Source organism: Enterobacter cloacae complex sp. IR5458 (assembly GCF_049238025.1).
Classification (GTDB): Bacteria; Pseudomonadota; Gammaproteobacteria; order Enterobacterales; family Enterobacteriaceae; genus Enterobacter; species Enterobacter kobei.
The window spans coordinates 1-200,966 of sequence record NZ_JBMKIF010000008.1 but is presented as its reverse complement, the minus strand read 5'-3'; the positions used below and the strand labels follow the sequence as shown (position 1 = coordinate 200,966).

The window sequence follows — 200,966 nt, the reverse complement described above, 5'->3', positions numbered from 1 at the left end:
AAGCCTATCTCTTATCTGGAGATACAGCTACTGTCTGGTGTTTCAGGGGGCTACATCACGGTGTCATAATGGCGTCAGTTCGCAAACCACGTTTTACAGCGGCGGGTCGGGCTTTATTTATCTGTATGTCAAAAAACAATTTACCGGCACGATCACCATACCGTCGATGGTCATGGCAAATATCTATGCCACTATCGATCCCCGTACCATCTCGAACGAAATCATCTCGGATGTGATTGTGCAGGGATCGGTCACGGTCCCGCAAACCTGCGAGATAGATGAAGGCCAGGCGATAATGATTGATTTCAAGTCTATTCTGGCATCGGAATTCTCAGCTAACCGGGGCCAGGCGGTGTCTTCACGCAAGATTACCCGGCAGGTCAATATCAAATGTTCAAATATGATGTTTACCGACACGCTGGGTGCAACCTTCCACGCCTCTGCCGCGACAGCCGACAGTACGATGGTGGCTACCGATAATCCTGACGTGGGGATTAAGATTTACGATAAACATAACAGGGAAATTAATGTGAACGGCGGTGAACTTGAGGCGGAAACGACGAAAATGCCCGTGACTCTGGAAGGCGAGACGCTGGGGACACTCACGTTTTCAAGCGCTCCGGCTAGCGCAACCGGGTCCAGACCCGCGCCAGGTCCGTTCAACGGTACGGCTACCCTGACGATTGAAATCGGACACTAATCCTTTAACGGCTGTTTATGACAGCCGTTGTCATATTTCACGGACAAAACGGCGATCTTTAAAATAAAAATGACAAAAAAATGAATGCCTGATGAATTAAGTGCTATATTTTTCATGTGGTTACACCTTCCTTTGTGTTTGTCATAAAACTGTCATATTTCGTACATTTATCTGTCACCTGTTTGTCCTATTTTGCTCATCGTAGCCACTTAAACAATGATTTACGAAATCCTTGCAGGAGACATTATGAAAGTTATGCGTACCACTGTCGCAACTGTTGTCGCCGCGACCTTATCTCTGAGCGCGTTCTCTGTATTTGCAGAAGCAAGCCTGACTGGCGCTGGTGCAACCTTCCCTGCGCCGGTGTATGCCAAATGGGCGGATACCTACCAGAAAGAAACCGGTAATAAGGTTAACTATCAGGGTATCGGCTCCTCCGGTGGCGTAAAACAAATTACCGCTAACACCGTTGATTTCGGTGCATCAGACGCGCCGTTGTCTGACGATAAACTGAATCAGGAAGGTCTGTTCCAGTTCCCGACCGTGATCGGTGGTGTGGTTCTGGCTATCAACCTGCCGGGCGTGAAGTCTGGTGAGCTGGTGCTGGATGGCAAAACCCTGGGTGACATCTACCTGGGTAAAATCAAAAAATGGGATGACGAAGCGATCGCTAAGCTCAACCCAGGCCTGAAGCTGCCTGCTCAGAACATCGCCGTGGTTCGCCGCGCGGATGGTTCTGGTACCTCCTTCGTCTTCACCAGCTACCTGGCAAAAGTGAACGAAGAGTGGAAATCGAAAGTCGGTTCCGGCTCTACCGTTAACTGGCCAACTGGTCTGGGCGGTAAAGGTAACGACGGTATCGCTGCGTTCGTACAGCGTCTGCCTGGCTCAATTGGCTACGTAGAATACGCGTACGCGAAGCAGAACAACCTGTCCTACACCAAACTGGTGTCTGCTGATGGCAAACCTGTAAGCCCGACCGAAGAGAACTTTGCTAACGCTGCAAAAGGCGCTGACTGGAGCAAATCCTTCGCGCAGGATCTGACGAACCAGAAAGGCGAAGGTGCGTGGCCAATCACCTCCACCACCTTCATTCTGGTTCACAAAGAGCAGAAGAAACCTGAGCAGGGCGCTGAAGTGCTGAAGTTCTTCGACTGGGCATACAAAAACGGCGCTAAACAGGCTAACGACCTGGACTACGCCAGCCTGCCAGACAGCGTGGTTGAGCAGATTCGTGCTGCATGGAAAACCAACGTGAAAGACAGCAGCGGTAAAGCATTGTATTAATTTAGCATTCTGACGAAAATGGCGGGTGGCGCTTGCGCTTACCCGCCGATTTCGTAAACGCGTTTAACAGAAGAGTGATTTATGGCTGCAACCAAGCCTGCATTTAACCCTCCGGGTAAAAAAGGTGACATGATTTTCAGCGCGCTGGTCAAACTGGCTGCGCTGATTGTGCTATTGCTGCTGGGCGGCATTATCGTGTCTCTGATTTTCTCCTCCTGGCCGAGCATTCAGAAATTCGGTTTCTCCTTCCTGTGGACCAAAGAGTGGGATGCGCCGAACGACGTTTACGGTGCGCTGGTGCCCATTTACGGCACGCTGGTGACCTCGTTCATCGCTCTGCTGATTGCGGTTCCAGTAAGCTTCGGTATTGCCCTGTTCCTGACGGAGCTGGCGCCAGGCTGGCTGCGTCGCCCGCTGGGCATCGCCATTGAACTGCTGGCGGCCATTCCAAGTATTGTGTACGGCATGTGGGGCCTGTTTATCTTTGCGCCGCTGTTTGCCACATACTTCCAGGAGCCGGTGGGAAATGTTCTTTCTGCCATTCCGTTTGTGGGCGCCCTCTTCTCTGGCCCGGCATTCGGTATTGGTATTCTTGCGGCAGGGGTGATCCTCGCCATCATGATTATTCCGTACATTGCGGCGGTTATGCGCGATGTCTTTGAACAAACACCGGTGATGATGAAAGAGTCGGCCTACGGCATCGGCTGCACCACCTGGGAAGTCATCTGGCGCATTGTCCTTCCGTTCACCAAAAATGGGGTGATCGGCGGCGTCATGCTGGGATTAGGTCGTGCGTTGGGTGAAACCATGGCGGTCACCTTTATCATCGGTAACACCTACCAGCTCGACAGCGTCTCTCTGTATATGCCGGGTAACAGTATTACCTCAGCACTGGCGAACGAGTTTGCCGAAGCGGAATCCGGGCTGCACGTCGCGGCGCTGATGGAACTGGGTCTGATTCTGTTCGTTATCACCTTCATTGTTCTGGCGATTTCCAAGCTGATGATCCTGCGTCTCGCGAAAAATGAGGGGGCACGCTGATGGCGACTCTCGAAATGCAAAGCACCGCTCAGCTGGCGGAATCCCGCCGCAAAATGCAGGCAAAGCGTCGTTTTAAAAACCGCATTGCGCTGACGCTTTCCATGGCGACGATGGCGTTCGGCCTGTTCTGGCTGATCTGGATCCTGATGTCCACCATCACCCGTGGTATTGATGGCATGTCGCTGGCGCTATTCACCGAAATGACGCCGCCGCCAAACACGGCGGGTGGTGGTCTGGCGAACGCCCTGGCGGGGAGTGGATTACTGATCCTGTGGGCGACCGTGTTCGGTACGCCGCTGGGCATTATGGCGGGTATCTACCTGGCAGAGTACGGGCGTAAATCCTGGCTGGCTGAGGTGATTCGCTTCATTAACGACATCCTGCTTTCTGCTCCGTCGATTGTCGTGGGTCTGTTTGTTTACACCATCGTGGTTGCGCAAATGGAACACTTCTCCGGCTGGGCGGGTGTGATTGCGCTGGCGCTGCTGCAGGTGCCTATTGTGATTCGTACCACCGAGAACATGCTGAAACTGGTGCCGGACAGCCTGCGTGAAGCGGCTTATGCGCTGGGTACGCCGAAGTGGAAAATGATCTCTGCGATTACGCTGAAAGCGTCGGTCTCCGGGATCATGACCGGGATTCTGCTGGCTATCGCCCGTATTGCCGGTGAAACGGCTCCGCTGCTGTTTACTGCCCTCTCCAACCAGTTCTGGAGCACGGACATGATGCAGCCGATCGCCAACCTGCCGGTGACGATCTTTAAATTTGCGATGAGCCCATTCGCGGAATGGCAGCAGCTGGCCTGGGCCGGGGTGCTGATCATCACCCTTTGCGTACTGTTGCTGAACATTCTGGCGCGCGTCATTTTCGCGAAGAAGAAACACGGTTAATTTTTTACGGCGCGGCAGCTCGCGGCGCCGAATGAGGAAAAGAGTCAATGAGTATGGTTGATACTGCCCCGGGTAAGATTCAGGTTCGTGATTTGAACTTCTACTACGGCAAATTCCATGCCCTGAAGAACATCAACCTGGATATCGCGAAGAACCAGGTCACGGCATTTATCGGTCCGTCTGGCTGTGGTAAATCCACGCTGCTGCGTACCTTTAACAAAATGTATTCGCTCTATCCGGAGCAGCGTGCTGAAGGTGAAATCATCCTGGACGGTGAAAACATTCTGACCCAGGCGCAGGATATCGCCCTGCTGCGCGCCAAAGTGGGGATGGTGTTCCAGAAACCGACGCCGTTCCCGATGTCCATTTATGACAACATCGCCTTTGGCGTTCGTCTGTTTGAAAAGCTTTCCCGTGCCGATATGGACGAGCGCGTGCAGTGGGCATTGACCAAGGCCGCATTATGGAACGAAACCAAAGATAAACTTCACCAGAGCGGGTACTCTCTGTCCGGTGGTCAGCAGCAGCGTCTGTGCATTGCGCGCGGCATTGCTATTCGCCCGGAAGTGTTGCTGCTTGATGAGCCGTGTTCAGCGCTGGATCCGATCTCAACTGGCCGTATTGAAGAGCTGATCACCGAGCTGAAGCAGGATTACACCGTGGTTATCGTGACCCACAACATGCAGCAGGCGGCACGTTGCTCCGATCACACCGCGTTTATGTACCTGGGCGAGCTGATCGAGTTCAGCGATACGGACGCGCTGTTCACCAGACCTGCGAAGAAACAAACCGAAGATTACATTACTGGCCGCTACGGTTGATTTGGAGTGAATCATGGACAACCTCAATCTTAACAAACACATTTCCGGCCAGTTCAACGCAGAGCTGGAGAGTATTCGCACGCAGGTGATGACCATGGGTGGCATGGTTGAACAGCAGCTTTCCGATGCGATTACGGCTATGCACAACCAGGACAGCGAGCTGGCGAAGCGCGTCATTGAAGGCGACAAGAACGTCAACATGATGGAAGTCGCCATCGACGAAGCGTGCGTGCGCATTATCGCGAAACGTCAGCCGACGGCGAGCGATCTGCGTCTGGTGATGGCCATCATCAAAACCATCGCCGAGCTGGAGCGTATTGGTGACGTGGCCGACAAAATCTGCCGCACCGCGCTGGAGAAATTCTCGCAGCAGCACCAGCCGCTGCTGGTGAGCCTGGAGTCACTGGGTCGGCACACCGTGCAGATGCTGCACGACGTGCTGGATGCTTTTGCGCGTATGGATCTGGACGAAGCGGTGCGTATCTACCGGGAAGACAAGAAGGTCGACCAGGAGTATGAAGGCATCGTGCGTCAGCTGATGACCTACATGATGGAAGACTCCCGTACCATCCCAAGCGTGCTGACCGCCCTGTTCTGCGCGCGCTCCATCGAGCGTATCGGCGACCGCTGCCAGAACATTTGCGAATACATTTTCTACTTCGTGAAGGGTCAGGACTTCCGTCACGTCGGCGGCGACGAGCTGGACAAGCTGCTGGCGGGTAAAGACCCGAAAGAGTGATTTTTGTGGCGGGTGGCGCTAGCGCTTACCCGCCCTACGCACTAACTGGTTTTCTCCCTCTCGCTTTGGGAGAGGGCCGGGGTGAGGGGAAACACTACCGAGTAATATCCCACCCGCGCGCTTTCCACAGCTCCGGCAACTGCGCCAGATCGGTAAAGGTCGTCACGTTTGGATGAACGATCGGCTTGTTGTGCGGATCGGCACAGAAGTAAAACACCTCCATCCCTGCATCAATGCCGGACTGCGCACCCGCAGACGAGTCATCCACCAGAATGCAGTTCTCGACGTTGACGTTCATCGCTTTGGCCGCATGGAACATCAGCGCCGGGTCGGGCTTCCAGCGCTGGATATCGTAGCCGCTGAACAGTTTTTCCGGGAAATGGTGCAACATTTCAAGCTTGCCGAGCGAGTGCTGCATTTTGCTGACCGGACCGTTAGAGACCACGCAGATCGGCACCGTCATCGCATCCAGCAGCGCGTTTGCGCCTGATATGACTTCCAGCTCTGAGTCGAACAGGCGTGCAACCTCGGCGCGATACACCGGCTCCAGATCCGCTTTTGCCAGAAAGACACCGTGTTCTTTGTTAATGATGTCGATAATCTCGTAGAGCTTCACGCCCTTAAAGCGCTTAAACACCTCTTCGAGCTCCAGCGTAATGCCAAATTCCTGGAACATGGTGACATACGCGCGGGAACAAATGACCTCACTGTCGACCAGCGTACCGTCGCAGTCAAAAAATACCGCTTCAATTCCGGACATGCCTTTCCCTTTTAACAAGTTTAACGTTTTCGTACGGCAGTTCGCCGGGACGCAATCGTTGCCGTATAAGCAAAATCAATGAAAAAAGTATCACGTAACTGCCACTATTGTCGCATTTTGGTATAGGATAGCGACGAATTTTCCCTCCTTGTTCGGAAATTGATGATGAGTCAACAACACACTACCCAGACATCTGGTCAGGGTCTGCTTGAGCGCGTGTTTAAACTGCGCGAGCACGGCACAACGGCACGCACCGAAGTGATCGCCGGTTTCACCACCTTCCTGACGATGGTCTACATCGTTTTTGTGAACCCTCAAATTCTGGGCGTTGCTGGCATGGATACCAGCGCCGTCTTTGTGACGACCTGTCTGATTGCGGCGCTTGGCAGCATCCTGATGGGCGTGTTCGCTAACCTGCCGGTTGCGCTGGCTCCCGCTATGGGTCTGAACGCCTTCTTCGCGTTCGTGGTGGTTCAGGCGATGGGGCTGCCGTGGCAGGTAGGCATGGGCGCGATTTTCTGGGGCGCTATTGGTCTGCTGCTGCTGACCATTTTCCGCGTACGTTACTGGATGATCGCGAACATTCCGGTGAGCCTGCGCGTGGGTATTACCAGCGGTATTGGTCTGTTCATCGGTATGATGGGGCTGAAAAACGCCGGTGTGATCGTCGCGAACCCGGAAACGCTGGTGAGCATTGGTCATCTGACCTCGCATAACGTGCTGCTGGGCGTGCTGGGCTTCTTCATCATTGCGATCCTGGCCTCCCGCAATATTCATGCGGCGGTGCTGGTGTCCATCGTGGTCACGACCTTACTGGGCTGGATGCTGGGTGACGTTCACTATAACGGTATCGTCTCTGCGCCACCGAGCGTTTCAACCGTGATTGGTCACGTTGACCTGGCGGGTTCCCTGAACCTGGGCCTGGCGGGTGTGATTTTCTCCTTCATGCTGGTCAACCTGTTTGACTCATCCGGTACGCTGATTGGCGTGACGGATAAAGCAGGTCTGGCGGATGAGAAAGGGAAATTCCCACGCATGAAGCAGGCGCTGTTTGTGGATAGCATCTCTTCCGTCGCGGGCTCTTTCATCGGCACCTCGTCTGTTACCGCTTACATTGAATCCTCTTCCGGCGTGTCCGTGGGCGGTCGTACCGGCCTGACGGCAGTGGTGGTGGGTATTTTGTTCCTGCTGGTGATCTTCCTCTCTCCGCTGGCGGGTATGGTTCCTCCGTATGCGGCAGCTGGCGCGCTGATTTACGTGGGGGTGCTGATGACCTCCAGCCTGTCACGCGTGAAGTGGGATGATTTAACCGAAGCGGTGCCGGCGTTTATTACCGCCGTGATGATGCCATTCAGCTTCTCGATCACCGAAGGTATCGCGCTGGGCTTTATCTCGTACTGCGTGATGAAGATCGGTACCGGCCGCTTCCGCGATCTCAGCCCGTGCGTGATTGTTGTTGCGCTGCTGTTTGTGCTGAAGATTGTGTTTATCGATGCGCACTAAGGTGCGGTTTGTGGTGTCAGGTGGCGCTTCGCTTACCTGACCTACTGAAGAGTGTAGGCCCGGTAAGCGCTAGCGCTACCGGGCTTTTTTATCAGGCTTTAACCCGCTTAATATAATCCCCAAACGCCGTCAGCTGACCAGACAGATGGTCACGCGTGCTCTGGTCCACCACGTCACCCGTCTGTGGGTCGACCTTGTTCTGAATCACGCCACCCATAAACTCCGGCTTGTTCATCACCATCGCATCCAGGAATACCAGGATCTGGCGCAGGTGGTACTGGCAGCGTGCGCCACCAATGGCACCCATAGAACTGGTCTGGATGAGTACCGGTTTACCCGCCAGCGGCTGCTCAGGTAAACGGGACAGCCAGTCGATGGCATTCTTCAGGCCACCCGGAACCGAGTAGTTATACTCCGGGGTGACAATGACCACGCCGTCGGCCTGGCGGATCTGATCTGCCAGCGCCTCAACGCTCTGCGGGAACCCTTCTTCCTGCTGGACATCTGCATCATACAGCGGGATGTCACCAATAGACGGCAGGGCGCTAATCTCCATACCTGCCGGTGCCAGCTGTGGCAGCGTGCGGGCAACCATCCCGTTAAATGAACCTTTGCGCAGGCTTCCCAGTAACGTAACAACTTTCAACGTATCAGACATGATTACTCCTGTTTCATCATGATGACCCTGAATGGATCAGTTAAGGATGTATGCTTTTTCTGCCGGTAAGCTGGTTAATCGCATCAGACGTGCGGCGGGTTCGTTGGCTCGCTCGGGCACATCCGGAAGAGTACGCCATCCCTCTTTACTGTCAAATGCCCAAACCTTTAGCCGTTCGATGGCGGGGCTGACGGCAACGGACCATATCAACACATCTTCTGCATCGCTGAGCGCTTCTACAAGCGTTGCCTGAGCGGCACGCAGGCGTCCGGAGCCTGGTAACAGCTGCAACTGACGGGCATCATCTGAGGCACAACCGCAGAGCTTGCGGATGCTCTGGCGCAGGGTGATGAGCTGAGCTCTGGCCTCGACGGGATCGGTTTGGTTGCGCACCCAGAGTTTTTCATTACTTGAGAGCGGGTAGTCATCGTGCGGGCTTGCACCGTGGAATCCTCGCGTTGCACGCTGAAGCTCCATATCCAGCCCGCAATCCCCCTCGGTGGTTAGCGCTACACCAATGATATTCCCCGTGTAGGCAATAGAAAAACGGGGGAGATCCGGGTCGGCAAAGACCGGGCGGCCTTCGGGTTGGGTGATGATCTCAGGCAGTTCGCTGGTGCCATACAGCATGAACATCAGTTCTGCGAGCAGCGCTCTGGACGCTAAAAAACGCGTTCTGCGGTGTTCGGGGAGTTTGAGCGCCTCACTGTGACAGGCGGAAGAGATTCTGGCCGATACGAGACGTCCTTCTGTGAGTATCCCTCTTGCAAAGTGCGTTGCCATTTTTCGCTCCTTGATAATGGTCGTATTCGGTTAAACGGTTACATGATTATCGCTCAACTTGCCTCCTGTTTTAATCAGTAAATGGGCGTAAGAGAAGCCTTAGGACCGAACTTTACATTTTCTTAGGCAAAAATCGGACTGTTGGCACCGTATAAGGCCTTGATGGTCTCCCGTAGCCAGAGGATTTTCGGATTATGGCTGTTCCGTTTATGCCAGATCAGCGTGAAGGGAACGGTCAGCTTTTCAGCCTGCGCTTCGTCAATGGGAATGGGAAGCGCGATCAGCTTCCGCTGGTGGAGGTGATTATAGTGATGGCAGTAGTGCGGAGCGGTGGCTATATAGTTATGACCGGGCTGAGCCGCCATAAACATCGCCTGTTCGAAGCCCGGCAGGCTCATGGCGATGGTGCGCTCACGTCCCATCTCCTTGAGAACTTCATCAAGCGCCCAGGTGTCGCTGCGTTCCCAGAAGATGCTGATATGGGGGTAGCGCAGGAAGGTCTCCAGATCCCACTCTTCCTGAAGTGCCGGATGGTCCTCGCGCAGATAGACGCACGGACGGTCGCTAAACAGGATTTCGTAGTCGATAAACCACGGCATCAGTTTCAGCAGTTCCCGCGAGCGCGGGTGCGTTTCGCGGCCGGTGAAGCCCACATCCACTTCCCCGCGCGTAATGGCGTCCAGCGAATCGTAATCCCAGTGACGCATCTTCACCGTTGCCTGCGGATAGCGCTGGTTCACCTGTTCCAGCAGGTCATTAAAGCGGATCAGCATCAACGGCGTTTCTGCAGCCAGCATGAACGTTAGCCCGCCCGGCGAATCATGATGGAATTTGTCGAGGATCTGGTTGCCGATTTGCATCCAGTCCGCCAGGTCCTGCTCCAGGCTGACCGTTAGCGGCGTGGGCAGTAGCCCTAACGGCGTTTTGACAAACAGCGGGTCGTCGAACCAGTCGCGCAGCTTGCCCAGTGATTTACTTACCGCTGACGGCGTGACGTTCATCCGCTTTGCGGCTTTGGTGACGCTGCGCTCCTGCAGCAAAAGCTGCAGACAAAGCAAAAGGTTAAGATCGAGATTGCTGATGGGCTTCTTCATAGTTTGCCGCAGGCTGGATAACCAAAAGTAAAGTGATGCAGACCATGCTACAGCCAATCAGAATCCCGATCAGCATATTGAGCGCGTTAAGTCCGATGACCGCCGCCAGCCAAATCCACAGCGATGAACCGCAGACCTGCGCGATCCCCAGCACCGAGCTTGCCACGCCTGCCCGCAGCGAGAATGGGCCGAGCGCCTGACTCATCGCGACGCCAAAACCAACCGAGAATCCGGCGCAAATGAGGGTAATGCCCACCAGCATCACCGCGTGTGAGCTTGCCGTCGCCAGGATCAGACCTGCAGCGAGGAACAGCACCTGCGAGGTCAGCATCAGCATGCGCTGGCTGAAAATATTGAGTGCAAAAGGAGTGGAGAAGGAGACGGCCATACTGACCATGGCGGTTAAGGCCATCACCGTTGAATATTCTCCGCGATCGAAGCCCATGGTCTCCATCAGCAATACAGGTGAAACGTTTACATAGGTCAGGATCACCGCCACGCTGAGCGTAGTGACGGCCAGGCGACTGAGGAAAAAGCGGTTGATGAGTTTCTCGGCCGGGTGAATGCTTGCGGTATGACCGCTATTCTGCGAACCCGGGTGGGTCTCTTTCAGCACGGCAATCGACAGGACAAACACCAGCGCACCCATGGCTGCCATGGTCCAGAACAGGCTTTGCCACGGGAGTTTCAGCATGATCAGATAGCCTACGACGGGAGCCAGCACCGGGATGATGCAGGTTATGCCGTTCAGCATGGAGAGCACCTTCGCGCGACGCTGGGCGCTTAAGGTATCGCGCAGGATCGCAAAGGCCACCACATAGCAGCCACCCGCCCCAATGCCCTGAATAAAACGTCCTGTCAGGAACAGGGTGCTTTCCTGGGCGACGGAACACAGTATCGATGCCAGGGCGAACACAATCGCACCGGTAATCGCGACAGGCTGACGACCGGCCTTATCCGCAATTTTTCCCGCAAACACCATCGACGACGCCATCCCCGCGAGGTAGGCCGAAAACGCAATATGCAGTTGCGCTTCGCTGGCACCCAGATCGCGGGCGATGTGCGGTAATCCCACCAGATACATATCAATGCCAGACGGATAAAGCAGAACGAGCGCAAAACTACAAAACAGAAAACGAGCCATAAACCCCCCATGGATGCAGGCAAGCAGAATAGGGGGAGAAGAGGGATTAGGCGAGTTGCCATTTGGACAATGGTGATTTCCTGGGAGGAAATCACCATGGATTAGCGAGTGTTATTTTCCAATACAGAAGCTCGAGAAAATCCTTCCCAGCAGATCGTCCGAGGTAAACTCCCCGGTGATCTCACTCAGATTCTGCTGCGCCAGACGCAGCTCTTCCGCCAGCAGTTCACCCGCCCAGGCGCCGATCAGCTGTGCTTTGCCCTGGTCGAGATGACGGGCCGCCTCTTCCAGCGCCTGCAGATGACGACGGCGCGCAAGGAAGCCGCCCTCCATGCTGGTGTCAAAGCCCATGCTCTGCTTGAGATGGTTACGCAGGTCGTCCACGCCCTCACCGGTGCGCGCCGACAGGCGAATGAGAGAGTGACCATTCACATCGCTGATACCCAGCGTTTCACCGGTCACGTCTGCTTTGTTGCGCACCACGGTGATCGGCAGCTTAGCCGGCAGGCGGGCGATAAAATCTGGCCAGATCTCAGCCGGGTCAACGGCGTCGGTGGTGGTGCCGTCCACCATAAACAGCACGCGGTCAGCCTGCTCGATCTCCTGCCAGGCGCGTTCAATACCGATACGCTCAACTTCATCGCTGGCATCGCGCAGACCGGCGGTATCGATAATGTGCAGCGGCATCCCGTCGATGTGGATATGCTCGCGCAGCACGTCGCGGGTGGTACCGGCAATGTCGGTCACAATGGCCGCTTCACGGCCCGCTAGGGCGTTCAACAGGCTCGATTTCCCGGCGTTCGGGCGCCCGGCAATGACCACCTTCATCCCTTCGCGCAGCAGGCTGCCCTGACGCGCCTCGGCGCGCACCGCGTCGAGGTCGCTCATCACCTGGTTGAGCTGGGCTTCGATTTTTCCGTCAGAGAGGAAGTCGATCTCCTCGTCAGGGAAGTCGATAGCTGCTTCCACGTAGATCCGAAGGTGAGTAAGTGCTTCCACCAGGTGATTCACGCGGGCAGAAAATGCCCCCTGAAGCGAGTTCAGGGCGGAGCGAGCCGCCTGTTCAGAACTGGCGTCGATCAGGTCGGCAATCGCCTCGGCCTGGGCCAGGTCAAGCTTATCGTTCAGAAAAGCACGCTCGGAGAACTCGCCCGGCTTCGCAATTCGCAGGCCCGGCAGGGTCAGAATACGTTTTAACAGCAGGTCGAGGATCACCGGGCCGCCGTGGCCCTGCAGCTCCAGCACGTCTTCGCCGGTAAAGGAGTTCGGGCCGGGGAACCACAGCGCAATGCCCTGGTCCAGTGGCGTACCGTCGCTGTCTTTAAACGGCAGGTAATCCGCGTAGCGCGGTTTTGGCAGTTTACCCAGCACCGCTTCGGCCACCTCGCGCGCCTTCAGGCCGGAGATGCGCAGAATACCTACACCACCGCGTCCCGGTGGGGTTGCCTGGGCGACGATAGTGTCGTTATGGCTCATGGTTGCTCTCGTTCAATACAAATAAAAAAGGCGGTCAATCGACCGCCCTTATTTTAGCGTTAACTTATCGGATCAGGACTTTTTCTTTTCGCGGCTATGCAGGCCACGTTTTTCCAGACCACGGTAAATCAGCTGCTGCTGGATGATGGTCACCAGGTTGCTGACGATATAGTACAGCACCAGACCTGACGGGAACCACAGGAAGAACACGGTGAAGATGACCGGCATAAAGGTCATGATCTTCTGCTGCATCGGGTCGGTCACGGTGGTCGGCGACATCTTCTGGATGAAGAACATCGTCACGCCCATCAGGATCGGCAGGATGTAGTACGGGTCCTGTGCAGACAGGTCATGGATCCACAGGGCGAACGGCGCATGGCGCAGCTCAACGGAACCCATCAGCATGTAGTACAGCGCAAGGAAGATTGGCATCTGAATCAGCAGCGGGAAGCAACCACCCAGCGGGTTCACTTTCTCTGCTTTATACAGGGCCATCATTTCCTGACTCTGACGCTGTTTGTCATCGCCCAGACGCTCACGCATTGCCTGAATCTTCGGCTGCAGCATACGCATCTTCGCCATGGAGGTGTACTGCGCTTTAGTCAGCGGGTACATGATGCCACGAACGATAAAGGTGATAACGATGATGGAGAAGCCCCAGTTACCCAGGAAGCTGTGGATAAACTTCAGCAGCTTAAACAGCGGCTGCGAGATGAACCACAACCAACCATAATCGACGGTCAGATCCAGGTGCGGCGCAACAGCAGCCATTTTGTCCTGGATTTCCGGGCCGACCCACAGGGTGCTTGCCAGCTTACCGGTTTGACCCGGCTGAACCAGAACTGGCTGAGATTTGTAGCCGATGGCTGCAATACCGTTGCCCAGGTTCGCGGTGTAGAAGTTATTGGTACCGTCGTTATTTGGCACCCATGCAGTCGCGAAATACTGCTGCAGCATTGCCACCCAACCGCCTTTAGCACTGACGTTCAGGTTTTCGTTATCGGCAATGGTGTCGAACTTGTATTTCTCATACTTCGCGTCAGGCGTGGAGTATGCCGCGCCACGGAAGGTGTGCAGCGCGAAGTTGCTGCTTCCGGTGTCACGGTGAGACGGCAGATTGATGGACTGCTTCAGCTGACCGAAGGTAGACAGTTCCAGCGGTTTCGCACCGGTGTTCTGTACGCTGTAGCCCACGTTTACCGCATATTCACCGCGTTTCAGGGTGAAGGTTTTGGTGAACGTGTTGCCTGCCGCGTCGGTATAGGTCATCGGGATAACGAGTTCGTTCTGGCCATCAGCCAGCGCAAAGGTGTCGCTCTCGACGTTATACAGTGGACGCGCACCGTTAGCCGGGTTATCCGGGCCATCACGACCGGTCAGGCCGCTCTGCGCCTGGTAGATAAACTCTGGCGTGGTTTCCAGTAACTGGAACGGTTCGGTAGACTTCAGCTCTTTCGGGTAGGTCAACAGCAGCGCCTGCTCAACATCACCACCACGGGTGTTGATAGTCAGCTCAAGCACATCGGTCTTAACCGTAATCTGTTTCCCCTGGCCACTGGCCGGTACGCCCTGGTCGGCGGCGCTACCCGCTGCGGTGGTCGTAGTCTGCGTGGTCTGCTGCTGGGGTTGAGGATTTTTATCCTGCTCCCATGCCTGCCAGATCATGAAAGACACGAACAACAAAGCGATGATAAGAAGATTGCGTTGCGAATCCATCGTTAGTGTTCTCTGGTATCAAAAGGTCCTGGGGGGACGGGGTCGTCTCCACCGGGGTGTAAAGGGTGGCATTTTAATACGCGTTTCACCGTCAACCAACTGCCTTTTATCACTCCAAACCTGCGCAATGCCTCAATTCCGTAGCTTGAGCATGTTGGTGTGAAACGGCAGTGCGGCCCGAGTAGCGGACTAATCAGGCGTTGATAGACCCGAATGAGGGCTATCAGGACCCGTGAGCCAGGCGACAGTGGCGGCGCCATAATTTTTCCAACGCTTCCGAGAGAGCACGGTTATCGAGGTCGGCAACCCCCTTTTTAGCCACCACCACGAAATCCATAGAAGGCAGTTCGTGCTGACGTAAACGGAAGCTTTCACGCGTCAGACGTTTAATCCGATTGCGTTCATGCGCGCGCTTAACGTTTTTCTTGGCGACTGTGAGACCGATGCGGGGATGCCCCAGCGAATTTTGGCGGCCGAGGATGGTGATTTGCGGCGTGCCAGCCCGTTGTGGCTGCTGGAAGACGAAAGTGAAATGAGTGGGAGTTAACAAACGTAACTCCCTGGGAAATGCGAGCTTAACCACTCAGGGGTTAGCTTTATTACTTGGAAACGGTCAGACGAGCGCGGCCTTTAGCACGACGACGTGCCAGAACCTGACGACCATTTTTAGTAGCCATACGAGCACGGAAGCCGTGAGAACGGTTGCGCTTCAGTACAGACGGTTGAAAAGTGCGTTTCATGGCGATTTCTACCTAAACTTGAATAAATTCACTGACTTTTGCGTATACCCGAACGAGTTTCGAACGACTAACGCCTCAGCGTGGGTGATTAAAGAGGCCGGATTGTAATAATTGTACACTCCGGAGTCAATTCTCTTTCCTTATTTCCCGCGTATTTCCGCACGATTTCGCGTGGAAAATGAGCAACGGACGACGCAGGAAGATGAGCATCACGCGCCGGGTCGAGGATTATACGGGCTCGGCAACAAAGCGCAAGGATCGTCCCGGATCTTCGTTAGATCATTTAAGCAATAAATTGTCGTTGCTCATTAAATTTTCCAATATGCGGGCTAAATCGCGAGGCACTCGCGCCAGGATCGTTTACACTTACCCGGTTTCGGATCTTCCTGTGGATAAATCGGGAAGAATCTGTGAGAAACAGAAGATCTCTGGCTCAGTTTAGGCTATGATCCGCGGTCCCGATCGGGATCCCAGGATCCTGGTCAGGATTAAATTGCAGATAGCAATTCGCACGTCACCCTTTGCACAGGGTCATGTCGATGTGCGCCAACAATCATGAATATTCAATAGTTTTCTTTTATTGTTCGAGTGGAGTCCGCCGTGTCACTTTCGCTTTGGCAGCAGTGTCTTGCCCGATTGCAGGATGAGTTACCAGCCACAGAATTCAGTATGTGGATCCGCCCGTTGCAGGCGGAGCTGAGCGATAACACGCTGGCTTTGTATGCGCCAAACCGTTTTGTGCTCGATTGGGTAAGAGACAAGTACCTTAATAACATCAATGGCCTGCTGAACGATTTCTGCGGGTCAGATGTCCCGCAGCTGCGTTTTGAAGTGGGCACCAGGCCCGTCACCCAAACCGTTCGTGAAACCGTGAATGTCGCAGCGCCAGCTCAGGCCGCTCCTGCGCCAGCCCCTCGCGTTGCACCTGCTCGTCAGGGCTGGGATAACGTGCCTGCACCGGCAGAGCCAACCTACCGCTCCAACGTTAACGTGAAGCACACGTTCGATAACTTCGTTGAAGGTAAGTCGAACCAGCTGGCGCGCGCGGCGGCTCGTCAGGTTGCTGATAACCCCGGTGGCGCCTACAACCCACTGTTCCTGTATGGCGGCACGGGTCTGGGTAAAACGCACCTGCTGCACGCGGTGGGTAACGGCATTATGGCCCGCAAGCCGAATGCGAAAGTGGTGTATATGCACTCCGAGCGCTTCGTTCAGGACATGGTAAAAGCCCTGCAAAACAATGCGATCGAAGAGTTTAAACGCTACTACCGTTCCGTTGATGCGCTGCTGATCGATGACATCCAGTTCTTTGCCAATAAAGAACGATCGCAGGAAGAATTTTTCCATACCTTCAACGCCCTGCTGGAAGGTAATCAGCAGATCATTCTGACCTCGGATCGTTATCCTAAAGAGATCAACGGCGTTGAAGATCGTCTGAAATCCCGCTTCGGCTGGGGCCTGACCGTGGCGATCGAGCCGCCGGAGCTGGAAACCCGCGTCGCGATCCTGATGAAAAAAGCCGATGAGAACGACATTCGCCTGCCGGGTGAAGTGGCGTTCTTTATTGCCAAGCGTCTTCGTTCCAATGTGCGTGAGCTGGAAGGAGCACTGAACCGCGTGATCGCCAATGCCAACTTTACCGGTCGTGCGATCACCATCGATTTTGTGCGAGAAGCGCTGCGTGATCTGCTGGCATTGCAGGAAAAACTGGTCACTATCGACAATATTCAAAAGACGGTGGCCGAGTACTACAAGATCAAAGTGGCAGATTTACTGTCTAAACGTCGTTCCCGCTCGGTGGCGCGTCCGCGTCAGATGGCGATGGCGCTGGCAAAGGAGTTAACCAACCACAGTCTGCCGGAAATCGGCGATGCGTTTGGTGGCCGTGACCATACGACCGTGCTGCATGCGTGCCGCAAGATTGAGCAGTTACGCGAAGAAAGCCACGACATAAAAGAAGATTTCTCCAATTTAATCAGAACACTATCATCGTGACGCTATGAAATTTACCGTTGAACGTGAACATTTATTAAAACCGCTGCAACAGGTGAGTGGCCCATTAGGTGGCCGCCCAACGCTGCCTATTCTCGGAAACCTGCTGCTTCAGGTCGCGGACGGTACGCTGTCGCTGACCGGTACAGATCTGGAAATGGAAATGATCGCGCGCGTTACGCTGACGCAGCCGCACGACGCGGGCGCGACCACGGTTCCGGCACGTAAATTCTTTGATATCTGCCGTGGGCTGCCGGAAGGTGCTGAAATTGCCGTGCAGCTGGAAGGCGATCGTATGCTGGTGCGCTCTGGCCGCAGCCGTTTTTCACTCTCCACGCTGCCTGCTGCAGACTTCCCGAACCTGGACGACTGGCAGAGTGAAGTTGAATTCACCCTGCCGCAGGCGACGATGAAGCGTTTGATTGAAGCCACGCAGTTCTCCATGGCGCATCAGGACGTTCGTTACTACTTAAACGGCATGCTGTTCGAAACCGAAGGCGAAGAGCTGCGTACCGTAGCGACCGACGGCCACCGTCTGGCGGTCTGTTCTATGCCGATTGGCGACTCGCTGCCAAACCATTCGGTGATCGTGCCGCGTAAAGGGGTGATTGAGCTGATGCGTATGCTCGACGGTGGCGACACGCCGCTGCGCGTGCAGATCGGCAGCAACAACATCCGCGCGCATGTGGGCGATTTTGTCTTCACTTCGAAGCTGGTTGACGGCCGTTTCCCGGATTATCGCCGCGTATTGCCGAAGAACCCGGACAAGACACTGGAAGCGGGCTGCGATAGCCTCAAGCAGGCGTTTGCCCGTGCCGCAATTCTCTCTAACGAGAAATTCCGCGGCGTGCGTCTTTACGTGAGTGAAAACCAGATCAAAATCACCGCCAATAACCCGGAGCAGGAAGAGGCAGAAGAGATTCTGGACGTCACCTACGCCGGAACCGAGATGGAAATCGGCTTCAACGTCAGCTATGTGCTGGACGTGTTGAACGCGCTGAAATGCGAGAACGTGCGCATTCTGCTGACCGACTCCGTATCGAGCGTACAGATTGAAGATGCTGCCAGCCAAAGCGCGGCTTATGTTGTCATGCCAATGAGACTGTAATGTCGCTCACCCGTCTGTTGATCCGCGACTTTCGCAACATCGAAAGCGCGGATCTCGCTCTCTCCCCTGGCTTTAACTTCCTGGTTGGCGCAAACGGCAGTGGCAAAACCAGCGTGCTGGAAGCCATCTATACGCTCGGCCATGGTCGGGCGTTTCGCAGTTTGCAGATTGGCCGCGTCATTCGCCACGAGCAGGAATCTTTTGTTCTGCATGGGCGTTTGCAGGGGGCGGAGCGAGAAACCGCCATTGGCCTGACCAAAGACAAGCAGGGCGACAGCAAGGTACGCATCGACGGCACCGACGGCCACAAGGTGGCGGAGCTGGCGCTGCTCATGCCGATGCAGCTGATTACGCCCGAGGGGTTTACTTTACTCAACGGCGGCCCCAAATACAGAAGAGCATTCCTCGACTGGGGATGCTTTCACAACGAAGCCGGTTTCTTTAACGCCTGGAGCAACCTGAAGCGCCTGCTCAAGCAGCGTAACGCCGCGTTGCGCCAGGTCACCCGTTACGCCCAGCTGCGCCCGTGGGATTTGGAGCTTATCCCTCTCGCGGAACAGATCAGCCGCTGGCGTGCCGAATACAGCGCAGGTATTGCCGAAGACATGGCCGACACCTGCAAACAGTTTTTACCCGAGTTCTCTCTCACCTTCTCCTTCCAGCGCGGCTGGGAAAAAGAGACGGATTATGCCGAGGTGTTAGAGAGAAACTTCGAGCGCGACCGCATGCTGACCTACACCGCGCACGGCCCGCACAAGGCGGATTTCCGCATTCGTGCCGACGGTGCGCCGGTGGAAGACACATTGTCGCGCGGGCAACTCAAGCTCCTGATGTGCGCACTGCGCCTGGCGCAGGGAGAGTTCCTCACTCGCGAGAGCGGGCGACGCTGCCTGTACCTGATAGATGATTTTGCCTCGGAACTTGACGACGCGCGGCGCGGGCTGCTTGCCAGCCGCTTAAAAGCCACGCAGTCGCAGGTTTTCGTCAGCGCGATTAGCGCTGAACACGTTATGGACATGTCGGACGAAAATTCGAAGATGTTTACCGTGGAAAAGGGTAAAATAACGGATTAACCCAAGTTGAAATGAGCGAGAAACGTTGATGTCGAATTCTTATGACTCCTCCAGTATCAAAGTCCTGAAAGGGCTGGATGCGGTGCGTAAGCGCCCGGGTATGTATATCGGCGACACGGATGACGGCACCGGTCTGCACCACATGGTATTCGAGGTGGTAGATAACGCTATCGACGAAGCGCTCGCGGGTCACTGTAAAGACATCGTGGTCACCATCCATGCGGACAACTCCGTCTCCGTCACTGATGATGGCCGTGGCATCCCAACCGGTATTCACCCGGAAGAGGGCGTCTCTGCTGCGGAAGTGATCATGACCGTTCTGCACGCAGGCGGTAAGTTTGACGATAACTCCTATAAAGTTTCCGGCGGCCTGCACGGCGTAGGCGTCTCCGTGGTTAACGCCCTGTCGCAGAAGCTGGAGCTGGTTATCCAGCGTGAAGGCAAAATTCACCGTCAGCTTTATACGCACGGCGTGCCGCAGGCACCGCTGGCCGTCACTGGCGACACCGACAAAACCGGTACCATGGTGCGTTTCTGGCCGAGCCTCGAAACCTTCACCAACGTCACCGAATTCGAGTATGACATCCTGGCGAAACGCCTGCGTGAACTGTCGTTCCTGAACTCCGGTGTGTCGATTCGTCTGCGCGACAAGCGTGACAACAAAGAAGACCACTTCCACTACGAAGGCGGGATCAAGGCGTTCGTTGAGTATCTGAATAAGAATAAAACGCCAATTCACCCGAATATCTTCTACTTCTCCACAGAAAAAGACGATATCGGCGTTGAAGTGGCGTTGCAGTGGAACGATGGTTTCCAGGAAAACATCTACTGCTTCACCAACAACATTCCACAGCGTGACGGCGGTACGCACCTGGCGGGCTTCCGCGCGGCGATGACCCGTACCCTGAACGCCTACATGGACAAAGAAGGCTACAGCAAAAAAGCGAAAGTCAGCGCCACCGGCGACGATGCCCGTGAAGGTTTGATTGCCGTTGTCTCCGTGAAGGTGCCGGATCCGAAGTTCTCATCACAGACCAAAGATAAGCTGGTCTCTTCTGAGGTGAAATCGGCGGTTGAACAGCAGATGAACGAACTGCTGAGCGAATACCTGCTGGAAAACCCGTCTGACGCGAAAATCGTTGTCGGCAAAATTATTGACGCGGCACGTGCTCGTGAAGCGGCGCGTAAAGCCCGTGAAATGACCCGTCGTAAAGGCGCTCTGGACTTAGCGGGTCTGCCAGGCAAGCTGGCTGACTGCCAGGAACGTGACCCGGCGCTCTCTGAACTGTACCTTGTGGAAGGGGACTCCGCGGGCGGTTCTGCGAAGCAGGGCCGTAACCGTAAGAACCAGGCAATCCTGCCGTTGAAGGGTAAAATCCTCAACGTTGAGAAGGCGCGCTTCGACAAAATGCTCTCTTCTCAGGAAGTAGCGACGCTTATCACCGCGCTGGGCTGCGGCATTGGGCGTGACGAGTACAACCCGGACAAACTGCGTTATCACAGCATCATCATCATGACCGATGCGGACGTCGACGGCTCGCACATCCGTACGCTGCTGTTGACCTTCTTCTATCGTCAGATGCCGGAAATCGTTGAACGTGGCCACGTCTACATTGCACAGCCACCGCTGTACAAAGTGAAGAAAGGCAAGCAGGAACAGTACATTAAAGATGACGATGCGATGGATCAGTACCAAATCGCGATCGCGCTTGACGGTGCAACCCTGCACGCGAACTCTCATGCCCCTGCACTGGCCGGCGAGCCGCTGGAGCGTCTGGTTTCTGAGTTCAACGCCACTCAGAAAATGATTGGTCGTATGGAGCGTCGTTATCCAAAAGCGCTGCTGAAGGAGCTGATCTATCAGCCAACCCTGACCGAAGCCGAACTGAGCGACGAACAGGCAGTTACCCGCTGGGTGAACACCCTGGTGAGCGAGCTGAACGAGAAAGAGCAGCACGGTAGCCAGTGGAAATTTGACGTTCAGCAGAACGCGGCCCAGCAGTTCGAGCCGATTGTTCGCGTGCGCACCCACGGCGTCGACACCGACTACCCGCTCGAGCATGAATTCGTGACCGGTCCGGAATACCGTCGTATCTGCACCCTCGGCGAGAAGCTGCGCGGTCTGATCGAAGACGATGCGTTTATCGAACGTGGCGAACGTCGTCAGCCGGTAGCCAGCTTCGAGCAGGCGCTGGACTGGCTGGTGAAAGAGTCCCGTCGCGGTCTTTCTATTCAGCGTTATAAAGGTCTGGGTGAAATGAACCCGGATCAGCTGTGGGAAACCACCATGGATCCAGAAAGCCGTCGTATGCTGCGCGTCACCGTGAAAGATGCGATTGCAGCCGACCAGCTGTTCACGACGTTGATGGGCGATGCGGTTGAACCACGCCGTGCCTTCATCGAAGAGAACGCGCTGAAAGCGGCGAATATCGATATTTAATCGTAGTGAGATTGCTTTACTGAGGCCGCGCATTTAGCGCGGCTTTTTTATGGGCGCAGACAAATCCAGCGACAGCACTGACGGTAAACGGCTGGCGAGCATATCGACGGCAATTCTGACTCTCAGTGGCAGATGTGGCGTCTTTTGCCAGACTGCATGAACGTCGAAGCGCACTTCCGGTGCCTGCTTTAACAGCGGGATGAGTTTTCCCTGATGAATTTCTCTGCTGGCCATCCAGCAGGGCAGCCACGCAATGCCGTGTCCGGCCAGCGCCGCATCGCAGATAGCCTGCAAGTCGTCCATGTTGAGTGAGGAGCGGGGAGTAAAGGTGTGCGACGTCCCTTCGTTATCCATCAGCTCCCAGGGCAAGACTCTGCCTGCGCGCAGATAGTTAATGGCTGTATGGTGTGCTAAATCCGCAACGCTTTGTGGCTGGCCCCTCTCCAGCAGGTAATCCGGCGCGGCGCACAGCACCATCCGGTGCTCCCCCAGCCTTCTGGCGACCAGCATGCTACTGTCCTGAAGCGTGCCGTTACGTACCGCCATATCGAATCCTTCCTCCACGAGATCCACCACGCGGTCGCTGAACGACATTTCCAGTTCAAGACCGGGGTGCTCCTGCGCCAGTTCTATCAGCAAAGGGGCAACGCACTGACGGCCAAACAGAACCGGCATGGCGACGCGCAGGCGGCCACGGATCTGCTGTTTTCCGGACTCAAGCAACGATTCTGCGCCCCGAATCTCCTCCAGCGCGCGCAGGCAGCGTTCATAAAAAAGTGCGCCGTTATCGGTCAGCTTCAGGCTACGGGTGGTTCGCTGAAACAGACGAACGCCAAGACGCTGTTCAAGGCGAGCGATGCTTTTTCCTACCGCCGAGCGTGACAAATGCAGACGGATGGCGGCCTGAGCAAAACTTCCCGCCTCCACGGCGGCGACAAAAACAGGGATATCCTTCAGCGTATCGCTCATGAATTGTATCTTTTGTGGCGTCAATAAAGAGAAAATTTATCGCCACTGGAGAGATTAAGTCAACGGTAGACTGTCAGAACTGAAGCTTAATACATGGCAGGAGTAAATTATGACAGAGACAATGCAACGCTGGTCCATGAATGCCCTCGGGCGCGAGAACCTCAGACTCATTCCGGAACCTGTTCAAACGCCTGGCCCGGGTGAAGTGCGCGTACGGGTAAATGCCGTTGCACTTAACTATCGCGATAAAATGGTTATTGAAGGCACGATGCCGATTCCGCTTGCCTTCCCGTTTACCCCTGCGTCTGACATGGCGGGCGTGGTGGACAGCACGGGTGAAGGCGTAACACGTTTCAAACCCGGCGCTCGCGTCATTTCCACTTTCTTCCCGGAGTGGATCGACGGCAGGCCGCAGGCGGACGCGCGCAATTTGCCCTATAAAACCTCCGGCGGCTATTTCCAGGGAATGCTGGCCGAGTATGTGATTGTGAAGGAAGACGCGCTGGTGGCCGCCCCGGACACTCTGGATGATGCAGAAGCCAGCACGCTGCCCTGCGCAGGGCTTACCGCCTGGTTCGCGCTGGTGGAGCGCGGTCAGTTACGTGCCGGGCAATCGGTACTGGTGCAGGGGACGGGCGGCGTGGCGATATTCGCCCTGCAGATCGCAAAAGCGCACGGCGCAGAGGTGTTTGTCACCTCGGGGAGCGATGAAAAACTGGCGCTGGCCAAAAAACTGGGCGCCAGCCAGGGCATCAACCGGCTGAAAGGCGACTGGGCTGAAAATACCCTGGCGCTCACGGAGGATCGCGGCATCGACCATATTATCGAAACCGTGGGGGGAGAGAACCTGAAGCATTCCCTGCGTGCCGTTGCCGTTCACGGGCGTATTTCTGTTATTGGCGTGCTGGCCGGAAGTGAGATTTCGCTGTCCGCTGGCGAACTGTTGCTGAAATCTCCGGTCATTCAGGGGATTGGCGTCGGACATCGCCGGGCGCTGGAAGATTTCGTCCGCGCTGTGGATGTGACGGGACTGAAACCTGTGATCGAGCATCGCTACCGCTTTGATGAACTCGAACAGGCGCTTAAACACCTGGATCGCGGTGCGTTTGGCAAAATTGTCCTGACCCGCGAGTAAGGCATTATTCCCCGGGATGCGGGTAAAAGGGGCACTTCTGTTGCGCAATGTAGCTCTATTTTTGTGTGCTTAATCGCGTTAGCATGAGACAGCACTCATTTATCCCGGGGAACTCATGGCTATCAAACTCATTGCAATCGACATGGATGGCACGCTGCTGCTGCCAGACCACACTATCTCTCCTGCCGTTAAAAACGCGATCGCTGCCGCACGCGCGAAGGGCGTGAATGTGGTACTGACCACCGGGCGTCCGTATGCGGGTGTGCATAGTTACCTGAAAGAGCTGCACATGAACCAGCCGGGCGATTACTGCATCACCTATAACGGCGCGCTGGTGCAGAAAGCCGCAGATGGCAGCACGGTTGCGCAAACGGCACTGAGCTACGACGACTATCTGTTCCTGGAAAAACTTTCCCGTGAAGTGGGCTCTCACTTTCACGCGCTCGATCGCAATACGCTCTACACCGCCAACCGCGATATCAGCTACTACACGGTGCATGAATCTTACGTTGCGACCATTCCGCTGGTCTTCTGTGAAGCCGAGAAAATGGACCCGGCGACGCAGTTCCTGAAAGTGATGATGATCGATGAGCCGGAGATCCTGGATAAAGCCATCGCGCGTATTCCGGCAGAGGTCAAAGAGAAGTACACCGTGTTGAAAAGCGCGCCGTACTTCCTCGAAATTCTCGATAAACGCGTCAATAAAGGCACGGGCGTAAAATCACTGGCTGACGCGCTGGGTATTAAACCTGAGGAAATCATGGCGCTGGGCGACCAGGAAAACGACATCGCGATGATTGAATTTGCGGGGATGGGCGTCGCGATGGATAACGCGATCCCGTCGGTGAAAGACGTGGCTAACTTCGTCACCAAATCCAATCTGGAAGACGGTGTGGCGTACGCCATCGAGAAGTTTGTGCTGCAGTAACGCCTGTTTGCATTCATCGGCCTCGGTTATCAACCGGGGCTTTTTTTTGCGCTGAATTTATTGAATTGTTCTTTTTGTGATCTTGATTGTAGTACAACATTGAGTGATTGTACTACATTACAGCCATGGCAAAGACGAACTCCCTCACGTTTGTACTGCAAAAGTGAGGTGAAATTCGGCGGTCGCGGTAAAGTAGTCATGTACACAAAGAGCACAAGGACTCTCCATGACTCTCAATAAAACCGATCGCATCGTCATTACGCTGGGCACCCAGATTGTCGGCGGGAAATACGTTCCTGGTTCGCCACTGCCAGCAGAGGCTGAACTGTGTGAGGAATTTGAAACTTCGCGCAACATCATCCGGGAAGTGTTCCGCTCGCTGATGGCGAAGCGTCTGATTGAAATGAAACGGTATCGCGGCGCGTTTGTTGCCCCGCGCAACCAGTGGAACTACCTCGATACCGACGTATTGCAGTGGGTACTGGAAAACGATTACGACCCGCGGCTTATCGGCGCGATGAGTGAAGTCCGAAATCTGGTGGAACCGGCAATCGCACGTTGGGCAGCGGAACGGGCAACGTCCGGCGACCTGGCACAAATCGAGTCGGCTTTAAACGACATGATTGCCAATAACCAGAACCGGGAAGCGTTCAATGAGGCTGATATTCGCTATCACGAAGCGGTGTTGCAGTCGGTACATAACCCGGTATTACAGCAGCTTAGCGTGGCGATCAGCTCGCTACAGCGAGCAGTATTTGAACGTACCTGGATGGGCGATGAGGCCAACATGCCAAAAACGCTCCAGGAACATAAAGCGCTGTTTGATGCGATACGGCATCAGGATGGCGATGCGGCAGAGCAGGCGGCACTTACCATGATTGCCAGCTCGACACGAAGGTTGAAGGAAATCACATGACATCTCGCTACATCGCAATTGACTGGGGTTCGACCAATCTGCGCGCCTGGCTGTACCAGGACGAGCAGTGCCTGGAGAGCAGGCAATCAGAAGCAGGCGTAACGCGCCTGAACGGTAAATCCCCTGAGGCGGTGTTAGCAGAAGTGACGCAAAACTGGCGCGATAGCGCCACGCCGGTAGTCATGGCGGGTATGGTAGGCAGTAACGTAGGCTGGAAAACCGCGCCTTATTTGCCTGTTCCCGCCCATTTCTCTGCTATTGGCGATCGTTTAACGTCCGTAGGCGACAATATCTGGATTATCCCCGGTTTGTGCGTTTCTCGCGACGATAACCACAACGTGATGCGCGGCGAAGAGACGCAGCTCCTTGGCGCGCGCACGCTATCTCCTTCTTCTGTCTACGTTATGCCCGGAACGCACTGCAAGTGGGTCCAGGCGGATGCTGAGCAAATCCACGACTTTCGCACCGTGATGACCGGCGAGCTGCATCATTTGCTGCTCAACCATTCGCTGGTGGGGGCGGGTTTGCCGGAGCAAAAATCCTCGCAAGAGGCGTTTGCTGCTGGTCTGGCGCGTGGGATCGCCTGTCCTGTCGTTTTGCCGCAACTTTTTGAGGTTCGCGCCTCGCACGTGCTGGGCGATCTCCCGCGCGAGCAGGTCAGTGAATTTCTCTCGGGCCTGCTGATTGGCGCTGAGGTCGCCAGCATGCGTGATTTCATCGCGCACGAGCAGGCCATCACGATTGTCGCAGGCGCATCGCTAACGTCACGCTACGAACAGGCGTTCCGCGCTGTTGGGCTTACCGTTTCAACGGTACCCGGCGACACGGCATTTCAGGCAGGAATAAGGAGCATCGCTCATGCAGTGGCAAACTGACCTTCCCCTTATCGCGATTTTGCGCGGTATCACGCCCGATGAGGCGTTAGCGCACGTCGGCGCAGTTATAGACGCCGGGTTCGACGCGGTGGAGATTCCGCTCAACTCCCCACAATGGGAAAAGAGCATTCCGGCCGTGGTGGATGCGTTTGGTGATAAAGCGCTGATTGGCGCGGGGACCGTCTTACAACCGGAGCAGGTGGACCAGCTGGCAAAGATGGGCTGCAAGCTCATCGTCACCCCGAACATCCATCCTGAGGTGATCCGCCGTGCGGTGGGTTACGGCATGACCGTTTGTCCGGGATGCGCGACGGCCACAGAAGCGTTTACTGCCCTCGACGCGGGCGCGCAATCGCTGAAAATTTTCCCGTCCTCGGCTTTTGGTCCGGATTACATCAAAGCGCTGAAGGCGGTATTGCCCGCCAGCGTGCCGGTCTTTGCCGTGGGTGGCGTTACGCCAGAAAACCTGGGCCAGTGGATAAGCGCTGGCTGTGTGGGCGCGGGGCTGGGCAGCGATCTTTATCGCGCCGGACAGCCCGTTGAACGTACCGCACAGCAGGCGGCAGCATTTGTGAAAGCGTATCGAGAGGCAGTGAAATGAAAATAACCAAACTCACCACGTACCGTTTACCCCCGCGCTGGATGTTCCTGAAAATCGAAACCGACGAAGGTGTTGTGGGCTGGGGCGAGCCGGTGATTGAAGGGCGAGCCCGCACCGTTGAAGCTGCAGTGCATGAGCTGGGGGAATATCTGATTGGGCAGGATCCGGCACGCATTAACGACCTCTGGCAGGTGATGTATCGCGCGGGTTTCTACCGCGGTGGTCCGATTCTCATGAGCGCTATCGCCGGTATCGACCAGGCGCTATGGGATATCAAAGGTAAAGTGCTGAACGCCCCGGTCTGGCAACTGATGGGTGGCCTGGTGCGCGACAAAATCAAAGCCTATAGCTGGGTCGGAGGCGACCGCCCTGCGGAAGTGATCGACGGCATTACACAGCTGCGCAACATCGGTTTTGACACCTTCAAGCTCAACGGCTGCGAAGAGATGGGCGTCATCGACAACTCGCGCGCGGTAGACCGGGCGGTAAATACCGTGGCGCAAATCCGTGAAGCCTTCGGCAACGAGATTGAGTTCGGTCTGGATTTTCATGGGCGTGTCAGCGCGCCGATGGCGAAGGTGCTCATTAAAGAACTGGAACCATATCGCCCGCTGTTTATCGAAGAGCCGGTGCTGGCCGAGCAGGCCGAATACTATCCGAAGCTGGCTGAACAGACGCACATTCCTATCGCGGCGGGCGAACGGATGTTCTCACGCTTTGAATTTAAACGGGTGCTCGAAGCGGGCGGCATTGCGATCCTGCAGCCGGATCTCTCCCACGCGGGCGGTATCACCGAATGCTACAAAATTGCCGGCATGGCAGAAGCCTACGACGTGGCGCTGGCTCCGCACTGTCCGCTCGGACCAATCGCGCTGGCGGCCTGCCTGCATGTCGATTTTGTCTCCCGCAATGCCGTGTTCCAGGAACAAAGCATGGGGATTCACTATAACAAAGGCGCGGAGCTGCTCGATTTTGTGAAAAACAAAGAAGACTTCAGCATGGAAGGCGGATTCTTTAAACCGTTAACGAAACCGGGTCTGGGCGTTGAAATTGACGAAGCCAAAGTTATTGAGCTGAGTAAACATGCGCCGGACTGGCGTAACCCGTTATGGCGGCATGAAGACGGTTCAGTCGCCGAGTGGTAAATGCGCGTCATACTTCGCGCTGGTGAGGCGTTGGCTGCGCTTTCTTACCCCGGTCACATACTTTTGTATGCTCCCGGGGATGCGAAAACTTGCCGCCTTCCCCCAGCACGAATTATTTAGCGCATTCTGGCTACGTTTTTAAATAAAAAAATAATAACACCCTCTGAAACTACAGGGCATGGTGAGCGGCTTCGCTATGCCCAAAATCTGGAGACAGATTGCGATGGATATTCCAGTTACTGCTGCAAAAACCGGGCGTCGCCGTTACCTGACGCTGTTGATGATCTTTATTACCGTGGTCATTTGTTATGTTGACCGCGCCAACCTTGCCGTGGCATCGGCCCATATTCAGGAAGAGTTTGGTATCACTAAAGCGGAAATGGGTTATGTCTTCTCGGCGTTTGCCTGGCTCTATACGCTTTGCCAGATCCCGGGCGGCTGGTTCCTTGACCGCGTGGGTTCACGTCTGACTTATTTTATCGCTATTTTTGGCTGGTCCGTGGCGACCTTGTTCCAGGGCTTCGCGACCGGACTAATGTCGCTGATCGGTTTGCGTGCCATCACCGGGATATTTGAAGCACCCGCGTTCCCGACCAATAACCGCATGGTGACCAGCTGGTTCCCGGAACACGAACGTGCCTCCGCGGTGGGCTTTTACACCTCCGGGCAGTTTGTTGGTCTGGCATTCCTGACGCCATTGTTAATCTGGATCCAGGAACTGCTGAGTTGGCACTGGGTGTTTATTGTTACCGGTGGGATCGGCATCATCTGGTCGTTTATCTGGATTAAGGTCTATCAGCCGCCGCGCCTGACCAAAAGCATCAGCAAAGCAGAGCTGGACTATATCCGCGACGGCGGCGGCCTGGTGGATGGTGATGCGCCCGTGAAAAAAGAGGCGCGCCAGCCGCTGACCAAAGCCGACTGGAAGCTGGTCTTCCACCGTAAGCTGGTGGGGGTTTACCTGGGGCAATTTGCGGTGACGTCCACGCTGTGGTTCTTCCTGACGTGGTTCCCAAACTACCTGACGCAGGAGAAGGGGATCACCGCGCTGAAGGCGGGCTTTATGACCACCGTACCGTTCCTAGCCGCGTTCTTCGGTGTCCTGCTCTCGGGCTGGCTGGCGGATAAGTTGGTAAAAAAAGGGTTCTCATTGGGGGTAGCGCGTAAAACACCGATTATCTGCGGATTGCTGATCTCCACCTGCATCATGGGTGCCAACTATACCAACGATCCGGTGTGGATAATGACCCTGATGGCAGTGGCGTTCTTTGGTAATGGTTTCGCATCGATTACCTGGTCGCTGGTGTCGTCCCTGGCACCGATGCGGCTGATCGGTCTGACCGGCGGTGTGTTCAACTTCGTTGGCGGGCTGGGTGGAATTACCGTGCCGCTGGTCATCGGTTATCTGGCCCAGGATTACGGTTTTGGCCCGGCGCTGGTTTACATCTCCGCCGTGGCGTTGATTGGCGCGCTTTCTTACATACTGCTGGTAGGTGATGTGAAACGAGTAGGCTAATCCACACGGATGTTTTACCCTGATGCGATAACTGCGCATCAGGGTATCCTCATGAAACAAATCACCTTCGCTTCCCGCAACCACCAGCTTACTAATATCAATACCTGGACGCCGGACAGCCAGTGGCTGGTCTATGACGTGCGTCCGTCAGGCGCGTCGTTCACCGGTGAAACCATCGAACGAGTTAATGTAGGCACGGGCGAGGTCGAGGTGATTTATCGCGCGACGGACGGCGCGCACGTTGGCGTGGTGACCGTTCATCCTGCACAGGATGAATACGTCTTTATCCACGGCCCGAAACACCCGGATGCGGACTGGCGCTACGATTTTCATCATCGCCAGGGGGTGATTGCGCATCACGGTCAGGTAAGCAATCTGGATGCGATGGATATCACCGCGCCCTATACTCCAGGCGCGCTGCGCGGTGGCAGCCACGTACATGTCTTCAGCCCGAACGGGCAGTTGGTCAGCTTTACCTATAACGACCATGTCATGCATATGCGCGATCCGAAGCTCGATTTACGCAACGTTGGCGTGGCGGCGCCTTTCGGCCCGGTGAATCCACAGGGGAACCATCCGCGTGAATATCCGGGAACCTTCTGGAGCGTGCTGGTCAGCCGCACGACGCCTAACCCACAACCGGGCAGCGACGAAATCAATCGCGCCTACGAAGAGGGCTGGGTGGGCAACGACAGGCTGGCGTTTATCGGCGATACCCTCTCAGCACAGGGCGAAAAAGTGCCTGAACTGTTCATTGTTAACCTGCCAGAAGATGAACAGGGCTGGAAACGTGCGGGCGATGCGCCGCTGCAGGGAACGCCAGAAACGCTGCCTGCGCCGCCAGCGGGCGTGATGCAGCGTCGGTTAACCTTCACGCACCACAACCGCTATCCGGGTCTGGTGAACGTGCCGCGCCACTGGGTGCGCAGTAACCCGCAGGCGACACAAATCGCGTTTCTGATGCGTGATGATAACGGCGTTGTGCAGCTGTGGCTGATCTCGCCTGAGGGCGGCGAGCCGCGCCAGCTCACCCACGCTGAGCGCGATATCCAGTCTGCGTTCAACTGGCACCCGTCCGGGAAGATGCTGGGATTTGTGCTCGAAAATCGGATTGCGTGCTGCGACGCACAGACCGGAGAGGTGACGTTTTTGACGTCCGATCACGGCAATCCACCTTCTGCGGATGCCGTCGTGTTTTCTCCGAACGGGCGCGTTATTGCATGGATGGAAGAGACGGGCGGTTTCCGTCAGCTTTGGATAACGGAAACCGCACAGAACTAGCGCGGAGGCATCTCGGCGGGCGGAATGACGGCGTTGGTCGCCAGGTTTTCCTGCTCGCTTTTCTCTACCCGTGAACGCACGGAGTCATCCTTACGGAATACATCCCACGGCAGCAGAAGCGTATCCGCTACTGCCGTAAACGGCATATCCAGGATAACCAGGGATTTGGTGCCCCAGTTGGTATCGTCATCGGAGATCATCGCCGCGCTGGCGCGCGTCCCCGGATATGTTCCTTCTTTACCGCCGGTGTGAGACATCACGCTCGAACACCCGCAAAGTAAAACTACCCCGCTGAACGTCGTCAGCTTTATCAGAACATTTTTCATCATCACTCAGTCATCGTTAATGTTACTGCATAGACCTGCAACTCAGGGTTATAGCGAGCCTTATCCGAAATGGATAGCTCGATAATCCCGCACTGTGGCAGTCATCGCAATTTAACCCTTTGTGCTGTTGTCCCAGAGTCTATGCGACAACCAGCAAAGTGCAAAAAAATCTCACATAAATAGTCTTGAAAAGCCCGGTTCCAGACCCATTTTAAGAATGTGACCCGATAACGAACGCGCCTGATGGGCGTTCGGGGGCACAAAGGCCTGTCCATGGTGGAAGGCTATAATTTCTCGCTGATTTCAGGAGTTTTATTTATGCGTAACTTCGATCTTTCTCCGCTATACCGTTCTGCAATTGGTTTTGACCGCCTGTTTAACCATTTAGAAAATAACCAAAGCCAGAGCAATGGCTACCCTCCATACAATGTCGAGCTGGTTGACGAAAACCACTACCGCATCGCGATTGCCGTTGCCGGTTTTGCAGAAAACGAACTGGAGATCACCGCGCAGGACAACCTGCTGGTGGTGAAAGGTTCCCATACGGCCGAGCAGAAAGAACGTACCTACCTCTACCAGGGCATCGCCGAGCGTAACTTTGAACGCAAGTTCCAGTTAGCCGAGAACATTCACGTCAAGGGCGCGAACCTGGTTAACGGCCTGCTGTTTATCGAACTGGAACGCGTGATTCCGGAAGAGAAAAAACCGCGCCGTATCGAAATTAACTAATCACGGGGGTCGCAAGCGCGGCCCACACAGACTTGCTTGCCGTAACGGGAGCATATGCGAATCCATCAGGATTTGCAGGAACAACTGCGCACAAAATTAAACTGTGCCGAACTCGCTTCTTAGAAGGAGATTTAGTATGCGTAACTATGATTTATCCCCTCTGCTGCGTCAGTGGATTGGTTTTGACAAACTGGCTAACGCCCTGCAAAGCACGACTGAGCACCAGACGTTTCCGCCGTATAACATTGAAAAAAGTGACGATAACCACTATCGCATCACCCTTGCGCTGGCCGGTTTCCGCCAGGAGGATCTGGACATCCAGCTTGAAGGTACCCGTCTGACCGTGAAAGGGACGCCGGAAAAACAGGAGACCGAGACTCAATGGCTGCATCAGGGGCTGGTTAATCAGCCGTTTAGCCTGAGCTTTACCCTGGCAGACCATATGGACGTGTCCGGTGCGACCTTTACCAACGGGCTACTGCATATCGATCTGACCCGTAACGTGCCGGAAGCCATCGCGCCGCAGCGTATCGCCATTAGCGAGCGGCCGGCGTTGAACAGTTAACAAGCCCGCCGAACCTGTAGGTCGGGTAAGGCGTAGCCGCCACCCGACACCGCTCACAGACCGCATAAGGCCCTGCCCCGGCAGGGCTTTTTTGTGCGCCATCGCCCATACAACGCCCCACGGCTCTGAGAGAATCCCTGATATAACTAAGGTTATGGGCAGGGAGTGGATCATGAGTGATATCGCGTTAACCGTTAGCGTGTTGGCCCTGGTCGCTGTTGTGGGACTATGGATAGGCAATATCAAAATCCGCGGCGTCGGGTTTGGCATTGGTGGCGTGCTGTTTGGCGGCATTTTTGTCGGGCATTTTGCCGATCGGCTCGGGCTGGCTCTGAGCGCTGAAATGCTCCACTTTGTTCAGGAGTTCGGCCTGATCCTGTTCGTTTATACCATCGGGATTCAGGTAGGCCCTGGTTTTTTCGCCTCCCTGCGTGTCTCCGGACTACGGCTCAATCTTTTTGCGTTCGGCATTGTGGTCATGGGCGGGCTGGTCACCGCGATTCTGCACAAAATCTTTGATATTCCCCTTCCTGTGGTACTGGGCATTTTCTCCGGCGCGGTCACCAACACCCCGGCGCTCGGTGCGGGCCAGCAAATCCTGCGCGATCTGGGGATTCAACCCGGCATTGTCGACCAGATGGGGATGAGCTACGCCATGGCCTATCCGTTTGGCATCTGTGGCATTCTGCTCTCCATGTGGCTGGTACGCGTACTGTTTCGCGTTAACGTCGAATCAGAGGCCAAAGATCACGAAACCACGCTGACCAACGGCCATATGCCCATCAAAACCATCAACATTCGCGTCGATAATCCCAACCTGAATAATATGGCGATTCAGGACGTGCCGATCCTGAACAGCGCCAATATCATCTGCTCCCGCCTTAAGCGTGACGATATGCTGATGGTGCCCGCGCCCGGCACCGTTATTCAGCAAGGCGATCTGCTACATCTGGTCGGCCAGCCCGGGGATTTAAACAATGCGCGGCTGGTCATCGGTCAGGAGGTGGACACCTCGCTCTCCACGCGCGGCACCGATATGCGGGTGGAACGCGTTGTGGTGACCAATGAGCATGTTCTCGGCAAAAAAATACGCGATCTGCAGGTAAAAGAACGCTATGACGTGGTTATCTCCCGTCTGAATCGCGCGGGTGTTGAACTGGTCGCCAGCCCGGAAGCCAGCCTGCAGTTCGGGGATATCCTCAACCTGGTTGGTCGCCCGTCGTCAATTGACGCGGTGGCGGATATGGTGGGTAACGCCCAGCAAAAACTGCAGCAGGTACAGATGCTGCCGGTGTTTATCGGCATCGGCCTGGGCGTGCTGCTGGGCTCCATTCCACTGTACGTGCCGGGCTTCCCGGTGGCGCTTAAGCTGGGCCTGGCAGGCGGGCCGCTGATTATGGCGCTGATCCTCGGGCGCATCGGCTGTATTGGTAAGCTCTACTGGTTTATGCCGCCGAGTGCCAACCTGGCGCTGCGCGAGCTGGGCATCGTGCTGTTTCTGGCAGTGGTCGGGCTGAAATCCGGCGGGGATTTTGTCGATACCCTGATCAAGGGCGAAGGGATGAGCTGGGTCGGTTACGGCATATTTATCACGGCAATCCCGCTGCTGACGGTAGGCATTCTGGCGCGGATGTTCGCCAAAATGAACTACCTGACGCTGTGCGGCATGCTGGCGGGCTCCATGACCGATCCCCCTGCGCTCGCGTTTGCCAATAACCTGCATGCCACCAGCGGTGCAGCGGCACTCTCCTATGCCACCGTCTACCCGCTGGTAATGTTCCTGCGCATCATCACGCCGCAGCTACTCGCGGTGCTGTTCTGGGGGATGAGCTAGCAGCACTTCCGGGTGGATGCGCCGCAGATGGTAGTCCACCTGGTAATCACTGGTATTACGGAACATCACGGAATAATTGAGGAACTCGCCGCTGTCGCTGTAGGAAAGTGACGTGATTCGCAGCAGCGGCGTCTGTTCCGGCAGGTTCAGGTAACCGGCCAGCTGTTTATCTGCCAGCACCGGCGTCAGGCTCTCATAGTTGCCGCTGATGGTGATCCCGCACTCTTTCTCGATGTAATCAAACTTTGACCCTTCCAGATGCGCCAGCGAGAGGTTGCGAAACAGCTTCACCGGCATAAAGCTGTCCTCCAGCATCAGCGGCTTCCCGTCCACGTAGCGTACCCGCCGGGAAAAGTAGATCCGCTCATCGACCTGAATCCGCAGCTGGCTGGCGATGGCGGGTGGCGCAGGCATCACTTCAAACTGCAACACTTTACTCTGCACCTCTTTTCCCTGCTGACGCAGCACCTCCACCAGCCCGGTCAGATTCGTGGTTTCGTGGTGAACGTCCTTACGCGAGACAAACGTGCCGCTGCCGTGCCGTCGCTCAACCAGCCCCCAGCTCACCAGCAGATCCAGCGCCTTGCGGATGGTCATGCGCGCCACGCCGAACTCCTGCGCCAGCGCTTTCTCACCCGGTAGCGGGCTGCCGATGTTGTAGTCCGACGAATTCAGCCGCAGCCGCAATCTGTCGGCAATAGATTTGTAGATCACCAGTAGACCTCTCTGCCCGCATTATGGCGTCGGTTACGTCTTCACATGTCCATATTTACAACGAAAAGTAGACCTCACTGGTCAAAATAAAACCATGAATGCGATCACGAATCGCAACGGCACGCCATGTTCGCGTATCAGTAAGTTCTTATGCTCACCTCAGGCCAGCAAAAAACCATAACGGCCTCTACCCCCTACAGGTTGTTACGTGAGGATTTAAAAATGCTCAGTCAAATACAACGTTTTGGCGGTGCCATGTTTACCCCGGTATTGCTGTTTCCGTTTGCCGGGATCGTGGTGGGAATCGCCATTATGCTTCGCAACCCGCTGTTTGTCGGCGAAGCCTTAACGGCCCCTGATAATCTTTTCGCGCAGATCGTTCACATTATTGAAGAGGGCGGCTGGGCGGTATTTCGCAATATGCCGCTGATTTTCGCCGTCGGTTTACCGATTGGCCTGGCAAAGCAGGCGCAGGGCCGCGCCTGTCTGGCGGTGCTGATTAGCTTCCTGACCTGGAACTACTTCATCAACGCGATGGGGATGACCTGGGGTCACTTCTTCGGCGTCGATTTCTCCGCCGAACCCACGGCGGGAAGCGGGCTGGCGATGATTGCCGGGATCAAAACGCTCGATACCAGCATCATCGGTGCCATTGTGATTTCTGGCATCGTGACCGCTATCCACAACCGCTATTTCGACAAGCCGCTGCCGGTTTTCCTGGGGATTTTCCAGGGCAGTTCGTTTGTCGTTATCCTCGCGTTTTTCGTCATGATACCCTGCGCCTGGCTGACATTGCTGGGCTGGCCGAAAGTGCAGATGGGCATTGAGTCCCTACAGGCGTTCCTGCGCTCAGCCGGTGCGCTGGGCGTGTGGGTGTACACCTTCCTGGAACGCATTCTGATTCCAACCGGACTGCACCACTTCGTCTATGGCCCGTTCATCTTCGGCCCGGCGGCGGTGGAAGGCGGTATTCAGGTCTACTGGGCGCAGCATCTGCAGGAATTCAGCCAGAGTACCCTGCCGCTGAAAACCCTCTTCCCCGAAGGCGGGTTCGCGCTCCACGGCAATTCAAAAGTGTTTGGCTCGGTCGGGATTGCGCTGGCGATCTGGTACACCGCCTCAGCGGAAAACCGCGTCAAGGTGGCGGGGCTGCTGGTCCCGGCCACGCTCACTGCCGTGCTGGTGGGCATTACTGAACCACTCGAATTCACCTTCCTGTTTATCTCGCCGCTGCTGTTTGCCGTTCACGCTGTGCTGGCGGCCACCATGGCAACGGTGATGTACACCTTTGGGGTGGTCGGCAACATGGGCGGCGGCCTGCTGGACCAGTTCCTGCCGCAAAACTGGATCCCGATGTTCCATAACCACGCCTCAACGGTCTTCACGCAAATCGGCATCGGCGTCTGCTTTACCGGCCTCTACTTCATGGTCTTCAAAACGCTGATTGTGCGTCTGAACCTCAAAACGCCGGGCCGGGAAGAGAGCGAAATCAAACTGTACAGCAAGGCCGACTATAAGGCGGCACGCGGGCAAACCACTGCCCCGGCGGCGGCCAGCCAGCAGGTCGGACAGGCCGCCGGATTCCTGCAGGCGCTCGGCGGTGCGGCCAATATCGAAAGCATCAACAACTGTGCCACCCGCTTGCGTATCGCGCTGGTGGATATGGCGAAAACCCAAAGCGACGACGTCTTCAAAGCCCTGGGCGCACACGGTGTGGTGCGACGCGGCAACGGCATTCAGGTGATTGTCGGTCTGCACGTTCCTCAGGTGCGTGACCAACTGGAATCGCTGATGAAAACCCCTTTAACGAATGAACAAACCACCCTGACAGAGGCTATATCATGAAAAAATTCTCAGTTGTCATTGCAGGCGGCGGCAGCACCTTTACGCCTGGTATCGTCCTGATGCTGTTAGCCAACCGTGACCGTTTCCCGCTGCGCGCCCTGAAGTTTTATGATAACGACGGCGCACGTCAGGAGACCATCGCCGAAGCGTGCAAAATCATCCTTAGAGAGCAGGCGCCGGAGATTGAGTTTAGCTACACCACCGATCCTAAAGCGGCGTTTACCGATGTGGATTTCGTGATGGCGCATATCCGCGTCGGCAAATACCCGATGCGTGAAAAAGATGAGAAAATCCCGCTGCGCCATGGCGTGCTGGGCCAGGAAACCTGCGGGCCAGGTGGGATTTCCTACGGCATGCGCTCGATCGGCGGCGTGCTGGAGCTGGTAGATTACATGGAGCAGTACTCCCCAAATGCGTGGATGCTGAACTACTCCAACCCGGCGGCGATTGTCGCGGAAGCCACGCGCCGCCTGCGTCCGAATGCCAAAATCCTCAACATCTGCGATATGCCGATTGGCATCGAAGGACGCATGGCGCAGATCGTTGGCCTGAAAGACCGCAAAGAGATGCGCGTGCGCTACTACGGTCTGAACCACTTCGGCTGGTGGACCTCGATTGAAGATCTCAACGGTAACGATTTAATGCCGAAACTGCGCGAATACGTGGCGAAAAACGGCTATGTTCCGCCTTCTGAAGATGCGCATACCGAAGCAAGCTGGAACGATACCTTTGCCAAAGCAAAAGATGTGCAGGCGCTGGATCCGGACACCATGCCGAACACCTATCTGAAATACTATCTGTTCCCGGACTACGTTGTTGCGCACTCTAACCCGGAACGGACCCGCGCCAATGAAGTCATGGATCACCGCGAGAAACATGTGTTCAGCTCCTGTCGGGCGATCATCGAAGCGGGTAATTCCGCCGCCGGGGAGCTGGAAATCGACGAACATGCGTCGTACATCGTCGATCTGGCGACCGCGATTGCCTTTAACACCCAGGAACGCATGTTGCTGATTGTGCCAAACAACGGTGCTATTCATAACTTTGATGCCGATGCGATGGTGGAAATTCCGTGTCTGGTGGGCCATAACGGACCGGAGCCGCTCACGGTTGGCGATATTCCACACTTCCAGAAAGGGTTGATGAGCCAGCAGGTGGCGGTGGAAAAACTGGTGGTGGATGCCTGGGAGCAGCGTTCGTATCAGAAACTCTGGCAGGCGATTACCCTGTCGAAAACCGTGCCGAGCGCGTCAGTCGCGAAAGCGATTCTGGATGACCTGATCGAAGCCAACAAAGAGTACTGGCCGGAACTGCACTAACCTTCCTGACCGGCATCCCCCGATGCCGGTCTCCTTGTCCTGGTCGATTTACGCTATGCTGAAGCCTGCCCGTAGCTCGACAAGGAACCTCCATGAAAATTTCCCGCCTCGGTGAAGCGCCGGATTATCGCTTCTCTCTGGCTAATGAACGCACGTTCTTAGCGTGGATCCGCACGGCGCTGGGCTTTCTGGCTGCAGGTGTCGGCCTCGATCAGCTCGCACCTGATTTCGCCACGCCGCTGATCCGCGAAGTACTGGCGCTGCTTCTGTGCCTGTTCGCAGGCGTGCTGGCGATTTACGGCTATCTGCGCTGGTTGCGCAATGAGAAGGCGATGCGTCTGAAGCAGGATTTACCCTATACGCGCGGGCTACTCATCATCAGCGCGATCCTGCTGACGGTGGCGGGCGTGGTGATGGTGCTGGTGTTCTATGGCGGATAGCCGCAAAGCGCGACGCGAAGCGGACCCTGGCCTGCAGCCGGAGCGGACGTCGCTCGCATGGCTGCGCACGTTGCTGGGGTATGGCGCGCTGATTGCTCTGGCGATCAAGCACAACTGGCACCGGACCGGGGTGCCATTCTGGATCTCGATTGTTGTGCTGGCGCTGGTAGCCTTCATTTTGTGGCGCTATACCCGCAGCCGTAACCTGATGGACGTGGCGCAGGATGATTTTGTGCAGCCGAAAGCGGTGCGGGATAAGTTCCTGATCGCGCTCGCTGTGCTGTCTCTGTCTTTACTCTTTGCCGTTACACATATTCAGCAAATGGTGAGCTTATAAGCCCGGTGGCGGCTACGCCTTACCGGGCCTACGATTAACGGCTTTTTGCTAAATACTTCGCCATCTCGTCTTCCGGCACCATGCCGCCCCCGGTTGCCCATACCAGGTGGGTGACGTTGGCATCTGAATGCACACGCAGCGGCCCGGCCATGCCCGCCAGCGCGGACGGTTCCAGACGAATGTCTTCCTCCTGCGCCAGCCAGCCGAGCATGTCATACATGCTTTGATCGGAAAGCGTGTAGAACCCGTCCAGCAGGCGCTCCATCGCGCGGCCCACGAAGCCGGACGCGCGCCCGACCGCCAGGCCGTCTGCCGCCGTCACGTTGTCGATACCCAGGTCCTGCACCGCAATCTCGTCGTGCAGGCCGGTGTAAACGCCGAGCAGCATGCACGGCGAGTGCGTGGGTTCCGCAAAGAAGCAGTGGACGTTATCACCGAAGGCCAGCTTCAGGCCAAACGCCACGCCGCCAGGGCCGCCGCCGACACCGCAGGGCAGGTAGACGTACAGGGGATGCGCCGCATCCACCACGCGGCCCTGTTCGGCAAACTGCGCCTTCAGCCGCTCGCCTGCCACCGCGTAGCCCAGGAACAAGGTGCGGGAGTTTTCATCATCAATGAAGAAGCAGTTCGGATCGCTTTCTGCCGCTTTGCGCCCCTGTTCCACCGCCACGCCGTAATCCTGCTCATACTCCACGACGATGACGCCATGACTGCGGAGCTTGGCTTTCTTCCACTCGCGGGCATCGGCGGACATGTGCACCGTCACCTTAAAGCCGATGCGTGCGCTCATAATGCCGATGGACATCCCCAGGTTGCCGGTTGAGCCCACCGCAATGCTGTACTGGCTGAAGAAGTCCTTAAAGCGCGGCTCCAGCAGGACGCTGTAGTCGTCTTCGATGCTCAGCAAGCCGGCGTCCAGCGCCAGTTTCTCCGCGTGGGTCAACACCTCGTAGATGCCGCCGCGTGCTTTAATCGAGCCGGAAATCGGAAGATGACTGTCTTTTTTCAGCAGCAGGGTGCCGGGAATGGTCTTGTCATATTCTTTCCCCAGTCGCGCCTGCATGGCCGGAATGGCGACCAGTTCGGATTCAATAATCCCCTTCGTGACGGCCGTTTCCGGAAAGGCTTTCGCCAGATACGGCGCGAAGCGGTTAAGGCGCGCGTGCGCGTCGTCCACGTCGGCTTTGGACAGCCCGACGTAAGGCAATCCTTCCGCCAGCGTGGCGGTACGTGGGTTAAGCCAGGTGGTTTCTTTCAGGGCAATCAGATCCTCAACCAGAGGAAACTGTGCGGTTAAAGTAGTGATAGTTGCGTTTTCCATAGTACGTCTCTTCGCGCTCAGATAATGAAAGAAAGCAGGAATGTGCCGCCAAGTGCAAGCACCGAGGCGATAAACGTCGCCGTCGTATAGTATTTGAAGGTCTCATTCAGGGTTGCGCCGCAGTATTGCTTCACCAGCCAGAAGAGAGAATCGGTGACGATCGTGCAGCCAATGGCGCCGGAACCGATGGCAATGGTGATGATCTCCGGACCCACGTTCGGATAGAGCGGCAGCATCGGCGCGACTATCGCCGTGGCGCCCATCATCGCGACCGTGGCGGAGCCTACGGCGGCATGCAGCACCAGCGCCACCAGCCAGGCGAGCAGGATAGGATGCATGTGCAGATTCGAGAGAATATGCGCCAGTGAGTCCGCCAGTCCGCTGGTTTTGAGGATGGCGTTGAACGCGCCGCCCGCGCCGATAATCAGCAAAATATTGGCGATAGAGCCAAAACCGTGCTCGGTGTGCGTCAGCATCGCCCCCATGCTCATATGCTGGCGGATCCCCAGCAGGTAGTAGGCGACAAACACGGCGATAAACATCGCGGTGATCGGGTTGCCGATAAATTCGAGGAGCGTATACAGCGAACCTTCTTTTGCCATATTCAGCTCGGCAATGGTCTTCACCAGCATGAGGCCAATTGGCAGCAGAACCGTAAACAGCGTGGCGCCCAGCGACGGGAGGGTGTGTTCTTCCCGCACCTTGAGGTCTGAAAATTCTGCCGGAACCGGTTTAAACGGCAGACGATTGCCGAGCAGTTTCAGGAACAGCGGGCCACCGACCAGAGACGCCACCAGTCCTACCATCAAACCATAAACAATTACCGTTCCGACATCCGCGCCTAACTTATTGGTCACAAACAGCGCGGCTGGATGCGGAGGCACCACGCAGTGGACCGCCATCAGCGCAGTACAGAGCGGAATGGCCAGCTTGAGCAGCGACGTGTTGGTCTTTTTGGCGATGGAAAACGCCAGCGGGATCAGCAGTACCACGCCCACTTCCACGAACAACGTAATGCCGCAGATCAGGCCCACCAGCACCATAATCACGTCTGCTGACAGCCAGCGGCAGCGCTGCAGCGTGATCCCGATGCGCTCTGCCGCGCCGGAGACTTCCATCATTTTGCCGAGAATGGTGCCCAGACCAATCACCGCCGCCAGGAAGCCCAGCGTACCGCCAATCCCGCTCTCAATGGCGTTCACCATATCCAGTGGGCTCATTCCCATCATCGCACCGACGAAAAAGCTCGCCAGCAGCAGCGCGAGGAACGGGTGAAACTTCAGCTTAACGATGGTTAAAACAATTAACACAATGCTGACCAGCAGCGTTGCCACAACCCAGACCTGAGATCCCATATCTCACCTCACCCTTATGTCATCTGTGGGTATTGGACGAAAAAACGGCGGGGGCTGACAAACGATATAAATTGGCATTCAGGTGAGCCAGATTGGATCAACTGAGTGACTACGCTCTAAAAAACGCACTTAACTTGCATTAGGTTCACATAAATTCACCCTTAAACGGTATGCTGAGCGCAGAAACCACGCGTGAGAATTGTGATGACCGATGCGAATGAAGCCAGAAACCGGCTGTTAAACGGCTGGCAGCTGTCGAAAATGTACACCTTTGAAGTGGCCGCCCGGCATGAGTCCTTCGCGCTGGCCGCGGAGGAGCTCTCGCTCAGTCCCAGCGCGGTGAGCCATCGCATCAATCTGCTGGAAGAGGAGCTGGGTATTCAGCTGTTCGTGCGCTCGCACCGTAAGGTTGAGCTGACGCAGGAGGGGAAGCGCGTTTACTGGACCCTTAAATCCTCCCTCGATACCCTGAATCAGGAGATCCTGGACATCAAAAACCAGGCGCTCTCCGGTACGCTAACGGTGTACTCCCGGCCATCGATTGCGCAGTGCTGGCTGGTTCCCATGCTGGGAGATTTTACCCGCCGCTATCCGTCGATTTCACTCACCGTCCTGACCGGAAATGATTACGTCAATATGCAGCGAACGGGCATCGATCTGGCGCTCTATTTCGACGATACGCCGGCAATCCACCTTTCCCATCACTTCCTGATGGATGAGGAGATTTTGCCCGTTTGTTCGCCCGCGTACGCCCGCGAACATCAACTGGTTAAAAACCCCCATAACCTCAGCCACTGTACGTTGCTGCATGACCGTCAGGCCTGGAGCAATGATTCCGGTACGGATGAATGGCAAAGCTGGGCGCAGCATTTTGCGGTAAATATGCCGTCATCGTCGGGGATTGGTTTTGATCGTTCTGATTTAGCGATTATTGCGGCCATCAATGATGTAGGGGTGGCGATGGGCAGAAAGCGGCTGGTGCAGAAACGGCTCGAGAAGGGAGAGTTGATTGCACCGTTTGGTGAAAAGACCCTCAAATGCCATCAGCATTACTATATCTCAACGCTTCCGGGCCGCCAGTGGCCGAAAATTGACGCCTTTATTAGCTGGCTGAGAGAACGGGCAGGGTGAAGAATTATTACGCTTTGACGCTACACCAAATGTGAAAAAGCGTGCTAAATACAGGTAATGCTTTCGATTTATCCAGGGTAAACCGTGTTAAAGCCTTTTATTGCCTCTGCGTTACTGATCTCTTCCGGCTGGGCGATTGCCGCTGAGCCGGCGATGACGGCTGCCCGCTATGCTCAGCAGCTGGGTGTGGGGATGGATGTAGACTGGGCGCGTACCGAGCGCGGTATACGTGAATTTGACCCGCTGGTGGTACGCGATTTTCGTGCAAAAGGCATTAGCCATGTGCGCATCCGCGTCGCCGATGAGCCGACGGAAGCGCGGCTCATCCATCTGCGCAAGCTGGTGGAAGCCTGCGAGCAGTATGGTGTCATCCCGATTATTGCTTATCAGGCAGATGAATATAAAAACGACCCGAAAGCCGATAATGAGAAAGAGACAATCAACTGGTGGATTGCCGTCGCCCACTATTTCGGCCAGAGCTACCCGCAGTTGGGTTTTGACCTGATTTACGAGCCCGCCGACAAGCTCAACCACAACCTCGCGTCGTTAAATCGCGTGTATGAAAAAACCATAAAAGCGATCCATGACATTGACCCGCAGCGCATGATTTTCATCGCACCGCGCCTGCGCGCCGCGCCGGAGGATTTAACCAGCCTGAAGCTGCCTGCGCACAGCCAGAACTTCCTGCTGGCGGAGTGGCATATTTTCCCGTGGGGGCCGCTGAAAAATAACGGTAAATACCCGTGGACGTCCGGCACGGCGGCAGAGAAAGCGGCTATCCATAATCGCATCAATACCGCGCTGCGCTGGCAGCAAAAAACCGGGCACGTCAGCTGGGTCGGAGGCTGGGGCGTGGGGGAGTCAAACCACCTCACGCCAACCGCTTCGCAAATGGCCTTCGCCACCTTTATGGCCTGCGAGCTGCAAAAGGCGAAAATTCCGTATGCGCTTAACGCGGATTTCCAGTTTTACGACGGGGAAGAGGGCGCCTGGCGACCTGCGCCAGAGCCGTTATTACAGGCGATGATTGCTCCCGTCTGTGAAAAGCCCGGCGACAAGCCGGGCCATCATGCGGTTAAACCGGCTGCTCGTGATGCGGGACACGCGACGCCAGCGGCAGCCAGCACAGTAAAATCAGCAGCCCCATCAGCGTCATCAGCAAACCCAAACTAGCCTGCCCGGTCTGCGGCATCATGGCCGAGAGCCAGGCCAGCGCGCCGGAGCCGATGTTTTGCAAACCGCCCACCAGCGCGCCCGCCGTGCCCGCGAGGAACGGGAACGGCTCCATCGCGCCGCTGGTGGCGAGAGGGAACAGCATCCCCGCGCCGAAGAAGAACAGCGCCGCCGGGATCAGCAGCGTCCAGACGGTCATCACGCCAAACAGCCCCGGGATCCACATCATCAGTCCCGCCAGCAGACAGCTAATCACTGCCTGCCACATCAGGGTGGAGAAACGCTTGTTCTGACGTCCGGCAAACCAGGCGCCGAAGAACGCCGCCGGGATAGGCAGAATAAACAGAATACTCACCACCATGCTGCTCAGGCCAAGCCCAGCGCCCAGCAGCACGCCGGAGCAGGCTTCGAACACCGCTATGCCTGCCAGGCCGCCGATCAGCATTAGCAGGTAACAGGTAAACGCACCGTTGCCGAACAGCGTTTTGTAGCTGGCGATAAGCTTCGTGCGCGGCGCGTCCTGCGGGCGCGTTTCCGGCATCCACCGTGCCATGCTGAAGGTCACTATCACGCAGAGCGCCAGCAGGAAGGCGTAACAGGCGCGCCAGGACCACATTGTGTCCAGCAGGCCGCCAATCAGCGGTGCCAGCAGCGGGCTGACCAGAATCCCCATATTCAACAGGCTGTTGGCATGGCGGAGCTGGGTGCCCTGGTACATATCGCGCGGTAAGGTTCGCGCCATCACCCCGCCGACGCCGGTTCCGACGCCTTGCAGGGCGCTGGCGGCAATCAATACGGTCAGGCTATGGGTGCTGATGGCAATCACCGTCGCCACCATGAATATGCTCATGCCGACCAGGATCACCGGGCGACGCCCGACGCGGTCGGACAGCGGGCCATAGAAGAGTTGTGAAACGCCGTAGGTTAGCAGGTAGGCGGCCATTACGCTTTGTACCGCGCCCTCGCGGACGTTTAATTCCTTTGCCATGTCGGCGATCGCCGGAATGTAGATGGTTTGCGCCATCTGACCGACGGCCACCAGTAACACCAGCATCAACAATAAGTTAACGTTCCTTTGTTTTTTCATGTCGCTGAATACTTTTGCCAAAAGAGAAAAATTAAGAATAAGTGACTGCGCATTCCCACAAATGCGCGAGGAATCTACCACAGTGAGATGACAATTTAATCATTGTGATGGTGAATGGAAGAACGTAAAAAGGCAGGATTTGTAAACAAAAACGGCAACTAATGTTGCCAGTGATTTATGCGAGGCGCAGGAGAATAGCGCCGCCAGCAATACCCAGCGCCGCAGCGATGCGCAGGCCCGCAACCTTCTCTTTTAAAAGCACAAAGGCAATCAGCGCCCCGAAAAGAATCGAGGTTTCACGCAGCGCCGCGACTACGGCCAGCGGTGCCTGCGTCATCGCCCACAGTGCCAGGCCATACGAGCCCATGGTACCGACGCCGCCGAGCAGCCCCTTTTTCCAGTGCAGACGCAGGTAGCCAAAGGCTTCATGCCGACGCGCCACCATCGCCCAGCTCAGCAGGCAAAAACCGTTCATAAAGAAGGTCCACAGCGTGTAGCCCAGCGCAGTGTCCGAGAGCCGCACCCCGGTGCCGTCCACCAGCGTATATCCGGCGATAAAACAGGCGTTCAGTAGCGCCAGCCAGATCCCTTTTCGGGACTGCATGCGCCCGTTCATCGCCATCGCCAGAATCGACAGGCAGATCACTCCGATGCCGGACCAGGCCAGCCAGGAGAGACGATCGCCAAGTGCCAGGACGCTGATCAGCGCCACCAGCAGTGGGGCGGTGCCGCGCATCAGCGGGTAGGTCTGGCTCATATCCGAGACCTGATAGGTCTTCGCCACCAGCACGGTGTACACCACCTGTAAGGCGCAGGAGACGATTAAAAACGGCCAGCTTGCAGCAGAAGGCTGTGGAGAGAAGGGGAGCAACACCAGCGCAATAAGCGTAGCGGAGCCGCTGACGCTTATCGCAGAATAGAGCTTGTCCGTTCCGGCCTTAACGATAGCGTTCCAGCTGGCATGCAGCAGCGCGGCAAACAGCAAAATGCAGAATACGGTGATGGTCATGGCGTATCGGGTGGTGAATTGTCACTCAACTGTAACATTCACGTCCTGATGCTGCCAGCCGGTTACACCGCACAAAACAGGCGGTGCGTCACCCGCGGCTCATCCGAGACCAGCGTGAAACCCGCCCGGCGGTAGAACCCATACGCGGTATCCGGCGCGTGGGTATTCAGGAAATCAAACCAGATGCTGGCATCGGCCATCACCACGGTTAAAAGCTGTTTGCCGATGCCCAACCCGCGACACTTCTCGCTAACATAGAGATGGCGAATGCGCCCGGCGCGCGGTTGCTGGCTGAAGGGATCGCGGTTGAGACCGCATACGCCTACCAGCTTGCCGTTAAGAAACGCCCCCAGCAGCTTTTCGCCCGGCGCGTTAAAGCGGTTTTCACCCCGCAGCCAGTTTTCTTCCAGCCTGCGCAGCATGTTGAAATTCAATGCGATACTTTCCGCCTTCAGGGCGATATAGCCCGGTTCATCAGGCGTAACAGGCTCAATTAACAGACGCGACATAGCATTCCCTCGTTATTAAAGAGGGGCGGTTGCCCGCCCCTCTCAGGTGCGACTTGAACCTGACTTACCGAACGTATTTCAGGACAGCATCAAGCAGTTGCAATACTGCAACAATGAGTTTGAGGATAAGTATCACCATATCCACGATGCCCATACGCGTCTCCTTTTGGTAAAAAGGAGCACGATGCTGGCGTACCTTTCCGCCGCCTGTTGCCAGCACCTGGATTGACGTAACACAGTGTGCTCACTTCAGGGGTTAAGGCACTGACGGCACCACCCGTTTCAGCCAGGACTTCATTGCGCCGGTAGAACTGCGGCCCCCTCGCTCACTGCGAACACCCTCAGTATAGATAAATACTGTATGTATGAACAGTATTTTTTGGACAAAAATCGAAAGGCGATCCATACTCAAAAACGTCAAAATCCGTGCCGGAATTGCGCGTTCGTCCTCGATCGCGTATACTTTTTGCGTTGACGTAACACAGTGTGTTCTGCGGCGACCAACCGCAAAACCCTGATAAAAACCTCGCTCCGGCGGGGTTTTTTGTTTTCTGGGTCCGTCCTAAGCAGGCCTTCCGTTGACTAATTGGCAATCCGTGATATTGTTGCCATAATGGCAACGGACGCGGCAGGTATGCAGTATGCATTTAATCTCAATGAAGGCAATTTTGGATGCGGTGATCCAGTTTCCGCAACACAGAGAGGAGCTTCTTTTTCTGGGGCGAACCATCGAAAAGAGCCATTGCACGACGCCTGTTGCGCTAAGAAAAATCTTTCCAACGCTAGATAATTTGAAGTATCTCGATAAGCATTATGTTATTGATATTGCTAACAACAACCTCAGAGTAGTGGCTCTCATATTCTTTGAAAGCCAAAAGTTTTATGTGCGCCATGTTTTTACTCATAAGGAATATGACCGTTTTACGGAGAAACATCGCACTAAGGGGAAGAAATGATGATCGTAGCTGATGCAATGAAAGCAACGCATGCCCTTGTCGCGGCGGTTCCTTTATTGGGTGAACATCCAAACGAGAAAGATTACCAGGACGCACTTGAGCTGGTTGAGTATTTACTGATGAACGAACCTGGCAGCCCTTTGCTGGATATCGTATGTGCAAGAATTCGTCGTTACGAAGCCAATCGGCCCGAAATTGTCGCCTTACGCCAGGAGATGGAATCTGTCCCAGTGGGCATTGCCGTTTTAAGAACCCTTATGGATCAATACAAACTGACTATTTCGGATTTTCAGGATGAAATTGGCAGTAAATCAATGGTTTCAAGGGTGTTGAACGGTCAACGTCAGCTGACGTTGAACCATATAAAAAAACTGGCTGCTCGCTTTGGGGTATCGCCTGCGCTGTTCATTGAATGAAATACTCACGTCCGACTACTGTTTTCATCACCCAACAAACGAAACGTGATCCCTGACGCATTTTTGCGCAGATGAAAATATTTCCATTGTCACGCCAGAAAACCTGTGTTTGTATAAATTCAATCAATGATTCCAAACACAGGTTCCTAATGACTCCATCTCTGTTCACCTCGACCCTACTAAAAACTGCGCAACCAGCCGCAGTGGTCGTCGTGCGTGTGGTGGTGGTCGTCGGCAATGCGCCGTAGGGACTGGATCAACACACGAATCCAAAACCCCGCCGGCGCAAACCGGGCGGGGTTTTTCGTTTAGGACCCTCCCCGGAAGGCTGGCTCAGAAGAAAAGGACTGGAGCATGGCAAGTTCGGGCACAACATCTACTAAGACGCGTTTTACGGGCGCGCAGCTGATCGTTCATTTGCTGGAACGACAGGGCATCACCACGGTTGCGGGCATCCCGGGCGGCACGGTGCTGCCGCTGTACGATGCGTTAAGCCAAAGCACAAAAATCCGCCACGTGCTGGCTCGCCACGAGCAGGGCGCGGGCTTTATCGCGCAGGGCATGGCGCGTACCCAGGGGAAACCGGCGGTTTGTATGGCGTGTAGCGGGCCGGGGGCAACCAACCTGGTAACGGCCATCGCCGACGCGCGCCTCGACTCCATTCCGCTGATCTGCATTACCGGCCAGGTGCCGTCTTCGATGATTGGTACCGATGCGTTCCAGGAAGTGGATACCTACGGCATCTCTATCCCCATCACCAAACATAACTATTTAGTTCGCGATATCAGCGAGCTTCCTCAGGTTATCAGCGATGCGTTTCGCATTGCGCAGTCTGGCCGCCCGGGCCCGGTGTGGATAGACATTCCTAAGGATGTCCAGACCGCAGAGATCGAGATTGACGTGCTGCCAGAGCCGGGCGACCGTGCCCCCGCGCCGGAATTCAGTGCTGAGAGCGTGCGTGACGCCGCGGCGATGATTAATGCCGCCAAACGCCCGGTGCTCTATCTGGGCGGTGGGGCGGTTAACGCCGCGAATGAAATCCGCCAGTTCGCTGAAAAAGCCAGCCTGCCCACCACCATGACCCTGATGGCGCTCGGCATGCTGCCTAAAGCGCACCCGCTCTCTCTTGGCATGCTGGGCATGCACGGCGCGCGCAGCACCAACTACATCCTGCAAGAAGCGGATTTGCTGATTGTAATGGGCGCGCGTTTTGATGACCGGGCGATTGGCAAAACCGAGCAGTTCTGCCCGAACGCCAAAATCATCCATGTGGACATCGACCGCGCCGAGCTGGGTAAAATTAAGCAGCCGCACGTGGCCATTCAGGGCGACGTGGCTGAAGTGCTGGCGCAGCTGATCCCGCAGACGGACGCAGCCGACCGCGCCGACTGGCGTCAGCTGGTCGCCGATTTGCAAAAAGAGTTCCCGGGCGCTATCCCGACCGAGGGCGATCCGCTGAGCCACTATGGTCTTATCAACGCTGTGGCCGCCTGCGTGGACGACAGCGCGATTATTACCACCGACGTGGGCCAGCATCAGATGTGGACCGCCCAGGCCTACCCGCTGAACCGTCCGCGCCAGTGGCTGACCTCCGGTGGCCTCGGCACCATGGGCTTTGGCCTGCCTGCTGCCGTGGGCGCGGCGCTGGCGAATCCGGACCGTAAAGTCATCTGCTTCTCCGGTGACGGCAGCCTGATGATGAACATTCAGGAAATGGCGACCGCGGCCGAAAACCAGTTAGACGTCAAAATCATTCTGATGAACAACGAGGCGCTGGGGCTGGTACACCAGCAGCAGAGCCTGTTCTACAAGCAGGGCGTATTTGCCGCGACCTATCCGGGAATGATTAACTTTATGCAGATTGCTGCCGGTTTTGGCCTTCACACCTGCGATCTGAACGCCGAAGAGGATGCCCACGCGGCGCTGCAAGCGGCGATTTCGCGCCCCGGCCCGGCGCTGATCCACGTGCGTATCGATCCTGAACAAAAAGTGTATCCGATGGTGCCGCCGGGTGCGGCAAATACTGAGATGGTGGGGGAATAAGCCATGCAGAAACAACATGATAACGTCATTCTGGAACTCACCGTCCGCAACCACCCTGGCGTCATGACCCACGTCTGCGGGCTGTTTGCCCGCCGGGCGTTTAACGTGGAAGGCATTCTCTGTCTGCCGATTCAGGGCAGCGAGCACAGCCGCATCTGGCTACTGGTCAACGATGACCAGCGTCTGGAGCAGATGATGGCGCAGATCGACAAGCTGGAAGATGTCACCAAAGTGGCGCGCAACCAGTCCGATCCCACCATGTTTAACAAAATTGCGGTGTTTTTCGAGTAGATCGCTTAAGGTAAGCGTCTTTCGCTCTTGTAGGCCGGATAAGCGCAGCGCCATCCGGCGTTTTCAGACCGCAGGATCAAACATGACCACCATCGCGCTTATCGACGACCACCTTATCGTCCGCTCCGGCTTTGCCCAGCTTCTCAACCTCGAACCCGATTTTCAGGTCGTGGCCGAGTTTGGCTCCGGTCGTGAGGCGCTGGCGGGCCTGCCGGGGCGCGGAGTGCAGGTCTGTATCTGCGATATCTCAATGCCGGATCTCTCCGGTCTAGAGCTGTTAAGCCAGCTGCCGAAAGGGATGGCGACGATCATGCTCTCGGTCCACGACAGCCCGGCGCTGGTCGAGCAGGCGCTCAACGCGGGCGCACGCGGGTTCCTCTCAAAACGCTGTAGCCCGGACGAGCTGATCGCCGCCGTGCGTACCGTCTCCACCGGCGGCTGCTATTTAACACCGGATATCGCCATTAAGCTGGCGGCCGGACGTCAGGATCCGCTCACTAAACGCGAACGTCAGGTTGCAGAGAAACTCGCACAGGGAATGTCGGTGAAAGAGATTGCGGCCGAGCTGGACCTGTCGCCAAAAACCGTCCACGTTCACCGCGCCAATCTGATGGAAAAACTCAACGTCAGCAACGATGTCGAGCTGGCGCGCCGCATGTTTGATAGCTGGCAATGAACCCGCTGTTTTCGCGGCTGATCGCCGTCGTCGCCAGCTTTTTTATCTTTTCTGCCGCATGGTTCTGCCTGTGGAGCATCAGCCTGCATCTGGTGGAGCGACCCGAGCTGGCGGTATTGCTGTTCCCCTTCGGCCTGCGTCTGGGGTTGATGCTGCAATGTCCGCGCGGCTACTGGCCCGTTTTGCTGGGCGCAGAGTGGCTGATGCTGGTCTGGCTGGCGCAGGAAGTTGCGCTCACGCAGCTGCCATTATTGATGACCGGAAGCCTGCTCACGCTTATCCCGGTTGCGCTCATTTCCCGTTATCGTCACCAGCGTGACTGGCGCACGCTGCTGCGTCAGGGGGCGGCGCTGATTGCCGCCGCGCTGCTGCAATCGCTGCCGTGGGCTGGCGACAAGGAGATGCTCAACGCCCTGCTGCTGACCCTCACCGGCGGGCTGACCCTTGCGCCGACCTGTCTGGTTTTCTGGCACTACCTCACCAGCACCGTCTGGCAGCCGCTGGGGCCTGCGCTGGTCTCCCAGCCCGTCAACTGGCGCGCCCGGCATCTCATCTGGTATCTGCTGCTGTTTGTGGTGAGCCTGTGGCTACAGCTCGGCCTGCCCGCAGAGCTTTCACGCTTCACACCGTTTTGTCTGGCGCTGCCGATCATCGCCCTCGCCTGGCACTACGGCTGGCAGGGCGCCTTAATTGCCACGCTGATGAACGCCATCGCGCTCATTGCCAGCCAGACCTGGCACGACCATCCGGTGGACCTGCTGCTTTCCCTGCTGGCTCAAAGCCTGACCGGGCTGCTGCTGGGGGCGGGGATCCAGCGTTTGCGCGAGCTGAACCAGTCTCTGCAAAACGAGCTGGCGCGTAATCGCCGTCTGGCGGAGCGTCTGCTGGAGACGGAAGAGAGCGTGCGGCAGGAGGTCGCCCGTGAGCTGCATGATGACATCGGCCAGACCATCACCGCCATCCGCACCCAGGCGGGCATTGTCCAGCGTCTGGCGGCGGAAAATGCCGGTGTGAAGCAGGGCGGGGCGCATATCGAACAGCTTTCGCTGGGGGTTTATGACGCCGTTCGCCGCTTGCTGGGACGGCTGCGTCCACGCCAGCTTGACGACCTGTCACTTGAGCAGGCGATACGCTCCCTGATGCGCGAGATGGAGCTGGAAAGCCGCGGCATTGTCAGCCATCTCGACTGGCGAATTAATGAATCTGCGCTGAGTGAAGGCCAGCGCGTGACGCTGTTCCGCGTCTGTCAGGAAGGGCTGAATAATATCGTCAAACACGCCAATGCCAGCGCGGTCACCATTCAGGGCGGCCAGCAGAACGATCGCCTGACGCTGGTGATTGAAGACGACGGCTGCGGCCTGCCGCCGGGCTCCGGCCAGCAGGGTTTTGGCCTGGCGGGCATGCGCGAGCGCGTGAAGGCGCTGGGTGGCACGCTGGCTATCTCCTGTACCCACGGGACGCGCGTTAGCGTCAGCCTGCCGCTAAGGAACCACCATGTTTAAAATGCCTGCCAACGCCTCACCGCTAGGCGACAAAGCGGAAATTGACGCGCGCTACCGCTACTGGCGTCGCCATATCCTGATGACCATCTGGCTTGGCTATGCGCTGTTTTACTTTACCCGCAAAAGCTTTAACGCCGCCGCGCCGGAAATCCTCGCCAGCGGCGTGATGACGCGTACCGATATCGGCCTGCTGGCGACGCTGTTTTACATCACCTACGGCCTGTCGAAGTTCTTCTCCGGCATCGTCAGCGACCGCTCCAACGCGCGCTACTTTATGGGCGTCGGGCTGATTGCCACCGGCGTGGTAAATATCCTGTTCGGCTTCTCCACCTCGCTGTGGGCCTTTGCCCTGCTGTGGGCACTGAACGCTTTTTTCCAGGGCTGGGGAGCGCCGGTTTGTGCCCGCCTGCTCACCGCCTGGTACTCGCGCAACGAGCGCGGCGGCTGGTGGGCAATCTGGAACACCGCGCATAACGTCGGCGGGGCGCTGATCCCGATGGTGGTCGGTGCGGCGGCGCTGCACTACGGCTGGCGCGCAGGGATGATGATTGCCGGGGGCCTGGCGATTGTTGCCGGGCTGTTCCTCTGCTGGCGCCTGCGCGACAGGCCGCAAACCGTTGGACTGCCTGCGGTGGGCGACTGGCGGCACGACGAGATGGAGATTGCCCAACAGCAGGAAGGGGCGGGGCTGACCCGCAAAGAGATTCTGACCAAATACGTGCTGAAAAATCCCTACATCTGGCTACTCTCGCTCTGTTACGTGCTGGTTTACGTGGTACGTGCGGCGATCAACGACTGGGGCAATCTGTACATGTCGGAGACGCTCGGGGTGGATCTGGTCACCGCCAACTCGGCGGTCACGATGTTCGAGCTGGGCGGATTTATCGGCGCGCTGGTGGCAGGCTGGGGCTCGGACAAGCTGTTTAACGGCAACCGAGGCCCGATGAACCTGATCTTCGCCGCCGGGATATTGCTCTCCGTCGGCTCGCTGTGGCTGATGCCGTTCGCCAGTTACGTGATGCAGGCGGCATGCTTCTTCACCATCGGCTTCTTCGTGTTTGGCCCGCAGATGCTGATCGGCATGGCCGCGGCGGAGTGCTCGCACAAAGAGGCGGCGGGTGCGGCGACGGGGTTTGTCGGGCTGTTTGCCTATCTTGGCGCATCGCTCTCCGGCTGGCCCCTGGCGCGGGTGATCGACACCTGGCACTGGAGCGGTTTCTTCGCGGTCATCGCCATCGCGGCGGGGATCTCTGCCCTGCTGCTGCTGCCCTTCCTGCACGCGCAGGCCCCGCGCGAAGCGTGACACACTTCACCTTTTACTGCCGAGTGGCGCAAAACTAAGAAATTTTCCCGGTTTTACCTGGACGCTGTCTCAGGCATCTCTCCCGGCTGATTTTTACAATGCCTGCCATTCGCAGGTAAAAATCAGCTCAGGAGCAAACCATGCTGGCCTTCCTCAATCAGGTGCGCAAGCCGACCCTGGATCTGCCGCTCGACGTGCGGCGCAAAATGTGGTTCAAACCGTTCATGCAGTCGTATCTGGTGGTCTTCATCGGCTACCTGACCATGTACCTGATCCGCAAAAACTTTAACATCGCGCAGAACGACATGATCTCGACCTACGGGCTGAGCATGACGCAGCTGGGGATGATTGGCCTGGGATTCTCCATCACCTACGGGGTGGGGAAAACGGTGGTTTCCTACTATGCGGACGGTAAAAATACCAAGCAGTTCCTGCCGTTTATGCTGATTCTCTCCGCCATCTGTATGCTCGGCTTCAGCGCCAGCATGGGCGCAGGCTCCGTGAGCCTGTTCCTGATGATCGCTTTCTATGCCCTGAGTGGTTTCTTCCAGAGTACCGGCGGATCGTGCAGCTACTCCACCATCACCAAATGGACCCCGCGCCGCAAGCGTGGTTCGTACCTCGGCATGTGGAACATCTCGCATAACCTCGGCGGTGCGGGCGCGGCAGGCGTGGCGCTGTTCGGCGCGAACTATCTGTTCGACGGCCACGTGATCGGCATGTTTATCTTCCCGTCGATTATCGCCCTGATTGTCGGCTTTATCGGCCTGCGCTTCGGCAGCGATTCCCCGGAATCTTACGGCCTCGGCAAAGCCGAAGAGTTGTTCGGCGAGGAGATCAGCGAAGAGGACAAAGAGACCGAAGAAAACGAGATGACCAAATGGCAGATCTTTGTTGAGTACGTGCTGAAAAACAAAGTGATCTGGCTGCTGTGCTTCTCAAACATCTTCCTGTACGTGGTGCGTATCGGCATCGACCAGTGGTCGACGGTGTATGCCTTCCAGGAGCTGAAGCTTTCTAAAGAAGTCGCGATTCAGGGCTTCACCCTGTTTGAAGTGGGCGCGCTGGTCGGTACGCTGCTGTGGGGCTGGCTCTCGGATCTCGCCAATGGCCGCCGCGCGCTGGTGGCCTGCGTCGCGCTGGCGCTGATTATCGCCACGCTCGGCGTCTATCAGCATGCCAGCAACCAGTACGTTTACCTGGCGTCCCTGTTTGCGCTCGGCTTCCTGGTATTTGGTCCACAGCTGCTGATTGGCGTGGCGGCGGTCGGGTTTGTACCGAAAAAAGCGATCGGCGCAGCCGATGGGATTAAAGGCACCTTCGCTTATCTGATCGGCGACAGCTTCGCCAAGCTGGGGCTGGGGATGATTGCCGACGGTACGCCAATTTTCGGCCTCACCGGCTGGGCAGGCACCTTTGCGGCGCTGGATGCGGCAGCCATTGGCTGTATCGTTCTGATGGCGATGGTTGCGGTGCTGGAAGAACGTAAAATTCGTCGCGAAAGGCGAGTGCAGAAATTGAAAACAGCCTGAGTGTGCAGGTAACTTCTTTGCCCGGTGCGTTTTGCCGGGCTTTTTTGTTTTGTACGTCCTGCCTTTACCCCGCTTTACACTCTCCCTCCCCTGTATACTCTACAGTATTTTTGCTGCCGCCTTTTGTGCAGCCTTAGAACGGAGAGCCTGCATGTTAACCCGACGATTATCCTGTCTGACGCTGCTGATGGCGCTGGCGTCACCCGCAATGGCCGCGGATACCCCTTCCTACGGCGAAAAGCTGGAAGGTTTCGATTACGGCTGGCCGGTAAAACACTTTACCTTTACCTCGCAAAACCAGTCTCTGGATATGGCTTATCTGGACGTTAAGCCGGAAAAACCCAACGGTCGCACCGTGGTATTGATGCACGGCAAAAACTTCTGCGCTGGAACCTGGGACGGCACGATCCACGCGCTCTCGGCCAGGGGTTATCGCGTGGTGGCACCCGACCAGATCGGTTTCTGTAAATCCACCAAGCCGGAGCGGTATCAGTACACCTTCCAGCAACTGGCGGACAATACCCATGCGCTGCTCGCATCCCTGGGTGTCGATCGCGTGACGGTTATCGGGCATTCGACCGGCGGCATGCTGGCGACGCGCTACGCGCTAATGTGGCCGCAGCAGGTGGAACAGTTGGTGATGATCAATCCGATTGGGCTGGAAGACTGGAAAGCGCGCGGTGTGCCGCATATTACCGTCGACCAGTGGTACCAGCGCGAACTGAAGGTCAGCGCCGACGGCATTCGTCAGTACGAGAAAAACACCTACTACGCTGGGGAGTGGAAGCCGGAATACGAGCGTTGGGTGACCATGCTCGCCGGGCTGAACAACGGGCCGGGCAAAGCGCGCGTGGCCTGGAACTCGGCGCTGCTCTACGACATGATCTACACCCAGCCGGTGATCTACGAATTTAGTGAACTGAAGATGCCGGTATTATTGATGATCGGCACGAAGGACAACACCGCCATCGGGAAAGACCTCGCCCCGCCGGAGGTCCGCAAGACGCTCGGCAACTATGCGGTGCTGGGCAAAGAGACGGCAAAACGCATTCCGCAAGCGACGCTGGTGGAATTTAACGATATGGGTCATGCGCCGCAGATGCAGGATCCTGCGCGCTTCCACGAGGCACTGCAAAAGGGGCTTCAGCGCGGCGATCCGCTTTCAGAATGATTTTCCACCCCTTTTCACTACACTAATAGCATTTTGCCCGCTGTCGAGGCCTTGCGTTTCCCGCTATGATAAGCGGCTAGTCTGAGGAGAACGCATGGTCTGGATAATGCTGGCAACGCTTGCCGTGGTGTTTGTGGTGGGATTTCGTGTCCTGACCTCAGATTCCCGCCGCGCCATCAAACGTTTAAGCGAACGGCTGGGGATTACCCCAATGCCGGTTGAGTCGATGATCGATCAGTTCGGTAAAACAGCCGGGAATGAGTTTATCCGTTATCTTGAACGCCCGGACGAGGCGCATCTGCAAAACGCGGCGCAGGTATTGCTGATCTGGCAGGTCTGCATTGTCGACGGCAGTGAAGAGAACCTGCATACGTGGCACCGTCTGCTGCGTAAAGCCCGCCTGGGGGCGCCGATCACCGATGCGCAAATTCGTCTGGCGCTCGGCTTTATGCGCGAGATGGAGCCCGACCCGCAGGAGCTTAATGCCTTTCAGCTACGCTATAACCAGCTTTTCCTGCCGGAAGAGGGCGTGTTTTACCTGCATTAATTCCCTCTAAAAACCACAAAAGTTGTCTAAACGTTAAATCCGTCACACTTTTGATGATAAACTGCGCGACTTTTCCGCACGTTTTTATCTTCAGGTGACGCCATGACAGAACATATCCAGCCCTCGACCAGACCGCAGACCAAAGAGGTTTCACGCCCCAACTGGTCGGCGGTTTTCTCCGTGGCGTTCTGCGTTGCCTGCCTGATCACCGTCGAGTTTCTGCCGGTCAGCCTGTTGACGCCGATGGCGCAGGATCTCGGCATTTCCGAGGGCGTGGCGGGGCAGTCCGTTACCGTGACCGCCTTTGTGGCGATGTTCGCCAGTCTGTTTATTACGCAGGTGATTGGCGCCATTGACCGCCGCAAAGTGGTCATTCTCTTCAGCGTGCTCCTGACACTCTCTTGTCTGCTGGTCTCTTTCGCGGAGAGCTTCACCCTGTTGCTGCTGGGGCGCGCCTGTCTGGGACTGGGGCTTGGCGGTTTCTGGGCGATGTCCGCCTCGCTCACCATGCGCCTGGTACCCGCGCGTACGGTGCCGAAAGCGCTGTCCGTCATCTTCGGCGCGGTCTCCATCGCGCTGGTGATTGCCGCGCCGCTGGGCAGCTTCCTCGGCGGGATCATCGGCTGGCGTAACGTCTTCAACGCGGCGGCGGTGATGGGCGTGCTCTGTATTATCTGGGTATGGAAGGCATTGCCGTCCCTGCCGGGCGAAGCGGCGCATCACAAACAGAATATGTTCAGCCTCCTCAAGCGCCCGGGTGTGCTGGCGGGGATGACCGCCATCTTTATGGCCTTTGCCGGGCAGTTTGCCTTCTTCACCTATATCCGTCCGGTGTATATGACCATGGCGGGCTTTGACGTGGATGGTCTGACCCTGGTGTTGCTGAGCTTTGGTATCGCCAGCTTTGTCGGTACGTCGCTGTCGTCACAGTTCCTGAAACGTTCCCTGAAAGTGGCGCTGGCTGGCGCGCCGCTGGTACTGGCAGTGAGTGCCACGGTGCTGGTGCTGTGGGGCAGCGATAAGTGGGTCGCCTCGGCGATTGCGGTTATCTGGGGCTTTGCTTTTGCGCTGGTGCCGGTGGGCTGGTCGACGTGGATTACTCGCTCGTTGGCCGATCAGGCGGAGAAAGCCGGGTCGATTCAGGTGGCCGTGATCCAACTGGCAAACACCTGCGGCGCGGCGGTGGGCGGCGTTGCACTGGACCATCTGGGACTGACGTCACCGCTGGTGATTTCCGGTACGCTGATGTTGCTGACAGCGCTGCTGGTGGCCGGGAAGGTTAAGGCGAAGTAAACCAAATGTCCCCTCTCCCCTATGGGGAGAGGGGACATCAGGCTACACCGATGCCTTAACCCTTCTACGCGAATCCATCGAAATCAACACCACCGACGACACAATCAACAGCGTCCCCAGCCAGTCCGGCAGGGTGAACGCCACACCCAGCAAAACCACCGACAGTAATGCGCTGCTCAGCGGCTCGGCGCAGCTCAGAATGCTTGCCTTCGGCCCGCCAATCATCTGTGCGCCTTTCAGATACAGGCTAAATGTTAGCGCCGTACCGATTACCACCAGGTAGAAGAAGGCCAGCAGCAGGCCGCCGTCAATCACAAAGGTGGTCCCGCGTCCGGCGTAGAACGGCGTCAGCATGAGCCCGGCAATCAACATACTCCAGCCGACAATCGGCAGCGTGCCGTAGCGGGCAATAAGTGTTGAGGGATACGTGGTGTAAAACGCGGCGGCAAAGGCCGAGGCGATACCGAAGAACAGCGCGGCAGGGGAGATGGAGAGCGAGGTCGGGTCGCCGTGAGTCACCAGCAGGAAAGTACCTATCAACGACGTAAAAATCGCTGACAGGACAAACACGCCGGGACGCTTTTTTCGCGCCAGCGCAAACCAGGCCACGATAATGGTCGGTGACAGAAACTGCAGCACGGTGGCGGTCGCCGCGTTGGATTTTTCAATCGTCAGCAGGAAGGTGAGCTGCACAGTAAGCGCGCCAACCAGAGAGAAGAACAGCAGGCTGAGGGCATCTTTGCGATGCTTGATGACCGAGAAAATCTTGTCGCCGTGAACGAAAGAAAGCGTCAGCAGGATCACGCCGGTAAACAGCAGGCGAACCATAGTCAGGTAAGGCGAAGAAATGTGGCTTTTCTCCATGATGTACTGCGCGCAAACCCCTGAACTTCCCCATAAAACGGCGGCGATCAGGACGTTTAACATCCCTTTGCGTGTGGAACCCATGTTCTCCCCTGCTATGTTGATTTTTTTGTAGCATAACATGGGATCTTGCCGGGTTGTGTGCGGCCTGATGCCCTCACCCCAGCCCTCTCCCACGGGGAGAGGGAGAAAACACTAAAAACGGCAACGTTGCGTTGCCGTTTTGCGTTTACCTTGCTAGAACCACGCCTCCCACATCGCGCCGACGTTGAAGTCGTCCAGCGTTTCGTCTTTGGTATTATTCACGCGGGCGGTGCGTTCGTTATCCACTTTGCCGCCGGTCACGTAGAAGCGCAGCATTGGACGGAACTCCGGACCCATGGCGATAGACATGTTCTGCGACAGGGTCAGCTTCCAGCCCTTGTTATCGCCGCCGTTGTCATAATCAACGTGCTGCCAGCCCGCTTCGAGCCAGGTGGAGTGAACGTCGTTCCACCAGTGCATTGGGCGCACGATGGCGTTGTAGTTCTTACGGTTGTCGGTCTTATCACGACTGTTGTCGTAGTCGTGGAAGGCGAGGATGTACTCTACCTGCGTGGCCTGGGTGAATTTGTATAACCCTTCGAAGCTGGCGTAAACCGTGGTCAGATCCTCGGTTTTGTTGAACACGCTGTTGTCCGCATTATCGGAGTAACGCGCGATCACCTTGTTCACGCCGCTGTCGTTGGTGTGGCTCAGCACCACGCCGCCCTGCCAGGCGTTCAGGCGCTCGTCGCTTTCAACCGCTTTGGAGTCAAAGCCGTAGTTAGCGTACAGCTCCATGTCGATCGGGCCGAGCTTCATGCCATGAATTTTTGACGTCGCGGCGTAGTTGCCTTTGTCGCCCGTGCCGGAACCGCCGGTACAGGTGATGCGCGATGGGTTGGCTTCATCCTCCATCACTTCCGGGCTACAGGATTCCACCGCCGCCACGGCAGCGACGTCAAACTGCACGCCGCCGATATCGAAGTTTTTCACACCGGCACCCTGGCCGTCGTGGTTCATCCAGAAGTAATCGTTAATGCCCTGCTGTGGACGCTGATGGAAGTCACGACCCGCCCAGAAATAGGCGTTCGGGTTGGAGGCCATAATGTTGGTCACGCCCGCGTAGGCTTTTTTCAGGTTAACTTCGTCGCCCCAGTGGTCGATCATCACGTTGATGTCCCAAATGGCGCCGTTATCACCCTTGAAGGCTTTAGAGAGCTGGAATTCCCCACCGTTGCCCTCGTTACCCAGACGACCAATCGCGGAGGCGCCGTTGTAGGAACCGTCCACCGCCACGTATTTCTGATCGGCGGCCTGGAAGTGCGCGCCGTAGCGGGCGTAACCGGTAAATTTCACCCCGAACGGGATCGCCATATCCGGGGATTGCGCCGCGCTTTGCGGCTCGGTCACCACGTCTGCCTTTTTCGCGACCGCCGCATCCATTTTGGCCTGCCGCTCGGCCAGCGCTTTGTCCACCGCTTTAGCCACAATGGCGTCGATTTGCTCCTGCGTAAATTCTTGTGCGAGTACAGAAATTGGGCAAAGCGCGGCGATAACCGCCATGGTTAATGGAAGTTTTTTAATCGTATTCATGGTTATCTCAATATAGTTTAATTTTATTCAGACAATAACCATCCCGCTCCGATCTGACAGAGTATGTCGCTATCATCAGAACAAGTGGATCTCTATTTAGGGTACAGAGGTATTACATTAATTATTTCGCCATAGACTATCTCTGATATAAATGAATAATTTCTTCGGATAATTCACGCGCTAATAAGGAGTTCATTAAATGATCCTGGGCATGAACCATAATTAAGGTCATCGGCTGGCGGCCTTCGCCAGCATCCTGCTCAATCAGTTTGGTTTGCATCTTGTGCGCCTGGCGCGCGTAGCCATCGGCTTCGCGCAGCAGACTTTTGGCCTCGTCAATGTTGCCCTGACGTGCAGCGTGCAGGGCTTCAAAGCACAGGCTGCGGGACTGTCCGGCATTGACGATAATTTCCATTACGGCTTCTTCTAGTGCGATCATCATCATTACTCTTGTTCAAAACTATTATTTAAGGCGGTGGCGGCAAACCACTCTCCGCTTTTCTTAATGGTGCGCTGCTGCGTCTCTACATCGAGCTGAATAAACCCGTAGCGATTTTTATACGCATTACACCATGACCAGTTATCAATAAACGTCCACATATGGTAGCCAAGACAATTGCAGCCCTCGCTAATCCCTTTATGCAGCCACGTTAAATGCTCAGAAATAAACTCGATGCGGTATTTATCGTTAATCTGGCCATTTTCAATAAAACGCTGTTCATTTTCGACACCCATGCCGTTTTCCGAAATAAAGCAGCGCGGGTTGCCGTAATTATCACGCAGGTTAACCAGAATATCGTAAATACCCGGCGCGTAGATTTCCCAGCCGCGGTACGGGTTCATCTTGCGGCCCGGCATTTCGTAGTTATCAAAGAACCACTCCGGCATAAACGGCGCCTGTGGGTTCACCGCGCTGTCACGACACTTAACGCGGCGCGGCTGATAGTAGTTCACGCCGAGCAGGTCGATTTTCCCTTCCGCGATCAGGGCGCTATCTTCCGGCTTACAGGCAGGCAGCTGATCGTATGCCTTCAGCAGCGCAACCAGGTCCGCCGGGTATTCGCCGCGCAGGACCGGGTCGAGGAAGCTGCGGTTAAACATCAGATCCGCAATGTGTGCCGCCTTCACGTCCGCCGGGTTTTGCGAGCGCGGATAGGACGGCGTCAGGTTTAATACGATGCCGATTTCCCCCGCGTAGTGACCGGCGCGGTAGGCCTGAACCGCCTTTGCGTGGGCCAGCACGGTGTGATACGCCACGGTGGCTGCCCGACGAAAATCCACCACGTTCGGGTAGTGGAAGTCGTACAGATAGCCGCCTTCCACCGGGACGATCGGCTCGTTGAAGGTAAACCAGTGCAGCACGCGATCGCCAAACAGCTCGAAGCAAATCTGCGCATAGCGGGCGTATGCGTCCACGACTTCTCGGTTTTCCCAGCCACCGATCGCTTGCATCGCCATCGGCATGTCGAAATGGAACAGGGTAATAAACGGCGTGATACCCTGTTCATTCAACTCATCAATGACCTGATGATAAAAATCGACCGCTTCCGGGTTCACTTCACCGATACCGTCAGGGATCAGGCGCGCCCAGCTAATCGAGGTACGAAAGCTGTTGTGGTTCAGCTTCTTTAACAGCTGAATGTCCGTTTTCCAGTGCTGATAAAACGTGGAGGTCTGCTGCGGCCCCACGCCGTTGTGAAAACGGTTTGGCTCGCGGGCAAACCAGTAATCCCACGTGGTTTCGCCCTCTCTTGCCCCTTCCGTCTGGAGAGCGGAGCTTGCGCTGCCCCACCAGAAGTTATCGGGAAATGCGTATTTCATGACCTTTCCTCTTTGACTTAATTGCTTGCGGTTTCGGCAGCACCGACGGTCGCCTGCGCTTTCTGCTCTTCGTTTTTCATCAGCGTACGCTCATAGGCACGCAGGAAAGGCAGATACATCAGCGCGGACATCACCATACACACAAGGCACATCACCACCGGGCTCAGCGCCCAGTTCGCCGCCCACGAGGCGCCAATCGGTGCCGGGGTGGTCCACGGGGTTAACGAGACGACCTGCGCCAGCCAGCCGAGTTTGGTTGCCGCATACGCCAGACAGGCGTTGATCAGCGGAACGCACACGAACGGAATGAACAGCATCGGGTTCATGATGATCGGCGCGCCGAACAGAATCGGTTCGTTGATGTTAAAGAAGCTGGGCACCACGCCCATTTTGCCGATGGTGCGCAGATGGGTCACGCGGCTGCGCAGCAGCAGGAACGCCAGGGGTAACGTGGAGCCTACGCCGCCAATCAGCAGGTAGTGATCCCAGAAGCCCTGCAGGTATACGTGCGGCAGCGCCGCGCCGGCCGCCAGTGCCGCCTGGTTTGCCGAGAGGTTCGCCATCCAGAACGGGTTCATGATGCCGGTGACAATCAGCGAGCCGTGGATACCGGCGAACCAGAAGATCTGGCACAGCAGCACGGAGAGCAGAATAGCGGGCAGGGAGTCGGAGGCAGAGACCAGCGGCTCCAGCAGGTGCATGATCGCCTGCGGGATAATCATGCCGGTTTGCGCTTCGATGAACAGATTCAACGGATGCAGGGTACCGATCACCACCATCACCGGGATCAGGATCTCAAACGAACGCGCCACGCCGGTCGGTACTTCTTTCGGCAGGCGGATGGTGACGTTGTTCTGCTTCAGCCACGCATAAACGCGGGTGGCGTAGATGGCGGTGATCAGCGCGGTAAAAATGCCCTGGCCGGAGAGATACTGGGTCGAGATTTTACCGTCGGCATACGGCGCGGCGACCAGCAGGAAGGCCATAAATGCCAGCAGGCCGGACATCACCGGGTCGAGGTTAAACTGGCGCCCCAGGCTCGCCCCAATCCCCACCGAGATGAAGAAGGTCATCACGCCCATGCTGAGGTTAAACGGCAGCATCAGCTGTTCGCGGTAAGTCTGGGAGAAATCCAGCCAGCCGCGCGCAAAGCTATTGGTAGTATCCGCCGAAAACGGCGGGAAGATGAACACCAGCATAAACGAGCCGATGATCATGAACGGCAGCGCGGCGGTAAAGCCGTCGCGGATAGCAATCACATACTTTTGCTGACCAAGTTTGGCGGCCAGCGGGGTAATTGACTGCTCAATCACCGCGACCATGGATTGATATAACGAACTCATGTGAACACCTTTTAGTGTGCCGCTTCGATGAGCGACAGAGCATAGTCCAGTACTTTATCGCCACGCTGCATGCCGTAGTCCATCATGTCGATGGGCTGGACCGGAATGCCTTTCGTAGCCGCCTTGTCTGAGAGTGTCTGTAACATGTATTTCACTTGTGGTCCGAGAAGCACCACCTGGTATTGCGGAAACTGCGTATCAAATTCGGAAACACCGTACGCATCTATTTTCACCGGCAAACCACGTTCTTTCGCGACATCGACCATTTTGCTGACCAACAGGCTGGTGGACATCCCGGCAGAGCAGCACAGCATAATCTTGAACATCGACAACCATCCTCTAAATGTAAAAAGTTATTGCGGGAATGATTGGACATTATAGGGAAACCGGTTTCCATTCATAAAAGACAGAAGTGTGACAACCATCAAGATCCCTTACTTATGAGGCTAATTAACCGGATGCATGTCACATAATTTGGCTGTTTTGACATCATTTTGAGTGGAAACGGAAAATCGGTTTCCATGGAAAACGGAAACGGATATACTCCGTTCTGGCTATAATATGAGCCGAAGCGGTCATGGAATTTGCAGGCGCGAGGTAAGCCTGTCAGGGGAAAGAGATGTCGACAATCAATGATGTATCACGTCTTGCCGGGGTATCTAAAGCCACGGTATCGCGAGTGTTGAGTGGGTCGCGTGGCGTAAAGGAAGCCAGCCGTCAGGCCGTTCTGAAGGCAGTGGATGAGCTTAACTACCGGCCTAATGTGATTGCCCAGTCGCTGCTGAGCCAGTCGACGGGATGTATCGGCGTCATTTGCGCACAGGAAAATATTAACCAGACCACCGGTTATTTGTACGCGCTGGAAAAACATCTCAGCCAGCATCAAAAACACCTGCTGCTGCGCTTCGCGCATAGCAAAGCCGAAGTAATGAATGCGCTCGAAGAGCTCTCCTGCGGTTTGTGTGATGACATCCTCGTCATCGGCGCGCGTTTCCCGCTGGACGTGGATATGGACAACGTCATCCTCGTGGACTGTATGGAGTCCGATAATTCCAATAGCATCCAGTTCGATCACGCCTTTGCCGCTGAAACCGCCTGTAACTACCTGACCAGCCAGGGTCGTCGCCAGATTGCCCTGATCCACCCGCACGGCAGCGGTTTTGCCGATCAGGTGCTGCTCGGCTACAAACATGCGCTGGAGAAAAATTTCCTGCCCTTTAATCGCAACCTCGTCTTTATGGACGCGACCTCCTCGTCCGTTGCGCTACAGGAGCTGCTTAACAACGCCAGCACGCTGAATTTCAACGCATTACTGGTGGCGGACGAGCAAGAAGCCCAGCGAGTGATCCCACAGCTGCAGGCGTTTAATAAATCCGTGCCGGAAGACATTATGGTCTTCAGCCTTGCTGGATCCCTGCACCTGCCGGGTATTCCGGTGATCCCGGCCATTGAATATTCCATGGATGCCATGGCGGCGCGTATCGTGAGCTGGCTGACGGAGAAAACGCAGATGCTGGGTTCGTATGTGCTGCGCGGGGATTTAATTATTCCGGATGTGCGTAAGCGTTAAAAATGTTGTGTAGGCCGGGTAAGGCGCAGCCGCCACCCGGCGAGAAGCACGTTTCCAGCCCTCAATAATCTTCCATACAGTCCACCTGACCAATCGCCGCCCAGTAAGCATCCAGATTGTCGCGCTTGACGGCGGTAACGGCATTTTTGATCAGCAACTGATTGGCCTCGGACGACAAAATCATCTCCTGCCAGGCTTTATCGCTCTGCTTTCTCTGTGGCGTACAGGTTTTCTTAATATCTTTAAGAACCTGCTGCTTTATTTGCGCCTCTTTCGCGGGGTCATCCTTTTCCTGAGCATGGACAAACGCGGCGAAGAGCAGACAAACCAGCAGGCAGACCAGGTGCGCAGCTTTCATCAAAACCCCCTTTAGAAGTCACATGCTTCCCATGAAATATATCGTTACATTCAGTGTAGCGACGCCAGTCGAAAGTATGAATTTTCTCCACGCCACCGGTGTGCGATAGTGAGACGGCACTAAAAACAAGGAGAGAAAATATGCACTTGAGCATTACTGACGCCGTCACGCCGCAGGAAAAAGAAGAGCTACTTGTGGGTCTGAGAGCCTATAACGGACGGTTCCTCGATTTGACGAACTTTAGCGGTGACATAGGCGTTTACGTTCGAGACGAAAAGGGCGTCATGCTGGGCGGCTTAATTGGCGTACGTAAAGGCGACTGGCTGAATATCGACTATCTCTGGGTGAGCGATACCGTGCGGGGCAGCGGTGTGGGCAGCCAGCTTATCAACACGGCGGAAAATGAAGCCAGGCGTAAAGGCTGCAAGCACGCGCTGGTGGATACCGTTAGCTTCCAGGCGCGCCCGTTCTATGAAAAACAGGGCTACCAGCTGCAGATGTCTTTGCAGGATTACCCATACCCGGGTATGCAGCGTCATTACCTGACGAAAGCGCTTTAAATTCTGATTCTGCGGGCCGGGGAAGCGCAGAGCCACCCGGCGATACCCGCATATAACTTATCCTTCTTATTGATTCTTTTTCGTTTTTTATTTCCCCGCCTCGTTGTCGATATAGTCATTGAAACATTCAGCAAAAGGAACTGTCTCGTGAAACGTCGATTGGGTGCGCTGGTCCTCGCTGGCCTGCTGCTGGCAGGGTGCGATCAAAACGGCAGCGATGCCAGACACATTAAAGTAGGCGTCATCAACGGCGCCGAGCAGGACGTGGCGGAAGTCGCCAAAAAGGTGGCGAAAGAGAAATATGGCCTGGACGTGGAGCTGGTCGGCTTCAGCGGCTCGCTATTGCCTAACGATGCTACCAACCAGGGGGAGCTGGATGCCAATGTCTTTCAGCACCGTCCGTTCCTTGCAGAAGATAACAAGGCGCATGGCTACAAGCTGGTTGCCGTGGCGAATACCTTCGTGTTCCCGATGGCCGGTTATTCACGCAAAATCAAATCCGTTTCGGACCTGAAGAACGGTGCGACCATTGCCATTCCAAACGACCCAACCAACCTTGGTCGTGCGCTGTTGCTGCTGCAAAAAGAGAAGCTCATTACCCTGAAGCCAGACACCGGCCTGCTGCCGACGGCGCTGGATATTACCGCTAACCCTAAACATCTGAACATCATGGAGCTGGAAGGGGCGCAGCTGCCGCGCGTGCTGGACGATCCCAAAGTGGATGTCGCCATCATCAGCACCACCTATCTTCAGCAAACCGGGCTGTCGCCAGTGCATGACAGCGTCTTTATAGAAGATAAAAATTCGCCGTACGTGAACATCGTGGTGGCACGCGAAGACAACAAAGACGCGGAGAACGTGAAGGAATTTATCCAGTCGTATCAGTCACCGGAAGTGGCGAAAGCGGCTGAGACGATCTTTAACGGCGGAGCGGTACCGGGCTGGTAAATTCTGCCTGAAAACGCGGAGTTTAAATTGGCCCGATTCCATCGGTAATCGCCCTTTAACCCACAGCGTGGCCTGCGACGTCGGGCTATCCTCCTTATCACACCAACCGGAGGATAGCCCATGAACATTACCCAAATTCGCAACGCCACCCTGCTGATTACCTACGCCGGGAAACGTCTTTTAATCGACCCGATGCTGGCCCCGAAAGATGCTTATCCGGGCTTTCCCGGCACGGCGCATGCCGAACGCCGTAACCCGACGGTCGAACTCCCTGTTGACGTCAACACGCTGCTGAACGCCGACGCGGTGATCGTCACCCATACCCATGACGATCACTGGGATCGCACCGCGGCGGAGCTGATCGCCAAAGACAAACCGATCTACGTGCAAAACGATCGTGACGCCGCGCTGCTGCGCAGCCAGGGGTTTAACAACCTGACGGTCATGACTGACGCGACCACCTTCGACGGGATTCAGATTGCTAAAACCCACGGCGGCCAACACGGTACCGACCGGGCTTACGCCGTGCCGGAGCTGGCGGAGCGTCTGGGCGAGGCCTGTGGCGTGGTGCTGCGTCATCCTGATGAGAAGACGCTTTATCTTGCCGGGGATACCGTCTGGCGTGACGCGGTGGCGGCCGATCTGCAAAAGCACCAGCCGGACGTGGTGGTACTGAACGCAGGCTATGCACACGTCATTGGTTTTGGCCCCATTATTATGGGGCAGGAGGATGTGCTCAACGTTCATTTCCTGCTCCCACAGGCCAAAATAGTGGCGAGCCATATGGAAGCCATCAACCACTGCCTGCTGACCCGCAGCGCGCTGCGTGAGTACGTTGAAGCCAATCAGGTGAGTGACGCAGTGACCATTCCCCAGGATGGCGAAACCGTTATATTCTGAGTGCGTTAAAGGGAAAGGAGAGACAGATGTCGCTAATCAACGTCGCGATTGTCGCGGTAGACGGGTTCAGCCCGTTCCACTACTCCGTTCCCTGCATTCTGTTTGGCGATTCCGTCTCCGGCGAAAAGCGCTTTAACGTGACGATTTGCGCCGAAACGCCGGGGTTCCTCACCTCAAAAGACGGGTTCGCCCTCAACGCCACGCAGGACTACACCGCCATTGGTCGGGCCGATATAGTCGTTGTTCCCTACTGGCAGCACGTCCTCGAACGCCCGCCTCAGACGCTGCTCGACAGCCTGGTGCAGGCGAGAGACAACGGCGCGGAAATCGTCGGGCTGTGTCTGGGGTCGTTTGTGCTGGGCTATGCGGGCATTCTCGACGGCAAGCGCGCAGCCACCCACTGGGAGTTCGAAAATCAGTTCCAGTCGCTCTTTCCGCACGTCCAGCTGGATATCAACGCCCTCTACGTGGATGACGGCAATATCATCACCTCTGCCGGAACCGCGGCTGCGCTGGACTGCTGCCTGTATATCATTCGTCAGCGCTTTGGCAGCGTGGTCGCCAACCAGATTGCCCGGCGGATGATTGTGCCGCCGCACCGCGAGGGCGGTCAGGCGCAGTTTATTGCTCAGCCTGTTCCGAATGACACCCGCGATGCACGTATCAATTGCCTGATCGACTATCTACAGCAGCACATCACCGAACCGCATAGCCTGGACTCGCTGGCGGAGGTGGTTTCGATGAGCCGCCGCACGCTGACCCGTCACTTTATTAAAGCCACGGGAATGAGCGTCGCCGACTGGCTTACCGCCGAACGCCTGCGGCGTAGCCAGATCCTGCTTGAAGCCGGAAATATGCCGATTGAACGCGTAGCCGAGCTGGTGGGATTTAATTCTGCCGTCACCTGGCGACAGCAGTTTAAGGCGCGTTTTGGGGTAAGTCCTGCGGAGTGGCGAAAGACGTTTCGCATTCACCCGTCTTCATAATTCCTTTGCGCGAAATAAAAAGGAGTGGGTGACATCTTCTGGCTGATGTTTACAAACGATTCTAACGAGCGTGACTTAAACCCCGTAGGTTTAGTTTTCTACTATGGCCGCCAGTGTCTTTTTAGCGTGATCCTGATTTTTTTTGCTGTTTGATGCAGATACGTCAGACTGGTTACAAGACGCCTCTCTTCCGGTTAAGATATTCCTCGTTACTTTCCAGAAGAAAAGGTAGTGGCATGAACAATATTGAAACGCAGTTACTTGAATCAGGCTTTACCGCAAAAGAATTAGCGTATTTGAACCGGAACATTAACCGTTATGGTTCATCCTTGCTAGAGGTCGTGCTTGAGTTAGGTAAGCGATTTCTCATGGTCTTGTGTATTACTGCGGCCGTGGCTCTGATTTTCCTGGCGCTTCTTTTTTTCGCTGAGCATTACAATGTTGTTTCCGGGGGCATTTCTCTTTTCATCGTATTGATTATCGTCTGGTTTTTTCAACCCCCGGTCATTACCTACAAAGCCTGGCGCTACAGAAAGAAATACATTAGTTCTGGCCAGATGCATTAGAAATTAAATCAAACGAGACTTTTGCAGAGACACCCCAGCCAACAATTTTCATCGTGAGCGCTGCGCGATTCATTCCGTCGACTTTGCGGTAGAAATCCAGGGGGAGATAGCGAAACAGACGCCATGATTCGGGTTTTCGTATAGCGCCAAATACCGTATAGACGCTTGCTGCCAGGTTTACGCTGTTGAATACTCCCAGAGCTGATTCACGTTTAAATCCCATAAACTGAGCGATATCCATGACACCATCTGCCAGCATCCCTTCGGAGTTTGGTTGATGTTGAAGCGTTCTGTTAATTTCTTTTGAAATGCCATTTGCCCCATCCATCACCAGAATCGCTCCTGCAAGCGCACCTACTGGATTCATTGTCATCATTGCACCTACACCTGCAACAATCTGTAACCCTGAAAGAACAACCTTAATCGACGAGATAACGTAACCGACGACTTTATTATTTTCTTTAACCAGTTCGATCTGAGCAAAAAGCTGAGCTGTACGGGAGCGAATCATTCCACTTTGCTCAAGAAGGCTTTCGTTCTCAGCCCGGATGTTTTTCAGGCATTCCATGCACTCCTCATCACTTCTGGCTGCCCGGGTTGCACTAAATTGTTGCATCACAAACTGCCGGATATCATCCATAAATTTAATCCGTGCAAGTCCGTCGCTGAGATGTTGTCCGCCGACTATATTCGCAGTATTGATAAGCTTCCGGGCTTCAAGATTTATCATGGTTTCAGCCCACGCACGGGCGTTCTGGCCAGGGAAAAGTGCAATATCCATTTAAATTTCTCATCTGATAACCAACACTTACAGATTATCCTGCCAGCAGAAACTGGCAACAATAAATTGGAAAATGTATTGCGAGATAGAAGGCCTACCCCAGCCTCTCCACCTTCGTCTCCCCCTCCGCCATCGACAGCTGGTACAGCGAAAACGATCGCTGTTTCTCAATCAACTTCGCCAGCTCCGGCGAGTGGCTGGTGAGCCAGATCTGCGAGTAGCGGCTGGCCTCGGCGATTAAGCTCGCCAGCGCGGGGAGCATCTGCGGATGCAGGCTGTTTTCCGGTTCGTTCAACGCGATAAACGCCGGTGGGCGCGGGCTTAACAGCGCCACCGCCAGGCACAGAAAGCGCAGGGTGCCGTCGGAGAACTCCGCCGGTTCCAGCGGGCGGCTCAGCCCCTCGCGCTGCATCATCATGCGAAAACGTCCGCCGGTGTTGTCGCTGTAAAACACGCAGCCGGGGAAGGCCTGGTCGAGGATGCGCATCAGGAGCAGTTCGTCGCCAATCTCCACGATGGTCTGAAACGCCGCCGCCAGGTTGGCACCGTCGCTGGCCAGCACCGGGGAACGGAACCCGACCTGCGGGGCACGCATCGCCGAGCCTGATGAGACGGAAAACTCATGATAAAAGCGCCAGTTACGCAGGGACTCGCGCATCTGCGACACTTCCGGGTAAAGATGCGGTTCGCCGAGCTGCCCGAACACCGATTCGTTCTCGTACAGCGTGCCGCTGTGGGTCACTTTCTCGTGATGCACGTTATTCAGAAACACCGCCTGATTCTTACGCTTCATCAGCTGTGACGACGGGCGTCGATGCTGGCCGCTCAGCCAGATGGACTCCTCTTTGATCACCGGATCGAGCTGAAACTGCGAAGGGTAAGGCAGCCTCTCCACAAACCCGACCTGCAGCTCGTATTCGTAGGTCTCGGTTTCCACCGCCAGGTTCATCCGCCGCAGCTGGTCGCTGCGGGTTTTGCCTGCCCAGAACACCTTCAGAATGCCGCCCTCGTTCGCCAGCGCCTGGGAGAACTGCCCCTGGGCGGCGCTGTGCATCAGGTGTATCGCCTTGTAAATATTGGATTTCCCGGTACCGTTCGGGCCGAAGACGATGTTTAGCTGCTCCAGCTCAAGCGACATCTCGCGTATGGAGCGGTAGTTTTGAATGTGCAGGGTGTTGATCACGGGCAGGCCCTTTTTTGCAGAATAAGCCTGTATATAATCACAGTCTTTGAGGTTAAATGCAAAAAAGAGACGACAGTGAGGATGTCGTCTAAACGGGGTACTGCTTTGGGCCTCTACGGGTCAATGGGGCCTTCGCATTTTTGTGATCACTTGACTGCCAGACGCAGACCCAAATCATCAGGATAGGGATCAAAGTAGTTTTGCGTCATCAGATACCGGTCAGGATATTCGGCCAGGTAGTGCTTCAGCAGCGTGATCGGGGCGAGAATAGGTAACTGCCCGTTGCGATAGTGCAGGATCACGTCGCGCAGCTCACCGCGCTGGCGGGTGTTTAGCTGGTTGCGGAAATACCCCTGAATATGCATCAGCACGTTGGTGTGGTTCTTCCGCGAAGCCGGTTTTTTCAGGATGGTCATCAGCTTTTCCCGGTACGCCACAAAGAAGGCGTCCAGGTCTTCCCATTCGTGCAGCGAGGCAACGAACGGGCCGATTTCACGGTAGCCCGCCTGATGGTGCGCCAGCAGCTGCAACTTATAGCGGCTGTGGAAATCCAGCAGCCCACGTCGCGTCAGACCTTTAGCGCGCAGCGTGTTTAGCTCGTGCAGGGCAAATACCCGCTCAATAAAGTTTTCCCGTAGCACAGGGTCGTGCAGCCGACCATCTTCCTCGACGGGCAGCCACGGGTAGGTTTCAAGAAGGGCGGCGGTGAACAGCCCGACGCCCTCCTTGCGGCCCCGGTTGCCGTTTTCATCGTACAGCCGCACGCGTTCCAGGCCACAGCTTGGGGATTTTGCACAGACGATAAATCCCGAAAGATCGCCGATTTTTGGCAGATAGTCCGCCGTAAATTCGACCATTTTCTGCGTGAGGTCATCATGAGGCGGCTTGCTGAAACGGAGCTGCGTCTCGCCGCTGTCCGTCAGCGTCAGGCGTATGGCCGGGCGAGGCGTCGGCAGCCCGATCGCCATTTCCGGGCAGACGGGGCGGAAATTTACCCACTGGGCCAGCTCATCCATAACGAAGCCCATACGCTTGTGTCCGCCGTCAAAGCGTACGGCGGAGCCGGTCAAACATCCGCTAATACCGAGCACAGGTTTCGTTGTCATGGTGTGGTCCTCCCGTTCATATAATTAAAACTTACACAACATGACTAATTTGTCCAAGTATTCGCGGAACTATTTTTTTTATTCCTTTAGAATCAATGCGTCTTAACTGCCCTTGTAGGTCGAGTAACCGTACTGACTCAGCAGAAGCGGGATGTGCAGCTTTTCGTTGGTGCGGGTCACGGTAAACAGCACCGGGATCTCCGGGAAGAAGGTGTCCAGCTTTTTGCCGTGGAAGTACTCTGCGGTTTTAAAGGTCACTTTATACACGCCAGGCTGCATGTCCTGGTCCTGCGGATAGAGCGATTTAATACGTCCGTCGTGGTCGGTTTTGCCGCTGGCAACCGGGGTCCATTTGTCCTGCTGCTGCTTCTCCAGCGTAACGGTCACGTCTGATGGCGGCATCCCGGTTTGCTGGTCGAGAATGTGGACGCTCAGCGTGCCGGCAGGGGCGCTAAAGGCGGCAGGGGCAAAGGCCATGGCGGCCAGGAACAGCAGAGGGGTTGTTTTTTTCATGGTGTTTTCCTGTGGAGTTATTCGTCACAGGAAAACGTTAGCATCTGCGGCGCGGTAAAATATTCAACTTTTCGTGAAGATTCCCACAGCAGAAAATGATCAGAGGATAATCACTTCAAGCGATACCTGCTGCTGCCACTGCTCCAGCTGCTTTTTTCGTCCGGCGGTAAGTTTGCCGCTGGTGACCAGAAGCCATTTTCGCTCCGGGAAAATCTCCGGAGCCAGCGTGGCAGGGGGAACCGGCAGGATGTCGATCCGGTGACCCTGACCGGTGCGCGTTAAGGCCTCGAGCCAGATCTCGCACGGGTCGTTGAGATGCCAGCCGCTGAGCAGAATATTGTCGCCCGGCGCTTTCTTATCACCTTCGAGACAAAACGAGGTGTAGGCGATGATGATGCCGTCGAGGAGCGCGCGCAGGGTCATGGCGGCGGCAACGTTAGCCGAGACCTGGCTGCGCAGCGGACGCAGCACGTTCGCGACCAGCTCTGGTCTTGGGTACTCGCGTCCGGCGTCGTAAATCATCTGGCGCAGGGATTCGACTTTGCCGTCCTGCAGGCGCTGCAGCATGTTCTGCTGCAGGGTTTGCCAGTTGTTGGTCCGCCCCAGCGTCGGGCGCTCCAGCAGCGGTTTGACCTGGCCGATTGGGACGCCTTTTTTGACCCAGTCGAGGATTTTCAGCGCCTGCTGGACGTCCTCATCGCTGTACTGGCGGTGACCGCCTTCCGTGCGCTGTGGCTTGAGTAAACCGTAGCGACGCTGCCACGCCCGGAGGGTGGTGGCGGTAATGCCGCTGAGTCTGGCGAATTCGCCGATGGAGTAAGCCATGTCCGTGTCCAGAGTGGAGGAATACTCTCAATATACTACGAATTTTCCCGAACGGGATGAAGCGCCGAAACGGTGCACTACACTTAACATCCAACCGTGCAAATGAAAGGAATTCTCATGAAGCTATGGCCTGTTGTGACCGGTGTTGCCATTGCGCTGACCCTGGTTGCCTGTAAATCCCCTACGCCGCCGAAAGGCGTGCAGCCTATTACTCATTTTGAAGCTAGCCGTTATCTCGGCAAATGGTACGAAGTCGCGCGCCTGGAAAACCGCTTTGAACGCGGTCTGGAGCAGGTGACCGCCACCTACGGCAAGCGCAGCGACGGCGGTATCAGCGTGCTGAACCGGGGTTACGATCCGGTGAAAAACAAGTGGAATGAAAGTGAGGGGAAAGCGTACTTCACCGGCGAGCCGACCACCGCCGCGCTGAAGGTGTCGTTCTTCGGTCCGTTCTACGGCGGGTATAACGTAATCAAACTGGACGACAAGTACCAGTACGCGCTGGTCAGCGGCCCGAACCGCGATTATCTGTGGATTTTGTCACGCACGCCGACCATCCCGGATGCGGTGAAGCAGGATTACCTGAACACCGCGCGCAGTCTGGGCTTCCGGGTTGACCAACTGGTGTGGGTGAAGCAGTAAAGATCGTGCTTTCTTCGTAGGGTATTACGGACTCGCCTGGATAGACTTCCGTTAAAAGCCCAACGGAGGGAAGACGTTATGATCTGGCAGCCTTTTCGTGGTGACGCACCGAAAAACATGACGATTTTCAGTGCGTCCTTTCCCGACGTCAGCGACCAGTGGCCGATGAAAGACGATGCTGCCCGTGAAATCGCTGCGCTCGATCGGGCGCTGAAAGCCGAGCCAGCGCTCCGTCCTCCACTGGTTGAGTACGAAGAAGGAGGGCAGGCCGTGCTTGTCCCGCAGAACCGCTATTCCGAACAGGCCTTTCGCAACCGTCCGGCGCTTACCGCATGGCGCACCCGGCTGGTGCCCTCCGCGCTGGCGCTGTTTGTGGTGCAAAACCCGCTTGAGGATCGCCTGCCGGACGGCACAAAGATGGACAGCGACAGTCGCCAGTGGTTTATCCACGCGAACGACGCCATCGGCGTGCGCTCCCGCGCCCGGGTGCTTGCCGCGCTGGTGGAGAAGTACATTCACAATGAGAGTGAGAACAACTGGGTCAGCCTGGCAAGCGGCGCCGCCATTCCGGTGCTGGAGGCGCTGCGCGAAGCAAAGCTCGATGGCCAGCAGGTCTATCTCACGCTGGTGGATAAAGACCCCGTGGCGCTTAGCTGGGCCGAAACCATGGCGGCGCAGGAAGGCATTGTGGTGGGCGAACAGCTGACCCTGCTCAGGCGCAACCTGGTGCACACGCTGGTGCGTAACGAGGACCTGCTGCTGGAGCTGGGCGAGCATCAGGCCGAACTGGTCGACGCGCTGGGGATTTTCGAATACTTCAACGACGCCGACGCGGTGATTTTTCTCCAGCGCGCGCTGCGGCTGGTCAAGCCCGGCGGGGCGGTGATTGTCTCAAACATGCTGACCAGCAGCCCGCAGATTGACTTTGTGCTGCGCGGTATCGGCTGGGAGGATATCCACCCGAGGACGCTACAGCAGCTGCAGGATATTCACCTGGCGGAGGGCGTACCGGTGGAAAACGTCACCGTGGTCGTGCCGAAGGACGGGGTTTATGCGGTGATGGAAGTGAGGGTGTAGCACTGTTTATTCCCTCTCCCTGAGGGAGAGGGTTAGGGTGAGGGGGAACTGACCGCAAGGAGTGGCTTGATATTGTTCGGTTTTCCAATCATGATCCCCCCATGAAAATCGAAACCGCACACCCCTCCCACTTCGAACGCCTGGTCGCGATCTGGGAATCCTCCGTCCGCGCCACCCATCACTTTTTACAGGAAAGCGATATTGCGGCGCTGCGTCCGCTATTGCTCAACGCGTACCTGCCCAACCTCAAGGTCGTGATAGCCCGCGATGACGCAGGCGTTATTCACGGCTTTTTAGGCGTGGATGAAAACCGCATTGAAATGTTGTTTGTGGATGATGCGAGTCGCGGGAAGGGGGTCGGTAAACTGCTGCTTAAACACGCCATCGCAGAGTTCGGCGCGAACGAGGTGGACGTGAATGAGCAGAATCCGCAGGGAGTCGCCTTTTATCGGCATATGGGATTTGAGCAGGTCGGGCGCTCGGAACTTGACGGGCAGGGGAATGCGTTTCCGTTGCTGCATATGCGGTTGGCTAAGTAAATATTTATTTAACGCAGGAATCACACTTGTTAGATATGAAATGCAATGCGTTTTCCTGTGGGAAGTTCAACGTCGATACAAAGTTTCCCACCCATTGCCTCAATGTAGCGCTTAAGCGTGGCAATTTTTAGTTCATTTCCACGTTGCTCTATTTGTGTTACTGCGGGCTGGCTCACCCCCATTAGCTCGGCAACATTTTTTTGCGAAAGTCTGAGCTCTTCACGTAAAAGTTGCAGACCCGTTTCAAGGATCATTTCCTCTGCCATTTCTTTAATTCGTTGTTGGCTTTCCGGTGAGCGTGATGCAATTAATTCATTTAGGGTTTTCACTTGGCTGTCTCCAGACTTGTCAGATGCCGGGTAAATTCATCATCTGCAATGCGAACAAAGCACGAATCGGACGGCCAGCATATTGAATACCTAACTCTTTCATATTCTTATATTGCGAGCCTTTTACAGTATCGGCATAGGGAAGATGAGGTCCATAGTTTTGTAGATTTAGCATGGCTGCCAGTACCTTTTCCTGTAACCCTTCTTCCTGTTCAGGCAACCATAGCTCAAACACCTTTCCGAACAGTACCATCCACATGCTCTCTTCCATGATAAGCTATAGCTTATATACAGGATATAAGCTGTAGTTAATAAATGCAATGGCTGTCATTGGCAACCAGGTAGCGAGTGGCAGAAGTATGACAAATACGGGGCATCTAAATGATTGTATTAGTGAGAAATTGCGAGGCGTCTTCCTGTGTTTTTTAGAGTCATGCTGGCAAGGAAGGTAGGGGGGCAGCATGATTATGGCTACTCTTTAAATTCTTTTTCCATTTACCAGCCACTTTCTTGCTGAACTTGTAAGTAAGCCTTACATGTTGTTTTTATTCAGGCTACCTTCTTCGTAAACGGCTTTAATATGCTCAGTAATGGCTTGAGGAGAGACTTGCTAAAGAGCCGCAATGGCTGCTTGCGACAGCCAGAGCGTTTCATGTTCAAAGCGACATGTGATGCAAACCGTACCGTCCTCACTGGCAACATAACAAATTCACCAGCCGGAAATTAGATTTTGTTTTTATCAACCATGTCGGCTCCGTCTTCTTAACGAATAACCTTGCCTGCCTTCAGGAAGCCAGAAACCGCCGCTAAGCCAGGTGGTTTGTATTTGATTTTACGAGGCGCTTTCCAGGATGCTGAATTTGAATCGCTGCGAGTGCGTTCTCTATCTCAACGAGCTTTGCTTTCGTCCGTTTATAATCGTCCTGCAACCGCTGCTCCTGCTCGTTATACGCCACCAGAACGATGCACCCTTTCATCACCTTGACCGTGACCTGCTGTCCAGTATCAAAGCCTGCGGCGCGAAGCCACTTGCCGGACAGAATGATATTGGGCGTGGATTTGTCGAAAACATTCGGGCGATATCCCACAATTAACGAACGCTCGGTTCCGGATTGGTCGGTGTCTGGGGTAGAATGCGAATCAGCCATAATCAACTCCTTGATAGTTGGTGAGGTTAGACGCTCCGGCTGTGTTCCCGCACATCGGGGCGTTGTTAGTAGAGGAGGTTTAGGTGGCCTCCTATATATGGCAGAGTAGATGGATAGGTGGCCTCATGTCAATCATATCGCGCGAAAAAAAACCAAAAGGCGGTGGGCAGTCTCCGCAGTTTAAGATGCGTATTGATCCGGCATTGAAGGAACAGCTGGATGCTGTGGCGGCTGAGGAAGGGGTGAGTCTCGCCAGTTGGTTGAAAGAACTGGCGAGGGAGGCTTTGCGCGCGAAAGGGATAAAACCTTTAGGCTAGTAAAAATCTAATTCACTCTGTTGGAGCTAGAAACATGAAATCTTTTTTAGCATACTGAGCATGATTTTTTAGATGCAGTTGGTAAATCTCAGAATTTAATATTGCATCAAAAGAACAGTCAACGTTCCATGCTCTTAGATAGAATCCTGCCGTCGCTTCGCGTACTTTCACAATTAAAGAGCCCCTAATCATTTTATATTCATATTCGATGGTGTCTTTGAACTTTATTCTTGGGTGTGGAACTATTTCTAGTTCAACAATATTATTCCACTCAATATCATCACCTATAGCCTCTCCTTTTTCAACATTAACATTCAATAGGTTAGCTTTAGTTATTCGAGATGGAGAAAAACTGATGAATTTCTTGTACTTACTATCATAAGCGCGCACATATATCTTTAAGCCATCATCGAATAGACTATGGGGAGTAATAATCCTTTTTGATTTTCCACTCGTAACAGAAAGATAGTCAATTTCTACCTTCTTTTTTTGTGTAATAGCTCTAGTTATTGGAGCAAATGCTTCTTTGCTAGGTATATTAAGGCGCTGACATCTATAAATATAATTAATATTTGTTTTTTCTATTTTTTCAGATTTTATCCAGCAAAGGACATCAATATCGTTTAAATTATAATATGGCGAAAAAAACTCATCATTTATAATATGTTTCTTTGTTTTTGAATCGAAGTAACTGTTTTTACCTTCAGTAATTTCATTATATTTATTAATATCTCTTGTGGCTGATGCTTCTTTTATATTGAAGGCCTCCATTAATGAAGAGCGGGATACCTCACCTTTATATATTAAGGAAAATTCAATGTATCTCAGCCGATCGCTATCGTGCGGTATAAAAGTTGATATCGGATTCATGTTACCCTCCGTAGAACGTGTTACGCTAGTAATCTACTACATATGGTGTTTATGATAGACTAAAGATCAGATTGAGGCCATAGATGCGATCAAAATGATCTTGCTTTTGCTTGATCCTTCGTAGATCCAGGGTATAATCCTAAATGCTGGCAAAAAGTCAGTATTTTGAGGAAATGAAAATGGCAGTTAACAAACCATACGGTGATGGCAAGCGAATCGGTGCTGTGCGTGAGCGTAGCCAGTGCCAAACTGCAAGCGGTCATTGGGTCAAGCGTGATACAGAAACTGGACGTTTTATGGATGTGAAGGCAGACAAAACTCCGTTTAAAGGAGTCCGAAAAGAAAAATAGCCATTACCGGTGGAACGGTAACAGCTACTTGTGGTGCTAGTCACTATAGGTGGTGGAACACCTTAGTGAGGATGCCATACGGGAGGTCTCCATCCCGGAGCATAATTCTAAAGCTAAAAAATTATACTCTTTTAGCACCATTTTATCTAGAGATCCCTCCCTAACATACTTGGGAGATTGTGATGAATCGTTCAAAGATTGTTCGTGTTTGCGCTTACGTCCGTTTTCGTTTAGGTCGTTTTGAACATGTGTGCGCACATTGGCGTTCATTGCCACATTAAAGTAATGAGAAAGGGAGGAGAGAAATCTCTTCCTTTTTTTATCAGCAAAATAAAAAAAGATTTCTAAAAAGAGAGAGTCATTGGCGGAAGATCACAGGAGTCGAACCTGCCCGGGAACGCTGGCGTCCCCAACTGGATTTGAAGTCCAGCCACCTCACCGGAGATGACGATCTTCCGCGCCTGCATTGCTACATGGAGGCGGGGCGCATTATAGCTACTTTCAGGCATTTACCACATACCCCGACACACTTTTTTCACCTCTCTTTTGACCTGTACCCCCCTGTTTCAGTTAATTCTTAAGAAAATCCTCAGGTTAGCGTTTTGTGCTCTCCGACATTTACCGCGATCACAAAAAACAAGAAACGTAATCTGCTAACCAGAAAACGCAATACCCGCTCATGAAACAATGGTTTAAAACCAATGCAACCGGTCTCAGCGCCCCCTACAGCGTGAAGGATGAATAAAAGATGAGCGAAGTATTGTCAGTAAAAGAGAAGATTGGCTACGGCATGGGAGACGCCGCCAGCCATATCATTTTTGATAACGTCATGTTGTATATGATGTTTTTCTACACCGATATTTTCGGCATTCCCGCCGGGTTTGTCGGCACCATGTTCCTGCTCGCCCGTGCGCTGGATGCAATCTCCGACCCGTGCATGGGGCTGATTGCCGACCGCACCCGCAGCCGCTGGGGCAAGTTCCGCCCGTGGATTTTGTTCGGCGCCATCCCGTTCGGCATCGTCTGCGTGCTGGCCTATACCACGCCGGATCTCAGCCTCAACGGCAAAATGGTGTATGCCGCCATTACCTATACGCTGCTGACCCTGCTCTATACCGTGGTTAACATCCCGTACTGCGCATTGGGCGGGGTGATCACCAACGACCCGACGCAGCGTATATCCCTGCAATCCTGGCGCTTCGTGCTGGCGACGGCGGGCGGCATGCTCTCCACGGTGCTGATGATGCCGCTGGTGAACCTGATCGGCGGCGACGATAAAGCGTTCGGCTTTCAGGGCGGGATCGCCGTCCTGTCGGTGGTCGCGTTCCTGATGCTGGCGTTCTGCTTCTTCACCACCAAAGAGCGCATCCAGGTGCCGCCGAGCACCACCGCTATGCGGGAAGACCTGCGCGACATCTGGCGCAACGATCAGTGGCGCATCGTTGGCGTGCTGACCATCCTCAACATCCTCGCCGTCTGCGTGCGCGGCGGGGCGATGATGTACTACTGCACCTGGATCATGGGCTCGCCGGAAGTGTTCGTCGCGTTCCTCACCACCTACTGCGTCGGCAACCTGATCGGCTCCGCGCTGGCGAAACCGCTCACCGACTGGAAGTGTAAGGTCAGCATTTTCTGGTGGACCAACGCCGCGCTGGCGGTGGTGAGCGTAGCGATGTTCTTCGTGCCGATGCATGCCACCGTGGTGATGTTCGCCTTTATCTTCGTCATCGGCGTGCTGCACCAGCTGGTGACGCCGATCCAGTGGGTAATGATGTCCGATACCGTCGACTATGGCGAATGGACCAACGGCAAACGTCTGACCGGGATCAGCTTTGCGGGCACGCTGTTCGTGCTGAAGCTTGGCCTGGCGCTGGGCGGGGCGATGATCGGCTGGATGCTGGCAGGCGGCGGCTACGACGCGGCAGCCAAAACCCAGAACAGCGCGACCATCAGCATCATTATCGGCCTGTTTACCCTGGCCCCGGCGGTCTGCTACGTGCTGAGCGCCATTATCGCCAAACGCTACTACACGCTGAAAACCCCCTTCCTGACCAAAATCCTGGGCGAGCTGGCGCAGGGTGCGCGCCGCAATCAGCAGGAGTTTGAAAACCTGCCGGTCAGCAAAGAATTGCAGAACTAAGAGGACGAAAGCATGAAAATCAGTGATGGAAACTGGCTTATTCAACCGGGTCTGAACGTGACGTATCCGGTACAGGTGTTCGACGTGGAGCAGCAGGGCAATGACCTGGTGGTGTACGTTGCGCCGCGCGACGTGCGTGAGCGCACCTGGCAGCTCGACACGCTCATGTTCACGGTGCGCCTGTTTGCCCCGCAGGAGGGGATTGTCGGGGTGCGCATCGAGCACTTCCAGGGCGCGCTGGACAACGGCCCGCACTACCCGCTGAACGTGCTGAAAGACGTGAAGGTCGAGATTGAAAACAACGCGGAATTTGCCGAGCTGAAAAGCGGAAGCGTCAGCGTGCGCGTCACCAAAGGGGAATTCTGGGCGCTGGACTTCCTGCGCAACGGCCAGCGCATTACCGGCAGCCAGCTGAAAAACAACGGTTACGTGCAGGACACCAACACCGATCGCAACTACCTGTTTGAACGTCTCGACCTCGGCGTGGGCGAAACGGTCTACGGTCTGGGCGAGCGCTTTACCGCCCTGGTGCGCAACGGCCAGACGATCGAAACGTGGAACCGGGACGGCGGCACCAGCACCGAGCAGTCCTACAAAAACATCCCGTTTTATCTGACCAACCGTGGCTACGGCGTGCTGGTGAATCACCCGGAAAACGTCTCGTTCGAAGTGGGCTCGGAGAAAGTCTCCAAAGTGCAGTTCAGCGTCGAAGGGGAATATCTGGAGTACTTCGTGATCGACGGCCCGACGCCGAAAGAGGTGCTCAACCGCTATACGCGGTTCACCGGGCGTCCGGCGCTGCCGCCCGCGTGGTCGTTCGGCCTGTGGCTGACCACGTCGTTCACCACTAACTACGACGAAGCGACGGTTAACAGCTTTATCGACGGCATGGCCGAGCGCGATCTGCCGCTGCACGTCTTCCACTTCGACTGCTTCTGGATGAAGGCCTTCCAGTGGTGTGATTTTGAGTGGGACCCGGTGACCTTCCCGGATCCGGAAGGGATGATCCGCCGCCTGAAGGAGAAAGGGCTGAAGGTCTGCGTGTGGATTAACCCGTACATCGGCCAGAAGTCGCCGGTATTTCGCGAACTGAAAGAGAAGGGCTACCTGCTCAAGCGCCCGGACGGTTCCCTGTGGCAGTGGGACAAGTGGCAACCGGGGCTGGCAATTTATGACCTCACTAACCCGGAAGCGTGCCGGTGGTATGCCGACAAGCTGAAAGGCCTGGTGGACATCGGCGTCGACTGCTTTAAGACCGACTTTGGCGAGCGCATCCCGACGGACGTGCAGTGGTTTGACGGATCCGATCCACAGAAGATGCATAACCATTACGCCTACATCTACAACGAACTGGTGTGGAACGTGCTGAAAGAGACCGTGGGTGAGCAAGAGGCGGTGCTGTTTGCCCGCTCGGCGTCCGTGGGCGCGCAGCAGTTCCCCGTTCACTGGGGTGGTGACTGCTACGCCAACTATGAGTCGATGGCGGAAAGTCTGCGCGGCGGGCTGTCGATTGGCCTGTCCGGCTTTGGGTTCTGGAGCCACGATATTGGCGGATTCGAAAACACCGCCCCGGCACACGTCTACAAGCGCTGGTGCGCGTTCGGGCTTTTATCCAGCCACAGCCGCCTGCACGGCAGTAAATCTTACCGCGTGCCGTGGGCGTATGATGACGAGTCCTGCGACGTGGTGCGCCACTTTACGCAGCTGAAGTGCCGGATGATGCCGTATCTGTACCGTCAGGCGGCGCTGGCGCGCGAGTGCGGTACGCCGATGCTGCGGGCGATGATGCTGGAGTTCCCGGACGATCCGGCGTGCGATTATCTTGACCGCCAGTACATGCTGGGGGATGCGGTGATGGTCGCGCCGGTGTTCTCAGAGAAGGGCGATGTACAGTTCTGGCTACCTGAAGGACGCTGGACGCACCTGTGGCATAACGACGAAATTCAGGGTAGCCGCTGGCATAAGCAACAGCACGACTTCCGCAGCCTGCCGGTCTATGTGCGCGATAACACCCTGCTGGCGCTGGGCAATAACAGCCAGAAACCAGACTATGCGTGGAACGAGGGCACGGCCTTCCAGTTGTTTAACCTGGAGGATGGCGCAACGGCGGTGAGTGAAGTGCCTGCGGCGGACGGCGCGGTGGCGTTTACGCTGAAAGCGTCACGAGAGGGCGATACCGTGACCCTGAGCGGCGTGGGTGAGGCGCGAAACTGGTCGGTGTGCTTGCGCAACGTGCAGAAGGTGGGCGGCGTGAAAGGCGGTTCACATGCGGGAAGCGAGTGGGGCGTGGTGGTGAAAGCGGAGGGGAATGAGGTGGTGGTTCACCTCTGAGCGATAAAAATGCCCGGTGGCGCTTCGCTTACCGGGCCTACGGTAATTATGCGGTCTGATGCCCTCACCCTGACCCTCTCCCACAGGGAGAGGGAATAAAACCGCCACCCGGCTTGTTTATTGCACGGGTGTTGAAACAATGCCACTCGTCATCGTCTGCTCTACCTGCTGTTTATCCATATTCACCGCGCTCAGCTTGCCGTTCACCGTCGGCTTCAGCGGCGCATTGGCCTGCACGCTGCCGCTGGCGGTGAGTTGAATATTGCCATCGCCCGTCACCGGTAGCGCTGGCCAGCCCCACTGCTGCAGCACGTTGAGCGGCACGCCGCGCCCGTTCAGGCTCACGGTGGTTTGCCGTTGCGGCAACTGCGAAACCGTCGCCGTCGCTTCCAGAATGCCTTTCTCGGTAAATGCGCTCAGGTCGGTAATGTTCACCGTGGCGGCGTTGGCATTCAACGCCAGCGACGGACGGCGCACGTCCACGCGGTTAAAGGTCGCCGCCGCGCCGTTCAGGGTTGCGCTGCCGCTCCACACGCCCCACTGGCGGTCTTTCACCAGCTGCAGGTTGGCACCGTAGCCATCCAGGGAGGTGATCTGCCACGGGAAGGCGGGATCGATGTCGATCACCAGGTTGCGGCTCAGGCCGAATTTTTGCAGCGTGACGCTGTTCAGCCATTCCGGTAGCGGCTCCATCCATAGCGTTTTCCAGTTCTGCGGCAGGGTGTACTCCAGACCGGCGATGGCGACATCGTCCAGCACCAGCGCTTTGCCGTCGCGCAGCCAGTTGCCGGAGGTGCGCACCATGCCGCCTTCCCAGCGGGAGGTAAACTGGCGCAGCGCCATACCCTGCGGGGAAAACTCTGCGTTCAGGATCGGGTCAAACAGATGCAGCGAGCCGTAGATAAACTCGCTGGCGTTCATGGACAAACGCCCGTCCTGACTTTGCCAGTCGCCTTTGCTTATCGTCAGGTTGCGCAGGCTTAAATCGAGGTCGGTCACCGCCCAGTCCGGGCCCTGCAGCCGGGCGTCGGTGACCTCCAGACGGCCTATTTGCAGAGAAGGGAGGGTGGCCAGCGGGGCAAAGAAGGCTGTCAGCGTGTTGTCGCTCTGCAGGCGGATCTCATTCAGACGCAGGGTGTCGATAACCCAGCTTCCGTCGGCGTTACGCAGGGCGGAGCCGGTGAGCGAACCGCGCGCCATATCGGCCCCGATAGTGTTCAGCACCACCTCCTTACCGTTAAGCTGGCCCTCAATTAACACGTTGGTGGCCGGGACGCCGTTGAGGGTCAGCGAGCCTGCGCTCATCTGAATCTGCGCGTTTTTCCCCAGCACGTTGCCTGCTTCCGGCTGCCATGGGCTGACGCCGCCCGTCACCTTCTGCGCGCTCAGATCCCATTCGGTATTCGGGCTGTTAAAGGCCATATTGCTCAGTTGAAGACGATCGGCCTGCAAGGGCAGCGGTGCCGTCTGCGGCGAGAGGTTCAGCGTGCCATCGAAAAGGGTAATGGCGTCCATATGCAGCGGATCGGTCACCTGACGGCTGCTCAGGCCGATATCAACTTTTTTGGCTACCAGCGTGGCAGGTTTACCGTCCCGCCCGAAGGTGACGTTTTCCAGAATAAGATGGGAAGGCGACGAAAAGCGGTGATTCATCTTGTCGAAACTGAGTTCGTAATCGGTATTCACCGTCACCCAGCTGCTGACCTGAGCCGCGCCCCAGCGGGTCTGGAGCAGAATATAGAGCGCCAGTATCACAATGAGCAGGGCTACCAGAAGATAGACGAGCAGCTTTCCAATAAATTTCATGGTCTTCCATCCCGCAAACGTACATAAGGGAGTTATGCACGATTTATGCGCAATCCTCAAGGCGGGAATGGTGTAAATAGATGTCACGGCAGGCATTGACTGCCTGCCGTGAAGGGGATCAGTTCTTTTCAGGCGGGAAAACGAGGTTCAGCACAATAGCGGTGATACCGCCCGCGGCGATGCCGGAAGAGAGCAGGTTTTTCACCCAGTCAGGGGCAAACTGCAGGATCAGCGGCTGCTGAGAAACGCCCAGTCCCACGGCCAGCGACAGCGCGATAATCATGATCGCCCGGCGGTTCAGCGGTTCGCGGGAGACGATACGCACCCCGGACGCTGCGATAGTCCCGAACATCACCAGCGTTGCGCCACCCAGCACCGGCTCAGGAATGTGCTGCACAAAGCCGCTCACCGCCGGGAACAGGCCGAGGACGATCAGCATCAGCGCCACCACAAAACCCACGTAGCGGCTGGCGACGCCGGTCAGCTGGATCACGCCATTGTTCTGACCGAAGCAGGAGTTCGGGAAGGTATTGAATACCGCAGAAACAAACGAGTTCAGGCCGTTCGCCAGCACGCCGCCTTTCAGGCGCTTCATGTACAGCGGGCCGGACACCGGCTGCTCGGAGACGTCGGAGGTAGCGGTGATATCGCCGATGGTCTCCAGAGAGGTGATCATAAAGACCAGCATCAGCGGCAGGAGCAGACCCCAGTCAATGCCCAGACCGTAGTACAGCGGCGTGGGGACGGTGATCAGCGCGCTGTTGGTCGGAGCGGTGTTCTCCGGCAACATGCCCAGCGCCCACGCCAGCAGATAACCGGCTGCCATGGCGATCACCAGAGAAGCCACGCGCAGGTAAGGGTTACGCTGGCGGTTAAGCAGAATAATGATCGCCAGCACGACGCCCGCCAGCAGCAGGTTTTTCGGCGCGCCGAAGGTATGGTCGCTCATTGCGGCATAGCCGCCGCCGATGGAGGTGAGGCCGACCTGAATCAGCGACAGGCCGATAATCATCACCACCACGCCGGAGACCAGCGGGGTAATGACGCGACGCGCCAGATGCAGCACGCGGGAGATGACCATCTCCGTGCAGCTTGCCAGCATCAGGGTGCCGAACAGCGCCGCCATCATGGTCGGGACATCCGCACCGCCGGTTTTCAGGGCTGTGCCGCCCATGATCAGCGGCGCCACGAAGTTAAAGCTGGTACCCTGGATCGACAATAATCCCGACCCCACCGGACCCCACGCTTTAATTTGAATAATTGAGGCCACGCCAGAGGCGAAGAGGGACATACTGATGATGTGCTGCGTATCCTGCGCCGGTAAACCGAGCGCCTGGCAGATCAGCAGCGCCGGGGTGATCACCGCGACAAACATCGCCAGAAGATGCTGGCAGGCCGCGAAAAGCGTCTGAGGCAGTGGCGGGCGATCTTCAAGGCGGTAAATCAGTTCGCTATTTTGCTTCTGCGCAATCGGTTGCGCATCAGGCGACTCTATGGTGTTAACGGACATCGGCGGCAATCCCACGGTGGAAAAGCGGGCATTTTATCTGACCACCTGGTAAAAGCAAACGATTGCCAGCAAAAAAAGGGAAGAAAATCTGCCGTTGTGAGCAGGTTTTCTACAACCCGTCGGGAAAAAAAATTACACTTTTTGCGCCGGTGGCTCATGAAGAGCGCAAACCGGCCAGGATAACGCCGCGTGTGTATGGAACACGCGCATAACAGGAGCCTTTTATGATTCATCTCGATACGTTGTCGACCCTTGTTGCCGCAACGCTGGTTCTGCTGCTTGGTCGCAAGCTGGTACATAGTGTTTCCTTTCTGAAAAAGTACACCATTCCTGAACCTGTCGCCGGTGGCTTGCTGGTGGCGCTGGCCCTGCTGGTACTGAAAAAAAGCATGGGCTGGGAAATTGATTTTGATATGTCCCTGAAAGATCCGCTGATGCTGGCCTTCTTTGCCACCATCGGCCTGAACGCCAACCTGGCGAGCCTGCGCTCTGGCGGTAAGGTGCTCGGCGTATTTCTGATTGTGGTGGTGGGACTGCTGCTGATGCAAAACGCCATTGGCATCGGCATGGCGACGCTGCTGGGGCTGGATCCGCTGATGGGTCTGCTGGCGGGTTCGATTACCCTGTCAGGCGGCCATGGTACTGGAGCCGCGTGGAGTAAGCTGTTTATCGAGCGTTACGGCTTTGAAAACGCAACGGAAGTGGCGATGGCCTGCGCAACCTTTGGTCTGGTGCTGGGTGGCCTGATTGGCGGCCCGGTGGCCCGTTATCTCGTTAAACATTCCACCACGCCGAATGGCAGACCGGACGATGAAATGGTGCCCACCGCGTTCGAAAAGCCGGATGTCGGGCGCAGCATCACCTCGCTGGTACTGATTGAAACCATCGCGATGATTGCCATCTGCCTGACCATGGGCAAAGTGGTTGCGCAATGGCTGGCGGGTACAGCGTTTGAACTTCCGACCTTTGTCTGCGTGTTGTTTATCGGGGTCATTCTGAGCAACGGTCTTGCGCTGATGGGCTTCTACCGCGTGTTTGAACGTGCGGTATCGGTGCTCGGTAACGTCTGTCTGTCGCTGTTCCTGGCGATGGCGCTGATGAGCCTCAAACTGTGGGAGCTGGCCTCGCTGGCGCTGCCGATGGTGGCGATTCTGGCGGTGCAGGCACTGTTTATGGCACTGTACGCCATGTTCGTGACCTGGCGCCTGATGGGGAAAAACTACGATGCAGCGGTGCTGGCAGCGGGTCACTGCGGGTTTGGTCTGGGGGCAACCCCAACGGCTATTGCCAACATGCAGGCGATCACCGAACGGTTTGGGCCATCGCACATGGCGTTTCTGGTGGTGCCAATGGTCGGGGCGTTCTTTATTGATATCGTCAACGCGCTGGTGATTAAGCTGTACCTGATGCTGCCGATGTTTGCCTGAGATCAGGCGTTGGAATAGCGCTCGGTTTCCGGCATCCAGCGCTCAATTAACGCTGCCGCCTGTTCGGGGTAGCGTTCATGAATATGGCGTGCGAGGCGCTGAACTTCCGGGATCATGGCCTGATCGCGCAGCAAATCCGCCACCTTAAATTCGGCATTTCCCGTCTGACGCGTGCCCAGCAATTCGCCCGGGCCGCGTATCTCAAGGTCTTTTTGTGCAATCACAAAACCGTCGTTGCTGTCGCGCAGCACCTGCAAACGCATCTGGGCAGTTTTTGAGAGCGGCGCTTTATAGAGCAGCACGCAGTGGGAGGCCACTGCGCCACGCCCAACGCGCCCACGCAGCTGGTGGAGCTGAGCAAGGCCAAGACGCTCCGGGTTTTCGATGATCATCAGGCTGGAGTTGGGGACGTCGACGCCCACTTCAATAACCGTCGTCGCGACCAGTAAATGCAGCTCACCCTGTTTGAACGCCTGCATCACCGCCTGTTTTTCGGCAGGCTTCATGCGCCCGTGAACCAGACCCACGTTTAGCTCCGGCAGCGCCAGCTTTAGCTCTTCCCACGTTGCTTCAGCAGCCTGCGCTTCAAGCAGTTCTGACTCTTCAATCAGGGTGCAGACCCAATAGGCCTGACGCCCTTCGTGGGTACAGGCGTTGCGCACGCGGTCGATGATATCGCTGCGGCGCGTATCCGGTATGGCGACCGTCGTGACCGGCGTACGCCCCGGCGGCAGTTCATCGATGGTGGAGGTATCCAGATCGGCGTAGGCGGTCATCGCCAGGGTGCGCGGGATTGGCGTGGCGGTCATGATCAGCTGATGCGGATGGAAGCCCTGCTGCAGCCCTTTTTCCCACAGCGCCAGACGTTGATGCACGCCGAAGCGGTGCTGTTCGTCGATAATCACCAGCGCAAGGCCGTTAAACTGTACCTGCTCCTGGAAGATAGCGTGTGTGCCGACAATCATCTGCACCTGGCCGCTGGCGATGGCTTCCTGCTGCGCAAGACGCGCTTTGCCTTTTTGCTTCCCGGCAAGCCAGCCTACCTCAATCCCGAGCGGCGCGAACCAGGCGCGGAAATTATTGGCGTGCTGTTCAGCCAGCAGCTCAGTCGGCGCCATCAGCGCCACCTGTTTACCGTGGGCAATCGCGCGCAGTGCTGCCAGGGCGGCAACCAGCGTTTTACCTGACCCGACGTCGCCCTGCACCAGGCGCATCATCGGCACGTCGAGGGCCATATCGCGTTCAATCTCGGCCGTTACGCGCGCTTGAGCGCCGGTCGGCTTAAACGGCAGAGAGGCCAGCAGCTTATCTTTGAGCGCATCATTCTGGCTTAACGGCTGAGCGTGGAAACGCTGCGCGCCTGCGCGAAGCGCCAGCATGCTCAGGTTATGTGCCAGTAATTCCTCAAGGATAAGACGCCGTTGTGCGGGATGTTTGCCGCTTTCTAAATCGCTGAGCTGTAATGTGGGTGGTGGACGATGCAGTGTGCGCAATGCCTCGGGCAGGCTCATCATGCCCTGTGCCAGCTCGGGGGGCAGAAGTTCGGTAATCGCGCAGGTATCCAGCAGCTCCAGCGCCTGATCGGTGAGTTTACGCAGCGTTGCCTGCTTAATGCCTTCAGTCGTCGGGTAAACCGGCGTAAGCGTCTCCTGCAGTTCCGGTGTGCTGAGGTCGCCCTGCACGCGGTACTCCGGGTGGATCATCTCTGCGCCGTATTTACCGCGTTTGGCTTCGCCATAGGCCAGCACTCGGCGGCCTGTCGCCAGGCTGTTTTTCATCGCTGCGCTGAAGTTGAAAAAACGCATGGTGAGAATGCCGGTACCGTCGCTGATCTGACAGGTCATCATCCGGCGTCCACCAAACGTGATGTTGCAGTTCAGGACTTCGCCTTCAACGGTGGCGTAAATGGCAGGCAGCAGATCGCCAATTTTGTAGAGCTGAGTGCGGTCTTCGTAACGCAGAGGGAGGTGCAGGAGGAGATCCTGCACGGTATGCAGGCCAATTTTTGCCAGCTTACTGCTTTGCGCCGCGCCCACGCCCGTCAGGCTATTGAGCGGAATGGCATCCAGCAGGCGGCCTTTCATCAGTTACCCGGCGTACTGCATGGTGGACCACCACTCGGCATCGGCTTCAATTTCGCCCTGCGCGTTGACGTGGGGGTAAGGCAATTTTTTCTGCTTCGCGACGCGAGCCAGCACCGGATAACCGCCTTCAAACAGCAGGCGCTGCTGTTCCTCTTCCGGCAGCATACTGTTGCTGCGCTCGTACATTCCGGCGTTCTGGCGCTGGCGCTGCGCTTCATACAGAATCAGCGCAGAGGCAACCGACACGTTCAGAGACTGAACCATACCGATCATCGGGATGATGATGTCCTGATCTGCCAGATCCAGCGCTTCCTGGGTGATCCCGGTTTTCTCCTGCCCCATCAAAATGCAGGTTGGGCGGGTGTAGTCGATCTCGCGGAAATCTACAGCTTTAGCAGAAAGGTGAGTCGCAAGAACCTGCATACCGCGGCCTTTCAGGTGCGATACGGCTTCACCAATCGTCTGATGCGTTTTGACGGATACCCAGCTGTTGCTGCCTGCGGCAGCAGACACCATGTTTCGCATGCGGGTGCCCGGCCAGACGGCGTGCACTTCATGTACGCCGACGGCGTCTGCGGTACGAACGATAGCAGAGACGTTATGAGGCTTATGAACCTGCTCCATGCAGACCGTCAGGTCAGGCTGACGCCTGGCGAGCATTTCGCAGATACGTGTATAACGTTGTGAATTCATAAACCTAGTTTCGGTTTCGGGTAACTTTAATCACGTCCGGCATGACGCGGATCTTGCGCATAATATTCGCCAGATGCACGCGGTCGCGGGCGGTCAGACGAATAAAGGCGCTATAAACGCGGCCGTCTTTTTCTTCCGTATTCAGGCTCTGAATGTTGGACGAGGCCGTGTTGATCGCTGCCGTCAGGTTTGCCAGGGCGCCCTGGTGATTGAACATATCCACCTTAATTTCGGTGATAAATTCCTGCGCCGTCTCTTTGTCCCACTCGACCGCCATAAACTTCTCGGCTTCTTTCTGGTAGCCGCGAATGTTACGACAGGATTCATGGTGGATAACCAGCCCTTTGCCGGGGCTGACGTGCGCAATAATCGGGTCACCTGGGATTGGACGGCAACATTTCGCGAAGGTGATCAGCACCCCGTCCGCGCCTTTGATTGGCAGATGAGCGTGGCCGGATGCGCCTGGAGCAGAAGGTATCGCTTCGCCCTGCTGCAGGTTTTTCGCCACCACGACGCTCATGGCGTTACCGAGACCAATTTCCGCCAGCAGATCGTCCAGAGACGTGAGCTTCATGCGGTCGAGTTCGCGCTGGATATGCTCTGGTGGAATTTCAGCCAGCTTACGGCTACCACCCAGCGCGTGGTTGAGCAGACGGCGTCCCAGGCTGACGGAGTCGTCGCGCTTGAGGTTTTTCAGCAACTGGCGGATTTTGGCGCGCGCTTTGGAGCTCACCACAAAGTTCAGCCAGGCCGCGTTCGGACGTGCGCCCGGTGCGGTAATAATTTCTACCGTCTGGCCGCTGGAGAGCGGCTGAGACAGCGGGTAAGGCTGTCTGTCGACGCGTGCGCCCACGCAGGCATGCCCGATATCGGTATGTACTGCGTAAGCAAAGTCTACCGGCGTTGCGCCCGCAGGCAGTTCGACAATGCGACCTTCTGGGGTGAAAACGTAAATCTCATCCGGGAAGAGATCGGATTTCACGCTCTCGATAAATTCAAAGGAGCTACCCGCACTCTGCTGCAGTTCCAGCAGGCTCTGCATCCAGCGCTGGGCACGGATCTGTGCAGTCGTGCTGCTTTCGCCACCGTGCTCTTTATACGCCCAGTGCGCGGCGACACCCATCTCTGCCATCTGGTCCATGTCTTCGGTGCGGATCTGCACTTCGACAGGCACGCCGTGTGGGCCGATCATCGAGGTATGCAAAGATTGATAGCCGTTCGCTTTTGGAATGGCGATGTAATCTTTCATGCGCCCCGGACGCGGTTTGTAGAGGCTGTGCATCTGCCCCAGCACGCGATAGCAGGTGTCGGCATCGTGGACGATCACGCGGAACGCGTAAATATCCATGATCGAGTGAAAACGCTGCTCTTTGAGCACCATTTTGCAGTAAATCGAGTACAGATGTTTCTCGCGACCGCTGACGCGGCACGGAATACCCGCTTCCTGTAAACGTCCTTCAATTTCCGAGAGGATCTTTTGAATCATCTCTTTACGGTTACCGCGTGCGGCTTTCACCACCTCTTTAATGACGCGATAGCGGTTCGGGTATAACGCTTCAAAACCCAGCTCTTCCAGCTCGGTTTTAATGTGGTGAATACCTAAACGGTGCGCCAGCGGACTGTAAATTTCCAGGGTTTCACGAGCAATGCGGCGACGTTTGTCCGGGCGAAGTGAGCCCAGCGTGCGCATGTTGTGGGTACGGTCAGCGAGTTTGATGAGAATGACGCGGATATCCTGCACCATCGCCATAATCATCTTGCGGAAGTTTTCGGCTTGCGCCTCTTTCTTGTCGCGGAATTTCAGCTTATCAAGCTTAGAGACCCCTTCCACCAGTTCGGCAACGCTTTTGCCAAACAGCTGTTCCATATCCTGGTAGGTGGCAGGGGTATCTTCGATCACGTCATGCAGCAGAGCAGCCATCAGCGTTTCGTAGTCGAGTTTCATCTCGGCCAGAATGCAGGCTACCGCAACAGGGTGCGTGATGTAGGGTTCACCGCTTGAACGTGTCTGGCCCTCGTGAGCGTCACGTGCAACGAGATACGCCTGCTGAAGACGCTTAATCTGGTCTTCAGGCAGGTAGGTTTGAATCAGTTGATTCAGGCTTTCAAACAGATACAAGGGCGACCCGCAGGTTTAATTAACGACGACCTTCAGCAATGGCGGTTACGGCCTGCAGTTCTGCGGCTTCCTGCTCTTGCTGCTCCTGGCGCTCACGCACGTCGAGGATCTGGTTGTTGATCAGACCTTCTTCGATTTCGCGAAGTGCAATAACGGTGGTTTTATCGTTTTCTTCCGGTACCAGCGGATCTTTACCGCCTACCTGCATCTGACGAGCGCGACGCGCGGCGACCAGTACCAGGTCAAAACGGTTACCAATTTTCTCTACAGCGTCCTGAACAGTTACGCGTGCCATACTTAAAATGCTCCACAGGTGAAGAAATGACTGGGCATGATACTGAAAGTGGGTTCAGTCTGCCAACAGTTTGGTGATTAATGCGTCATGTCGCTGCTTCTGGCGGCTCATACGCAGACGTTCTGCGCGAAGGATGGTTTTGAGATCGCTCAGCGCGGCATCAAAATCATCATTCACAATAAGGTAATCATATTCCGCGTAATGGCTCATTTCTGCAACTGCCTGGGCCATACGCTTTGCAATCACGTCTTCGCTGTCCTGACCGCGGCCACGCAGACGGCGATCCAGCTCATCTTTCGATGGCGGTAAAATAAAGATACTGCGTGACTCCGGCATTTTCTTACGAATTTGCTGTGCGCCCTGCCAGTCGATATCCAGGAAGACATTCACGCCCGTGGCCAGAACCTGCTCAATGGTTTCACGCGAGGTACCGTAGTAGTTACCAAACACTTCAGCGTGTTCAAGGAACGCATCCCTGGCGATCATCGCTCTGAACTCGTCGTGATCCACAAAGAAATAGTGTTCACCGTGCACTTCACCCGGACGCGGCTGACGCGTGGTGTGAGAAACAGATACCTGTGTGTCGTACAACGGTTGGGTTTTTAACAGTGCCTGAATAAGGCTGGATTTACCCGCGCCACTAGGGGCAGAAACAATATAAAGCGTGCCTTGAGCCATGAGAGTCTTTGTATGTGTTAGCGAAGAAGTCCTACATACGGGCTTATTATACACGTCGGCGCAGTGTGACGTAGCCTTTGTCACACTTTTTCCCCTGGATTATTGAATTTTGCGTACCGTTTTCAGGTTTTACCCGCGGTTTGCTGCAATAAAAATGAATACTGGATAGCGTCTCGCATGATGAGAAGTTGCTATTAGCCATGTTTCTCACGTCAGGTTATACCTCCGGCATTGCAAAGGAGGGGTAGCGATGTGGAGATGGATAAGCGGGTTAATGCTGTTGTGGTGTGGTTATGGGGCGGCGGTGTGTCCGGTGTGGTCACAGGCTAAAGCCGGAAAAGAGATTGAATCCTTAAGCGCACAGATCAAACGCTGGGATGAAGCCTACTGGAAGCAGGGCGTCAGCGAGGTCAACGACGAGGTATACGACCAGCTCAACGGACGCTTAGCCCAGTGGCAGCGCTGTTTTGGCCATGATCTCTCAGAGAACACCTTACCTGCGCTGACGGGAAGCGTAAAACATCCTGTTGCCCATACGGGGGTGCATAAGGCCGCCAGCAAAGAAGCGCTAGGTCAGTGGATGCGAGGCCAGAAAAATCTCTGGATGCAGCCAAAAGTCGACGGCGTGGCGGTGACGCTGGTGTATCGCAACGGAAAGCTCACCCAGGCTATCAGTCGTGGTAATGGGTTAAAAGGTGAGGACTGGACCGCTCGCGTGCGTTTGATTCCGTCAGTGCCTAAAGAGGTATCCGGCGCGCTGGCAAACAGCGTCCTGCAGGGGGAGCTTTTCTGGATGCGCGAGAATCACATTCAGCGGCAGATGGGCGGAATGAATGCACGCGCAAAAGTGGCGGGAGCGATGATGCGGCAGAACGACGGTGCGCTTCTGAACCAGACAGGAATATTTATCTGGGCCTGGCCGGATGGTCCGAAAGAGATGAAAAGTATGCTTTCTGCGCTGTCCGGAGCAGGGTTTTCCATGACGGCGTCCTATACCTTGCCCACCCGAACGGTTGATGAAGTTGAAAAGCAGCGTTTGGCCTGGCAAAACACAGCATTACCCTTTGCCACGGATGGCATTGTGGTTCGGTCCGCGGAGTCGCCTTCAGGGGAGCGCTGGCTGCCTGGCGAAGGCAACTGGGTCATGGCGTGGAAATATCCGCCAGTTGCGCAGGTTGCTGAGGTCAGGGATATTCATTTTTCAGTTGGGCGTACAGGTAAAATTTCCGTCGTGGCGGCGCTGGAGCCGGTGCAACTGGATGATAAACAGGTACAGCGGGTGAGCCTGGGGTCGGTTGGACGCTGGCAGAGGCTGGATATTGCCCCTGGCGATCAGATCCAGGTGAGCCTTGCCGGGCAGGGTATCCCACGGTTTGATAAGGTTATCTGGCGAGGGACGGACAGACAAAAACCTGAACCACCGGCCTCGCGTTTTCACTCCCTGAGCTGTTTTTATGCTTCGCCAGAGTGTATGGAACAGTTCTTCGCCCGGTTGACATGGCTCAGTTCTAAGCAGGTATTCAACATTGAAGGATTAGGCGAGTCAGGCTGGCGAACACTCTGGCAGGCGCATCATTTTGAACATCTCTTCTCATGGCTGCTCTTAACGCAGGCGCAGCTCCAGTCTACGCCGGGGTTTTCTCCAGCGCGTGGGCTGGCGCTCTGGCATCGCTTCAACCTGGTACGTGAACAACCTTTTATCCACTGGATGATGGCGTTGGGTGCGCCATTGCCACAAGCCTCGCTGAAGGCGTTGGGGGATATGTCATGGCAACAGATGCGTGAACGCAGCGCAAAGGCTTGGCAGGCCTTGCCGGGTACGGGGGAAGAGAGGGCGCGGCAGATCGTGAGCTGGATAAATGCACCAGAGATTGATGTGCTGGTCCGGTGGCTTGCCCGGCAGCACATCAACGGTTTCTGAGATCAGTGTACGCCGTGCTTATAGTGAAACACGGGCAGTCCCAGCTTCAGACGCAGCGCCAGCATGCGGGCCGTAAAGCCAAACAGCAGCGTAGAGATAACCACCACATCATGGTTAGAAACATAGTGCTGCAGGGCGATGTAGAGCACCGCTGCGGCGAAGGAAATGCCGGCATACAGCTCTTTTTGAAAGACCAGGGGAATGCGTTTGCAGAACATATCGCGCAGTACGCCGCCAAACACCCCTGTGACCACAGCAGCAATCGTGGCGATAACCGGCCCTTCACCCATATCGAGCGCGATCTGTGCACCGATGATAGAAAAGACAATCAGCCCCAGCGCATCCAGCACCAGAAACAGGCGGCGCAGATGGGGCATAACGGGTGCCACAATGGTGGTTAATACGGCGGCTGTTGCCACGATAATCACATACTCAGGGTGTTTAACCCAGCCGAGAGGGTAATGGCCAAGCAGGATATCGCGCACGGATCCGCCGCCCAGCGCGGTCGCGGTGGCAATAATGATCACGCCGAAGGTGTCCATGCGGCGTCGTCCGGCTGCAAGTGCGCCGGTCATGGCTTCTGCGGTGATACCAATAAGATAAAGAGTGTGAAGCAGCATATACCCTCCGGTCAGAACGCGGGCAGGTTAGCGATTTGTGCGCAAGATCACGATTGAGATTTTCTAAGGTGAATCCCTTTGCGCTATAAAAATTTATTCATTTCCCTTAAAGGGGCCTGATAAATGGAGGTAAGGAAGGAGAGTGGGTGGAAATTCGGATTAAAAATACTAATGGGTGGTGTCCAGCGGACACCACCTGAAAGCGATTACTCGATATTCTGGATTTGCTCGCGCATCTGCTCAATCAGCACCTTCAGCTCGATCGCTGAGTTGGTTACTTCAGCATTGATCGACTTAGATGCCAGGGTGTTCGACTCGCGGTTGAACTCCTGCATCATAAAGTCGAGGCGGCGGCCTACCGCTTCCTTCTTCTTCAGGATGTTGTAGGTCTCTTTCACGTGTGCTTCCAGACGATCCAGCTCTTCGGCAACGTCAATACGCTGCGCCATCAGCACCAGCTCTTGTTCCAGACGGGTGTTTTCCAGCTGAACTTCCGCTTCTTCCAGTTTGGCTACCAGACGCTCGCGCTGCCATTGCAGTACTTCCGGCATATGGGTGCGGACTTTTGCCACTTCGGCGCTTACGCCTTCGAGGCGCTGCTCAATCATCGCTTTCAGCGCCTGGCCTTCGGTTTCGCGGGCCACGATAAAGTCATCCAGGGTACCGTCGAGGGCGGCAAGGATTTCGGCGGCGATGGCATCCAGATCCTGCTCACCGGCAGCCATGACGCCAGGCCAGCGCAGAATATCAACCGGGTTGATTTCACCTTCATCACTTTGCATTTTGACCCAGTTCGCCGCATTCACGAGCTGTTTAGCCAGTTTTTCATTCAGGATCAGTTCGCCCTGCGCACTGGCATCAGGCTCAAAACGCAGGTTACATTCCACTTTACCGCGCGTCAGACGAGTACGGATGCGCTCGCGTACAACGGGCTCGAGGCTGCGGAACTGCTCCGGCATACGGAAATATGTTTCCAGATAGCGCTGGTTTACCGAGCGCATTTCCCAGGTAGCGCTACCCCAGCTACCCTTGATTTCACGCCGGGCGTAGGCGGTCATACTGCGGATCATAGACATTCCCGTTTTTAAAGGAGAGATGGGGGGATTATAGCTTTCGGGGGCTTCTCAGGATAGGAATAAGCGTCCTTTATCCGTATAATGCGCAGCCACATTCGTTTCAAGCCGGAGAATCCATCATGCGTCCATCAGGTCGTAGCGCCAATCAGGTGCGTCCCGTCACCCTGACCCGTAACTATACAAAACACGCTGAAGGTTCCGTGCTGGTTGAGTTTGGTGACACCAAAGTACTGTGCACCGCGTCCATCGAAGAAGGTGTTCCGCGTTTCCTGAAAGGCCAGGGCCAGGGCTGGATCACCGCAGAATACGGCATGCTGCCGCGCGCGACCCACACCCGTAACGCCCGTGAAGCGGCGAAGGGAAAGCAGGGTGGCCGTACCATGGAAATTCAGCGTCTGATCGCGCGTGCGCTACGCGCTGCTGTGGACCTGAAAACTCTCGGTGAATTCACGATTACGCTCGACTGCGACGTGATTCAGGCTGATGGCGGCACGCGTACCGCGTCCATTACCGGTGCCTGCGTGGCGCTGGCCGATGCCCTGAACAAACTGGTTGCAGCCGGTAAGCTGAAAACCAACCCAATGAAAGGTATGGTTGCGGCGGTTTCCGTGGGTATCGTTAATGGTGAAGCGCTGTGCGATCTGGAATACGTCGAAGATTCCGCCGCCGAGACCGACATGAACGTAGTGATGACCGAAGACGGTCGCATCATTGAGGTGCAGGGCACGGCGGAAGGCGAGCCGTTCACCCATGAAGAACTTCTTACCCTGCTGGCTCTGGCCCGAGGGGGAATCGAATCTATTGTCACGTCGCAGAAAGCGGCGTTAGAAAATTGATTTTAAAGGCGACCAATGAGTCGCCTTTTTTTTGCCTGCAAGACAGAATCCAAAGGAGCGAATCCATGAAATCGTATCAGCGCCAGTTTATTGAGTTTGCGATTAATAAACAGGTCCTTAAGTTTGGCGAGTTTACGCTGAAATCCGGTCGTAAGAGCCCTTATTTCTTTAACGCCGGGCTGTTTAATACCGGGCGCGATCTGGCGCTGTTGGGTCGTTTCTATGCCGAAGCGCTGGTGGATTCCGGAATTGATTTTGACCTGCTTTTCGGCCCGGCCTACAAAGGCATTCCGATTGCCACCACCACCGCAGTAGCGCTGGCGGAACATCACGATCGCGACGTGCCGTACTGCTTTAACCGTAAAGAGGCTAAAACCCACGGTGAAGGCGGTAACCTGGTCGGCAGTGCACTGCAGGGCCGCGTGATGCTGGTGGACGATGTGATCACCGCAGGCACTGCGATTCGTGAATCGATGGAGATTATCCAGGCTCACGGCGCGACGCTGGCTGGCGTACTGATTTCTCTGGATCGTCAGGAGCGTGGTCGCGGCGATATCTCTGCTATCCAGGAAGTTGAGCGTGATTACGGCTGCAAAGTGACCTCTATCATTACCCTGAAAGAGCTGATTGCGTATCTGGAAGAGAAGCCTGAGATGGCGGACCATCTGGCTGCGGTGCGTGCATATCGCGAAGAGTTTGGCGTGTAGCTGAATTGCCCGGTGGCGCTACCGCTTACCGGGCCTACATCACCCGCAGGCCGGATAAGGCGAAGCCGTCATCCGGCACCGGAGTTATTGCAACTGAGCGGCGACGAGCGGCCAGCGGGCGTCAAAATCGTCCGTTGGGCGGTATTTAAATTCGCTACGGACAAAGCGTGAGAGCATACCTTCACAAAACGCTAAGATCTGGCTTGCCAGCAATGTCTCATCCATCGTGTATCCTTCGCCTTCACGCATTTTCTTCTCGCGAAGTACCTGGCGCAGCTGCGCTTCAATACGTTCGAAAAGCTGATTAATGCGGCCCTGTAGCCTGTCCTGCTCAAACATCAGCGCGTGACCAGTGAGGATACGGGTCAAGCCCGGATTACGTTCACCAAAGCCCAGAATTAACAGCACAATCAGACGCAGACGCGCGGTGGTGTCTTTTTCGTCTTTCAGAATCAGGTTGATGCGTGTGATCAGGCTGTCTTCAATAAACTCAATCAGGCTGTCGAACATCCTGGTTTTGCTGGGGAAATGACGGTACAGCGCCGCCTCAGACACGCCTACAGAGGCGGCCAGTTTAGCGGTGGTGATGCGTTGACTGCCATCGCTGGATTCAAGCATCAGAGCCAGAGATTGAAGTATTTCTTCGCGACGATTCCTTTTCGCGGTTTGTTTTTCTGCCATGTTACAAAATACCCCTGAAAATAAGCACTTGCCAGGCTGGCATCCACACAGCGACCGCAAACGGACGTTTGCGGTTTGTTATTGCATTATGGCGCTGTGAGATACGTGTTTGTTGGGCGTTTATTTGCGCCCGGAATGGCCGAAGCCGCCTTCGCCACGGTCGGTGGCGTCAAAATCTGCCACCAGGTTAAATTCTGCCTGAACCACCGGCACAAAGACCATCTGCGCGATACGCTCGCCCGGTTCAATGGTGAAGCTGTCCTGACCACGGTTCCAGACGGAAACCATCAGTTGACCCTGATAGTCGGAGTCGATCAGGCCAACCAGGTTGCCCAGCACAACGCCATGCTTATGGCCAAGGCCAGAGCGTGGCAGGATGACTGCCGCCAGAGACGGGTCAGCAATGTGAATGGCCAGGCCCGTCGGGATCAGGGTGGTGGCACCCGGAGCCAGTTCTACGGCGTCATCGAGACAGGCGCGCAGGTCAAGTCCGGCAGAGCCGGAGGTGGCATAGGTTGGCAGCGGGAATTGCTCGCCAACACGCGGGTCCAGAATCTTAACGTCGATTTTTTTCATCATAACGGGTAACGATCTCGTCCAGTAATTGTTGGCCCAGGAGTTCCTTGCGCTCAAGCGGTAAGATTTTATCTCCATCCTGCCAGAAAAGGTGCAGTGCGTTGCTGTCGCTGTTAAATCCTTGCGTGGCCAGCGATACATCGTTCGCGCAGATTAAATCGAGGTTTTTGCGCGTACGTTTTTGCCGGGCATATTCTTCCACATTATTCGTTTCTGCGGCAAACCCAACAACGTAAGGACGATGGTTTTTTAGTGCGGCGACGCCGGCAACAATGTCCGGGTTTTTCACCATTTTTAGTGTTAATTCATCGCCTTGCTTTTTGATTTTCGCATCAGAGATGGTCTCAGCGCGGTAGTCTGCCACGGCCGCACAACCGATGAAAATCTGCTGGCGTTGCGCATGAGCCTGCACGGCGGCTTCCATCTCCAGGGCGGTGGTGACGTTAATGCGCTGCACAAAAGGCGGCGTAGGCAACGAGACCGGACCGCTTACCAGCGTGACGTTGGCGCCGCGTTTTGCGGCGGCGGCAGCAATGGCAAAACCCATTTTGCCGGAACTGTGGTTAGTGATGTAACGCACCGGGTCCAGCGGCTCGCGCGTAGGGCCCGCGGTAATCATGATGTTGAGATGTTGCAGATCGTTGACAGGCGAGAAATGGGCGGCGGCCATGTCGACAATCGTCAGTGGGTCAAGCATGCGGCCCGGGCCCACATCGCCGCAGGCCTGGCTGCCGCTGTCCGGACCCCAGATAAACAGGCCACGTGACGCCAGCATCTCCAGATTATGCTGGGTGGCCGCGTTACGGTACATCTGCTGGTTCATCGCAGGCACAACGGCGACCGGGGCAGGTGTAGCGAGGCATATGGTTGAAACCAAATCGTTCGCCATACCGGCCGCCACTCGGGCGATCAAATCAGCCGTGGCAGGGGCAAGAATCACAAGATCTGCCCACTTCCCAAGCTCAATGTGGCCCATTGCGGCTTCGGCGGCCGGGTCGAGCAGGCTGTCAGATACCGGATACCCTGACACGGCCTGCAGGCTCAGGGGAGTGATAAAGGCTTTGCCGCCTTCGGTTATCGCGACCCGCACATCCGCCCCGCGCTCGCGCAGACGACGCACCAGCTCCGGCGCTTTATAGGCAGCAATACCGCCGCTTACGCCAAGAACGATTTTTTTACCGGCCAGGCTCATCATGATTCTTTCCTGTTGGGTTTCACCAGAGAGCGGGCATTTTATCACAATCCCCTGAGCGCGGTGATTTTGTCCTTAGCTCACTTTGCGAGGCGCTACGCAAGAACGATACGAGGCCGTCGAGTGCCTGACTGGCCTGTGGCAGCATGTGGGTAAAAAGGGAGAAAGAGCATGGAAGAAGAGGATGAACTGCTGCTGCCGCGCGAAAAGTTGCTGCGCAACGGCGTCACCCCATTAACAGACGATGAGCTGCTGGCGCTCTTTTTGCGTACCGGGACCCCGGGGAAAACGGTCTTTACGCTGGCAAAAGAGCTGATCGCTCATTTCGGTTCACTGTATGGCTTGCTGACCGCCGACCTGGCGCAGTTTAAGCATATTGGCGGGATCGGCGTGGCGAAATATGCTCAGCTGAGGGCGATTGCCGAGCTGGCCCGCCGTTTTAACAATGTCCGCCTGGAGAAGGAGGCACCGATCCTGACGCCAGCGATGACGCGTGAATTCCTGCAAAGTCAGTTAACCGATGTTGAACGCGAGATCTTTATGGTGATCTTTCTCGACAACAGGAACCGGGTGCTGAAACACAGCCATCTTTTTTCGGGTACCCTGAACCATGTTGAGGTACATCCGCGTGAAATTGTGCGCGAAGCGATAAAAGTGAATGCAGCGGGCGTGATCCTCGCGCATAATCACCCCTCTGGCTGTGCAGAACCGAGCAGAGCTGACAAAGAAATGACCGAGCGCATTATCAAATGCTGTCAATTCATGGACATTCGTGTGCTGGATCATCTGATAATTGGCCGCGGAGAGTACCTTTCTTTTGCCGAACATGGCTGGATTTAGGCTATTTCTGGCGATCCATCGGGATCTTTGTCTGTTCGGGACTTGAGCACACCGCCGAGTCAGCGTATACTACGCCACCTTTGAGAATCTCGGGTTTGGCATTTGGGCCTGGCAATCGAGAGTTCACTTAGAACTATGCGATGACCGGGCTGTAAAGCCTGACGAGGCGCCGATACCCCATACGAAGCTCGAGCTAATTTGATTTTTGGAGAATAGACATGTCCCGAGTCTGCCAAGTTACTGGCAAGCGTCCGGTGACCGGTAACAACCGTTCCCACGCACTGAACGCGACTAAACGCCGTTTCCTGCCGAACCTGCACTCTCACCGTTTCTGGGTTGAGAGCGAGAAGCGTTTTGTCACCCTGCGTGTATCTGCTAAAGGTATGCGTGTAATTGATAAGAAAGGCATCGATACAGTTCTGTCTGAACTGCGTGCCCGTGGCGAAAAGTACTAAGTACTTAAAGAGGAAATAAATCATGGCTAAAGGTATTCGCGAGAAAATCAAGCTGGTTTCTTCTGCTGGTACAGGTCACTTCTACACCACCACGAAGAACAAACGTACTAAGCCGGAAAAACTGGAACTGAGAAAATTCGATCCAGTTGTACGCCAGCACGTACTGTACAAAGAAGCTAAAATCAAATAATTTTAGCCTCCTTGTATTGAAAAACCCCGCAACTGCGGGGTTTTTTGCATTCTACATCTCAACGGAGGAACCATGCCTGAATTACCTGAGGTAGAGACCAGCCGCCGCGGCATTGAGCCCCATCTGGTCGGCGCGACGATTCTTCATGCTGTCGTTCGCAATGGACGTCTGCGCTGGCCGGTGTCCGATGAGATCCACGCGTTAAGCGATAAACCCGTGCTTAGCGTGCAGCGCCGCGCGAAATACCTGCTGCTGGAGCTGCCTGACGGCTGGATTATCATCCATCTGGGAATGTCCGGGAGCCTGCGCATCCTTACTGAAGAACTGCCCGCGGAAAAGCACGACCACGTCGATCTGGTGATGAGCAACGGCAAAGTGCTGCGTTACACCGACCCACGGCGCTTTGGCGCGTGGCTGTGGACTAAAGAGCTGGACGGGCACAACGTGCTGGCGCATCTGGGCCCGGAGCCGCTCTCAGACGCGTTTAATGCGGAATACCTGAAAGCGAAGTGCGCGAAGAAGAAGAGCCCGATTAAGCCCTGGCTGATGGATAACAAGCTGGTGGTCGGCGTGGGGAATATCTATGCCAGCGAATCGCTGTTTGCCGCCGGGATCCATCCCGATCGGCTGGCCTCTTCACTGTCGGCTCAGGAGTGCGAACTGCTGGTCAGAGTGATTAAAGCGGTATTGCTGCGCTCGATTGAGCAGGGCGGAACCACGCTGAAGGATTTCCTGCAAAGCGACGGCAAGCCGGGCTATTTTGCTCAGGAGCTGCAGGTGTATGGCCGTAAAGGTGAGCCATGCAGAGTCTGCGGAACGCCAGTTATTGCCACGAAGCACGCACAGCGCGCCACGTTCTACTGCCGTCAGTGTCAGAAATAGCGCTACTTTAGCTTTTCTAGCAACGCCTGGTGGACGTTTACTGGCAGGAAGTGGGTAACGTCCCCATGATGGCGAGCCACCTCTTTTACCAGCGTGGACGAGATAAACGACCACTCTTTGGACGGCATCAGGAATACGCTTTCCAGTTCCGGCATCAGGTGGCGGTTCATGTGCGCCAGCTGCATCTCATACTCGAAGTCTGCCACCGCGCGTAACCCGCGAATCAGGATGTTTGCCTGCTGGGCACGGGCGAAGTTTGCCATCAGGTCGCTGAAGCCCACTACCTCTACATTCGGCAGGTGTGCAATCGCATCGCGGGCAAGCGCAACACGCTCGTCGAGGTCAAACATGGGTTTCTTGCTGGGACTGGCGGCAATCGCCAGAATCACCGTGTCGAACATGCACGCCGCACGGGTGATGATATCAAGATGACCGTTGGTGATCGGATCGAAGGTACCCGGATAAATCGCTTTTGTGCTCATGGCTCACGTTTTCTCTGAGTAGCCGCGGCAGAGCGCCCACAGCTCGGTGTATTTGTTGAAAGTATACTGGGCATTCACCACCGCCAGTAACCAGCCCTGCTTACCGTCCAGCACCCCGCCACGCAGCAGCAACGTTTTCAGAAACGCGCCCAGCGTGTGGGTGAAGATGCCGGTCAGCGTGGCCTTCTTGCCGCGCTGGTGGCGTTCCTGCGCCCACGCGGTGGCATAGCTGAGCTGTTTACGCTGGAAGCTGGCGAAATCGCGGCAGGTCAGGTGTAGCAAATCGCCCGTCAGGGGGATCTGCCGGGCGCTGTCGCAGACCAGTGACTCGTGGACCAGGTTGTCGTTGTACTGATAGCGCTCGCGCTCATAGAGGCGCATTACGCGGTCTGGATACCAGCCGCTGTGGCGCATAAAACGGCCCAGGAAATAGTTACGACGGGCAATGCTGTAGACCGCTTCGGGCTGCGGCGCGGCAAGCACGGTCTGAATGGCTTGCTGGAGTTCCGGGGTGACACGCTCGTCGGTGTCGATCATCAACACGTAATCACCGGTAGCATACTTTTGCGCGCGCTGGCGCTGGATGCCATAGCCTTGCCAGTCCGTATTGATAAAGACCTTTGCACCCGCTGCGCGGGCAACGTCCACCGTGTTGTCCGTGCTGCCGGAGTCAAGGACGACGATTTCGTGAGCCCAGGCGATCGAAGCCAGGCAGTCCGGAAGCAGGTCGGCGGCGTTTTTGGCGATCATCACGACCGACAGACGCGTTGACATTAGTGGCTCCGCTGAGGCAGATAAGGTTGCAGAAGCTGCAGAAGACGGGTGAGTGCGCCCTGGTTCTGATGCAGCACTTCGACGGCATGGCGACCGTACCACAGACGATAATCTTCGTCCGTCAGAAGGGTCGACACCTCTTTGACGACGGAGTCCGCGTCGGTCACGGTAATTAAACCATCGGCCTGCTGCAATTTGGCGCAGATATCTTTGAAGTTAAACGTGTGCGGACCCATCAGCACCGGAATGGCGTGCGCAGCTGGCTCGAGCGGGTTATGGCCGCCGCGTTCCACCAGGCTGCCGCCGACAAAGGCGAGGTCGGCAATGCCGTACAGCAACATCAGCTCGCCCATGGTATCGCCAATCACCACCTGGGTGCTGCCGGAAGGGATCTCACCGCTGCTGCGCAAGGTGAAGCTGAAGCCGCCTTTCTGCACCATTTCACGGGCATCTTTAAAACGCTCCGGATGGCGGGGAACGAGGATCAGCAGTAAATCAGGGAATTTTTCCAGCAGCTTGCGGTGCGCCTGCAGGATGATCTCTTCTTCGCCATCATGGGTACTGGTTGCAATCCAGACCTGACGACGCGGGGCCCACTGGCGACGCAGCGTGATCGCGCGGGCGGCGAGTTCAGGGGTAACAGAAATATCAAATTTCAGGCTGCCCGTTACCGCAAGCTGGTTGCGTTTCAGGCCCAGCGCGATAAAGCGTGCGGCATCTTCTTCATTCTGCGCGGCAATCAGGGTGATTTTGCTCAGGAGACGGCGCATAAATTTACCCAGCTTGCCGTAGCCTTTCGCTGAGCGCTCTGACAGGCGCGCGTTGGCAATCACCAGTGGAATTTTACGGGCATGCAGGGCGGAAATCATGTTCGGCCACAGTTCAGTTTCCATCACGATCACCAGTTTCGGGCGAACGGTATTCAGGAAACGATTCATGGCGCAGGGCAGATCGTAAGGGAGGTAGACGTGATGAACGTCTTTGCCAAAGGCGGATAACGCGCGCTCTGAGCCGGTTGGCGTCATCGTCGTGACGGTGATGGGCAGCGACGGGTAGCGGTGACGCAGGGCGCGAACCAGCGGGATCGCTGCCAGCGTTTCACCAACAGAAACGGAATGCAGCAGAATACCGTCCGGGGCGACTTTATTGCGGCAAAAGCCATAGCGCTCAGCCCAGCGTTTACGATACGCAGGCGCTTTACGGCTACGAAGCAACAGTCTCAGCCACACCAGTGGCTGAATGATGTAGAGCAGGGCGGTATACAACAATTCCAAGCGATTATCCGTTTTTTAGTTTCGGCCGGGAAATTCTAAGCATTTAAGCGTGCTAAAGCTATCTCTTATGCCAGATACCGTTTTAAACGGAAGTAGCGTCGACCCAGACGCCAGCGCAAACGCGGACTTTTAGCACTTTTCCAGATAAGCTTCCAGATCCCGGTATCAAAGAACTCTTTGATAATCATGGTCTTCTTCGCCTCATCCTTCATGTTGTCGAAGGTGTGAATGATCCCCAGCCCCTCTTTGGCGATTTGCCAGTGGCAAGCCGGGATATTTTTCACTTTATCCGGGTAACGCTGGTTAATGGCGTCAAGCATCTGCAGGATTTTCATGTAATGACGGGCGGAGCGAATCAGCGTGTCGTCATTATCCGGAGTATGCGATACCGAAGCAGAGTGAATGTAGTAGTCATAAAAGCGTTCGCTGGTGTACTGAACGCGTTCCGCGGCAAGCAGCACTTCGGTCGTCCACGGAATATCCTGATGGCGAAGGCCGGGTTCAAAATGGAAACTGTGTTTACGAATAAAGTCGTGGCGATAGATGTTTAACCAGGTGACGTGCAGGAACTTTCGTGAATCCAGCGCCTTCTTTAACCACGCCGGGCCAGTCATGACATCCGTCGAGGCGAGTTTATCTTCAGGGAAAATAGGGCGAGAGGGTTTCTTGTTGTTTTCCCAGACGTAGTTCCCATTGCAGGTCGCGACATCCAAATCCTGCGTGACGGCCATATCCAGAAGACGATGGTACATGCCCGGCTTGAAGACATCATCAATATCCGGGAAAGAGAGATACTGACCCGTTGCTACGGCCAGGCCGGTATTACGCGCGATGGATACGCCCTGATTTTGCTGTTCAATCACCTGCAACTGCGGCAGTTTTTCACGCCAGCTTTCGACGATCTGCATCGAACGGTCAGTAGAGCCGTCATTGACAATAATGACTTCCATGCTGTCGATGCGTTGATTCACAAGGCAGGTAAAGAACTGATCCAGAAAAGCTTCACCGTTATATACGGCAACCACCACGCTTAATAATGGCGCTGAATTTTGCATAAGAAACCTGATTATTTTTGATTGTCTACCAAAGCAATATATTGCCGGCAAATGGCATTGATGCCGAACGACGCAATGGTTGCACCGCCAACGACCGGCGGGGAGGTATAAATATCGACCAGCGTTTTTGCCAGTGATTCGTCGTTTAACTCTGACAGCCCGCGCGCCAGGTCTCCCGTGAGGATTTCAGCGGGGCCTCCTGGACAATTTGTACTGACCGGCGGGGTCTGGCAGATAATGGATTCGACCAGCACATTACCAAAACCTTCGCAGTCAGAACTTAACACTAAGAGCCGCGCCCCTTTTATCCAGGGGTAGGGGTTGGCGTCGAATGGGCGGAAAACCGTTTTGTTTTCAATGCCCAAATCTCTGGCAAGCTGCTGTAATTTATGGATTTTGGCGTCGGATCCATTGCCCATCATGACCAGTGTAGTGTCAAGTTGACTCAGTGCGAACGCACGTAAAAGCCGATCGTGACGTTTGTGCTCATGGAAGCGGCCAACATGAATGATGTAATCCTTCCCTTGCATTTCAAAGGGGGCATCAGCCAGACGCTGAATTTCAGGGATATCAAACGGGTTATGGATTACCGCTTTGCGTCGAAGAGTGAGCGCCAGCGTTTCTGAAAGATCTTTCAACACGGCGCCTGAAACAGCGACAACATTACGATTTTCGTAGGTATGACGAATTTTAAGATGCTTAAACCAGCGAGAAAGCCCGCGGCGATGGCGCAAATAGGAGAACGAGAACATGCCATGCACGCAAAACCAGACTTTATCGCGTTCCAGCGCACGGCAGTGTGCAACAATGCGGTCGGTTTTGTGCAAATGAGAGAACACAACGTCAAATTTTCCGCTGCGTTCAGCCCGCTCAATAGCCCGATCCAGCAGATGGGCGCGGCGTGGGATCTCCGTCAGCTTTCGCCACGGTTTTTTGCAGGTATCCTGAACAACCTGATAATCAATGCCTTCCGGGATGGCGTAATCGCACACTTTCCGCAGGGAGAAGAGAGAGACCTGATGTCCCATTTCTATCAATCCACTGGAAAGTGTAAGAACCGTTTTTTCAGCTCCCCCACCGGGTAAACCATCAATAATCATTAGGATGCGCATTTTTAATCCAGTAATTTTTGATAAAGCGAAATAAGCTGACTTGACAGTTTTTCGGGGGTGGCGTCTTTCACACGTTCCCGTGCCGCGCGTCCCATATTGTTATTTTTTTCCAGAGAAGGAATGGCGGATATCGCTTCCTTCAATGTCTTGATATCAAGGGCGTCGCAATAAAATCCGTTCTGGCCTTGCTGAATAAATTCAGCGCCTCCGCAACTCTCTGAAGTAATGACGGGTAGACCGCAGGCCATTGCTTCAAGAATGACGTTAGGAAAGGGATCATACAGCGTTGGCAACAGTAAACCATCGGATAGCTGATAAAAAGGAAGCGTTTCTTTTTGCATCCCCAGGAAACGGATTTGCCCTTCGCAGCCGAGTGAACGGGCAAGATCGCGATAACGACGTTCTGCTTTATCCTGTCCAACCACAATCAGCCATGCCGCTGTTCCAGCGATAGCCCGTATGGCGCTGGCCAGGCCTTTTCGTTCGAACCCGGAGCCGACAAAACAGAACACTACGGCATCGGCTGGCAAACCAAATTGCTGACGCAACGCGGCACGTTGTACCTCCTGAGCCGGAACGAAGCGGCTGGAATCAATAGAATTATAAATTACATGTATTTTTTTTGCGTCAATATCAAAATCTTCGACAATTTCGCGTTTGATCATCTCCGCATTACAGATAACCGCTTTGAGTTCCGGTGCCTGGTACATCTCTCGTTCGGCATGCATCACATAGCGGTGATAGCGATCGACCATCAGCATCTTTGCACGCCAGGCGGGTAGAATGCGTGCACGCTGCAGTAGCCAGCGGCGGTGGACGCCATCGCCTGCGCGGTAGATGTCACAGCCCGGAATTCGCTCGTGGCTTTGCACAATATCAAACTGTTGTTGTTGCCACAGTTCACGTGCGGCATGAGCAAAACCACGCTCGCGGCTGATGCGGCCCCACTTTCGCGGATCGCAAATGTGGATATGCCAGTCGTCCTGCTTTTCTCCCTGCCATTCACGGGTGATGACATTCAGCTCAAGATTTTGGTTGCTTAACGCGGTGAGCGCGCGGGAGACGAACCGTTCCGCTCCGCCATCAGGACGATATTTTTGGCGCACAATCGCCAGACGATGGTGTTTCATGACAGATATCTCTTTGCAGCAGAGACGACAGCATCCACGGGAATGGCGTCGAGATAGCGCTCTTTAGTGTTGGTATCAATGGCGTCCGGATCGGGGAGCGGGCCGTAGTCGCCGGCCCAGATAACGTCGCCGTTGACCTGCCATGGAGACCAAAACGTCAGTTTGGAAGGGCCAAAGAGTGCCACGCAGGGCGTCTGCAGCGCGGCGGCCATATGCATCGGAACCGAATCAACCCCAATGAACAGGCAGGCATGATCGATCAGCGCTGCAAGCTGGCGCAGCGTTAATTGACCGGCCAGCGAGACGACGCCGATCTTCGGGGACGCGGCGAGAATGCGATCGATCATCGCCATCTCTTTTTTATCCGGCCCAGCCGTGAGTACGACGGTATGCCCGTCTTGCTGCAGCGCTGTAATCGTTTGCGCCATTTTGTCTTCATCCCAGCATTTGAAGAACCAGCGGGATGTTGGCTGAATCACGATATAGTTATCACCCACACCCTTTTTCTCCAGCTGTTGACGGGCGAAGTGCCAGTCATCTGCGCTGTAGGCCATGGTGACGGCGGGCTGCGCCGCGACCTGTAATGGAGACAGAATGGAGAGGTTTTGCTCGACGGTGTGCAGAGACTGGTGATTTGCAACGGAGACTAAATCGCTGTGACAAAAACGCCAGAATGCATTGTTGCGTTTGTTAAAGGCAAATCCGAGACGAACCGGCGCGCCGGTGAAGCGGGTGACAATAGCGCTACGCCACTGATCGGCAAGGTTAATCACCAGATGATAATGTTGTTTCCTTAACGCACACAGCAACTGCCACTCTTTCTGTAGATGCTTGAGTGTGCCCAGGTGCTTCCATTTACGATCGATTCCATAAATGGTGCCAATTGCCGGATGCGCGGCGAGCATGTCGCGCGTTTCTTCATACAACAGCACATCAATTTGCGCGTGTGGCCAGTGTTGACGTAATGAATCAATGACGGGGGTGGTCAATAACATATCGCCATGATGGCGGAGTTTGATCAGTAAAATGCGCAAATCAGGCGTGTCAGGTAAGTTATTCATCATCATCTTATCGGCGTTAGACTGTTGGCAATTCTAATAGACCTGATAGCGACTTGCACTCTTTCTCCATAATCTCAGGAATTTCCCAGCAAGGGTTTACTGATGGTTTGGAGAGTGCGTAACATAGCGCTAACTTCCCTGTCTTGCGGACTCATTATGAAAAAACCCGCGTTTATCATCACGATTGATACTGAGGGCGATAATCTCTGGCAGAACCACCGCGTCATTAAAACGGAAAACGCGCGCTATCTGGCCCGGTTCCAGACGCTGTGTGAACGTTTCGGCTTTAAGCCCGTGTGGCTGACAAACTATGAGATGGCGATCGAGCCCGTTTTCATCGACTTCGCCAGGGACGTGATCGCTCGCGGCCAGGGGGAGGTGGGCATGCACCTCCACGCATGGAATAGCCCGCCTGAGCACGATCTCACGGGTGATGACTGGCGCTGGCAGCCTTATTTGATTGAATTTTCAGACGAGGTGATGCGCGAGAAAGTGCTGTTCATGACCCGCCTGCTGGAAGAGACGTTCCAGACCAAAATGTTAAGCCACCGCGCCGGGCGCTGGGCGTTTGATAGCCGTTATGCCAGGTTACTGATTGAGCTGGGGTATCAGGTTGATTGCTCGGTGACGCCGCGGGTGAACTGGCGCAATGCGAAGGGGGCTCCGCAAGGCCATGGTGGGACGGATTACCAACATTTTCCGGACCGTGCCTACTTTATTGACGTTAACGATATTTCCCGGGCGGGCACGAGCCCTTTACTCGAAGTGCCAATGAGCATTCAGTATAAACATCCTGCTTGGCTGAACACGATCAAACAGGGTTACGATCGTCTTCGTGGTAAATACCGCTCACCTTCTGTGAACTGGTTACGTCCGACAGGTGGTAATGCGTCACAGATGATTGAGGTTGCGCAGCAATGCCTTTCTCAGGGAAATGATTACGTCGAGTTTATGCTCCATTCGTCGGAATTTATGCCCGGGGGCAGTCCTACGTTTAAGGACGAGGCGGCGATCGAGGGGTTATACGAGGATCTGGAAGCGCTGTTTAGCTGGTTATCCGACAAGACGGTGGGGATGACGCTGGCGGAGTTTTATCAACACAAGAAAAAATAATGCCCGCATGGCGGGCATTATCACTTACTGGCGCTGTCTGGTTTGTGAAAAGAGTGTACTCAGCGCAAACACGGTGACAAAGAAGATGAGCGCCTCTGAGCTCAACAAAATGACGTCCGTCAGACCATAGAGCAATAAAAGAAGCATGGTCGTCAGCAGCAGACCATTTTTATTTTTAAGTGCGTACACGATCATCGAGATATAGAAAAAGAATAATATTACCAGCCCAGGGATCCCCTGAAGAGAGTATTTTTCAATGAACTCGTTGTGCAAATGTACCCTGATGAATTCGAGTGCTGCGGCGAGGTGTGGATGCCCATTTTTCACATATTGCTGTGTCCAGACTTCACGGTCCTCGACTGACTGTCCCAAAGGATGGGCAAGTCCATTTTGAATACCCACATTCCACATAGAAAAACGTGCGCCGAGTGAGGTGGCATCATATCCTTTTTGATAACGTTCTATTTCAGATTGTGTTTGTTGTATCTTAGGCAGAATTAACGGCTTGTAACTTACAACCACTATACCTGCCACAATACATAAGAAAATTAGCGTTGATTTCAAATGGATTCTTCTGAAGTGGTAGAGTGTGAGTACAATCGCCAGGAGCAAATATAATCCCATTGCGGCGCGCGTAGCCGTCAAAAGAATGACGAAATAAGATATCAAGATGGTGAGTCCTGCGGCCACATACAGCTTTCTATTTTTCTGAAGATAAAGACTGTATACAAACGCCAGTGACAGTACGGAGTAAACATAGGCCGTCACGGTCGCTCTATTTATTGCCATTTCGATACGTCCCATACCCTGAGACGCTTGCCATAAACCATAGCCAGTGGCAAGGACAAACCCTGCACCAGAGGCATACAAGAAATATTTCTGAAAAGCTTTTTTATCAATATAAGATTTGAACCGATCAAGATAGAAAACGAGAATACTCGCCAAAATCAATTTCTTGCTGGCGCCAAGGTAATCGCTATAAGCGTTCAAGCCTTCGTTATGGTATTCATAGGTCATATACCAGATAAGATTGAGCAACCCAATCAGCATAATGGGCAGTGCAATGGAAAAGGGGCGCAGGGTGATTCTTTTATATTCGAACGCCAGGCCGATAATGCTGGCATAAACCGCAATATAGAAGAATTCACGCTGTTTCCCTGAGCTCAGTAACGCCAGCGCAAGCGAAATGAGGCTCAAAATAAGCGTCAGTTGATAGAGCCGCAGTTTTACTTTTTCCATAATGCCTCAATAACCCTTTTTTTGTAGCTGAAACGAACATCGCTGGAGAAGAAAAAAGAGAACGAATAAAGTGCTTTTACTCGTTGCATAACCAATTTGAGTTGCACGTCGGTCAGATGTTGCCGGTGGTTGCTGTAAATATCAAACCAGTGGCAATTGATGAGATGCCTGAATGATTGCGGGAATATCTTTTCCATCTGTAATGTGCATTCTACAAGCGTAGCGATTTTACTGGTGTCAAGACGGCTCGATAAACTATCGTTACGTTTGATGTAATAATAGTGTCCCTTCCGCTGGAAGACTATTTTACTCGATTGCATCAGCATGCCGGGAAACACGGCGAAATCTTCATAACAGACCATTGAAGGGATCGGGTTGTTTTCGTACAGCTTCCGATGAACGAATTGCCCGATGAGGTGCGCCTGAAAGTCTTTATGCTGAAGGAAACGCGTTATTGCCTGGTGTTGTGATAAAGCAACGGGAGAGAACCCCTGCCAGTCAGCGGTGATTTTTTGCGTATCGCGTATTTCCAGCAGGCGCGTCAGGAGCATATCAGGCCGCTGTGCTTGCAGAAATGCCACGGCGTCCCGGATGCTGCCCGGTTTCAATCGGTCATCGCTATCCAGCATGGTAATGTACTCACCTGACGCCAGAGAGAGTGCGCTGTTTCGAACATGACCGACGTTACGGTACTCAACGTATCGGGATTGCGCATTCGGAAGCTTTGGCAACCACGTCTCAATAATATCCTGTGTGGAATCATTGGAACTGTCATTAAAGATAATGATTTCTACATCATCGCCCGCATTATCAATCGCGTTTTGCAGGCTTTGTAGCGTTGCGTCAAGCGTGTCCTGGGCGTTATGTGCGGCAATAATGATGCTTAGAAAAGCCATAACAATTAGTTTCCCTGGGCATCAACGGTATATGCGGCCGCGTTAGCCGTTGGTAACGCGCAAATGAAATGTCTAATGTTGTCCAGCGATTCATCTGTTACAGAGAAGAGTTCTTCCCGACTTTGTGAGAAGTAATAGCGAGTCTCAAAAACATACGAGCAAATATTGTCATCATTCCCAACCAACAGTACGTTGCCAAGCGGACGCTGTTCATAGTGGCAACAGGGTCCAAACAGTAAGATTACCGGCACGTCCACCGCGTCGGCAACGTAGACATTTCCTGAGTCGGACGCGATATAACAATCCATTTTTGAAATGGCCCACGGGAGTTCTTCAAGCGAAATTTTGCCAATCAAATTGATGAAATTGGGCAATTCGCCATACGCGCGGGTGATATCATCCATCCACGATTGTTCGTTCGGGGCGCCAAACACATAAAACTCGCAGGGCAGGTCGGCGAGATGATCGGCAATCCGCTTCCAGATGCCCGGCGGGACGGTTTTCGCTTTATTTCCTGCGGCAATACTGATGCCAATGCGGATCACGCCGGGTTTATCAAGGATTGCCGGATATGTCGCGGGTTTAAAAAGTGGTCTGGTGGCGTGCTTTGGTGAGTCTTTCCAGGTCAGCGTGCGGTCGGCAAGCTTGAGATAGTTCGTCACCGACAATGTCTTTTTGCCGTGTTCAACGGTACCGTCTGCCGTTGCATAGAAAATTCCGTGATACCACCTGCGTGTGTATGTGCTTAAGAACTGTTTGTTTTTGGCGTTACAAACGGAGGCAAAAAAAAGATTTACGCTGTTAGGCTGCAGAAGATACACATTGTCATAGCGGTTCATGATCCGGCAGGCAAAGCAGAGCTTTCGCCACAGGTTACGCTTATGCTGTTCGATGAAAAAAATCTCGTCGATCGTCTCATCATGCTTCGCCAGTGCACCTACGCTGCGACTAATAAGTACGTCGCTTTTTTGCAGGTATGCCAGAAGGGGCGTTGCATTAACAAAATCGCCGATTTTTGCTGTCTGAATAACCAGGTTTTTACCTGTGTCTTTGCGAAACAGCTTTCGGATGAGTTTCACCGGAAAGAGTAAAATCAGCAGAAATACATAACTCATGGGTTAAATATCCCTGTCAGAAAGCCGATGGCTGCCCTGTAAAAATGAAAAAATAGCATCTGCGCTAATATCCTTCGTGTGTTGCGTTGGGCTGACCATCTGGTGCTGGTTTTTACCGTAGCCCCCAATCAGACCCGGATCGGTCGGGCCGAATATCGTAATATTCGGGCGATCCAGCGCTGCGGTTAAATGGCTTAATCCTGTATCCACGGAAACGACGGCATTCGCCCCCGCCAGTTCTGCGGCCACCTGCGCCAGCGTGAGTCTTGGCAATACCTCAACGTGCGAAAAACCGGAGGCCAGACGTTCTGCACGCTGTCGCTCATGTTCAGCGCCCCAGGGCAGTTTAATATGGATCCCGGTAGGTTGCATTAGTTCAATCAGTCTTCGCCAGTGCGTTTCCGGCCAGTGTTTATCGTCGCGCGTTGTGGCATGGAGGAAGACAAGATAAGGCTGAGTACAGGGGTCTGTATTGCGCAAAAAGTGCTGCGCAATGGCGTAGTCGCCCTGGGATTCCGGTTTTACATAGCCAAGACTCTTTGCAAACAGTTCACGGGTACGCTCCACCGCGTGCTGTTGTTTTGCAATACGGTGGCGACGGTTATAGAACAGGCTCGCCAGCGGCTCGCGGGCGGAGTGCCAGTCCATGCCGTGCTTTACGCCGTGTGCCAGACGCGTCACCAGCGCGGCGCTTTTCACCAGCCCCTGCGCGTCGATGATCGCGTCGTAACGCTGCGCCTGAACCGCTTCGCGGAAGGCGGTGCGCTCGGCTTTAATCGGTGTGGAGAACCATGCTTTGCGCCAGCGGCGAATGGCCACCGGGATCACGCGGTCTACAGCTTCATGCCAGGTAGGGATCTGTGCGAAGCCTTCTTCCACCACCCAGTCAAAACGGATGCCAGGAATGGCCTGCATCGCGTCCGTCAGCGCAGGCAGCGTATGCAGAACATCACCCATAGAGGAGGTTTTAACGATCAATACCCGCATCGGTTACCCTTCTTCGCTCAACAGCAGTTCGTTGAGTTCTTCGAGAACACGCTGCGGCGTGATGTCGATCAGGCTCTGGTGATAGCCTTCTGCGGCATCACCTTTGCGCACCTTGTGGTAGCCGGTAATCAGGCGAATGACGCGCGCTTTATGCGACAGCGGCGGCGTGAAGTCCGGGCTGCTTGGACCATACAGCGCGACCAGCGGGCGGTCCAGCGCGGCAGCGACGTGCATCAGGCCGGAATCATTGGTCACCACGGCTTTACAGGCGGCGATCAGAATAACAGCTTGTTCGAGCTGCGTTTCCCCGGCCAGGTTTCGGCACCAGGCCTGCTGCTCTGTGCTGAGCGTGGCGAGAATTTCATTGCCTGCTTCGTGGTCTTTTGCCGAGCCAAACAGCACAATCTGATAGCCTTCGTCGATCAGCTGTTTTGCCAGCTCCGCATAGTGATAGTGCGGCCAGCGTTTTGCCGGACCGAACTCCGCACCAGGGCAGAAGCCAATCATCGGGCGTTCAGACGAAAGGCCAAACGCGTTGCAGGTCTGGGATTTCTCGCCGTCATTAACCTGAAGCTGCGGCCAGAGCAGCGGCTGCGGCAGATCTTTCGCACTGCGCATCACGCCTTTGTCGTAGGCCAGCGCCACGTAGCGCTCCACCATTAGCGGCCAGGCCTCTTTGTCCAGCACCCGCGCGTCGTTCAGCAGGCCGTAGCGCATTTCACCGCGCCAGCCGGTACGGTGCGGAATACCCGCAAAGAAGGGCACTAAGGCAGATTTGAAAGAGTTCGGCAGGACATACGCGCGATCGTAGCGCTTCTCGCGCAGGCTATGGCCGAGCTTGCGGCGTTCGCCGATTTCCAGCGCACCGTGGCCGAGCGGCATCGGGATCGCCTCGTTCACTTCCGGCATACGCGATAACAGCGGACGGCACCACGCGGGTGCCATCACGTCGATTATCGCCTGGGGATAGCGCGCCTTGAGCGTGCGATAGAGACTTTGCGACATCATCATGTCGCCCACCCATGACGGGCCGATCACCAGAATTCTCATACTTACGCGTCGCGGTTCAGCCAGGCCATATATTCCGTTACGCCTTCGGCAACGGTCTTGAACGGCTTGTCGTAGCCAGCTTTACGCAGGTTAGTCAGGTCTGCCTGGGTGAACGCCTGGTAGCGGCCTTTCAGCTTATCCGGGAACGGAATGTACTCAATACTGCCTTTTTTGTGGTACGCCAGCGTCGCGTCTGCCACCGCCTGGAAGGATTCCGCGCGGCCAGTCCCCAGGTTGAAGATGCCGGACACACCGTTTTCCCAGAACCACAGGTTAACTGCAGCCACATCGCCCACGTAGACGAAGTCGCGCTTAAAGCCGTCGCTGCCTTCGAACAGTTTCGGGCTTTCGCCATTATTCAGCTGGGTATTCAGGTGGAATGCCACGCTCGCCATGCTGCCTTTGTGCCCTTCGCGCGGCCCGTAGACGTTGAAGTAACGGAAGCCGACAATCTGGGAGTTCGCTTCTGGCAGAATCTGACGCACGTATTCGTCGAACAGGAATTTGGAGTAACCGTAGACGTTCAGCGGTTGCTCGTATTCGCGGGATTCGATGAAGTCTGAGGTACGCCCGCCGTAGGTGGCAGCAGAAGAGGCGTACAGGAACGGAATTTCACGCTCCAGGCAGTAGTGGAGGATCTCTTTGGAGTACTGATAGTTGTTGTCCATCATGTACTTGCCGTCCCACTCGGTGGTGGATGAGCACGCACCTTCGTGGAAAATGGCTTCAATCTCGCCAAACTCTTCACCTGCCATAATCTGGATAAGGAAGTCTTCTTTATCCATGTAATCAGCGATGTTCAGATCCACCAGGTTAACGAACTTGGTGCCATCTTTCAGGTTGTCCACCACCAGGATGTCGGTGATGCCTTTGTCATTGAGAGCCTTAACAATATTGCTGCCGATAAAGCCTGCGCCGCCGGTAACGATGATCATAACGGTAACCTTTGAAGTGTGGAGTCCGGGGACAATCCCGAACGCTAATGTTTCTATCATATCATCACAATGCCCTGTCTTCAGCCATTCACCGATATGCGGTAGGGGTACACGTGATTTATGCTGCAAAAACGACAAGAGATACTGCGTCATCTCGTCATGAACTATAGGTTTGGGTAATATGTCCCGAAATTTGCCGAGTCTGGAGAATTGCAATGCGTGGTGATTTTTACAAACAGTTAAACAGCGACCTCGACACCGCACGTGCGGAAGGGTTGTTCAAGGAAGAGCGTATTATCACGTCTGCTCAGCAGGCGGACATCACCGTTGCCGACGGCAGCCACGTGATCAACTTTTGTGCGAACAACTACTTAGGTCTTGCGAATCACCCTGAGCTGATTGCCGCAGCGAAAAACGGCATGGATACTCACGGTTTCGGTATGGCCTCCGTACGCTTTATTTGCGGTACCCAGGACAGCCACAAGCAGCTTGAGCAAAAGCTGGCGAGCTTCCTTGGAATGGAAGACGCGATTCTCTACTCCTCCTGCTTCGACGCCAACGGCGGTCTGTTTGAGACCCTGCTTGGCGCAGAAGATGCGATTATCTCCGACGCCCTGAACCACGCCTCCATCATCGACGGCGTACGCCTGTGTAAAGCGAAGCGTTTCCGCTACGCTAACAACGACATGGTTGAACTGGAAGCGCGCCTGAAAGAGGCCCGTGAAGCGGGTGCTCGCCACGTGCTGATCGCCACCGACGGCGTGTTCTCCATGGACGGTGTGATCGCTAACCTGAAAGGTGTCTGTGACCTGGCGGATAAATACGACGCGCTGGTCATGGTCGATGACTCTCACGCGGTCGGTTTTGTGGGCGAAAATGGCCGCGGTTCCCACGAATATTGTGACGTGATGGGCCGCGTGGATATCATCACCGGTACGTTGGGCAAAGCGCTCGGCGGCGCGTCCGGTGGTTATACCGCCGCGCGTAAAGAGGTGGTTGAATGGCTGCGTCAGCGCTCCCGCCCGTATCTGTTCTCCAACTCCCTGGCGCCGGCCATTGTTGCCGCCTCCATCAAGGTACTGGAGATGGTGGAGTCCGGCGCTGAGCTGCGCGATCGCCTGTGGTCGAACGCCCGTCTGTTCCGTGAAAAAATGAGCGCCGCAGGTTTCACCCTGGCCGGTGCCGACCACGCGATTATCCCGGTGATGCTGGGTGATGCGGTCGTGGCGCAGCAATTTGCTCGTGAACTGCAGAAAGAAGGGATTTACGTCACCGGGTTCTTCTTCCCGGTGGTACCAAAAGGCCAGGCGCGTATCCGCACCCAGATGTCTGCGGCGCATTCGCCTGAACAAATTGAACGTGCGGTGGAAGCCTTTACCCGCATCGGCAAACAGCTGGGCGTAATTGCCTGAGGACGTGTGATGAAAGCGTTATCCAAACTGAAAGCGGAAGAAGGGATTTGGATGACCGACGTGCCGGAGCCGGAAGTCGGTCATAACGATCTGCTGATCAAAATTCGTAAAACCGCCATCTGCGGTACTGACGTTCACATCTACAACTGGGATCAGTGGTCACAGAAAACCATTCCGGTCCCGATGGTTGTCGGTCACGAATATGTGGGTGAAGTGGTTGGCATTGGTCAGGAAGTCAAAGGCTTCCAGATTGGCGACCGCGTCTCCGGTGAAGGCCATATCACCTGCGGCCACTGCCGCAACTGCCGCGGCGGGCGTACGCACCTGTGCCGTAATACCATTGGCGTGGGCGTAAACCGCCCGGGCTGCTTCGCGGAATACCTGGTGATCCCGGCGTTTAACGCGTTCAAAATCCCGGACAATATCTCTGACGATCTGGCCTCCATCTTTGACCCGTTCGGTAACGCGGTACACACGGCACTCTCCTTCGACCTGGTGGGTGAGGATGTGCTGGTGTCTGGCGCGGGCCCCATTGGCATTATGGCGGCAGCCGTGGCGAAGCATGTGGGTGCGCGTAACGTGGTGATCACCGACGTGAACGAATACCGTCTGTCGCTGGCGCGTAAAATGGGCGTCACCCGCGCGGTGGATGTTTCCAAAGAGAGTCTGACCGACGTGATGGAAGAGCTGGGCATGACCGAAGGCTTTGACGTAGGTCTGGAGATGTCCGGTGCGCCACCGGCGTTCCGCACCATGCTCGACACCATGAATCACGGTGGCCGTATCGCGATGCTGGGTATTCCGCCATCAGATATGTCTATCGACTGGAACAAGGTCATCTTCAAGGGACTGTTCATCAAAGGCATTTATGGCCGTGAAATGTTCGAAACCTGGTACAAGATGGCGGCATTAATTCAGTCTGGTCTGGATCTGTCCCCGATTATTACTCACCGCTTCTCAGTTGATGAGTTCCAGAAAGGCTTTGACGCGATGCGTTCAGGTCAGTCTGGAAAAGTGATCCTGAGCTGGGATTAAACCCGTTTGCTGGCACCCTATGAACGGGTGCCAGTGCTTTTTTTGGTAGCTTGATTTTTTCAGAATTTTCTTGTTTAATTTCAATTAAATACCACTCTTTGTTTTCCTGTCATCTGTTAATGATAATTACGCCAGGAAGATGCTGTCAGGCTCGTTAAAATATTATGTCCACACACTTTTCGCTGAGGTTGGTTGATACAGCTTCACGTTTCACCTCTTTTTTAAATCTAGCAATATCCCTTTTTATATTTATTGCAGTAAATATATTACATGCCAGATATAATTTAGTAATTAACAGGGCGCTTTTTTTCTTGCTGATGTTATTAATGCTGAAGTGTATAAGTAATAAATTTATAAGAAATATGCTGGCGATTGTGCTACTTATTCCAGTTGCGGCAGATATTTCTCTCCAGTTATTTGCATGGAGAAATTTTGATTCTGCATTTAGTTATGGGTTTGCAATGAGTATAATTCATTCAGCACCGGATGAAGCAATTTCAATGCTCAACTTGTACTGGCGCGAATGCATTATCTTTATCACATTGTCTGCTTTTTTTATTTATACCGCCAATACGGGTACATGGCCTGTTGCACCGCGTTTTCGTCGCTGGCCTGCTATTGCCCTTAGCGTTACGTTGTTGGCTTTCTATGGTCAGGCTTTACAGCATCAGCTCAGGAAAAGTAGTGTCGAAAGTCTGGCACAGCGTGTGGTTCAGGCGACACCAGTCAGTACGGCAAAAGTTTTTATGCAGGCTATCGAAGATAACGCGGTCATTGCTAATATCGGTAATAACATTCCTGATTACAAACTCACGCTTACGGATACAGGTATTGATAACTATGTGCTGGTGATCGGTGAGTCTGAGCGAGCGGTGAATATGGGTATTTATGGTTATCAACGAGATACTACGCCGGAGCTGGAAAAGCAAAAATCGCAACTTTTACTGTTTCGTAATGCTGTAGCACCAGCGCCGGTCACGATAATGGCCGTACCGTTGGCCATGACCGCTGATAAAGTGAATATCCGAGATCCGCGAAAGTATAGTGATAATGTTATAAATATTGCCAACAAAGCGGGTTATGAAACTTATTGGTTTAGCCGTCAGGGAAAAGGTGGGGCGCATAATAACGTTATCACCGGGATTGCCATGAATTCGAAACAACATGAATGGATCGACGGAGGTTACGATGAAGATCTGCTGCCTTTGCTGCAGAATGCCCTAAAAGCTCCAGGCAAAAAAGTGATCGTCTTGCATTTATATGGCAGTCATGAACCATCGTGTGTACGTTTTCCGGCAAACCAGGCGGTGTTGCATGGGGGTAGTGAGGCCGATGACTGTTATGATAACTCGGTACGATATACAGATACTTTGATGGGTAAGATGTTTAGTATGCTGGACAATTCGCGTTCATCTGTCATGTATTTCTCCGATCATGGTTTGATTCGTAATCCGCAGCGTGCTGTAGTTTACTCCCACGGCAATGTGAATCCTCCCCGAGAGGCCCTGCATATCCCTGTGTTTATCTGGTATGGGCATCAGGTTAAAAAAGATAAGCAATACACCGGAGAGTATAATACTACCTGGTCTGCTGATGATGTTAATACCCTTGCTGAACTGTGGCTGGGGATCCATCGTCAGGAGCAACCTTTCCAGTCGTTACCATCCTGGCTTGACGGTTACGATAAGAATGTCTCAGTACTGGATACAACAGGCAAGACCTATTACTGGAGCAATATACATTAACACGAACACGTTCTTTATTTACTCAAAGAACGAGAATACAAAGCAATAAAAAGGGGCTGAGCCCCCTTGTTATTGCTTAGCAGGCTTATCGTAGGCAAGTTTACTCAGTACTTTTGACGAAATATCATCAATGTTAATTTTGTTTTGGCGCTTATCAAAAATTAGCTGCTCTGAGTTTTTACCAATAGGCGCGAAAATAGTATTGCCCTCAAAGTTTTTATTGTGATCTAGTAGCATTGAAAAATATATGGCAATAAGTTTTTTATCGAACGCACAGGCTATATGAACGATGGCTGTATCAACCGAGACCACCAAATCAGCTTTTTTGATCAGCGTGATGGCATCCCAAAGTGATTTAAAGCGACAAATAGTGATTTTCTCATTATCAAAGGCAAGATCTGCCAGCTTTTTACCCTCACCAATGATAAAGACTTGAGTATCCGGGCACTGAACAATCCCATTAGCCAGTTTTTCCAGTTGAGGTTGTGAAAGACTCCGTTCCGCGACGCTCGCGAACGGGTTAAGCACAACGATCTTCTTCCCTGCATGAGGTTGTAGATAATTTTCAATAAAATCATCATGTTCTGGCAGGAGAGGTAGGGAGTAGTTAAGAGATGCTGGCTTAACGTTCAATGCGTTAAGTATTTTCTTTTGGGGATGGACGATGTGGAACTCAGGGCTAACGGGTAACATTAAGTTATAAGGTTTATCCAGCCAACCACCAAACCCGATCGCATATTTATAATGAATTTTAGCCAAAATTTGGATGTTAAATAATTCCTTCCTTTTCATCCATGAATAATGGCTTATGACCAGGTCTGTCTCAATATCTTTCATTGCACTGATATTATTGATATCAACAACATAAACTTCATCAATGTCTGTCATCTTCTCAAAGAGATCGCGATTTCTCTCTTCAACAATGACTTGAAGCTGATACCCTGCATCTTTCAGGTTACGCCATGTTCCTGTGTGACATACCGCATCGCCAATTCCGAGATCAACGAAAGGGAAAAGAATTCTCTTAACGCTGGAAACATCAATTTTTTCTTGTCGCTTATCGTGTAACTGTCGCGATAATGAAAGCAACGTTAACCGTCTTTTTAACTCTTTAGTTTTATAGTTTCGCTGCCTGTTAATTTCCTTTAGATAACCAATTATTTTTTTCATAACCACGCCAAACCAGATTAAGCATTTTTCTGTGGGTAGTATAATCTTAACGCCAACGAAAAGGAATGACTGAAGGAATAGCATGTCGGGGTGAGTTTTTTATCTTGATTAACATAGGGTTAAGGATTTATGTCGCTTTGTGAGTTTCGTCGTTTCTTCTGGATGACTAACGTGGTATAGAGCTTCTTTATTGATCAAAATGGCTATGCCAGCATTTTCATAAAAAATAATAAACGAGGTACAGATTCGGAGGTGACAATACTGATACCTGGCACTATCTTGTCATGAGTGACTTCGCTGAGTTCAGGAGACCACATGTTTAAACTAACCGTATGTCTTTTGACATACAACTCTGCTCGCTTGTTACATAAAGTTTTAGCCCCGTTAATGAGTATTGCAGATGAGTTTATTGCTGTAGATTCTGGTAGTTCAGATGAGACGTTAGTTACTCTTCAGGAATATGGCATTACGCCAATATTCCATCCGTATGCAATGCACGGTGAACAGATGAATATTGCCATTTCCCGCTCATCTAACGACTGGGTGTTGTGTATGGACAGCGACGAAATACTTGATGAAGACACGATTCACTATATCCTGGCGTTAAAGTCTGGAGATGAGCCATCCGCCGATTGCGGATGGAGTCTGTCACGCTACTGGTATGTCTTAGGTGAACGAACGCGAACCATCTATCCGATTTCTTCTCCAGATTTTCCATTAAGATTGTTCAACCGTCAGAATGTCAGATTTAACAATCGACCAGTGGATGATAAGGCCGTAGGTGCGGTCCGGGTTATGCGTATACCAGGCCATGTCAGGCATGACACATTCTATTCCCTGCATGAAGTGTTTAATAAGCTAAATGTCTATACTACGCGAGTCGTAAAATACCAGATGCTCAGGCCTTCAATCGCACGTGGTGTGGTGAGTGCTATTGGGGCTTTCTTTAAATGGTATTTATTTAGTGGAGCATGGCGCCAGGGAAAAGTTGGCGTGGTTACAGGGGTCTATGCCACCCTGTACAGCTTTTTAAAATACTTTAAAGCCTGGTATCAGTATCAGGATGTAAAGGAGTCCGCTGCCCGGAAGCATACGGACTCTCACCTTATAAAATAGTTATAATTTCTTACCCCATCCCTGCCACTGGTGCTGGAAGTATTGCACCAGCGTACTCTGGCTCACGCTTTCGCTGATGACCGCGAAGAAGCGGGTTGCATGCACCGGTTCAGGCGGTTGTTTCAGCTTGCAATTCTTCACGCCACGGAACGGGTTACGCGGCTGCGTTGCGGGTGGTTGTGCGCTACCCGGGCGAGACGTATCGACCTGCGGCTCATTGAGCAGATCGCTCGGACGTACCAGTGTGATATCTGGTGGCAAGGTCGGCAACATCTGCTGCAGAACGCGCACCGTAGAAGGATGCGGGTGGCCGATGGCAATGGCTGAACCATTGCGTCGGGCGAGCTGCACGGCGCGATTGAACTGCGCGCGAATGTCGGCCTCGTTCTGAGTATCATCCAGGAACACCTTGCGCTTGATCACCTTCACTCCCGTTCCCTGAGCGGCACGCATCGCCTGGCTGTTGCCGATGGTCATGCTGTCGAGGAAGTAGAGGTTGTAGCGTTCCAGCGCCTGCATCACTTTTAGCATGCCGTACAGGCTGGAGGTCATCGCGCTACCCATATGGTTGTTCAGGCCAACGGCATACGGCACGTTGTTGTAAGCGTCACGGATGATGCGCTCGATCTCATCGCTGCTCATATCCGGACGAAGCGTATCTTTTTCCAGCGGCTGTTTACTGAGCGGTGCCATCGGCAGATGGATAAGGACCTGATGTCCGCTATTGTGGGCTTTGGTCGCCATCTCTCGGGCGTGAGGCGCATTCGGAAGGACGGCGACAGAGATGGCTGGCGGCATCGCCAGCACCTGATTTTCATAGTGCGGACGATAACCGAAGTCATCAATCACAATCGCGAGTTTACCTGGGTATACCGGTGTAGCCAGCGCCAGCGCGCTGGCGACGGAGAGAACCATTCGACGAAATTGAAGCAAAACTTATCTTCCCAACCACGGCTGTGGATTGACCGCCTGACCCTGACGACGAATTTCGAAATAGAGTGACGGGCGGCCCTGACCGCCACTGCTGCCCACAAGGGCGATGGGTTGGCCTGCGCGCACCTGTGTGCCAACGCTGACCAGTGCGCTCTGATTGTAGCCGTAAAGACTCATGTCGCCTTTACCGTGCTCAACCACTACCACAAGACCGTAACCCTGCAGCCAGTCGGCCAGAATCACTCGTCCATCGGCAATGGCTTTTACTTCACTACCTTCAGACGCACCGATAACGATCCCTTTCCAACGTAGCTCACCCTGCAGCTGTTCGCCATAACGATGCAGAAGCGTACCGCGAACGGGCCAGTAGGCCTGACCGCGTGGGGAACCCAGACCGCCGGTACGCGACATCAGGGAACGTTCGCTTTCGCTTGGCTTGTAGGTGGTACCTTTGCGGGAGGCTTCCTGCTGCTTGTCGCGGACAGCCTGCGCCTCGCGGGCCTCTTTTTCGGCACGCGCTTTCGCCGCGGCTTCGGCACGGGCGATACTGTTACGTAGTTTTGATTCGTTGGCACGCATTTCACTCAGCTGGCTCTGACCTTGCTGAATGGAGGACTCAAGACCGGAAAGGGTTTTCTTGCGCTCGTTACGGGCCTGCTCAAGTTTCGCCTGCTGCGCTTTTTGTTCGTAGAGCAACGTCTGCTGCTGACTCTGCTTCTCTTCCAGCTCAGCTTTTTGGGTGGAGACCTCTTCACGCGTCTGTTTCAACTGCGCAATGGTCTCCTGACGCGCCTGGTTCAGATAACCGAAGTAGGCCTGCAGACGCTGACCGCGCTGGCTCTCTTCACCGCTGAGGATCAACTGAAGACCGGTGTGTTCACCCTGTCGGAAAGCGGCATCAAGCTGTGCGGCAAGATTGCGCTCCTGTGCATCACGCTGGCGCTCCAGTTTGGCAATCGACGCGTTCATCTCGTCGATCTGTTTATTCAACTGAGCGAGGGTATCTTGCGTTTCACGGAGCTTACGGGCTGCGGCCGAAATAGCTTCTTCCTGCTGCTTAAGCTGGGCGAGCAGGGCGGAGCGTTGCTGTTGTTGCTGGCGTACCGCACGCTCTTTAGCGGCGATATCCGCCTGAATGGATTTCAATTGGTCGCGATCGTCCGCGTGGGCGGATGCGGCGCACAGCAATACGCCAGCGCTGAGTGCGCTGGCGCAAAGCAGGGGTCTGACTGATAACCTAAGCGGCTTCACGACCCATGTGATTGAAAAAATCGCCTTTCCCCTCATGGGGAGGGATTATTCCACGATGAACAGCGGCTTACCAGTCATCTCTTCAGGGATCGGCATACCCATCAGCGACAACATGGTTGGCGCGATGTCAGAAAGCTTGCCGCCTTCCACTGCTTTCAGTGATTTATCACCGACATAAATCAGCGGAACAGGCAGGTTGGTGTGAGCGGTATGCGCCTGGCCCGTTGCCGGGTCGCGCATCTGTTCCGCGTTACCGTGGTCAGCGGTGATCAGCAACTGACCGCCTACGGACTCAACCGCTTTTGCAACCTGCTCAACGCAGTGATCCAGTGCTTCAACCGCTTTCACGGCGGCTTCCATCACGCCGGTATGACCGACCATGTCGCCATTCGGGTAGTTACAGATGATGGTGTCGTACTTGCCGCTCTTGATGGCCGCGACCAGTTTTTCAGTCAGCTCAGCAGAGCTCATCTCTGGCTGCAGATCGTAAGTCGCGACTTTCGGTGAGTTGATCAGAATGCGCTCTTCACCTTTGAACGGCTCTTCCACGCCGCCGTTAAAGAAGAAGGTCACGTGCGCATATTTTTCGGTTTCGGAAATACGCAGCTGCGTTTTGTCATTCTTCGCCATCCACTCGCCGAAGGTATTAGCCAGCGAGGCTGGTGGATACGCGCATGGGGCTTTGATGTCTGCCGCGTATTCGGTCAGCTGGATGAAGTCGAGGTTTACCACTTTCTTACGGGCAAAACCGTCGAAGTCGCTGTTGACGAAAGCACGGGTGATTTCACGCGCGCGGTCAGCGCGGAAGTTCATGAAGATCAGCGCATCGCCATCTTCCATGGCGGCATCGGGCTGGCCTTCAGCACGAATCACGGTCGCTTTCACGAATTCATCGTTTTCATCACGTGCGTATGCGGCTTCCAGGGCTTCAACGGCAGTCGGGAACTGGAATTCACCTTTTGCCAGGGTCATCAGGTCATAGGCCTGTTCAACGCGATCCCAGCGGTTGTCGCGGTCCATGGCGTAGTAACGACCAATGATGGAGGCGACGCGGCCTTTGCCCAGTGCGGCAAATTTCTCTTCGAAGGCTTGCAGAGAGCCTTTTGCGCTGCGCGGTGGCGTATCGCGACCATCCAGGAAGGCGTGCAGATAGATTTTTTCTGCACCGCGCTCGGCGGCCAGTTCAACCATCGCCATGATGTGATCTTCGTGGCTGTGTACACCGCCCGCGGAGAGCAAGCCCATGATGTGCACGGCTTTACCTGCCGCAACGGCTTTATCTACCGCGCCGCAAAGAACCGGGTTCGCGAAGAAGGTGCGTTCTTTGATTTCGACATCCAGACGGGTCAGGTCCTGATAGACGATACGGCCCGCGCCCAGGTTAACGTGACCGACTTCGGAGTTGCCCATCTGGCGGTCGGGCAGACCGACTTCCAGACCGGATGCATCGATCAGGGTATGGGGACGTTTCGCCCACAGCGCATCCATCACCGGGGTTTTTGCGCTGAAAATAGCGTTATCCTGGCTGTCTTCACGGTAGCCATAGCCATCCAGAATCACCAGTACCATAGGTTTTTTAGAAACCGACATTGCAACAACCTCATGCTCAAGAGTCAAAATTTGCGTAATTTTACTACAGCTGAATCGATCAAATAGCCGCAGAAGATCAAAGAAAGCGCAGGGGCAAGGCGCTGACCGGACCATTTTGAGGCATTTTTTTAGGTGGCATGCCGCAGAAAATGGATTAGGTTAGGGTCGCTGGCTGTATTTGCCAGAACGCACAGGTATACTCCTGTCCTGGTTTTTTTATCACTTAGTCGGGAGTAGTTACCCTCCATGCAAGAAATTATGCAATTCGTTAGCCGCCATCCGGTTCTGAGCATCGCGTGGATTGGCCTGCTGGCTGCTGTGCTGTTCACCACATTTAAGAGCCTGACGTCTAAGATTAAGGTTATCACCCGTGGTGAAGCGACGCGTCTGATCAACAAAGAAGATGCCGTCGTTGTCGATCTGCGTCAGCGTGACGATTTCCGTAAAGGTCACATTGCAGGCGCAATCAACCTGCTGCCAGCTGAAATCAAAGCGAACAACGTGGGTGAGCTTGAAAAACACAAAGCCCAGCCAATTATCGTTGTTGATGCAACCGGCATGCAGGCGCAAGAATCTGCCAGCGCGCTTTATAAAGCGGGCTTCGAAAATGTAACGGTACTGAAAGAAGGGATCTCCGGCTGGAGCGGGGAAAATCTTCCTTTGGTTCGCGGTAAATAAGGAGTTCAGTCATGGCCAATATTGAGATCTACACCAAAGCGACGTGCCCGTTCTGCCACCGTGCGAAAGCGCTGCTGAACAGCAAAGGCGTCACGTTCAAGGAACTGCCGATCGACGGTGACGCGGTTAAACGTGAAGAGATGATCCAACGTAGTGGTCGTACGACGGTTCCGCAGATTTTTATTGATGCGCAGCACATTGGCGGCTGTGATGACTTGTATGCGCTCGACGCCCGTGGTGGACTCGATCCGCTGCTGAGCTAAGAGACTTTAGGACAATTAAAAAGGGTTTTTCCATGTCAGAACAAAGCAATAATGAAATGATTTTCCAGATCCAGCGCATCTACACGAAAGATGTCTCTTTTGAAGCGCCAAATGCGCCGCACGTTTTCCAGAAAGACTGGCAGCCAGAGGTTAAACTTGATCTGGATACCGCATCTACCCAACTGGCAGATGACGTGTATGAAGTTGTACTGCGTGTGACCGTGACCGCCTCTCTGGGCGAAGAAACCGCGTTCCTGTGTGAAGTACAGCAGGGCGGCATCTTCTCCATCGGCGGCATCGAAGGCAACCAGATGGCGCATTGCCTGGGTGCATACTGCCCGAACATCCTGTTCCCGTATGCGCGCGAATGCATCACCAGCCTGGTTTCTCGCGGTACATTCCCGCAACTGAACCTTGCGCCAGTTAACTTTGATGCGCTGTTCATGAACTATCTGCAGCAGCAAGCTGGCGAAGGTGCTGAACAACATCAGGATGCCTGATGAGCACTGTTAATGCTTCAATGACTGTGATCGGTGCCGGCTCATACGGCACCGCTCTTGCCATCACGCTGGCAAGAAATGGTCACGACGTGGTCCTGTGGGGCCACGATCCAAAACATATCGCCACGCTGCAGCACGACCGTTGCAATGTGGCGTTTCTCCCGGACGTTCCGTTCCCTGACTCCCTGCACCTGGAAAGCGATCTTGCGACCGCGCTGGCGGCCAGCCGCAACATTCTGATTGTCGTCCCGAGCCATGTGTTTGGCGAAGTGCTGCGTCAGATTAAGCCGCTGATGCGCCCGGATGCCCGTATTGTCTGGGCAACCAAAGGTCTTGAAGCGGAAACCGGACGCCTGCTGCAGGACGTTGCCCGCGAAGCGCTGGGTGATGCGATCCCGCTGGCGGTCATCTCCGGTCCGACCTTTGCCAAAGAGCTGGCTGCTGGCCTGCCGACGGCGATCTCGCTGGCATCGACTGACCAGGCTTTCGCCGACGATCTCCAGCATCTGCTGCACTGTGGCAAGAGTTTCCGCGTCTACAGCAACCCTGATTTTATCGGTGTCCAGCTGGGCGGTGCGGTGAAGAACGTGATTGCTATCGGTGCCGGGATGTCTGACGGTATTGGCTTTGGCGCCAACGCCCGTACGGCGTTGATTACCCGCGGCTTAACCGAGATGTCCCGTCTTGGCGAGGCGCTGGGCGCCGATCCGGCCACCTTTATGGGGATGGCGGGTCTGGGCGATCTGGTGCTGACCTGTACCGACAACCAGTCTCGTAACCGCCGCTTTGGCATGATGCTCGGACAGGGCAGCGATGTAAAAAGCGCGCAGGAGAAGATTGGGCAGGTGGTGGAAGGCTACCGCAATACCAAAGAAGTCCGCGAACTAGCGCACCGGTTTGGTGTCGAAATGCCAATAACCGAGGAAATTTATCAGGTATTGTATTGCGGAAAAAATGCGCGCGAGGCAGCATTGACCTTATTAGGTCGTGCGCGCAAGGACGAGCGCAGCAGTAAGTAGTCGGAACCGTTGTCACCTGAATGACCCAGCCAGCGCAGAACTGGCTGGTCATTAACTTATCGTCTGGAGTAAGCAATGCCGTGTGAAGAACTGGATATCGTCTGGAACAATATTAAAGCCGAAGCCCGGGCGCTGGCCGACTGTGAGCCTATGCTGGCCAGTTTTTACCACGCTACGCTACTCAAACACGAAAACCTTGGCAGCGCACTCAGCTACATGCTCGCCAACAAGCTGGCTTCCTCGATTATGCCTGCTATCGCCATCCGCGAAGTGGTGGAGGAGGCATACGCCGCTGACCCGGAAATGATCGCCTCTGCCGCCTGTGATATTCAGGCCGTGCGTACGCGTGACCCGGCGGTAGATAAATACTCTACGCCTCTGCTATACCTGAAAGGCTTCCACGCCCTGCAGGCGTATCGCATCGGCCACTGGCTATGGAATGAAGGCCGCCGCGCGCTGGCAATCTTCCTGCAAAATCAGGTCTCCGTGACCTTCCAGGTCGATATTCACCCGGCAGCGAAAATTGGCCGTGGAATTATGCTCGACCACGCCACCGGCATTGTTGTGGGTGAGACGGCGGTGATTGAAGACGACGTTTCGATCCTGCAGTCGGTTACCCTTGGCGGTACCGGTAAAACCAGCGGCGATCGCCATCCGAAAATTCGTGAAGGGGTGATGATTGGCGCGGGTGCCAAAATCCTCGGCAATATCGAAGTCGGACGCGGCGCGAAGATTGGCGCAGGGTCGGTTGTGCTCCAGCCGGTTCCGCCGCACACCACCGCGGCTGGCGTACCGGCGCGTATCGTCGGCAAACCAGACAGCGATAAGCCGTCCATGGATATGGATCAGCACTTCAACGGTATCCACCATACGTTTGAGTATGGTGACGGCATTTAACTTCTGAGAATGGCGCCCGGGTACCCCAGCTGGCGCCATGCTTCATACACCACCACCGACACTGCGTTCGACAGGTTCATGCTGCGGCTGTCCGGCATCATCGGAATTCGGATTTTCTGCTCCGCGGGCAGGGCATCCAGAATCGTGGCTGGCAGGCCGCGGGTTTCCGGGCCAAACATCAGATAGTCACCGTCCTGATAGCTCACGGCGCTGTGTGCTGGCGTGCCTTTGGTGGTCAGGGCGAACATGCGCTGCGGCTTTTCGCTTTCCAGAAACGCGGCGTAATCATGATGGCGCACGACGGCAGTAAATTCATGGTAATCCAGCCCCGCGCGACGCAGACGCTTGTCGTCCCACGTAAAGCCCATCGGCTCAATGATGTGCAGACGAAAGCCGGTGTTGGCACACAGGCGGATGATATTGCCGGTATTCGGCGGAATTTCTGGTTCGAATAAAACGATGTTAAGCATGCTGCCCCCTTAATTGCGGGGGCAGAATAGCAGAAAAGTGAGGAATTACGCGACGCCAGGTTCCTGCGCACGGCAACGCAGCATTTTGTAGCACGTTGCCGCTGCGGCGACCAGGGCAGGCACGCTGAGGATCATCAAAATACTGTCCGCCTGCCACTGCAGGGAAAGCAGCTGAGCGCTGGTCATGGTTCCCGCCACGCCGCCAAAGCGGCCGATCCCCTGCATCCAGGCAATACCCGTTGCGCGGCACTCTGTTGGGTAAAAAGTCGCTGCCAGGGTTTGCATGCCCGATTGCGCCCCGTTCATCGCGATCCCCATCAGGAAAATCAACCCGCCAAACAGGGCGATATGATTATGCTCAATGCCCAGTAACAGAATGAGACCCATTGTCAGCACAAAGCCACCCGCGACCACTTTGTGTGCCTCCCAGCGATCCATCATCCAGCCCGCGAGCAGAATGCCTGCGGTACCGCCGAAGGTGAACAGCGAGGTGAGCCAGGCGGATTCCGCCAGCGCATAGCCCATCCCCTGCATCAGGGTCGGCATCCAGCTCAGCAGGACGTAGTAAATCACCAGCCCCATAAAGTAAGTGACCCACAGCGTCAGCGTATTCAGCGTTTGCGCCCAGGCCGTGCCCAGGCTTGCAAGACCGAAGAACAGGCAGGAGAAGACCAGCACGCGCTTGCGCCCCATCTTGTCCGATACCGGGCCTGCAATGAGGGCACCCAGCGACAAGCCCAGAAGGGCTGCGCTCAGCACCGGCCCCAGATCCTGTTTATGTATCCCCCATTCTGCCGACAGCGTAGGGGCGATGTAACCCATTGCCGCGGTATCAAATCCATCGATCGGCAGAACCAGAAAGCCCAGTACGATAAGAAGCCAGTGAAACCCTGAAAAGGGACTCTCATCGATCACCTGCTGAATATCCACCTTGCCTGAATACGTCATATGCTCCTCTCCGATGTGATGTTGTTTTTGTGTTCTTGTATTTGCTTGTCTATACAATTGCGGAGGGGGTAAATATGTCAAATTTTCTTATCCAATTTGTTATCTAAGTGTTATTTTCGGCAAAAAAAAGCGCCCGAAGGGGGAACCGGGCGCGTGAACAGCGGTGTTAACAGGAGGGGTATTCAGGCAGCGTTTCCCTGCGCAAGGGGAGCCAGCGCCGCCGGTAATCGACTTAACTCCTGCACCAGAGAGTCTTTGCTGATTTCGCTAATGGTTTTCGCACCGGTCAGCGTCATCGCGACTTTCATCTCTTTTTCGATCAGGTCAAGCAGGTTCGCCACGCCAGCCTGACCTGCCGTCGCCAGCGCGTACAGATACGCACGGCCCAGCAGCACGCTGTCGGCGCCGAGCGCGATCATGCGTACCACATCCAGCCCGTTGCGAATGCCGCTGTCGGCCAGAATCGCGATATCGCCTTTCACCGCATCGGCAATGGCGGGCAGCGCGCGTGCGGAGGAGAGCACACCGTCGAGCTGACGCCCGCCGTGGTTTGAGACCACAATGCCGTCTGCGCCAAAACGTACCGCGTCGCGGGCATCTTCCGGGTCGAGGATCCCTTTGATCACCATCGGGCCGTCCCAGAATTCGCGGATCCACTCCAGGTCTTTCCAGGAGATGGACGGATCGAAGTTGTTCGCCAGCCAGCCGATGTAATCTTCCAGCCCGGTCGGTTTACCGAGGTAAGCCGAGATATTGCCCAGATCGTGCGGACGTCCGTTCAGACCCACATCCCACGCCCACTGCGGGTGCGTCACCGCCTGCCAGTAGCGGCGCAGAGCGGCATTCGGGCCGCTCATGCCGGAGTGGGCGTCGCGGTAGCGCGCGCCCGGCGTTGGCATATCGACGGTAAAGACCAGCGTGGAACAGCCCGCCGCTTTGGCGCGCTCCAGCGCGTTGCGCATAAAACCGCGATCGCGCAGGACGTACAGCTGGAACCACATCGGACGCTTGATGGTCGGCGCGACCTCTTCAATCGGGCAGACGGAGACGGTAGAGAGGGTAAACGGAATACCCCTGGCATCAGCGGCCGCCGCCGCCTGCACTTCGCCACGACGGGCGTACATACCGCACAGGCCGACGGGGGCCAGCGCCACGGGCATGGAAAGCGTTTCGTTAAACAGCTTTGTCTCAAGGCTCAGGTCAGACATATTCTTCAGCACGCGCTGACGCAGGGCCACCTCTGACAAGTCTTCCACATTGCGGCGCAGGGTGTATTCGGCATACGCCCCGCCGTCGATGTAGTGGAACAGGAACGGGGGCAAAATGCGCTGCGCCGCGGCGCGATAGTCACTGGCTGCTGAAATGATCATGCTTTGTTCTCCCTGGAAATATCACTGTCGCCAGGCAGACGGGTAATACGCGCCTGTCGGGCCTGGTCTTCATCGAATCGTTTAATGGTGGTGTGAACGAAGCCGAGATGCGCCATCATCGCCTTGCGTGCGGCCTCGGCATCACCGGCCAGAATGGCGTTAAGCACCGCCTCGTGTTGTTCAGTCAGTTGGGCAAACACCGGCGGAACCAGGTACATGCGCTGGCGGCTTTGTTTGACAGAGGATTGCAGCAGGTCGAAGAACCCGCGCATGGTCTGGAGCAGAACCACATTGTGCGACGCTTCGGCAATGGCCAGGTGAAAACGCACGTCAGCCTGGGAGGCGATATCCGGGTCGCTGCTTTGCGTGGCCTCAAAGCAGGCTTTGAGCTTCTCTTTGTCGGCCTCGGTTGCCCGCATGGCCGCATGCCAGGCGGTGCTGGTCTCGATGGCGTGACGCGCTTCGAGGATGTCAAAGCTGTAGTCCGGGTCATTTTCCATCAGCGTCTTCAGCGGCTGAACGATGTTTTGCTCGGACCAGTCGTCATGCTGCCAGCGCACAAAGGTGCCGCCGCCGCGACGGCTCACCAGTACCCCTTCGCTGACCAGCGTGGCCAGCGCTTCACGCAGGGAATTACGCGATACACCAAGCTGGGCGGCGAGCTGGCGTTCAGCGGGCAACTTCATGCCCGCTTCCAGCTGTTGTTCTTCAATCAGCGCCCGTACGCGAGAGGCTATCTCGTCGGACAGGCGTCTGGGCATCACTATCATGGGATCATCCAGGTTAAGACATAAGCCTGCAGGGTGGTGATCACCCCGACCATGCAGGTGAATATCAGGCTGTGTTTCACGGTAAAGCGGAACAGATCCGACTCTTTACCGACCAGTCCCACCGCCGCACAGGCAATGGCGATGGATTGCGGGGAGATCATTTTCCCGGTCACGCCGCCGGTGGTGTTCGCAGCGACCAGCAGAACATCCGACACGCCAATCTGCTGGGCCGCCGTAGCCTGCAGTGCAGCAAACAGGGCGTTCGACGAGGTATCTGACCCGGTCAGGAACACACCCAGCCAGCCGAGGAACGGTGAGAAGAAGGTGAAGGCGTGGCTGGTATGGGCCAGCGCCAGTGCCAGCGTCGATGACAGGCCGGAGTAGTTCGAGATAAACGCGAACGCCAGCACCATGCCGATGGAGTAAATCGGCAGCATCAGCTCTTTAATCGTCGCTGCGAAGGTCTGCACCGCGGCGGCAGGCTTCATGCGCAGCCACACCACGGAAAGGATCGCGGCAAACAGGATGGCGGTCCCGGTGGCGGAGAACCAGTCGAACTTATAGACCGCGGCATACGGTGTGGCGGCATGCACGACTGGCGGCATGCGGGCGACCATTTTGTCGAGGAACGGCACGGAGATGTTAATCACCATGTCGTACAGCGCGCCGCCCGGGGCGAACAGGGCTTTAAACGGCGGGATGCTCCACAGCGTTACCGTTGCGGTCAGGAACAGGAACGGTGACCAGGCACGGATTACCTGGCATGCGGTATAACCTGTACGGGCCAGGGTTTGATCGACCTGTGAGGCGCCCATATCGGCGAAGCGGAAAATACGTACCGGCTGCCAGCGTTTCAGGAACAGCGTCAGGCAGACCAGCGAGACCAGCGAAGAGATGATGTCCGGCAGCTCCGGGCCGAGGAAGTTTGAGCTGAGGTATTGCGCGATGGCGAACGAACCGCCCGCCACCATTACAGCAGGCCACGTCTCTTTCACGCCGCGCCAGCCGTCCATAATCGCCATGATCCAGAACAGCACGATGATGGTCAGGAACGGCAGCTGGCGACCCACCATCTGGCCGATCTCAAAGCTATCCAGCCCGGTCACCTGTCCGGCGACCAGAATCGGAATCCCCATTGCGCCAAACGCCACCGGGGCGGTATTCACAATCAGGCACAGGCCCGCGGCATAAAGCGGGTTAAAGCCGAGGCCCACCAGCAGGGCGGCCGTAATGGCGACCGGTGCGCCAAATCCGGCGGCACCTTCCAAAAACGCCCCGAAGGAGAAGCCGACAATCAGCATCTGCAGGCGCTGGTCCGGCGTGATGGAGAGAATCGACGAGCGAATGATGTCGAACTGCCCGGTTTTCACCGAAATTTTATAGACAAAGACAGCGGCGATGATGATCCACGCAATTGGCCACAGACCGTAGAAGAAACCGTAGACAACGGAGGCCAGCGCGCGATCGACCGGCATTTTGTAGAAGAACAGCGCCACCAGCAGAGCGATGGCAACGGTGTACGTCGCGGCAAGGTAGCCCTTCAGCTTGAGCTTAATCAGCGCAAAGAAGAAGAACAGGATTGGAAGCGATGCGATCAGGCTCGACAGCCAGATATTTCCAGCCGGGTCGTAGTTTTGTTGCCAGAGGCTCATGCAGGTCTCCTGGGGACCAGATAACCTGCGCGGCGGGTGAGTCTCCGCTCATCTCTGCATCACAGGTTATGTAAAAGTGGTCCTGCCAATGTTGTGTTGTAGGGTTAATGACAATGAATGGTTAATCAGATGTTATGGGGTGGCAATGGTTTTGTGAGCGGAAATAATGGAATTGTGAACCAGGGGAGGATTGATTGCGCAATTGGTTGGACCAATTCACACGAAGGGGAAAAGAGTAGGCCGGGTAAGCGCAGCGCCACCCGGCATGAAATCAGAATGCGGTCTTACAAAAACCCGTCATCTCTTTCAGGCCCATTTCACGGCCAAGCTCGGTCATCGGGTGTACGACCACCAGGCCACGGACGCTTTTCTTCAGCTTGCCCATGTCAGCCTGTTCTTTTTTAGTGATTGCGCGGCGGTGTGGCATGTTCATCAGCTTCTGCGCTTCGTTGCTCAGCTTCTGGCCTTTTACTTCGCGCAGGCGCTCGATCTCTGCCTCCAGCTTCGCGGTCTCTTTCTCCAGCTCGGCGTACTTCTCGGCGGAATCGACCAGTGACAGACCCGCCATCTGGTGACGGATCAGATCCAGGCGGTCGCTCAGGCGTTTAATTTCGTTCTTTTCGACTTCTTTCATGACAAATAACTCTGAAAACGGGGAATTTACAGGGAAGGATACACCAATGTGAGCAGGCTTACTTCTGAAACGCTTTTTTTAAGCTGATCCGGGAAATCAGCTCAGTCAGGGAAAGGACCATCGTGGAGCGGACAACCTGCTGATAACGTAGCTTTTGCATCGCGTATAGCTCAGGGTCGCTGCTGTCGAAATGAGGGGCAGGGGGCAGCGCGGCCACGCAGTGCAGCTCGCCGAAGGGCCCCAGGATCTCATCATCGGTAAAGGCGTATTCGTTACCGTCATGATTGAGCTCCTCACGTAGCGCCATTAACAGCTCTGCATCTTCGTACTCTTGCCGGTTCAGCACGCCAAGACCGTAAATCAGCTTCAGACGCACCGATAAATCGCCCAGCGGTCCATCGCCGTCGAGTAACGGTTCTACAGCATATTTTACCGCGTAGTCGTCTTTGCGAAACACCTGAAGCACCAGGATATTTACCGCCTCGGTTAACAGCTCGACGGCGGCAATCAGGAAGCTTCGTACGGTTTTGCCAGCATTCAGACGCTCAAGCACACGATTTTCAAAGGCCTGGGTTTGTTCCATTATTGCCTGCATATCTGACAATCTGTTATCTGGGCGCAGACTAACCTGCGCCACACTGTGCATCATTTGGTTGCGTTGTATGCGTTAACCGCCTCCACAACCACGTCGCTATTGGCGTCCAGACCGGAAATCTGCGCCAGCGCAGCCTGCGCGCCTTTGTCATCAATCAGCTGAGCCAGCTCGATCGCCTGCGGGTCCTGATCGCTGCGGTAGTGCATTGCAGCGGCAATCCCTTTCACCAGGTTGGCATGCGGCAGACCATATTCCAGCGTGCCGAGCAGCGGCTTAATCAGACGGTCGCCTGCACTCAGCTTACGCAGCGGTTGACGTCCCACGCGCTCAACATCATCTTTCAGATACGGGTTTTCAAAGCGACCAAGGATTTTCTGGATGTAGGCTGCGTGTTTATCAGCATCAAAACCGTAGCGTTTGATCAGCACCGCGCCGCTCTCTTCCATGGCCCCTTTTACCACCGCGCGGATTTTCTCATCGAGAATCGCATCGCGAATGGTCTGATGACCGGCCAATTTTCCGAGGTACGCGGTTATAGCATGCCCGGTGTTCAGCGTGAAGAGTTTGCGTTCGACAAATGCCATCAGGTTATCGGTTAATTCCATTCCCGGAATAGTTGGCAGTGCACCTTTAAACTGAGTTTTATCGACGATCCACTCGCTGAAGGTTTCCACGGTCACTTCCAGCGGGTCGTGGGCGGCGGATGCTGACGGCGGAACGATGCGGTCCACGGCGGAATCCACAAACCCAACGTGCGCGTCGACCCAGGCTTTATCCTCGTCAGCCACGGCCGCCATGACATGGCCTTTCAGCTGTGTGGTGCCGCGTACCATGTTTTCACAGGCGATGATGTTCAGCGGGGTGTCGATGCCCTGCGCTTTACGTTTTGCCAGGCCTTTAGCCACCGCCGGGGCGATACGCTCCAGAACCACCGGGCCTACCGCCGTGGTGATAAGGTCAACGCTGGCAATCAGGTCGATTACGTCGTCGCCAATGCTACTGACCGCGTTCACGCCTGAGACGGTATCAACCTGCTCGTTTTCGCCCACCACATGGACCTGATAGCTATGACGGGCATTCAGGGCATCCAGGACCACCTGATTCACATCGGCGAACGTCAGCGTAATGCCCGCGTCTGCCAGCAGTTTGCCGATAAAACCACGACCGATATTACCTGCGCCAAAATGTAATGCTTTCATAGTGTTAACCTTCATCAATGTTTTTACCCGAGAGGGCTGGGGTGAGGAGCTTTCTCCCCCTCACCCTAGCCCTCTCCCCGGGGGGAGAGGGAAGAGGCGCTGTTATTTGTTCAGCAGTGCCAGAACTTCTTCAACGCTGGTGGTTTTGGCCAGACGCTCGATAACGGACTCATCGTCCAGGGCGTTGGTCAGGCTGGTGATCACCTGGATATGCTCGTTGTTGCGAGCGGCGATACCAATCACCAGGCGGGCGATGTCATCTTCTTCTTCACCGAAGCGTACGCCATCAGGATACTGACAGAACACCACACCGGTTTTCAGCACGCGGTCTTTCGCCTCAACGGTACCGTGTGGAACCGCGATGGATTCACCGAGATAGGTTGGGGTCAGTTTTTCGCGCTCCAGCATCGCATCGACATATTCAGGCTGAACGTAACCGCCTTTTACCAGCTGTTCACCGGCAAAGCGAATCGCTTCTTCTTTAGTAGCCGCGGTACGGCCGAGGAAGATGTTCTCCGCACCCAGTTTAAACAGGTGGGCATTACTCTCGTCAAAGCTATCCTGCAGGCTGGTGCGCACTTTCACTTCGTTATCTTCATGACGCTGCGCGGCAACCAGACGTTCGGTCAGGCTGGTGTACAGGCCGCTGTCGAGGAAGTTAGTCAGCGAAATGTGCTGTGCCTGCGGTACCTGACGCATGGCGCGTTCGGTCAGATCGCGGTGGGTGATCACCAGGTCAACGTCCGGCGGCAGACTGTTAATTGCGCTGTTGGTCACGGAGATGTTGGTCAGGCCCGCATCCTGTACTTTCTTACGCAGCACGCCGGCACCCATTGCGCTGGAGCCCATACCGGCATCACAAGCAACGATGATTTTACGCACGTGGCTCAGGTCGTTAGAGACATCGCCAGCCGCCAGCGGGGTCGCGCCTTTGGATTCCGCTTTCATGTCGTGCATACGGCGGGTTGCCGCTTCGATATCGTCATCTTCTTTCACTTTGCTGGTTTTCAGCAGGATAGAAGAAACCACGAAGGAGACCGCCATGGCCGCACAGATAGCCGCGATGTTAGCGAAGTAGGCACCTTTCGGGGTCATCGCCAGCACGGCCAGGATAGAGCCCGGAGAAGCAGGGGAGACCAGACCGCCGCCCAGCACGCTCAGGGTGAACACGCCGGTCATACCGCCGAGGATAACGGCCAGGATCAGACGTGGGTTCATCAGCACGTACGGGAAGTAAATTTCGTGGATACCGCCCAGGAAGTGGATGATAGCCGCACCGCCAGCAGACTGCTTAGCGCTGCCGCGACCAAAGAACATGTATGCCAGCAGAACGCCCATACCCGGACCTGGGTTTGCTTCAATCAGGAAGAAGATGGACTTACCGAGATCGTGAGACTGCTGAATACCCAGCGGCGAGAAGATACCGTGGTTGATGGCGTTATTAAGGAACAGGATTTTCGCCGGTTCAACGAAGATAGACGCCAGCGGCAGCATGTCGTGCGCCACCATAAAGTTAACGCCTGCCGCCAGAATTTTGGACAGCACTTCAACCGCAGGGCCAATGCCGAGGAACGCCAGAATCGCGAGGATCATCCCGATGATGCCCGCAGAGAAGTTGTTCACCAGCATTTCGAAGCCGGATTTGATCTTACCATCTACCCAGACGTCGAATTTCTTAATCGCCCAGCCGCCCAGAGGACCGGCAATCATGGCACCGAGGAACATCGGCATATCCGCACCGACGATAACACCCATTGTGGTGATGGCACCCACAACGCCACCACGGTCACCGCCTACCAGACGACCACCGGTGAAACCGATCAGCAGCGGCAGGAGGTAAGTAATCATAGGGCCAACAAGTTTCGCCAGCGTTTCGTTAGGCAACCACCCTGTCGGAATGAACAATGCGGTGATAATACCCCACGCGATAAACGCGCCGATATTTGGCATCACCATGTTGCTGAGGAAACGACCAAAGCTTTGAACTTTGATCTTGAAATCGGATGACATAAAACACCCCTTCTTATGTTTACGCTTAGGCTTGCGGCCCGAGGTTTATCGTTAATGTGCGGCGGCAGAGGTAGCCGGGCCCTGTTCTGATGCTGTGAAATCTGGCACTGAATCGTTCAACTGTCCAGACAGTGAAAATTTGTGTGACATATGTCACGTAAATGTAGGGGGTGTGGCATTTAATGACGTGATCCGAATCACAAAATTAGTGGGTAAAAAAAATACGATGGCGAAAAACAAAGCAAAAACCACGTGTTTTTGTGATTGTGATCGCATTTTTGTTTTGTGGGTTTGTTTCTGGATTGTGACTGATTTCACAAAATATTTTTATGCAGATTTCTCTGGCTGTGATCGGCGGCAAACTCTGCTTTGCGAATTGGCGTCAGGATAGTCTTGAGTGACACGTAAAGCTAAAAAACCACTTTTCATGTGTGGTATGGCGAAAAGTTAAAAGGTGGATTACGCTCATAATGTAAGGTTAAGTATATTATTATTCAGGTTATATTTTGACACGTTTATAAACTTGCATGGAGATATTATAAAAACCGATACTCCCCGGCTCTGAAATAACCAGTGTGCCTTTTAAATTTAAAAATAAATTAATTAGGCTGCGTGCTGTTTTATTCGTTTAATGAGTTGACGTTGTTTAAGTGAGGAAAATATGTTTCTCAACTATTTTGCGTTGGGCGTATTGATTTTTGTATTTCTGGTGCTTTTTTACGGGATTATCGCTATTCATGATATCCCTTATAATATGGCTAAAAAACGTAATCATCCCCATGCCGATGCGATTCATACGGCAGGCTGGATTAGCCTGTTCACCCTCCATGCCATCTGGCCGTTTCTGTGGATTTGGGCCACGCTCTACCGTGAAGATCGCGGTTGGGGCATGCAGAACCACATTACAAAGCCAGATGAGGTCCCGGGCATGGATGCGCTGTCCAAACGCGTGGCCGAATTAGAACAAAAGCTGGCGGCGGTACAGCCCACTGCTGATCAGAACACGCTGGAGCGCTAATCATGGATCTGTTGATTATTTTGACCTATGTGGCATTTGCCTGGGCGATCTTTAAAATATTCCGCATTCCGGTAAATCAGTGGACGCTCGCCACCGCAACATTGGGCGGGGTATTTATTGTTGCCGGACTGATTCTGTTAATGAACTATAACCATCCGTATACCTTTACGGCGCAAAAAGCGGTTATTTCCATTCCGATTACACCGCAGGTGACGGGCGTGGTCACCGAAGTGACTGATAAAAACAACCAGCTCATTAAAAAAGGCGAAGTATTATTTAAACTTGATCCGGGCCGCTACCAGGCGCGGGTCGACAGACTCAAGGCCGATCTGGTCACCGCAACCCATAATATCGATAGCCTGAAAGCGCAGCTTGCAGAAGCCGTCGCTAATACCACGCGCGTCTCGGCAGAGCGTGACCGCCTGTATAAAGATTATCAGCGTTACCTGAAAGGCAGCCGGGCGAAGGTGAACCCGTTTTCTGAAAGCGATATCGACAACGCGCGGCAGAACTATCTGGCGCAGGATGCACTGGTGAAAGGTTCTGTGGCTGAACAGACGCAGATTCAAAGTCAGTTAGACAGCATGGTGAACGGTGAACAGTCGCAGATTGCCTCATTACGCGCCCAGCTTGCCGAAGCGAAATACAATCTCGATCAGACCGTGGTGCGCGCGCCGAGCAACGGCTATATCACCCAGGTGCTGATCCGTCCGGGGACCTATGCCGCCGCGTTACCTCTGCGTCCGGTCATGGTCTTTATTCCGGAACAGAAACGTCAGATTGTGGCGCAGTTCCGCCAGAACTCGCTGCTGCGTCTTAAGCCGGGTGATGAAGCAGAAGTGGTGTTTAATGCGCTGCCGGGCCAGGTATTTACCGGGAAACTCACCAGCGTCCTGCCGGTGGTGCCGGGAGGGTCGTACCAGGCGCAGGGGGCGTTGCAGGCATTGACCGTCACACCGGGCACGGATGGCGTACAGGCGCTGATTGAACTGGAGCCTAACGCCGACGTCGATGCGCTACCAGACGGTATCTATGCCCAGGTGGCGGTCTATTCAGACCATTTCGCCCACGTCTCGGTGATGCGTAAAGTGTTGCTGCGCATGACCAGCTGGATGCACTACCTCTACCTCGATCATTAATCCCGCCAGGGCAGGAATGCGACATCCATACCTGCCCTTTTTTCATCCCGTGATCCATACTGACCTTTTTCCGGCATCAAGGATCAGGCAATGAAACTCATCGGTAGCTACACCAGTCCCTTCGTGCGAAAAATCTCGATTCTCCTGCTGGAGAAAGGGATGACATTCGAATTCGTCAATGAACAGCCCTACAACGCTGAAAACGGCGTCGCGCAGTACAACCCGCTGGGAAAAGTTCCGGCGCTGGTGACGGACGAGGGTGAATACTGGTTCGACTCCCCGATTATTGCGGAGTATATCGAGCTGTTGGGCGTGGCCCCGGCCATGCTGCCGGCTGCCCCAAAAGCGGCGCTGGCGGTGAAGCAGATTGAAGCCCTGGCCGACGGCATTATGGATGCGGCGCTGACTTCCGTGCGTGAGCAGGCAAGGCCCGCCGCACAGCAGTCAGAAAACGAACTGCTGCGCCAGCGGGAAAAAATCAACCGCAGTCTGGATATGTGCGAACAGCTCATCCGGGAGGGAAAAATTCACACCGATAGCCTGAACCTGGCCACCATCGCCATTGCCTGCGCCATCGGGTATCTCAATTTCCGCCGCGTGTCCCCCGGCTGGTGCGTTGACCGACCGTTGCTGGTGAAGCTGGCTGAAACGCTCTTTAGCCGCGAGAGCTTTGCCCGTACCGAACCGCCAAAGGCTTGACGCGGGTTATAACACTTCGCTGCAGGAGGCGGTACAATCTCTCCACATGTTAACTCCCTCTCCCGTCGGGAGGGGGGAAGATATTTACTCGCCAGGCGCTTTCATGACTACTCATCATTCGCTCTACAGCCAGATCCCCGCTACCGATCGTCTTCTTCGCGAACCTCGCATTCATGCTGTTGTGGAGCGTTTCGGCCATACCGCGACGGTTGAGATGTTACGCCTGCTTCAGGACGAAGCCCGATGCGCCATTCAGGCAGAAAATAGCTTGCCCGGCTGGTGTAGCGCGTGGGAGCTGGAAGTGGAACATCGGCTGGACAAGAACGCGCAAAGCGCATTACGCCCGGTGATCAACCTTACCGGTACCGTGCTGCACACCAACCTGGGCCGCGCGCAGCAGGCGGAAGAGGCCGTGGCTGCGGTCGGGCAGGCCATGCGAACGCCGGTGACGCTGGAGTACGATCTGGACGGCGCAGGACGCGGGCATCGCGATCGTGCCCTGGCGGATCTGCTGTGCCAGCTGACTGGTGCGGAAGATGCCTGCATTGTGAATAACAACGCCGCAGCGGTGCTGCTAATGCTGGCGGCCACCGCCAGTGGCAAAGAGGTGGTGGTATCCCGCGGCGAGCTGGTGGAAATTGGCGGGGCGTTTCGCATCCCGGACGTGATGCGCCAGGCGGGCTGCACGCTGCATGAGGTCGGTACCACCAACCGTACCCATGCGAAAGATTATCGCGCAGCGGTGAATGAAAACACCGCCCTGCTGATGAAGGTTCACACCAGCAATTATCAGATTGAAGGCTTCACCAAAACGGTTGATGAGGCCGAGCTGGCGGAGATTGGGCGCGAACTGAATCTCCCGGTGATTGCCGATCTCGGCAGCGGTTCGCTGGTGGACCTGAGCCAGTACGGCTTGCCAAAAGAACCGATGCCGCAAGAGATGATTGCGGCGGGCGTCAGCCTGGTGAGTTTTTCCGGCGACAAACTGCTGGGCGGGCCGCAGGCCGGGATTATCGTCGGCAAACGCGAGCTGATTGCCCGGCTGCAGCAGCATCCGCTCAAGCGCGCCCTGCGAGCCGATAAAATGACCCTTGCCGCGCTGGATGCGACGCTGCGGCTCTATCTCCATCCGGAGAAGCTGGCCGACCGCCTGCCTGTGCTGCGTCTCTTAACCCGTGATGCCGCCTCGATTCGTGCGCAGGCCGAGTTATTGCTGCCGCGCATCGCCCCGCACTACCCTGATTTTGACGTTCGGATTGAGCCCTGCCAGTCGCAGATTGGCAGCGGTTCGCTGCCGGTGGACAGGCTGCCGAGCGAAGCGCTCACGTTTACCCCGCGTGACGGGCGCGGCAGCCACCTGGAGGCCCTGTCGTTACGCTGGCGCGCCATGCCTGTGCCGGTTATCGGGCGGATTTACGATGGACGAATGTGGCTGGATCTGCGCTGCCTTGATGATGAAGAGCGATTTCTGGAGATGTTGATGAAATGATTATTGCCACCGCCGGTCATGTCGACCACGGAAAAACTACGTTGCTGCAGGCGATTACTGGCATAAACGCCGATCGTCTGCCGGAAGAGAAAAAGCGCGGCATGACTATCGACCTGGGCTATGCCTACTGGCCCCAGCCAGACGGCCGCGTGCTGGGTTTTATTGATGTACCAGGGCACGAGAAGTTTCTGTCTAACATGCTGGCGGGGGTGGGGGGTATCGATCATGCCCTGCTGGTCGTGGCCTGCGATGACGGCGTGATGGCGCAAACCCGCGAGCATCTGGCAATCCTCCAGCTGACCGGCAACCCGCAGCTGACCGTAGCGCTGACGAAAGCTGACCGCGTGGATGACGCGCGCGTCGGCGAGGTGCGCGAAGGGGTGCAGGCCACCTTACGGGAGTATGGTTTTGCCGATGCGCCGATTTTTGTCACCGTGGCCACCGAAGGCCGCGGCATCGACGAACTTCGTCACCATTTGCAGCAACTGACGTCACGTGACCACGCAAATCATCATCGCTTCCGTCTGGCGATTGATCGGGCATTTACCGTAAAAGGGGCGGGCCTGGTGGTCACCGGTACCGCGTTGAGCGGTGAAGTGAAGGTGGGCGATAGCCTGTGGCTGACGGGCGTTAACAAACCGATGCGCGTGCGCGGCTTACATGCACAGAACCAGCCCGCAGAGCAGGCGCATGCCGGGCAGCGGATCGCGCTGAATATTGCCGGAGATGCGGAAAAAGAGCAGCTTAACCGCGGCGACTGGCTGCTGGCCGATGCTCCGCCAGAGCCGTCTGAACGCGTGATTGTCTCTCTGCAGACGAATGTGCCGCTGACTCAGTGGCAGCCGCTGCATATTCACCACGCGGCCAGCCATATCACCGGACGCGTGTCGCTGCTGGAAAACGATCTTGCTGAACTGGTTTTCGATTCACCGCTCTGGCTTGCAGACAACGACCGTCTGGTTCTGCGGGATATCTCCGCGCGGGAAACGCTGGCCGGGGCACGGGTGGTGGCGCTTAACTCGCCGCGACGCGGCAAGCGTAAACCGGAATATCTGCAATGGCTGGCCGCGCTGGCACAGGCCCCTGATGATAACGCCGCGCTGCGGGTGCATCTCGATCGCGGTGCAGTGAACCTGGGTGATTTTGCCTGGGCACGCCAGCTGAGCAGGGAAGGATTAGACCCGCTGACCCGGCAGCCGGGCTTTATTCAGGCCGGTAATAGCCTGTTGAATGCCCCGGTTGCCGCACGCTGGCAGCGCAAAATACTCACCACTCTCGCGACGTATCATGAACAGCATCAGGATGAGCCTGGTCCGGGGCGTGAGCGTCTGCGCCGCATGGCGCTGCCGATGGAAGACGATGCGCTGGTGCTGCTGCTGATTGAAAACATGCGCGAAAGCGGGGTGATTAAAAGCCACCACGGCTGGCTGCACCTGCCGGATCACAAAGCCGGATTCACCGCAGAGCAGGAGGTTATCTGGCAGAAAGTGGCTTCGCTGTTTGGTGATGAGCCGTGGTGGGTTCGCGATCTGGCGCGCGAAACGAACACCGACGAGCAGGCGATGCGTCAGGTATTACGCCACGCGGCGCAGCAGGGGCTGATAGTTGCGATCGTGAAAGATCGTTATTACCGTAACGATCGCATTGTGGCGTTTGCTAACCTGATCCGCGAGCTGGATCAGGCGCGCGGCTCTACCTGTGCAGCCGATTTTCGCGATCGGCTGAACGTAGGGCGCAAGCTGGCGATTCAGATCCTGGAATATTTCAATCGTATTGGGTTTACGCGTCGCCGCGGTAACGACCATGTTCTGCGAGATTCGTTATTATTTCCTGAAACTCCGTGACCCCCGTCGTAAACACCGTTACCGGTTGGCGAGAAAATCGCCAGCCGGGACTACCCTTGTTGTACACCAACAGCAAGGAGACGGTCATGACAAACAATCCTCCCTCTTCGCGTATCCAGCCTGGCGAGTATGGTTTTCCCCTCAAGCTAAAGCCTCGTTATGACAACTTTATTGGCGGCGACTGGGTGGCCCCCGTCGACGGCGAATACTATTCCAACCTGACCCCCGTTACCGGCCAGCCGCTGTGTGAAATAGCCAGCTCCGGCAAGCGCGATATCGATCTGGCGCTGGATGCGGCGCACAACGCGAAAGACAAATGGGGGCATACCTCCGTTCAGGATCGGGCGGCCATTCTGTTCAAAATCGCTGACCGGATGGAGCAGAATCTGGAACTGCTGGCGACGGCAGAAACCTGGGATAACGGCAAGCCGATCCGGGAAACGATGGCGGCAGACGTGCCGCTGGCCATTGACCACTTCCGCTATTTTGCCTCCTGTATTCGCGCTCAGGAGGGCGGAATCAGCGAGGTCGACAGCGACACCGTGGCGTATCACTTCCACGAACCGCTGGGCGTGGTAGGGCAAATTATTCCGTGGAACTTCCCGCTGCTGATGGCGAGCTGGAAAATGGCGCCCGCGCTGGCAGCAGGCAACTGCATTGTGCTCAAACCGGCGCGTCTGACCCCGCTTTCGGTTCTGCTGCTGATGGAAATCGTTGGCGATCTCCTGCCGCCGGGCGTGATTAACGTGGTGAACGGTGCGGGTGGCGAGATAGGGGAGTATCTGGCTACGTCTAAACGTATCGCCAAAGTGGCATTTACCGGGTCGACGGAAGTGGGCCAGCAGATCATGCAGTACGCCACGCAGAACATCATTCCGGTGACGCTTGAGCTCGGGGGAAAATCCCCGAACATCTTCTTTGCAGACGTGATGGAAGAAGAGGATGCCTTCTTCGATAAAGCCCTGGAAGGGTTTGCGCTGTTTGCGTTTAACCAGGGTGAAGTCTGTACCTGCCCGAGTCGCGCGCTGGTGCAGGAGTCTATCTATGAACGCTTCATGGAGCGCGCCATTCGCCGCGTCGAATCTATCCGCAGCGGGAACCCGCTCGATAACGTTACGCAGATGGGGGCGCAGGTCTCACATGGACAGCTGGAGACCATCCTCAACTACATTGATATCGGCAAGAAAGAGGGCGCAGATATCCTGACCGGCGGCCGCCGTAAGGTACTTGGTGGCGATCTGCAGGACGGGTATTACCTTGAGCCGACGATCCTGTTTGGCAAGAACAACATGCGCGTCTTCCAGGAGGAGATTTTCGGACCGGTGCTGGCGGTGACCACCTTCAAAACGATGGAGGAGGCACTGGAGATTGCCAACGACACGCCGTATGGCCTGGGGGCAGGCGTCTGGAGCCGCAACGGTAATCTGGCCTATAAAATGGGCCGGGGCATTCAGGCCGGGCGCGTCTGGACCAACTGCTATCACGCCTATCCGGCACACGCCGCATTTGGGGGTTATAAGCAATCCGGCATCGGGCGTGAAACCCACAAGATGATGCTGGAGCATTACCAGCAGACGAAATGTTTGCTGGTCAGCTACTCCGATAAACCGCTGGGCCTGTTCTAGTCGCCCTGCTCAGGCCGTCCCTGGGCGGCCTGAGCAATTTGCTGGCGCAGGCAATTGAGGACGCCATCAAGGACGTACTGCACACGCCAGGGCTGGTATTCACGTTTTCGGAATATCGCGGTCAGATCGAGCCACCACTCTTCCTGATGCGGGAAGCAGGGAACCAGCATGCCTTGCGCTAATTCTTTTTTCAGGCTCTCTTTAGGTGCGAATACGATGCCAAGGTTATTTCTTGCCAGCTCCAGCGCCGTCTGCGTGTTGTCGCAAATATAATTTCCGGTCACCCTGTAATCTTGCACGTTATCACTACCATGGGTACGAAAACGCCAGATATTTGCATCGTCGACCAGCATGGAATCGATCAGAATACATGAGTGATTAATTAAATCGTCAGGTCCGGCTAACGGATGATTATTTAAATATTCCTGAGTGGCGAATGCCGTAACGGAATATTTCGTTAATACGCTGGCGACCAGACTTCCATCTTTTGGTTGTGCATAGGTAATTAAAATATCGCAGTCATCCGGGAAGGAAACGCCTTCTGAAAATTCATTGCGGTCCAGGTTGTACGTTTTCAGGGAGATACGAATGTCGCCGATGTCTTTTATCTGATGGATGACATGGCGCGCGAGGTAGGTGACAATTCCCGTGGGCGCGTAAAGGGTCACTTTGCCCCGCTTTTCATGCTTATAATCGGCAATGAAATTCACGAGCTGATCGTTTTTGTCCAGCGAAGCGTCAATATAGGGAAGTAACGCTTCACCAAACTGGGTAAGCGCAAGCTGACGGGTCGTGCGCTCAAAAACCTTTAGTCCAACCCGCGCTTCAAAATCAGAGAGATATTTACTGACGTTAGCCTGCGCCATACCCAACAGGGCAGCAGCATCACCAATGCTGTGAGTGGCGGCAATGACGGAGATTATTTTTAATTCGCGTGGCTTTAGTTGTAATTTACTCATCATGCGCACCCATCTATATCATTATATATATAATATTATATAAACCGCAGCGTTGCATTGGCAAATTTGTAACCATTATTATTCGCCCCGCTTGTTTGGCGTTTAAATGGATTACTTTGATGACTATTAAATACAATTTACTTATCGCTGCCACGTTATTTGCAGCCACGTCTGCAATGGCCGGTGACTTTTCAATAGGGGCGGGGGCTGTATTTAATGAGTCTCCTTATAAGGGGTATAACGAAAATACCACTGCGGTGCCGTTAATCAGCTACGAAAGCGATCGTTTTTACGTGCGCCAGACCACGGGCGGCTGGATCCTGTGGAAAGACGCAAAAAATGAACTCAGCCTGACCGCATCATGGATGCCGCTGCATTTTGATCCCGATGACAATGACGACCATCAGATGAAACAGCTTGATGAGCGTAAGGCGTCCGCTTTCCTCGGTGGCGCGTACTATCGTCATGAAAGCTGGGGTTCTCTGAAAGTGGCGGTCTCTGGCGATGCCACGGATGAAAGCGGCGGCATGATTGGGGAAGTCTCCTACTTTCGCCCCATCAGGATGGAGCGCCTGACCCTGACGCCATCTGTCGGTGTGTTCTACAGTGACGAAAGCTACAACGACTACTACTACGGCGTATCCGGCAACGAGTCTCGCCGCTCAGGTCTGAAGCAATACACCGCCGGTGACAGCTGGACGCCATACGTTGGCCTGGCGGCTAAATATCAGTTAACCCAGAAGCTGTACCTTAACGCCAGCGCGGTCTACACCGTGTTGCCTGACGACGTGAAGAACAGCCCGATGATCGACCGCGACGACAGCTTCGTGCTGATGACCGGGCTGACCTGGCGCTTCTGATACCTTAAAGCCGGTTTACTCCCTCTCCCCGTGGGTGTGTACAGTCCGGGGGGAGGGCAACGGACCGCAAATATTCAGCCTTCATCCACCCATATCCGCATCTCCCCTTCTCCCCGGTTTGCCCAACTGAACCAGGGAATAAAGGTCAGCGTCTGGGGCTGACGCTGTACCGGCGAGCGATCGTACTGCCACAGCGCATCCGTATCCTTCGCGTGATAACCGCGCCCCTCCGCCTGTATCAACATTTTGTGCGCGAAAATGCCTTTGCCTTCAAATACCCGGAACGCACTGTTTTCAGGCAAAGAGAGGTTATGCAGATTTGCGCCGTTATCAGCTTCTTCCAGACAGTAAACCAGGGGCCCGCGCTGAAGCGCGACTTTACCTGCCTGCTGGCGCACCTGCGGGTTACCGTACACGCGGCGAACCGGCATAGGGAGTGTCAGAGTCAGCGTGTCGCCCTCATGCCAGCAACGGTTGAGGTAAAGATATCCACGAACGACCTCACCGGTGACGCGTTCACCATTCAGCGAAACAGCCGGTTCGGCGCACCAGTCCGGCAGCCGCAGGGCCAGCGTGTGAGTCACCGGAACAGGCGAGGTTATTTCGATGGTCACCTGATCCTGCCACGGATAGTTACCGCTAATACGTAGCCGGAGTGTGTTTTCATCAATCTGTATGGCGACATCGTTCCCCACATACAGGTTGATCAACAGGGCATCCGGGCGAACGGTATAAATGTAATGTCCCAGTGAGGTCAGCACGCGGGCGATATTAGGCGGACAGCAGGCGCAGCCGAACCATCGCTGGCGGACGGGCTTCACGTGATCGTAGATATGGTTGAACGCCAGCGTTTTCGGATGTACCTCCAGCGGGTTCACATAGAAGAAGTGTTTTCCGTCCAGCGCCATGCCGCCGAGTACCGTGTTGTATAACGCGCGCTCCATCACGTCGGCGTAGTGGCTGTCTGCCTCCATCTCGAGCATCCGGCGGGCAAACATCATCAGGCCAATGGAGGCGCAGCTTTCCGCGTACACCGTATCGTTGGGCAGATCGTAATCGCTGCTGAATGCCTCGCCGCTACTTTGCGAGCCAATCCCGCCGGTAATGTACAGCTGGCGCTGCGCCATGCCCGCCATCAGGTAGACAAAGCGTACCGCATGGCCGATGGCCGTTTGTTGTTCAGCAAGAGGTTGATGTGCCTGGCTGTAGGCTTTGTCCTTGACCATCCACGCAGGTCCATAGGTATTCCAGTATGACGTTTTGCCACGCTTCTCGTACTCGATATCGTAGAAGTGAGGCTGGGCGCCGCGTTCCTCAATAAAGTATTTCACCAGATTGAGGTAGCGTGGTTCCTCCGTGACGTCGTACAGCCGCATCAGCGCCAGCTCGATTTCCGGGTGGCCAGGATAACCGTGCAGCTGCGTTTCGCCAGGGCCAAACACGCTGTCGATATGGTCTGCCAGCCTGCACACCACATCCAGCAGGTTGCGTTTACCGGTTCCCTGAAACCAGGCCACGCCAGCCTCAATCATATGCCCGGCGCAGTACAGCTCGTGGCATTCGGCCAGATTGGTCCAGCGCGCCTCGGGGGCCTTAACCGTAAAGTACGTATTGAGATAGCCATCTTCACACTGTGCTGCGGCAATCAGTTCAATGACCTCGTCGGCGGTTTTTTCCAGTTCAGCATCCGGTTTCTGGCATAGCGACCACGCCACGGCCTCCAGCCATTTCGCCACGTCGCTGTCCTGAAACACCATCCCGTAGAATTCACCCTCTTCCAGACCCGCGGCAATGCGGAAGTTGGTAATGGCGTGGCTGGGTTCAGCCTCTGCCACGCGATCGTTCAGCGCATCCCACTGGTAGGGGATCACCACATCACGGACCAGTCGTTGATACTGCCCGAGAAACGGGTCATTGATTTTCAGTTGGTGCAGATCGGGTTCCATTACGGACATCGTATTCTCCTCAGGAAGGGACATGACGCTGGCGCAGATCGGTGGCAATGCGCGACATCAGTGGATTGTTAAGCCTGCACCAGCGGATAGTGACCGCCAGCAGCAGATGGAAAAGGGCAGGCAGCAGTGTCTCCATGGCGGTGATGCCCTGTAACGAGGCTGGCGTCTGGTTACCCATGCCCGGCTGATAGGCTACGGTGATAAACACCAGGCTGATGATCCCGGCGCTGGATGCCCATGCGAGCTTGATGAAAAACAGGTTGAAGGCGAAGTTCATGCCCGATGAGCGCACGCCGTTTTTCCATTCACCGTAGTCATCGGCAAAAGCCATCAGCGAGAAGTGCAGTGGCAGGGTAAAACCGAGGATCACGCCGTTGCTTAAAATAATCACTAGCCAGAGCGTCTGGTGCGCCGGGCCTCCCGGCAGAAACCACATGCCCACCGCAAGCGCAGCGAGCACCAGGTTGGTGTAGTAGTAGAGTTTGACGGTATCAATACGGCGCGACAGCGGATTGACGATCACCGCACCCAGAATGGCCGCAAAAGTCACCATCGTGAAAAACAGCGAGGTATAGGCCGTGCTGCCCTGCAGGACGTAGGTGATGAAGTACATGTATCCGCCGCCGCGAATGTTGAAAACGTTGATCAGCAGAAACGACATCACCAGCATCAGGAGCAGTTGATCGTTTTTACGCAGGCCCGCAAGGTGCTCGCGTAAGGTGAATTTACCCATCAGCGCCAGCGGAACGCGCTCGCGAACCCAGAAGAAGCAGCAGAGAAACATCACCACGGCGATAGCACACAGGACGCCGACGCCAAGCTGATAACCCTTTGCGGCATCGCCCTGACCGAGCTCCGCGACCAGCCATGGCAATCCCACAGAGACCAGAAATCCCGCCACGCCGCACAGCACAAAGCGCCATGACTGGCAGGCGATCACCTCGTTGTGTCGGGTAGTCATGGTGTTAATCAGCGCGCAGTAGGGCACGTTAATGGCGGTATAACCAACGGACAACAGCAAATAGGTACCAAACGCCCAGGCGATTTTCACCCCCATGCTGGCTTCCGGTACGGTGAACGTCAGCACGCCAATAACCCCGATGGGGAGCGCCACCCATAGCTGCCAGGGACGAAAACGTCCCCAGCGGCTCTGCGTGCGGTCAGCAATCACGCCCATCACCGGATCGGAGATGGCATCAAACACACGAAGAGCAATAAATAGCGTGCCCACGAGCGCGGGAGTGAGGCCAAAGACATCGGTATAGAAAAAGGTCAGGAAATTCATGATCAGGCAGGTAATTACCGTCCCGCCCGCATCACCCAGGCCGTAGCCAATTTTTTCGCGGACGGACAGCCGGTCATCTGCCGCCCCTTGTGTCACGTCTGATTCAGTAATCGGTGTGGAAGTCATGAAGTAACTCCTCGATGAACGAATTTATTATCGTATTTATGCAAGGTACCCATTTATTCTGCATTGAACGGCAAGGCCAACAAGGGAAGGGAAAAGTATAAAAAGGTGACGATTCCGACCTGATGAAGAAAATGTGATTTCGATCGGACAGTTATTCAGATATTAGTTAATAATCAATGCGTAAATTGAATATTGATGGCAATAAAAGCGGAATGGTGAATATCCATGCTCGAATTATCCATAGCGCTTCCGATTAAGGTCCAAAATGGCGGGCTATTTATTTCCAGGGGCGTGGGTCGCCATCCTGCGCGGAAATTAACATCGTGGGAGATTATTTTTGTCGAAAAAGGGACATTAACGATCCAGGAAGAAAATACGGTGTTTGAGGTGCGTGCAGGGGAGACGTTACTGCTTTGGCCTGACAGGCGACACGTGGGCGTAGGCGAATTCCCTGTCGATCTTAAATTTTACTGGCTGCATTTTGAGATTGAACATTACCCCTCTTCACAACCCAATCTGGCGATAGAACAGCATTGTCGCGTGAGGGACGCCCAGTCTGTCATTTCTCTTTTCCGCCAGTTCTTAAGCGAGCAGGAGAAATTACAGCGAACCATGGCGCTTGAAATCATTTTACTGCTGATCTTACAGCAAATTTCCCGTCCTTCCGGATATGAAGACAGCGCCAATGAAGCCGGCGCGGCCATGGCGTGGAAGGCGAAACAGCTTATTCGCACACAGTTTCATTTACCGCTTTCAACGTCGCTACTGGCAAAAGAGCTGCACTGCAATGCGGATTATCTTGGGCGAGTATTTCGCCGGACATTTCATTTAACCCTGACGGAGGCCATTCATCGCCAGCGTGTCCGGGCGGCAGAAAAATTACTGCTCAACGAGGCCGCATCATTAACCGAAGTAGCGACACGCTGCGGTTTTAATGATGTGGGCTATTTTCGACAGATTTTTTCTAAGCACACCGGTCTAACGCCCGCCGTCTGGAAACGGCGGTACTGTAAAGAGCATATTAATTCTGGTTGACCTGCCTCGGGGTCGCCAGATTATGCCCGCTGTGCAGCATCATCTGGCGTAACGCGTCACTGACCGTCTTCGAGCCAGGCTTTTTCGATTTCTTCGGCGAGAATTTTGACGCCCGCTTCAATTTTTTCCGGATCGGGCACGTAGTTCATACGCATGCACTGGTGCGTGTGCGGCCACGGCTTATCCAGACCCGGGAAGAAGTAATCACCCGGCACCATCAACACACCGCGTTTTTTCAGACGCTGGTAGAGCAGTTCGGTGGTGATCGGCAGGTCCTTAAACCACAGCCAGAGGAAAATCGCCCCTTCAGGTTTGTGGATCAGGCAGCGCTCTTCCGGCAGGTAGCGGCGAATCGTCGCGATGGTTTCCTGAACGCGCTGATAATAAAACGGCTTGATAACCTCGTTAGACAGACGCAGCAGGTCGTTGCGCTTAATCATTTCACACATCATTGCCGGACCGATGCCGCCCGGTGAAAGGCTGATAATGCCGTTCATATTGGTAATGGCGGTGATGATTTTCTCGTTGGCGATGATAATGCCGCAGCGGCTACCCGGCAGGCCCAGCTTAGAGAGGCTCATACACAGAACGATATTCGGGTTCCACAGCGGACGCGCTTCGCTGAAGATAATGCTCGGGAACGGCACGCCGTAGGCGTTATCGATCACCAGCGGAATGCCGTGCTGATTTGCCAGCGCATCCAGCTTCATCAGCTCGTCGTCGGTAATGACGTTGCCCGTCGGGTTAGTCGGACGGGAGACGCAGATCATGCCCGTCTCTTCACCGATATGCAGATGTTCAAAATCGACGTGATATTTGAACTGGCCTTCCGGCAGCAGCTCAATGTTAGGGCGTGCGGAGACGAACAGATCCTCTTCCAGACCGGAATCGGCATAGCCGATATATTCCGGGGCCAGCGGGAACAGCACTTTTTTGGTCGTGCCGTCGGCGCGACGTCCAGCGAACAGGTTAAACAAGTAGAAAAACGCGCTCTGGCTGCCGTTTGTTAGTGCAATATTCTGTGGTTCGATATCCCAACCCAGCTCGTCACGCAGCATTCCAGCGAGGAGCGCCAGCAGTTCAGTTTTACCCTGAGGACCGTCGTAATTGCAGAGCGCATCGGTCGCTTTGCCGTTTTCCAGCATCTGAGCGAGCAGCGTCTGGAAATAGGTATTCATCTCCGGAATTTGAGCCGGGTTTCCGCCGCCGAGCATGATTGCGCCCGGTGTGCGCAGCCCGTCGTTGAGGTCCTCCATCAGGCGAGTAATGCCTGAATGGCGGGTGAATTTGTCGCCGAAAAGTGAAAACGTCATAGCAGGTGATCTGTCGAGCTTATTTTGAAAGTGGGTAACCATAACGCTAGCACCGTGTTGGTGCAAATCGGGTGGTGTGGTCGGATTTGTTGTTTTATGTGGCGGGTAAGGATTTATTCAGTGAATTGTTCTGGCGATTTTTTCTCCCCTCACCCCGGCCCTCTCCCCTGTGGAGAGAGGGTTAGGGTGAGGGGGGGATTATTGATTACCAGCCCATACCACCATGACTTTATCGCCCTTGTGCTCGCGCACAAAGCCATACCCTTCTTTCAGCGACAGCGTGGTTTGCTTCCCTTCGCCGATCGCCGGGTGACGGGCGCGGAACTGACCCAGCATTTGCCAGTGGGCGACGGTTGACGCCTGCGTGCCCGTGACATCCTGCCAGTTCATATCCGAACGGGTGCCCTGAAGCGGGTCGGAGCCCGTCGGGCCGAACGGACGTTCGGATTCATCCCCGTAATAGATTTGTACGCTGCCCGGTGCCAGCAGGAGCAGCTCAGCCGCGCGCTGACCACCTTCGCGGAACAGGCGTGTGTCATGGGAGGAGAGGTAGCTCAGAACGTTGAAGCTTTGCAGCTTTTCTGCCATCTGCTGCCACGTCAGGTCGATATCGGCCAGGCAGTTCACCGCCTTTGCCGCCTGATCCTGATAATCAAAGTTGATCATCGCATCGAAACCGTGGCGGTAATAATCACTCTGCATCACCCCGTGCCCCCAGGATTCCCCGGTCATCCAGAACGGTGCGTTGTCGAGCTTTTTGTCCGGGTTCGCCCCTTTCCAGGCCGCCAGTGCCTGACTTGTCTGATCTTTTAGCTGCTGCCAGGCTGCAAGCTCGACGTGCTTCGCGGTATCGACCCGAAAACCGTCGATGCCGTAGTCTCGTACCCACTGGCTGAGCCAGTGAGTCAGATAGTCGCGCGGGGTATATCCCGGGATGGCCTTCGCGTGGGTATCGGGTTTGTGTTGATAGAAATTGGGTAACCCGGAAGGGACGGTGGATTCCGTTTTCAGGTCGGGCAGGAACGCCAGCGACATCGTCAAATCATCAAAGCCAGGGTTGTCGTAATCACCGATGTCGGTACGGATCCATTTCTTGCCCCACCATTTTTCCCATGCGGCTTTGTCGCTGAAGTTAATGTAGTCATTGAAGCTGTGCCAGGTTTGGCCTGCACCTGGCTTCCAGTCGGTCCAGTGTTCACCCAGCGTTTTTTTCAGCTCATCACCCTGTAAATACAGCGCGCCAAACTGATACGCCTGCATGTCTGCTAGCGTCGCGTAGCCCGTGTGGTTCATGACGATATCGAACAGGATGCGGATACCACGCTTGTGTGCTTCATCGACAAGATGGCGCAAATCTTCTTCGGTACCCATGTTGGCATCAAGCTTTGTCCAGTCCTGGGTGTAATAGCCATGATACGCATAGTGAGGGAAATCCCCTTTGGTCCCCCCGCCTACCCAACCATGGATCTGCTCAAGCGGAGAGCTTATCCAGAGCGCATTCACCCCCAGTTGCTGTAAATAATCGAGCTTGCTGGCAAGTCCCTTGAGGTCGCCACCATGGAAGGTGCCAATCTCCTGCATGCCGTCTTTATGGCGGCCATAGCTGTTGTCGTTGCTCGGGTCACCGTTCACATAGCGGTCGGTCAGGACAAAATAGACGGTGGCGTTCTGCCAGCTAAACGGTGCGGGTTTATCCGTTTCGGCGCGCTCAAGCAGCAGCAGGCCATTACTGCCAGCGGCGGGCTGCAGGGTAATGTTTCCGTTCTGTACCGTCGCGGTCTGTTTGCTGTAGAAATCACGCACTACTGTCCCTTCCGGGAAAGTATCGCTAACGTTCAGCGTCAGCGGTTTACCATCCCACTTCGGACACTGGCGGATAGCGGTTGCCACCGGTTGTTCTGCTGCACTCTGAATTGTCAGCAGCAGTGTGGGCGTGCCGGAGCGAGTATCAATCCGCATCTGATATTCACCGTCGCGGAAAAGGCGCCACTGCGGCGGCGTGCTATCGCAGGGTTTGAGCGACAGCATCTCATTGAGTTTTATCGCCTCTGATGGCTGCCAGCACGTCTTGTCAAAACTCAGCGTAAGAGGACGCGTACCCTTCGCAAGCTTTGCCTGGCTGGTGAAAATCCCGGTGCCTTCGGCGCTAAAACTATTAAACCCCGGTGATGACCAGTCAGCGTGTGCCAGTGCGGGTAGCATCAGAAAAGCCAGAGCGGTGCGTTTCATTCCATTTTCCTGTCGCGGCATTTTTAACCAGTTTGCCATCAGGCGGAGGGTAAAAACTCATCCTCCAGCGCTTTCTGCCAGGAGGACGTGTGAGGATGAGTGATCCCGCGCAAAATTAGGCAGTTATCTGCGATATCGCGCACAAATTTTCAGGAGTGCTGTTTTTATAAGCAAGTTTCAGGTGACATAGTTTCGGATTTGGACTATTTCTATACGTGCTCTTGAAGTCTATTTTTGATATGATTTGAGATTCCGCTCTCAAATTTGTGAAAAAAATAAGGTGTTAGGATGATGACATCCGACCAGGAGACCTAATGATATCGACTCCCATTCGACGATATGGGGCTGCGATACTCATGTTACTCACCATGGCATTTTCAGGTGAGGTGCTTGCGAAGACGCACACGGATACAACGAGTAAGAAAGCCCACGTAATAAAGACGACAAGTAGTAAGGTTAGCAGTAAACAAGAGTATTCTCGCAATAGTGCAAAGAGTAGTTCACTTCCTGATTTGCGAAAATACCCTTCCGGAACACCAAGGAAAAAAGCGTTTCTCCGGACGGTAATGCCTTACATCACGAGTCAAAATGCCGCGATTACTGCGGATCGTAACTGGCTGATTTCCAAACAGTACGATAGCCGCTGGTCGCCTTCAGAACGCGCGCGTCTGAAAGATATCACGAAGCGCTACAAGCTGAGCTGGAACGGTAACACCCGTCGTGTGCCGTGGAATGCTCTCCTTGAACGTGTCGATATCATCCCGAATAGCATGGTTGCGACTATGGCGGCAGCCGAAAGCGGCTGGGGAACGTCAAAGCTGGCGCGTAATAACAACAATCTTTTCGGTATGAAGTGTGTGAAAGGTCGTTGTAATAATGCGCCTGGCAAGGTGAAAGGCTATTCTCAGTTTGAATCAGTCAAAGATTCCGTGGGTGCCTATGTGGTCAATCTGAACACGCATCCGGCCTACTCATCCTTCCGTAAATCACGTGCTCAGTTGCGTAAAGCGGATCAGGAAGTGACGGCCAGTACGATGATCCACAAGCTGAAGGGTTATTCGACGAAGGGGCAGAGCTATAACAACTATCTGTTCGCGATGTACCAGGATAACCAGCGCTTAATCGCCGCCCATATGTAATCACTAAAAACGCCTTCTAAATGAAGGCGTTTTCTTTTCTATATCAGCACCTCGCTGTGGCGATCCCGATACTCTTTTGGCGTGGTGTCATACTCTTTGCGAAACACCGAATAGAAATATTGCAGCGACGGATAACCGCACATCTGTGAGATTTCGTTGATCGACAGTGATGTTGAGATGAGCAGGCTGCGGGCTTTCTCCAGTTTCTCCGCATGGATGACGGCATGAATGGTTTCGCCCACTTCTTCTTTGAAACGCTTCTCCAGATTCGAACGAGAAATGCCCACCGAATCCAGAACCTGATCGACCTTAATTCCTTTACAGGCGTGGTTGCGAATATAGTGCATCGCCTGAATGACGGCCGGGTCACTCAGGGAACGATAGTCGGTTGAGCGACGCTCCACGACGCGGACAGGGGGTACCAGCAAACGCTGAAGCGGCAGAGACTCTTTATCCAGCAGACGATGCAGCAGCTTCGCTGCCTGATAGCCCATCTGACGGGTGCCCTGTGCCACAGAGGAGAGCGCCACGCGGGAGAGATAGCGGGTGAGTTCTTCGTTATCAATGCCAATCACGCACAGCTTCTCGGGCACCGGGATATGTAAATGCTCGCAGACCTGCAGCACGTGGCGGGCGCGGGCGTCGGTGACGGCAATAATGCCGGTTTGCGGGGGCAGCGTTTGCAGCCAGTCCGCCAGCCGGTTTTGCGCGTGCTGCCAGTTTTCCGGAGCCGTCTCCAGCCCCTGATACACTACGCCGCGATACTTCTCCTGCGCGACCAGCTGGCAAAACGCATGCTCGCGCTCGACTGCCCAGCGCTTGCCGCTGGTGGCGGGTAAACCATAGAACGCGAAACGATGGACGCCTTTCTCTTTTAAATGAAGAAAAGCGGCTTCGACCAGGGCATGATTATCGGTGGCGATATAGTGAACCGGCGGGTAATTTTCGGGGGAATGGTAGGAGCCGCCGACGCCCACGATCGGGACGTCGACGTCGGTCAGCAGCTGTTCAATGACGGGATCGTCATAGTCAGCGATGACGCCATCCCCCAGCCAGTCTTTGATGTTCTCCAGACGGGTGCGGAAGTCTTCCTCAATGAAGATATCCCACTCGGATTGCGACGCCTGCAAATATTCACCCACGCCTTCAACGACCTGACGGTCGTAGGCTTTATTGGCATTGAATAACAACGTAATGCGGTGACGCTTTTCAAACATGGCTCACTTCCCAATTAAGTCACAATACGGTTATCAGGCTCGTCGCTTGGTGGCAGAGTCCATCCAGACTGCCAGTAAAAGAATGGCCCCCTTGACGATATACTGCCAAAACGTCGGGACGTCCATCATACTCATCCCGTTATCCAACGACGCCATGATAAATGCCCCCATGACCGCACCCGCCACGCTACCGATACCGCCGGCGAGGCTGGTGCCGCCAATGACGCAGGCGGCAATCGCATCCAGCTCGGCGATGTTACCTGCGGAGGGCGAACCGGCACCCAGACGCGAACTGAGGATCAACCCGGCGATGGCGACCATCAGGCCGTTAATGGCGAACACCGCGAGCTTAGTGCGCTCGACGTTGATCCCCGAGAGACGGGCAGCTTCAAGGTTGCCACCGATGGCATAAATGCGGCGGCCAAACGCGGTGCGCGTCGCCATAAACATCCCGCCCAGCAGTAACAGCGCCAGCAGCAGGACCGGTGTCGGAACACCGCGATAGTCGTTAAGAAGCCAGATGGCGCCCAGCACAATGACCGCAGTCAGCGCATGGCGTCCTACCACGGAGGTTGATGCCGGTGACGCCAGCCCCAGCGCCTGACGACGCATGCGCCCCCGCCACTGCCAGGCGACAAACGCCAGCAAACCTACCACGCCAATCGTAAAGCCCACGCTATCGGAGAGGTAGCTCTGACCAATTTGCGACATGGCGGCGCTGGTGGGGGAGACGGTAGTGCCGTTGGTAATCCCGATTAAGATCCCACGGAAGGCCAGCATCCCCGCCAGGGTAACAATAAACGACGGGACTTTGCGGTAGGCAACCCACCAGCCGTTCCAGGCCCCCAGGACCAGACCCAGTACCAGCGTCACCGCCACGGTCAGCGGCAGCGGCCAGCCAAGCCAGACGTCGAAAATAGCCGCCACGCCGCCGAGCAGGCCCATCATCGAGCCTACAGACAGGTCAATTTCTGCCGAGATAATGACGAACACCATGCCTACGGCCAGGATCCCGGTAATGGCGGTCTGGCGGAGCAGGTTAGAGACGTTACGCGCGCTTAAGTATGAGCCATCGGTCATCCAGGTAAAAAACAGCATGATGACGATAATTGCTGCGATCATCACGAAGACCTGCAGGTTCAGCGCTTTTAGCCCTGCGAACGCACCGGGCGTCGGAACGGCGACTTTGATATCAGACGGATTGCTTTTCGACATGACGTTCGCTCCTTAAAGCGGCTTCCATCACCTGCTCCTGCGTCAGGTTCTGGTTAATCAGGTTGGCTTTCAGTTTCCCCTCGTGCATCACCAGCACGCGGTCGCTCAGGCCGAGCACTTCGGGTAACTCAGACGAAATGACAATGACGGCAATCCCTTGCTGAACAAGCTGATTAATCAGTTTGTAGATTTCATATTTGGCACCGATATCAATCCCGCGCGTTGGCTCATCGAGGATTAATATGCGTGGGTTGAGAAGCAGGCAGCGCGCCAGAATCGCTTTCTGCTGGTTACCGCCACTCAGGCGGCCAATCGCCAGTTCCGGGGAGGACGTTTTGACCTTCAGCCTGGCAAGCGACTGAAGAATGCACTGCTGCTCTGCGGCATCGTCCAGGCTGGTCAGCGCGCCGGAGAACCGATCGAGTGCCGCAAGCGTAATGTTTTTCCCCACCGCCATGACCGGTACGATGCCGTCTTTTTTACGATCTTCCGGCACCATAGCAATACCGCGGGCAATCGCCTGCTGGCAGTTGTCGATTTTCACTGGCTGGCCGTCGATATAAATCGTCCCCTCCCAGCGCCCGGGCCACACGCCAAACAGACACTGTACGGCCTCCGTGCGTCCGGCGCCGACGAGGCCCGCAATCCCGAGAATTTCGCCGCTGTGAAGAGAAAACGAGACATTATTCACGCGTTTAATGTGGCGGTTAACGGGGTGCCACGCGGTCAGGTTTTCCACACGCAGCACTTCCTCGCCTCTGGCGTGTGGCTCATTCGGGTAGAGCGCCGTCAGCTCGCGGCCTACCATCATGGTGATGATGTCATCTTCACTCATGCCTGCCGCTTCGCGCGTGCCGATGTGTTGCCCGTCGCGAATGACACAGATGGTGTCCGAAATGGCTTTAACCTCGTTTAGCTTGTGCGAAATGTAGATACAGGCGATGCCGTGGTTTTGCAGATCGCGGATGATATTGAGCAGAACTGCGGTTTCCTGTTCGGTGAGCGAAGCCGTGGGCTCATCGAGGATCAGCAGCCGTACCTGTTTGTTCAGCGCCTTAGCAATTTCTACCAGCTGCTGTTGCCCCAGACCCAGATCGCCCACGCGGGTATCCGGTGAAATATTGAGGCTCACCTGCGCCAGCAGCTTTTCACAGCGGAGCGTCATGGTGTCGTAATCCAGTACGCCGTGGCGGGAAATCTCGGCTCCAAGGAAGATGTTTTCCAGCACGGTGAGATGCTTCACCAGCGCCAGCTCCTGGTGGATAATGGCGATCCCTTTACGTTCGGTATCGCGAATGTGTGTCGCCTGGATCACTTCATCGGCAAAGACAATTTCGCCTTCGTAACTGCCGTGTGGGTAGATCCCACACAGAACTTTCATCAACGTTGATTTGCCCGAACCGTTCTCGCCGCACAGCGAAACCACTTCGCCGGGGTTCAACCGGAGGCTGACGTTGTCGACGGCCTTCACTGCGCCGAAGCGCTTGGTGATGCTTTTCATTTCAAGTAAATAAGGCATACCTGCTCCACATAACCCGAGGGAAGAACAGTACAACGTGATGCGCCCCCGCAGAGCGGGGGCCGCGCTGGATTACAGTTCGCTCTTCTTGTGGAAACCGTCTTTAATCACGGTGGCGTCAATGTTCTCTTTATTGACTTCAATTGGCGTGAGCAGGCGAGCCGGAACATCTTTCAGCCCGTTATTCAGCGTCGCGTCTGCTTTAGGCTGCTTGCCATTGCCCAGCTCCACGGCGATTTCCGCCGCGGTATTGGCAAGCTCGGTAATCGGTTTGTAGACCGTCATGGTTTGTGTGCCAGCGATAATGCGTTTTACCCCTGCCAGGTCGGCATCCTGCCCGGAGATCGCGACTTTCCCGGCCAGCCCCTGGGCGCTCAGCGCCTGGATAGCACCGCCTGCGGTGGCATCGTTGGAGGCCACGACCGCATCAATTTTGTTGTTGTTGGCCGTCAGCGCGTTTTCCATAATTTTCAGCGCGTTTTCTGGCAGCCATCCGTCGGCCCACTGATCGCCAACCACCTTAATTTTCCCATTGTCGATGTAGGGTTTAAGGACTTTCATTTGTCCTTCACGGAACAGTTTGGCGTTGTTATCTACCGGAGAGCCACCCATCAGGAAATAATTGCCCTGAGGCACTTTGTCGATCAGGCTTTGCGCCTGTAATTCACCCACTTTTTCATTGTCGAACGAAATATAATAATCAATATCCGCATTATTAATCATGCGGTCATAAGCGAGAACTTTTATGCCCTCTTGCTTCGCTTCTTTCACTACGTTACTTAATACCTGGCCGTTATAAGGGATAATGACCAGGACATCGACACCACGGTTAATCATATTCTCGATCTGTGACATTTGCGTTTCTTCATTGCCATTCGCTGACTGAACAAAGACATTCGCACCGAGTGATTCCGCTTTTTTCACAAAGATATCGCGATCTTTTTGCCAGCGCTCCAGGCGCAGGTCGTCAATCGCCATGCCAATTTTGACCTCTTTGGCATGTCCTGCAAAGCTTACAAGGAGGAGAGTAGTGCAGATCGTTAGGGTCAGGTTCTTTATCTTCATAATTATTAGGCCTTTTGTAGGGGTATGTGTTGCTGAGATAAAAGAAACATTCACTGCTGGGACGCAGCAAATTTTTAACGCGGAAAGGCGGGCTGGCAATTACAGATTTTTATCTTCTCATTACGATATTTGGTTTATTTCTGAATTTATGACCGCGATCGGATTTTAAAATGCGTAACGTCTTAATTACATTTGATTCTGGAATTTACGCCGAAAAATAGTTTGCCTGCGCATTATTTTGCGAGCCAGCGCACAGTTGTGCATTCTCTCAATAGCAGTGTGAAATAACGTAATTGAGCAACCCAAAATGTCTATTCACTATTACTCCTGTATCAACGACTCGCCGCATACCCTGATTATGGAGCTCAATATGCAAGCTTATTTCGACCAACTCGATCGTGTTCGTTACGAAGGCCCAAAAACGACCAATCCTTTAGCATTTCGTCACTACAACCCGGATGAGCTGGTACTGGGTAAGCGCATGGAAGACCATCTGCGCTTTGCCGCCTGTTACTGGCATACCTTCTGCTGGAACGGCGCCGATATGTTCGGTGTGGGTTCCTTTGACCGCCCATGGCAGCAGCCGGGTGAAGCCATCGAGCTGGCGAAACGCAAAGCCGATGTGGCATTTGAGTTCTTCCACAAGCTGAACGTGCCGTACTACTGCTTCCACGATGTGGACGTCTCGCCGGAAGGTGCGTCTCTGAAAGAGTACCTGAACAATTTCGCGCAGATGGTGGATGTGCTGGCGGCAAAACAGCAGCAAAGCGGCGTGAAGCTGCTGTGGGGCACCGCAAACTGCTTCACTAACCCACGCTACGGCGCGGGCGCGGCAACCAATCCGGATCCGGAAGTGTTTAGCTGGGCGGCCACGCAGGTGGTGACGGCCATGAACGCCACGCATCAGTTGGGCGGCGAAAACTATGTCCTGTGGGGCGGCCGTGAAGGCTACGAAACCCTGCTCAACACCGATCTGCGCCAGGAGCGCGAGCAGATTGGCCGCTTTATGCAGATGGTTGTCGATCATAAGCACAAAATCGGCTTCCGTGGCACGCTGCTGATTGAGCCGAAACCGCAGGAACCGACCAAGCACCAGTATGACTACGACGTGGCGACGGTGTATGGCTTCCTGAAACAGTTCGGTCTGGAAAAAGAGATTAAAGTTAACATTGAAGCCAACCACGCCACGCTGGCGGGCCACTCTTTCCATCACGAGATTGCGTCTGCGATTGCACTGGGCATCTTTGGCTCTGTCGATGCTAACCGCGGCGATGCACAGCTGGGCTGGGATACAGACCAGTTCCCGAACAGCGTGGAAGAGAATGCGTTGGTGATGTACGAAATCATTAAAGCGGGTGGTTTCACTACCGGCGGCCTGAACTTTGACGCCAAAGTACGTCGTCAGAGCACCGACAAATACGATCTGTTCTACGGCCACATTGGCGCGATGGACACCATGGCGCTGGCGCTGAAAGTAGCCGCTCGCATGATTGAAGACGGTGAGCTGGATAAGCGTGTTGCGAAGCGCTACAGCGGCTGGAACAGTGAGCTGGGTCAGCAAATTTTGAAAGGCCAGTTATCACTTGCGGAGATCGCGAAGTACGCTGAACAGCAGCAGCTGGCGCCGCAGCACCAGAGCGGGCACCAGGAGTTGCTGGAAAACCTGGTCAACCACTACCTGTTCGATAAATAACAGCACGTAGGCCCGGTAAGCGTTAGCGCCACCGGGCATTTCTGTTAAAGGAGTCACCGTAATGTATATCGGGATCGATCTTGGCACGTCGGGTGTGAAAGCCATCCTGTTAAGCGAGCAGGGCGATGTGTTAGCCACGCAGACGGAAACGCTGCAGGTTTCACGTCCGCATCCGCTGTGGTCGGAACAGGACCCGGAGCAGTGGTGGCAGGCAACGGACCGTGCCATCAAGGCGCTAGGCGAGAAACACGCTCTGCGTGACGTCAAAGCGCTGGGGATTGCCGGGCAAATGCACGGCGCAACGCTGCTGGATAGCCAGCATCGCGTGTTGCGTCCTGCGATCCTCTGGAACGATGGCCGCTGTGCAGAAGAGTGTGCGCTTCTTGAGGAACGTGTACCTACCTCCCGCCAGATCACCGGCAACCTGATGATGCCCGGTTTTACCGCACCGAAACTTCTGTGGGTACAGCGTCATGAACCTGAGATTTTCCGGCAGGTGGCGAAAGTCCTGCTGCCGAAAGATTATCTGCGTTTTCGCATGACGGGTGATTTCGCCAGCGACATGTCTGACGCGGCGGGCACGATGTGGCTCGACGTGGCGAAACGTGACTGGAGCGAGGCGATGCTGAATGCCTGCCATCTGACCCGCGCCCATATGCCCGCGCTGTTCGAAGGTAGCGAGGTGACAGGCACGCTGCAGCCAGCCGTTGCTGAACGCTGGAATATGCCAGCCGTACCGGTGGTGGCCGGAGGCGGTGACAATGCGGCGGGGGCCGTGGGTGTCGGCATGGTGGAGGCAGGGCAGGCGATGCTGTCGCTGGGAACGTCCGGTGTCTATTTTGCCGTTAGCGACGGGTATCGCAGCAACCCTGAAAGCGCTGTGCACAGTTTCTGCCATGCCCTTCCGGGGAAATGGCATTTGATGTCAGTGATGCTCAGTGCCGCATCTTGCCTGGATTGGGCGGCAAGACTCACCGGCATGGCCGATGTTCCGGCGCTCATCTCCGCCGCGCAGCAGGCGGATGACACCGCGGGTACGATCTGGTTTTTACCGTATCTTTCCGGTGAGCGAACGCCGCACAACAATCCGGAAGCGAAAGGGGTGTTCTTTGGTTTAACTCATCAGCATGCCCCGGCTGAGCTGGCGCGTGCGGTTCTGGAGGGTGTGGGCTATGCACTGGCCGACGGCATGGACGTGGTGCATGATTGCGGCCTGAAACCGTCGAGCGTCACCCTGATTGGCGGCGGCGCGCGGAGCCCTTACTGGCGACAGATGCTGGCTGACATCAGCGGATTGCAGCTGGATTTCCGCACTGGTGGCGATGTCGGGCCCGCGCTCGGCGCCGCACGGCTGGCACAGATAGCCATGAACCCCGAAAAACCGCTTTCACAATTGTTACCGCAGCTTCCGCTTGAACAGGCGCACTTGCCTGACGCAGCACGCCATGCCCGCTATGCGCAGAGGCGCGACGTGTTCCGCAAAATCTATCAGCAGCTGCTGCCGCTGATGTCGTAAACATCCGCCGGGTGGCGCTGCGCTGACCCGGCCTACCACTCCCCGTCCATCTGGCTAACTTACAAACCTGCGCGTATCGATTCTTTGCAGCAGCATCGACAGCAGCAGGCTGATGACCAGCGTGGCGGCAAAAATCCAGATGATATCCAGCACCGGCCAGCTCTTTAGCTCCACACCTCTTGTTCGCAGGGCGTGGATCACCAGCGCGTGAAAACCATAAATTCCGAGCGAGTGCCGCGAAATCACGCTCAGGACCGGGAGTGGCCGCGCGTTGAGCGTGTTTTTAACGAGCGTAAGCAGCGAGACGGCACAGAGAAACACGATCGGTCCGCAATACAGGTACCAGGTATCGGCAAAATTACCGCGCCACTGCAATTCGTGCAGCGTCCCGCGCGATATCACCGCCACGCCTGCGATAAACAGCGACGCACAAAGCCAGTTCAGACTACGTTTTTGCGTCTCCATCATCCCGATGGCGCGCCCCAGCATGCCGTAAAGCACGTAATAGAAGGTATCGCCGTTGATATAGAGATTTACCGGCAACCATTCAAATCCGTCGATTTTCTGCGAGACCGTATTCGGGTTGGCGATGAGGCCAATCACCACCATCAGGGCCAGCAGCATTTTCCCGCTGACGTTTTTCACCTGAATAAGAGGAGAGACGAGATAGATAACGATAATGGCGAAGAAAAACCACAGGTGATAGAACACTGGTTTTTGCAGCAAATATTTGAGTGATAGCCCGGCGTTAATTGAGGTGAACAGGGTGATATAGAGCAAGGCAACGGCGCTGTAAAACCCCAGACAGGCCGCGATGCGGGTGAAGTGCCTCGGTTGCGCGCTACGTTCGCCAAAAAAGAGAAAGCCGGAAATCATAAAAAACAGCGGGACGCTGACGCGAGACGCAGAGTTGAGAATGTTGGCAATGTCCCAGTTAACAGAGCTGATGCTGTGCGCATTCGTGACATACCAGGTCGTCGTGTGGATCATGACCACCATCAGACACGCTATTCCTCGCAGGTTATCAATCCAGTTAATTTTTGACGCCATCAGTTCCTCGTGTTCCCTGTAAATGGAGTGTGACTGCCATTGTCCAAAAGTCTTCGTTTGGAAAATTCTGAGTTTTATCAGCAGGCTTGCCGGAAGACCGCGAGATTCGCAGAATGGCGGACCTTAATCTATAAAAGCTTTGATACTAAAAATAACAGCCACTGACCAGGACGGTAATAAAAATGATGATGAAGCGAGTGGCGTCACTCTTTCTGCTGCTTATGCTGGCAGGTTGCAGTACGCCACAAGAAGCATCTGTGCAAAAAGCACAGCAGGGCAAAATGAGCCCGGAACGTTCACTGAACATGGAGGCAATCTGTAAAGATCAGGCTGCACGCCGCTATAACTCGGCCGTTCAGAAGATTGATGTCACCGGATTTGAGCGCTTTCAGGGAAGCTATGAGCTGCGGGGCCATACGTCGCGTAAAGAGGGTTTTGTCTGTTCGTTTGATGCAGACGGCCAGTTTTTACACCTCTCCATGCGCTAGCCTGCTCGCATAATCAACAGCCAGAGGCCGCCCGCGTTCTGGCCTGAAGGCTTATTTCCCAATTTTCCCTAAACAACCCCGTTTCGTACTGTATATCTTGCAGCCAGCGGGTATACTGGTCCCTTCCATTTAAAACCACACGTATCCAGCACGAAATACTATGCAAAAGTTTGATACCAAGACCTTCCAGGGCCTGATCCTGACTTTACAGGATTACTGGGCTCGTCAGGGCTGCACCATTGTTCAACCTTTGGACATGGAAGTCGGCGCCGGCACTTCACACCCGATGACCAGCCTGCGCGCGTTGGGACCAGAGCCAATGGCGACCGCGTATGTGCAGCCTTCCCGTCGTCCGACCGATGGTCGTTACGGTGAGAACCCGAACCGTCTGCAGCATTACTATCAGTTCCAGGTGGTGATTAAGCCATCGCCCGACAATATTCAGGAACTGTACCTCGGGTCGCTGAAAGAGCTGGGTATGGATCCAACCATCCACGACATTCGCTTCGTGGAAGATAACTGGGAAAACCCAACGCTGGGTGCCTGGGGTCTGGGTTGGGAAGTGTGGCTGAACGGCATGGAAGTGACCCAGTTCACTTACTTCCAGCAGGTTGGCGGTCTGGAATGTAAGCCGATCACGGGTGAAATCACCTACGGTCTGGAACGTCTGGCGATGTACATTCAGGGCGTAGACAGCGTTTACGACCTGGTCTGGAGCGACGGCCCGCTGGGTAAAACCACCTACGGCGACGTGTTCCATCAGAACGAAGTGGAGCAATCCACCTATAACTTCGAATACGCGGACGTGGACTTCCTGTTCACCTGCTTCGAGCAGTACGAGAAAGAAGCGCAGCAGCTGCTGGCGCTGGAGACTCCGCTGCCGCTGCCTGCTTACGAGCGTATTCTGAAGGCCGCCCACAGCTTCAACCTGCTGGACGCCCGCAAAGCCATCTCCGTGACTGAACGTCAGCGCTACATTCTGCGTATTCGTACCCTGACCAAAGCCGTTGCTGAAGCTTACTACGCGTCCCGTGAAGCCCTTGGCTTCCCGATGTGCAACCGAAACAAATAAGAGGCGGCCATGTCTGAGAAAACTTTCCTGGTGGAAATCGGCACCGAAGAGCTGCCACCAAAAGCCCTGCGTAGCCTGGCTGAATCTTTTGCTGCGAACGTGACTGCCGAGCTTGATAACGCTGGCCTGGCGCACGGTAAAATTGAGTGGTTTGCTGCGCCGCGTCGTCTGGCGCTGAAAGTGGCAAATCTGGCGGCGTCTCAGCCGGATCGTGAAGTCGAAAAACGTGGCCCGGCTATTGCCCAGGCGTTCGACGCGGAAGGCAAGCCGAGCAAAGCGGCTGAAGGCTGGGCGCGCGGTTGCGGCATCACCGTTGACCAGGCCGAGCGTCTGACCACCGACAAAGGCGAGTGGCTGCTGTATCGTGCGCATGTGAAAGGCGAGAGCGCAGAAGCGCTGCTGCCGGACATGATTGCCACGTCGCTGGCGAAATTGCCGATTCCTAAGCTGATGCGCTGGGGCGCGTCTGACGTCCACTTCGTGCGTCCGGTGCATACCGTGACCCTGCTGCTGGGCGACACCGTTATTCCTGCCACCATTCTGGGCGTGGCGTCCGATCGCGTGATCCGTGGCCACCGCTTTATGGGTGAGCCGGAGTTCACCATCGACAATGCCGACCAGTATCCGCAAATTCTGCTGGAGCGCGGCAAGGTCATTGCTGACTACGAACAGCGTAAAGCCAAAATCAAAGCGGACGCGGAAGAGGCGGCGCGCAAGATTGGCGGTAATGCCGATCTGAGCGACAGCCTGCTGGAAGAAGTGACCTCTCTGGTTGAATGGCCGGTGGTGCTGACCGCGAAGTTCGAAGAGAAATTCCTGGCCGTTCCGGCAGAAGCGCTGGTGTACACCATGAAGGGTGACCAGAAGTACTTCCCGGTCTACGCCAACGACGGCAAGCTGCTGCCAAACTTCATCTTCGTCGCCAACATCGAATCGAAAGATCCTATCCAGATTATCTCTGGTAACGAGAAGGTCGTTCGTCCGCGTCTGGCGGATGCCGAGTTCTTCTTCAATACCGACCGTAAAAAGCGTCTGGAAGATAACCTGCCGCGTCTGCAGACCGTGCTGTTCCAGCAGCAGCTTGGTACGCTGCGCGACAAGACCGACCGCATTGCGGAGCTGTCCGGCTGGATCGCCCGCGAAATTGGTGCCGACGTCAACCATGCGACCCGTGCGGGCCTGCTCTCCAAGTGCGACCTGATGACCAACATGGTGTTCGAATTTACCGACACCCAGGGCGTGATGGGCATGCACTACGCGCGTCACGATGGCGAAGCGGAAGACGTGGCTGTGGCACTGAACGAGCAGTATCAGCCGCGCTTTGCGGGTGACGAACTGCCGTCTAACCCGGTCGCCTGCGCCGTGGCGATTGCCGACAAGATGGACACCCTGGCGGGTATCTTCGGGATCGGCCAGCATCCAAAAGGGGACAAAGACCCGTTTGCGCTGCGTCGTGCTGCGCTGGGCGTGCTGCGCATCATCGTTGAGAAGAACCTGAACCTCGATCTGCAGACACTGACCGAAGAAGCGGTGCGTCTTTACGGCGACAAGCTGACCAACGCGAACGTGGTGGACGACGTTATCGACTTTATGCTCGGTCGTTTCCGCGCCTGGTATCAGGACGAAGGTTACACCGTTGACACCATTCAGGCGGTGCTGGCGCGTCGTCCGACCCGTCCGGCTGATTTCGATGCGCGTATGAAGGCGGTTTCCCACTTCCGTACGCTGGAAGCGTCATCTGCGCTGGCTGCGGCTAACAAGCGTGTCTCCAACATTCTGGCGAAATCCGACGAAACGCTGAACGAACGCGTGAACGCCGCGACCCTGAAAGAGCCGGAAGAGATTGCTCTGGCGATGCAGGTTGTGGTGCTGCGCGACAAGCTCGAACCGTACTTCGCGGAAGGCCGCTACCAGGAAGCGCTGGTGGAACTGGCGGAACTGCGTGACGTGATCGACGCCTTCTTCGAGAAAGTGATGGTGAACGTAGAAGATAAAGACCTGCGTATCAACCGTCTCTCTATGCTCGAAAAACTGCGCGAGCTGTTCCTGCGCGTGGCGGATATTTCGCTGCTGCAGTAATGTGCCCGCTGTCATAAACATGTGAGCCGTCTTTCTTTCCGGGTGGCGCTACGCTTACCCGGCCTACATTGTGTAACGGGTTGCACGTTTCATTGTAGGCCCGTGCAAGCGTAGCGCCGCCGGGCGAAACTGACAAAATGCACTTTGCCAGCAGTTTGAAAACCCGCTTCGGCGGGTTTTTTTATGGGGCTTTTGTAGGCCGGATAAGCGCAGCGCCTTCAGGGTATCGGCAAAGTAGTCCTTCCCAAAGGGCTGAGGGAGTATAAGTCGCCCAAAATTTAACCTTGAAACCTTCAACACATTACCGTTATCCTTACCCTCGTTAAATTTCTCGTGCTGGAGTGCCCCCCAAAAATGAACAAACACGACTGATGAATTTCGATCCTTGCTAAACGCCACCGCGTCGGCAGGGGATGTTTTGATTTCATTCAGGAGTGCTTATGGCTCATTTAGCGCAGTCCCCTTCTTTTATTTTGCATCAGGTCACCTGTCAGTTTGCGACGGGGGATATCCTTTTTGGTCCGCTGAATCTTTCTCTGGAACCGTCTCTGTGCGCGCTGGTGGGCCGCAACGGCAGCGGGAAAACGCGTCTGCTGCGCCTGCTGGCGGGGCTTGATGAACCCGCAAACGGGCATATCGAACGAACCGGAACACAGGTTTATGTGGCGCAGCAGCAGGATATTTTGCCACACACGACGCTGGCTGAATTGCTCGGGTACGAGGCAATCTTCGCGGCGCGAGCGCGTGTCGACAGCGGAGAGTATCAGCCTGACGATCTGGAAACGCTTGATGGCTTCTGGGATTTAGCAGAACGCCTGAGCGAGGCGTTTGCCCGGGCGACACTGTCGCCGTTTGATCCGGATAAGCCAGCCGCTGAACTCAGCGGTGGCGAGCGTGTCCGCGCGTTGCTGTGCGGGGCGTTTACGGCGCAAGCGGATTATCTGCTGCTGGACGAACCCACTAACCACCTGGACCGGCAAGGCCGGACATGGTTCTACGACCAGCTTGCCCGTTATCAGGGCGGTGTACTGGTGGCCTCCCATGACCGTGAGCTGCTGGCGCAGGTGCCGCGCATTCTTGAACTGAGTGGCGCTGGTCTTCGCAGCTATGGCGGGAATTATGCGGATTATCAAACCCAGCGCGATGCTGAGCAACAGGCTGCCCGCGCGGCGCTGGAGCACGCGGCGACGGCGCGCAAACGTACCCGCGCGCGCATGCAGAAAGAGCATGACGACAGCCAGCGGCGGTCGGCAAAAACATTACGCACCGTCGATACCCTCAATATCGCATCGTTCGAACGCGTCAAATATAAAGGCGCGGCAAAGGAACGTATTGGCAGCTGGAAAAAGCAGCATAACGAGCAAAATGATGCCCTGAACGCTGCCGTAAACAAGGCGCGTGAGCGGGTTGAAGACGATAACCCGGTGATGTTTACCCTGCCGGGGAGTCAGATTCCGGAAGGAAAACAGGTGCTGGTGATGGAAAATCTGGTGCTGCCGCATGTGCCCGTTCCCCCACTCAGCTGGCGGATGGATGGTCCGATGCGCGTGGCGTTAAAAGGACCAAACGGCTGCGGGAAGTCGACGCTGTTAAAAGCGATTCTCGGCGAAATCAGCCCGCGTTCAGGGACCTGCAACGTTTCCGTCAGCTGCGCTTATCTCGATCAACATCTGTCCCGGCTCGATCTCTCGCAGTCGGTCATGACCCACCTCAACCTGGGCAATACGCCCCTTGAAGAGGGGGTATTACGAACCCGTTTAGCGCAGCTTCAGTTGGGGGCCGATAAAGTCGCGCTCCCGCTGGCGGAACTGAGCGGCGGTGAGCGTCTTAAGGCGGCACTGGCATGCGTATTATGGCGTGCTGAGGCCACGCAGCTCCTGTTGCTGGATGAACCGACCAACCATCTGGATCTGGCCTCGGTTCAGGCCATTGAAGCGGCATTGGCCGGTTTTCCGGGAGCTCTGCTGGTGGTGTCTCACGATGACGCTTTTTTACAAGGGTTAACGTTGTCGCACGAGATGATCTGGGAAGAGGCGGGCTGGCGTTGCGAAAGCCTTTAAACACAAGCCCCCGCGAAGGCGGGGGCGTTCAAACGTCACTACGCTATCTGTTTGCTGAGTGCAGGGTTGGCCTGAATCAGGCGCATCAGCTTTAACTCGGTTGGCGTGGGTCTCTCACGTTTTGACTCCCACTCCAGCACCATCGCTACGCTGACACCCATCGCTCTGGCGAATTCTTCTGTCTTCAGACCTGTCCCTTTGCGCAATTGCTCATATTCTGTAAAGGGATTGGCTTTTTGTTGCAGGGTAATCGTCTGCGGTACATCTTTAAAAATGATCTGTTCCAGACTGCTCAGCAGCTCAAACTCAGGATCTTTATATTCCATTGAGAACTCCTCTTAAATCTCACATCGTGATCAAGAACATCAGAGAGCCAATTAAGAATAGTCCCTAATACAAACCCAGGATCGTCACGGGTGTGATTAATCGTGCGGTAACGATCGCTTTATCCGATTCAGCTATATGGATAGTTATGCTAATTACCTGATTAACCATAAGGAGGGCCCGTCAGGTATTTTTTTGTAAATGATAAGAAATAAATCGGCAATAGGCGTTTTACATGAAAAGAGTATCTTGCAAGGCTGACCTGGACTATCCTTGTAAGCCGTCGGGCACGCGTGTGCCGGTGTGCGCTTTTTTGGGTGAAAGGAGTAATAAAATGGCGACAGGAAAGTCCTGCTCTCGCTGGTTTGCGCCTATTGCGGCGTTGTTGATGGTTGTTAGCCTGAGTGGGTGTTTTGATAAAGAAGGCGATCAGCGCAAAGCGTTTATCGATTTTCTGCAGAATACAGTGATGCGCAGCGGCGAGCGGTTACCGACGCTGACTGCGGATCAGAAAAAACAGTTTGGTCCCTTTGTGTCCGATTACGCCATTCTTTATGGGTATTCACAGCAGGTGAGCCAGGCGATGGATTCCGGTATCCGCCCGGTCGTGGATAGCGTAAACGCCATCCGCGTTCCACAGGATTATGTGACTCAGCGTGAACCGCTGCGCCAGTCCAACGGTGCGCTCGGCGTGCTGAGCCAGCAGCTACAGAATGCGAAAATGCAGGCTGATGCGTCACGTTCTGCGCTGAAGCAGGGTGACGATCTCAAACCGGTCTTTGACAAAGTGTATGAGAAAGTGGTGACCAAACCGTCTGAAGCACTGCAACCGCTGATTCCGGCCGCGCAAATTTTCACGCAGCAGCTGGTTCAGGTGGGTGACTTTATCGCCCAGCAGGACACTCAGGTGAGCTTTGTTGCCAACGGCATCCAGTTCCCGACTTCGCAGCAGGCAAGTCAGTACAATACGCTGATTGGGCCACTGGCCTCCCAGCATCAGGCCTTTAGCCAGGCCTGGAGTGCCGCCGTCACGGCCACAGAATAAACCGGAAAAACCCCGCGTCAGGCGGGGTTTTTTTATGCATTGCGAAAATAACGCTTGTCATTCCTCTACCACATCGGTATAACTATTCCCGTCGGTTTGTTACACAGACCTAAAGCAGTTTAGTAAAGCAGTCCAGATTGTTATCCATAGATACCCTTCGTTGTGACCCTTCCTTCATCGCTTAAAAATCTGTAACGCAATCCATCAAGCCGGAAGGCACAATATATTTGTTAATTAAGGTAATTCTATGTCTGCTAAAATGACTGGTCTGGTAAAATGGTTCAACGCTGATAAAGGTTTCGGCTTCATCACTCCTGACGATGGCTCAAAAGACGTGTTCGTACACTTCTCTGCTATCCAGAACGATGGCTACAAATCTCTGGACGAAGGTCAGAAAGTGTCCTTCACCATCGAAAGCGGCGCTAAAGGCCCAGCAGCTGGTAACGTTGTAAGCCTGTAAGCTTCCAACCCAGTAGCACAAAATTCAAAAACCCGCCTTCTGGCGGGTTTTTTCGTTTCTACTGTTGGATCTGCGGGTTAACGCAGTTTTTATCCACTTTTCCACTCAGCGCGGCAATCAGGTTGTCCACTGCGGTAGCCGCCATGTTGTAGCGTGTCTCGTGCGTGGCAGAGCCGATGTGGGGCAGGGCGACGACGTTTGGCATTTTCAGCAGTGGAGAATCCACCGGCAGTGGCTCCTGCTCAAACACGTCCAGACCGGCGGCGTGGATCTCGTCATTTTGCAGGGCTTCAATGAGCGCCTGCTCATCCACCACCGGGCCACGACCCGCGTTGATAAAAATGGCGGATTTCTTCATTTTTTCAAATGCGGATTTGCCAATCAGGTGACGTGTTTCATCCGTCAACGGCAGGATCAGGCAGACAAAATCGGCTTCCTGCAACAGCGTATCCAGCTCACAGTAACGCGCGTTAAAACGTTCTTCCGCTTCACCGTGGTGACGGCGCGCGTTGTACAGTATCGGCATGTTGAAACCAAAATGCGCGCGCTGTGCCAGCGCCAGCCCGATACGTCCCATACCCACGATGCCCAGCGTTTTTCCGTGAACATCCACGCCGAACCAGTCCGGGCCAATGCTTTTTGTCCATTCGCCTGCTTTAACGCGCTCGGCCACTTCAACCACGCGACGGGCGGTGCTGAGCACCAGCGCCATCAGCGTGTCGGCCACGGTTTCCGTCAGGGCATGCGGCGTGTGCATCAGCAGGATTTTGCGGGCGCTCAGGGCATCCACGTCGAAGTTGTCATAACCTACTGAAACAGTTGAAGTAGCACGAAGCTTCGGCATTTTCTCCAGCAGGGCGATGTCCACTTTCTCGCTTGAACCCAGCAGGCCTTCGGCGCTGGCGAACGCATCGGCATGCTGTACCACGGTCTCCGGACTCAGGTTTTTCACCTGCGTGACGGTGAAGTGCTCTTCCAGGCGTTTCTGCAGATCTTCCGGCAGTGCTTTATACAAAATGACGGACGGCTTCATGCTAATCTCCGTTGATTTTTAAGGATTCAGGCGTGGCGTGCGCCGACGGGGTGCTGTTGATTATTAGCAGGCTTAACAATCAGAGTAAGCCACACGGAGGCAAAAAGCGCCACCCCCATAAAGATGTACGATGCGGATGGGCTGCCGGTGGCTCCGTTCAGGTAACCAACAAACCAGGAGCCGCAGAACGAACCCAGCGCGCCCATGCTGTTAATTAATGCCATGGCACCGCCCGCCACGTTACGCGGCAGCATCTCCGGGATGATGGCAAAGAATGGACCGTACGGGGCGTACATGGCGGCACCGGCAATGACCAACAGGGTATAAGAGGCCCAGAAGTGATTCGCGCCCACCGCCCAGGAGCCGATGAAGGCAAAAGCAGCAATCAGCAGCAGCGGCCAGACGAACACCTTACGGTTTTGCAGCTTATCCGACGCCCAGGAGGCGACGATCATGGCGATGGTCGCAGCAAGATACGGTACGGACGAGAGCCAGCCCACTTCAACCATGCCGAGATTCTCACCGCCGCTGCGGATGATCGACGGCAGCCACAGCACAAAACCGTACACGCCGATACTCCAGGTAAAATACTGCGCGCAGAGCAGGATCACGTTACGGGAGCGGAAAGCTTCACCGTAGTTACGTACCGCCTTCAGACCCTGCTGTTCTTTATCCAGCTGCGCCTGGAGCGCCGCTTTTTCATCTTCGGAAAGCCATTTCGCCTGGGCAGGTTTATCTTTCACCAGCACCCACCAGCAGAATGCCCAAATCACTGCCGGAACCCCTTCGATGATGAACATCTCGCGCCAGCCGAAGGACTGGATCAGGTAGCCGGAGACCACCGACATCCACAGTACGGTGACCGGGTTACCGAGGATCAGGAAAGTATTCGCGCGTGAGCGTTCAGATTTGGTAAACCAGTTGCTGATGTAAATCAGCATCGCGGGCATGACCGCCGCCTCAACAACGCCAAGGATAAAGCGAATGGCGGCCAGGGCAGGAATATTGTTCACCACGCCGGTAAGTGACGCACAGGCGCCCCACAGGATCAGACAAATGAAGATCAGCTTACGCACGCTGCGGCGTTCGGCGTAAATAGCACCGGGGATCTGGAAGAAGAAATACCCCAGGAAGAAGAGGGCGCCCAACAGGGATGAGACGCCCTTAGTGATCCCGAGGTCTTCGGTGATCCCAGCCGCGGATGCGAAACTGAAGTTGGCACGATCAAGGTACGCCAGGCTGTACGTGATAAACACGATTGGCATGATGTACCACCAGCGTTTTACTGCATTGGTCGAACTGTTCATAGGCTTGCCTCTGTTGTTGAGGTTGTTACCGCCGTTGTCTGTAGGGTACACGGTGGTTTAATTATTGGGTGCGGCCTGTGGCCCTCACCCTGGCCCTCTCCCACGGGGAGAGGGAATTTACATGCCGAGCTGTGCTCGTGTCGGTAATCCTTCGCTGTCGCCCTGCACCTGAATGGCCAGTGAGCCAATCTTGTTGCCTCGTGCAACCGCCTGCTGCAGCGGTTTGCCTTCCAGCAGCGCGCTAATGACGCCCACGGCAAAGCCATCGCCCGCGCCGACGGTGTCGACGACGTTCTCGACCTTCACCGCCGCGACCGCGCCTTGCTCGCCTTCGGCTGTTTTAAACCATGCGCCATCGGCGCCGGTTTTCAGCACCACCGCTTTTACCCCTTTATTCAGATAGAAGTCAGCAATGCCTTCCAGTGTATTTTCGCCGGTCAGGATCATCCCTTCTTTCAGGCCCGGCAGAACCCAGTCCGCCCTGAATGCCAGCCGGTTAAGCTTCTCGATCATTTCCGCTTCGCTTTTCCACAGCACCGGGCGCAAATTTGGATCGAAAGAGATCGTTTTGCCCAGCGACTTCATGGTCGTTGCCGCATGATCCAGCAGCGAATACGAGCTGGCAGAGAGCGCCGCCGCCACGCCGCTCAGGTGCAAATGGCGCGCGGAGGCAAAATAATCGGCGTGGTAATCTTCTACGGAGAGATGGCTGGCGGCCGACCCTTTACGGAAATACTCCACAATGGGATCGGTTCCATTTACAACTTTAGACTTAAGCTGAAAGCCGGTGGGGAAGCGTCCGTCGAGCGTAACGCCTGCGGCATCAATCCCCTCTTTTTTCAGTGAATCGAGAACGAAGTGGCCAAAGCTGTCATCGCCCACGCGGCTGACCCAGCCGACGTTCAGGCCCAGACGCGCCAGGCCGGTTGCGACGTTCAGCTCTGCGCCCGCCACGCGTTTGATAAAGTGCTCTACCGCGCTCAGCTCGCCCGTTTCGGTGGCGACAAACATTGCCATGGCTTCGCCAATCGTGATGACATCCAGCGTCTTGTGCATGATTTACTCCTCGCGCAGCAGGTTGACGTAATGGCGGGTAACGGCGGTTAAATCCACCCCTTCCAGCGGGAACTCGATACCGCGCGGGGCATCGGCAGGCAGCTGGCCAAGCAGATCCAGCCAGCGGGAATCGGCACCGTCCGGCGCGACGGCGCGAAAGTTATCTTTATGCGGAACGGCGGCTTTAACGTGGATATAGCTCACGGCAGGCGCCAGATGACGCGCGGCCTCTTCCGGGGAGTCACCGACCCACAGCCAGTTGCCCATGTCAAAAGTCAGCGTGACGGGAAGCGCCCTTTCGCGACAGGCGGCCTGAAAGCGTTGCATCGGTGCAAGCTGGCCACAGTCGGTCTGATCGTTTTCCACAACCAGCGCGATACCGCTGGTATTGAGCAGAGTACGTAAGGCATCGAGAGGCTGCGTGTCGCTAAAATGGCCCAGGGAAACCTTCAGCCACAGCGCGTTCAGGGTGCTGGCTTCTGAGAGATACCGCGGCAGGTCCGGGTTGAGGGTGCCATCGGGCATAAACAGGGCGGCAGGTGCTGAGTAACACGCCAGCAGGCCCAGAAGCTCAATGGACTCACCGAGCGCAGGCAGCGCCAGTAACTCTTCGCTATTGAACAGCTCGCGGCGGATCTCCACGCCGTCGGCGCCTGCACCCGCAATAACGGGAAGCATCGCCCGCTGACCGCCCGCCTGTCGCACCTGCTCCGCGCCATACGCGGCGGTGACCACCATGATTTTCCTGCCCATCTTCGGACTCCATCGCAACATATCAATACTATTACGCTAGATGGAACCGGTTCCAAAGAAAAGCTCAGGATGTCGAATTTATGATCGCTATCACAAGGGGAAATTAACGTGCGGTGGAGCCGCGGACGATCAGCTCGCCGGAGAAGACCTGCTCGCGTACGGCCTCACTGGTGCCTTCAATACGACGAACCACTTGTTCTACAGCAGCATAGCCAATCTGCCAGGTGGGCTGTTTGAGGGTGGTAATGCCGACGCCAGCCAGCTCCGCCCACTCCAGTTCATCAAACCCCAGCAGACCGATATCGCTGCCCCAGTGCAGGCCAATGCGCTTAAGCGAGCGGGCAACCTGCAGGGTTAGTGCCCCGTTGGCGGAGATAACGGCTTTGCGCATTCCGCGATGGCGCGTGTGGAACTGGCGTAGGGTATTGTCGAGCTGATCGGCTTCGTGAAGCGGCGTTTCGGCATTTTCGGCGATCACGCCGGGATAACGCGCCAGCGTGGCACGAAATGCAGCCAGCCGATCGCGTCGGGTATTTACCATGCCCAGCGGTTCGCTCAGAAAGAGAATCGCCTCGAAACCTTGTTCAATCAGATGCTCGGTCGCGGTCGTGGCGGCCTGGGTGTTATCCAGCCCGACCACATCGCAGGCGAATTCCGGGATTTTACGGTCGATGAGGACCATGGGCAGGGAGGATTGCTGCAGACGGTTCAGCCCCTCTTCACGCATGCCCACCGCGTTGACCACAATCCCTTCCACCTGATAGCTGCGCAGCAGATCGAGATAGTGCAACTCCTGGTCGACCTCGTTGTTGGTATTACAGACCAGAGGCGTAAAACCTTTTTCGCGGCAGGCGGCTTCGATACCGCTGAGCACGTTTACAGAGTAGGGGTTAGTGATATCCGCGATGATAAGTCCGATAAGGCGGGTGCGGCCACGTTTGAGCCCGCGGGCCATCAGGCTGGGGCGGTAGTCGAGATCGGCAATAGCCTGTTCAATACGCGCCAGCAATGCATCGGACAATAGATGTTTCTCGCCGTTAAGGTAGCGCGAAATGCTGGTTTTACCGGTTCTGGCGGCTTTCGCCACGTCGCTGATGGTGGCCCGGGCTGGTTTGCTCATCGCTGATTTCCCTGAATTTAGTGAGAATACCTTAACGGGAAAATCGGACGAATCAAGTAATTTGCCCGGTGGCGCAGCGCTTACCTGGGGTGCGGTCTGGTGCCCTCACCCCAACCCTCTCCCACGGGAGAGGGAGAAATGCGATTACTGAATTGGACTCAACGTAATCTCTACGCGACGGTTCTGCGCTTTACCTTCCGCCGTGCTGTTGCTGGCGATAGGATTGGCAGGGCCCATGCCGCTGGTGCGGATGCGGTTCGCTTCCACACCCTGGGTGATCAGCGAGCTGGCAACGGAATCCGCGCGCTGCTGTGACAGACGCATGTTCAGATCCTGGCTGCCGGTGCTGTCGGTGTAGCCAATCACGTTCACGGCGGTCTTGTTGTACTCTTTCAGCACCATCGCCACGCCGGTCAGCGTGTTCGCACCCGCTGGTTTCAGCGTTGCGCTGCTGCTATCAAAGGTCACGTTGTTCGGCATGTTCAGAATGATGTTATCGCCGCTGCGCGTCACGCTTACGCCGGTTCCCTTCATTTTGTCACGCAGTTTTGCTTCCTGTACATCCATGTAATAGCCGACGCCGCCGCCCAGTGCTGCCCCCGCCGCTGCGCCAATCAACGCGCCTTTACCGCGGTCTTTTTTGGAGGAGGAGAGTGCTCCAACGCCTGCGCCGACCAGCGAGCCGATACCTGCGCCGATGCCGGATTTACCCGCTTCGCGCTCACCGGTGTAAGGGTTGGTTGTGCAGCCAGAAACAGCCAGTGCACCGCTCACCAGAGCGGCAATAACGAGTACGCGTTTTTTCATCTTCTTTCCTTAATCCTTTTTATTCTTTGCCACGGCGTGCGTGGCAGTTGATTATGACGTCCAGATACGGAGAAAATTCCGGGTATAACTCTGAAATTTGTGACAAACCATAAACGGTCTCAGCAAGAAGGCCGTAAAACCTGCACGCAATCAGGAGCGCACGCTTGAGCACCTCAACGAAAACCATTCTGACCGCCGCCCACTGGGGGCCGATGCTGGTCGAAACCGATGGCGAAAATGTTTTGTCGTCCCGCGGGGCACTGCCAACACAACATCCCAACTCTTTACAGACCGTCGTTCGCGATCAGGTGCATAGCAAAACGCGCGTGCGCTGGCCGATGGTGCGTAAAGGTTTTCTGGCTTCGCCGGATAAACCGCAGGGTATTCGTGGCCAGGATGAGTTTGTTCGCGTGAGCTGGGATGACGCGCTGGCGTTGATCCACGCCCAGCATAAGCGCATCCGCGAACGTTACGGCCCATCGTCCATTTTTGCCGGATCTTACGGCTGGCGTTCGAACGGCGTGCTGCATAAGGCGTCGACGCTGCTGCAGCGTTACATGAGCCTGGCGGGCGGTTATACCGGACATCTGGGAGATTATTCCACTGGCGCTGCGCAGGCGATCATGCCGTACGTGGTCGGCGGCAACGAAGTTTACCAGCAGCAGACCAGTTGGCCGCTGGTGCTGGCGCATACCGATGTGGTGGTGCTCTGGAGTGCCAACCCGCTTAACACGTTGAAAATTGCCTGGAATGCCAGTGACGAGCAGGGCATTGGATATTTCGACGCGCTGCGCAAAAGCGGCAAGCGCATCATCTGCATTGACCCGATGCGCTCTGAAACCATGGATTTCTTCGGCGACAGCGCCGAGTGGATTGCGCCGCATATGGGCACCGACGTGGCAATGATGCTGGGTATCGCCCATACGCTGGTGGAGAACGACTGGCACGACAGTGACTTCCTCACCCGCTGCACCTCCGGCTTTGACCAATTTGCCGACTATCTCACGGGGCAATCCGACGGGGTGGCTAAAACCGCAGAATGGGCGGCAGGAATTTGTGGTGTTTCTGCTGACAAAATTCGCGAACTGGCCGCGTTATTCCATGACAACACCACGATGTTAATGTCCGGCTGGGGGATGCAGCGCCAGCAGTTTGGCGAGCAGAAGCACTGGATGCTGGTCACGCTTGCCGCCATGCTCGGGCAGATCGGTACGCCGGGCGGCGGTTTTGGTCTCTCCTATCATTTTGCCAACGGCGGAAACCCAACGCGCAAAGCGGCGGTGCTGGCTTCTCTGCAAGGTTCGGTGGCAGGCGGCGTGGATGCCGTGGATAAAATCCCGGTGGCGCGAATCATTGAAGCCCTGGAAAACCCGGGCGGTTTTTATCAGCACAACGGTCTGGACCGCCATTTCCCGGATATTAAATTTATCTGGTGGGCGGGCGGGGCGAACTTCACGCACCATCAGGATACCAATCGCCTGATCCGCGCCTGGCAAAAGCCGGAGCTGGTGGTGATTTCCGAGTGCTTCTGGACCGCTTCGGCCAAACATGCGGATATTGTGCTGCCGGCGACCACGTCGTTTGAGCGTAACGATCTCACCATGACCGGCGATTACAGCAACCAGCATATGGTACCGATGAAGCGCGTTGTGGCGCCGCGCGATGAAGCACGTGATGATTTTGACGTGTTTGCTGAACTGAGCGAGCGGTGGGAAGCGGGCGGTCGTGAACGTTTTACCGAAGGGAAAACGGATCTGCAATGGCTGGAGACGTTTTACCAGATCGCCGGGCAGCGCGGTGCGGCGCAGGGCATAACGCTGCCGCCATTTTCTGCGTTCTGGGAAGCGAACCAGTTGATCGAAATGCCGGAAAGCGAACAGAACTCGCAGTTCGTCCGTTTCGCTGATTTCCGCCGCGACCCGGAGAACCATCCGCTGAAAACCGAGAGCGGCAAGATTGTGATCTACAGCGAGCGCATCGCCAGCTTTGGCTATGCCGATTGCCCGCCACACCCTTCCTGGCTGGAGCCGGACGAGTGGCACGGCAACGCCCAGCCGGAGCAGCTGCAGGTGTTATCTGCTCATCCCGCACATCGTCTGCACAGCCAGCTTAACTACTCCTCACTGCGCGAGCAGTATGCGGTCGCCGGGCGAGAGCCGATCACGCTGAATACCCATGACGCTAAAGCCCGCGGGATTGCGGACGGCGATGTGGTGCGCGTCTGGAATCATCGTGGTCAGGTGCTGGCAGGGGCGGTGGTCAGCGACGGGATTAAACCGGGCGTGATCTGTATTCACCAGGGCGCATGGCCCGATCTTGAGCCTGCCGAGGGGGGGATCTGTAAAAACGGGGCGGTTAACGTGCTGACCAAAGATCTCCCCAGCTCGAAGCTGGGGAACGGTTGTGCAGGGAATACGGCGCTGGCCTGGGTCGAGAAATACCAGGGGCCTGAGCTTACCTTAACGGCGTTTGATCCGCCTGCCAGCTCATAATCCAGGTCGGGTGCTGGGTATCGTCCTGCCAGGCGCTGTCTTCGATGCGAAAGCCCTGTGCATGATAGAAATTCACCGCCCGGACGTTTTTCTGATAGACCTCCAGGCTTAAATGCGGGAAGCGCTGTTGAACATGGTTCAGCAGCGCGCCTCCAATACCTTGCCCGATATACGTTGGCCTGACGAACAGCGCCCCCACAAACTGCGACTTTATAATGCTAATAAAACCACGCAGCGTACCGTCCTCTTCCCACACCCAGGTTTCCGCTGCAGGGAGGTAGACCTCCCGCACCATGGCTTCGTTCTCCTTCCAGTAGCTTGCGCTGATGAACGGGTGCGCTTCGGTGGTGCTTTCAAGCCACAGGCTCAGGAGCGGATCGGCATTGTCACTTTGCCACTTGCGGATCATGTTGCCTCCCCGGATGACAGAAGCAGCCGGTAACATGGTCATTGACCAGGCCACAGGCCTGCATAAAGGCGTAGCAGATGGTGGAGCCGACAAACTTAAAGCCGCGCTTTTTGAGGGCCTTAGAGAGCGCGTCCGACTCCGGCGTGGAGGCCGGGATCTCCGCCAGCGAGGTGGCCTGAGTGAGCTGCGGCGTGTTATTCACAAACGACCAGACAAACGCAGAGAAGGGCTCGCCGTTTTGCTCCATCGCCAGGTAGGCGCGGGCATTGCCGATGATGGCCTGGATCTTACCGCGATGGCGGATGATGCCAGCATCCTGCACCAGGCGTTCTACGTCTTCATCGGTCATGGCGGCGACGGCGACGGGGTCGAACTGGTGAAAGGCGTTGCGGTAGTTTTCACGTTTCTTCAGTACCGTAATCCATGACAATCCCGCCTGCTGTCCCTCAAGGCAGATCATCTCAAAGAGTTTTCTGCCCTCCGTCTCCGGCACGCCCCATTCCCGATCGTGATAGTCGATATAAAGCTGATCCTGGCTTACCCAACCGCAACGTTCCATCCGTTATCTCCCTTACTGATGCTGATTTCGCAAAATTTTCATTCCGTCTGTCTTGACGTGCCTGGTATAAAGACAATAGTTAATACAGGGCCATATGCCCGCTAAACGCTTCCTGAATAACGACAAATATCGCCGAATTCGGCTCTCTCTGGGGTCGCTTTGATGATGATAATAAAAATCAGTGGTCGCCATGCTGTTTCTGGCCTGGTGGGGATTTCAGCCTGCCTGTTGTTTTGTCATACAGCGTCTGCCTGGCAACAGGAATATATCGTTTCAGATGCCCAAAATAATACGGCGGAACGCTATACATGGGACGCGGATCACCAACCGCGTTATGAAGATATTCTTGCTGAGCGTATTCAGTCTTCGCAAAATTTGCCTGGGCTTGCCCTGGCTGTACCTTCAGGCGCCACCACGGACGCGGCGATGAGCCTGGGCTGGAATTTTCCGGTTTCAGCGCTGATAACCACCGGTCCGGTGATGTCCTGGCGGTATGACGGCTCGACGCCGATGATGATCAATGAGTTTGGCGATAGCGCGACGACGCAGACGCTCGCCGATCCGCTCTGGCATGCCAGCGTGAGCACGCTAGGCTGGCGCGTAAATACTCAGTACGGCGATCTTCGTCCCTGGGCGCAGGTGAGCTATAACCAGCAGTTTGGTGAAAACCAGTGGAAATCGCAGTTTGGCATGCCGCAAACGCCGGCCCCTGCTCAAAACGGTAGCTGGATGGATGTCACTGTTGGAACGGATATGCCTTTTAATACGCACATGGCGGCGTATGCGTCGCTGGCTCAGGGGGAACGCACCACGACCGGTGAAGAGTTTCTCTATACCCTGGGGGTGAGTGCGAATTTTTAATGTTGTTACTTTTTTAAACGTAGCGATAACATCTCGGAAACAATAACCACGGGCTTTACAGCGATAGCAGGTACTAACCTGCTGTCGCTTTGTTCCCCGGCAAGGTCATTCATTCCCGATTCCAGGCATTTCATTCCGTTCCTCCTGCATTTCATGCCGTTTTACCCCATCACCGCTAGGGTTTTGTTTATCGTTGTCCTCAGCGAATTCTTCTAATTTCTGTTGCAGGACAACGGCCATGAACACATCAATTTATAACCGTACGCGCTGGCTCACGCTCTTTGGCACCATCGTCACCCAGTTCGCGCTGGGATCGGTCTATACCTGGAGTCTGTTTAACAGTGCGCTTTCCGACAAACTTGGCGCACCGGTCAGCCAGGTGGCGTTTTCTTTTGGTCTGCTGAGTCTTGGGCTGGCGATCTCGTCTTCCGTCGCCGGCAAGCTGCAGGAGCGTTTTGGCGTGAAGCGCGTGACCATGGCGTCCGGCATTTTGCTCGGTCTGGGCTTCTTCCTGACGGCGCATTCCAGCAACCTGATGATGCTGTGGCTGAGTGCTGGCGTCCTGGTGGGCCTGGCAGACGGTGCGGGCTATCTGCTGACGCTGTCGAACTGCGTGAAGTGGTTCCCGGAGCGTAAGGGGTTAATCTCCGCCTTTGCCATTGGTTCTTATGGCCTGGGCAGCCTCGGCTTTAAGTTTATTGATGCCCATCTGCTGGCGTCCGTTGGCCTCGAAAAGACCTTCATGATCTGGGGTGCCATCGTGCTGGTGATGATTCTGTTCGGTGCCACGCTGATGAAAGATGCCCCGCAGCAGGAAGTGAAATCCGTTAACGGCGTGGTGGAGAACGACTTTACGCTGGCGCAGTCCATGCGCAAACCGCAGTACTGGATGCTGGCGGTGATGTTCCTGACGGCCTGCATGAGTGGTCTGTACGTCATTGGCGTGGCGAAAGATATCGCCCAGGGAATGGTGAAACTGGATGCGGCAACCGCGGCGAATGCGGTGACGGTTATTTCCATCGCTAACCTGTCTGGTCGCCTGGTGCTGGGGATCTTGTCCGACAAGATTGCCCGTATCCGCGTCATTACGATAGGGCAGGTGGTCTCTCTGGTGGGGATGGCGGCGTTACTGTTCGCCCCGCTGAATGAAGCGACCTTCTTTGCAGCAATTGCCTGCGTGGCCTTTAACTTTGGCGGCACCATTACCGTCTTCCCGTCGCTGGTAAGCGAGTTCTTTGGCCTGAATAACCTGGCGAAAAACTACGGGGTTATCTATCTCGGCTTTGGGATCGGCAGTATCTGCGGCTCGCTGATTGCCTCGCTATTCGGCGGGTTCTACGTGACCTTCTGCGTGATATTTGCTTTGCTGATTATTTCGCTGGCACTGTCCACGACGATTCGTCAGCCGCAGCGCGAAATATTTAAAGAAGTTCATGCATAATCACGACGAGAAAGGCCGGTAATTCGGCCTTTTTATTTTTCTTAAGACTGGAAAAAAAGCGATATTGTCTGTTTTGGGATTTGCTTTTTTGTAAATAACTGTACCGATCACACTCTCTTTTGCCACTTTTCCTCTTCCCTGTGGTCTACTTATCACGCTTGTAGACGTTTCATTGAACGATCCCCTGAGCGTATGTCTAATCTGCCCACTTTTTAATCGAGATGGGCGGCGGTACTGTCCCTTTTTCCGGGTAGCTTGCATGAAATACATTAAATCGATGGCGCAACAAAAGCTCTGCTTTTTGCTGGCGTTGTACATCGGCCTGTTTATGAATGGCGCAGTTTTTTTCCGTCGGTTTGACGGTTATGCGCATGATTTTACCGTCTGGAAAGGAATTGCAGCGGTTGTCGAATTGGTCGCTGCAGTACTGGTTACCTTCTTCTTATTCCGTATTCTTACTCTGTTTGGCCGTCGCATGTGGCGAGTGCTGGCAACGTTTATCGTGCTGTGCTCGGCTGGGGCCAGCTATTACATGACCTTTATGAACGTCGTCATTGGCTACGGCATTATTGCATCCGTAATGACGACCGACATCGATCTCTCTAAAGAAGTCGTTGGGTTACACTTTATTCTCTGGCTGGTGGCGGTCAGTGCTTTACCGCTATTGCTCATCTGGAGCAACCGCTGCCGGTATACGCTTGTGCATCAGATTCGAACGCCAGGTAAACGCTTTAGAAGCGTCGCATTGGTACTCCTGGCGGGGTTGATGGTGTGGGGACCGATTCGCTTGCTGGAAGTGAAGCAGAGAAGTGATGAACGTACCTCTGGCGTGGATATGCCAAGCTACGGTGGCGTGGTCGCCAACTCTTACCTGCCGTCTAACTGGATCTCTGCTCTGGGGTTGTATGCATGGGCGCAGGTGGACGAATCTTCTGATAATAAATCGCTGATGAACCCGGTGAAGAAATTTACTTATGAAGCACCGAAAGATATCGACGATACCTATGTCGTCTTTATCATTGGCGAAACAACGCGCTGGGATCATATGGGGATTCTGGGCTATGACCGTGATACCACGCCAGAGCTGGCTCAGGAGAAAAACCTGATTGCCTATCGCGGCTACTCCTGTGATACCGCCACTAAGCTCTCCTTGCGTTGCATGTTTGTTCGTGAGGGTGGGACGAGCGATAACCCACAGCGTACCTTAAAGGAACAGAACGTTTTTTCTGTGCTTCATCAGCTCGGGTTTAGTGCCGATCTTTACGCTATGCAGAGCGAGATGTGGTTCTACAGCAACACCATGGCAAAGAACATCGCTTATCGTGAGCAAATTGGCGCGGAGCCGCGAAATCGTGGCAAGGCAGTCGATGATATGCTGCTGATCGACGAGATGAAAAACTCTCTTAATGGCAATCCGGATGGCAAGCATATGATCATCCTGCATACCAAAGGGTCCCACTATAACTATACTCAGCGCTATCCTCGTAGCTTTGCTAAATGGACACCGGAATGTGTTGGCGTCGATAAAGATTGCACCAAAGACCAGTTAATTAACTCATACGATAACTCAGTATTGTATGTGGATCATTTTATCAAGTCGGTGATTGACCAGGTACGCGATAAGAAAGCAATCGTGTTCTATGCGGCTGACCATGGTGAGTCCATTAATGATTTTGAGCATCTGCACGGCACACCCCGTAAAATGGCGCCGCCGGAGCAGTTCCGTGTCCCTATGATGGTGTGGATGTCTGACAAATATCTGGAAAACCCTGACAAAGCCGCAATGTTTGCTCATCTGAAAAAAGAGGCGGAGATGAAGGTGCCACGTCGCCACGTTGAACTGTACGACACCATTATGGGTTGTCTCGGCTATACCTCACCAAATGGTGGAATTAACGAAAACAACAACTGGTGTAAACTCCCTGATAGCACCGCAAAAGCCGCGCAGTAACTGCTCTGGCGAGAATATCGCCAGTTGAATGGCTTTTTGAAAATAAGGGATTGACGGGGGCGCACCTCAGCAGTAAGATGCGCTCCGCATTCGGCGAGTAGCGCAGCTTGGTAGCGCAACTGGTTTGGGACCAGTGGGTCGGAGGTTCGAATCCTCTCTCGCCGACCACATTCTGAAAAGGGCTAACCGCAAGGTTAGCCCTTTTTGCATTATGACCTTAGCCCGCCAGAGTCACCAAAACGCCCCTTATCCTGGCTTCTCCCTGCCTGTTAACGATTTTGTGACATAATCCATTGTATTTTTTTATATATAGATTGATCTTTTTTCGCGTTGCTTATGGATAACCTCAGCATTTTTCGCTGTGCGTTTTAACGTTCGCGGTATTTAGTGCTCAGATAATCACCATTCTGCAAGAAAATTTACCCATTCTGAATAAAAGTTAATCACTGATTGTTGCGAAATATGAAGATATTTGTGCTGCAAGATGGCGAGTAGCATAAATTTCCCTGCTGAAAACTGGCATACATAGTTTTTTTAATCTTTGTTTGCGGTTTCTCACACTCCACGTAAATCCCCGTCACCTGTATTGACGTTTTCACATTCTGTTGACAGATTGTAGGGCATGAGGGGCATTTCAGGGACGATCTGCGCTGCAACTCAAACGCTCTTCTGAAAGGATTCTCCATCCCTTTACTGCCCTCGGGCACCACCGACCGGACCGGGTAAAAAATAAATAAAGGTCTGGCGGCGTAACACAACAAAGCAAAACATCACATTGGAGCAGAATAATGAGTATTTCCTTGAAGAAGTCAGGGATGCTGAAGCTTGGTCTGAGCCTGGTGGCTATGACCGTGGCAGCAAGCGTACAGGCAAAAACCCTGGTTTACTGTTCTGAAGGCTCGCCGGAAGGCTTTAACCCACAGCTCTTTACCTCTGGCACGACGTACGACGCAAGCTCTGTACCGATCTATAACCGTCTGGTTGAATTCAAAACCGGCACCACCGAAGTGATTCCGGGTCTGGCTGAGAAGTGGGACGTCAGCGAAGACGGTAAGACCTATACCTTCCACCTGCGTCAGGGCGTGAAGTGGCAGGACAGCAAAGAATTTAAACCAACGCGTGACTTTAACGCCGACGACGTTGTGTTCTCCTTCGACCGTCAGAAAAATGCCCAGAACCCGTACCACAAAGTGTCGGGCGGCAGCTATGAGTACTTCGAAGGGATGGGTCTGCCTGACCTGATCTCAGAAGTGAAAAAAGTGGACGATAAAACCGTGCAGTTCGTGCTGACGCGTCCGGAAGCGCCATTCCTGGCTGACCTGGCCATGGACTTCGCCTCTATTCTCTCTAAAGAGTATGCGGACAACATGCTGAAAGCCGGCACGCCTGAGAAAGTGGACCTGAACCCAATCGGTACCGGCCCGTTCCAGCTGCTGCAGTACCAGAAAGACTCCCGTATTCTGTATAAAGCCTTCCCGGGCTACTGGGGCACCAAGCCGCAGATCGACCGTCTGGTCTTCTCCATCACGCCTGATGCGTCCGTGCGTTATGCAAAACTGCAGAAAAACGAATGCCAGGTGATGCCATACCCGAACCCGGCTGACATCGCGCGCATGAAGCAGGATAAGAACATTAACCTGCTGGAACAGGCGGGCCTGAACGTGGGCTACCTCTCCTTCAACACCGAGAAGAAACCGTTTGATGACGTGAAGGTGCGTCAGGCGCTGACCTACGCGGTGAACAAAGAAGCGATCATCAAAGCCGTTTACCAGGGCGCAGGCGTTGCAGCCAAGAACCTGATCCCACCAACTATGTGGGGCTATAACGATGACGTTAAAGACTACAACTACGATCCTGAGAAAGCGAAAGCGCTGCTGAAAGAAGCGGGCCAGGATAAAGGCTTCACCGTTGAGCTGTGGGCGATGCCGGTACAGCGTCCGTACAACCCGAACGCACGCCGTATGGCGGAAATGGTTCAGGCTGACTGGGCGAAAGTTGGTGTACAGGCCAAGATCGTGACCTACGAGTGGGGCGAGTACCTGAAGCGCGCCAAAGCGGGTGAGCACCAGGCGGTGATGATGGGCTGGACCGGTGACAACGGGGATCCGGACAACTTCTTCGCTACCCTGTTCAGCTGCGCGGCGGCGAAAGACGGTTCTAACTACTCTCGCTGGTGCTACAAGCCGTTTGAAGACCTGATCCAGCCGGCGCGTGCGACCGACGATCACAACAAACGTATTGAGCTGTACAAGCAAGCGCAGGTTGTTATGCACGATCAGGCTCCGGCGCTGATTGTTGCTCACTCCACCGTGTATGAGCCAGTGCGTAAAGAAGTGAAGGGCTATGTGGTTGATCCACTGGGCAAACACCACTTCGAAAACGTATCGGTTGAATAATTAAAAGCAACGCCAGGCGGCGTTGCGCTTGCACTGGCCTACGGTATGTAGGCCGGGTAAGCGTAGCGCCACCCGGCAGCAGTGCTTTATTTCCTCTCTGAAAGGAGAGGGAATAAGATTTGTGAGCAATACAGACGTCACGCCACTGGTCGTGCGTCATCAGAGAGAATCCGGGTTATGTTGCAGTTCATCCTCCGACGTCTGGGACTTGTTATCCCGACGTTTATCGGTATCACCCTTCTCACTTTTGCCTTCGTCCATATGATCCCCGGCGACCCGGTAATGATTATGGCGGGCGAGCGTGGTATCTCCCCTGAACGTCATGCGCAGCTTCTGGCTGAACTCGGCCTCGATAAGCCGATGTGGCAGCAGTACCTCCATTATATTTGGGGCGTGTTGCACGGTGACTTAGGGATTTCGCTGAAAAGCCGTCTTCCGGTGTGGGACGAGTTCGTGCCGCGTTTTAAAGCGACACTGGAGCTTGGCGTCTGCGCCATGATTTTCGCCACTGCGGTGGGTATTCCAGTTGGGGTACTGGCTGCCGTTAAACGTGGCTCAATTTTCGACCACACCGCTGTTGGCCTGGCGCTGACCGGCTACTCCATGCCTATCTTCTGGTGGGGCATGATGCTGATTATGCTGGTTTCGGTGCAGCTTAACCTGACGCCCGTTTCCGGGCGCGTCAGCGATATGGTTTTCCTCGACGACACCAATCCGTTGACCGGCTTTATGCTGATTGATACGGCTATCTGGGGTGAAGAGGGGAACTTCATCGATGCCGTCGCGCATATGATCCTGCCAGCCATGGTGCTGGGCACCATCCCTCTGGCGGTGATTGTGCGTATGACCCGTTCCTCCATGCTGGAAGTGCTGGGCGAAGATTACATCCGTACCGCACGCGCCAAAGGGTTAACCCGTATGCGCGTCATCATCGTACATGCGCTGCGTAACGCCATGCTGCCGGTGGTGACCGTTATTGGTCTTCAGGTGGGTACGTTGCTGGCAGGGGCTATCCTGACCGAAACCATCTTCTCCTGGCCCGGCCTTGGTCGTTGGCTGATTGATGCGCTGCAACGCCGTGACTATCCGGTCGTGCAGGGCGGGGTGCTGCTGGTCGCGACGATGATTATCCTCGTCAACCTGCTGGTCGATTTGCTGTACGGCGTGGTGAACCCGCGTATTCGTCATAAGAAGTAAGGGGCCATCATGTCACACGTTTCTGAAAACAAAGTGGTTGCTGCACCGGTTCCAATGACACCGCTGCAGGAGTTCTGGCACTACTTCAAGCGCAATAAAGGTGCGGTAGTAGGGCTGGTGTATGTCGCAATCATGATCCTGATTGCGGTGTTTGCGAATTTCCTCGCACCTTATAACCCTGCGGATCAGTTCCGCGATGCGCTGCTTGCACCTCCTGCGTGGCAGGATGGCGGTAGCCTGGCGCACCTGCTGGGTACCGATGATGTAGGCCGCGATGTGCTTTCGCGTCTGATGTACGGCGCGCGTCTGTCGCTGCTGGTTGGCTGCCTGGTGGTGGTGCTGTCCCTGATTATGGGGATTGTGCTTGGTCTGGTGGCGGGTTACTTCGGCGGCATCGTCGATAACATCATTATGCGTGTTGTCGACATCATGCTGGCGCTGCCAAGCCTGCTGCTGGCGCTGGTGCTGGTGGCGATCTTCGGTCCGTCTATCGGTAACGCCGCGCTGGCGTTGACCTTCGTGGCGCTTCCTCACTACGTGCGTTTAACCCGTGCGGCGGTGCTGGTGGAAGTGAACCGCGACTACGTCACCGCGTCTCGCGTGGCGGGGGCGGGGGCGATGCGCCAGATGTTCGTCAATATCTTCCCGAACTGCCTTGCGCCGTTGATTGTTCAGGCGTCGCTCGGTTTCTCAAACGCCATTCTTGATATGGCCGCTCTTGGCTTCCTGGGCATGGGTGCGCAGCCGCCAACACCGGAGTGGGGCACGATGCTCTCCGACGTGTTGCAGTTCGCACAAAGCGCCTGGTGGGTTGTCACCTTCCCGGGTCTGGCAATCCTGCTGACGGTGCTGGCATTTAACCTGATGGGTGATGGCCTGCGTGATGCGCTTGATCCCAAACTGAAGCAGTAAGAGGCACGAGATGGCGTTATTAAATGTAGATCAATTATCGGTGCACTTCGGAGACGTTGGCACTGAGTTTCGCGCCGTGGACCGCATCAGCTACAGCGTAAATCAGGGCGAAGTGGTGGGTATTGTCGGGGAATCCGGTTCCGGTAAGTCGGTGAGCTCACTGGCGATTATGGGGCTTATCGATTATCCCGGCCGCGTGATGGCGGAAAACCTGCAATTCAATGGTCAGGATCTGAAGCGCATTTCCGAAAAACAGCGCCGCCAGCTGGTGGGCGCGGAAGTGGCGATGATTTTCCAGGACCCGATGACCAGCCTGAACCCGTGTTACACCGTCGGCTTCCAGATTATGGAAGCGATAAAGGTGCATCAGGGCGGTAATAAGAAAACCCGTCGCCAGCGCGCGATCGATCTGCTGAATCAGGTGGGTATTCCTGACCCGGCATCGCGTCTGGACGTCTACCCGCACCAGCTCTCTGGCGGGATGAGCCAGCGCGTGATGATCGCGATGGCGATTGCCTGTCGGCCAAAACTGCTGATTGCGGATGAACCGACGACGGCGCTGGACGTGACCATTCAGGCGCAAATCATCGAACTGCTGCTGGAGTTGCAGCAGCAGGAAAATATGGCGCTGGTCCTGATTACGCATGACCTGGCGCTGGTGGCCGAAGCGGCGCACAAAATCATCGTGATGTATGCAGGCCAGGTCGTCGAGACCGGAAGTTCGCACGATATCTTCCGCGCACCGCGTCACCCTTATACGCAGGCTCTGCTGCGTGCGCTGCCGGAGTTTGCCCAGGATAAAGCGCGCCTGGCGTCACTGCCGGGTGTGGTGCCGGGTAAATATGACCGTCCGCAGGGCTGTTTGCTTAACCCGCGCTGTCCGTATGCGACGGACAAATGCCGGGCGGAGGAGCCAGAGCTGAACCAGCTTGCTGACGGCCGTCAGTCGAAATGCCACTACCCACTCGATGATGCCGGGAGGCCAACACTATGAGTACGCAACAGGCCACCACGCAACAACCGCTGTTGCAGGCCATCGACCTGAAAAAACACTACCCGGTGAAGAAGGGGATTTTTGCCCCTGAGCGCCTGGTGAAAGCGCTGGACGGCGTCTCCTTTACCCTCGAACGCGGCAAAACGCTGGCGGTGGTTGGGGAGTCGGGCTGTGGTAAATCTACGCTGGGCCGTCTGTTGACGATGATTGAAGTCCCGACTGGCGGTGAACTTTATTATCAGGGGCAGGATCTGCTCAAACACGATCCTCAGGCGCAGAAGTTGCGTCGCCAGAAAATCCAGATTGTGTTCCAGAACCCGTACGGTTCTCTGAACCCGCGTAAAAAAGTGGGACAGATTCTGGAAGAGCCGCTGCTCATTAACAGTAATCTGAGCAAAGAGCAGCGCCGCGAAAAAGCGCTGGCGATGATGGCGAAGGTCGGCCTGAAAACCGAGCATTATGACCGCTACCCGCATATGTTCTCCGGCGGCCAGCGTCAGCGTATTGCCATCGCCCGCGGCCTGATGCTCGACCCGGACGTGGTGATTGCCGATGAGCCCGTCTCCGCGCTCGACGTTTCCGTGCGTGCGCAGGTGCTGAACCTGATGATGGATCTCCAGCAGGAACTGGGACTCTCTTACGTGTTCATCTCCCACGATCTGTCGGTTGTCGAACACATTGCGGATGAAGTGATGGTGATGTACCTGGGGCGCTGCGTGGAGAAGGGGAGCAAAGACCAGATCTTTACTAACCCGCGTCACCCGTATACCCAGGCCCTGCTGTCTGCGACGCCGCGTCTCAACCCGGACGATCGCCGTGAGCGTATTAAGCTGACGGGTGAGTTGCCAAGCCCGCTGAATCCGCCTCCTGGGTGTGCATTTAACGCCCGCTGCAGTCGCCGTTTTGGTCCCTGCACGCAGCTGCAGCCGCAGCTGAAGGATTATGGTGGTCAACTGGTCGCCTGTTTCGCGGTCGATCAGGATGAAAATGGCGAGAAGCCACATGCATAAAGAAAAAAACCGGCGTTAAGCCGGTTTTTTTTATGTCTGCGCAATTATTTCCGCAAGCGAATCTGGTCGACTGCGTGCTTCTCGCTCTTGGTGAGGATCAGACTTGCGCGTTCACGCGTCGGCAGGATGTTCTCTTTCAGGTTCACGTAGTTGATCTCATTCCACAGCCCCGTCGCCACCTTAATGGCCTCTTCTTTTGACAGCTGCGCATAGTTATGGAAGTAAGAGTCAGGATCGGTGAACGCGCCTTCCCGGAACTTCAGGAAGCGGTTGATGTACCAGCTCTGGAGAAGATCTTCCGGCGCATCAACATATATAGAGAAATCGACGAAGTCTGAAACGAACACATGATGTGGGTCATGAGGATAATCCATCCCGCTCTGCAGGACGTTTAGCCCTTCCAGGATCAGGATATCCGGCTGGACCACCGTTTTATCCCCATCCGGAATACGATCGTAGATCAGGTGTGAATAGACCGGTGCCGTGACGTGAGGCACCCCGGATTTCAGGTCAGAGACAAATTTCACCAGACGGTGCATATCATAAGAGAGCGGGAAGCCTTTCTTCTTCATTAGCCCGCGTTCTTTTAATACTTCGTTCGGGTGCAGGAAGCCGTCGGTGGTAATTAACTCAACGCTGCGGTGTTCAGGCCAGCGGCTCAACAGCGCCTGCAATACGCGCGCGGTGGTGCTTTTACCCACGGCCACGCTGCCCGCAATGCTGATGATATAAGGAATGCGCTGACCGTTCGTTCCGAGGAACTGCTCCAGTACCGCCTGACGGCGCAGGTTGGAGCTGATATAGAAGTTAAGCAAGCGAGAAAGGGGGAGATAAATTTCTGCCACCTCTTCCAGGGACAGATCTTCGTTTATCCCTTTTAACCGTGCGATTTCACCTTCCGTCAGCGTCATAGGGACGGAATCACGCAGGGCAGCCCACTGGCTGCGGTTAAAGTGAAGATAAGGCGTCATTAACGTTTGCTCTTTTTTGCTCATAAGCATGCTTCAGTGAGCCAGCTCAATACTGCCGGATCGTGGCTCATCACACAGTTAATTTTGGACAATGGGCAGGAGGTTAACACCAGATGGCAGGAATAATAAGAAAAAAGATGGAAAGCGCTACGTTACGCGGAAGCCGTCACGCTACGGTGTATCCCGTGCAAACGACCCTCACATGTTGATTATTTGACCGCGAATGACTACTTTTACAGCGCTTAGTATGCTGTTCGCATAAAATGTGAGCGAAAGAACGTTTTATGCAAATTTTTAGTTGCATGACCGCGCAGGTATCCATAGAATGCGCGCTACTTGATGCCGACTTAGCTCAGTAGGTAGAGCAACTGACTTGTAATCAGTAGGTCACCAGTTCGATTCCGGTAGTCGGCACCATCAAGTCCGGTGGGGTTCCCGAGCGGCCAAAGGGAGCAGACTGTAAATCTGCCGTCACAGACTTCGAAGGTTCGAATCCTTCCCCCACCACCACTTTCTGGCAGCGTAAATGCCGCCGGAGCTGGTTGGAAAAATTAGCCAGCTCAAACTGAAAAAGAGAGAAATCTCTTTTTTTGTTACAGAAAGAACTGGGTAGCCGAGTTTCAGGATGCGGGCATCGTATAATGGCTATTACCTCAGCCTTCCAAGCTGATGATGCGGGTTCGATTCCCGCTGCCCGCTCCAATACGTGCTGATATGGCTCAGTTGGTAGAGCGCACCCTTGGTAAGGGTGAGGTCCCCAGTTCGACTCTGGGTATCAGCACCACTTCACTTCTCCTTCCCGTTTCTCTCTGTTTCAATTTTACTGTATTCAACAATTCAGGCATTTCGCCTGGTTGATGTGGTGATATCACCGATTTATCCGTGTCTTAGAGGGACAATCGATGTCTAAAGAAAAGTTTGAACGTACAAAACCGCACGTTAACGTCGGTACTATCGGCCACGTTGACCATGGTAAAACAACGCTGACCGCTGCAATCACTACCGTTCTGGCTAAAACCTACGGTGGTTCTGCTCGTGCATTCGACCAGATCGATAACGCACCAGAAGAAAAAGCTCGTGGTATCACCATCAACACTTCTCACGTTGAATACGACACCCCGACTCGCCACTACGCACACGTAGACTGCCCAGGCCACGCCGACTATGTTAAAAACATGATCACCGGTGCTGCGCAGATGGACGGCGCGATCCTGGTTGTTGCTGCGACTGACGGCCCAATGCATCAGACTCGTGAGCACATCCTGCTGGGTCGTCAGGTAGGCGTTCCTTACATCATCGTGTTCCTGAACAAGTGTGACATGGTTGATGACGAAGAGCTGCTGGAACTGGTAGAGATGGAAGTTCGTGAACTGCTGTCTCAGTACGATTTCCCAGGCGACGACACCCCAATCGTTCGTGGTTCCGCGCTGAAAGCGCTGGAAGGCGACGCTGAGTGGGAAGCGAAAATCATCGAACTGGCTGGCTACCTGGATTCTTACATCCCAGAACCAGAGCGTGCGATTGACAAGCCATTCCTGCTGCCAATCGAAGACGTATTCTCCATCTCCGGTCGTGGTACCGTTGTTACCGGTCGTGTAGAGCGCGGTATCATTAAAGTTGGTGAAGAAGTTGAAATCGTTGGTATCAAAGAGACTGCGAAGTCTACCTGTAC

Annotated in this window: 190 protein-coding genes, 6 tRNA genes, 3 pseudogenes and 1 other annotated feature; of the genes and pseudogenes, 103 read left to right on the top strand and 96 right to left on the bottom strand. The window is 55.2% G+C overall.

The features are described 5' to 3' along the window. The 6 genes from ACOTYN_RS09570 to phoU all read left to right on the top strand — a co-directional run. Positions 1 to 700, top strand: a 700-nt coding sequence (locus ACOTYN_RS09570) for a fimbrial protein (RefSeq protein WP_421634624.1), incomplete at its 5' end; no start/stop codon positions are given. Between the two features lie 246 nt (positions 701 to 946). Next, the gene (gene pstS / locus ACOTYN_RS09565) at positions 947 to 1,987 is read left to right on the top strand and encodes a phosphate ABC transporter substrate-binding protein PstS (RefSeq protein WP_014881891.1); all 1,041 of its coding nucleotides are present in this window, start codon (positions 947 to 949) and stop codon (positions 1,985 to 1,987) included. Positions 1,988 to 2,068: 81 nt separating this feature from the next. Further along, the gene (pstC, locus tag ACOTYN_RS09560; protein WP_014881892.1) at positions 2,069 to 3,028 is read left to right on the top strand and encodes a phosphate ABC transporter permease PstC; all 960 of its coding nucleotides are present in this window, start codon (positions 2,069 to 2,071) and stop codon (positions 3,026 to 3,028) included. Continuing rightward, positions 3,028 to 3,918: a phosphate ABC transporter permease PstA gene (gene pstA / locus ACOTYN_RS09555; protein WP_014881893.1), complete on the top strand. Its 891-nt coding sequence runs from the start codon at positions 3,028 to 3,030 to the stop codon at positions 3,916 to 3,918. Before pstC ends, pstA begins: the two co-directional genes overlap by 1 nt. A 47-nt stretch (positions 3,919 to 3,965) precedes the next feature. Continuing rightward, positions 3,966 to 4,739, top strand: a complete 774-nt coding sequence (gene pstB, locus ACOTYN_RS09550) for a phosphate ABC transporter ATP-binding protein PstB (RefSeq protein WP_010426574.1) — start codon at positions 3,966 to 3,968, stop codon at positions 4,737 to 4,739. Positions 4,740 to 4,752: 13 nt separating this feature from the next. Beyond that, entirely contained in the window at positions 4,753 to 5,478 is a 726-nt protein-coding gene (gene phoU / locus ACOTYN_RS09545) for a phosphate signaling complex protein PhoU (protein ID WP_008500182.1), read from the top strand. Positions 5,479 to 5,572: 94 nt separating this feature from the next. Here phoU and yieH read toward each other — a convergent pair whose 3' ends face one another. Further along, complete coding sequence (gene yieH, locus ACOTYN_RS09540) at positions 5,573 to 6,238, bottom strand: 6-phosphogluconate phosphatase (RefSeq protein ID WP_032635224.1); 666 nt, start codon at positions 6,236 to 6,238, stop codon at positions 5,573 to 5,575. Between the two features lie 165 nt (positions 6,239 to 6,403). Between yieH and adeP the strand changes: the two genes are divergently transcribed. Beyond that, on the top strand, positions 6,404 to 7,741 hold the full coding sequence (adeP, locus tag ACOTYN_RS09535; RefSeq protein WP_137675653.1) for an adenine permease AdeP: 1,338 nt from the start codon (positions 6,404 to 6,406) through the stop codon (positions 7,739 to 7,741). 91 nt (positions 7,742 to 7,832) lie between these two features. Here adeP and ACOTYN_RS09530 read toward each other — a convergent pair whose 3' ends face one another. From ACOTYN_RS09530 to ACOTYN_RS09485, 10 genes and pseudogenes are all read right to left on the bottom strand, one after another. Continuing rightward, a complete protein-coding gene (locus ACOTYN_RS09530; protein ID WP_014881896.1) occupies positions 7,833 to 8,399 on the bottom strand; it encodes an NADPH-dependent FMN reductase in 567 nt (188 codons plus the stop codon). Between the two features lie 36 nt (positions 8,400 to 8,435). Then, a complete protein-coding gene (locus ACOTYN_RS09525; protein WP_045134500.1) occupies positions 8,436 to 9,182 on the bottom strand; it encodes a 4'-phosphopantetheinyl transferase family protein in 747 nt (248 codons plus the stop codon). A 122-nt stretch (positions 9,183 to 9,304) separates the two neighbouring features. Continuing rightward, complete coding sequence (yidZ, locus tag ACOTYN_RS09520) at positions 9,305 to 10,276, bottom strand: HTH-type transcriptional regulator YidZ (RefSeq protein WP_032635227.1); 972 nt, start codon at positions 10,274 to 10,276, stop codon at positions 9,305 to 9,307. Then, the gene (locus ACOTYN_RS09515) at positions 10,245 to 11,420 is read right to left on the bottom strand and encodes an MFS transporter (RefSeq protein ID WP_032635228.1); all 1,176 of its coding nucleotides are present in this window, start codon (positions 11,418 to 11,420) and stop codon (positions 10,245 to 10,247) included. Before ACOTYN_RS09515 ends, yidZ begins: the two co-directional genes overlap by 32 nt. Positions 11,421 to 11,531: 111 nt before the next feature. Beyond that, the gene (gene mnmE / locus ACOTYN_RS09510; protein ID WP_014881900.1) at positions 11,532 to 12,896 is read right to left on the bottom strand and encodes a tRNA uridine-5-carboxymethylaminomethyl(34) synthesis GTPase MnmE; all 1,365 of its coding nucleotides are present in this window, start codon (positions 12,894 to 12,896) and stop codon (positions 11,532 to 11,534) included. A 72-nt stretch (positions 12,897 to 12,968) separates the two neighbouring features. Continuing rightward, positions 12,969 to 14,612, bottom strand: a complete 1,644-nt coding sequence (yidC, locus tag ACOTYN_RS09505) for a membrane protein insertase YidC (RefSeq protein ID WP_014881901.1) — start codon at positions 14,610 to 14,612, stop codon at positions 12,969 to 12,971. A gap of 2 nt (positions 14,613 to 14,614) precedes the next feature. After that, positions 14,615 to 14,872, bottom strand: a complete 258-nt coding sequence (yidD, locus tag ACOTYN_RS09500; protein ID WP_001307474.1) for a membrane protein insertion efficiency factor YidD — start codon at positions 14,870 to 14,872, stop codon at positions 14,615 to 14,617. Then, entirely contained in the window at positions 14,836 to 15,195 is a 360-nt protein-coding gene (gene rnpA, locus ACOTYN_RS09495; RefSeq protein WP_014072458.1) for a ribonuclease P protein component, read from the bottom strand. The genes yidD and rnpA overlap by 37 nt, the downstream gene beginning before the upstream one ends. A 16-nt stretch (positions 15,196 to 15,211) precedes the next feature. Further along, positions 15,212 to 15,352 carry a 50S ribosomal protein L34 gene (gene rpmH / locus ACOTYN_RS09490; protein ID WP_000831330.1) on the bottom strand — a complete coding sequence of 47 codons (141 nt, stop codon included), beginning with the start codon at positions 15,350 to 15,352 and terminating at the stop codon, positions 15,212 to 15,214. A 228-nt stretch (positions 15,353 to 15,580) separates the two neighbouring features. Then, positions 15,581 to 15,631 (bottom strand): annotated as a pseudogene (locus ACOTYN_RS09485) (hypothetical protein); the annotation flags it as partial. A gap of 321 nt (positions 15,632 to 15,952) precedes the next feature. Between ACOTYN_RS09485 and dnaA the strand changes: the two are divergent. The 4 genes from dnaA to gyrB are packed head-to-tail and all read left to right on the top strand — an operon-like array spanning position 15,953 to position 21,965. Further along, entirely contained in the window at positions 15,953 to 17,347 is a 1,395-nt protein-coding gene (gene dnaA / locus ACOTYN_RS09480) for a chromosomal replication initiator protein DnaA (RefSeq protein WP_014881902.1), read from the top strand. Positions 17,348 to 17,351: 4 nt separating this feature from the next. Further along, a complete protein-coding gene (gene dnaN / locus ACOTYN_RS09475) occupies positions 17,352 to 18,452 on the top strand; it encodes a DNA polymerase III subunit beta (RefSeq protein WP_010426557.1) in 1,101 nt (366 codons plus the stop codon). Beyond that, complete coding sequence (recF, locus tag ACOTYN_RS09470; protein WP_014881903.1) at positions 18,452 to 19,525, top strand: DNA replication/repair protein RecF; 1,074 nt, start codon at positions 18,452 to 18,454, stop codon at positions 19,523 to 19,525. Before dnaN ends, recF begins: the two co-directional genes overlap by 1 nt. A 28-nt stretch (positions 19,526 to 19,553) precedes the next feature. Next, on the top strand, positions 19,554 to 21,965 hold the full coding sequence (gene gyrB / locus ACOTYN_RS09465) for a DNA topoisomerase (ATP-hydrolyzing) subunit B (RefSeq protein WP_332957377.1): 2,412 nt from the start codon (positions 19,554 to 19,556) through the stop codon (positions 21,963 to 21,965). 33 nt (positions 21,966 to 21,998) lie between these two features. On the opposite strand, the gene ACOTYN_RS09460 is transcribed toward gyrB, so the two are convergent. After that, positions 21,999 to 22,934, bottom strand: a complete 936-nt coding sequence (locus ACOTYN_RS09460; protein WP_332957374.1) for a LysR family transcriptional regulator — start codon at positions 22,932 to 22,934, stop codon at positions 21,999 to 22,001. A 109-nt stretch (positions 22,935 to 23,043) separates the two neighbouring features. On the opposite strand from ACOTYN_RS09460, the gene ACOTYN_RS09455 reads away from it, so the two are divergent. The 8 genes from ACOTYN_RS09455 (at position 23,044) to ACOTYN_RS09420 (ending at position 31,331) form a co-directional block, all read left to right on the top strand. Then, positions 23,044 to 24,069, top strand: a complete 1,026-nt coding sequence (locus tag ACOTYN_RS09455; RefSeq protein WP_332957372.1) for an NAD(P)-dependent alcohol dehydrogenase — start codon at positions 23,044 to 23,046, stop codon at positions 24,067 to 24,069. A gap of 115 nt (positions 24,070 to 24,184) precedes the next feature. Then, on the top strand, positions 24,185 to 24,997 hold the full coding sequence (yidA, locus tag ACOTYN_RS09450) for a sugar-phosphatase (RefSeq protein WP_014881907.1): 813 nt from the start codon (positions 24,185 to 24,187) through the stop codon (positions 24,995 to 24,997). A gap of 226 nt (positions 24,998 to 25,223) precedes the next feature. Further along, positions 25,224 to 25,913 (top strand): D-galactonate utilization transcriptional regulator DgoR, encoded by a 690-nt coding sequence (dgoR, locus tag ACOTYN_RS09445; RefSeq protein ID WP_003861109.1) that lies wholly within the window; start codon positions 25,224 to 25,226, stop codon positions 25,911 to 25,913. Next, complete coding sequence (locus ACOTYN_RS09440) at positions 25,910 to 26,788, top strand: 2-dehydro-3-deoxygalactonokinase (RefSeq protein ID WP_332957370.1); 879 nt, start codon at positions 25,910 to 25,912, stop codon at positions 26,786 to 26,788. The genes dgoR and ACOTYN_RS09440 overlap by 4 nt, the downstream gene beginning before the upstream one ends. Next, complete coding sequence (locus tag ACOTYN_RS09435; protein ID WP_032635239.1) at positions 26,772 to 27,389, top strand: 2-dehydro-3-deoxy-6-phosphogalactonate aldolase; 618 nt, start codon at positions 26,772 to 26,774, stop codon at positions 27,387 to 27,389. Before ACOTYN_RS09440 ends, ACOTYN_RS09435 begins: the two co-directional genes overlap by 17 nt. Then, complete coding sequence (gene dgoD / locus ACOTYN_RS09430; RefSeq protein WP_024907394.1) at positions 27,386 to 28,534, top strand: galactonate dehydratase; 1,149 nt, start codon at positions 27,386 to 27,388, stop codon at positions 28,532 to 28,534. The genes ACOTYN_RS09435 and dgoD overlap by 4 nt, the downstream gene beginning before the upstream one ends. Positions 28,535 to 28,712: 178 nt before the next feature. Then, positions 28,713 to 30,050, top strand: a complete 1,338-nt coding sequence (locus tag ACOTYN_RS09425; RefSeq protein WP_045269315.1) for an MFS transporter — start codon at positions 28,713 to 28,715, stop codon at positions 30,048 to 30,050. Between the two features lie 51 nt (positions 30,051 to 30,101). Next, the gene (locus ACOTYN_RS09420; protein ID WP_332957367.1) at positions 30,102 to 31,331 is read left to right on the top strand and encodes a DUF3748 domain-containing protein; all 1,230 of its coding nucleotides are present in this window, start codon (positions 30,102 to 30,104) and stop codon (positions 31,329 to 31,331) included. Here ACOTYN_RS09420 and ACOTYN_RS09415 read toward each other — a convergent pair. Further along, positions 31,328 to 31,660, bottom strand: a complete 333-nt coding sequence (locus ACOTYN_RS09415) for a YceK/YidQ family lipoprotein (protein ID WP_014881914.1) — start codon at positions 31,658 to 31,660, stop codon at positions 31,328 to 31,330. The two genes, ACOTYN_RS09420 and ACOTYN_RS09415, sit on opposite strands and share 4 nt — an antisense overlap. Before the next feature lie 250 nt (positions 31,661 to 31,910). Next, positions 31,911 to 31,982: a sequence feature (ROSE (Repression Of Heat Shock gene Expression) occurs in the 5'-region of heat shock genes and acts as an RNA thermometer to modulate expression.), on the top strand. Here ACOTYN_RS09415 and ibpA point away from each other — a divergent pair. The 3 genes from ibpA (at position 31,976) to ACOTYN_RS09400 (ending at position 34,785) form a co-directional block, all read left to right on the top strand. Continuing rightward, complete coding sequence (gene ibpA / locus ACOTYN_RS09410; protein WP_008500162.1) at positions 31,976 to 32,386, top strand: small heat shock chaperone IbpA; 411 nt, start codon at positions 31,976 to 31,978, stop codon at positions 32,384 to 32,386. It overlaps the preceding feature by 7 nt. Before the next feature lie 136 nt (positions 32,387 to 32,522). Then, positions 32,523 to 32,951: a small heat shock chaperone IbpB gene (gene ibpB / locus ACOTYN_RS09405; RefSeq protein WP_014881915.1), complete on the top strand. Its 429-nt coding sequence runs from the start codon at positions 32,523 to 32,525 to the stop codon at positions 32,949 to 32,951. A gap of 172 nt (positions 32,952 to 33,123) precedes the next feature. After that, positions 33,124 to 34,785 (top strand): putative transporter, encoded by a 1,662-nt coding sequence (locus ACOTYN_RS09400; protein ID WP_014881916.1) that lies wholly within the window; start codon positions 33,124 to 33,126, stop codon positions 34,783 to 34,785. Here ACOTYN_RS09400 and ACOTYN_RS09395 read toward each other — a convergent pair. After that, the gene (locus ACOTYN_RS09395) at positions 34,753 to 35,499 is read right to left on the bottom strand and encodes a GntR family transcriptional regulator (RefSeq protein WP_014881917.1); all 747 of its coding nucleotides are present in this window, start codon (positions 35,497 to 35,499) and stop codon (positions 34,753 to 34,755) included. The genes ACOTYN_RS09400 and ACOTYN_RS09395 overlap by 33 nt on opposite strands. Before the next feature lie 222 nt (positions 35,500 to 35,721). Between ACOTYN_RS09395 and ACOTYN_RS09390 the strand changes: the two genes are divergently transcribed. From ACOTYN_RS09390 to ACOTYN_RS09375, 4 genes are all read left to right on the top strand, one after another. Then, entirely contained in the window at positions 35,722 to 37,344 is a 1,623-nt protein-coding gene (locus ACOTYN_RS09390) for an alpha-glucoside-specific PTS transporter subunit IIBC (RefSeq protein ID WP_014881918.1), read from the top strand. Next, positions 37,341 to 38,663 (top strand): 6-phospho-alpha-glucosidase, encoded by a 1,323-nt coding sequence (locus tag ACOTYN_RS09385; protein WP_032635243.1) that lies wholly within the window; start codon positions 37,341 to 37,343, stop codon positions 38,661 to 38,663. Before ACOTYN_RS09390 ends, ACOTYN_RS09385 begins: the two co-directional genes overlap by 4 nt. 92 nt (positions 38,664 to 38,755) lie before the next feature. Further along, positions 38,756 to 39,103 carry a YidH family protein gene (locus ACOTYN_RS09380; RefSeq protein ID WP_014068263.1) on the top strand — a complete coding sequence of 116 codons (348 nt, stop codon included), beginning with the start codon at positions 38,756 to 38,758 and terminating at the stop codon, positions 39,101 to 39,103. After that, positions 39,093 to 39,440, top strand: coding sequence for a DUF202 domain-containing protein (locus ACOTYN_RS09375; RefSeq protein WP_023331677.1), 348 nt, complete (start codon positions 39,093 to 39,095; stop codon positions 39,438 to 39,440). Before ACOTYN_RS09380 ends, ACOTYN_RS09375 begins: the two co-directional genes overlap by 11 nt. Before the next feature lie 34 nt (positions 39,441 to 39,474). Here ACOTYN_RS09375 and dsdA read toward each other — a convergent pair whose 3' ends face one another. Together dsdA and dsdX are read right to left on the bottom strand one after the other, a co-directional pair. Beyond that, positions 39,475 to 40,761 (bottom strand): D-serine ammonia-lyase, encoded by a 1,287-nt coding sequence (dsdA, locus tag ACOTYN_RS09370; RefSeq protein ID WP_332957364.1) that lies wholly within the window; start codon positions 40,759 to 40,761, stop codon positions 39,475 to 39,477. Between the two features lie 17 nt (positions 40,762 to 40,778). Next, positions 40,779 to 42,116: a D-serine transporter DsdX gene (gene dsdX / locus ACOTYN_RS09365; protein WP_332957362.1), complete on the bottom strand. Its 1,338-nt coding sequence runs from the start codon at positions 42,114 to 42,116 to the stop codon at positions 40,779 to 40,781. Positions 42,117 to 42,320: 204 nt separating this feature from the next. Here dsdX and dsdC point away from each other — a divergent pair, with 204 nt between their 5' ends. Together dsdC and ACOTYN_RS09355 are read left to right on the top strand one after the other, a co-directional pair. Beyond that, positions 42,321 to 43,247, top strand: coding sequence for a DNA-binding transcriptional regulator DsdC (gene dsdC / locus ACOTYN_RS09360; protein ID WP_332957386.1), 927 nt, complete (start codon positions 42,321 to 42,323; stop codon positions 43,245 to 43,247). Between the two features lie 84 nt (positions 43,248 to 43,331). Then, positions 43,332 to 44,420 carry a cellulase family glycosylhydrolase gene (locus ACOTYN_RS09355; RefSeq protein WP_032635252.1) on the top strand — a complete coding sequence of 363 codons (1,089 nt, stop codon included), beginning with the start codon at positions 43,332 to 43,334 and terminating at the stop codon, positions 44,418 to 44,420. Here ACOTYN_RS09355 and emrD read toward each other — a convergent pair. The 4 genes from emrD to tisB form a co-directional block, all read right to left on the bottom strand. Next, entirely contained in the window at positions 44,323 to 45,507 is a 1,185-nt protein-coding gene (emrD, locus tag ACOTYN_RS09350; protein WP_032629627.1) for a multidrug efflux MFS transporter EmrD, read from the bottom strand. The two genes, ACOTYN_RS09355 and emrD, sit on opposite strands and share 98 nt — an antisense overlap. 175 nt (positions 45,508 to 45,682) lie before the next feature. Beyond that, on the bottom strand, positions 45,683 to 46,516 hold the full coding sequence (locus ACOTYN_RS09345; protein ID WP_071922752.1) for an EamA family transporter: 834 nt from the start codon (positions 46,514 to 46,516) through the stop codon (positions 45,683 to 45,685). 62 nt (positions 46,517 to 46,578) lie between these two features. Then, on the bottom strand, positions 46,579 to 47,025 hold the full coding sequence (locus ACOTYN_RS09340; protein WP_023331684.1) for a GNAT family N-acetyltransferase: 447 nt from the start codon (positions 47,023 to 47,025) through the stop codon (positions 46,579 to 46,581). 64 nt (positions 47,026 to 47,089) lie between these two features. Continuing rightward, complete coding sequence (gene tisB / locus ACOTYN_RS09335) at positions 47,090 to 47,179, bottom strand: type I toxin-antitoxin system toxin TisB (protein WP_023331685.1); 90 nt, start codon at positions 47,177 to 47,179, stop codon at positions 47,090 to 47,092. 487 nt (positions 47,180 to 47,666) lie between these two features. Between tisB and ACOTYN_RS09330 the strand changes: the two genes are divergently transcribed. The 12 genes from ACOTYN_RS09330 to nepI all read left to right on the top strand — a co-directional run bounded on the left by ACOTYN_RS09330 (position 47,667) and on the right by nepI (position 58,755). Beyond that, positions 47,667 to 47,981 (top strand): type II toxin-antitoxin system HigB family toxin, encoded by a 315-nt coding sequence (locus ACOTYN_RS09330; RefSeq protein ID WP_023331686.1) that lies wholly within the window; start codon positions 47,667 to 47,669, stop codon positions 47,979 to 47,981. Then, positions 47,978 to 48,397 (top strand): helix-turn-helix domain-containing protein, encoded by a 420-nt coding sequence (locus tag ACOTYN_RS09325; RefSeq protein WP_023331687.1) that lies wholly within the window; start codon positions 47,978 to 47,980, stop codon positions 48,395 to 48,397. The genes ACOTYN_RS09330 and ACOTYN_RS09325 overlap by 4 nt, the downstream gene beginning before the upstream one ends. 149 nt (positions 48,398 to 48,546) lie before the next feature. Then, positions 48,547 to 48,645 (top strand): ilvB operon leader peptide IvbL, encoded by a 99-nt coding sequence (ivbL, locus tag ACOTYN_RS09320; protein ID WP_023331688.1) that lies wholly within the window; start codon positions 48,547 to 48,549, stop codon positions 48,643 to 48,645. 106 nt (positions 48,646 to 48,751) lie between these two features. Then, a complete protein-coding gene (ilvB, locus tag ACOTYN_RS09315; RefSeq protein WP_023331689.1) occupies positions 48,752 to 50,440 on the top strand; it encodes an acetolactate synthase large subunit in 1,689 nt (562 codons plus the stop codon). A gap of 3 nt (positions 50,441 to 50,443) precedes the next feature. Next, a complete protein-coding gene (ilvN, locus tag ACOTYN_RS09310; RefSeq protein WP_010426528.1) occupies positions 50,444 to 50,731 on the top strand; it encodes an acetolactate synthase small subunit in 288 nt (95 codons plus the stop codon). An 82-nt stretch (positions 50,732 to 50,813) separates the two neighbouring features. Next, the gene (uhpA, locus tag ACOTYN_RS09305; protein WP_014881931.1) at positions 50,814 to 51,407 is read left to right on the top strand and encodes a transcriptional regulator UhpA; all 594 of its coding nucleotides are present in this window, start codon (positions 50,814 to 50,816) and stop codon (positions 51,405 to 51,407) included. Beyond that, complete coding sequence (uhpB, locus tag ACOTYN_RS09300) at positions 51,404 to 52,909, top strand: signal transduction histidine-protein kinase/phosphatase UhpB (protein ID WP_045134486.1); 1,506 nt, start codon at positions 51,404 to 51,406, stop codon at positions 52,907 to 52,909. The genes uhpA and uhpB overlap by 4 nt, the downstream gene beginning before the upstream one ends. Next, entirely contained in the window at positions 52,902 to 54,212 is a 1,311-nt protein-coding gene (locus tag ACOTYN_RS09295; protein WP_032635256.1) for an MFS transporter, read from the top strand. The genes uhpB and ACOTYN_RS09295 overlap by 8 nt, the downstream gene beginning before the upstream one ends. Positions 54,213 to 54,352: 140 nt before the next feature. Continuing rightward, positions 54,353 to 55,744, top strand: coding sequence for a hexose-6-phosphate:phosphate antiporter (gene uhpT / locus ACOTYN_RS09290; RefSeq protein ID WP_045269323.1), 1,392 nt, complete (start codon positions 54,353 to 54,355; stop codon positions 55,742 to 55,744). A gap of 151 nt (positions 55,745 to 55,895) precedes the next feature. Beyond that, positions 55,896 to 56,915: an alpha/beta fold hydrolase gene (locus tag ACOTYN_RS09285; protein ID WP_071922748.1), complete on the top strand. Its 1,020-nt coding sequence runs from the start codon at positions 55,896 to 55,898 to the stop codon at positions 56,913 to 56,915. Positions 56,916 to 57,009: 94 nt separating this feature from the next. After that, complete coding sequence (locus ACOTYN_RS09280) at positions 57,010 to 57,462, top strand: DUF1198 domain-containing protein (protein WP_014881939.1); 453 nt, start codon at positions 57,010 to 57,012, stop codon at positions 57,460 to 57,462. A 102-nt stretch (positions 57,463 to 57,564) separates the two neighbouring features. Further along, positions 57,565 to 58,755 carry a purine ribonucleoside efflux pump NepI gene (gene nepI / locus ACOTYN_RS09275; protein ID WP_014881940.1) on the top strand — a complete coding sequence of 397 codons (1,191 nt, stop codon included), beginning with the start codon at positions 57,565 to 57,567 and terminating at the stop codon, positions 58,753 to 58,755. Between the two features lie 42 nt (positions 58,756 to 58,797). On the opposite strand, the gene ACOTYN_RS09270 is transcribed toward nepI, so the two are convergent. From ACOTYN_RS09270 to ACOTYN_RS09245, 6 genes are all read right to left on the bottom strand, one after another. Continuing rightward, the gene (locus ACOTYN_RS09270; RefSeq protein ID WP_047343385.1) at positions 58,798 to 59,703 is read right to left on the bottom strand and encodes an EamA family transporter; all 906 of its coding nucleotides are present in this window, start codon (positions 59,701 to 59,703) and stop codon (positions 58,798 to 58,800) included. A 153-nt stretch (positions 59,704 to 59,856) separates the two neighbouring features. Continuing rightward, positions 59,857 to 61,236 (bottom strand): carbohydrate porin, encoded by a 1,380-nt coding sequence (locus ACOTYN_RS09265; RefSeq protein ID WP_014881942.1) that lies wholly within the window; start codon positions 61,234 to 61,236, stop codon positions 59,857 to 59,859. Positions 61,237 to 61,372: 136 nt separating this feature from the next. After that, positions 61,373 to 61,675: a PTS lactose/cellobiose transporter subunit IIA gene (locus ACOTYN_RS09260; protein ID WP_029741865.1), complete on the bottom strand. Its 303-nt coding sequence runs from the start codon at positions 61,673 to 61,675 to the stop codon at positions 61,373 to 61,375. 5 nt (positions 61,676 to 61,680) lie between these two features. Continuing rightward, positions 61,681 to 63,057: a glycoside hydrolase family 1 protein gene (locus ACOTYN_RS09255; protein WP_032635270.1), complete on the bottom strand. Its 1,377-nt coding sequence runs from the start codon at positions 63,055 to 63,057 to the stop codon at positions 61,681 to 61,683. Between the two features lie 17 nt (positions 63,058 to 63,074). Further along, a complete protein-coding gene (locus ACOTYN_RS09250) occupies positions 63,075 to 64,400 on the bottom strand; it encodes a PTS sugar transporter subunit IIC (RefSeq protein WP_023331699.1) in 1,326 nt (441 codons plus the stop codon). 11 nt (positions 64,401 to 64,411) lie between these two features. Beyond that, positions 64,412 to 64,726, bottom strand: a complete 315-nt coding sequence (locus ACOTYN_RS09245; RefSeq protein WP_014830072.1) for a PTS sugar transporter subunit IIB — start codon at positions 64,724 to 64,726, stop codon at positions 64,412 to 64,414. A gap of 293 nt (positions 64,727 to 65,019) precedes the next feature. Between ACOTYN_RS09245 and ACOTYN_RS09240 the strand changes: the two genes are divergently transcribed. Then, positions 65,020 to 65,970: a LacI family DNA-binding transcriptional regulator gene (locus ACOTYN_RS09240; protein WP_014881946.1), complete on the top strand. Its 951-nt coding sequence runs from the start codon at positions 65,020 to 65,022 to the stop codon at positions 65,968 to 65,970. Between the two features lie 61 nt (positions 65,971 to 66,031). Here ACOTYN_RS09240 and ACOTYN_RS09235 read toward each other — a convergent pair whose 3' ends face one another. Next, the gene (locus tag ACOTYN_RS09235; RefSeq protein ID WP_014881947.1) at positions 66,032 to 66,328 is read right to left on the bottom strand and encodes a YicS family protein; all 297 of its coding nucleotides are present in this window, start codon (positions 66,326 to 66,328) and stop codon (positions 66,032 to 66,034) included. Between the two features lie 140 nt (positions 66,329 to 66,468). Here ACOTYN_RS09235 and ACOTYN_RS09230 point away from each other — a divergent pair, with 140 nt between their 5' ends. The 5 genes from ACOTYN_RS09230 (at position 66,469) to ACOTYN_RS09210 (ending at position 70,288) form a co-directional block, all read left to right on the top strand. Further along, positions 66,469 to 66,888 carry a GNAT family N-acetyltransferase gene (locus ACOTYN_RS09230; RefSeq protein ID WP_014881948.1) on the top strand — a complete coding sequence of 140 codons (420 nt, stop codon included), beginning with the start codon at positions 66,469 to 66,471 and terminating at the stop codon, positions 66,886 to 66,888. Between the two features lie 147 nt (positions 66,889 to 67,035). Continuing rightward, positions 67,036 to 67,836: a lipoprotein NlpA gene (nlpA, locus tag ACOTYN_RS09225; protein WP_014881949.1), complete on the top strand. Its 801-nt coding sequence runs from the start codon at positions 67,036 to 67,038 to the stop codon at positions 67,834 to 67,836. Between the two features lie 120 nt (positions 67,837 to 67,956). Beyond that, on the top strand, positions 67,957 to 68,736 hold the full coding sequence (locus tag ACOTYN_RS09220) for an MBL fold metallo-hydrolase (RefSeq protein ID WP_045269328.1): 780 nt from the start codon (positions 67,957 to 67,959) through the stop codon (positions 68,734 to 68,736). A gap of 26 nt (positions 68,737 to 68,762) precedes the next feature. After that, complete coding sequence (locus ACOTYN_RS09215) at positions 68,763 to 69,722, top strand: GlxA family transcriptional regulator (RefSeq protein ID WP_023336507.1); 960 nt, start codon at positions 68,763 to 68,765, stop codon at positions 69,720 to 69,722. A gap of 236 nt (positions 69,723 to 69,958) precedes the next feature. Continuing rightward, the gene (locus ACOTYN_RS09210; protein WP_023336508.1) at positions 69,959 to 70,288 is read left to right on the top strand and encodes a hypothetical protein; all 330 of its coding nucleotides are present in this window, start codon (positions 69,959 to 69,961) and stop codon (positions 70,286 to 70,288) included. Here the strand turns inward: ACOTYN_RS09210 and ACOTYN_RS09205 are convergent. From ACOTYN_RS09205 to ACOTYN_RS09185, 5 genes are all read right to left on the bottom strand, one after another. Continuing rightward, complete coding sequence (locus ACOTYN_RS09205; RefSeq protein WP_023336509.1) at positions 70,266 to 71,069, bottom strand: DUF4225 domain-containing protein; 804 nt, start codon at positions 71,067 to 71,069, stop codon at positions 70,266 to 70,268. The genes ACOTYN_RS09210 and ACOTYN_RS09205 overlap by 23 nt on opposite strands. A 94-nt stretch (positions 71,070 to 71,163) precedes the next feature. Continuing rightward, entirely contained in the window at positions 71,164 to 72,252 is a 1,089-nt protein-coding gene (locus ACOTYN_RS09200) for an AAA family ATPase (RefSeq protein ID WP_014881952.1), read from the bottom strand. Between the two features lie 146 nt (positions 72,253 to 72,398). Next, on the bottom strand, positions 72,399 to 73,358 hold the full coding sequence (locus ACOTYN_RS09195) for a YbgA family protein (RefSeq protein ID WP_047625359.1): 960 nt from the start codon (positions 73,356 to 73,358) through the stop codon (positions 72,399 to 72,401). A 102-nt stretch (positions 73,359 to 73,460) separates the two neighbouring features. Continuing rightward, positions 73,461 to 73,871, bottom strand: a complete 411-nt coding sequence (gene uraH / locus ACOTYN_RS09190; protein ID WP_014881954.1) for a hydroxyisourate hydrolase — start codon at positions 73,869 to 73,871, stop codon at positions 73,461 to 73,463. Between the two features lie 99 nt (positions 73,872 to 73,970). Beyond that, a complete protein-coding gene (locus tag ACOTYN_RS09185) occupies positions 73,971 to 74,696 on the bottom strand; it encodes a MerR family transcriptional regulator (RefSeq protein WP_071922745.1) in 726 nt (241 codons plus the stop codon). A gap of 117 nt (positions 74,697 to 74,813) precedes the next feature. On the opposite strand from ACOTYN_RS09185, the gene ACOTYN_RS09180 reads away from it, so the two are divergent. The 3 genes from ACOTYN_RS09180 to ACOTYN_RS09170 all read left to right on the top strand — a co-directional run bounded on the left by ACOTYN_RS09180 (position 74,814) and on the right by ACOTYN_RS09170 (position 76,954). Continuing rightward, the gene (locus ACOTYN_RS09180) at positions 74,814 to 75,338 is read left to right on the top strand and encodes a lipocalin family protein (protein ID WP_014881956.1); all 525 of its coding nucleotides are present in this window, start codon (positions 74,814 to 74,816) and stop codon (positions 75,336 to 75,338) included. A gap of 78 nt (positions 75,339 to 75,416) precedes the next feature. Next, positions 75,417 to 76,415 carry a class I SAM-dependent methyltransferase gene (locus ACOTYN_RS09175; RefSeq protein ID WP_332957343.1) on the top strand — a complete coding sequence of 333 codons (999 nt, stop codon included), beginning with the start codon at positions 75,417 to 75,419 and terminating at the stop codon, positions 76,413 to 76,415. Positions 76,416 to 76,516: 101 nt separating this feature from the next. Beyond that, entirely contained in the window at positions 76,517 to 76,954 is a 438-nt protein-coding gene (locus tag ACOTYN_RS09170) for an acetyltransferase (RefSeq protein WP_071922743.1), read from the top strand. 29 nt (positions 76,955 to 76,983) lie between these two features. On the opposite strand, the gene ACOTYN_RS09165 is transcribed toward ACOTYN_RS09170, so the two are convergent. The 4 genes and pseudogenes from ACOTYN_RS09165 to ACOTYN_RS09150 form a co-directional block, all read right to left on the bottom strand. Then, positions 76,984 to 77,283 (bottom strand): helix-turn-helix domain-containing protein, encoded by a 300-nt coding sequence (locus tag ACOTYN_RS09165; RefSeq protein WP_071922742.1) that lies wholly within the window; start codon positions 77,281 to 77,283, stop codon positions 76,984 to 76,986. Positions 77,284 to 77,332: 49 nt separating this feature from the next. Next, a pseudogene (locus ACOTYN_RS09160) lies at positions 77,333 to 77,536 on the bottom strand (type II toxin-antitoxin system RelE/ParE family toxin); the annotation flags it as partial. 254 nt (positions 77,537 to 77,790) lie between these two features. After that, a pseudogene (locus tag ACOTYN_RS09155) lies at positions 77,791 to 77,985 on the bottom strand (hydroxyacid dehydrogenase); the annotation flags it as partial. 104 nt (positions 77,986 to 78,089) lie between these two features. Beyond that, a complete protein-coding gene (locus ACOTYN_RS09150; protein WP_032644385.1) occupies positions 78,090 to 78,431 on the bottom strand; it encodes a SymE family type I addiction module toxin in 342 nt (113 codons plus the stop codon). A gap of 125 nt (positions 78,432 to 78,556) precedes the next feature. On the opposite strand from ACOTYN_RS09150, the gene ACOTYN_RS09145 reads away from it, so the two are divergent. Further along, positions 78,557 to 78,748 (top strand): toxin-antitoxin system HicB family antitoxin, encoded by a 192-nt coding sequence (locus ACOTYN_RS09145; RefSeq protein WP_061066867.1) that lies wholly within the window; start codon positions 78,557 to 78,559, stop codon positions 78,746 to 78,748. Positions 78,749 to 78,760: 12 nt separating this feature from the next. Here ACOTYN_RS09145 and ACOTYN_RS09140 read toward each other — a convergent pair whose 3' ends face one another. Continuing rightward, positions 78,761 to 79,618 carry a WYL domain-containing protein gene (locus tag ACOTYN_RS09140; RefSeq protein WP_071922741.1) on the bottom strand — a complete coding sequence of 286 codons (858 nt, stop codon included), beginning with the start codon at positions 79,616 to 79,618 and terminating at the stop codon, positions 78,761 to 78,763. Between the two features lie 143 nt (positions 79,619 to 79,761). On the opposite strand from ACOTYN_RS09140, the gene ACOTYN_RS09135 reads away from it, so the two are divergent. Beyond that, positions 79,762 to 79,968: a hypothetical protein gene (locus tag ACOTYN_RS09135; protein WP_071922740.1), complete on the top strand. Its 207-nt coding sequence runs from the start codon at positions 79,762 to 79,764 to the stop codon at positions 79,966 to 79,968. Between the two features lie 362 nt (positions 79,969 to 80,330). On the opposite strand, the gene ACOTYN_RS09130 is transcribed toward ACOTYN_RS09135, so the two are convergent. After that, positions 80,331 to 80,425, bottom strand: a tRNA-Sec gene (locus tag ACOTYN_RS09130). 291 nt (positions 80,426 to 80,716) lie between these two features. On the opposite strand from ACOTYN_RS09130, the gene ACOTYN_RS09125 reads away from it, so the two are divergent. Both ACOTYN_RS09125 and yicI read left to right on the top strand, forming a co-directional pair. Beyond that, entirely contained in the window at positions 80,717 to 82,108 is a 1,392-nt protein-coding gene (locus ACOTYN_RS09125; RefSeq protein WP_023331710.1) for a glycoside-pentoside-hexuronide family transporter, read from the top strand. 12 nt (positions 82,109 to 82,120) lie between these two features. Further along, complete coding sequence (gene yicI, locus ACOTYN_RS09120) at positions 82,121 to 84,439, top strand: alpha-xylosidase (RefSeq protein ID WP_058690581.1); 2,319 nt, start codon at positions 82,121 to 82,123, stop codon at positions 84,437 to 84,439. 117 nt (positions 84,440 to 84,556) lie between these two features. On the opposite strand, the gene ACOTYN_RS09115 is transcribed toward yicI, so the two are convergent. Together ACOTYN_RS09115 and xanP are read right to left on the bottom strand one after the other, a co-directional pair. Beyond that, positions 84,557 to 86,245, bottom strand: a complete 1,689-nt coding sequence (locus ACOTYN_RS09115; RefSeq protein ID WP_332957334.1) for an AsmA family protein — start codon at positions 86,243 to 86,245, stop codon at positions 84,557 to 84,559. 118 nt (positions 86,246 to 86,363) lie between these two features. Continuing rightward, positions 86,364 to 87,755 (bottom strand): xanthine/proton symporter XanP, encoded by a 1,392-nt coding sequence (xanP, locus tag ACOTYN_RS09110; protein WP_014881972.1) that lies wholly within the window; start codon positions 87,753 to 87,755, stop codon positions 86,364 to 86,366. A gap of 224 nt (positions 87,756 to 87,979) precedes the next feature. On the opposite strand from xanP, the gene gltS reads away from it, so the two are divergent. After that, positions 87,980 to 89,182 carry a sodium/glutamate symporter gene (gene gltS, locus ACOTYN_RS09105; RefSeq protein ID WP_045269340.1) on the top strand — a complete coding sequence of 401 codons (1,203 nt, stop codon included), beginning with the start codon at positions 87,980 to 87,982 and terminating at the stop codon, positions 89,180 to 89,182. A 2-nt stretch (positions 89,183 to 89,184) separates the two neighbouring features. Here the strand turns inward: gltS and recG are convergent, their stop codons facing one another. Genes recG through gmk form a run of 5 tightly spaced genes read right to left on the bottom strand, consistent with a single transcriptional unit; the run spans position 89,185 to position 95,051 of the window. Beyond that, positions 89,185 to 91,266, bottom strand: a complete 2,082-nt coding sequence (gene recG / locus ACOTYN_RS09100; protein WP_032635294.1) for an ATP-dependent DNA helicase RecG — start codon at positions 91,264 to 91,266, stop codon at positions 89,185 to 89,187. A gap of 3 nt (positions 91,267 to 91,269) precedes the next feature. Continuing rightward, positions 91,270 to 91,959 carry a tRNA (guanosine(18)-2'-O)-methyltransferase TrmH gene (gene trmH / locus ACOTYN_RS09095; RefSeq protein ID WP_014881975.1) on the bottom strand — a complete coding sequence of 230 codons (690 nt, stop codon included), beginning with the start codon at positions 91,957 to 91,959 and terminating at the stop codon, positions 91,270 to 91,272. Positions 91,960 to 91,963: 4 nt separating this feature from the next. Further along, on the bottom strand, positions 91,964 to 94,078 hold the full coding sequence (gene spoT, locus ACOTYN_RS09090) for a bifunctional GTP diphosphokinase/guanosine-3',5'-bis pyrophosphate 3'-pyrophosphohydrolase (protein WP_014881976.1): 2,115 nt from the start codon (positions 94,076 to 94,078) through the stop codon (positions 91,964 to 91,966). A gap of 19 nt (positions 94,079 to 94,097) precedes the next feature. Beyond that, on the bottom strand, positions 94,098 to 94,373 hold the full coding sequence (rpoZ, locus tag ACOTYN_RS09085) for a DNA-directed RNA polymerase subunit omega (RefSeq protein ID WP_000135058.1): 276 nt from the start codon (positions 94,371 to 94,373) through the stop codon (positions 94,098 to 94,100). 54 nt (positions 94,374 to 94,427) lie between these two features. Next, positions 94,428 to 95,051 carry a guanylate kinase gene (gmk, locus tag ACOTYN_RS09080; RefSeq protein WP_014881977.1) on the bottom strand — a complete coding sequence of 208 codons (624 nt, stop codon included), beginning with the start codon at positions 95,049 to 95,051 and terminating at the stop codon, positions 94,428 to 94,430. Between the two features lie 250 nt (positions 95,052 to 95,301). On the opposite strand from gmk, the gene ligB reads away from it, so the two are divergent. Further along, positions 95,302 to 96,972 (top strand): NAD-dependent DNA ligase LigB, encoded by a 1,671-nt coding sequence (gene ligB / locus ACOTYN_RS09075; RefSeq protein WP_332957331.1) that lies wholly within the window; start codon positions 95,302 to 95,304, stop codon positions 96,970 to 96,972. Positions 96,973 to 96,974: 2 nt separating this feature from the next. Here ligB and ACOTYN_RS09070 read toward each other — a convergent pair whose 3' ends face one another. Further along, entirely contained in the window at positions 96,975 to 97,592 is a 618-nt protein-coding gene (locus ACOTYN_RS09070; protein WP_023331717.1) for a trimeric intracellular cation channel family protein, read from the bottom strand. A 206-nt stretch (positions 97,593 to 97,798) separates the two neighbouring features. Continuing rightward, complete coding sequence (locus ACOTYN_RS09065; protein WP_008502687.1) at positions 97,799 to 98,662, bottom strand: YicC/YloC family endoribonuclease; 864 nt, start codon at positions 98,660 to 98,662, stop codon at positions 97,799 to 97,801. Positions 98,663 to 98,787: 125 nt separating this feature from the next. On the opposite strand from ACOTYN_RS09065, the gene rph reads away from it, so the two are divergent. Both rph and pyrE read left to right on the top strand, forming a co-directional pair. Further along, complete coding sequence (gene rph, locus ACOTYN_RS09060; RefSeq protein ID WP_023331718.1) at positions 98,788 to 99,504, top strand: ribonuclease PH; 717 nt, start codon at positions 98,788 to 98,790, stop codon at positions 99,502 to 99,504. A gap of 65 nt (positions 99,505 to 99,569) precedes the next feature. After that, entirely contained in the window at positions 99,570 to 100,211 is a 642-nt protein-coding gene (gene pyrE, locus ACOTYN_RS09055) for an orotate phosphoribosyltransferase (RefSeq protein ID WP_047343852.1), read from the top strand. Between the two features lie 84 nt (positions 100,212 to 100,295). Here the strand turns inward: pyrE and slmA are convergent, their stop codons facing one another. The 3 genes from slmA to coaBC all read right to left on the bottom strand — a co-directional run bounded on the left by slmA (position 100,296) and on the right by coaBC (position 102,660). After that, positions 100,296 to 100,892, bottom strand: coding sequence for a nucleoid occlusion factor SlmA (gene slmA, locus ACOTYN_RS09050; protein ID WP_014881982.1), 597 nt, complete (start codon positions 100,890 to 100,892; stop codon positions 100,296 to 100,298). A 120-nt stretch (positions 100,893 to 101,012) separates the two neighbouring features. After that, positions 101,013 to 101,471 carry a dUTP diphosphatase gene (gene dut, locus ACOTYN_RS09045; RefSeq protein ID WP_015570042.1) on the bottom strand — a complete coding sequence of 153 codons (459 nt, stop codon included), beginning with the start codon at positions 101,469 to 101,471 and terminating at the stop codon, positions 101,013 to 101,015. Next, positions 101,449 to 102,660 (bottom strand): bifunctional phosphopantothenoylcysteine decarboxylase/phosphopantothenate--cysteine ligase CoaBC, encoded by a 1,212-nt coding sequence (gene coaBC, locus ACOTYN_RS09040; RefSeq protein ID WP_088126285.1) that lies wholly within the window; start codon positions 102,658 to 102,660, stop codon positions 101,449 to 101,451. Before coaBC ends, dut begins: the two co-directional genes overlap by 23 nt. A gap of 171 nt (positions 102,661 to 102,831) precedes the next feature. Here coaBC and radC point away from each other — a divergent pair, with 171 nt between their 5' ends. The 4 genes from radC (at position 102,832) to mutM (ending at position 105,027) form a co-directional block, all read left to right on the top strand. Further along, positions 102,832 to 103,500: a RadC family protein gene (radC, locus tag ACOTYN_RS09035; RefSeq protein ID WP_014881984.1), complete on the top strand. Its 669-nt coding sequence runs from the start codon at positions 102,832 to 102,834 to the stop codon at positions 103,498 to 103,500. A gap of 218 nt (positions 103,501 to 103,718) precedes the next feature. Continuing rightward, positions 103,719 to 103,955 (top strand): 50S ribosomal protein L28, encoded by a 237-nt coding sequence (rpmB, locus tag ACOTYN_RS09030; protein ID WP_002436699.1) that lies wholly within the window; start codon positions 103,719 to 103,721, stop codon positions 103,953 to 103,955. 22 nt (positions 103,956 to 103,977) lie between these two features. Continuing rightward, positions 103,978 to 104,145: a 50S ribosomal protein L33 gene (gene rpmG / locus ACOTYN_RS09025; protein ID WP_332957330.1), complete on the top strand. Its 168-nt coding sequence runs from the start codon at positions 103,978 to 103,980 to the stop codon at positions 104,143 to 104,145. A gap of 72 nt (positions 104,146 to 104,217) precedes the next feature. Then, positions 104,218 to 105,027, top strand: coding sequence for a bifunctional DNA-formamidopyrimidine glycosylase/DNA-(apurinic or apyrimidinic site) lyase (mutM, locus tag ACOTYN_RS09020; protein ID WP_014881985.1), 810 nt, complete (start codon positions 104,218 to 104,220; stop codon positions 105,025 to 105,027). 2 nt (positions 105,028 to 105,029) lie between these two features. Here mutM and coaD read toward each other — a convergent pair whose 3' ends face one another. The 7 genes from coaD to rfaQ all read right to left on the bottom strand — a co-directional run bounded on the left by coaD (position 105,030) and on the right by rfaQ (position 111,921). After that, positions 105,030 to 105,509 (bottom strand): pantetheine-phosphate adenylyltransferase, encoded by a 480-nt coding sequence (gene coaD / locus ACOTYN_RS09015; RefSeq protein ID WP_014881986.1) that lies wholly within the window; start codon positions 105,507 to 105,509, stop codon positions 105,030 to 105,032. 3 nt (positions 105,510 to 105,512) lie between these two features. Next, positions 105,513 to 106,283 (bottom strand): glycosyltransferase family 2 protein, encoded by a 771-nt coding sequence (locus ACOTYN_RS09010; RefSeq protein ID WP_332957327.1) that lies wholly within the window; start codon positions 106,281 to 106,283, stop codon positions 105,513 to 105,515. Beyond that, positions 106,283 to 107,557, bottom strand: coding sequence for a lipid IV(A) 3-deoxy-D-manno-octulosonic acid transferase (waaA, locus tag ACOTYN_RS09005; RefSeq protein ID WP_014881988.1), 1,275 nt, complete (start codon positions 107,555 to 107,557; stop codon positions 106,283 to 106,285). Before waaA ends, ACOTYN_RS09010 begins: the two co-directional genes overlap by 1 nt. A gap of 65 nt (positions 107,558 to 107,622) precedes the next feature. Further along, positions 107,623 to 108,612 carry a glycosyltransferase gene (locus ACOTYN_RS09000; protein WP_058690588.1) on the bottom strand — a complete coding sequence of 330 codons (990 nt, stop codon included), beginning with the start codon at positions 108,610 to 108,612 and terminating at the stop codon, positions 107,623 to 107,625. Positions 108,613 to 108,623: 11 nt separating this feature from the next. Further along, positions 108,624 to 109,724, bottom strand: coding sequence for a glycosyltransferase (locus tag ACOTYN_RS08995; RefSeq protein ID WP_071922732.1), 1,101 nt, complete (start codon positions 109,722 to 109,724; stop codon positions 108,624 to 108,626). Between the two features lie 2 nt (positions 109,725 to 109,726). Then, a complete protein-coding gene (locus ACOTYN_RS08990; protein ID WP_071922731.1) occupies positions 109,727 to 110,854 on the bottom strand; it encodes a glycosyltransferase family 4 protein in 1,128 nt (375 codons plus the stop codon). Next, the gene (gene rfaQ, locus ACOTYN_RS08985; protein ID WP_071922730.1) at positions 110,851 to 111,921 is read right to left on the bottom strand and encodes a putative lipopolysaccharide heptosyltransferase III; all 1,071 of its coding nucleotides are present in this window, start codon (positions 111,919 to 111,921) and stop codon (positions 110,851 to 110,853) included. Before rfaQ ends, ACOTYN_RS08990 begins: the two co-directional genes overlap by 4 nt. 150 nt (positions 111,922 to 112,071) lie before the next feature. On the opposite strand from rfaQ, the gene ACOTYN_RS08980 reads away from it, so the two are divergent. Continuing rightward, positions 112,072 to 113,028: a polysaccharide deacetylase family protein gene (locus ACOTYN_RS08980; RefSeq protein ID WP_014881993.1), complete on the top strand. Its 957-nt coding sequence runs from the start codon at positions 112,072 to 112,074 to the stop codon at positions 113,026 to 113,028. Between the two features lie 24 nt (positions 113,029 to 113,052). Here the strand turns inward: ACOTYN_RS08980 and ACOTYN_RS08975 are convergent, their stop codons facing one another. The 6 genes from ACOTYN_RS08975 to rfaD are packed head-to-tail and all read right to left on the bottom strand — an operon-like array spanning position 113,053 to position 119,250. After that, entirely contained in the window at positions 113,053 to 114,267 is a 1,215-nt protein-coding gene (locus tag ACOTYN_RS08975) for an O-antigen ligase family protein (RefSeq protein WP_071922729.1), read from the bottom strand. Beyond that, the gene (locus ACOTYN_RS08970; protein ID WP_071922728.1) at positions 114,255 to 115,163 is read right to left on the bottom strand and encodes a glycosyltransferase family 2 protein; all 909 of its coding nucleotides are present in this window, start codon (positions 115,161 to 115,163) and stop codon (positions 114,255 to 114,257) included. Before ACOTYN_RS08970 ends, ACOTYN_RS08975 begins: the two co-directional genes overlap by 13 nt. Positions 115,164 to 115,168: 5 nt before the next feature. Beyond that, a complete protein-coding gene (locus tag ACOTYN_RS08965; RefSeq protein ID WP_023331727.1) occupies positions 115,169 to 116,278 on the bottom strand; it encodes a glycosyltransferase family 9 protein in 1,110 nt (369 codons plus the stop codon). 3 nt (positions 116,279 to 116,281) lie between these two features. Beyond that, positions 116,282 to 117,265, bottom strand: coding sequence for a lipopolysaccharide heptosyltransferase RfaC (gene rfaC / locus ACOTYN_RS08960; RefSeq protein WP_023336550.1), 984 nt, complete (start codon positions 117,263 to 117,265; stop codon positions 116,282 to 116,284). A gap of 3 nt (positions 117,266 to 117,268) precedes the next feature. Further along, positions 117,269 to 118,315: an ADP-heptose--LPS heptosyltransferase RfaF gene (rfaF, locus tag ACOTYN_RS08955; protein ID WP_014881998.1), complete on the bottom strand. Its 1,047-nt coding sequence runs from the start codon at positions 118,313 to 118,315 to the stop codon at positions 117,269 to 117,271. A 2-nt stretch (positions 118,316 to 118,317) separates the two neighbouring features. Continuing rightward, complete coding sequence (gene rfaD, locus ACOTYN_RS08950; protein WP_014881999.1) at positions 118,318 to 119,250, bottom strand: ADP-glyceromanno-heptose 6-epimerase; 933 nt, start codon at positions 119,248 to 119,250, stop codon at positions 118,318 to 118,320. A 215-nt stretch (positions 119,251 to 119,465) separates the two neighbouring features. Between rfaD and kbl the strand changes: the two genes are divergently transcribed. The 3 genes from kbl (at position 119,466) to ACOTYN_RS08935 (ending at position 123,442) form a co-directional block, all read left to right on the top strand. Next, a complete protein-coding gene (gene kbl, locus ACOTYN_RS08945; protein WP_048996487.1) occupies positions 119,466 to 120,662 on the top strand; it encodes a glycine C-acetyltransferase in 1,197 nt (398 codons plus the stop codon). Positions 120,663 to 120,671: 9 nt separating this feature from the next. Then, the gene (gene tdh, locus ACOTYN_RS08940) at positions 120,672 to 121,697 is read left to right on the top strand and encodes an L-threonine 3-dehydrogenase (RefSeq protein WP_047026793.1); all 1,026 of its coding nucleotides are present in this window, start codon (positions 120,672 to 120,674) and stop codon (positions 121,695 to 121,697) included. A gap of 164 nt (positions 121,698 to 121,861) precedes the next feature. After that, entirely contained in the window at positions 121,862 to 123,442 is a 1,581-nt protein-coding gene (locus ACOTYN_RS08935) for a phosphoethanolamine transferase (RefSeq protein ID WP_071922727.1), read from the top strand. Between the two features lie 69 nt (positions 123,443 to 123,511). On the opposite strand, the gene ACOTYN_RS08930 is transcribed toward ACOTYN_RS08935, so the two are convergent. Then, positions 123,512 to 124,612, bottom strand: a complete 1,101-nt coding sequence (locus tag ACOTYN_RS08930) for a glycosyltransferase family 9 protein (RefSeq protein WP_071922749.1) — start codon at positions 124,610 to 124,612, stop codon at positions 123,512 to 123,514. A 315-nt stretch (positions 124,613 to 124,927) separates the two neighbouring features. Between ACOTYN_RS08930 and ACOTYN_RS08925 the strand changes: the two genes are divergently transcribed. Further along, the gene (locus ACOTYN_RS08925; RefSeq protein ID WP_332957310.1) at positions 124,928 to 125,728 is read left to right on the top strand and encodes a glycosyltransferase family 2 protein; all 801 of its coding nucleotides are present in this window, start codon (positions 124,928 to 124,930) and stop codon (positions 125,726 to 125,728) included. Here the strand turns inward: ACOTYN_RS08925 and ACOTYN_RS08920 are convergent, their stop codons facing one another. From ACOTYN_RS08920 to gpmM, 3 genes are read right to left on the bottom strand one after another with little or no spacing between them, the layout of a single operon-like run. Next, positions 125,729 to 126,661: a divergent polysaccharide deacetylase family protein gene (locus ACOTYN_RS08920; RefSeq protein ID WP_332957308.1), complete on the bottom strand. Its 933-nt coding sequence runs from the start codon at positions 126,659 to 126,661 to the stop codon at positions 125,729 to 125,731. It lies immediately after the preceding gene. 3 nt (positions 126,662 to 126,664) lie between these two features. Further along, positions 126,665 to 127,924 carry a murein hydrolase activator EnvC gene (envC, locus tag ACOTYN_RS08915; protein ID WP_230278613.1) on the bottom strand — a complete coding sequence of 420 codons (1,260 nt, stop codon included), beginning with the start codon at positions 127,922 to 127,924 and terminating at the stop codon, positions 126,665 to 126,667. A gap of 33 nt (positions 127,925 to 127,957) precedes the next feature. After that, the gene (gpmM, locus tag ACOTYN_RS08910; protein WP_032635332.1) at positions 127,958 to 129,502 is read right to left on the bottom strand and encodes a 2,3-bisphosphoglycerate-independent phosphoglycerate mutase; all 1,545 of its coding nucleotides are present in this window, start codon (positions 129,500 to 129,502) and stop codon (positions 127,958 to 127,960) included. 246 nt (positions 129,503 to 129,748) lie between these two features. Between gpmM and ACOTYN_RS08905 the strand changes: the two genes are divergently transcribed. The 5 genes from ACOTYN_RS08905 to cysE all read left to right on the top strand — a co-directional run bounded on the left by ACOTYN_RS08905 (position 129,749) and on the right by cysE (position 132,859). Continuing rightward, positions 129,749 to 130,180, top strand: coding sequence for a rhodanese-like domain-containing protein (locus ACOTYN_RS08905; RefSeq protein WP_014882007.1), 432 nt, complete (start codon positions 129,749 to 129,751; stop codon positions 130,178 to 130,180). A gap of 11 nt (positions 130,181 to 130,191) precedes the next feature. Then, on the top strand, positions 130,192 to 130,443 hold the full coding sequence (grxC, locus tag ACOTYN_RS08900) for a glutaredoxin 3 (protein WP_014882008.1): 252 nt from the start codon (positions 130,192 to 130,194) through the stop codon (positions 130,441 to 130,443). A gap of 32 nt (positions 130,444 to 130,475) precedes the next feature. Then, complete coding sequence (gene secB / locus ACOTYN_RS08895) at positions 130,476 to 130,943, top strand: protein-export chaperone SecB (protein WP_008502716.1); 468 nt, start codon at positions 130,476 to 130,478, stop codon at positions 130,941 to 130,943. Then, complete coding sequence (gene gpsA / locus ACOTYN_RS08890; RefSeq protein WP_014882009.1) at positions 130,943 to 131,962, top strand: NAD(P)H-dependent glycerol-3-phosphate dehydrogenase; 1,020 nt, start codon at positions 130,943 to 130,945, stop codon at positions 131,960 to 131,962. The genes secB and gpsA overlap by 1 nt, the downstream gene beginning before the upstream one ends. Before the next feature lie 75 nt (positions 131,963 to 132,037). After that, entirely contained in the window at positions 132,038 to 132,859 is an 822-nt protein-coding gene (cysE, locus tag ACOTYN_RS08885) for a serine O-acetyltransferase (protein ID WP_008502718.1), read from the top strand. Here the strand turns inward: cysE and trmL are convergent. The 9 genes from trmL to ACOTYN_RS08840 all read right to left on the bottom strand — a co-directional run bounded on the left by trmL (position 132,856) and on the right by ACOTYN_RS08840 (position 142,507). After that, on the bottom strand, positions 132,856 to 133,329 hold the full coding sequence (gene trmL / locus ACOTYN_RS08880; protein ID WP_014882010.1) for a tRNA (uridine(34)/cytosine(34)/5-carboxymethylaminomethyluridine(34)-2'-O)-methyltransferase TrmL: 474 nt from the start codon (positions 133,327 to 133,329) through the stop codon (positions 132,856 to 132,858). The two genes, cysE and trmL, sit on opposite strands and share 4 nt — an antisense overlap. Positions 133,330 to 133,374: 45 nt before the next feature. Further along, on the bottom strand, positions 133,375 to 134,277 hold the full coding sequence (locus ACOTYN_RS08875; protein WP_332957306.1) for an MFS transporter: 903 nt from the start codon (positions 134,275 to 134,277) through the stop codon (positions 133,375 to 133,377). A 182-nt stretch (positions 134,278 to 134,459) separates the two neighbouring features. Next, positions 134,460 to 135,647, bottom strand: coding sequence for an FMN-dependent L-lactate dehydrogenase LldD (lldD, locus tag ACOTYN_RS08870; RefSeq protein WP_332957304.1), 1,188 nt, complete (start codon positions 135,645 to 135,647; stop codon positions 134,460 to 134,462). Beyond that, on the bottom strand, positions 135,644 to 136,417 hold the full coding sequence (gene lldR / locus ACOTYN_RS08865; RefSeq protein ID WP_014882013.1) for a transcriptional regulator LldR: 774 nt from the start codon (positions 136,415 to 136,417) through the stop codon (positions 135,644 to 135,646). Before lldR ends, lldD begins: the two co-directional genes overlap by 4 nt. Further along, on the bottom strand, positions 136,414 to 138,069 hold the full coding sequence (lldP, locus tag ACOTYN_RS08860) for an L-lactate permease (RefSeq protein WP_023336556.1): 1,656 nt from the start codon (positions 138,067 to 138,069) through the stop codon (positions 136,414 to 136,416). The genes lldR and lldP overlap by 4 nt, the downstream gene beginning before the upstream one ends. Positions 138,070 to 138,340: 271 nt before the next feature. Next, positions 138,341 to 138,703: a YibL family ribosome-associated protein gene (locus tag ACOTYN_RS08855; RefSeq protein WP_014882015.1), complete on the bottom strand. Its 363-nt coding sequence runs from the start codon at positions 138,701 to 138,703 to the stop codon at positions 138,341 to 138,343. Positions 138,704 to 138,761: 58 nt separating this feature from the next. Then, complete coding sequence (gene mtlR, locus ACOTYN_RS08850) at positions 138,762 to 139,352, bottom strand: mannitol operon repressor MtlR (RefSeq protein ID WP_023331737.1); 591 nt, start codon at positions 139,350 to 139,352, stop codon at positions 138,762 to 138,764. Beyond that, positions 139,349 to 140,497: a mannitol-1-phosphate 5-dehydrogenase gene (gene mtlD, locus ACOTYN_RS08845; RefSeq protein WP_050863129.1), complete on the bottom strand. Its 1,149-nt coding sequence runs from the start codon at positions 140,495 to 140,497 to the stop codon at positions 139,349 to 139,351. The genes mtlR and mtlD overlap by 4 nt, the downstream gene beginning before the upstream one ends. 102 nt (positions 140,498 to 140,599) lie before the next feature. Further along, on the bottom strand, positions 140,600 to 142,507 hold the full coding sequence (locus ACOTYN_RS08840; protein WP_014882018.1) for a PTS mannitol transporter subunit IICBA: 1,908 nt from the start codon (positions 142,505 to 142,507) through the stop codon (positions 140,600 to 140,602). Between the two features lie 661 nt (positions 142,508 to 143,168). Here ACOTYN_RS08840 and ACOTYN_RS08835 point away from each other — a divergent pair. The 6 genes from ACOTYN_RS08835 to aldB all read left to right on the top strand — a co-directional run bounded on the left by ACOTYN_RS08835 (position 143,169) and on the right by aldB (position 150,321). Next, a complete protein-coding gene (locus ACOTYN_RS08835) occupies positions 143,169 to 143,525 on the top strand; it encodes a DUF3302 domain-containing protein (RefSeq protein WP_014882019.1) in 357 nt (118 codons plus the stop codon). Positions 143,526 to 143,527: 2 nt separating this feature from the next. Then, positions 143,528 to 144,664: an HlyD family secretion protein gene (locus ACOTYN_RS08830; RefSeq protein WP_014882020.1), complete on the top strand. Its 1,137-nt coding sequence runs from the start codon at positions 143,528 to 143,530 to the stop codon at positions 144,662 to 144,664. A gap of 90 nt (positions 144,665 to 144,754) precedes the next feature. Further along, a complete protein-coding gene (locus ACOTYN_RS08825) occupies positions 144,755 to 145,363 on the top strand; it encodes a glutathione S-transferase (RefSeq protein WP_071922721.1) in 609 nt (202 codons plus the stop codon). Positions 145,364 to 145,466: 103 nt separating this feature from the next. Beyond that, a complete protein-coding gene (selA, locus tag ACOTYN_RS08820) occupies positions 145,467 to 146,852 on the top strand; it encodes an L-seryl-tRNA(Sec) selenium transferase (RefSeq protein ID WP_318594663.1) in 1,386 nt (461 codons plus the stop codon). Then, complete coding sequence (selB, locus tag ACOTYN_RS08815) at positions 146,849 to 148,696, top strand: selenocysteine-specific translation elongation factor (protein ID WP_023336559.1); 1,848 nt, start codon at positions 146,849 to 146,851, stop codon at positions 148,694 to 148,696. Before selA ends, selB begins: the two co-directional genes overlap by 4 nt. Before the next feature lie 86 nt (positions 148,697 to 148,782). After that, entirely contained in the window at positions 148,783 to 150,321 is a 1,539-nt protein-coding gene (gene aldB / locus ACOTYN_RS08810; protein WP_014882024.1) for an aldehyde dehydrogenase AldB, read from the top strand. On the opposite strand, the gene ACOTYN_RS08805 is transcribed toward aldB, so the two are convergent. Further along, positions 150,318 to 151,283 (bottom strand): LysR family transcriptional regulator, encoded by a 966-nt coding sequence (locus ACOTYN_RS08805; RefSeq protein WP_059361794.1) that lies wholly within the window; start codon positions 151,281 to 151,283, stop codon positions 150,318 to 150,320. The two genes, aldB and ACOTYN_RS08805, sit on opposite strands and share 4 nt — an antisense overlap. 116 nt (positions 151,284 to 151,399) lie before the next feature. Between ACOTYN_RS08805 and ACOTYN_RS08800 the strand changes: the two genes are divergently transcribed. Further along, a complete protein-coding gene (locus ACOTYN_RS08800) occupies positions 151,400 to 152,140 on the top strand; it encodes a MipA/OmpV family protein (protein WP_071922719.1) in 741 nt (246 codons plus the stop codon). 74 nt (positions 152,141 to 152,214) lie between these two features. Here ACOTYN_RS08800 and ACOTYN_RS08795 read toward each other — a convergent pair whose 3' ends face one another. Both ACOTYN_RS08795 and ACOTYN_RS08790 read right to left on the bottom strand, forming a co-directional pair. Beyond that, positions 152,215 to 154,095 carry a glycoside hydrolase family 127 protein gene (locus tag ACOTYN_RS08795; RefSeq protein ID WP_332957294.1) on the bottom strand — a complete coding sequence of 627 codons (1,881 nt, stop codon included), beginning with the start codon at positions 154,093 to 154,095 and terminating at the stop codon, positions 152,215 to 152,217. 10 nt (positions 154,096 to 154,105) lie between these two features. Then, a complete protein-coding gene (locus ACOTYN_RS08790; RefSeq protein WP_023336562.1) occupies positions 154,106 to 155,506 on the bottom strand; it encodes an MFS transporter in 1,401 nt (466 codons plus the stop codon). Between the two features lie 225 nt (positions 155,507 to 155,731). On the opposite strand from ACOTYN_RS08790, the gene ACOTYN_RS08785 reads away from it, so the two are divergent. Next, positions 155,732 to 156,541, top strand: a complete 810-nt coding sequence (locus ACOTYN_RS08785) for an AraC family transcriptional regulator (protein ID WP_014882029.1) — start codon at positions 155,732 to 155,734, stop codon at positions 156,539 to 156,541. Positions 156,542 to 156,597: 56 nt separating this feature from the next. On the opposite strand, the gene avtA is transcribed toward ACOTYN_RS08785, so the two are convergent. After that, the gene (gene avtA, locus ACOTYN_RS08780) at positions 156,598 to 157,854 is read right to left on the bottom strand and encodes a valine--pyruvate transaminase (RefSeq protein ID WP_332957292.1); all 1,257 of its coding nucleotides are present in this window, start codon (positions 157,852 to 157,854) and stop codon (positions 156,598 to 156,600) included. 198 nt (positions 157,855 to 158,052) lie between these two features. After that, the gene (locus tag ACOTYN_RS08775) at positions 158,053 to 160,083 is read right to left on the bottom strand and encodes an alpha-amylase (RefSeq protein WP_196361595.1); all 2,031 of its coding nucleotides are present in this window, start codon (positions 160,081 to 160,083) and stop codon (positions 158,053 to 158,055) included. 314 nt (positions 160,084 to 160,397) lie between these two features. Between ACOTYN_RS08775 and ACOTYN_RS08770 the strand changes: the two genes are divergently transcribed. Further along, positions 160,398 to 161,222 carry a protein bax gene (locus ACOTYN_RS08770; RefSeq protein ID WP_014882032.1) on the top strand — a complete coding sequence of 275 codons (825 nt, stop codon included), beginning with the start codon at positions 160,398 to 160,400 and terminating at the stop codon, positions 161,220 to 161,222. A gap of 38 nt (positions 161,223 to 161,260) precedes the next feature. On the opposite strand, the gene xylR is transcribed toward ACOTYN_RS08770, so the two are convergent. The 4 genes from xylR to xylF all read right to left on the bottom strand — a co-directional run bounded on the left by xylR (position 161,261) and on the right by xylF (position 166,238). Beyond that, positions 161,261 to 162,439, bottom strand: coding sequence for a D-xylose utilization transcriptional activator XylR (gene xylR, locus ACOTYN_RS08765; protein ID WP_014882033.1), 1,179 nt, complete (start codon positions 162,437 to 162,439; stop codon positions 161,261 to 161,263). A 33-nt stretch (positions 162,440 to 162,472) separates the two neighbouring features. Next, a complete protein-coding gene (gene xylH / locus ACOTYN_RS08760; protein ID WP_014882034.1) occupies positions 162,473 to 163,654 on the bottom strand; it encodes a xylose ABC transporter permease XylH in 1,182 nt (393 codons plus the stop codon). Next, positions 163,632 to 165,173, bottom strand: a complete 1,542-nt coding sequence (locus tag ACOTYN_RS08755) for a xylose ABC transporter ATP-binding protein (RefSeq protein ID WP_332957287.1) — start codon at positions 165,171 to 165,173, stop codon at positions 163,632 to 163,634. Before ACOTYN_RS08755 ends, xylH begins: the two co-directional genes overlap by 23 nt. A gap of 72 nt (positions 165,174 to 165,245) precedes the next feature. After that, entirely contained in the window at positions 165,246 to 166,238 is a 993-nt protein-coding gene (xylF, locus tag ACOTYN_RS08750; RefSeq protein WP_014882036.1) for a D-xylose ABC transporter substrate-binding protein, read from the bottom strand. A 370-nt stretch (positions 166,239 to 166,608) separates the two neighbouring features. On the opposite strand from xylF, the gene xylA reads away from it, so the two are divergent. Together xylA and xylB are read left to right on the top strand one after the other, a co-directional pair. Next, positions 166,609 to 167,931: a xylose isomerase gene (xylA, locus tag ACOTYN_RS08745; RefSeq protein ID WP_086527836.1), complete on the top strand. Its 1,323-nt coding sequence runs from the start codon at positions 166,609 to 166,611 to the stop codon at positions 167,929 to 167,931. Between the two features lie 61 nt (positions 167,932 to 167,992). After that, positions 167,993 to 169,447, top strand: a complete 1,455-nt coding sequence (xylB, locus tag ACOTYN_RS08740) for a xylulokinase (RefSeq protein WP_063434245.1) — start codon at positions 167,993 to 167,995, stop codon at positions 169,445 to 169,447. Between the two features lie 54 nt (positions 169,448 to 169,501). Here xylB and ACOTYN_RS08735 read toward each other — a convergent pair whose 3' ends face one another. Next, positions 169,502 to 170,497, bottom strand: coding sequence for an acyltransferase (locus ACOTYN_RS08735; protein ID WP_063434246.1), 996 nt, complete (start codon positions 170,495 to 170,497; stop codon positions 169,502 to 169,504). Positions 170,498 to 170,679: 182 nt separating this feature from the next. On the opposite strand from ACOTYN_RS08735, the gene ACOTYN_RS08730 reads away from it, so the two are divergent. From ACOTYN_RS08730 to ACOTYN_RS08715, 4 genes are all read left to right on the top strand, one after another. Beyond that, complete coding sequence (locus ACOTYN_RS08730; RefSeq protein ID WP_032635354.1) at positions 170,680 to 170,985, top strand: YsaB family lipoprotein; 306 nt, start codon at positions 170,680 to 170,682, stop codon at positions 170,983 to 170,985. A gap of 160 nt (positions 170,986 to 171,145) precedes the next feature. Beyond that, the gene (gene glyQ / locus ACOTYN_RS08725; protein WP_003860141.1) at positions 171,146 to 172,057 is read left to right on the top strand and encodes a glycine--tRNA ligase subunit alpha; all 912 of its coding nucleotides are present in this window, start codon (positions 171,146 to 171,148) and stop codon (positions 172,055 to 172,057) included. 9 nt (positions 172,058 to 172,066) lie between these two features. Beyond that, a complete protein-coding gene (glyS, locus tag ACOTYN_RS08720) occupies positions 172,067 to 174,136 on the top strand; it encodes a glycine--tRNA ligase subunit beta (RefSeq protein ID WP_014882041.1) in 2,070 nt (689 codons plus the stop codon). A gap of 440 nt (positions 174,137 to 174,576) precedes the next feature. Then, positions 174,577 to 176,196 (top strand): ABC-F family ATP-binding cassette domain-containing protein, encoded by a 1,620-nt coding sequence (locus tag ACOTYN_RS08715; RefSeq protein ID WP_071922714.1) that lies wholly within the window; start codon positions 174,577 to 174,579, stop codon positions 176,194 to 176,196. Between the two features lie 38 nt (positions 176,197 to 176,234). Here the strand turns inward: ACOTYN_RS08715 and ACOTYN_RS08710 are convergent, their stop codons facing one another. Further along, the gene (locus ACOTYN_RS08710; protein ID WP_014882043.1) at positions 176,235 to 176,522 is read right to left on the bottom strand and encodes an HTH-type transcriptional regulator; all 288 of its coding nucleotides are present in this window, start codon (positions 176,520 to 176,522) and stop codon (positions 176,235 to 176,237) included. A gap of 332 nt (positions 176,523 to 176,854) precedes the next feature. Between ACOTYN_RS08710 and ACOTYN_RS08705 the strand changes: the two genes are divergently transcribed. Further along, positions 176,855 to 177,565 (top strand): DUF3053 domain-containing protein, encoded by a 711-nt coding sequence (locus ACOTYN_RS08705; protein WP_014882044.1) that lies wholly within the window; start codon positions 176,855 to 176,857, stop codon positions 177,563 to 177,565. Between the two features lie 247 nt (positions 177,566 to 177,812). After that, positions 177,813 to 178,025, top strand: coding sequence for a transcription antiterminator/RNA stability regulator CspE (cspE, locus tag ACOTYN_RS08700; protein ID WP_003860775.1), 213 nt, complete (start codon positions 177,813 to 177,815; stop codon positions 178,023 to 178,025). A 58-nt stretch (positions 178,026 to 178,083) separates the two neighbouring features. Here cspE and ghrB read toward each other — a convergent pair whose 3' ends face one another. From ghrB to ACOTYN_RS08670, 6 genes are all read right to left on the bottom strand, one after another. Beyond that, a complete protein-coding gene (gene ghrB / locus ACOTYN_RS08695; protein WP_071922713.1) occupies positions 178,084 to 179,058 on the bottom strand; it encodes a glyoxylate/hydroxypyruvate reductase GhrB in 975 nt (324 codons plus the stop codon). Between the two features lie 26 nt (positions 179,059 to 179,084). Then, on the bottom strand, positions 179,085 to 180,365 hold the full coding sequence (locus tag ACOTYN_RS08690) for an MFS transporter (protein ID WP_023331751.1): 1,281 nt from the start codon (positions 180,363 to 180,365) through the stop codon (positions 179,085 to 179,087). Positions 180,366 to 180,482: 117 nt separating this feature from the next. After that, positions 180,483 to 181,421 (bottom strand): sugar kinase, encoded by a 939-nt coding sequence (locus ACOTYN_RS08685; RefSeq protein WP_071922712.1) that lies wholly within the window; start codon positions 181,419 to 181,421, stop codon positions 180,483 to 180,485. A gap of 3 nt (positions 181,422 to 181,424) precedes the next feature. Continuing rightward, positions 181,425 to 182,174, bottom strand: a complete 750-nt coding sequence (locus ACOTYN_RS08680; protein WP_032629647.1) for a sugar phosphate isomerase/epimerase family protein — start codon at positions 182,172 to 182,174, stop codon at positions 181,425 to 181,427. Positions 182,175 to 182,277: 103 nt separating this feature from the next. Continuing rightward, positions 182,278 to 183,294 carry a LacI family DNA-binding transcriptional regulator gene (locus tag ACOTYN_RS08675; protein ID WP_014882049.1) on the bottom strand — a complete coding sequence of 339 codons (1,017 nt, stop codon included), beginning with the start codon at positions 183,292 to 183,294 and terminating at the stop codon, positions 182,278 to 182,280. A 144-nt stretch (positions 183,295 to 183,438) separates the two neighbouring features. Then, positions 183,439 to 184,101: an OmpA family lipoprotein gene (locus ACOTYN_RS08670; protein ID WP_008502762.1), complete on the bottom strand. Its 663-nt coding sequence runs from the start codon at positions 184,099 to 184,101 to the stop codon at positions 183,439 to 183,441. Between the two features lie 212 nt (positions 184,102 to 184,313). Between ACOTYN_RS08670 and ACOTYN_RS08665 the strand changes: the two genes are divergently transcribed. Beyond that, positions 184,314 to 186,593, top strand: a complete 2,280-nt coding sequence (locus tag ACOTYN_RS08665) for a molybdopterin guanine dinucleotide-containing S/N-oxide reductase (protein ID WP_240498866.1) — start codon at positions 184,314 to 184,316, stop codon at positions 186,591 to 186,593. Here ACOTYN_RS08665 and ACOTYN_RS08660 read toward each other — a convergent pair. After that, entirely contained in the window at positions 186,556 to 187,002 is a 447-nt protein-coding gene (locus ACOTYN_RS08660; RefSeq protein ID WP_032635359.1) for an N-acetyltransferase, read from the bottom strand. The two genes, ACOTYN_RS08665 and ACOTYN_RS08660, sit on opposite strands and share 38 nt — an antisense overlap. After that, complete coding sequence (gene tag, locus ACOTYN_RS08655; RefSeq protein ID WP_014882052.1) at positions 186,980 to 187,561, bottom strand: DNA-3-methyladenine glycosylase I; 582 nt, start codon at positions 187,559 to 187,561, stop codon at positions 186,980 to 186,982. The genes ACOTYN_RS08660 and tag overlap by 23 nt, the downstream gene beginning before the upstream one ends. Before the next feature lie 162 nt (positions 187,562 to 187,723). Here tag and ACOTYN_RS08650 point away from each other — a divergent pair, with 162 nt between their 5' ends. The 9 genes from ACOTYN_RS08650 (at position 187,724) to dppF (ending at position 198,323) form a co-directional block, all read left to right on the top strand. Continuing rightward, positions 187,724 to 188,422 (top strand): autotransporter domain-containing protein, encoded by a 699-nt coding sequence (locus tag ACOTYN_RS08650; RefSeq protein WP_071922709.1) that lies wholly within the window; start codon positions 187,724 to 187,726, stop codon positions 188,420 to 188,422. 238 nt (positions 188,423 to 188,660) lie between these two features. Further along, positions 188,661 to 189,863 (top strand): L-lactate MFS transporter, encoded by a 1,203-nt coding sequence (locus ACOTYN_RS08645; protein WP_071922708.1) that lies wholly within the window; start codon positions 188,661 to 188,663, stop codon positions 189,861 to 189,863. A gap of 259 nt (positions 189,864 to 190,122) precedes the next feature. Further along, positions 190,123 to 191,814 (top strand): kdo(2)-lipid A phosphoethanolamine 7''-transferase, encoded by a 1,692-nt coding sequence (eptB, locus tag ACOTYN_RS08640; RefSeq protein WP_071922707.1) that lies wholly within the window; start codon positions 190,123 to 190,125, stop codon positions 191,812 to 191,814. Positions 191,815 to 191,905: 91 nt separating this feature from the next. Beyond that, a tRNA-Pro gene (locus tag ACOTYN_RS08635) sits at positions 191,906 to 191,982 on the top strand. Positions 191,983 to 192,602: 620 nt separating this feature from the next. After that, entirely contained in the window at positions 192,603 to 194,210 is a 1,608-nt protein-coding gene (dppA, locus tag ACOTYN_RS08630; protein WP_071922706.1) for a dipeptide ABC transporter periplasmic-binding protein DppA, read from the top strand. A 177-nt stretch (positions 194,211 to 194,387) separates the two neighbouring features. Next, positions 194,388 to 195,407 carry a dipeptide ABC transporter permease DppB gene (dppB, locus tag ACOTYN_RS08625; RefSeq protein ID WP_014882057.1) on the top strand — a complete coding sequence of 340 codons (1,020 nt, stop codon included), beginning with the start codon at positions 194,388 to 194,390 and terminating at the stop codon, positions 195,405 to 195,407. Between the two features lie 9 nt (positions 195,408 to 195,416). Next, a complete protein-coding gene (gene dppC, locus ACOTYN_RS08620; protein WP_014882058.1) occupies positions 195,417 to 196,319 on the top strand; it encodes a dipeptide ABC transporter permease DppC in 903 nt (300 codons plus the stop codon). Positions 196,320 to 196,329: 10 nt separating this feature from the next. Continuing rightward, positions 196,330 to 197,313 (top strand): dipeptide ABC transporter ATP-binding protein, encoded by a 984-nt coding sequence (dppD, locus tag ACOTYN_RS08615; RefSeq protein ID WP_032635363.1) that lies wholly within the window; start codon positions 196,330 to 196,332, stop codon positions 197,311 to 197,313. Further along, complete coding sequence (gene dppF / locus ACOTYN_RS08610; RefSeq protein ID WP_023331759.1) at positions 197,310 to 198,323, top strand: dipeptide ABC transporter ATP-binding subunit DppF; 1,014 nt, start codon at positions 197,310 to 197,312, stop codon at positions 198,321 to 198,323. Before dppD ends, dppF begins: the two co-directional genes overlap by 4 nt. A 44-nt stretch (positions 198,324 to 198,367) precedes the next feature. Here dppF and coaA read toward each other — a convergent pair whose 3' ends face one another. After that, positions 198,368 to 199,318: a type I pantothenate kinase gene (gene coaA, locus ACOTYN_RS08605; protein WP_014882061.1), complete on the bottom strand. Its 951-nt coding sequence runs from the start codon at positions 199,316 to 199,318 to the stop codon at positions 198,368 to 198,370. 317 nt (positions 199,319 to 199,635) lie between these two features. Between coaA and ACOTYN_RS08600 the strand changes: the two genes are divergently transcribed. The 5 genes from ACOTYN_RS08600 to ACOTYN_RS08580 form a co-directional block, all read left to right on the top strand. Then, positions 199,636 to 199,711: transfer RNA gene (locus ACOTYN_RS08600), tRNA-Thr, on the top strand. A gap of 8 nt (positions 199,712 to 199,719) precedes the next feature. Beyond that, positions 199,720 to 199,804 (top strand) — tRNA-Tyr (locus ACOTYN_RS08595). A 117-nt stretch (positions 199,805 to 199,921) separates the two neighbouring features. Continuing rightward, a tRNA-Gly gene (locus ACOTYN_RS08590) sits at positions 199,922 to 199,996 on the top strand. Between the two features lie 6 nt (positions 199,997 to 200,002). Further along, positions 200,003 to 200,078 (top strand) — tRNA-Thr (locus ACOTYN_RS08585). Between the two features lie 118 nt (positions 200,079 to 200,196). Then, a partial coding sequence (locus ACOTYN_RS08580; protein ID WP_421634595.1) for an elongation factor Tu occupies positions 200,197 to 200,966 on the top strand: 770 nt, incomplete at its 3' end.

Coding starts and splice junctions, on each gene's coding strand:
- ACOTYN_RS09135 (WP_071922740.1), top strand. CDS start 79,762: ATGCTGGCAAAAAGTCAGTATTTTGAGGAAATGAAAATGGCAGTTAAC.
- lldD (WP_332957304.1), bottom strand. CDS start 135,647: ATGATCATTTCAGCAGCCAGTGACTATCGCGCCGCGGCGCAGCGCATT.
- ACOTYN_RS09140 (WP_071922741.1), bottom strand. CDS start 79,618: ATGAATCCGATATCAACTTTTATACCGCACGATAGCGATCGGCTGAGA.
- mnmE (WP_014881900.1), bottom strand. CDS start 12,896: ATGAGCCATAACGACACTATCGTCGCCCAGGCAACCCCACCGGGACGC.
- ibpB (WP_014881915.1), top strand. CDS start 32,523: ATGCGTAACTATGATTTATCCCCTCTGCTGCGTCAGTGGATTGGTTTT.
- ACOTYN_RS09515 (WP_032635228.1), bottom strand. CDS start 11,420: ATGGCTCGTTTTCTGTTTTGTAGTTTTGCGCTCGTTCTGCTTTATCCG.
- yidA (WP_014881907.1), top strand. CDS start 24,185: ATGGCTATCAAACTCATTGCAATCGACATGGATGGCACGCTGCTGCTG.
- gpmM (WP_032635332.1), bottom strand. CDS start 129,502: ATGTCGGTTTCTAAAAAACCTATGGTACTGGTGATTCTGGATGGCTAT.
- rfaQ (WP_071922730.1), bottom strand. CDS start 111,921: ATGATGATGAATAACTTACCTGACACGCCTGATTTGCGCATTTTACTG.
- ACOTYN_RS09375 (WP_023331677.1), top strand. CDS start 39,093: ATGGCGGATAGCCGCAAAGCGCGACGCGAAGCGGACCCTGGCCTGCAG.
- ACOTYN_RS09125 (WP_023331710.1), top strand. CDS start 80,717: ATGAGCGAAGTATTGTCAGTAAAAGAGAAGATTGGCTACGGCATGGGA.
- gpsA (WP_014882009.1), top strand. CDS start 130,943: ATGAGCACTGTTAATGCTTCAATGACTGTGATCGGTGCCGGCTCATAC.
- ACOTYN_RS08835 (WP_014882019.1), top strand. CDS start 143,169: ATGTTTCTCAACTATTTTGCGTTGGGCGTATTGATTTTTGTATTTCTG.
- ACOTYN_RS08805 (WP_059361794.1), bottom strand. CDS start 151,283: ATGATGAGTAAATTACAACTAAAGCCACGCGAATTAAAAATAATCTCC.
- yidC (WP_014881901.1), bottom strand. CDS start 14,612: ATGGATTCGCAACGCAATCTTCTTATCATCGCTTTGTTGTTCGTGTCT.
- yidZ (WP_032635227.1), bottom strand. CDS start 10,276: ATGAAGAAGCCCATCAGCAATCTCGATCTTAACCTTTTGCTTTGTCTG.
- dgoD (WP_024907394.1), top strand. CDS start 27,386: ATGAAAATAACCAAACTCACCACGTACCGTTTACCCCCGCGCTGGATG.
- ACOTYN_RS09400 (WP_014881916.1), top strand. CDS start 33,124: ATGAGTGATATCGCGTTAACCGTTAGCGTGTTGGCCCTGGTCGCTGTT.
- dppC (WP_014882058.1), top strand. CDS start 195,417: ATGTCACACGTTTCTGAAAACAAAGTGGTTGCTGCACCGGTTCCAATG.
- ACOTYN_RS09390 (WP_014881918.1), top strand. CDS start 35,722: ATGCTCAGTCAAATACAACGTTTTGGCGGTGCCATGTTTACCCCGGTA.
- ACOTYN_RS09215 (WP_023336507.1), top strand. CDS start 68,763: ATGTCGCTAATCAACGTCGCGATTGTCGCGGTAGACGGGTTCAGCCCG.
- ACOTYN_RS08690 (WP_023331751.1), bottom strand. CDS start 180,365: ATGAACAGTTCGACCAATGCAGTAAAACGCTGGTGGTACATCATGCCA.
- pstB (WP_010426574.1), top strand. CDS start 3,966: ATGAGTATGGTTGATACTGCCCCGGGTAAGATTCAGGTTCGTGATTTG.
- ACOTYN_RS09065 (WP_008502687.1), bottom strand. CDS start 98,662: ATGATCCGCAGTATGACCGCCTACGCCCGGCGTGAAATCAAGGGTAGC.
- ACOTYN_RS08775 (WP_196361595.1), bottom strand. CDS start 160,083: ATGAAACGCACCGCTCTGGCTTTTCTGATGCTACCCGCACTGGCACAC.
- ACOTYN_RS09070 (WP_023331717.1), bottom strand. CDS start 97,592: ATGCTGCTTCACACTCTTTATCTTATTGGTATCACCGCAGAAGCCATG.
- ACOTYN_RS09010 (WP_332957327.1), bottom strand. CDS start 106,283: ATGTCAACGCGTCTGTCGGTCGTGATGATCGCCAAAAACGCCGCCGAC.
- recG (WP_032635294.1), bottom strand. CDS start 91,266: ATGAAAGGCCGCCTGCTGGATGCCATTCCGCTCAATAGCCTGACGGGC.
- ACOTYN_RS09455 (WP_332957372.1), top strand. CDS start 23,044: ATGACAGAGACAATGCAACGCTGGTCCATGAATGCCCTCGGGCGCGAG.
- ilvN (WP_010426528.1), top strand. CDS start 50,444: ATGCAGAAACAACATGATAACGTCATTCTGGAACTCACCGTCCGCAAC.
- ligB (WP_332957331.1), top strand. CDS start 95,302: ATGTGGAGATGGATAAGCGGGTTAATGCTGTTGTGGTGTGGTTATGGG.
- lldR (WP_014882013.1), bottom strand. CDS start 136,417: ATGATAGTGATGCCCAGACGCCTGTCCGACGAGATAGCCTCTCGCGTA.
- ACOTYN_RS09340 (WP_023331684.1), bottom strand. CDS start 47,025: ATGTCGCGTCTGTTAATTGAGCCTGTTACGCCTGATGAACCGGGCTAT.
- gmk (WP_014881977.1), bottom strand. CDS start 95,051: ATGGCTCAAGGCACGCTTTATATTGTTTCTGCCCCTAGTGGCGCGGGT.
- ACOTYN_RS09295 (WP_032635256.1), top strand. CDS start 52,902: ATGTTTAAAATGCCTGCCAACGCCTCACCGCTAGGCGACAAAGCGGAA.
- ACOTYN_RS08975 (WP_071922729.1), bottom strand. CDS start 114,267: ATGGAAAAAGTAAAACTGCGGCTCTATCAACTGACGCTTATTTTGAGC.
- dppD (WP_032635363.1), top strand. CDS start 196,330: ATGGCGTTATTAAATGTAGATCAATTATCGGTGCACTTCGGAGACGTT.
- ACOTYN_RS08715 (WP_071922714.1), top strand. CDS start 174,577: ATGGCTCATTTAGCGCAGTCCCCTTCTTTTATTTTGCATCAGGTCACC.
- emrD (WP_032629627.1), bottom strand. CDS start 45,507: ATGAAAAAACAAAGGAACGTTAACTTATTGTTGATGCTGGTGTTACTG.
- ACOTYN_RS08770 (WP_014882032.1), top strand. CDS start 160,398: ATGATATCGACTCCCATTCGACGATATGGGGCTGCGATACTCATGTTA.
- xylA (WP_086527836.1), top strand. CDS start 166,609: ATGCAAGCTTATTTCGACCAACTCGATCGTGTTCGTTACGAAGGCCCA.
- ACOTYN_RS08930 (WP_071922749.1), bottom strand. CDS start 124,612: ATGAAAAAAATAATTGGTTATCTAAAGGAAATTAACAGGCAGCGAAAC.
- ACOTYN_RS08995 (WP_071922732.1), bottom strand. CDS start 109,724: ATGCGCATCCTAATGATTATTGATGGTTTACCCGGTGGGGGAGCTGAA.
- coaA (WP_014882061.1), bottom strand. CDS start 199,318: ATGAGCAAAAAAGAGCAAACGTTAATGACGCCTTATCTTCACTTTAAC.
- aldB (WP_014882024.1), top strand. CDS start 148,783: ATGACAAACAATCCTCCCTCTTCGCGTATCCAGCCTGGCGAGTATGGT.
- rpmB (WP_002436699.1), top strand. CDS start 103,719: ATGTCCCGAGTCTGCCAAGTTACTGGCAAGCGTCCGGTGACCGGTAAC.
- glyQ (WP_003860141.1), top strand. CDS start 171,146: ATGCAAAAGTTTGATACCAAGACCTTCCAGGGCCTGATCCTGACTTTA.
- ACOTYN_RS09260 (WP_029741865.1), bottom strand. CDS start 61,675: ATGATCGCACTAGAAGAAGCCGTAATGGAAATTATCGTCAATGCCGGA.
- ACOTYN_RS08665 (WP_240498866.1), top strand. CDS start 184,314: ATGCTGGTCGAAACCGATGGCGAAAATGTTTTGTCGTCCCGCGGGGCA.
- ACOTYN_RS09270 (WP_047343385.1), bottom strand. CDS start 59,703: ATGGGTTCCACACGCAAAGGGATGTTAAACGTCCTGATCGCCGCCGTT.
- ACOTYN_RS08675 (WP_014882049.1), bottom strand. CDS start 183,294: ATGAGCAAACCAGCCCGGGCCACCATCAGCGACGTGGCGAAAGCCGCC.
- lldP (WP_023336556.1), bottom strand. CDS start 138,069: ATGAGCCTCTGGCAACAAAACTACGACCCGGCTGGAAATATCTGGCTG.
- ACOTYN_RS09385 (WP_032635243.1), top strand. CDS start 37,341: ATGAAAAAATTCTCAGTTGTCATTGCAGGCGGCGGCAGCACCTTTACG.
- rpmH (WP_000831330.1), bottom strand. CDS start 15,352: ATGAAACGCACTTTTCAACCGTCTGTACTGAAGCGCAACCGTTCTCAC.
- eptB (WP_071922707.1), top strand. CDS start 190,123: ATGAAATACATTAAATCGATGGCGCAACAAAAGCTCTGCTTTTTGCTG.
- ACOTYN_RS08825 (WP_071922721.1), top strand. CDS start 144,755: ATGAAACTCATCGGTAGCTACACCAGTCCCTTCGTGCGAAAAATCTCG.
- ACOTYN_RS09195 (WP_047625359.1), bottom strand. CDS start 73,358: ATGACAACGAAACCTGTGCTCGGTATTAGCGGATGTTTGACCGGCTCC.
- rpoZ (WP_000135058.1), bottom strand. CDS start 94,373: ATGGCACGCGTAACTGTTCAGGACGCTGTAGAGAAAATTGGTAACCGT.
- uhpT (WP_045269323.1), top strand. CDS start 54,353: ATGCTGGCCTTCCTCAATCAGGTGCGCAAGCCGACCCTGGATCTGCCG.
- ACOTYN_RS08875 (WP_332957306.1), bottom strand. CDS start 134,277: ATGACGTATTCAGGCAAGGTGGATATTCAGCAGGTGATCGATGAGAGT.
- ACOTYN_RS09330 (WP_023331686.1), top strand. CDS start 47,667: ATGCATTTAATCTCAATGAAGGCAATTTTGGATGCGGTGATCCAGTTT.
- ACOTYN_RS09415 (WP_014881914.1), bottom strand. CDS start 31,660: ATGATGAAAAATGTTCTGATAAAGCTGACGACGTTCAGCGGGGTAGTT.
- ACOTYN_RS08790 (WP_023336562.1), bottom strand. CDS start 155,506: ATGACTTCCACACCGATTACTGAATCAGACGTGACACAAGGGGCGGCA.
- ACOTYN_RS09325 (WP_023331687.1), top strand. CDS start 47,978: ATGATGATCGTAGCTGATGCAATGAAAGCAACGCATGCCCTTGTCGCG.
- ACOTYN_RS09235 (WP_014881947.1), bottom strand. CDS start 66,328: ATGAAAGCTGCGCACCTGGTCTGCCTGCTGGTTTGTCTGCTCTTCGCC.
- pstA (WP_014881893.1), top strand. CDS start 3,028: ATGGCGACTCTCGAAATGCAAAGCACCGCTCAGCTGGCGGAATCCCGC.
- rph (WP_023331718.1), top strand. CDS start 98,788: ATGCGTCCATCAGGTCGTAGCGCCAATCAGGTGCGTCCCGTCACCCTG.
- pyrE (WP_047343852.1), top strand. CDS start 99,570: ATGAAATCGTATCAGCGCCAGTTTATTGAGTTTGCGATTAATAAACAG.
- rfaF (WP_014881998.1), bottom strand. CDS start 118,315: ATGAGAATTCTGGTGATCGGCCCGTCATGGGTGGGCGACATGATGATG.
- uraH (WP_014881954.1), bottom strand. CDS start 73,871: ATGAAAAAAACAACCCCTCTGCTGTTCCTGGCCGCCATGGCCTTTGCC.
- ACOTYN_RS08660 (WP_032635359.1), bottom strand. CDS start 187,002: ATGATCCGCAAGTGGCAAAGTGACAATGCCGATCCGCTCCTGAGCCTG.
- avtA (WP_332957292.1), bottom strand. CDS start 157,854: ATGACGTTTTCACTTTTCGGCGACAAATTCACCCGCCATTCAGGCATT.
- ghrB (WP_071922713.1), bottom strand. CDS start 179,058: ATGAAGCCGTCCGTCATTTTGTATAAAGCACTGCCGGAAGATCTGCAG.
- rfaD (WP_014881999.1), bottom strand. CDS start 119,250: ATGATCATCGTTACCGGCGGCGCAGGCTTTATCGGCAGCAATATTGTT.
- ACOTYN_RS09180 (WP_014881956.1), top strand. CDS start 74,814: ATGAAGCTATGGCCTGTTGTGACCGGTGTTGCCATTGCGCTGACCCTG.
- ACOTYN_RS08735 (WP_063434246.1), bottom strand. CDS start 170,497: ATGGCGTCAAAAATTAACTGGATTGATAACCTGCGAGGAATAGCGTGT.
- coaD (WP_014881986.1), bottom strand. CDS start 105,509: ATGAGCACAAAAGCGATTTATCCGGGTACCTTCGATCCGATCACCAAC.
- pstC (WP_014881892.1), top strand. CDS start 2,069: ATGGCTGCAACCAAGCCTGCATTTAACCCTCCGGGTAAAAAAGGTGAC.
- glyS (WP_014882041.1), top strand. CDS start 172,067: ATGTCTGAGAAAACTTTCCTGGTGGAAATCGGCACCGAAGAGCTGCCA.
- dsdA (WP_332957364.1), bottom strand. CDS start 40,761: ATGGAAAACGCAACTATCACTACTTTAACCGCACAGTTTCCTCTGGTT.
- gltS (WP_045269340.1), top strand. CDS start 87,980: ATGATTCATCTCGATACGTTGTCGACCCTTGTTGCCGCAACGCTGGTT.
- ilvB (WP_023331689.1), top strand. CDS start 48,752: ATGGCAAGTTCGGGCACAACATCTACTAAGACGCGTTTTACGGGCGCG.
- ACOTYN_RS09240 (WP_014881946.1), top strand. CDS start 65,020: ATGTCGACAATCAATGATGTATCACGTCTTGCCGGGGTATCTAAAGCC.
- ACOTYN_RS08645 (WP_071922708.1), top strand. CDS start 188,661: ATGAACACATCAATTTATAACCGTACGCGCTGGCTCACGCTCTTTGGC.
- ACOTYN_RS09280 (WP_014881939.1), top strand. CDS start 57,010: ATGGTCTGGATAATGCTGGCAACGCTTGCCGTGGTGTTTGTGGTGGGA.
- ACOTYN_RS08710 (WP_014882043.1), bottom strand. CDS start 176,522: ATGGAATATAAAGATCCTGAGTTTGAGCTGCTGAGCAGTCTGGAACAG.
- yidD (WP_001307474.1), bottom strand. CDS start 14,872: ATGGCGCCGCCACTGTCGCCTGGCTCACGGGTCCTGATAGCCCTCATT.
- tisB (WP_023331685.1), bottom strand. CDS start 47,179: ATGGGCATCGTGGATATGGTGATACTTATCCTCAAACTCATTGTTGCA.
- grxC (WP_014882008.1), top strand. CDS start 130,192: ATGGCCAATATTGAGATCTACACCAAAGCGACGTGCCCGTTCTGCCAC.
- recF (WP_014881903.1), top strand. CDS start 18,452: ATGTCGCTCACCCGTCTGTTGATCCGCGACTTTCGCAACATCGAAAGC.
- ACOTYN_RS08925 (WP_332957310.1), top strand. CDS start 124,928: ATGTTTAAACTAACCGTATGTCTTTTGACATACAACTCTGCTCGCTTG.
- ibpA (WP_008500162.1), top strand. CDS start 31,976: ATGCGTAACTTCGATCTTTCTCCGCTATACCGTTCTGCAATTGGTTTT.
- nepI (WP_014881940.1), top strand. CDS start 57,565: ATGACAGAACATATCCAGCCCTCGACCAGACCGCAGACCAAAGAGGTT.
- ACOTYN_RS09435 (WP_032635239.1), top strand. CDS start 26,772: ATGCAGTGGCAAACTGACCTTCCCCTTATCGCGATTTTGCGCGGTATC.
- ACOTYN_RS08905 (WP_014882007.1), top strand. CDS start 129,749: ATGCAAGAAATTATGCAATTCGTTAGCCGCCATCCGGTTCTGAGCATC.
- ACOTYN_RS08680 (WP_032629647.1), bottom strand. CDS start 182,174: ATGGGCAGGAAAATCATGGTGGTCACCGCCGCGTATGGCGCGGAGCAG.
- ACOTYN_RS09000 (WP_058690588.1), bottom strand. CDS start 108,612: ATGCAAAATTCAGCGCCATTATTAAGCGTGGTGGTTGCCGTATATAAC.
- ACOTYN_RS08755 (WP_332957287.1), bottom strand. CDS start 165,173: ATGCCTTATTTACTTGAAATGAAAAGCATCACCAAGCGCTTCGGCGCA.
- secB (WP_008502716.1), top strand. CDS start 130,476: ATGTCAGAACAAAGCAATAATGAAATGATTTTCCAGATCCAGCGCATC.
- ACOTYN_RS08705 (WP_014882044.1), top strand. CDS start 176,855: ATGGCGACAGGAAAGTCCTGCTCTCGCTGGTTTGCGCCTATTGCGGCG.
- cysE (WP_008502718.1), top strand. CDS start 132,038: ATGCCGTGTGAAGAACTGGATATCGTCTGGAACAATATTAAAGCCGAA.
- ACOTYN_RS09145 (WP_061066867.1), top strand. CDS start 78,557: ATGTCAATCATATCGCGCGAAAAAAAACCAAAAGGCGGTGGGCAGTCT.
- ACOTYN_RS09150 (WP_032644385.1), bottom strand. CDS start 78,431: ATGGCTGATTCGCATTCTACCCCAGACACCGACCAATCCGGAACCGAG.
- adeP (WP_137675653.1), top strand. CDS start 6,404: ATGAGTCAACAACACACTACCCAGACATCTGGTCAGGGTCTGCTTGAG.
- dut (WP_015570042.1), bottom strand. CDS start 101,471: ATGATGAAAAAAATCGACGTTAAGATTCTGGACCCGCGTGTTGGCGAG.
- tdh (WP_047026793.1), top strand. CDS start 120,672: ATGAAAGCGTTATCCAAACTGAAAGCGGAAGAAGGGATTTGGATGACC.
- xanP (WP_014881972.1), bottom strand. CDS start 87,755: ATGTCCGTTAACACCATAGAGTCGCCTGATGCGCAACCGATTGCGCAG.
- ACOTYN_RS08840 (WP_014882018.1), bottom strand. CDS start 142,507: ATGTCATCCGATTTCAAGATCAAAGTTCAAAGCTTTGGTCGTTTCCTC.
- rfaC (WP_023336550.1), bottom strand. CDS start 117,265: ATGCGGGTATTGATCGTTAAAACCTCCTCTATGGGTGATGTTCTGCAT.
- selB (WP_023336559.1), top strand. CDS start 146,849: ATGATTATTGCCACCGCCGGTCATGTCGACCACGGAAAAACTACGTTG.
- ACOTYN_RS09285 (WP_071922748.1), top strand. CDS start 55,896: ATGTTAACCCGACGATTATCCTGTCTGACGCTGCTGATGGCGCTGGCG.
- rpmG (WP_332957330.1), top strand. CDS start 103,978: ATGGCTAAAGGTATTCGCGAGAAAATCAAGCTGGTTTCTTCTGCTGGT.
- ACOTYN_RS08730 (WP_032635354.1), top strand. CDS start 170,680: ATGATGATGAAGCGAGTGGCGTCACTCTTTCTGCTGCTTATGCTGGCA.
- dsdX (WP_332957362.1), bottom strand. CDS start 42,116: ATGGGATCTCAGGTCTGGGTTGTGGCAACGCTGCTGGTCAGCATTGTG.
- phoU (WP_008500182.1), top strand. CDS start 4,753: ATGGACAACCTCAATCTTAACAAACACATTTCCGGCCAGTTCAACGCA.
- uhpB (WP_045134486.1), top strand. CDS start 51,404: ATGAACCCGCTGTTTTCGCGGCTGATCGCCGTCGTCGCCAGCTTTTTT.
- ACOTYN_RS08650 (WP_071922709.1), top strand. CDS start 187,724: ATGATGATAATAAAAATCAGTGGTCGCCATGCTGTTTCTGGCCTGGTG.
- mtlR (WP_023331737.1), bottom strand. CDS start 139,352: ATGATGCACAGTGTGGCGCAGGTTAGTCTGCGCCCAGATAACAGATTG.
- ACOTYN_RS09265 (WP_014881942.1), bottom strand. CDS start 61,236: ATGAATACGATTAAAAAACTTCCATTAACCATGGCGGTTATCGCCGCG.
- dsdC (WP_332957386.1), top strand. CDS start 42,321: ATGACCGATGCGAATGAAGCCAGAAACCGGCTGTTAAACGGCTGGCAG.
- ACOTYN_RS08965 (WP_023331727.1), bottom strand. CDS start 116,278: ATGAGTTATGTATTTCTGCTGATTTTACTCTTTCCGGTGAAACTCATC.
- trmH (WP_014881975.1), bottom strand. CDS start 91,959: ATGAATTCACAACGTTATACACGTATCTGCGAAATGCTCGCCAGGCGT.
- ACOTYN_RS09205 (WP_023336509.1), bottom strand. CDS start 71,069: ATGGATATTGCACTTTTCCCTGGCCAGAACGCCCGTGCGTGGGCTGAA.
- yicI (WP_058690581.1), top strand. CDS start 82,121: ATGAAAATCAGTGATGGAAACTGGCTTATTCAACCGGGTCTGAACGTG.
- ACOTYN_RS08855 (WP_014882015.1), bottom strand. CDS start 138,703: ATGAAAGAAGTCGAAAAGAACGAAATTAAACGCCTGAGCGACCGCCTG.
- dppA (WP_071922706.1), top strand. CDS start 192,603: ATGAGTATTTCCTTGAAGAAGTCAGGGATGCTGAAGCTTGGTCTGAGC.
- ACOTYN_RS08990 (WP_071922731.1), bottom strand. CDS start 110,854: ATGAAACACCATCGTCTGGCGATTGTGCGCCAAAAATATCGTCCTGAT.
- slmA (WP_014881982.1), bottom strand. CDS start 100,892: ATGGCAGAAAAACAAACCGCGAAAAGGAATCGTCGCGAAGAAATACTT.
- ACOTYN_RS09345 (WP_071922752.1), bottom strand. CDS start 46,516: ATGACCATCACCGTATTCTGCATTTTGCTGTTTGCCGCGCTGCTGCAT.
- ACOTYN_RS09210 (WP_023336508.1), top strand. CDS start 69,959: ATGAACAATATTGAAACGCAGTTACTTGAATCAGGCTTTACCGCAAAA.
- ACOTYN_RS09425 (WP_045269315.1), top strand. CDS start 28,713: ATGGTGAGCGGCTTCGCTATGCCCAAAATCTGGAGACAGATTGCGATG.
- ACOTYN_RS09115 (WP_332957334.1), bottom strand. CDS start 86,245: ATGAAATTTATTGGAAAGCTGCTCGTCTATCTTCTGGTAGCCCTGCTC.
- dppB (WP_014882057.1), top strand. CDS start 194,388: ATGTTGCAGTTCATCCTCCGACGTCTGGGACTTGTTATCCCGACGTTT.
- ACOTYN_RS08800 (WP_071922719.1), top strand. CDS start 151,400: ATGACTATTAAATACAATTTACTTATCGCTGCCACGTTATTTGCAGCC.
- ACOTYN_RS08795 (WP_332957294.1), bottom strand. CDS start 154,095: ATGTCCGTAATGGAACCCGATCTGCACCAACTGAAAATCAATGACCCG.
- uhpA (WP_014881931.1), top strand. CDS start 50,814: ATGACCACCATCGCGCTTATCGACGACCACCTTATCGTCCGCTCCGGC.
- ACOTYN_RS08830 (WP_014882020.1), top strand. CDS start 143,528: ATGGATCTGTTGATTATTTTGACCTATGTGGCATTTGCCTGGGCGATC.
- ACOTYN_RS08685 (WP_071922712.1), bottom strand. CDS start 181,421: ATGCACAAGACGCTGGATGTCATCACGATTGGCGAAGCCATGGCAATG.
- cspE (WP_003860775.1), top strand. CDS start 177,813: ATGTCTGCTAAAATGACTGGTCTGGTAAAATGGTTCAACGCTGATAAA.
- coaBC (WP_088126285.1), bottom strand. CDS start 102,660: ATGAGCCTGGCCGGTAAAAAAATCGTTCTTGGCGTAAGCGGCGGTATT.
- gyrB (WP_332957377.1), top strand. CDS start 19,554: ATGTCGAATTCTTATGACTCCTCCAGTATCAAAGTCCTGAAAGGGCTG.
- ACOTYN_RS08970 (WP_071922728.1), bottom strand. CDS start 115,163: ATGGCTTTTCTAAGCATCATTATTGCCGCACATAACGCCCAGGACACG.
- xylF (WP_014882036.1), bottom strand. CDS start 166,238: ATGAAGATAAAGAACCTGACCCTAACGATCTGCACTACTCTCCTCCTT.
- trmL (WP_014882010.1), bottom strand. CDS start 133,329: ATGCTTAACATCGTTTTATTCGAACCAGAAATTCCGCCGAATACCGGC.
- ACOTYN_RS09245 (WP_014830072.1), bottom strand. CDS start 64,726: ATGTTCAAGATTATGCTGTGCTGCTCTGCCGGGATGTCCACCAGCCTG.
- ACOTYN_RS09530 (WP_014881896.1), bottom strand. CDS start 8,399: ATGTCTGATACGTTGAAAGTTGTTACGTTACTGGGAAGCCTGCGCAAA.
- ACOTYN_RS09420 (WP_332957367.1), top strand. CDS start 30,102: ATGAAACAAATCACCTTCGCTTCCCGCAACCACCAGCTTACTAATATC.
- ACOTYN_RS08785 (WP_014882029.1), top strand. CDS start 155,732: ATGCTCGAATTATCCATAGCGCTTCCGATTAAGGTCCAAAATGGCGGG.
- tag (WP_014882052.1), bottom strand. CDS start 187,561: ATGGAACGTTGCGGTTGGGTAAGCCAGGATCAGCTTTATATCGACTAT.
- xylH (WP_014882034.1), bottom strand. CDS start 163,654: ATGTCGAAAAGCAATCCGTCTGATATCAAAGTCGCCGTTCCGACGCCC.
- dnaN (WP_010426557.1), top strand. CDS start 17,352: ATGAAATTTACCGTTGAACGTGAACATTTATTAAAACCGCTGCAACAG.
- ACOTYN_RS09255 (WP_032635270.1), bottom strand. CDS start 63,057: ATGAAATACGCATTTCCCGATAACTTCTGGTGGGGCAGCGCAAGCTCC.
- ACOTYN_RS08670 (WP_008502762.1), bottom strand. CDS start 184,101: ATGAAAAAACGCGTACTCGTTATTGCCGCTCTGGTGAGCGGTGCACTG.
- xylR (WP_014882033.1), bottom strand. CDS start 162,439: ATGTTTGAAAAGCGTCACCGCATTACGTTGTTATTCAATGCCAATAAA.
- yieH (WP_032635224.1), bottom strand. CDS start 6,238: ATGTCCGGAATTGAAGCGGTATTTTTTGACTGCGACGGTACGCTGGTC.
- mtlD (WP_050863129.1), bottom strand. CDS start 140,497: ATGAAAGCATTACATTTTGGCGCAGGTAATATCGGTCGTGGTTTTATC.
- ACOTYN_RS09250 (WP_023331699.1), bottom strand. CDS start 64,400: ATGAGTTCGTTATATCAATCCATGGTCGCGGTGATTGAGCAGTCAATT.
- ACOTYN_RS09175 (WP_332957343.1), top strand. CDS start 75,417: ATGATCTGGCAGCCTTTTCGTGGTGACGCACCGAAAAACATGACGATT.
- ivbL (WP_023331688.1), top strand. CDS start 48,547: ATGACTCCATCTCTGTTCACCTCGACCCTACTAAAAACTGCGCAACCA.
- pstS (WP_014881891.1), top strand. CDS start 947: ATGAAAGTTATGCGTACCACTGTCGCAACTGTTGTCGCCGCGACCTTA.
- ACOTYN_RS08980 (WP_014881993.1), top strand. CDS start 112,072: ATGAAAAAACCCGCGTTTATCATCACGATTGATACTGAGGGCGATAAT.
- radC (WP_014881984.1), top strand. CDS start 102,832: ATGGAAGAAGAGGATGAACTGCTGCTGCCGCGCGAAAAGTTGCTGCGC.
- xylB (WP_063434245.1), top strand. CDS start 167,993: ATGTATATCGGGATCGATCTTGGCACGTCGGGTGTGAAAGCCATCCTG.
- dgoR (WP_003861109.1), top strand. CDS start 25,224: ATGACTCTCAATAAAACCGATCGCATCGTCATTACGCTGGGCACCCAG.
- ACOTYN_RS09460 (WP_332957374.1), bottom strand. CDS start 22,934: ATGAGCGATACGCTGAAGGATATCCCTGTTTTTGTCGCCGCCGTGGAG.
- ACOTYN_RS09170 (WP_071922743.1), top strand. CDS start 76,517: ATGAAAATCGAAACCGCACACCCCTCCCACTTCGAACGCCTGGTCGCG.
- ACOTYN_RS08935 (WP_071922727.1), top strand. CDS start 121,862: ATGTCCACACACTTTTCGCTGAGGTTGGTTGATACAGCTTCACGTTTC.
- mutM (WP_014881985.1), top strand. CDS start 104,218: ATGCCTGAATTACCTGAGGTAGAGACCAGCCGCCGCGGCATTGAGCCC.
- ACOTYN_RS09220 (WP_045269328.1), top strand. CDS start 67,957: ATGAACATTACCCAAATTCGCAACGCCACCCTGCTGATTACCTACGCC.
- dppF (WP_023331759.1), top strand. CDS start 197,310: ATGAGTACGCAACAGGCCACCACGCAACAACCGCTGTTGCAGGCCATC.
- ACOTYN_RS09230 (WP_014881948.1), top strand. CDS start 66,469: ATGCACTTGAGCATTACTGACGCCGTCACGCCGCAGGAAAAAGAAGAG.
- ACOTYN_RS09185 (WP_071922745.1), bottom strand. CDS start 74,696: ATGGCTTACTCCATCGGCGAATTCGCCAGACTCAGCGGCATTACCGCC.
- ACOTYN_RS09380 (WP_014068263.1), top strand. CDS start 38,756: ATGAAAATTTCCCGCCTCGGTGAAGCGCCGGATTATCGCTTCTCTCTG.
- selA (WP_318594663.1), top strand. CDS start 145,467: ATGACTACTCATCATTCGCTCTACAGCCAGATCCCCGCTACCGATCGT.
- ACOTYN_RS09440 (WP_332957370.1), top strand. CDS start 25,910: ATGACATCTCGCTACATCGCAATTGACTGGGGTTCGACCAATCTGCGC.
- kbl (WP_048996487.1), top strand. CDS start 119,466: ATGCGTGGTGATTTTTACAAACAGTTAAACAGCGACCTCGACACCGCA.
- ACOTYN_RS09525 (WP_045134500.1), bottom strand. CDS start 9,182: ATGGCAACGCACTTTGCAAGAGGGATACTCACAGAAGGACGTCTCGTA.